The organism is Subtercola boreus (genome assembly GCF_006716115.1).
Taxonomy (GTDB): Bacteria; Actinomycetota; Actinomycetes; order Actinomycetales; family Microbacteriaceae; genus Subtercola; species Subtercola boreus.
In genome coordinates, this window is the sequence record NZ_VFOO01000001.1 from 1,998,170 (window position 1) to 2,227,809 (window position 229,640).

At 68.4% G+C, this 229,640-nt stretch carries 208 protein-coding genes, 3 rRNA genes and 1 pseudogene (2 of these 212 running past the window's edge); 96 read left to right on the top strand and 116 right to left on the bottom strand.

Features of this window, described 5'->3' with window-relative positions; translation table 11 throughout:
• On the bottom strand, positions 1-541 hold the 5' portion of the coding sequence (ftsY, locus tag FB464_RS09325) for a signal recognition particle-docking protein FtsY (RefSeq protein WP_116414111.1). 335 nt of this gene lie to the left of the window's left edge; the window shows 541 of its 876 coding nt (coding positions 1-541); it begins with the start codon at positions 539-541; its stop codon lies off the left edge, out of view.
• A gap of 102 nt (positions 542-643) precedes the next feature.
• Between ftsY and FB464_RS09330 the strand changes: the two genes are divergently transcribed.
• Complete coding sequence (locus FB464_RS09330) at positions 644-952, top strand: SHOCT domain-containing protein (RefSeq protein ID WP_116414110.1); 309 nt, start codon at positions 644-646, stop codon at positions 950-952.
• 20 nt (positions 953-972) lie between these two features.
• On the opposite strand, the gene FB464_RS09335 is transcribed toward FB464_RS09330, so the two are convergent.
• Positions 973-4,716: an AAA family ATPase gene (locus FB464_RS09335; RefSeq protein WP_116414109.1), complete on the bottom strand. Its 3,744-nt coding sequence runs from the start codon at positions 4,714-4,716 to the stop codon at positions 973-975.
• Between the two features lie 331 nt (positions 4,717-5,047).
• On the opposite strand from FB464_RS09335, the gene FB464_RS09340 reads away from it, so the two are divergent.
• Positions 5,048-6,283 carry a ThiF family adenylyltransferase gene (locus FB464_RS09340; RefSeq protein ID WP_116414108.1) on the top strand — a complete coding sequence of 412 codons (1,236 nt, stop codon included), beginning with the start codon at positions 5,048-5,050 and terminating at the stop codon, positions 6,281-6,283.
• 7 nt (positions 6,284-6,290) lie between these two features.
• Here the strand turns inward: FB464_RS09340 and FB464_RS09345 are convergent, their stop codons facing one another.
• The 3 genes from FB464_RS09345 to moaA are packed head-to-tail and all read right to left on the bottom strand — an operon-like array spanning position 6,291 to position 8,379.
• A complete protein-coding gene (locus FB464_RS09345; protein ID WP_116414107.1) occupies positions 6,291-7,004 on the bottom strand; it encodes a 3-keto-5-aminohexanoate cleavage protein in 714 nt (237 codons plus the stop codon).
• Between the two features lie 7 nt (positions 7,005-7,011).
• Positions 7,012-7,251 (bottom strand): MoaD/ThiS family protein, encoded by a 240-nt coding sequence (locus tag FB464_RS09350; protein ID WP_116414106.1) that lies wholly within the window; start codon positions 7,249-7,251, stop codon positions 7,012-7,014.
• 6 nt (positions 7,252-7,257) lie between these two features.
• A complete protein-coding gene (gene moaA / locus FB464_RS09355; protein ID WP_116414105.1) occupies positions 7,258-8,379 on the bottom strand; it encodes a GTP 3',8-cyclase MoaA in 1,122 nt (373 codons plus the stop codon).
• A 97-nt stretch (positions 8,380-8,476) separates the two neighbouring features.
• On the opposite strand from moaA, the gene FB464_RS09360 reads away from it, so the two are divergent.
• The 6 genes from FB464_RS09360 (at position 8,477) to FB464_RS09385 (ending at position 15,620) form a co-directional block, all read left to right on the top strand.
• A complete protein-coding gene (locus tag FB464_RS09360; RefSeq protein WP_170151875.1) occupies positions 8,477-9,943 on the top strand; it encodes a molybdopterin molybdotransferase MoeA in 1,467 nt (488 codons plus the stop codon).
• Positions 9,936-10,490 carry a cyclic pyranopterin monophosphate synthase MoaC gene (gene moaC, locus FB464_RS09365; protein ID WP_116414103.1) on the top strand — a complete coding sequence of 185 codons (555 nt, stop codon included), beginning with the start codon at positions 9,936-9,938 and terminating at the stop codon, positions 10,488-10,490. Before FB464_RS09360 ends, moaC begins: the two co-directional genes overlap by 8 nt.
• Positions 10,487-11,053 carry a MogA/MoaB family molybdenum cofactor biosynthesis protein gene (locus tag FB464_RS09370; RefSeq protein WP_246092996.1) on the top strand — a complete coding sequence of 189 codons (567 nt, stop codon included), beginning with the start codon at positions 10,487-10,489 and terminating at the stop codon, positions 11,051-11,053. The genes moaC and FB464_RS09370 overlap by 4 nt, the downstream gene beginning before the upstream one ends.
• Positions 11,054-11,129: 76 nt before the next feature.
• The gene (locus FB464_RS09375) at positions 11,130-11,546 is read left to right on the top strand and encodes a molybdenum cofactor biosynthesis protein MoaE (protein WP_116414102.1); all 417 of its coding nucleotides are present in this window, start codon (positions 11,130-11,132) and stop codon (positions 11,544-11,546) included.
• 157 nt (positions 11,547-11,703) lie between these two features.
• Positions 11,704-12,507 (top strand): FAD binding domain-containing protein, encoded by an 804-nt coding sequence (locus tag FB464_RS09380; protein ID WP_116414101.1) that lies wholly within the window; start codon positions 11,704-11,706, stop codon positions 12,505-12,507.
• A 29-nt stretch (positions 12,508-12,536) separates the two neighbouring features.
• On the top strand, positions 12,537-15,620 hold the full coding sequence (locus FB464_RS09385) for a molybdopterin cofactor-binding domain-containing protein (RefSeq protein ID WP_116416483.1): 3,084 nt from the start codon (positions 12,537-12,539) through the stop codon (positions 15,618-15,620).
• A gap of 53 nt (positions 15,621-15,673) precedes the next feature.
• On the opposite strand, the gene FB464_RS09390 is transcribed toward FB464_RS09385, so the two are convergent.
• Positions 15,674-16,177, bottom strand: a complete 504-nt coding sequence (locus FB464_RS09390) for a DUF1877 family protein (RefSeq protein WP_170151874.1) — start codon at positions 16,175-16,177, stop codon at positions 15,674-15,676.
• A 51-nt stretch (positions 16,178-16,228) separates the two neighbouring features.
• The gene (locus tag FB464_RS09395; RefSeq protein ID WP_116414099.1) at positions 16,229-17,416 is read right to left on the bottom strand and encodes an XdhC family protein; all 1,188 of its coding nucleotides are present in this window, start codon (positions 17,414-17,416) and stop codon (positions 16,229-16,231) included.
• 94 nt (positions 17,417-17,510) lie between these two features.
• On the opposite strand from FB464_RS09395, the gene FB464_RS09400 reads away from it, so the two are divergent.
• Positions 17,511-18,851 (top strand): amidohydrolase family protein, encoded by a 1,341-nt coding sequence (locus FB464_RS09400; protein WP_116414098.1) that lies wholly within the window; start codon positions 17,511-17,513, stop codon positions 18,849-18,851.
• A 27-nt stretch (positions 18,852-18,878) separates the two neighbouring features.
• Here the strand turns inward: FB464_RS09400 and FB464_RS09405 are convergent, their stop codons facing one another.
• Positions 18,879-19,844, bottom strand: a complete 966-nt coding sequence (locus FB464_RS09405) for a PDR/VanB family oxidoreductase (RefSeq protein ID WP_116414097.1) — start codon at positions 19,842-19,844, stop codon at positions 18,879-18,881.
• Positions 19,841-20,497: a cupin domain-containing protein gene (locus FB464_RS09410; protein ID WP_116414096.1), complete on the bottom strand. Its 657-nt coding sequence runs from the start codon at positions 20,495-20,497 to the stop codon at positions 19,841-19,843. The genes FB464_RS09405 and FB464_RS09410 overlap by 4 nt, the downstream gene beginning before the upstream one ends.
• Before the next feature lie 181 nt (positions 20,498-20,678).
• Between FB464_RS09410 and FB464_RS09415 the strand changes: the two genes are divergently transcribed.
• The 8 genes from FB464_RS09415 (at position 20,679) to FB464_RS09450 (ending at position 28,491) form a co-directional block, all read left to right on the top strand.
• Positions 20,679-21,941, top strand: coding sequence for an amidohydrolase family protein (locus FB464_RS09415; RefSeq protein ID WP_116414095.1), 1,263 nt, complete (start codon positions 20,679-20,681; stop codon positions 21,939-21,941).
• A gap of 5 nt (positions 21,942-21,946) precedes the next feature.
• Complete coding sequence (locus tag FB464_RS09420) at positions 21,947-22,732, top strand: ABC transporter ATP-binding protein (protein ID WP_116414094.1); 786 nt, start codon at positions 21,947-21,949, stop codon at positions 22,730-22,732.
• Positions 22,729-23,613 carry an ABC transporter permease gene (locus tag FB464_RS09425; RefSeq protein ID WP_116414093.1) on the top strand — a complete coding sequence of 295 codons (885 nt, stop codon included), beginning with the start codon at positions 22,729-22,731 and terminating at the stop codon, positions 23,611-23,613. Before FB464_RS09420 ends, FB464_RS09425 begins: the two co-directional genes overlap by 4 nt.
• A 111-nt stretch (positions 23,614-23,724) precedes the next feature.
• On the top strand, positions 23,725-24,894 hold the full coding sequence (locus FB464_RS09430; RefSeq protein WP_116414092.1) for a substrate-binding domain-containing protein: 1,170 nt from the start codon (positions 23,725-23,727) through the stop codon (positions 24,892-24,894).
• A 7-nt stretch (positions 24,895-24,901) separates the two neighbouring features.
• A complete protein-coding gene (locus tag FB464_RS09435) occupies positions 24,902-25,693 on the top strand; it encodes an SDR family NAD(P)-dependent oxidoreductase (RefSeq protein ID WP_116414091.1) in 792 nt (263 codons plus the stop codon).
• A 74-nt stretch (positions 25,694-25,767) separates the two neighbouring features.
• Positions 25,768-26,571 carry a creatininase family protein gene (locus FB464_RS09440; RefSeq protein WP_116414090.1) on the top strand — a complete coding sequence of 268 codons (804 nt, stop codon included), beginning with the start codon at positions 25,768-25,770 and terminating at the stop codon, positions 26,569-26,571.
• 25 nt (positions 26,572-26,596) lie between these two features.
• Entirely contained in the window at positions 26,597-27,922 is a 1,326-nt protein-coding gene (locus FB464_RS09445) for an FAD-binding oxidoreductase (RefSeq protein WP_116414089.1), read from the top strand.
• Complete coding sequence (locus tag FB464_RS09450; RefSeq protein ID WP_116414088.1) at positions 27,922-28,491, top strand: pyridoxamine 5'-phosphate oxidase family protein; 570 nt, start codon at positions 27,922-27,924, stop codon at positions 28,489-28,491. Before FB464_RS09445 ends, FB464_RS09450 begins: the two co-directional genes overlap by 1 nt.
• On the opposite strand, the gene FB464_RS09455 is transcribed toward FB464_RS09450, so the two are convergent.
• Entirely contained in the window at positions 28,488-29,702 is a 1,215-nt protein-coding gene (locus tag FB464_RS09455) for a methylenetetrahydrofolate reductase C-terminal domain-containing protein (protein ID WP_142206657.1), read from the bottom strand. The two genes, FB464_RS09450 and FB464_RS09455, sit on opposite strands and share 4 nt — an antisense overlap.
• A gap of 42 nt (positions 29,703-29,744) precedes the next feature.
• Here FB464_RS09455 and allB point away from each other — a divergent pair, with 42 nt between their 5' ends.
• Both allB and pucL read left to right on the top strand, forming a co-directional pair.
• Positions 29,745-31,160, top strand: coding sequence for an allantoinase AllB (gene allB / locus FB464_RS09460; RefSeq protein ID WP_116414086.1), 1,416 nt, complete (start codon positions 29,745-29,747; stop codon positions 31,158-31,160).
• Positions 31,161-31,183: 23 nt separating this feature from the next.
• Entirely contained in the window at positions 31,184-32,092 is a 909-nt protein-coding gene (gene pucL / locus FB464_RS09465; RefSeq protein ID WP_116414085.1) for a factor-independent urate hydroxylase, read from the top strand.
• A gap of 105 nt (positions 32,093-32,197) precedes the next feature.
• On the opposite strand, the gene rrf is transcribed toward pucL, so the two are convergent.
• The 5 genes from rrf to uraD form a co-directional block, all read right to left on the bottom strand.
• Positions 32,198-32,314: ribosomal RNA gene (gene rrf / locus FB464_RS09470) — 5S ribosomal RNA — on the bottom strand.
• A 181-nt stretch (positions 32,315-32,495) separates the two neighbouring features.
• Positions 32,496-35,617, bottom strand: a 23S ribosomal RNA gene (locus tag FB464_RS09475).
• A gap of 467 nt (positions 35,618-36,084) precedes the next feature.
• Positions 36,085-37,610: ribosomal RNA gene (locus tag FB464_RS09480) — 16S ribosomal RNA — on the bottom strand.
• The 16S, 23S and 5S rRNA genes sit together here, the layout of an rRNA operon.
• 537 nt (positions 37,611-38,147) lie before the next feature.
• Positions 38,148-38,489 carry a hydroxyisourate hydrolase gene (gene uraH / locus FB464_RS09485; RefSeq protein WP_211327316.1) on the bottom strand — a complete coding sequence of 114 codons (342 nt, stop codon included), beginning with the start codon at positions 38,487-38,489 and terminating at the stop codon, positions 38,148-38,150.
• Positions 38,486-39,031: a 2-oxo-4-hydroxy-4-carboxy-5-ureidoimidazoline decarboxylase gene (uraD, locus tag FB464_RS09490; RefSeq protein WP_246092997.1), complete on the bottom strand. Its 546-nt coding sequence runs from the start codon at positions 39,029-39,031 to the stop codon at positions 38,486-38,488. Before uraD ends, uraH begins: the two co-directional genes overlap by 4 nt.
• A 56-nt stretch (positions 39,032-39,087) precedes the next feature.
• Here uraD and FB464_RS09495 point away from each other — a divergent pair, with 56 nt between their 5' ends.
• Entirely contained in the window at positions 39,088-39,705 is a 618-nt protein-coding gene (locus FB464_RS09495) for a nucleotidyltransferase family protein (RefSeq protein WP_246092998.1), read from the top strand.
• Positions 39,706-39,719: 14 nt separating this feature from the next.
• Positions 39,720-42,248: a transglycosylase domain-containing protein gene (locus FB464_RS09500; RefSeq protein ID WP_116414083.1), complete on the top strand. Its 2,529-nt coding sequence runs from the start codon at positions 39,720-39,722 to the stop codon at positions 42,246-42,248.
• Positions 42,249-42,301: 53 nt separating this feature from the next.
• On the opposite strand, the gene FB464_RS09505 is transcribed toward FB464_RS09500, so the two are convergent.
• The 4 genes from FB464_RS09505 to FB464_RS09520 all read right to left on the bottom strand — a co-directional run bounded on the left by FB464_RS09505 (position 42,302) and on the right by FB464_RS09520 (position 47,050).
• Positions 42,302-43,207, bottom strand: coding sequence for a MurR/RpiR family transcriptional regulator (locus FB464_RS09505; RefSeq protein WP_116414082.1), 906 nt, complete (start codon positions 43,205-43,207; stop codon positions 42,302-42,304).
• Positions 43,207-44,553 carry an allantoate amidohydrolase gene (locus FB464_RS09510; protein ID WP_116414081.1) on the bottom strand — a complete coding sequence of 449 codons (1,347 nt, stop codon included), beginning with the start codon at positions 44,551-44,553 and terminating at the stop codon, positions 43,207-43,209. Before FB464_RS09510 ends, FB464_RS09505 begins: the two co-directional genes overlap by 1 nt.
• Positions 44,550-45,812, bottom strand: coding sequence for a pyridoxal-phosphate-dependent aminotransferase family protein (locus FB464_RS09515; RefSeq protein WP_116414080.1), 1,263 nt, complete (start codon positions 45,810-45,812; stop codon positions 44,550-44,552). Before FB464_RS09515 ends, FB464_RS09510 begins: the two co-directional genes overlap by 4 nt.
• A gap of 140 nt (positions 45,813-45,952) precedes the next feature.
• Positions 45,953-47,050: an acetamidase/formamidase family protein gene (locus FB464_RS09520; protein WP_116414079.1), complete on the bottom strand. Its 1,098-nt coding sequence runs from the start codon at positions 47,048-47,050 to the stop codon at positions 45,953-45,955.
• A 68-nt stretch (positions 47,051-47,118) separates the two neighbouring features.
• Here FB464_RS09520 and FB464_RS09525 point away from each other — a divergent pair, with 68 nt between their 5' ends.
• Both FB464_RS09525 and FB464_RS09530 read left to right on the top strand, forming a co-directional pair.
• Positions 47,119-47,835: a YoaK family protein gene (locus FB464_RS09525; RefSeq protein ID WP_246092999.1), complete on the top strand. Its 717-nt coding sequence runs from the start codon at positions 47,119-47,121 to the stop codon at positions 47,833-47,835.
• Positions 47,836-47,884: 49 nt separating this feature from the next.
• A complete protein-coding gene (locus tag FB464_RS09530; protein WP_116414078.1) occupies positions 47,885-49,324 on the top strand; it encodes a YncE family protein in 1,440 nt (479 codons plus the stop codon).
• Positions 49,325-49,336: 12 nt separating this feature from the next.
• Here the strand turns inward: FB464_RS09530 and mutM are convergent, their stop codons facing one another.
• From mutM to FB464_RS09595, 13 genes are all read right to left on the bottom strand, one after another.
• Entirely contained in the window at positions 49,337-50,266 is a 930-nt protein-coding gene (gene mutM / locus FB464_RS09535) for a bifunctional DNA-formamidopyrimidine glycosylase/DNA-(apurinic or apyrimidinic site) lyase (RefSeq protein ID WP_116414077.1), read from the bottom strand.
• The gene (rnc, locus tag FB464_RS09540; RefSeq protein ID WP_116414076.1) at positions 50,266-51,009 is read right to left on the bottom strand and encodes a ribonuclease III; all 744 of its coding nucleotides are present in this window, start codon (positions 51,007-51,009) and stop codon (positions 50,266-50,268) included. Before rnc ends, mutM begins: the two co-directional genes overlap by 1 nt.
• A 94-nt stretch (positions 51,010-51,103) precedes the next feature.
• Entirely contained in the window at positions 51,104-51,307 is a 204-nt protein-coding gene (gene rpmF / locus FB464_RS09545; protein WP_116282206.1) for a 50S ribosomal protein L32, read from the bottom strand.
• 3 nt (positions 51,308-51,310) lie between these two features.
• A complete protein-coding gene (locus tag FB464_RS09550; protein ID WP_116414075.1) occupies positions 51,311-51,946 on the bottom strand; it encodes a YceD family protein in 636 nt (211 codons plus the stop codon).
• Entirely contained in the window at positions 51,943-52,899 is a 957-nt protein-coding gene (locus tag FB464_RS09555) for a LysR family transcriptional regulator (RefSeq protein WP_116414074.1), read from the bottom strand. Before FB464_RS09555 ends, FB464_RS09550 begins: the two co-directional genes overlap by 4 nt.
• 112 nt (positions 52,900-53,011) lie before the next feature.
• Positions 53,012-54,349, bottom strand: coding sequence for an aspartate aminotransferase family protein (locus FB464_RS09560; protein ID WP_116414073.1), 1,338 nt, complete (start codon positions 54,347-54,349; stop codon positions 53,012-53,014).
• Between the two features lie 96 nt (positions 54,350-54,445).
• Positions 54,446-55,600 (bottom strand): ABC transporter substrate-binding protein, encoded by a 1,155-nt coding sequence (locus FB464_RS09565; protein ID WP_116414072.1) that lies wholly within the window; start codon positions 55,598-55,600, stop codon positions 54,446-54,448.
• A 96-nt stretch (positions 55,601-55,696) separates the two neighbouring features.
• Complete coding sequence (locus FB464_RS09570) at positions 55,697-56,548, bottom strand: ABC transporter permease (RefSeq protein ID WP_116414071.1); 852 nt, start codon at positions 56,546-56,548, stop codon at positions 55,697-55,699.
• On the bottom strand, positions 56,545-57,393 hold the full coding sequence (locus FB464_RS09575) for an ABC transporter ATP-binding protein (RefSeq protein ID WP_116414070.1): 849 nt from the start codon (positions 57,391-57,393) through the stop codon (positions 56,545-56,547). Before FB464_RS09575 ends, FB464_RS09570 begins: the two co-directional genes overlap by 4 nt.
• Entirely contained in the window at positions 57,390-58,289 is a 900-nt protein-coding gene (locus FB464_RS09580) for an ABC transporter permease (protein ID WP_116414069.1), read from the bottom strand. The genes FB464_RS09575 and FB464_RS09580 overlap by 4 nt, the downstream gene beginning before the upstream one ends.
• Entirely contained in the window at positions 58,286-59,302 is a 1,017-nt protein-coding gene (locus FB464_RS09585) for a TIGR03842 family LLM class F420-dependent oxidoreductase (RefSeq protein WP_116414068.1), read from the bottom strand. The genes FB464_RS09580 and FB464_RS09585 overlap by 4 nt, the downstream gene beginning before the upstream one ends.
• Before the next feature lie 72 nt (positions 59,303-59,374).
• Positions 59,375-60,814, bottom strand: coding sequence for a dihydropyrimidinase (hydA, locus tag FB464_RS09590; RefSeq protein ID WP_116414067.1), 1,440 nt, complete (start codon positions 60,812-60,814; stop codon positions 59,375-59,377).
• Positions 60,815-60,841: 27 nt separating this feature from the next.
• Entirely contained in the window at positions 60,842-61,690 is an 849-nt protein-coding gene (locus FB464_RS09595; protein WP_116414066.1) for a nitrilase-related carbon-nitrogen hydrolase, read from the bottom strand.
• 103 nt (positions 61,691-61,793) lie between these two features.
• Between FB464_RS09595 and FB464_RS09600 the strand changes: the two genes are divergently transcribed.
• The 3 genes from FB464_RS09600 to cofD all read left to right on the top strand — a co-directional run bounded on the left by FB464_RS09600 (position 61,794) and on the right by cofD (position 65,281).
• A complete protein-coding gene (locus FB464_RS09600; RefSeq protein WP_116414065.1) occupies positions 61,794-63,164 on the top strand; it encodes an aminotransferase-like domain-containing protein in 1,371 nt (456 codons plus the stop codon).
• A gap of 78 nt (positions 63,165-63,242) precedes the next feature.
• Positions 63,243-64,151 (top strand): LLM class flavin-dependent oxidoreductase, encoded by a 909-nt coding sequence (locus tag FB464_RS09605; RefSeq protein ID WP_116414064.1) that lies wholly within the window; start codon positions 63,243-63,245, stop codon positions 64,149-64,151.
• A gap of 77 nt (positions 64,152-64,228) precedes the next feature.
• Positions 64,229-65,281, top strand: coding sequence for a 2-phospho-L-lactate transferase (gene cofD, locus FB464_RS09610; protein WP_116416479.1), 1,053 nt, complete (start codon positions 64,229-64,231; stop codon positions 65,279-65,281).
• Here the strand turns inward: cofD and FB464_RS09615 are convergent.
• A complete protein-coding gene (locus tag FB464_RS09615; RefSeq protein ID WP_170151873.1) occupies positions 65,278-66,420 on the bottom strand; it encodes an alpha/beta fold hydrolase in 1,143 nt (380 codons plus the stop codon). The two genes, cofD and FB464_RS09615, sit on opposite strands and share 4 nt — an antisense overlap.
• 81 nt (positions 66,421-66,501) lie before the next feature.
• Between FB464_RS09615 and FB464_RS09620 the strand changes: the two genes are divergently transcribed.
• Positions 66,502-67,344, top strand: a complete 843-nt coding sequence (locus FB464_RS09620; protein WP_116414062.1) for a spermidine synthase — start codon at positions 66,502-66,504, stop codon at positions 67,342-67,344.
• Positions 67,345-67,523: 179 nt separating this feature from the next.
• On the opposite strand, the gene cofC is transcribed toward FB464_RS09620, so the two are convergent.
• The 4 genes from cofC to FB464_RS09640 are packed head-to-tail and all read right to left on the bottom strand — an operon-like array spanning position 67,524 to position 71,918.
• Positions 67,524-68,168 (bottom strand): 2-phospho-L-lactate guanylyltransferase, encoded by a 645-nt coding sequence (gene cofC, locus FB464_RS09625; RefSeq protein ID WP_116414061.1) that lies wholly within the window; start codon positions 68,166-68,168, stop codon positions 67,524-67,526.
• Positions 68,168-69,073, bottom strand: coding sequence for a coenzyme F420-0:L-glutamate ligase (locus tag FB464_RS09630; RefSeq protein ID WP_246093000.1), 906 nt, complete (start codon positions 69,071-69,073; stop codon positions 68,168-68,170). The genes cofC and FB464_RS09630 overlap by 1 nt, the downstream gene beginning before the upstream one ends.
• 33 nt (positions 69,074-69,106) lie before the next feature.
• Entirely contained in the window at positions 69,107-69,592 is a 486-nt protein-coding gene (gene coaD, locus FB464_RS09635) for a pantetheine-phosphate adenylyltransferase (RefSeq protein WP_116414060.1), read from the bottom strand.
• A gap of 25 nt (positions 69,593-69,617) precedes the next feature.
• Positions 69,618-71,918, bottom strand: coding sequence for an ATP-dependent DNA helicase RecG (locus FB464_RS09640; RefSeq protein WP_116414059.1), 2,301 nt, complete (start codon positions 71,916-71,918; stop codon positions 69,618-69,620).
• Positions 71,919-71,970: 52 nt separating this feature from the next.
• On the opposite strand from FB464_RS09640, the gene rsmD reads away from it, so the two are divergent.
• From rsmD to FB464_RS09655, 3 genes are all read left to right on the top strand, one after another.
• Complete coding sequence (rsmD, locus tag FB464_RS09645) at positions 71,971-72,552, top strand: 16S rRNA (guanine(966)-N(2))-methyltransferase RsmD (RefSeq protein ID WP_116414058.1); 582 nt, start codon at positions 71,971-71,973, stop codon at positions 72,550-72,552.
• A gap of 110 nt (positions 72,553-72,662) precedes the next feature.
• Positions 72,663-73,283 carry a TetR/AcrR family transcriptional regulator gene (locus FB464_RS09650; RefSeq protein ID WP_116414057.1) on the top strand — a complete coding sequence of 207 codons (621 nt, stop codon included), beginning with the start codon at positions 72,663-72,665 and terminating at the stop codon, positions 73,281-73,283.
• On the top strand, positions 73,280-74,965 hold the full coding sequence (locus FB464_RS09655) for an MDR family MFS transporter (protein WP_116414056.1): 1,686 nt from the start codon (positions 73,280-73,282) through the stop codon (positions 74,963-74,965). The genes FB464_RS09650 and FB464_RS09655 overlap by 4 nt, the downstream gene beginning before the upstream one ends.
• A gap of 126 nt (positions 74,966-75,091) precedes the next feature.
• Here the strand turns inward: FB464_RS09655 and FB464_RS09660 are convergent, their stop codons facing one another.
• Together FB464_RS09660 and FB464_RS09665 are read right to left on the bottom strand one after the other, a co-directional pair.
• A complete protein-coding gene (locus tag FB464_RS09660) occupies positions 75,092-75,409 on the bottom strand; it encodes a DUF7882 family protein (RefSeq protein ID WP_116414055.1) in 318 nt (105 codons plus the stop codon).
• A gap of 125 nt (positions 75,410-75,534) precedes the next feature.
• A complete protein-coding gene (locus tag FB464_RS09665) occupies positions 75,535-76,653 on the bottom strand; it encodes a thiamine-phosphate kinase (protein WP_246093178.1) in 1,119 nt (372 codons plus the stop codon).
• Between the two features lie 143 nt (positions 76,654-76,796).
• Here FB464_RS09665 and FB464_RS09670 point away from each other — a divergent pair, with 143 nt between their 5' ends.
• Positions 76,797-77,483, top strand: a complete 687-nt coding sequence (locus tag FB464_RS09670; protein WP_116414054.1) for a DUF3515 family protein — start codon at positions 76,797-76,799, stop codon at positions 77,481-77,483.
• A 16-nt stretch (positions 77,484-77,499) separates the two neighbouring features.
• Positions 77,500-77,934: a ribosomal maturation YjgA family protein gene (locus tag FB464_RS09675; protein ID WP_116414053.1), complete on the top strand. Its 435-nt coding sequence runs from the start codon at positions 77,500-77,502 to the stop codon at positions 77,932-77,934.
• Between the two features lie 108 nt (positions 77,935-78,042).
• On the opposite strand, the gene FB464_RS09680 is transcribed toward FB464_RS09675, so the two are convergent.
• The gene (locus tag FB464_RS09680; RefSeq protein ID WP_116414052.1) at positions 78,043-80,094 is read right to left on the bottom strand and encodes a M3 family metallopeptidase; all 2,052 of its coding nucleotides are present in this window, start codon (positions 80,092-80,094) and stop codon (positions 78,043-78,045) included.
• Between the two features lie 93 nt (positions 80,095-80,187).
• Here FB464_RS09680 and FB464_RS09685 point away from each other — a divergent pair, with 93 nt between their 5' ends.
• Positions 80,188-81,021, top strand: a complete 834-nt coding sequence (locus FB464_RS09685) for an aldo/keto reductase (protein ID WP_116414051.1) — start codon at positions 80,188-80,190, stop codon at positions 81,019-81,021.
• A 133-nt stretch (positions 81,022-81,154) separates the two neighbouring features.
• Here the strand turns inward: FB464_RS09685 and FB464_RS09690 are convergent, their stop codons facing one another.
• From FB464_RS09690 to FB464_RS09720, 7 genes are all read right to left on the bottom strand, one after another.
• On the bottom strand, positions 81,155-82,243 hold the full coding sequence (locus FB464_RS09690) for a D-alanine--D-alanine ligase family protein (protein WP_116414050.1): 1,089 nt from the start codon (positions 82,241-82,243) through the stop codon (positions 81,155-81,157).
• Entirely contained in the window at positions 82,146-83,237 is a 1,092-nt protein-coding gene (locus FB464_RS09695) for an NAD(P)H-dependent glycerol-3-phosphate dehydrogenase (RefSeq protein ID WP_116416476.1), read from the bottom strand. The genes FB464_RS09690 and FB464_RS09695 overlap by 98 nt, the downstream gene beginning before the upstream one ends.
• Positions 83,238-83,296: 59 nt before the next feature.
• Positions 83,297-84,082 (bottom strand): lysophospholipid acyltransferase family protein, encoded by a 786-nt coding sequence (locus tag FB464_RS09700; RefSeq protein ID WP_116414049.1) that lies wholly within the window; start codon positions 84,080-84,082, stop codon positions 83,297-83,299.
• A 2-nt stretch (positions 84,083-84,084) separates the two neighbouring features.
• Positions 84,085-85,473 carry a UDP-N-acetylglucosamine 1-carboxyvinyltransferase gene (gene murA / locus FB464_RS09705; protein ID WP_116414048.1) on the bottom strand — a complete coding sequence of 463 codons (1,389 nt, stop codon included), beginning with the start codon at positions 85,471-85,473 and terminating at the stop codon, positions 84,085-84,087.
• Positions 85,474-85,486: 13 nt separating this feature from the next.
• Complete coding sequence (leuD, locus tag FB464_RS09710) at positions 85,487-86,083, bottom strand: 3-isopropylmalate dehydratase small subunit (protein WP_116414047.1); 597 nt, start codon at positions 86,081-86,083, stop codon at positions 85,487-85,489.
• A gap of 3 nt (positions 86,084-86,086) precedes the next feature.
• Complete coding sequence (gene leuC, locus FB464_RS09715; protein WP_116414046.1) at positions 86,087-87,538, bottom strand: 3-isopropylmalate dehydratase large subunit; 1,452 nt, start codon at positions 87,536-87,538, stop codon at positions 86,087-86,089.
• 88 nt (positions 87,539-87,626) lie between these two features.
• A complete protein-coding gene (locus FB464_RS09720; protein WP_246093001.1) occupies positions 87,627-87,902 on the bottom strand; it encodes a hypothetical protein in 276 nt (91 codons plus the stop codon).
• Positions 87,903-88,047: 145 nt separating this feature from the next.
• On the opposite strand from FB464_RS09720, the gene FB464_RS09725 reads away from it, so the two are divergent.
• From FB464_RS09725 to FB464_RS09780, 12 genes are all read left to right on the top strand, one after another.
• Complete coding sequence (locus FB464_RS09725) at positions 88,048-88,545, top strand: histidine kinase (RefSeq protein WP_116414045.1); 498 nt, start codon at positions 88,048-88,050, stop codon at positions 88,543-88,545.
• 78 nt (positions 88,546-88,623) lie between these two features.
• Positions 88,624-89,469, top strand: a complete 846-nt coding sequence (locus tag FB464_RS09730) for a DUF4097 family beta strand repeat-containing protein (RefSeq protein ID WP_116414044.1) — start codon at positions 88,624-88,626, stop codon at positions 89,467-89,469.
• 106 nt (positions 89,470-89,575) lie between these two features.
• Entirely contained in the window at positions 89,576-90,514 is a 939-nt protein-coding gene (locus FB464_RS09735) for an ATP-binding cassette domain-containing protein (RefSeq protein ID WP_116414043.1), read from the top strand.
• Positions 90,511-91,377 carry an ABC transporter permease gene (locus tag FB464_RS09740; RefSeq protein WP_116414042.1) on the top strand — a complete coding sequence of 289 codons (867 nt, stop codon included), beginning with the start codon at positions 90,511-90,513 and terminating at the stop codon, positions 91,375-91,377. Before FB464_RS09735 ends, FB464_RS09740 begins: the two co-directional genes overlap by 4 nt.
• Positions 91,378-91,529: 152 nt before the next feature.
• Positions 91,530-92,855, top strand: coding sequence for an LPXTG cell wall anchor domain-containing protein (locus FB464_RS09745; protein WP_116414041.1), 1,326 nt, complete (start codon positions 91,530-91,532; stop codon positions 92,853-92,855).
• A 59-nt stretch (positions 92,856-92,914) separates the two neighbouring features.
• On the top strand, positions 92,915-93,865 hold the full coding sequence (locus FB464_RS09750; protein WP_116414040.1) for a ferritin-like domain-containing protein: 951 nt from the start codon (positions 92,915-92,917) through the stop codon (positions 93,863-93,865).
• A gap of 72 nt (positions 93,866-93,937) precedes the next feature.
• On the top strand, positions 93,938-95,179 hold the full coding sequence (locus FB464_RS09755; protein WP_116414039.1) for an acyl-CoA dehydrogenase family protein: 1,242 nt from the start codon (positions 93,938-93,940) through the stop codon (positions 95,177-95,179).
• A 79-nt stretch (positions 95,180-95,258) separates the two neighbouring features.
• A complete protein-coding gene (locus tag FB464_RS09760) occupies positions 95,259-96,242 on the top strand; it encodes a beta-ketoacyl-ACP synthase III (protein ID WP_116414038.1) in 984 nt (327 codons plus the stop codon).
• A 47-nt stretch (positions 96,243-96,289) separates the two neighbouring features.
• Positions 96,290-97,345: a FecCD family ABC transporter permease gene (locus FB464_RS09765; protein WP_116414037.1), complete on the top strand. Its 1,056-nt coding sequence runs from the start codon at positions 96,290-96,292 to the stop codon at positions 97,343-97,345.
• Positions 97,342-98,436 (top strand): FecCD family ABC transporter permease, encoded by a 1,095-nt coding sequence (locus FB464_RS09770; RefSeq protein WP_246093002.1) that lies wholly within the window; start codon positions 97,342-97,344, stop codon positions 98,434-98,436. The genes FB464_RS09765 and FB464_RS09770 overlap by 4 nt, the downstream gene beginning before the upstream one ends.
• A gap of 22 nt (positions 98,437-98,458) precedes the next feature.
• Complete coding sequence (locus tag FB464_RS09775; RefSeq protein ID WP_425472445.1) at positions 98,459-99,238, top strand: ABC transporter ATP-binding protein; 780 nt, start codon at positions 98,459-98,461, stop codon at positions 99,236-99,238.
• Between the two features lie 80 nt (positions 99,239-99,318).
• Positions 99,319-100,335, top strand: coding sequence for an iron-siderophore ABC transporter substrate-binding protein (locus FB464_RS09780; protein WP_116414035.1), 1,017 nt, complete (start codon positions 99,319-99,321; stop codon positions 100,333-100,335).
• 7 nt (positions 100,336-100,342) lie between these two features.
• On the opposite strand, the gene FB464_RS20425 is transcribed toward FB464_RS09780, so the two are convergent.
• Both FB464_RS20425 and FB464_RS09790 read right to left on the bottom strand, forming a co-directional pair.
• Positions 100,343-101,140, bottom strand: a complete 798-nt coding sequence (locus FB464_RS20425) for a maltokinase N-terminal cap-like domain-containing protein (RefSeq protein ID WP_116414034.1) — start codon at positions 101,138-101,140, stop codon at positions 100,343-100,345.
• Between the two features lie 42 nt (positions 101,141-101,182).
• The gene (locus FB464_RS09790; RefSeq protein ID WP_116414033.1) at positions 101,183-102,190 is read right to left on the bottom strand and encodes a carbohydrate kinase family protein; all 1,008 of its coding nucleotides are present in this window, start codon (positions 102,188-102,190) and stop codon (positions 101,183-101,185) included.
• 99 nt (positions 102,191-102,289) lie between these two features.
• Between FB464_RS09790 and FB464_RS19805 the strand changes: the two genes are divergently transcribed.
• Complete coding sequence (locus FB464_RS19805; protein ID WP_170151872.1) at positions 102,290-103,192, top strand: SCO6745 family protein; 903 nt, start codon at positions 102,290-102,292, stop codon at positions 103,190-103,192.
• 133 nt (positions 103,193-103,325) lie between these two features.
• On the top strand, positions 103,326-103,682 hold the full coding sequence (locus FB464_RS09805; RefSeq protein WP_116414030.1) for a hypothetical protein: 357 nt from the start codon (positions 103,326-103,328) through the stop codon (positions 103,680-103,682).
• Positions 103,683-103,791: 109 nt separating this feature from the next.
• On the opposite strand, the gene FB464_RS09810 is transcribed toward FB464_RS09805, so the two are convergent.
• From FB464_RS09810 to FB464_RS19810, 7 genes are all read right to left on the bottom strand, one after another.
• Positions 103,792-104,787, bottom strand: a complete 996-nt coding sequence (locus tag FB464_RS09810; RefSeq protein WP_116414029.1) for an ABC transporter permease — start codon at positions 104,785-104,787, stop codon at positions 103,792-103,794.
• Entirely contained in the window at positions 104,784-105,752 is a 969-nt protein-coding gene (locus FB464_RS09815) for an ABC transporter permease (RefSeq protein WP_116414028.1), read from the bottom strand. Before FB464_RS09815 ends, FB464_RS09810 begins: the two co-directional genes overlap by 4 nt.
• Positions 105,749-107,287 (bottom strand): sugar ABC transporter ATP-binding protein, encoded by a 1,539-nt coding sequence (locus FB464_RS09820; protein WP_116414027.1) that lies wholly within the window; start codon positions 107,285-107,287, stop codon positions 105,749-105,751. Before FB464_RS09820 ends, FB464_RS09815 begins: the two co-directional genes overlap by 4 nt.
• A gap of 101 nt (positions 107,288-107,388) precedes the next feature.
• Positions 107,389-108,471 carry an ABC transporter substrate-binding protein gene (locus FB464_RS09825; protein ID WP_116414026.1) on the bottom strand — a complete coding sequence of 361 codons (1,083 nt, stop codon included), beginning with the start codon at positions 108,469-108,471 and terminating at the stop codon, positions 107,389-107,391.
• A 115-nt stretch (positions 108,472-108,586) separates the two neighbouring features.
• Positions 108,587-109,366 (bottom strand): DeoR/GlpR family DNA-binding transcription regulator, encoded by a 780-nt coding sequence (locus FB464_RS09830; RefSeq protein WP_116414025.1) that lies wholly within the window; start codon positions 109,364-109,366, stop codon positions 108,587-108,589.
• A 43-nt stretch (positions 109,367-109,409) separates the two neighbouring features.
• Complete coding sequence (locus tag FB464_RS09835) at positions 109,410-110,081, bottom strand: recombinase family protein (protein WP_170151871.1); 672 nt, start codon at positions 110,079-110,081, stop codon at positions 109,410-109,412.
• Complete coding sequence (locus FB464_RS19810) at positions 110,074-110,262, bottom strand: hypothetical protein (protein ID WP_170151870.1); 189 nt, start codon at positions 110,260-110,262, stop codon at positions 110,074-110,076. Before FB464_RS19810 ends, FB464_RS09835 begins: the two co-directional genes overlap by 8 nt.
• Positions 110,263-110,295: 33 nt before the next feature.
• Between FB464_RS19810 and FB464_RS09840 the strand changes: the two genes are divergently transcribed.
• The 5 genes and pseudogenes from FB464_RS09840 to FB464_RS09860 all read left to right on the top strand — a co-directional run bounded on the left by FB464_RS09840 (position 110,296) and on the right by FB464_RS09860 (position 115,954).
• Entirely contained in the window at positions 110,296-111,231 is a 936-nt protein-coding gene (locus FB464_RS09840) for an NADP-dependent oxidoreductase (RefSeq protein WP_116414023.1), read from the top strand.
• Positions 111,232-111,325: 94 nt separating this feature from the next.
• Positions 111,326-111,547, top strand: coding sequence for a hypothetical protein (locus FB464_RS09845; RefSeq protein WP_116414022.1), 222 nt, complete (start codon positions 111,326-111,328; stop codon positions 111,545-111,547).
• A 92-nt stretch (positions 111,548-111,639) separates the two neighbouring features.
• Positions 111,640-113,451 (top strand): AAA family ATPase, encoded by a 1,812-nt coding sequence (locus FB464_RS09850; protein WP_116414021.1) that lies wholly within the window; start codon positions 111,640-111,642, stop codon positions 113,449-113,451.
• 266 nt (positions 113,452-113,717) lie between these two features.
• Positions 113,718-114,689 (top strand): annotated as a pseudogene (locus tag FB464_RS20585) (DUF222 domain-containing protein); the annotation flags it as partial.
• Between the two features lie 908 nt (positions 114,690-115,597).
• On the top strand, positions 115,598-115,954 hold the full coding sequence (locus FB464_RS09860) for a PRC-barrel domain-containing protein (RefSeq protein WP_116414019.1): 357 nt from the start codon (positions 115,598-115,600) through the stop codon (positions 115,952-115,954).
• Positions 115,955-116,041: 87 nt separating this feature from the next.
• On the opposite strand, the gene FB464_RS09865 is transcribed toward FB464_RS09860, so the two are convergent.
• Positions 116,042-116,839 carry an IclR family transcriptional regulator gene (locus tag FB464_RS09865; protein ID WP_142206659.1) on the bottom strand — a complete coding sequence of 266 codons (798 nt, stop codon included), beginning with the start codon at positions 116,837-116,839 and terminating at the stop codon, positions 116,042-116,044.
• A gap of 153 nt (positions 116,840-116,992) precedes the next feature.
• On the opposite strand from FB464_RS09865, the gene FB464_RS09870 reads away from it, so the two are divergent.
• Positions 116,993-118,177, top strand: a complete 1,185-nt coding sequence (locus FB464_RS09870; RefSeq protein ID WP_116414017.1) for a glycerol dehydrogenase — start codon at positions 116,993-116,995, stop codon at positions 118,175-118,177.
• Between the two features lie 29 nt (positions 118,178-118,206).
• Here the strand turns inward: FB464_RS09870 and FB464_RS09875 are convergent, their stop codons facing one another.
• From FB464_RS09875 to FB464_RS09900, 6 genes are read right to left on the bottom strand one after another with little or no spacing between them, the layout of a single operon-like run.
• Positions 118,207-119,637: an FAD-binding oxidoreductase gene (locus FB464_RS09875; RefSeq protein WP_211327314.1), complete on the bottom strand. Its 1,431-nt coding sequence runs from the start codon at positions 119,635-119,637 to the stop codon at positions 118,207-118,209.
• Positions 119,630-122,674 (bottom strand): AAA family ATPase, encoded by a 3,045-nt coding sequence (locus FB464_RS09880; RefSeq protein ID WP_116414015.1) that lies wholly within the window; start codon positions 122,672-122,674, stop codon positions 119,630-119,632. The genes FB464_RS09875 and FB464_RS09880 overlap by 8 nt, the downstream gene beginning before the upstream one ends.
• Positions 122,671-123,849, bottom strand: a complete 1,179-nt coding sequence (locus tag FB464_RS09885) for an exonuclease SbcCD subunit D (RefSeq protein ID WP_116414014.1) — start codon at positions 123,847-123,849, stop codon at positions 122,671-122,673. The genes FB464_RS09880 and FB464_RS09885 overlap by 4 nt, the downstream gene beginning before the upstream one ends.
• A 10-nt stretch (positions 123,850-123,859) precedes the next feature.
• Positions 123,860-124,765, bottom strand: coding sequence for an alpha/beta fold hydrolase (locus FB464_RS09890; RefSeq protein ID WP_116414013.1), 906 nt, complete (start codon positions 124,763-124,765; stop codon positions 123,860-123,862).
• 44 nt (positions 124,766-124,809) lie between these two features.
• On the bottom strand, positions 124,810-126,054 hold the full coding sequence (locus FB464_RS20505; RefSeq protein WP_342780680.1) for a pyridoxamine 5'-phosphate oxidase family protein: 1,245 nt from the start codon (positions 126,052-126,054) through the stop codon (positions 124,810-124,812).
• A gap of 38 nt (positions 126,055-126,092) precedes the next feature.
• Positions 126,093-126,407: a DUF7882 family protein gene (locus FB464_RS09900; RefSeq protein WP_116414012.1), complete on the bottom strand. Its 315-nt coding sequence runs from the start codon at positions 126,405-126,407 to the stop codon at positions 126,093-126,095.
• 163 nt (positions 126,408-126,570) lie between these two features.
• Here FB464_RS09900 and FB464_RS09905 point away from each other — a divergent pair, with 163 nt between their 5' ends.
• Complete coding sequence (locus FB464_RS09905; protein ID WP_246093003.1) at positions 126,571-126,810, top strand: hypothetical protein; 240 nt, start codon at positions 126,571-126,573, stop codon at positions 126,808-126,810.
• 24 nt (positions 126,811-126,834) lie between these two features.
• Here FB464_RS09905 and FB464_RS09910 read toward each other — a convergent pair whose 3' ends face one another.
• The 6 genes from FB464_RS09910 to FB464_RS09935 form a co-directional block, all read right to left on the bottom strand.
• Positions 126,835-127,719, bottom strand: a complete 885-nt coding sequence (locus FB464_RS09910) for a carbohydrate kinase family protein (RefSeq protein ID WP_246093179.1) — start codon at positions 127,717-127,719, stop codon at positions 126,835-126,837.
• A 16-nt stretch (positions 127,720-127,735) separates the two neighbouring features.
• Complete coding sequence (locus tag FB464_RS09915) at positions 127,736-128,239, bottom strand: DUF4440 domain-containing protein (RefSeq protein ID WP_116414010.1); 504 nt, start codon at positions 128,237-128,239, stop codon at positions 127,736-127,738.
• Positions 128,240-128,263: 24 nt separating this feature from the next.
• Positions 128,264-129,034: a YidC/Oxa1 family membrane protein insertase gene (locus FB464_RS09920; protein WP_116414009.1), complete on the bottom strand. Its 771-nt coding sequence runs from the start codon at positions 129,032-129,034 to the stop codon at positions 128,264-128,266.
• A 157-nt stretch (positions 129,035-129,191) separates the two neighbouring features.
• Positions 129,192-129,479 (bottom strand): DUF6412 domain-containing protein, encoded by a 288-nt coding sequence (locus FB464_RS09925; RefSeq protein WP_116414008.1) that lies wholly within the window; start codon positions 129,477-129,479, stop codon positions 129,192-129,194.
• Positions 129,480-129,488: 9 nt separating this feature from the next.
• Positions 129,489-133,049: a TM0106 family RecB-like putative nuclease gene (locus FB464_RS09930; protein WP_116414007.1), complete on the bottom strand. Its 3,561-nt coding sequence runs from the start codon at positions 133,047-133,049 to the stop codon at positions 129,489-129,491.
• Positions 133,050-133,183: 134 nt separating this feature from the next.
• Positions 133,184-133,624, bottom strand: a complete 441-nt coding sequence (locus FB464_RS09935; protein WP_116414006.1) for a VOC family protein — start codon at positions 133,622-133,624, stop codon at positions 133,184-133,186.
• Positions 133,625-133,768: 144 nt separating this feature from the next.
• Between FB464_RS09935 and FB464_RS09940 the strand changes: the two genes are divergently transcribed.
• Both FB464_RS09940 and FB464_RS09945 read left to right on the top strand, forming a co-directional pair.
• The gene (locus FB464_RS09940; RefSeq protein WP_116414005.1) at positions 133,769-134,086 is read left to right on the top strand and encodes a hypothetical protein; all 318 of its coding nucleotides are present in this window, start codon (positions 133,769-133,771) and stop codon (positions 134,084-134,086) included.
• A 57-nt stretch (positions 134,087-134,143) separates the two neighbouring features.
• On the top strand, positions 134,144-136,009 hold the full coding sequence (locus FB464_RS09945; RefSeq protein ID WP_116414004.1) for a thiamine pyrophosphate-requiring protein: 1,866 nt from the start codon (positions 134,144-134,146) through the stop codon (positions 136,007-136,009).
• Between the two features lie 44 nt (positions 136,010-136,053).
• Here the strand turns inward: FB464_RS09945 and FB464_RS09950 are convergent, their stop codons facing one another.
• Positions 136,054-136,479, bottom strand: coding sequence for an HhH-GDP family DNA glycosylase (locus FB464_RS09950; protein WP_116414003.1), 426 nt, complete (start codon positions 136,477-136,479; stop codon positions 136,054-136,056).
• 234 nt (positions 136,480-136,713) lie between these two features.
• Between FB464_RS09950 and FB464_RS09955 the strand changes: the two genes are divergently transcribed.
• The 4 genes from FB464_RS09955 (at position 136,714) to FB464_RS09970 (ending at position 140,460) form a co-directional block, all read left to right on the top strand.
• Positions 136,714-137,439 (top strand): alpha/beta hydrolase, encoded by a 726-nt coding sequence (locus FB464_RS09955; RefSeq protein ID WP_116414002.1) that lies wholly within the window; start codon positions 136,714-136,716, stop codon positions 137,437-137,439.
• Between the two features lie 52 nt (positions 137,440-137,491).
• Complete coding sequence (locus FB464_RS09960) at positions 137,492-138,061, top strand: RNase H family protein (RefSeq protein ID WP_116414001.1); 570 nt, start codon at positions 137,492-137,494, stop codon at positions 138,059-138,061.
• A 176-nt stretch (positions 138,062-138,237) separates the two neighbouring features.
• Positions 138,238-139,794, top strand: coding sequence for an HNH endonuclease signature motif containing protein (locus tag FB464_RS09965; protein WP_116414000.1), 1,557 nt, complete (start codon positions 138,238-138,240; stop codon positions 139,792-139,794).
• Between the two features lie 297 nt (positions 139,795-140,091).
• Positions 140,092-140,460, top strand: a complete 369-nt coding sequence (locus FB464_RS09970; RefSeq protein WP_142206660.1) for a hypothetical protein — start codon at positions 140,092-140,094, stop codon at positions 140,458-140,460.
• Between the two features lie 234 nt (positions 140,461-140,694).
• Here FB464_RS09970 and FB464_RS09975 read toward each other — a convergent pair whose 3' ends face one another.
• Entirely contained in the window at positions 140,695-141,402 is a 708-nt protein-coding gene (locus FB464_RS09975; protein WP_116413997.1) for an SDR family NAD(P)-dependent oxidoreductase, read from the bottom strand.
• 111 nt (positions 141,403-141,513) lie between these two features.
• On the opposite strand from FB464_RS09975, the gene FB464_RS09980 reads away from it, so the two are divergent.
• Positions 141,514-142,407, top strand: coding sequence for a helix-turn-helix transcriptional regulator (locus FB464_RS09980; RefSeq protein ID WP_116413996.1), 894 nt, complete (start codon positions 141,514-141,516; stop codon positions 142,405-142,407).
• Here FB464_RS09980 and FB464_RS09985 read toward each other — a convergent pair.
• The 4 genes from FB464_RS09985 to FB464_RS10000 form a co-directional block, all read right to left on the bottom strand.
• On the bottom strand, positions 142,404-144,425 hold the full coding sequence (locus FB464_RS09985) for an ABC1 kinase family protein (RefSeq protein WP_116413995.1): 2,022 nt from the start codon (positions 144,423-144,425) through the stop codon (positions 142,404-142,406). The genes FB464_RS09980 and FB464_RS09985 overlap by 4 nt on opposite strands.
• A 2-nt stretch (positions 144,426-144,427) precedes the next feature.
• Complete coding sequence (locus FB464_RS09990) at positions 144,428-144,958, bottom strand: nucleoside deaminase (RefSeq protein ID WP_116413994.1); 531 nt, start codon at positions 144,956-144,958, stop codon at positions 144,428-144,430.
• 40 nt (positions 144,959-144,998) lie between these two features.
• Positions 144,999-145,268, bottom strand: coding sequence for a GlsB/YeaQ/YmgE family stress response membrane protein (locus FB464_RS09995; RefSeq protein WP_116413993.1), 270 nt, complete (start codon positions 145,266-145,268; stop codon positions 144,999-145,001).
• Between the two features lie 123 nt (positions 145,269-145,391).
• A complete protein-coding gene (locus FB464_RS10000; protein ID WP_116413992.1) occupies positions 145,392-146,261 on the bottom strand; it encodes a sugar phosphate isomerase/epimerase family protein in 870 nt (289 codons plus the stop codon).
• 165 nt (positions 146,262-146,426) lie between these two features.
• Between FB464_RS10000 and FB464_RS10005 the strand changes: the two genes are divergently transcribed.
• The 4 genes from FB464_RS10005 (at position 146,427) to FB464_RS10020 (ending at position 149,691) form a co-directional block, all read left to right on the top strand.
• Positions 146,427-146,624, top strand: coding sequence for a hypothetical protein (locus tag FB464_RS10005; protein ID WP_116413991.1), 198 nt, complete (start codon positions 146,427-146,429; stop codon positions 146,622-146,624).
• A gap of 60 nt (positions 146,625-146,684) precedes the next feature.
• Positions 146,685-147,419, top strand: a complete 735-nt coding sequence (locus FB464_RS10010; RefSeq protein ID WP_116413990.1) for a DedA family protein — start codon at positions 146,685-146,687, stop codon at positions 147,417-147,419.
• Positions 147,406-148,533 carry a dipeptidase gene (locus tag FB464_RS10015; RefSeq protein ID WP_116413989.1) on the top strand — a complete coding sequence of 376 codons (1,128 nt, stop codon included), beginning with the start codon at positions 147,406-147,408 and terminating at the stop codon, positions 148,531-148,533. The genes FB464_RS10010 and FB464_RS10015 overlap by 14 nt, the downstream gene beginning before the upstream one ends.
• 234 nt (positions 148,534-148,767) lie before the next feature.
• Positions 148,768-149,691 (top strand): endonuclease domain-containing protein, encoded by a 924-nt coding sequence (locus FB464_RS10020; protein ID WP_116413988.1) that lies wholly within the window; start codon positions 148,768-148,770, stop codon positions 149,689-149,691.
• A 151-nt stretch (positions 149,692-149,842) separates the two neighbouring features.
• Here the strand turns inward: FB464_RS10020 and FB464_RS10025 are convergent, their stop codons facing one another.
• The 7 genes from FB464_RS10025 to FB464_RS19815 all read right to left on the bottom strand — a co-directional run bounded on the left by FB464_RS10025 (position 149,843) and on the right by FB464_RS19815 (position 158,330).
• Positions 149,843-150,625 carry an ABC transporter ATP-binding protein gene (locus FB464_RS10025; protein ID WP_116413987.1) on the bottom strand — a complete coding sequence of 261 codons (783 nt, stop codon included), beginning with the start codon at positions 150,623-150,625 and terminating at the stop codon, positions 149,843-149,845.
• Entirely contained in the window at positions 150,625-151,494 is an 870-nt protein-coding gene (locus tag FB464_RS10030) for an ABC transporter ATP-binding protein (RefSeq protein WP_246093004.1), read from the bottom strand. Before FB464_RS10030 ends, FB464_RS10025 begins: the two co-directional genes overlap by 1 nt.
• Positions 151,491-152,435, bottom strand: a complete 945-nt coding sequence (locus FB464_RS10035; protein WP_246093005.1) for an ABC transporter permease — start codon at positions 152,433-152,435, stop codon at positions 151,491-151,493. Before FB464_RS10035 ends, FB464_RS10030 begins: the two co-directional genes overlap by 4 nt.
• The gene (locus FB464_RS10040) at positions 152,432-153,484 is read right to left on the bottom strand and encodes an ABC transporter permease (RefSeq protein ID WP_116413986.1); all 1,053 of its coding nucleotides are present in this window, start codon (positions 153,482-153,484) and stop codon (positions 152,432-152,434) included. Before FB464_RS10040 ends, FB464_RS10035 begins: the two co-directional genes overlap by 4 nt.
• Before the next feature lie 53 nt (positions 153,485-153,537).
• A complete protein-coding gene (locus tag FB464_RS10045) occupies positions 153,538-155,124 on the bottom strand; it encodes an ABC transporter substrate-binding protein (RefSeq protein WP_211327313.1) in 1,587 nt (528 codons plus the stop codon).
• A 202-nt stretch (positions 155,125-155,326) separates the two neighbouring features.
• Entirely contained in the window at positions 155,327-157,765 is a 2,439-nt protein-coding gene (locus FB464_RS10050) for a penicillin-binding protein (protein ID WP_116413984.1), read from the bottom strand.
• A 100-nt stretch (positions 157,766-157,865) separates the two neighbouring features.
• On the bottom strand, positions 157,866-158,330 hold the full coding sequence (locus FB464_RS19815) for a hypothetical protein (protein WP_170151869.1): 465 nt from the start codon (positions 158,328-158,330) through the stop codon (positions 157,866-157,868).
• A 180-nt stretch (positions 158,331-158,510) separates the two neighbouring features.
• Here FB464_RS19815 and FB464_RS10060 point away from each other — a divergent pair, with 180 nt between their 5' ends.
• Positions 158,511-159,056 (top strand): DUF6611 family protein, encoded by a 546-nt coding sequence (locus FB464_RS10060; RefSeq protein ID WP_116413983.1) that lies wholly within the window; start codon positions 158,511-158,513, stop codon positions 159,054-159,056.
• A gap of 18 nt (positions 159,057-159,074) precedes the next feature.
• Here the strand turns inward: FB464_RS10060 and FB464_RS10065 are convergent, their stop codons facing one another.
• On the bottom strand, positions 159,075-161,000 hold the full coding sequence (locus tag FB464_RS10065; protein ID WP_116413982.1) for an APC family permease: 1,926 nt from the start codon (positions 160,998-161,000) through the stop codon (positions 159,075-159,077).
• 349 nt (positions 161,001-161,349) lie between these two features.
• Here FB464_RS10065 and kdpF point away from each other — a divergent pair, with 349 nt between their 5' ends.
• The 6 genes from kdpF to FB464_RS10095 are packed head-to-tail and all read left to right on the top strand — an operon-like array spanning position 161,350 to position 169,244.
• Positions 161,350-161,439 (top strand): K(+)-transporting ATPase subunit F, encoded by a 90-nt coding sequence (gene kdpF / locus FB464_RS10070; RefSeq protein WP_116413981.1) that lies wholly within the window; start codon positions 161,350-161,352, stop codon positions 161,437-161,439.
• 5 nt (positions 161,440-161,444) lie between these two features.
• Positions 161,445-163,118, top strand: a complete 1,674-nt coding sequence (kdpA, locus tag FB464_RS10075; RefSeq protein WP_116413980.1) for a potassium-transporting ATPase subunit KdpA — start codon at positions 161,445-161,447, stop codon at positions 163,116-163,118.
• A 5-nt stretch (positions 163,119-163,123) separates the two neighbouring features.
• On the top strand, positions 163,124-165,283 hold the full coding sequence (gene kdpB, locus FB464_RS10080; protein ID WP_116413979.1) for a potassium-transporting ATPase subunit KdpB: 2,160 nt from the start codon (positions 163,124-163,126) through the stop codon (positions 165,281-165,283).
• Positions 165,284-165,318: 35 nt separating this feature from the next.
• On the top strand, positions 165,319-165,930 hold the full coding sequence (gene kdpC, locus FB464_RS10085; protein WP_116413978.1) for a potassium-transporting ATPase subunit KdpC: 612 nt from the start codon (positions 165,319-165,321) through the stop codon (positions 165,928-165,930).
• A gap of 30 nt (positions 165,931-165,960) precedes the next feature.
• On the top strand, positions 165,961-168,555 hold the full coding sequence (locus FB464_RS10090; protein ID WP_116413977.1) for a sensor histidine kinase: 2,595 nt from the start codon (positions 165,961-165,963) through the stop codon (positions 168,553-168,555).
• Positions 168,552-169,244: a response regulator gene (locus FB464_RS10095; protein ID WP_116413976.1), complete on the top strand. Its 693-nt coding sequence runs from the start codon at positions 168,552-168,554 to the stop codon at positions 169,242-169,244. The genes FB464_RS10090 and FB464_RS10095 overlap by 4 nt, the downstream gene beginning before the upstream one ends.
• A 22-nt stretch (positions 169,245-169,266) precedes the next feature.
• Here the strand turns inward: FB464_RS10095 and FB464_RS10100 are convergent, their stop codons facing one another.
• On the bottom strand, positions 169,267-169,533 hold the full coding sequence (locus FB464_RS10100; protein ID WP_116413975.1) for a hypothetical protein: 267 nt from the start codon (positions 169,531-169,533) through the stop codon (positions 169,267-169,269).
• A 114-nt stretch (positions 169,534-169,647) separates the two neighbouring features.
• On the opposite strand from FB464_RS10100, the gene FB464_RS10105 reads away from it, so the two are divergent.
• Positions 169,648-172,659 carry a DUF2207 domain-containing protein gene (locus FB464_RS10105; protein ID WP_116413974.1) on the top strand — a complete coding sequence of 1,004 codons (3,012 nt, stop codon included), beginning with the start codon at positions 169,648-169,650 and terminating at the stop codon, positions 172,657-172,659.
• A gap of 29 nt (positions 172,660-172,688) precedes the next feature.
• Positions 172,689-173,963, top strand: coding sequence for a GNAT family N-acetyltransferase (locus FB464_RS10110; protein WP_116413973.1), 1,275 nt, complete (start codon positions 172,689-172,691; stop codon positions 173,961-173,963).
• Positions 173,964-174,181: 218 nt separating this feature from the next.
• Here the strand turns inward: FB464_RS10110 and FB464_RS10115 are convergent, their stop codons facing one another.
• From FB464_RS10115 to FB464_RS10125, 3 genes are all read right to left on the bottom strand, one after another.
• Positions 174,182-174,967 carry an SDR family oxidoreductase gene (locus FB464_RS10115; protein ID WP_116413972.1) on the bottom strand — a complete coding sequence of 262 codons (786 nt, stop codon included), beginning with the start codon at positions 174,965-174,967 and terminating at the stop codon, positions 174,182-174,184.
• A gap of 129 nt (positions 174,968-175,096) precedes the next feature.
• On the bottom strand, positions 175,097-175,357 hold the full coding sequence (locus FB464_RS10120; RefSeq protein WP_116413971.1) for a hypothetical protein: 261 nt from the start codon (positions 175,355-175,357) through the stop codon (positions 175,097-175,099).
• Complete coding sequence (locus FB464_RS10125; RefSeq protein ID WP_116416469.1) at positions 175,354-175,713, bottom strand: DUF7882 family protein; 360 nt, start codon at positions 175,711-175,713, stop codon at positions 175,354-175,356. The genes FB464_RS10120 and FB464_RS10125 overlap by 4 nt, the downstream gene beginning before the upstream one ends.
• 189 nt (positions 175,714-175,902) lie before the next feature.
• Here FB464_RS10125 and FB464_RS10130 point away from each other — a divergent pair, with 189 nt between their 5' ends.
• The 11 genes from FB464_RS10130 to FB464_RS10180 all read left to right on the top strand — a co-directional run bounded on the left by FB464_RS10130 (position 175,903) and on the right by FB464_RS10180 (position 187,596).
• Positions 175,903-176,316: a TOBE domain-containing protein gene (locus tag FB464_RS10130; protein WP_116413970.1), complete on the top strand. Its 414-nt coding sequence runs from the start codon at positions 175,903-175,905 to the stop codon at positions 176,314-176,316.
• On the top strand, positions 176,313-177,152 hold the full coding sequence (gene modA, locus FB464_RS10135; protein ID WP_116413969.1) for a molybdate ABC transporter substrate-binding protein: 840 nt from the start codon (positions 176,313-176,315) through the stop codon (positions 177,150-177,152). The genes FB464_RS10130 and modA overlap by 4 nt, the downstream gene beginning before the upstream one ends.
• Positions 177,153-177,155: 3 nt before the next feature.
• Positions 177,156-177,974: an ABC transporter permease gene (locus FB464_RS10140; protein ID WP_246093006.1), complete on the top strand. Its 819-nt coding sequence runs from the start codon at positions 177,156-177,158 to the stop codon at positions 177,972-177,974.
• Positions 177,971-179,062: a sulfate/molybdate ABC transporter ATP-binding protein gene (locus FB464_RS10145; RefSeq protein ID WP_116413968.1), complete on the top strand. Its 1,092-nt coding sequence runs from the start codon at positions 177,971-177,973 to the stop codon at positions 179,060-179,062. The genes FB464_RS10140 and FB464_RS10145 overlap by 4 nt, the downstream gene beginning before the upstream one ends.
• 692 nt (positions 179,063-179,754) lie before the next feature.
• The gene (locus FB464_RS10150; RefSeq protein WP_246093007.1) at positions 179,755-180,438 is read left to right on the top strand and encodes a NeuD/PglB/VioB family sugar acetyltransferase; all 684 of its coding nucleotides are present in this window, start codon (positions 179,755-179,757) and stop codon (positions 180,436-180,438) included.
• A complete protein-coding gene (locus FB464_RS10155) occupies positions 180,438-181,679 on the top strand; it encodes a DUF1972 domain-containing protein (RefSeq protein WP_116413966.1) in 1,242 nt (413 codons plus the stop codon). The genes FB464_RS10150 and FB464_RS10155 overlap by 1 nt, the downstream gene beginning before the upstream one ends.
• Entirely contained in the window at positions 181,676-182,443 is a 768-nt protein-coding gene (locus FB464_RS10160; RefSeq protein ID WP_246093008.1) for a CDP-alcohol phosphatidyltransferase family protein, read from the top strand. The genes FB464_RS10155 and FB464_RS10160 overlap by 4 nt, the downstream gene beginning before the upstream one ends.
• Positions 182,440-183,606 (top strand): glycosyltransferase, encoded by a 1,167-nt coding sequence (locus FB464_RS10165; RefSeq protein ID WP_246093009.1) that lies wholly within the window; start codon positions 182,440-182,442, stop codon positions 183,604-183,606. The genes FB464_RS10160 and FB464_RS10165 overlap by 4 nt, the downstream gene beginning before the upstream one ends.
• Positions 183,607-183,626: 20 nt before the next feature.
• A complete protein-coding gene (locus FB464_RS10170) occupies positions 183,627-185,099 on the top strand; it encodes a tyrosine-protein kinase domain-containing protein (RefSeq protein ID WP_116413964.1) in 1,473 nt (490 codons plus the stop codon).
• Positions 185,096-186,250, top strand: coding sequence for a glycosyltransferase (locus tag FB464_RS10175; protein ID WP_246093010.1), 1,155 nt, complete (start codon positions 185,096-185,098; stop codon positions 186,248-186,250). The genes FB464_RS10170 and FB464_RS10175 overlap by 4 nt, the downstream gene beginning before the upstream one ends.
• The gene (locus tag FB464_RS10180; RefSeq protein ID WP_246093011.1) at positions 186,247-187,596 is read left to right on the top strand and encodes an MATE family efflux transporter; all 1,350 of its coding nucleotides are present in this window, start codon (positions 186,247-186,249) and stop codon (positions 187,594-187,596) included. Before FB464_RS10175 ends, FB464_RS10180 begins: the two co-directional genes overlap by 4 nt.
• Here the strand turns inward: FB464_RS10180 and FB464_RS10185 are convergent, their stop codons facing one another.
• A complete protein-coding gene (locus tag FB464_RS10185) occupies positions 187,597-188,559 on the bottom strand; it encodes a glycosyltransferase family 2 protein (protein WP_116413963.1) in 963 nt (320 codons plus the stop codon).
• Between the two features lie 59 nt (positions 188,560-188,618).
• Between FB464_RS10185 and FB464_RS10190 the strand changes: the two genes are divergently transcribed.
• A complete protein-coding gene (locus FB464_RS10190) occupies positions 188,619-189,581 on the top strand; it encodes a glycosyltransferase family 2 protein (RefSeq protein WP_246093012.1) in 963 nt (320 codons plus the stop codon).
• Positions 189,582-189,583: 2 nt separating this feature from the next.
• On the opposite strand, the gene FB464_RS10195 is transcribed toward FB464_RS10190, so the two are convergent.
• From FB464_RS10195 to FB464_RS10210, 4 genes are all read right to left on the bottom strand, one after another.
• Entirely contained in the window at positions 189,584-190,588 is a 1,005-nt protein-coding gene (locus FB464_RS10195; protein WP_246093013.1) for a glycosyltransferase, read from the bottom strand.
• Positions 190,589-190,637: 49 nt separating this feature from the next.
• Entirely contained in the window at positions 190,638-195,305 is a 4,668-nt protein-coding gene (locus tag FB464_RS20430; protein WP_281279757.1) for a PKD domain-containing protein, read from the bottom strand.
• Positions 195,306-195,490: 185 nt separating this feature from the next.
• Positions 195,491-196,240 carry a hypothetical protein gene (locus FB464_RS10205; RefSeq protein ID WP_116413960.1) on the bottom strand — a complete coding sequence of 250 codons (750 nt, stop codon included), beginning with the start codon at positions 196,238-196,240 and terminating at the stop codon, positions 195,491-195,493.
• Complete coding sequence (locus tag FB464_RS10210; protein WP_116413959.1) at positions 196,227-197,645, bottom strand: hypothetical protein; 1,419 nt, start codon at positions 197,643-197,645, stop codon at positions 196,227-196,229. The genes FB464_RS10205 and FB464_RS10210 overlap by 14 nt, the downstream gene beginning before the upstream one ends.
• 415 nt (positions 197,646-198,060) lie before the next feature.
• Here FB464_RS10210 and FB464_RS10215 point away from each other — a divergent pair, with 415 nt between their 5' ends.
• The 7 genes from FB464_RS10215 to FB464_RS10240 all read left to right on the top strand — a co-directional run bounded on the left by FB464_RS10215 (position 198,061) and on the right by FB464_RS10240 (position 204,283).
• The gene (locus FB464_RS10215) at positions 198,061-200,487 is read left to right on the top strand and encodes a right-handed parallel beta-helix repeat-containing protein (RefSeq protein ID WP_170151868.1); all 2,427 of its coding nucleotides are present in this window, start codon (positions 198,061-198,063) and stop codon (positions 200,485-200,487) included.
• Between the two features lie 185 nt (positions 200,488-200,672).
• On the top strand, positions 200,673-201,149 hold the full coding sequence (locus FB464_RS10220) for an FAD synthase family protein (RefSeq protein ID WP_116413957.1): 477 nt from the start codon (positions 200,673-200,675) through the stop codon (positions 201,147-201,149).
• Positions 201,150-201,257: 108 nt separating this feature from the next.
• A complete protein-coding gene (locus FB464_RS10225; protein WP_116413956.1) occupies positions 201,258-201,491 on the top strand; it encodes a hypothetical protein in 234 nt (77 codons plus the stop codon).
• Between the two features lie 39 nt (positions 201,492-201,530).
• On the top strand, positions 201,531-202,637 hold the full coding sequence (locus FB464_RS10230) for an acyltransferase family protein (protein WP_116413955.1): 1,107 nt from the start codon (positions 201,531-201,533) through the stop codon (positions 202,635-202,637).
• Between the two features lie 368 nt (positions 202,638-203,005).
• Positions 203,006-203,134, top strand: a complete 129-nt coding sequence (locus tag FB464_RS20435; protein WP_281279758.1) for a hypothetical protein — start codon at positions 203,006-203,008, stop codon at positions 203,132-203,134.
• A 32-nt stretch (positions 203,135-203,166) separates the two neighbouring features.
• Positions 203,167-203,619 carry a DoxX family protein gene (locus tag FB464_RS10235; protein WP_116413954.1) on the top strand — a complete coding sequence of 151 codons (453 nt, stop codon included), beginning with the start codon at positions 203,167-203,169 and terminating at the stop codon, positions 203,617-203,619.
• Positions 203,620-203,644: 25 nt separating this feature from the next.
• Positions 203,645-204,283 carry a hypothetical protein gene (locus tag FB464_RS10240; RefSeq protein WP_116413953.1) on the top strand — a complete coding sequence of 213 codons (639 nt, stop codon included), beginning with the start codon at positions 203,645-203,647 and terminating at the stop codon, positions 204,281-204,283.
• 19 nt (positions 204,284-204,302) lie between these two features.
• On the opposite strand, the gene FB464_RS10245 is transcribed toward FB464_RS10240, so the two are convergent.
• The 5 genes from FB464_RS10245 to FB464_RS10265 all read right to left on the bottom strand — a co-directional run bounded on the left by FB464_RS10245 (position 204,303) and on the right by FB464_RS10265 (position 208,060).
• A complete protein-coding gene (locus FB464_RS10245) occupies positions 204,303-204,881 on the bottom strand; it encodes a TerD family protein (RefSeq protein WP_116413952.1) in 579 nt (192 codons plus the stop codon).
• Between the two features lie 231 nt (positions 204,882-205,112).
• Positions 205,113-205,841: a glucose 1-dehydrogenase gene (locus FB464_RS10250; protein ID WP_116413951.1), complete on the bottom strand. Its 729-nt coding sequence runs from the start codon at positions 205,839-205,841 to the stop codon at positions 205,113-205,115.
• Positions 205,842-205,866: 25 nt separating this feature from the next.
• A complete protein-coding gene (locus FB464_RS10255; protein WP_116413950.1) occupies positions 205,867-206,262 on the bottom strand; it encodes a nuclear transport factor 2 family protein in 396 nt (131 codons plus the stop codon).
• On the bottom strand, positions 206,259-207,455 hold the full coding sequence (locus tag FB464_RS10260) for an acyl-CoA dehydrogenase family protein (protein WP_142206661.1): 1,197 nt from the start codon (positions 207,453-207,455) through the stop codon (positions 206,259-206,261). Before FB464_RS10260 ends, FB464_RS10255 begins: the two co-directional genes overlap by 4 nt.
• Before the next feature lie 56 nt (positions 207,456-207,511).
• Positions 207,512-208,060 (bottom strand): flavin reductase family protein, encoded by a 549-nt coding sequence (locus FB464_RS10265; RefSeq protein ID WP_116413948.1) that lies wholly within the window; start codon positions 208,058-208,060, stop codon positions 207,512-207,514.
• A 186-nt stretch (positions 208,061-208,246) separates the two neighbouring features.
• Here FB464_RS10265 and FB464_RS10270 point away from each other — a divergent pair, with 186 nt between their 5' ends.
• Genes FB464_RS10270 through FB464_RS10280 form a run of 3 tightly spaced genes read left to right on the top strand, consistent with a single transcriptional unit; the run spans position 208,247 to position 211,979 of the window.
• The gene (locus tag FB464_RS10270) at positions 208,247-209,389 is read left to right on the top strand and encodes a sugar ABC transporter substrate-binding protein (protein WP_142206662.1); all 1,143 of its coding nucleotides are present in this window, start codon (positions 208,247-208,249) and stop codon (positions 209,387-209,389) included.
• Positions 209,389-210,936 carry a sugar ABC transporter ATP-binding protein gene (locus tag FB464_RS10275; protein ID WP_116413946.1) on the top strand — a complete coding sequence of 516 codons (1,548 nt, stop codon included), beginning with the start codon at positions 209,389-209,391 and terminating at the stop codon, positions 210,934-210,936. Before FB464_RS10270 ends, FB464_RS10275 begins: the two co-directional genes overlap by 1 nt.
• Positions 210,933-211,979, top strand: a complete 1,047-nt coding sequence (locus tag FB464_RS10280) for an ABC transporter permease (RefSeq protein ID WP_116413945.1) — start codon at positions 210,933-210,935, stop codon at positions 211,977-211,979. Before FB464_RS10275 ends, FB464_RS10280 begins: the two co-directional genes overlap by 4 nt.
• Positions 211,980-212,054: 75 nt before the next feature.
• Here FB464_RS10280 and FB464_RS10285 read toward each other — a convergent pair whose 3' ends face one another.
• The 19 genes from FB464_RS10285 to FB464_RS10375 all read right to left on the bottom strand — a co-directional run.
• A complete protein-coding gene (locus FB464_RS10285; protein ID WP_116413944.1) occupies positions 212,055-213,275 on the bottom strand; it encodes an acyl-CoA dehydrogenase family protein in 1,221 nt (406 codons plus the stop codon).
• 94 nt (positions 213,276-213,369) lie between these two features.
• Positions 213,370-214,206 carry an LLM class F420-dependent oxidoreductase gene (locus FB464_RS10290; protein ID WP_116413943.1) on the bottom strand — a complete coding sequence of 279 codons (837 nt, stop codon included), beginning with the start codon at positions 214,204-214,206 and terminating at the stop codon, positions 213,370-213,372.
• Entirely contained in the window at positions 214,203-214,625 is a 423-nt protein-coding gene (locus tag FB464_RS10295) for an SRPBCC family protein (protein WP_246093182.1), read from the bottom strand. Before FB464_RS10295 ends, FB464_RS10290 begins: the two co-directional genes overlap by 4 nt.
• A 5-nt stretch (positions 214,626-214,630) precedes the next feature.
• Positions 214,631-216,199, bottom strand: a complete 1,569-nt coding sequence (locus FB464_RS10300; protein ID WP_116413941.1) for a long-chain-fatty-acid--CoA ligase — start codon at positions 216,197-216,199, stop codon at positions 214,631-214,633.
• A gap of 31 nt (positions 216,200-216,230) precedes the next feature.
• The gene (locus FB464_RS10305; RefSeq protein WP_211327311.1) at positions 216,231-217,136 is read right to left on the bottom strand and encodes an SDR family NAD(P)-dependent oxidoreductase; all 906 of its coding nucleotides are present in this window, start codon (positions 217,134-217,136) and stop codon (positions 216,231-216,233) included.
• A complete protein-coding gene (locus FB464_RS10310) occupies positions 217,133-218,302 on the bottom strand; it encodes a CaiB/BaiF CoA transferase family protein (RefSeq protein WP_116413939.1) in 1,170 nt (389 codons plus the stop codon). Before FB464_RS10310 ends, FB464_RS10305 begins: the two co-directional genes overlap by 4 nt.
• Entirely contained in the window at positions 218,299-218,775 is a 477-nt protein-coding gene (locus FB464_RS10315) for a Zn-ribbon domain-containing OB-fold protein (RefSeq protein WP_170151865.1), read from the bottom strand. Before FB464_RS10315 ends, FB464_RS10310 begins: the two co-directional genes overlap by 4 nt.
• A gap of 31 nt (positions 218,776-218,806) precedes the next feature.
• A complete protein-coding gene (locus FB464_RS10320) occupies positions 218,807-219,988 on the bottom strand; it encodes a thiolase C-terminal domain-containing protein (RefSeq protein WP_116413937.1) in 1,182 nt (393 codons plus the stop codon).
• Positions 219,985-220,893, bottom strand: coding sequence for a beta-ketoacyl-[acyl-carrier-protein] synthase family protein (locus tag FB464_RS10325; RefSeq protein ID WP_142206663.1), 909 nt, complete (start codon positions 220,891-220,893; stop codon positions 219,985-219,987). The genes FB464_RS10320 and FB464_RS10325 overlap by 4 nt, the downstream gene beginning before the upstream one ends.
• A gap of 78 nt (positions 220,894-220,971) precedes the next feature.
• Positions 220,972-221,409, bottom strand: a complete 438-nt coding sequence (locus FB464_RS10330) for a MaoC family dehydratase (RefSeq protein ID WP_116413935.1) — start codon at positions 221,407-221,409, stop codon at positions 220,972-220,974.
• The gene (locus tag FB464_RS10335) at positions 221,409-221,906 is read right to left on the bottom strand and encodes an FAS1-like dehydratase domain-containing protein (RefSeq protein WP_211327309.1); all 498 of its coding nucleotides are present in this window, start codon (positions 221,904-221,906) and stop codon (positions 221,409-221,411) included. Before FB464_RS10335 ends, FB464_RS10330 begins: the two co-directional genes overlap by 1 nt.
• Positions 221,899-223,008 (bottom strand): acyl-CoA dehydrogenase family protein, encoded by a 1,110-nt coding sequence (locus FB464_RS10340; protein WP_116413933.1) that lies wholly within the window; start codon positions 223,006-223,008, stop codon positions 221,899-221,901. The genes FB464_RS10335 and FB464_RS10340 overlap by 8 nt, the downstream gene beginning before the upstream one ends.
• A gap of 3 nt (positions 223,009-223,011) precedes the next feature.
• Positions 223,012-224,244: an acyl-CoA dehydrogenase family protein gene (locus tag FB464_RS10345; protein ID WP_116413932.1), complete on the bottom strand. Its 1,233-nt coding sequence runs from the start codon at positions 224,242-224,244 to the stop codon at positions 223,012-223,014.
• A gap of 2 nt (positions 224,245-224,246) precedes the next feature.
• Positions 224,247-225,395, bottom strand: coding sequence for an acetyl-CoA C-acetyltransferase (locus tag FB464_RS10350; RefSeq protein WP_116413931.1), 1,149 nt, complete (start codon positions 225,393-225,395; stop codon positions 224,247-224,249).
• A 143-nt stretch (positions 225,396-225,538) separates the two neighbouring features.
• Positions 225,539-226,105, bottom strand: a complete 567-nt coding sequence (locus tag FB464_RS10355) for a TetR/AcrR family transcriptional regulator (protein WP_170151864.1) — start codon at positions 226,103-226,105, stop codon at positions 225,539-225,541.
• Positions 226,106-226,233: 128 nt separating this feature from the next.
• Complete coding sequence (locus tag FB464_RS10360) at positions 226,234-227,331, bottom strand: phosphotransferase family protein (RefSeq protein ID WP_116413929.1); 1,098 nt, start codon at positions 227,329-227,331, stop codon at positions 226,234-226,236.
• Entirely contained in the window at positions 227,328-228,566 is a 1,239-nt protein-coding gene (locus FB464_RS10365; protein ID WP_116413928.1) for an acyl-CoA dehydrogenase family protein, read from the bottom strand. Before FB464_RS10365 ends, FB464_RS10360 begins: the two co-directional genes overlap by 4 nt.
• Positions 228,567-228,568: 2 nt before the next feature.
• A complete protein-coding gene (locus FB464_RS10370; protein WP_116413927.1) occupies positions 228,569-229,354 on the bottom strand; it encodes an SDR family oxidoreductase in 786 nt (261 codons plus the stop codon).
• A protein-coding gene (locus FB464_RS10375) for an ABC transporter ATP-binding protein (protein ID WP_116413926.1) crosses the window boundary here: on the bottom strand, positions 229,351-229,640 show its final stretch. Its footprint extends 469 nt past the window's final position; the window shows 290 of its 759 coding nt (coding positions 470-759); its start codon lies beyond the right edge, outside the window; it ends in the stop codon at positions 229,351-229,353. The genes FB464_RS10370 and FB464_RS10375 overlap by 4 nt, the downstream gene beginning before the upstream one ends.

Genomic DNA, 229,640 nt, shown 5'->3' on the forward strand with positions numbered 1-229,640 from the left:
CGATGATGGCGATCTCGATGTTGTTGCGTTTGGCGTACTCCACCGTCTGGAAGGCGACGGACGCCGGATCCTGCCCCTCCTGCTGCGGCCGCACGATGTGCGCGCCAGCACGCTCGGCCCAGGTCGCGACCTGCTCCACGGCGGCGGCGCGGAAGGTGTCGGCCGCGCCGACCACGACGCTCCGGTTGTAGTTGGCGAGGAACTTCGCGAACTTGCCGATCGTGGTCGTCTTGCCGACCCCGTTGACGCCGACGACCAGCACGATCGCGGGGCGCTCGGTGAGCTTCAGCGTGGAGTCGAGCTTCGAGAAACGTTCCTCGAGCGTCTCCCGGAGCATCCGCTGCAGGTCTTTCGGGTCGGTCGTGTTGTATCGGGCGACCTTCGCGCGGAGGTCTGCGACGATCTCGTCGGTGACGTCGATGCCGAAGTCGCCCGTGATGAGCGCCGTTTCGAGGTCGTCCCAGGTCTCCTGGTCGATGGTGCGTTTCGCGAACATGCCGCGGAGCGCGCCGGAGAGGGACCACGGGGTTCGTTCAGCCATGACACCAGACTATGGCCCCCAGAACCTGAACGCCCGCTGGGTGGGTGATTGACTTACCCCCGCCACCGCGGTTGGCTTGAAGAGCAAGGAAAGGGGGCACCGATGCCCACAACATCCACTGCAACCAGCATCTTCCCGATCATCTTCGTCGCCGCCTGCGTCGTCGTCGGATTGGGATTCGTGATCACGATCGCCCTGATGATCAGGAACGCGCACCGCATCAGACACGCGGGACATGACCCGTTCACCCTCCAGGCCGACCTCGCCACCCGGGCACTGGAGAGCGACCTGCTCAGCCCGTCGAAGACCACGGAGCAGCGCCTGCAGGAGCTCGACGACCTGCACCGCCGCCGGGTGATCTCGCCCGAAGAGTACGTGCGAGCCAGGGAACAGGCGCTGAGCGGCCGCTGAGCCTGCCGCGGCCGGCCTCCCTAGGCCGCCCCGACGCGCTGGCCGATGACGGCCGACACCCCGTCCTGCCGCATCGACACCCCGTAGAGGGCGTCGGCGATCTCCATGGTGCGCTTCTGGTGCGTGATGACGATGAGCTGCGACGTCTGCCGCAAATCCTGGAAGATCGTCAGAAGCCGACCGAGGTTGGCGTCGTCGAGGGCCGCCTCGACCTCGTCCATGATGTAGAACGGGCTCGGCCGGGCCTTGAAGATGGCGATGAGCAGGGCGACCGCCGCGAGCGACCGCTCTCCGCCCGAGAGCAGCGACAGCCGCTCGATCTTCTTGCCGGCCGGCTTCACCGACACCTCGACGCCGGTGGTCAGCAGGTCGCCCGGGTTGGTGAGGGTGATGGATCCGGTTCCTCCCGGGAACAGCACCGGGAAGACCTCCGCGAACGCGGCCTGCGTGTCGAGGAAGGCGCTCTCGAAGATGAACTTCATCTTGTCGTCGATCTCGTCGATGATCGTCAGCAGGTCTTTGCGGGTGTTCGTGAGGTCGGTCAGCTGCTCGGTCAGGAACCGGTGCCGTTGCTCGAGCGCCTCGAACTCTTCGAGGGCGAGGGGGTTCACGCGACCGAGCTCTGCGAGCATCCGTTCGGCCCTGGCGAGCCGCTGCTTCTGCTGGTCACGGTCGAACGGGATGCCCGTGGGGCCGTTCTTCGTGTCGTCGGCTGTGGCGGGGCCGTCGCCCGTCGCGGGGCTCGGACCGTCGCCCGCCCCGTCTTCGGGAATCAGCTGGTCGGGCCCGTATTCGGCGACCAGGTCGTCCTCGACCAGGCCCAGCTCCGACCCCACACGTTCGAGCACGCTCGACAGGTGGAGTTTCTTCTCGTAGATCTGCAGTTCCAGGCCGTGCACGTTCTCGGTGATGCCCTGGAGGCGATCGCGGAGGGTGCTCTCCTCGCGGCGGAGCTCCCCCAGCTCGGCGTTCTGTTCGCTCCGCTCGGCTTCGCGCTGGGCGAGTTCGAGGCGGGCGGCGGCCACCGACCTGTCGACGGAGTCGAGCACGCCGGGAAGGCTGCCGACGACGGATGTCGCGCGGTCGACCTGCCGGCGGCGGAGCACCTCCCGGCGGGCCGCCTCCTCCGCGGCCGCCCGTTCGGCGACCAGCTGGCGCTCGAGGTCGACCACGCGGGCCTGCTCGGCCCGCACGCGTTCCCTCACCGTCTCGAGCTGCAGCCGGGCATCCAACTCGCCGTCGCGCGCGAGTTCCAGCGCGCCGAGCAGGTCGTCGCGCGAACTCACGTCGAGAATCGGCCGGGGCCGGGACCGGGCCGTTTCGAGCTCGGCCCTGGCCTTCTCGGCGGCGGCGAGCGCGGTCCCCACGGTCTCCCCGGCGAGCGCGCGGCTCCGGTCGAGGCGCTCATACTCGCCCTGGCTCGCGTCGACCTGGGCCTTCAGCCGGGAGAGGCGCTCGGTCTGCGCGGCGAGTCGGGAGTCGAACTCGCGGAGCGCGGCGAGCGCGGTCGTCGACTGCTGCTTCGCGTTCTGCAGGATGCCTCGCTGCTCGGCGAGCGCGAACTTCGCCCGGTCGATCTCGGCGGTCACGACCTCGAGCCGCGCGGCCGCGGAGTCGCGCTCGGCTACGAGTTCGAGGCGCGACCGTTTCGCTCCGGAGCCGCCGCGCAGCACGTACTGCGTGAGCACGTCGCCACCCCTTGTGATGATGGTGGGGCCGACCCCCGTGGTGGTGGGGTGCGCGGTGCCCTCGCTGGTGGTGCTGCTGTCGTCGTCGAGGGTGCCCGTGCCGTTCGCGCTGTCGCCATCCGTCGGGCCCCCGGGCAGCAGGCTCCGGATGCTCGGCCAGGCTGCCCGCGCAGCCTCGAGGTCGTCGGCGATGAGGGTCGCCGCGAGCAGCGCCTGCACCCCGTGGGGCGCGGTGATGACGTCGACCGCCGCCCGCAGCCCGTCGCCGGCGAACTGCGGCGCGGCGCGCCCACCGCGAGCGGCGCTCGTGCCGCCGCTCTCACTGTCACTGCGCTCACTGTCACCGCCGCGCCCGCCACCGCCGATCGTGCCACCGTCCGCCACGACCACCTCGACCCGCCCCATGTCGCCGCCGCGGGCCCGAGCGAGGGCCTCGAACGCGTCCTCCGTCGTCTCTGCCAGCACGCCGTCGGCGAGCGACCCGAGCGCGGCCGCGATCGCCAGCTCGTAGCCCGGCTCGACCTGCACGTGGTCGGCGACCAGCCCGCGCACCCCCGGCACGCCGGCTGCGGCGAGCTCGCTCGACCCGTCCTTCTGCCCCAGCGCCATCGAGAGGGCACTCGTCTTTCCCGCCAGGGCATCGCGTTCCCGCTCGTGGGTGTGCAGGGCATCCCGCAGCTGCTCGATCTCGCCCTCGGCCTCGAACACCGCGGCCTGCGCGAACTCGTACCCCTCGTCGAGGTCGGTCTCGCCGACATCCGCCGTCGCCGCCTCGGCTTCGAGCGCCACGAACTCGACCTGCAGGCGTTCGCGCCGCTCGTGCGCTGCTGCAAGCGCGTTGGCCTGCCGGAGGTCCTCGCCGCGCACGGCCGCGAGCCGCGAGTTGGCGGACTCGAGTTGGCCGCTCAGCTTCGAGATCTCGAGGTCGTGGCGGGAGACGAGCGCGCTCTGCGCCGCGATCTGCTCATCGGCGTCGTCGAGGGCGCGCCGGGCCCGGGCGGTGAGCTGCTGGGCGGCGAGCCAGCCCTGCTCGGCCGTGACGACGCCGCCCGCGAGGCGTGCGGCCTCCGCGCGGGAGTCCGCCACCATGGTGGGCGTCACGCCCGGAGCCGTGTCGCGCTCCGCACCCTGCGCCGTTCCGAGCAGCGCGAGACGCTGGTTCGCGAGCGTGTACAGGCCGCGGAGGCGCTCCTGCACCGATTCGAGCCCGAAAGCTGTGCGCCGGGCGAGGTCGACGGCGTCGCCGTCCTGCGCCTCGAGGATGCGGTTGATGCGCAACTGGTTCTGTTCGAGCCGCTCCTGCAGCACGATGCGCTCCGTGCGGCGTTCGTTCTCGGAACGACTGTGGTCGTCGAGGGCTGTGCGGAGGGTCACGACCTCGTCGGCAAGCAGGCGGGCACGGGCATCCCGTACCACCGAGGCGATCGTCTGCGCCTCCTTGGCGACCTCGGCCTGGCGACCGAGAGGCTTCAGCTGCCGGCGCAGCTCACCCGCGAGGTCGCTCAGGCGTGTCAGGTTCGCCTGCATCGCCTCGAGCTTCCGTTCGGTCTTCTCCTTGCGGCGGCGATGCTTCAGGATGCCCGCGGCCTCCTCGATGAACCCGCGACGGCCCTCGGGGGTGGCGTGCAGCACCGCGTCGAGCTGGCCCTGCCCGACGATGACGTGCATCTCGCGGCCGAGGCCCGAGTCGCTCAGGAGCTCCTGCACGTCGAGCAGTCGGCACTGGTCGCCGTTGATCGCGTACTCGCTGCCGCCGTTCCGGAACAGCGTGCGGCTGATCGTCACCTCGGAGTAGTCGATCGGCAGGGCACCGTCGGCGTTGTCGATCGTCAGGATCACCTCGGCCCGCCCCAGCGGACCGCGCGTCGACGTGCCGGCGAAGATGACGTCCTCCATCTTGCCGCCGCGGAGGGTCTTCACCCCCTGCTCTCCCATCACCCAGGCGAGCGCGTCGACGACGTTGCTCTTGCCTGAGCCGTTCGGGCCGACCACACAGGTCACGCCCGTCTCGAAGGCGAAGGTCGTGGGCTGCGCGAACGACTTGAAACCCTTCAGGGTGAGGCTCTTGAGATGCACCCCTCACCCCTTTCCGGTCGTCGCGGGCTGTGCTTTCGCGTGTTGCTCTACGCTACCGAACCGGATGCCCCCACCCCGCGTGCCGCGCTGCAGCGCTCCGCCCCGCCCCGCTCAGCCCGCCCGCCCGCGCCCACTTCGGCCGCCGCCCCGCGCGAGCCCGCGCGGCCCCACCCCGCGGAGCGCGCCGGTTTGTCGCTTCCGCGCCTGCGCGCCGGGGCGCGGATGCGACAAGGCGGCGCGGATGCGTCTGCGTGGTGGGCGGGGGCGGCCGGGCCGCGAACGGGGGCGGCGGGGCGGCAGGGGCGGCAGGGCGGGCGCGTAAGCTCGGGGCATGGCACGCACACCGCTCGTCAGCCTGGGGTCTGAGCTCGACGAGCAGGAACTCCGGCGGTACTCACGGCAGCTCCGGATGCCGCAGCTCGGCCTCGAAGGGCAGCGGCGCCTGAAGGCGGCCCGCGTGCTGGTGCTCGGTGCGGGCGGGCTCGGATCCCCCGTGCTGCTCTACCTGGCGGGTGCGGGGGTCGGCACCCTCGGGATCGTCGACGACGACACCGTCGACGAGTCGAACCTGCAGCGGCAGATCATCCACACGTCCGACGCTCTCGGCACGTCGAAGGCCCGGTCGGCCCGCGCGGCCCTCACTGCGCTGAACCCGCTGGTGCGCGTCGACCTGCACGAAGTGAGGCTCGATGCCGGAAACGCGGCCGAGATCTTCGGCGGCTACGACCTCGTCATCGACGGAACCGACAACTTCGCCACCCGCTACCTCGCGAACGATACGGCGGCGGCGCTCGGGATGCCCTACGTCTGGGGCTCGGTGCTGCGGTTCGACGGGCAGGTCTCGACGTTCTGGCACCGGCCGGCGGCGAGCGGATCGGGTGAGCCCGGGCGGGGCCTCACGCTCCGCGACCTGTTCCCACAGGAGATCGTCGACGACGAGGCCGAGTCGTGCTCCGTCGCGGGTGTGCTGGGTCCGCTCTGCGGAACGGTCGGCTCGGCGATGGCGACGGAGGCACTGAAGCTCATCGTCGGTTTCGGCGAACCGCTGGTAGGCCGCATCCTCGTGATCGACACGCTGGAAGGCAGCTACACCGAGGTGCCGTTCGGGGTGGCTGAGCCGGGCACCGCCGAGTCTGCCACCGCCGAGCCTGCCCCCACCGAGCCCGCCACCGCCGAGCCCGCTGCAGTCACCGAGCCCGCCGCCACCGAACCCACGCGTACCGCCCGCCCCGCCACCTCGCTCGGCGTCACGGAGCTCGCCGCACGGCTCGCGGCCCGGGCATCCGGTGCCGACGACTTCATCCTGCTCGACGTGCGGGAGCCGTGGGAACGCGACTTCGCCGGAATCGACGGATCGGTGCTCGTGCCTCTGCAGTCGTTGCTCTCCGCCGCGGCCGAGGAGGTGCTGCCGAAAAGCGCCGAGATCCTCGTGCACTGCCACCACGACACGCGGTCGCAGTACGCACGCGAGGTGATGCTGCAGTCGGGCTGGCAGCAGGTGACCTTCGTCGAGGGCGGCATCGATGCGTGGTCTGCCAAGGTCGACCCGGAGGTCGCCCGCTACTGAACCGCTCCTAGCGGTCGCCCATGATCTCGGCCGCGGCCCGCACGAGCGCCGCGTTCGACTCCGCCAGCGAACCGTCGGGCAGGTGGAAGGTGTCCTCGAACCCGATCCGCGTGTCGATGCCCCGCCGGGCCGCGTCTTCGAGCAGCACCCAGGTCGCCTCGCCGTCTCCGTGCTGCAGGCGGGGAACCTCCACTCCGCCGCGGTCGAGCAGCCGGTGGATCTCGGCGACGATCCCGACGGCGAGCGTCACATCGAGTTCGACCGGCTCGATCAGCAGTCGCACCAACCCCGGCGGCAGCTCGCCGCTCACCAGGAACTCGGCGTCGGCGACCGTCCAGACGCCGGCCTCGACGGCGATTCCCCGCTCGGCGAGACGGTGGATGAGGGGAACCGCACCCTCCTCGGCGAGATTCACCGACACGAAGTCGGGTTGGGTCCACTGGGACGCGAACTCCAACCGCCGCGCGACGTCGCCCTCGATCCAGGCACCCGACCCGACACCGACGGGATGCGGCTGGCTCGCTTTGACGGCGCGCACTACGTCGTCGACAACGCCGTACGCGAGCGTCTCGACGCCCGACGCGGCCCGCGGATGCACGTGGAAGGCCCGCGCGCCGGCAGCAGCGCACGCCCGGGCGTCCGCCGCCAGCTCGGCCGGGGATACGGGGACTGCGGAATGGTCGTCCTTCGTGAAGGGACCGTTGAGGCTCGCTTGGATCATGGGCCGGTCAGCCCCCCGCGAACGGCGGCAGCACGTCGAGGCTGTCACCGTCCGCCAGAACGTGGGTGTGGCCCGGCACGGTGAGGCCGTTCACCAGGAAGGTGCTGCGCCCGAGCACCGGATGGCCGCCCAGGCCCGTCGAGGCGAGCAGGGTGCCGACCGAGCATCCACCCGGTACCTCGCGCAGCTCTTCGGCCACTCCGGCGGCGGCTTTGGCCGCGGCGAAGTAACGAACCCGCACTTTCATCTGCGGTCAGCCACCGATCGCACTCATCGGGCGCTCGGGCTGCTGGAACCCGGCCAGGTTCATCTCGTGGCCCGCGGGCTTCGCCCACATCGCCCCGCGCCAGAGGTCGGCGATCTCGTCGTCGCCGGCGCCCGCGCGCATCGGCCCGAGCAGGTCGGTCTCGGTGTGCGAGAACAGGCAGCTGCGCACGCCGCCCTCGGCCGTCAGGCGAGTGCGGCGGCAGTCGTCGCAGAACGCCTCGGTGACGGAGGCGATGATGCCGACCGTTCCGAGCTCCGGTTCGTCGGCGGATGCCCCCCGGCGCCTCACGCGGTAGAGCTCCGCGGGCGCACCGTCGCGGGGGGCGGCATCGGGGCTGAGGTCGAAACGCTCCGACAGGCGCTCGCGGATCTGCTCGGCAGTGATCATCGCCTCGCGGTCCCAGACGTGGTCGGCGTCGAGCGCCATCTGTTCGATGAACCGCAGCTGGTGACCCCCGGCGAGCGCCCATTCGAGCAGGTCGGGGCCTTGGGTGTCGTTGATGCCGGGCAGCAGCACCGCGTTGATCTTGGTGTTGCGGATGCCCGCCAGACCGAGAGCGTCGATGCCCTTCAGCACCCGTTCGAGGAAGGGCCGGCGGGTGATGATCGCAAAGGTCTCGGGGCAGATCGTGTCGAGCGAGACGTTCACCCGGTCGAGGCCCGCCTCGGCGAGCGCGGTGGCGCGACCGGAGAGCCCGATGGCGTTGGTGGTGAGCGAGATCTCGGGGCGGGCATCCAGAGCGGCCACATCGCGGATGATCTCGACCAGGTCTTTGCGGAGCAGTGGCTCGCCCCCGGTGAAGCGCACCTGCCGGACGCCCAGCACCTCTGTCGCGAGCCGGGCGAGGCGCACGATCTCGTCGCGCTGCATCAGCTTCGAGGCGGGCTGGAAGGGCAGCCCCTCGGCCGGCATGCAGTAGGTGCAGCGCAGGTTGCAGCGGTCCGTCAGCGAAATGCGGAGGTCGGTCGCGGTGCGCCCGAACGTGTCGAGGAGGCCCGGCACGGAGGGTCGTACGGCACGTCCTCCGCCGGCTCCGGATGTCGCGGGGCCACCCGGCACGGCTCGAGCCGCGCCTCGCACCTCGGGAACACCCAGCATGACGGTCATATCGATCAAGTGTAGAAGGGCATCCGGGCGACGCCGTCCCCGAAACGGGAATTGCGTGTCCTCGGTGAGTGTCGGTGGAGTGCGGCAGGATGGACCTGTGAACCGCCGCCTGATCGAAGAACACCGCGCAGCCGTCGAGCGACTGCTCGCCCCGCTGGCCGAGAACCGCGCGAGCGAGACTCTCCTGGTGTCGCCGTCGCGCATGGCCGCCCGCCCCGGCGACTACCGCGGCCGGGTTCTCGCGGTCGACGTCGTGTCGCCCACCGACCTGCCCTCCTTCGACAACTCGCAGATGGACGGCTACGCGGTGTCGTGGTTCGACCTCGTGACCGCGTCTCCCGAGCATCCTGTCTCCGTGCGCGTGGCCCGGCAGATCGCGGCGGGCGACGGCGGTCTGCCCCTCGTCGCCGGCACAGCCGCGCCGATCATGACCGGGGCGCCGGTTCCGCTCGGTGCGGATGCGATCGTTCCGATCGAGTCGGCCGTGCCGCCGGTCTTCCCCGACGCGGATGCCCTGCGGCTCGCCTTCGAACCCGACCTGATCCTCGGCGCCGAGCTCAGCAACGATGAGGTGGGGGTCGCAGGGAGCGGGGCAGGCGGCGGCGCAGACCCTGCCGCCGCTTCGGATGCCGTTGGCTCTCCTGCGGATGTGGATGCGGATGCGGATGCGGCCAGCCCCTCTGCGCCCGCCGGCCCCACGGTCAGCTTCACCTCGCCGGTCACCCCCGGCGCGTTCATCCGTCGCACCGGCAGCGACGTCGCCGCCGGTGACGTGCTCCTCGCCGCCGGCAGCACGCTCGGCCCCGCGCAGTTCGGCGTGATCGCCGGCACCGGGCTCACCGGCATCGAGGTGGTGAAGCGGCTGCGCGTGCTGCTCGTGTCGACGGGGCACGAGATCCGAGACGCCGGGTCCGCACTCGGCACCGGGCAGATCTACGACTCGAACAGCGTCGCCCTGAGCGTCGCCCTGCTCGACGCGGGCTGCGAGGTGACGGCGGTCGCCTGCCGGTCGGATGACGCGCCGGTGCTGCTCGGCATCCTGAACCAGCACGGGCCGGCCGCCGACCTCATCATCACCGTGGGCGGGGTCAGCGCGGGTGCGCGCGAGGTCGTGCGCGATGCGCTCGCGCCCCTCGGAGTCGAGTTCGGCAAGGTGGCGATGCAGCCGGGCGGGCCGCAGGGGTTCGGCCAGGCGGTCATTCCGTCGTCGGCGCCCAGCACGCCCCTGTCGCGGCCGACCGTGTGTCTTCCGGGCAACCCGGTGAGCGCGCTGGTCTCGTTCGAGATGTTCGTGCGGCCGATCCTGCGGAAGGTCGCGCACCTCGAGCCGGCGGAACGCGTGCGCGAGGTCGCCATGCTCGCGGAATCCGTCGATTCGCCGGCGGGCACCTACCAGGTGCGCCGCGGCTTCGTGGCCGAAGACGGAACGGTGGCGCTGATCGGCGGGCCGAGCTCTCACCTGCTGCACTCCTATGCGACGTCGAACGCCCTGGTGCACATCGCCGCCGAGGTGGAACACCTCGACTCGGGCGACCCGGTGATGGTCTGGAGGATCGATGAGTGACGCAGGGCAGGGCGGCGGGGCTGGCGAACCGGCTCTGACCCACGTGCGGCCCGACGGCGCCGTGCTGATGGTCGACGTCACCGACAAGGCCATCACGAAGCGCGTGGCGCACGCCGAGGCCACCCTGATCACGCGTCCGGACGTGATCGGGATGCTCGTGGCCGGTGAGCTTCCGAAGGGCGAGGCCCTCGCGACAGCGCGGATCGCCGGCATCATGGGCGCGAAACAGACGTCCTCGCTGATCCCGCTCTGCCATCCCCTGCCCCTGTCGGGCGCGACCGTCGACTTCACGCCGCTCGCCGATCGGGTGATCATCCACACCATGGTGAAGACCACCGGCGTGACCGGCGTCGAGATGGAGGCGCTCACGGCGGCGTCGATCGCAGCGCTCACGCTCTACGACATGATCAAGGCGGTCGACAAGCTCGCGGAGATCACCGGCATCCATGTCGTCTCGAAGAGCGGCGGCAAGAGCGGGGACTGGGAGCGCCCGGATGTCGCGGGTGAGCATCTGCCGGGCAGCGGCGCCAGCGGGGCAGCGGTGTGAGCGCGGCAGACCCGTCGGGGACCGGTGAGGCAGCGGCCGCGTCGCCCCACACGAGCGCGACAGCGGCGCCCGGCGGGCGCACCGGCACGGTCGCCATCCTCATCGTGTCGACGCGCGCCGCCGCCGGTGCCTACGACGACGTGACCGGTCCGCTCATCGAGCGCTGGGCAACGACCCGCGGATGGACCGTGCCGGAGCGCCTCGTGGTGCCCGACGGCCCCGGGGTCGGCCCCGCCATCGCGGCGCTGCTGCGGTCGGCGCCCGATCTTCTCGTGACCAGCGGAGGGACGGGCATCCACCCCCACGACCGCACGCCCGAGGCGACCCGCGGGCTGCTGGACTTCGAGATCCCCGGATTCGCCGAGGAGCTGCGCCGGCGCGGCGGGCTGAAGGTCGTGAGCGCCCTGCTCTCCCGCGGGCTCGCCGGCGTCGCCGGATCGACCATCGTGGTGAACCTTCCCGGGTCGAGCGGCGGCGTGAAAGACGGGCTCGGCCTGCTCGACGACGTTCTCGACCACATGGTCGACCAACTGCACGGAGGCGACCATCGACGACACGACTGACCCCCCACCGGACGGCACCACCCCGCTGCCGGAGACCGGTGGCTTCGCCCTCGACGACCGGAGCGCCCCCGGCCAGGTGGCCTTCGCCACGGTCAGCGAACGGCCCATCAGCGTGGAGTGGTGCGTCGACAACGTCACCACCGACTCCGCCGGCGCCGTCGTCATGTTCAGCGGCATCGTGCGCGACCATGACGACGGGCGCGGGGTCTCACGGCTGAGCTACTCCGGGCATCCGACGGCCGGGGAGGTCATGCGCCAGGTCGCAGACGACGTCGCGGCCGCGCACCCCGGCGCGAGGCTCGCCGTCGCCCACCGGGTCGGCGATCTGGGAATCGGTGACACAGCTCTCGCCTGCGCCGTCTCCGCAGCGCACCGCGGAACAGCGTTCGCGGCCTGCGCCGCCCTGGTCGACGAGGTGAAGGCGCGCGTCCCGATCTGGAAGGAACAGTTCTTCACCGACGGCACCGCCGAGTGGGTGGGCTCCATCGGCTGACGCCCCGCCGGCCCCTGCCCGCTCCCCATGCAACGCGGCGCGGTTTACACGTTCGTCATCTTTCTGCTGTTCACTGGCAGAGGCCCGCGCTACGCTGGGCCGGTCCCGCCCGCGTCCCCTCGCGGACCGGGTGTGTCGCACCAGCAGAAGGGCCCGCGTGGATCTCAACACCGTCGCAGAAGTGATCCCGGCCCGCACCCGGGCAGACCTCACCGCCCTCGGCCCGACCGTCGCCCCGCTGGCCGGCGGCTCCGCACTCTACGGCGAGCCGCAGCATCACCTCACCGCCATCGTCGACCTGCTCACGATGGGGTGGCCTGCCCTCACCGTCACCCCTGCCGGTCTCGAGATCGCGGCCACCTGCACCCTCGCCGAACTCTCCCGCTTCCCCGCCCAGCCCGGCTGGGCCGCCCACCACGCCTTCTTCGACTGCTGCACCGCCCTCTACGGCTCCTTCAAGGTCTGGAACGTCGCCACGGTCGGCGGCAACCTCTCCGCAGCTCTCCCCGCCGGCCCGATGACCTCCCTCACCGCCGCTCTCGACGGAGAAGCTCTCGTCTGGCGCGCCGACGGCAGTGACGAACGGATGCCCGTCACCCGCTTCATCACCGGCAACAAGACGACCGTGCTGGAGCCCGGCGACGTTCTGCGGTCCATCTCGATCCCCCAGGAGTCTTTGCTCTCGCGCGTCGCGTACCGCAAGATCGCCCTGTCGCCGCTCGGGCGCTCAGGTGCCGTGCTGCTCGGGCGGCTCTCCCCCGGCGGCGCGTTCGTGCTCACGGTCTCGGGCGGAACGGTTCGCCCCATCCAGCTGCGGTACGAGAGCCGACCAGCCGCCGTGACCCTGCGAGACGACGTGCTCGCCATCACCGAATGGTTCACGGATGCGCACGGTGCCGCCGACTGGCGCCGTGCCGTGAGTGCGGTGCTGGCCGAGGAGATCCGCGAGGAGCTCGCATGAACACCGCCGACGATCCACGAGGAGCTGTCATGAAGTTCGACGTCAACGGCGAGACTCTCGAAGTCACGCCCCGCGCCGGCCAGTCCCTCCGCACCCTGCTGCGTGACGCCGAGCACTTCGAGGTCAAGAAGGGCTGCGACACCGGCGACTGCGGCGCGTGCTCGGTGCTCGTCGACGGCACACCGGTCCACTCCTGCGTCTTCCCCGCCCATCGCGCCACCGGCCGTGCCATCACGACGGTCGCCGGCCTCGGCACGCCCGACGACCTCCACCCGGTGCAGCAGCGCTTCGTCGATGCGGCCGGTTTCCAGTGCGGCTTCTGCACCGCCGGTATGGTCGTCACCGCCTCCACCCTCACAGACGCCGACCCCGCCGACCTTCCCCGCCTGATGAAGGGCAACCTCTGCCGCTGCACCGGCTACCGCGCGATCAACGATGCGCTGCACGGTGTGTCGAACATCGCCAGGCCCGGGTGCGCGGGTCGCACGGCCGGGGCGGGCTCCCTCGCAGCATCCGGAACCGGCTGCGCCGGCCACGACGGCTCCGGATGCCCGGCCGTCCCCGCGCGCACCGCCCCCGCCGACGAGGCGGCTGCCGCGTCGCCCCTCACCTCCGCCGCCACCTCGGCAGCCGAGCTCGCCACCGTCACCGCCCCCGGCACCTCCCCCGAGCCGGTCACCGGCGCGACCACCCTGCTCACCGAGACCGCCGACCCGACCACGGCTGCCGGCACGGACGCCCCCACCGACACCGGGCGCCGGGCCCCCACCCCGGTCATCCGTTCGGTCGGCACCTCTGTGCGCGCCCCCGCCGGCGCGAACATCGTCACCGGGCGCGAACGCTACACCCTCGACGTCGCCATACCCGGCCTGCTGCACCTCGTCGTGCTGCGGAGCCCGCACGCGCATGCCCGCATCACCTCGATCGACACGACGGCTGCCGCAGCGCTGGAGGGCGTCGCCGCCGTGTTCACGCACGAGAACGTGCCGCACACCCTCTTCTCCACAGCCCGCCACCAGAACCGTACGGAGGATCCCGACGACACGCTCATCCTCGACAGCGTCGTGCGGTTCCGCGGCCAACGGGTGGCCGTCGTCGTCGCCGAGTCGATCGGCATCGCCGAGGAGGCCTGCCGCCTGCTCGACGTGACCTACGACGTACTGCCGGCGAACTTCGACCCGGCGCGCGCGCAGGAGCCGGGCATCCCGGCCCTCCACGGCGACAAGGATGCGACGTTCTCCCGCATCGCCGACCCGAACCGCAACCTCGTCGCCCAGATGCACGGAGAGTACGGTGACCTCGCCACAGGCCTGGCAGACGCCGACGTCACCGTCAGCGGAACCTGGCAGACCGCCCGCATCTCGGCAAGCGCCCTGGAGACGCACGGCACCGTCGGCTGGCTCGACGACGACCAACGCCTGGTGCTCCGCACGAGTTCGCAGGTGCCGTTCCTCGTGCAGACGGAGATCGCCCGCATCTTCGACCTCGAACTCGATGCCGTGCGCGTGTTCACCACCCGGGTGGGCGGCGGTTTCGGCGGCAAGCAGGAGATCCAGACCGAAGACCTCGTGACCCTCTCCGTGCTCGCCACCGGGCGGCCCGTGCAGTACGAGATGACGCGCACCGACGAACTCACCGTCGTACCCTGCCGCCACCCGATGCGCACCAGCGTCACCCTCGGCGCGACCCGCGACGGCCGGCTCACCGCGATGCACGTCGAGGTGCTGAGCGACACCGGAGCCTACGGGAACCACGGCCCCGGCACGATGTTCCACGGCTGCGCCGAGTCGGTCAGCCTCTACAACTCTCCCAACAAACGGGTCGATGCCGAGGCCGTCTACACGAACAACATGCCGTCGGGAGCGTTCCGAGGGTACGGTCTCGGCCAGGTGATCTTCGGCGTCGAATCGGCGATGGATGATCTCGCCATCGCCCTCGGCATGAACCCGTTCGACCTCCGTCGCCTCAACGCGGTCGGGCCCGACGACCCGCTCGTGATCACCCACGTCGAAGGCGACGACCTCGTCTTCGGTGGAAGCTACGGACTCGACCAGGTGCTCGATCTCGCCCAGGCGGCTCTCGAGCGGGGGAACGGCGTGCCTGCCCCCGAAGGCGACGAATGGAAGGTCGGCGAGGGCATGGCCACCGCGATGATCGCCACGATCCCGCCGCGCGGCCACTTCTCCGAAGCCTCCGTCACCCTCGGGCCGGACGGCGTCTATACCCTGAGCGTCGGCACGGCCGAGTTCGGCAACGGCACCACGACGGTGCACTCGCAGCTCGCCGCGACCGCGCTGAACACGGAGCCGGGGCTGCTGGTCATCCGCCAGTCCGACACCGACGTGGTGCCCTACGACACGGGAGCGTTCGGCTCGGCCGGCACCGTCGTCGCCGGAAAGGCGGTGCTCGCGGCAGCAACAGGGCTCGCGCTGAAGCTCCGCGAATCCGCTGCTGCCCTCACGGGCATCCCGGTCGACGAGTGGATGCTCGGAGCCGAGGGCCTCAGCGCCGGCGACCGTTTTGTGCCGCTCACCGAGGTGGCCGCGTTCGCCGCGCCCGCAGCTTCAGCCCCGGCCTCGCCCGACGTCGTCTCGATGCCGGGCGGCCGGGCCCGGGTCGTCGCGACGCCCGACGGCATCACCGCCACCGGCGAGCACGACGGTGCCCAGCGCTCACTCGCCTTCAACGTGCATGCGTTCCGCGTGGCCGTGAACACCGATACCGGCGAGATCCGGATCCTGCAGTCCATCCAGGGCGCCGATGCCGGCTTCGTCATCAACCCGGAGCAGTGCCGCGGCCAGGTCGAGGGCGGCGTTGCACAGGGCCTCGGCACCGCGATGTTCGAGGAGCTGATCATCGGCGACGACGGTGTGGTGCTCACGTCGGTGCTCCGCAACTATCACCTGCCGTCCCTGGCGGACCTTCCGGTCACCGAGGTCTACTTCGCCGAGACGAGCGACGGCCTCGGCCCGTTCGGTGCGAAGTCGATGAGCGAGTCGCCCTACAACCCCGTGCCGGCCGCTCTGGCGAACGCCGTGCGCGACGCCATCGGCGTGCGCCCCCACGAACTGCCGATCTCGCGCGACCGCGTCTGGCGGCTCCTGCACGGCTGAGCGCCGCGCCTCTCGGGCGCACGCCGGAATCGGCCGAACGGCCCGCGGGTCGCCTATCCGACTTCGACGATGACGTTCCCGCCCTCAGCCACCACCTCGGAATAGAAGCGGATCAACGAGTCCAGGCGCTCGAGGTACAGGGGCAGCGCGTCGCTGATGGCTCGGTCTGACCAGCCCGAGACGGGATAGATCCCGGCGCGACGGAAGAGGTGCGGCTCGAACGCTTGGCTGAGACGGGATGGTTCGACAGCGCTCAAGGCCGAGAGCACGGTTGGCAGCGACTGCCGAGAAGTCGCGGCCACCCAGTTCACTCCGCCGCCCCAGAGCCGTTCCGCGCCGACGATCCCCTCGCTGAGAGCCGAGCCAGCCGGTAGAGCACCGCGCGCAGAGGTGCCGGAGAGAAGGAAGTGCAGTCCGTCCCACGACGTGGAGAGATGCAGTTCAGGCGCATGGTCGATTTCCGAGAGGGCGAAGACGCGCTCCGTCAGCTCATCTTCCGCGAGGCCGCGGATCTCAGTGAGGATGTCGTCCCGCACCGCGGTATAGATTGCGTCCAAAGGCACGAGACTCGCTCACTCTCTCTCGAATATGACCTTATCTCATCCTGTCTAGACTCGGACGTCTTTCGACCTTGATATGCCGGTCGCGGCATGTGTGGGGGCAGAGCGGTGGATGGGGCCGCTCAGAGTGCGGAGATGCGACCCCGAGCCGGCGTTCCGCACCGCCACGATCTCGGCCAGGATCGACACCGCCGTCTCCTCGGGTGTGCTCGCTCCGATGTCGAGCCCGATCGGCGAGTGCAGCCGCGCCAGCGAGTCCCGGGGCACGAGTTCGGTGAGAGCATCCAGCCGCCGGTCGTGCGTGCGGCGCGAACCCATCGCGCCGACATAGGCCAGCGGCAACCCCAGCGCCACCTGCAGCAGGGGGATGTCGAACTTGTCGTCGTGCGTGAGCACCACGACGGCCGTGCGGGAATCGGTATCGGTGCGCGCGAGGTAGTCGGCGGGCCATTCGACGATGACCTCGTCCGCGGCCGGGAAGCGTTCCGCCGTCGCGAACACCGGGCGAGCGTCGCAGATCGTCACCCGGTAGCCCAGCAGCACCGCTGCGTTCGCGAGTGCGGCGGAGAAGTCGACCGCGCCGAAGACGATCATCCGCGGCTTCACCGACGCCACCACGAAGAGTGCCTCGATCGGGCCATCCTCGCAGTCGACCACGGCCAGCCCCGGGCGCCCGGCACCGATGCGGGCCGCAAGCTCAGCCAGCAGCCGCCGCGCGCTGTCAGCACTGAGCCCCGGCACCGCAGCGAGCTCGCTGCCCCCGGCCAACACAGTGCCGAGCGCCCGGCCCCCGGTCACGAGCACGACCCCCGCGGTCTGTCCGGCCGCCGCGGCCTCCAACTCCGCGTGCAGCGCTGCCGCCTCCGCCCCGCCCGCACCGCTCGTCACACCGACCGTCACCCCGGTGACGCCCCCATCGCCCGCAGGCCCGAGCCGCTGCACGATGACCTCGATCCGCCCGCCGCACGCCAACCCCACCGCGAACGCGTCGTCGTCGCTGTACCCGAATTCGTGCGTGACAGCGACGCCAGACTCGAGCACCTCCTGGCAGGCCTCGTACACGGCGCCTTCGACGCAGCCGCCCGAGATGCTGCCGATGACCGAGCCCCGGGCATCCACCGCCATCGCCGTGCCGAGCGTGCGCGGAGCGCTCCCGTTGATGCGCGTGACCGTCGCCACGGCGACCGACTCACCACGGTCGAGACGTTCGAGCAGCGCTTCGGCGAGTTCGAGCATCCGTTCTCCTTCCGTGCGGAGCGAGTGGGGTAACAGGCGGGCGGCGAGACGTGCGCGTCATCAGCACGACACAAAATGATGTTAGAACTCATTCATGCTCACCGTTCACCACGCCCGTGCCATCCTCATCGACGACGAAACCGAATCCTCCGGTGACCTGTTCCTGCAGAACGGTGTCGTCTCGGCTCCGGATGCCCGCCACGACGGTCCCGACGACGAGACGTTCGACACCCTCGACGCCTCCGGATGTGTCGTCACCCCCGGTCTCGTGAACGCCCACCACCACCTGCTGCAGACCGCCTTCCGCACCCTCCCGGGTACTCGAGGAGTGCCGATGGCGTCGTGGCTGCCGACGATGGCAGCGGCGTATGCGCGCGCAGGCATAGATCCCGAACTGGAGTATGCCGCCGCCCACGCCGGCCTCGCCGAGAGTCTGCTCAGCGGCGTGACGACCGTCGCCGACCATCATCTGAACTGGCCGGGAGGACCGGGGAACACCGACATCGACCTGACCGTCGGCATCGCGCGTGCCGCCGCGAGCGCTGCCGCCGACCTCGGCGCACGGCTGGTCTTCGTGCGCGGCTCTGCGCGGGACGACCCCGAGCAGGCGGCTCAGTCCGCGGACGCGATCGCCGAAGCGCTGGTGCCGAACGCGGCCGGCGGCGTTCGGAGCGACGGCCTGCTGCAGGTGGCCGTCGGCCCCGCCGGAGTGCACAGCGACAGCCCGGAGACGTTCCGGCTGCTCGGTGAGGTCGCGGCCCGCCGGGGTCTCCGCCGGCGCAGCCAGGCGAATGAGCAGGTCGACGTGGCCATCGCCCTCGAGAAGTACGGCCGTCGACCCATCGACCTGCTCGACGAGTGGGGCTGGCTCGCTCCCGACGTGACACTCGCGCACCTCTGCGCGGTGACCGACGACGAGATCGCGCGCCTGGCTGCGAGCGGGGTGACGGCGACGCACTCCCCGGCCTGCGACCTTCCGATGGGCTGGGGTATCGCTCCGGTGGCGGCTCTCCGGGGAGCCGGTCTCGCTGTCGGCCTCGGCACGAGCGGAGGCGGCAGCAACGACGCCTCGAACCTGCTCGCCGACGCCCGGCTGGCGATGCAGATCGCCCCGCTCGTGGGCGCGCCGATTCCCGCCCGCCAGGTGCTCGGCATGGCCACGAAGGGCTCGGCGCTGGGTCTCGGCCGGCCCGAGCTCGGCTCCCTGGCCCCGGGGGACGCGGCGGATCTCTGCGTCTGGGACGTCTCGGGCGTCGCCGACGCGGCCGTCGCAGACCCCATCGCGGGCCTGCTCTGGGCGAACCCGGGCCGGAAGCCCCGGCATGTCGTCGTCGCCGGCCGCGTGGTCGTGCGCGACTACCGGCTGGTGGCGCACGACGAGCGCGTCATCGCGGCCGACCTCAAGGCGTTGCTCGCCACCCGCCACGCCCGCTGACGCCCGCTGACCGCCGCCCCGCGGCCCCTAAAGCTCCAGCACCAGCTTCGCGCACGCCGCCCGCGACACGCAGATCATCATCACCTCGTTGTCGGCCTGCTCCTCCGGCGTGAGCACGGAGTCGCGGTGGTCCACCTCGCCCGAGACCACGGGCGTCTCGCAGGTACCGCAGGTGCCCTCCCGGCACGACGACAGCACAAGCACCCCGGCCTCTTCGACCACATCGAGAATGCTCCGCTCCGGCGGCACCGTCAGGGTCATCCCCGAGTACTCGAGTTCGACCTCGAACGCGTCGGCCAGAACCGGAGCGCCGGTCTCCTTCGCCTCGAAGCGTTCCTGATGGAGCTGCCCCGCCGGCCATCCGAGACCCGCTGCCAGCGTCGTCGCCGCATCGAGCAGCCGGGCCGGCCCGCAGCAGTACACGAGCGTTCCGGCCGGAGCGGCAGCGAACAGCTCGTCGAGTGCCAGCCTCTCCCCTGCCTCGCTCGAATACACCGTCACCTGCTCCGGATGCTCGCCGCGAAGCTCGCGAACGAAAGCCATCGAGCCCTCCGACCGGCCCGCGTAGGCCAGCGACCACGTCGCACCCGCCAGGGCTGCCGCACGGATCATCGGCAGCAGCGGCGTGATCCCGATCCCGCCCGCGACGAAGGTGTAGTGCGTCGCCGCTTCGAAGGCGAAGTGGTTCAACGGCCCGCGGACCCGCAGCATCTCACCGACGGCAAGCAACGCGTGCACGAACTCCGACCCGCCGCGCCCCGCGCTCTCGCGGAGCACCGCGACCTGCCAGGCGCTCCGGTCGGCCGGGTCTGAACACAGCGAGTACTGTCGTTCGACGCCGTTCGGCAGCAGCAGGTCGATGTGCGCCCCGGGAGTCCATTCCGGCAGGTCTCCACCACCCGCCGGAGCGAGCGTCAGCAGCACGATGTCGTCTGCCACGCTCCGCCGGTCGGTGACGACAACATCGAGGGAGGGAAGGGGATGAACGTTCACGCGGGCTCTTTCTGAAAACGCTGCTTCACGACCAACAGCCGGTAGGCCCCCCGGTCTGCCGATCGCCAGCGGTGGAGCGTGCCCCCCTCGAAGTACACCGAGTCGCCGGGGCCGAGCAGGAATTCGCCGTCACCGGAGAGATCGACCATGACTCTACCCTCGATCACCGTGACGAATTCGTCTTCGGCGTGGTGGTAGTAGTCGCCGAACACCCGGTTCGCGCCCGTGAACTCCATCGGCTGGAACCGTGCGCGCGCGCCCACCAGCAACCGGGCCTGCCCTTCAGCGTAGGGCCCGGTCGTGCCTTCCCCTGCGCGCACGACTTCGGCACGACGCGGCAGCCGCATCGGCGGCACCCGGGCTCCGGCGGTCACCGTGACGGCCCCCCAGAGCAGCTCCGGACCGTCCTCTCCGAGGTCGGCGGCGCCCGCCAGCAGGTCGAGCTGACTGGTCTCGAGCGCCCGGGCGATCCGCTCCAGTGAGGCCATGCTCGGCCGGGCGTGCCCGCGTTCCAGCTGGGAGAGGAACGGGTGCGAGAGTTTGGCGAGCCGGGCGAGTTCGACGAGCGTGAGCGCTTTCGAGAGCCGGGCGGCACGGATGGCCGCGCCCAGCTGTCTGGTCTGAGGATCGAGGGCCTCGGTGACGGGTGTCATTCGGGCCTCCTTCCGACGCCTCTGCAGAGACAGTAGCCGCCTGCGACCCGGTAACGACAACCGGCAGACCCGGTATTTATCAAGGCGAAATGCTCGTGTTACACGTTGGAAACGAGGCATACGTAAGTTCGTACATGTTGAACACATCAACATCCGTGTGCCGTCAGGAGCCCGTACAGCCGTGAATACTCTTCCTCTGAGGGTCACTCTGCTGCAGAACGCGACCCTGCCGGGCGGTTCCACCTGCGACGTGCTCCTGGATGGCGACACCGTCGCCGCGGTCTCACCGGCCTTTTCGCTGGCGACGCAGCCGGGCGCTGTCACTCTCGACCTCTCCGGCTTCCTCCTGCTGACCGCCCCGGCCGATCCGCACGCCCACCTCGACAAGGCGCTCTCCTGGGATGCGATCAACCCGCCGATGGGTGATCTCGTCTCCGCGATCCTGGCCTGGCGCGCCTACGCTGCCACGATGTCGACCGAGAGCATCGCGGCCCGCGCGAAAGCCGCCGCGCTGCTCATGCTCCGCCAGGGCACGACCGCCGTCCGGAGCCACGTCGACATCCTGCTGGGTGACGAACCGCTCCGCGGTGTGCGCGCCCTCGTGCAGGTGCGCGAAGAACTCCGCGGCCTGATGGACATCGAACTCGTCGCCCTCGCCGGCTCCGACGTGCCCGACGCCGACATCGAAGCCGCCATCGACCTCGGCGTCGACCTCGTCGGCGGTTCCCCCCACCTCGCGCTCGACCCGAGCGCCGACCTCCAGCGCCTCCTGCGCCTCGCAGAACGCAAGGGCGTCGGTGTCGACATCCACACCGATGAGAACCTGACCGGCGCACTCACCCTCGCCGAGTTCGCAGAGGGCGTGCGCGACTGGCCCGCGGATCGCAACCGCAGCGCCGGGCACTGTGTGCGGCTCGGCACGCTGGCTCCGGATGCCCTCGCCGACGTTCTCGACGAGGTGGAGGCCTCGAACGTGGGCATCATTGCCAACCCCATCACGAACCTCTATCTGCAGGGCTGGGACCACCCGGTCTCGACACCCCGCGGCCTGACCGCCGCCCGCGCCGTGCTCGACCGGGGCGGCATCCGGTTCGCCGCCGGCGCCGACAACGTTCGCGACCCTTTCAACCCCGTGGGCCGGAGCGACGCGCTCGAGACCGCCTCCCTGCTCGTGATCGCCGGCCACCTGACGCTCGACGAGGCCTACACCGCCGTCAGCGACGGTGCCCGAGAGGTCATGGCGCTCCCGGTCGCCGGTGTCGCGGTCGGCGCGCGTGCCGAGTTCCTCGCCGTGCGCGCCACGAACCTCTCCGACGCTGTCGCCAACGCGTCCGCCAACCGTTACGTGATCCATGCCGGCACCCTCGTCGCCCAGAGCACGGTGAGCTACAACGTCGCCGAGCCCACGCCCGCACACCACCCGTCACTACTGGAAACGAGGTAGCTGCCATGACTGTCACAGCCCCCGCACCACACGCTCCCACCGCAGAGAAATCGGACACCCTGCTCGACTTCTCCAACGTCGAAATGACGTTCCCCGACGGCACCATCGCCCTGCAGGGTGTCGACCTCCAGGTCAAGCGCGGCGAGTTCGTCACCGTCGTCGGCCCCTCGGGCTGCGGCAAGTCGACTCTGCTCCGGATCGCCTCCGGCCTTGAGACCGCCTCGGACGGCACCGCCACCCTCGGCACCGACCGCATCGGCTACGTCTTCCAGGATGCGACCCTGCTGCCCTGGCGGAACGTCACGGCGAACGTGGAACTCCTCGCAGAACTCCATGGCGAGAGCAAGAAGGACCGGGCGGCCAAGGCGAAGGACGCGATCGACCTCGTCGGTCTCTCGGGCTTCGAGAAGCACCTGCCGAAGGCGCTCTCCGGTGGAATGAAGATGCGCGCGAGTCTTGCCCGCTCCCTCACTCTCGACCCCGAGCTCTTCCTCTTCGACGAACCCTTCGGCGCGCTCGACGAGATCACCCGTGAACGCCTGAACGACGAACTCATCCGGCTCTTCAACGCCAAGCACTTCGCCGGACTGTTCATCACGCACTCTGTCTCGGAGGCCGTGTACATGTCGACCAAGGTCGTCGTCATGTCGGGCCGCCCGGGCAAGATCGTCGAGACGTTCGACGTACCCTTCCCCCAGCCTCGGGATCCCGAGATTCGCTTCACCCCCGAATACGCCGCGCTCGTCGGCGAGGTCGCCCACGCGCTCCGGAAGGGACACGGCCACTCATGACCACCATCTCGAACGAAACCACCGTGACCGACGGCACCGACACCCTCGAGGCCCACCCGACTCCGGGCCTCCCGGTCACGGCGACCCTCGCGAAGCCGAAGGGCAAGAAGCGCCGCACGACCTGGCTGCCGCCGCTGCTGGTCTTTCTCGCGATCGTGGTCGTCTGGTACCTGATCAGCCTGTTCGTGCTGAACCCGAACCTGCGGTTCCTGCTCCCTTTGCCGCAGGACATCGTGCTGAAGGGCTTCATCGACCCGCTCTCCTTCAACGCGCTGGTCGTGGCGCTCTGGCAGACCGTCATCGTCTCGATGCTGGGCCTCGCCATCGCCATCGTCATCGGTGTGATCTGGGCCGTCGCGATGTCGCAGGCGAAGTGGATCGAGCGCTCGCTCTTCCCCTACGCGGTCATCCTGCAGTGCATTCCGATCCTGGCGCTCGTTCCGCTGATCGGTTTCTGGTTCGGCTACGAGTTCCAGTCCCGCGTGTTGGTGTGCGTGATGATCGCCCTCTTCCCGATGGTGAACAACACCCTGTTCGGGCTGCAGTCGGTCGACAAGGGCCACAAAGAGCTGTTCAAGCTCCAGGGCGCGAGCCGCATGACCACCCTCCTGAAGCTCTCGTTCCCGGCCGCCCTCCCGGCGATCTTCGCCGGTATGCGCATCTCGGCCGGCCTTGCTGTGGTCGGTGCGATCGTCGGCGACCAGTTCTTCCGGCGCGGAACTCCGGGCCTCGGCATCCTGATCAGCAACTACAGTTCCCGGCTCCAGGGCGAGCAGCTCTTCGCCACCATCATCACCGCGGCTCTCTTCGGCGTTCTCGTCTTCTGGCTCTTCGGCCTGATCGGCCGCCGCGCCGTCGGCAAGTGGTACGACTTCAGCTGACGTCGAACCCTGTTCCGGATGCCCGTTCCCCCCGCGCATCCGTCCACAACTGTCCCACCGCACCACCCGCACAGCACAGCACAGCACCTGCACTCATCCCTAGGAGAACTCATGCGCAAAAAGTCCAGAAGAGTCGCGTTCGCCAGCGGTCTCGCCGTCCTGAGCATGGCCGCCCTCGCAGCCTGCAGCTCGGGCGGAGCAGCAACCACCCCTGCGGCCAGCGCCGCTGCCGGCGGAGTCGACCTGGCTGCGGCCGGTTGCCCCGCAAACGTCGTCATCCAGACCGACTGGAACCCGGAGGCCGAGCACGGCCACCTGTACGAACTGCTCGGCCCGAACCCGGTCATCGACGCGAACAAGAAGTCGGTCTCCGGCCCGCTGTACTCGAAGGGCGCCGCCACCGGCGTCAACGTCGAGATCCGCTCGGGTGGCCCGGCCATCGGCTTCCAGACCGTGACCAGCCAGCTGTACGCCGACCCCACCATCACCCTCGGCTACGTCACCACTGACGAGGCCGTGCAGCTCTCGGCAGACCAGCCCACCACGGCGGTCTTCGCTCCTCTCGACAAGACCCCGCTGATGATCATGTGGGACCCGGCGACCTACCCCGACGTCAAGACGATCGCCGACCTCGGCAAGACCGGCGCCATCGTCCGCTACTTCGGCGGATCGGCCTACATGGAGTATCTGATCAGCGCTGGCCTCCTGTCGAAGGACCAGACCGACGGCAGCTACGACGGCACCCCCGCCAGCTTCGTCGCCGACCAGGGCAAGGCCGGCCAGCAGGGCTTTGCCAGCGCTGAGCCGTACCAGTACCAGTATGAGGTCCCGGCCTGGGGCAAGGCTGTCGCCTACCAGACCCTCGCGGACGCCGGGTACCCGGTCTACGCTTCGGCGATGTCGGTGCGCACCGGTGACCTGAGCTCGATGTCGGGCTGCCTCAAGGCACTCGTGCCCGTGCTGCAGCAGGCGGAGGTCGACTACTTCGACAGCCCCGACGCGGTCAACACGCTGATCCTCGACCTGGTCACCCAGTTCAACACCGGCTGGGTCTACTCGCAGGGCATGGCCGACTACTCGGTCAAGACCCAGAAGGACCTCGGGCTCGTCGGCAACGGCGACAACAGCACCATCGGCGACATGGATGAGGCCAACGTGCAGAAGGTCATCGACGTCGACACCCCGATCTACGCAGCCGGAGGCAAGGCTGTGAAGTCGGGACTCGTCGCAGGTGACATCTTCACCAACGAGTTCATCGACACCTCCATCGGTCTGAAGTAGCCCTCCGATGACCACCACTCCGCCGGTGACCGCCGCACGCCTCCAGGGACGACGCATCGTGGTCACCGGCGGAGCCCGTGGGATCGGGGCATCCATCGCCGCCCGCTGCGCTGCAGAGGGTGCGGATGTCGCGATCCTCGACCTGCTCGAAGAACCCGGCCGCGCCACCGCCGCCGCCATCGGCGGCTCGTTCCATCGCGTCGATCTCTCCGACGAGGCAGACACCCGCACCGTTCTCACCGAGGCGATCGACACCCTCGGCGGCATCGACGTGCTCGTCAACAACGCGGGCATCCTGCGCTTCGCACCGTTGCTCGAGATCACCGCCGACGACTGGGACGCGATGTTCCGCATCAACACCCGCGCCATGCTCGTCACCACCCAGGTGGCGGCGAAACGGATGATCGACCAGCGCCGGCTCGCCCAGGACTCCGGCGCCCCAGCCCTGCCCGGCAAGGTCATCAACATGGCGAGCATGGGAGGCAAGACCGGCGGTGCCGGCCAGGCCCACTACGCCGCATCCAAGGCCGCCGTCATCGCGCTCACCCGTGTCACCGCCCTCGAACTCGGCTGCGAGGCGATAACCGCCAACTGCATCTGCCCCGGCTACGTGCTCACCGAGATGGGCGCGGCCACCCGCACCGAGGCCGACGTCGCCGAGTGGTCGAGCTACTCCCCGCTCGGCCGCCTCGCCCAGCCGGAGGATGTCGCCGGGGTCGCTGCGTTCCTGGCAAGCGCCGACGCTGACTACCTCACCGGCCAGGCCGTGAACGTCACCGGTGGCATGATCATGCACTGACCTGCACGCCGCGCCCGCCCACCCCGGTCATCCACTCTCGAATGCCTGCCCGCTCCACCACCGCAAGGAACGAAATGCCCCGCAACCTCGTCGAACTCTCCAGCCTCGCTGCCGTCGAAGCCCTCCGTCAGGACTCCGTCGTGGTGCTGCCGACGGGCGCCATCGAGCACCACGGCCCACACCTGCCGCTCTCCACCGACTTCCTCGTCGCCGAGGAGTCCGCGAAGGGTGCCGTCGAGCTCGCGAGCGCGAACGGGGTGAACGCCTGGCTCCTGCCCGGTCTCGCCTATACGAAGTCCGACGAGCACCACTGGGCGCCGGGAACGGTCTGGCTCAGCTGGGAGACGCTGATGCAGACGATCGTCGAGATCGGCGAGTCCATCGCCCAGACGCCCTGCACCAAGCTCGTCTTCTACAACGGCCACGGCGGCAACGTCGCCCTGCTGCAGGTCGCCTGCCGCGAGCTCCGCCGCCGTTTCGGGCTGCAGACCTTCCTCATCGGCGGACAGATGCCCGCGAACGGCGGGGCGAAGTCCGGCGAGACCGAGTCGGGCCTCGGCATCCACGGCGGCCACGTCGAGACGAGTGTGGTGCTCCACCTCCGCCCCGACCTCGTCGACATGAGCCTGGCCGTGCGGAGCGTGCCCGAGCACCTCCTCGACTACGACTACGTCGGTTTCGGCAAGCCCGTGAGCTTCGGTTGGGTCAGCAACGACTTCGCCGCCAGCGGTGTGATCGGCGACCCGACGACCGCCACGGCCGAGTTCGGCAAGGCGCATTTCGAGAACAACGTCACGCAGGCCGCGGCCGCCCTCGCCGAGATCGCCCGTTTCAGCCCCTCCGCTCCGCAGAAGCGCATCGGCTTCTCCGTATCCTGACCACACTCCACCTGAGGACCCCCGAATGACTTCCAACACCGACGCCCTGGCCACAGAGCTCCGCGAACTGCTCGGCGACAAGGCCGTCACCACCGAGCTGCGGGCCCGCGAGAAGGCTTCAATCGACGGCGCCTACCTCTCGCCCATCCTGATGGCCCAGTTGCCACTCGGTCTCGCCGATCTCGTCGTCTTCCCGACGAACGCCGAGCAGATCGCCACCGTCGTGGGCGCAGCCGTGCGCCACCACGTGCCCATCACTCCCCGAGGCAAGGGCACCGGCAACTACGGCCAGGGCATTCCGATGCAGGGCGGCGTCGTACTAGACATGTCGAAGGCCCGCGGAGTGGTCGAGGTCGGCGACGGATTCATCACGGTCGAGGCCGGAACCCCCATGGTCATGATCGAGCAGGCCGCGAATGCCGCGGGCCAGCAGATTCTGATGTACCCGTCCACCGCCCAGTCCTCGATCGGCGGCTTCCTGTCGGGTGGATCCGGTGGCACGGGCTCGATCAAGCACGGATCGAACCACACCGGCTTCGTGACGGCGCTCGACGTGGTGCACGCGGTTCCGGATGCCCAGCTCATCCACGTCGAAGGGGAGGCCGCAGAGCCGTACGTGCACACCTACGGCACCCTCGGCATCATCGCGCGCGCCACTCTCCAGCTCGAGCCCCTGCAGAACTGGCGCGGGCTCTACGCCAGCTTCGACACCTTCGAAGCGGCGCTCTCCGTCATCCGCGAGATCGGCGACCTCGAGCCGACCCCCCGCCTGGTTTCGGCCGACCTGCCCGTGCTCGCGAACGCCCTGCCCGACGACGCTGCGATCCCGAAGGACCGGTCGAGCCTCCGCGCGATCCTCGACGAGTCCACGATCGAAGCCGCCACTGCGCTGATCTTCGGCGCCGGCGGGCGCATCGAAGACGTCCGTGAGGGCCCGCAGGCCTCGATGAAGATCAGCATGCTCTCCTACAACCACCCCATCGAGTGGCTGCAGAAGAGCGACCCGGGAAAGTACTTCCACATCGAAGTCGCCGGCCACGCGCTCGTGGAACGCATCGACGAGGTGCACGCGGTATATAACGGAGGAATGCTCCACATCGAAGCCCAGCACGGCCGTCCCATCGGCATGCTCGCCGGCATCTACGAGAGCCCCGAGCAGGTCTACGCCGGCTTCGCCGCGCTCGAGGCCATCGGCGTCGGATCGCACAACCCGCACCACTGGGAGGTCGACCACGAGGTCGAGCGCACCCGCCGCCTCGCCCAGGACACCGACCCGGAGGGCCTGCTCAACCCGGGCAAGCTGCCGCCCGAGGGCGCCGAAGCGGTGGCGGGCGCGGGCAAGGTCACCTGATGGGCCCGTTCCACGACGAGCTCCTCGACTGGCTGCCGGGCAACGACGAGCCCATCCGTCCGCTCGTCGCGCTGTCGACCATCGGTCTCGACGGCTACCCCGACGTGCGCCACGTCTTGCTCAGCGAGTGGAGCGAAGAGGGGTTCTCCTTCCACACCGACTCGCGTTCCCGCAAGATCGCCGAGCTGACGGCGACGCCGCGCGCATCCTTCACCGTCGCCTGGCCCGAGCTCGGCCGCCAGCTCACCGTCACCGGCGACACCGAGCCTGCCGACGACGTGTCGAATGCACGCGTCTACGCCCACCGCGCGCCCTACCTGCAGGTTCTCGCGCATCTGAACGATCCCGCGTTCTCCCAGCTGGCTCTGGATGACCGGCTCACCCGCTGGGCGGACTTCACCACCGCGCACCGGCCCGGCACCCTCACGCCCCCGGAGACGTGGGCCGGCATCCTCCTCCGTCCGCGGCGCGTCACCCTCTGGCACGGCCGGCCCGACACCGCGAGCCAGCGCACCGAGTACTCCCTGGAGAAAGGCGGAACATGGAGCACCGTCATCCTTCCCGGCTAGTCTCCCGTGCGCACTCCCACCCCCTCGGAGATCTGGGCGAGCGCCTCGGCGAAGAACACCTCTCGGCCCCGCTCCGGCCCGCCCGACAGGTTGACGCCAACGACTCCGTCGATCGCCAGCAGTCCCCGGCTGAACTCGACCGCCGCCCGGATGCCTTCGGCGTACACATCGTCCGCGCCCAGGATGCGGTCGAGGTAGCCGTCGGGCAGCACCAGCGTGGTGAACGTCCTGAGCAACTCGGCGCTCCCGCGGTCGACGACGACGGGCACGCACGCGATGAAGCGCAGGCCGCCCCCGCCCGCGGCACCGCTCGACGGGCTCCGGCCACCCGCGCCGCCTGCATCCGGGCCGCTCGCATCCGGGCCGGCCACCCGCAGCCCCGCCTCCGCCTCGAGCCGTCGCACCTCCGCGATGAACCGAGCCACCGGCTCCACACCGCCGGCGTGGTTGACGAATGCGATCTCCGCCCCCGCCTTCTCCTTCTCGACGAGCCGCGCGGCCCGCTCCCCCACGGGAGGCGTGGCCGGAGACTCCCCCACAGAGACCAGGTGCCCGGCCGACCGGGCGAGCGCCGCGACGCGCGTCGAGTCGACGTCGAACACCGGCAGGGCATCCGGCCGACCACCGGTGAGTGTGTGGTCCCCTGTCACGCAGTGCACCGCCGCGACCCCGACGGCAGCCAGCCCGGCGAGCTCACCCTCGATCGCCACGCGGTTGCGGTCGCGACAGTTCACACCGCTCCACACCGGCAGACCGAGGCCCTGGATGAGCGCCGCCCGGTAGGTCGGAGAAAACTGCACCCGCTCCGCGCCGGAGTCACCCGCCAGCACCGCGTCGACCCGGCCCGCCAGCACCCCGGCGCACTCCTCGAGCGAGGCCACGTCGAGCGCCCGGGCCGGAAAGTCGGCCACGACGATCTGCCGCTCGCCGAGCAGCGCGCGCAGGGCGCTCGCGCCAACGCCCGCGACACGGCCATCCGCCAGGTCCTCGCCGTCCCCGCCACCGCGCGCCCCGTCCCCGCTGCCACGCGCGCCACCTGCGGCACTCACCGGGCCACCCCGCACATCCCCGTGCCAGCGCACCGTCGACGCATCGACGAACACGCACCGGTGCTCCGACACCTCGCAGCTGCCGTCGAATTCGACCCCGCCGCACGGCCCGTACTCCATCCGCTTCGGACACGTGAACTCCGCCAAGGCCAGGTTCGTCACACGCAGCACTCCCCTCGAAAGTCAGGTTGAGACACAAGCATTATGGCATCGCACTCCTCTTCTCCCTCCGCCTCCGACGCCTCGGACCGCCCTGAGTCCTACGACCTCGTTGTGCGCGCGCAACGCGCCTTCGTGGACGGTGCCTTCCGCCCAGCGGCACTCGTCATCCGCGACGGAATCATCCGGGCCGTCGCGGACATCGAGGCACCCTTCGACGCCACCGACGACCTGACCCTCCCCGACGACCAGGTGCTCATCCCGGGCATCGTCGACACCCACGTGCACGTGAACGAGCCCGGCCGCACCGACTGGGAGGGCTTCGCCAGTGCCACAAGGGCAGCGGCCGCCGGCGGTGTCACCACCATCATCGACATGCCGCTGAACAGCATCCCGCCGACGACGACACCGGAGGCCCTGGAACTGAAGCGCGCCGCGGCCGCCCGCCAGGCCACCGTGGACGTCGGGTTCTGGGGTGGCGCGATCCCGTCGAGCCTCGGCGGCCTCCGCGCCCTGCACGAGGCGGGCGTCTTCGGTTTCAAGGCCTTCCTATCCCCCTCCGGAGTGGACGAGTTCCCTCACCTCAGTACGGTCGAGCTCCACCAGGCCCTCGCCGAGCTCGCCGAATTCGACGGCCTCCTCATCGTGCACGCCGAGGATCCCCGTGTGCTCGCCGACCACGAGAACGCCGGCGGCACGGGCTATGACGCCTTCGTCGCAAGCCGCCCGGAGTCCTCAGAACTCACCGCGATCGAGCACGTCATCGAAGGGCTCCGGATGACCGGCGCACGCGCCCACATCCTGCACCTCTCGGCGGCCTCCGCCCTTCCCGCCATCCGGGCGGCAAAGGCAGAGGGCCTCCGCCTGACCGTGGAGACCTGCCCGCACTACCTCAGCTTCGCCGCGGAGGGTATCCCCGACGGTGCCACCCAGTACAAGTGCTGCCCGCCGATCCGCGACGAGAGCAACCGTGAGGCGCTCTGGCAGGCCCTGCTCGACGGGGACATCGATCTCATCGCCTCCGACCATTCCCCGAGCACCCGCGAGCTGAAACTCGCCCACGGCGGAGACTTCGGCCTGGCGTGGGGAGGGATCTCCGGCCTCCAGGTCAGTTTCCCGGCCGTCTGGAGCACCGCCCGCGCCCAGCAGATCCCCCTTGAACGAGTGCTCGAGTGGATGTGCGTCGGCACCTCCGCCCTCGTCGGACTCTCGCAGAAGGGAGTGCTGACGGCTGGCGCCGACGCCGACTTCGTCGCCTTCGCACCCGATGAGTCGTTCACCGTCGATGCAGACCACCTCGAGCATAAGAACAAGCTGACGGCTTTCGAGGGCAGCGAGCTGACCGGCGTCGTGCACGCCACTTGGTTGGCCGGCGCACCCGTGTTCTCCCTCGAACCGGTCGTCGACGCGGCCGGGCTCCGAGGGACCCTGCTCAACCCCGTCCTGATCAACGCGTCCTGATCCACTCCAAAGGAGACCCACCCGTGTCCATCGTTCTTGGCCCCAACCGTTACGGCAAAGCAGAGAGCCGTGTCGTTCGAATCTACCGCGACGAGGCGCGCCACGAGATTCGGGACATCAACGTCTCAACCGCTCTCCGCGGAGACTTCGCGGGCGCGCACCTGTTCGGCGACCAGTCGAAGATCCTCCCGACCGACAGCCAGAAGCAGACCGCCTACGCCTTTGCGAAGCAGAAGGGCATCGTCTCGATCGAGGACTACGGGATGACGCTCGGCACCCATCTCGTCGACACCGTCGAACACATCGACAGTGCCCGCGTCGAGATCGAGGAGTTCGCCTGGCAGCGGGTGCTCGTCGACGGCTCAGAGCACGACCACACCTGGATCCGGAAGGGCCAGGAGACCCGCACGGCGGCGATCACCGTCACCGGCCGCGGAGAGCACCGGGAGACGACCGTGATCGCCGGGTTCAAGGATCTCGTCATGCTGAAGTCCACCGGCTCCGAGTTCACCGGCTTCTACCAGGACCCATACACCGTGCTCGAGCCCACCAACGACCGCATCATGGCCACCTCACTCGTCGCTCAGTGGCGCTTCGTGGGAGCACCGTCGAGCTGGGAGTCGGCCTACACCGCCGTGAAACAGGTGCTCGTCTCGACGTTCGCAACGGTGCACTCGTTGGCGTTGCAGCAGACGCTCTACGAAATGGGCAGAGCCGTGTTGGAGGAGTTCGACTCCATCGTCGAGATCCGGTTCTCGGCGCCCAACAAGCACCACTTCCTCTACAACCTCGCACCCTTCGGTATCGAGAACAACAATGAGGTCTTCAATGCGGATGACCGGCCTTACGGCCTCATCCAGGCCACGGTGCTGCGGGACGACGTCGCACCTGCTCCTGCGGAGGCCTGGGACAGTTACACCGGACTCGTCTAGCACGCCCGCTCGGGCCAGTCGAAGGGCTGGCCCGACCGGCCCGTCAGAGGGCGTTAAACGAAAGAAGCCCAACCTGTTGAGGGTTGGGCTTCTTTCGTAATGTGGGTCCGGCGGTGTCCTACTCTCCCACAAGGTCTCCCTTGCAGTACCATCGGCGCTGAGAGTCTTAGCTTCCGGGTTCGGAATGTTGCCGGGCGTTTCCCTCTCGCTATGGCCGCCGAAACTCTAGGAACATACGGTGATGTTCTCAAGACTTTCGATGCTTCTAGCATCAGTGTTGAGTTGTGTCCCCCACGGGTGGGGGGTGTGTTGCCCCGACCGTATGTCGGGAACCACAGAGTGGACGCGATTGTCTTTGGTGCGCAGATCACTTTCAGCCACACCCGTTGCGGGGGTGGTGGTGTTTGTGAAGTTGTCGGCTTATTAGTACAGGTCAGCTCCACACCTCGTTAGTTGGTGCTTCCACATCCTGCCTATCAACCCAGTAGTCTCCTGGGAGCCTCTCACCACAAAGTGGTATGGAAATCTCATCTTGAAGCCGGCTTCCCGCTTAGATGCTTTCAGCGGTTATCCGTTCCGAACGTAGCTAATCAGCGGTGCACTTGGCAGTACAACTGACACACCAGAGGTTCGTCCATCCCGGTCCTCTCGTACTAGGGATAGCTCTCCTCAAATTTCCTGCGCGCGCAGAGGATAGGGACCGAACTGTCTCACGACGTTCTAAACCCAGCTCGCGTACCGCTTTAATGGGCGAACAGCCCAACCCTTGGGACCTACTCCAGCCCCAGGATGCGACGAGCCGACATCGAGGTGCCAAACCATGCCGTCGATATGGACTCTTGGGCAAGATCAGCCTGTTATCCCCGAGGTACCTTTTATCCGTTGAGCGACAGCGCTTCCACAAGCCACTGCCGGATCACTAGTCCCGACTTTCGTCCCTGCTCGACTTGTCAGTCTCACAGTCAAGCTCCCTTGTGCACTTACACTCGCCACCTGATTGCCAACCAGGTTGAGGGAACCTTTGGGCGCCTCCGTTACTCTTTAGGAGGCAACCGCCCCAGTTAAACTACCCACCATGCACTGTCCCAGAACCGGATTACGGTTCGTAGTTAGATATCCAGAGTGACCAGAGTGGTATTTCAACAATGACTCCACCAGCACTAGCGTGCCCGCTTCACAGTCTCCCACCTATCCTACACAAGCCACACCGAACACCAATACAAAGCTATAGTAAAGGTCACGGGGTCTTTCCGTCCTTCTGCGCGTAACGAGCATCTTTACTCGTAGTGCAATTTCGCCGAGTTCGCGGTTGAGACAGCTGGGAAGTCGTTACGCCATTCGTGCAGGTCGGAACTTACCCGACAAGGAATTTCGCTACCTTAGGATGGTTATAGTTACCACCGCCGTTTACTGGGGCTTAAATTCTGGGCTTCGCCTTGCGGCTAACTCTTCCTCTTAACCTTCCAGCACCGGGCAGGCGTCAGTCCGTATACATCGTCTTGCGACTTGGCACGGACCTGTGTTTTTAGTAAACAGTCGCTTCCCACTGGTCTCTGCGGCCCTGCACCGCTCCAGGAGTAAATCCCTTCACAGTTCGGGCCCCCCTTCTCCCGAAGTTACGGGGGCATTTTGCCGAGTTCCTTAACCACGATTCTCTCGATCTCCTTAGTATTCTCTACCTGATCACCTGAGTCGGTTTGGGGTACGGGCACATGGAACCTCGCGCCGATGCTTTTCTTGGCAGCAGACGATCACTGATTTCCCCACTGAAGGGTACCCATCGAGTCTCAGCCTTTAATGAGGGGCGGATTTGCCTACCCCTCGGCCTACATTCTTAGACCGGGACAACCATCGCCCGGCTCAGCTACGTTCCTGCGTCACACCTGTTAATACGCTAACCGCACCACCATAGGGTCACACGCTACGCCTGCACGCCTCACCCCGAAGGGATCGGTCTAACAGGTTTCAGATGTTTAGCATTAGTGGATTGGCTTGGACGGTTCTTCTGCGGTACGGGAATGTCAACCCGTTGTCCATCGACTACGCCTGTCGGCCTCGCCTTAGGTCCCGACTTACCCAGGGCGGATTAGCCTGGCCCTGGAAACCTTGATCTTTCGGAGGACGGGTTTCTCACCCGTCTTTCGCTACTCATGCCTGCATTCTCACTCGTGTGGCCTCCACGGCTGGTTTACACCGCCGCTTCGCTGGCCACACGACGCTCTCCTACCCATCCATACGGCTGGACCACAAAGGCCTGCCAAAAATATAAATGCCACAACTTCGGTGGCGTGCTTGAGCCCCGTTACATTGTCGGCGCGGAATCACTTGACCAGTGAGCTATTACGCACTCTTTCAAGGGTGGCTGCTTCTAAGCCAACCTCCTGGTTGTCTATGCAACTCCACATCCTTTCCCACTTAGCACGCGCTTAGGGACCTTAGATGGTGGTCTGGGTTGTTTCCCTCTCGACGATGAAGCTTATCCCCCACCGTCTCACTGCTGCGCTCTCACTTACCGGCATTCGGAGTTTGGCTAACGTCAGTAACCTTTTAGGGCCCATCGGCTATCCAGTAGCTCTACCTCCGGCAAGAAACACGCAACGCTGCACCTAAATGCATTTCGGAGAGAACCAGCTATCACGAAGTTTGATTGGCCTTTCACCCCTATCCACAGCTCATCCCCTCCATTTTCAACTGAAGTGGGTTCGGTCCTCCACGACGTCTTACCGTCGCTTCAACCTGGCCATGGATAGATCACTTCGCTTCGGGTCTAGAACCAGCGACTCATACGCTCTATTCGAACTCGCTTTCGCTACGCATTCCCCTCACGGGTTAAGCTCGCCACTGATCACTAACTCGCAGGCTCATTCTTCAAAAGGCACGCCGTCACACCAACAAAGGGCGCTCCGACGGCTTGTAAGCAAACGGTTTCAGGTACTATTTCACTCCCCTCCCGGGGTACTTTTCACCTTTCCCTCACGGTACTTGTTCACTATCGGTCATCTGGGAGTATTTAGGCTTATCAGGTGGTCCTGACAGATTCACGCGGGATTTCTCGGGCCCCGCGATACTTGGGATACTCTCCGAGCCATAACTACATTTCGACTACAGGGCTGGCACCTGCTACGGCTGGGCTTTCAATCCCATTCGTCTATATAGCGCTGTAACTCTCGCAGTACGGCAGTAACTGCTGGAAAGTCCCACAACCCCGAACATGCAACGCCTGCCGGCTATCACACATGAACGGTTTAGCCTGTTCCGGTTTCGCTCGCCACTACTCACGGAATCACTATTGTTTTCTCTTCCTGAGGGTACTGAGATGTTTCACTTCCCCTCGTTCCCTCTACCCGCCCTATATATTCAGGCGGGAGTCACCAGGTCACCCAAAGGGCCTGGCGGGGTTTCCCCATTCGGAGACCCTCGGATCACAGCTCTATTATCAGCTCCCCGAGGCTTATCGCAGATTTATACGTCCTTCTTCGGCTCCAGATGCCAAGGCATTCACCGTTTGCTCTTAAAAACTTCTCAAACAAAATTTGCACAACAAAGACCAATGTATGTCTGAAATAAATCAGACGAACATTGATTACCAGACAACAAAACCCCCACACCCCAAAAGGGTGCAAGTTCATTCGCGTCTGGAGATGCTCGCGTCCACTGTGTAGTTCTCAAAATACGGGCGGTACCCCAAACAATCCGAAACAAAGTCTCGAACCGAAATAAGGTCCAGAGTTCAACAGTCAACCCTCCCACCGTGAAACCACGACGAAAAGGCTGCCCGGTCCCTCAGGACCCAACAGCGTGCACAACACGGCCACTCGTTCCAACTGCGTTCCAAACCAGCCCCCGAAGGAACCCGTCGTACTAACAACCAGGCAAGCACTACGTGAATGTCAAATGTTCCACCCATGAGCGTCACCACCAGATAACTTCCGATGAAATGACTGTCACGGCGATTCCGCTGTATACAGACGGACCGTGAACGTGCTCCTTAGAAAGGAGGTGATCCAGCCGCACCTTCCGGTACGGCTACCTTGTTACGACTTAGTCCTAATCACCAATCCCACCTTAGACAGCTCCCTCCCGAAGGTTAGGCCACTGGCGTTGGGTGTTACCGACTTTCATGACTTGACGGGCGGTGTGTACAAGGCCCGGGAACGTATTCACCGCAGCGTTGCTGATCTGCGATTACTAGCGACTCCGACTTCATGAGGTCGAGTTGCAGACCTCAATCCGAACTGAGACCGGCTTTTTGGGATTCGCTCCACCTTACGGTATCGCAGCCCTTTGTACCGGCCATTGTAGCATGCGTGAAGCCCAAGACATAAGGGGCATGATGATTTGACGTCATCCCCACCTTCCTCCGAGTTGACCCCGGCAGTCTCCTATGAGTTCCCACCATAACGTGCTGGCAACATAGAACGAGGGTTGCGCTCGTTGCGGGACTTAACCCAACATCTCACGACACGAGCTGACGACAACCATGCACCACCTGTAAACGAGTGTCCAAAGAGTTGATCATTTCTGACCCGTTCTCGTTCATGTCAAGCCTTGGTAAGGTTCTTCGCGTTGCATCGAATTAATCCGCATGCTCCGCCGCTTGTGCGGGCCCCCGTCAATTCCTTTGAGTTTTAGCCTTGCGGCCGTACTCCCCAGGCGGGGAACTTAATGCGTTAGCTGCGACACAGAAACCGTGGAATGGTCCCTACATCTAGTTCCCAACGTTTACGGCATGGACTACCAGGGTATCTAATCCTGTTCGCTCCCCATGCTTTCGCTCCTCAGCGTCAGTTACGGCCCAGAGATCTGCCTTCGCCATCGGTGTTCCTCCTGATATCTGCGCATTCCACCGCTACACCAGGAATTCCAATCTCCCCTACCGCACTCTAGTCTGCCCGTACCCACTGCAGGCTGGAGGTTGAGCCTCCAGATTTCACAGCAGACGCGACAAACCGCCTACGAGCTCTTTACGCCCAATAATTCCGGACAACGCTTGCACCCTACGTATTACCGCGGCTGCTGGCACGTAGTTAGCCGGTGCTTTTTCTGCAAGTACCGTCAAACCGAAGTTCTTCTTCCTTACTAAAAGAGGTTTACAACCCGAAGGCCGTCATCCCTCACGCGGCGTTGCTGCATCAGGCTTTCGCCCATTGTGCAATATTCCCCACTGCTGCCTCCCGTAGGAGTCTGGGCCGTGTCTCAGTCCCAGTGTGGCCGGTCACCCTCTCAGGCCGGCTACCCGTCGTAGGCTTGGTGAGCCATTACCTCACCAACAACCTGATAGGCCGCGAGTCCATCCTTGACCAAAAAATCTTTCCACAACCAGAACAGGCGTTCAGTCGTCATATCCGGTATTAGACGTCGTTTCCAACGCTTATCCCAGAGTCAAGGGCAGGTTACTCACGTGTTACTCACCCGTTCGCCACTAATCCAAGATGCAAGCACCTCTTCATCGTTCGACTTGCATGTGTTAAGCACGCCGCCAGCGTTCGTCCTGAGCCAGGATCAAACTCTCCGTAAATGCTTACGCGCCAACCAACAAACGGGAATCGAATGCTAATTGACAAGTTTGATGCTGACAGAACAAATCATTACTGACTTGCTTGTCCGTGAACCCCTCCAAAGAGAAGCCCACTAATTTCATTTCCCAAAGGAACCCGGACCACCAAAAGTGGCCACGGGGATTTGGCATTTGACAATGTGCACGCTGTTGAGTTCTCAAAGATCGGACGCTCCCGAGCCGATCCGATTCTCAGAACCAGACCCTGTTCGGGGCAACTTCACTACCTTAGCACTTCCCGCCGCGGTGTCAAATCGTCATTCTTCGCTGCAACCGAAGTCGCCAAAAGAACCTGAACTGACTGTTGCGGGAGTGGTTTTACATCATACGCTTCAGCCGCAGAAATACCCTAGGGAATTTGTGTGACTGAGGTGGGATGGCCCCCACTTGAGGCCCAGAAGCACTTCGGCTTTCCGGCACCTTTGGGGTGACGAGTAGTTACATTACGGAGGTCTTGGCGAGAATGCAAATCGGCTCGCGGACCCCCGGAAACAGGCCTCAGCTGCCCCGGTAGGTCGAGTACGCGAACGGGCTGAGCAGAAGCGGGATGTGGTAGTGCTCACCTTCTTCAGCAAGCACGAATGCCACCGACACAGATGGGTAGAAGACGGGCTGCCCGGTCGCTTCGAAGTAGGCGGCGGTATCGAAGCCCACTCGATAGGTGCCGGTCGGCAGCGCGACCGGACCGAGTGCGGCCACGCGGCCGTCATCGTCCGTCACGGCGGAAGCGACGAGCATCCAGTCGCCGTCGACTGCGCGCTCGAGGGTGACAGGCACTCCCGCAGCGGGGCGACCGAGCGTGGAATCGAGCACGTGAGACGTGATGTGGCTGCGTGTCACGACAGTGTCTCCAAGGAGGATTCGAGGCGGAGCAGCGCGATGTCCGCGAGCTCGGAGCCGACGATGGCGATGTCTTCAGAGTCGTCGAGCTGCATCCGGCGCTGGAGCTCGACGAGGATCTCCGCCCGGGAACGCCCCTTCGCCCTGATCAGGAAGACTCGGTCGAACCGGCGCTCGTACTCCGCGTTGCCAGAGGCGATGGCGGCATTCACGACGACGTCGTCGGAGTCTGAGGAGGCCTGTTCACCCCGCGAGAAGCTCTGCGCGGCACCCTCCCCGACCGGCGTCTCGCCGATACGCGGATGCTCGGCAAGAGCCTCGGCGATTTCATCGGGCGTAAGCGGGGTGGCAGCACGTCGGGCCGTCTGCAACAGCGCCTCGCGTGAGTTGTAGGGTGCGGCATCCACCAGCTCGTCGACCCAGCGCGGAACCGCGAGGCACGGAATGAGCAGTTCGCGGAGCTCAGACGCTTGCAGGTTCAGCAGGGTGACCTCCTGGTCGACAGACGGTAACCCAAGCTTAGGGCGGAGCGGGGCCTTCACGCCGACGACTCGGCAGTCACCCGCGCTGAGAGGGCACTCACGCCTACGATGAACGGGTGAGTGACGAATCGCGGGTGGCCGGGCTTCTTCTCGCCGCGGGTGCCGGCAGCCGAATGGGCGGACCGAAGGCGCTGGTGCGCGCGGCATCGGGGGAACCCTGGGTCGTGCGCGGCGCCCGGGTACTGCTCGATTCCGGATGCTCACCGGTGGTCGTGGTCGTCGGAGCGGGCGCGGACGAGGTTGCGCCGCTTCTCGACAGAGCCTTCAGCGGTGAGCCCCGACTGATCGTCCGCCGGGCTGAGCGCTGGGACGAGGGTATGTCTGCTTCGCTCCGGGCCGGTCTCGCAGCTCTTTCGCCCGAGCAGCTCGATGCGGTGATCGTCACACTGGTGGACACTCCGTCCCTCCGAGCCGAGACCGTGGGACGAATCCGCGCAGCAGGAACCGTGGATGCGCCGGAAGACGCTCTGGTGCAGGCGACGTTCGGGGGGCGTCCCGGGCATCCGGTGCTGCTCGGAAGATCGCACTGGACCGCACTGGCCGAGGTGCTTCGGGGGGACTCGGGCGCCAAGGACTATCTGCGTTCGCACGGCGCCTGCCGGGTCGAGTGCGGCGACCTCGAGTCGGGAGAAGATGTCGACACCGTCCATGATCTGAGTATTGCTCGGGAATGAGCTAAGGTGTGGGGATGATTCCCCCATCCCGCCGCACACGCCGCCTCCGCGGCATGCTCGGCGGACTGGTCGGCCTCGGTGTGTTGGGCGTCGTCGCCGGGGTGCTCGTCACGGCCATGGTCGCGCCGGTCATCGCCGTGGCCGGCGTCGCCGCGCAGAGCACCATCGGGGTCTTCGAGAACCTGCCGGACTACATCCGCCCCGACGCGCTGTCGCAGACGTCGAGTGTGTATGGGCGGAATCCCGACGGAACAGAGGTTCTGCTCGCCTCGTTCTTCGAGCAGAACCGGCAGAGCGTCGGCTGGGACGACATCTCGCTGTACGTCAAAGACGCCATCGTCTCAACGGAGGATCCGCGGTTCTATGTGCACGGCGGTGTGGATGTGCAGTCCACCGCCCGGGCGCTGTTCTCGAACTTCTTCGCCGCGTCGATCCAGAGCGGCGCATCGACGATCTCCCAGCAGTACGTCAAGAACATCCGCGTGCAGCGGGCCGAAGCGCTGCCCGATCCGGTCGCGCGGCAGGCCGCGTACGACGAGGCAACCGCCAGCACACCCGCACGGAAGCTTCAGGAGGCGAAGCTCGCCATCGGCCTGGAGAAGGAGTTCAGCAAAGACGACATCCTGCTGGGCTACCTGAACATCGCCCTGTTCGGCGGCCGGGTCTACGGCATCCAGGCGGCGTCCGAGTACTACTTCGGCGTGAGTGCCCGCGACCTGACGCTCCCGCAGGCGGCGAGCCTCGCGGCGATCGTCAACGAACCGGAGGCCCTGCGGATCGACCTGGACGCCGAGCACACCGCCGAGAACAAAGCCCGCCGCGACAAGGACATCCTCGCGTCGATGCTCAAGGAGCACGCGATCACGCCTCAGCAGTTCGACGAGGCGGTCGCGACGCCGGTGGAGGCGCACATCACCCAGCCGTCGACGGGATGCCAGACGGCGATCGACGGAGCCGGCTTCGCCTGCGATTTCGTGCGGAAGATCATCGAGCACGATCCGGCCTTCGGCGCCACAGACGAAGAACGCTCGCACCGGCTGAACACCGGTGGCTACCGCATCCACACGACCCTCGACATGCGGTTGCAGAAACAGGCCGACGACACGACGAAGTACTACGTGCCCTACTCGACCGACGCGCTCGACCTCGGGAGCGTCATCGTCACCGTGGAACCGGGAACCGGGCGCGTCACCTCGATGGCGCAGAACAAGAACTTCAGCGAGGCTCCCGATGCCGGTCCCGATGCGACGTCGGTCAACTACGCGACCGACGCAGACTACGGAGGCTCGACCGGCTTCCCTGTCGGGTCGACGTACAAACTCTTCACGCTGATCAACTGGCTCCAGACCGGTCACTCGCTCGGCGACATCGTGAACGGGTCGAACAACCAGAAGTTCGCCAAGTCGAGCTTCCGCAACTGCAACGGCCAGGACGGGGGTGGCTACTACACCTCCGGAAACGATGCCGGCGAGGCAGGTGGGCGGGCGGCCGTGCTAACGCAGTTCGAGGAGTCGGTGAACAACGCCTTCATCGCGATGTCCCAGCAGTTGGAGGCCTGCGACATCCGTGACGTCGCGCAATCGCTCGGCGTGCATCGCGCGGACGGACAGGCCCTCCAGACGAACATCACGGCTGTGCTGGGCACGAACGAGATCGCCCCGCTCGCCATGGCGGCGGCGTTCGCCGGGGTGATCAACAAGGGCGTCTTCTGCAGCCCCGTCGCGATCGACAGCATCACCGATGCGAATGGAGCGGCCGTGGAGGTGCCGAAGTCGACGTGCACACAGGCGATCGACCCGAGCGTTGCGGTGGCGGCGACCTACGCGATGCAGGGTGTGATCACCGACGGCACGGCGAAGCCGGGGAACCCCCGCGACGGAACCGCGCACGCGGGAAAGACCGGTACTTCCGACAACGAGGAGAGTGTCTGGCTCGTGGGCGGCACCACGAAGCTGGTGACGGCGGCGTGGACCGGGAATGTGTCCGGGCATGTCTCGATCCGGAACACAACCATCTATGGTCCAGGGAGCGGCGGGATCAAAAACGGCGTAACCCGAATGCTGATGTGGCGCGACTTCTACCGCGACACGGGAGACAGCTACGGCGGCGACGACTTCCCGACGCCAGACCGCAGCCTGCGCGTGGGCCAGTCGGCCACGGTTCCCGACGTGTCGGGGATGTCGGTGAAAGCGGCGGTCGACGCCCTGAACAACGCGGGTTTCACCGGAACCGAAGGCTCAGCTGTCGATTCGACGAGGCCGCAGGGTGAGGTCGTGGGGTCGGATCCGCCGTCGGGGAGCAGCACGACGAAGGGATCCGACGTCGCGGTGTTCCCGAGCAACGGACAACTGTCGGTCTTGCCGAACGTGGTGGGGCGAACAGTTGCGAGCGCCATCGGCGCCCTGAGCGGGTGGAAGGTGTCGCAGTCGGCCAGCCCCGACCCGAACTGCGCGAGCGACACGATCGTCGGGCAGTCCCCGGGGCCCGGAGAGGTGAATCGCACGACAGCGACCGTCGCCCTGACGGTGTGCCCGCGCAAGTGAGGAAGCCCGGAAGCGCCCGGGCAGAGGGCAGCCGGGGAAGGAGGGCAGCCGGATCAGGCGGGCGGTTCGAGTTCGTCGAGACCGCTGTAGAGGCGGTTGATCGAGGCGATGCGCGTGCGGCTTCCGCGGGCGGCGACCGCCAGGCTCTCCGTCGCGAGCAGAGCGACGAGGCTGTTGGCGGCGGCGTAGCTGTCCACCGCGAGCACGCTGTCGACGGGGCACTCGAGATACAAGGCGACACGGTCGGCGTGACGCCGTGCCGAGGGGTCGGCGAGCAGCACGATCGGGACCGACAGGGTGGTGGCAGCATCGAGAATCCGGCCGAAACCGCTGGGGCGCCGGCGGAAGCCGACGAGAACGACCGCATCGTTCGCCGTCAGTCCCGCAAGCTCCTCACCGATCGACTGGCCCGGTGCTGGCGCGAGACGCACGTCGGTCAGCCCGAGCACCAACTGCTGCCGGAGATGCAGGGCGAGCGGGTAGGAGTTGCGGAGACCGATGACCACGACGCGGCGGGCGCGGGCGATGAGGCCGGCCGCTTCCGTCAGGCGTCCGTCGGAGACGGTGGCGAGCATCGCGCGGAGGTTCGACTGCTCCTGGGCGAGGTGTGCGTCGACCGCCGACGAGCGCTGCGGGTCGAGAGTGATACCGCCGAGCGGCACACCCTGGCTGCGGAGAGCCCTGGCGTGGTCGCGAACCTCCTGGGCGTCCGCGAACCCGAGGCTCCGGAAGAGACGGCTGACCGTGGCCTTCGAGACTCCGCTCAACCGGGCGAGTTCGCTGGCGTTGTAGAGGGCGAGATCGTCGAGATGGTCGAGGATGACGTCGGCCGCCCGTTGCTCCTGCGGGGAGAGTTCGGCGTAGTTCTCGTCGATGCGCTGGCCGATGGGCGCGGCGGCGGCCGGGCTGGCGGGGGCGGCCGGGGTGGCGGGGGTGGCCGTGGCGGTCGACTGCGGCATCACGCCTCCGTGCCCGGCGTGGCCGGGGCGGAGGTTGCCGCGACGGGGGCCGACGGGGCAGCGGGCCCGTCAGCCAGCTCGGGTGTGGCCGCGACGAGGGCGAGCACGGCGGCCTCGAACGCGTCGGTCGCCGCCGCGACATCCGCCGCCAGCACGTGCTCGTCGGGGTGGTGGCTCACGCCGCCGCGGCACCGGATGAACAGCATGGCGATGTCGGTGACGTCGGCGACGGCCATCCCGTCGTGGCCGGCCCGGCTGAGGAGGAGCATCGGCTCGATGTTCCCGGTGCTGGCGATTCCGGCCGCGATGGCGTCCCGCAGCCGCGGACTGCACGCGACAGCGGGTGCATTGTGCGTCTGCCGCGTCTCAACGGTGAGGCCGCGAGACTCGCAGATCGAGGTCATGTCGGTGCTGATCTGCTGCCAGACCCGGTCCCGGTCGGCGTCGGACTCGGCCCGCAGATCCAGGCTCAGCTCGACCCGCCCGGGGATGACGTTGACCGCGTTCGGAAAGACGTCGAGGTGTCCGACGGTGGCGATGAGCCCTGCATCCCGCGCCGTGCGTTCGATGAGCATGACGATCTCCGCCGCTCCGGCGAGCGCATCGTGCCGGCGGTCGAACGGTGTGCCGGAGTGACCGGCGTGGCCGTTCACGGTGATGGCGAAGCGGCGGGCACCGGCGATCGAGGAGACGATGCCGAGAGCATGGCCGGCCTCCTCGAGGTAGGGGCCCTGCTCGATGTGCGCCTCGAGGTAGCCGACGAGCTCGCGCGGCTGACGGGCCGCCGCTCCGAGGAGGGACGGGTCGAGCCCGAAGGCCGTGTAGGCATCGCGGAGGGTGACTCCGTGTTCGTCGACCAGGTCGAGCCAGGCGGGATCGCTGGTTCCGGCGAGCGCTCGACTTCCGAGGAGGGCGCGGCCGAACCGGGTTCCCTCCTCGTCTCCGAACGCCACGACTTCGAGTGCGAACGGGAGGTCGATGCCGCTGGCATGGATGCGGTCCACCGCCGCGATGGCGATGAGCACGCCGAGGATTCCGTCGTACCGTCCGGCGGAGGGAACCGTGTCGAGGTGGGAGCCGAGCAGCAGCGCCGGCAGGCCCGGAGTGCGTCCTTCGAGGCGACCGCACTGGTTGCCCGCGGCATCCTGCCACGTGCGCATGCCGGCTTCGATCATCCACTCTGCGGCGAGCGCGTTGACGGCGCGGTGCTCCTCGGTGAGGTAGACGCGGCTGATCAGGCCGCCCGGCAGGGTGCTGTAGGTGGCGAGCTCGTCGCAGCGCGCGAGGAGGGAGAGCGCGCCGGTGCGGTCGAGGGTCGCGGGACCGCCGCCGGAGGATGCTGTCACAGGCCGGCCCGCTCGAGGTCGGCCAGCTCCGCCTCGCGCACGTCGGCGCCCGCAGCCTCACCGGCATTCGCGCCCGCAGCCTCGTCGGCGTAGAAGTCGTAGGCTGCGCCCACTCCGCCACCGGCCGTCACGGATGCGCCCGCCCGCCGCAGCACCTGTTCGAACGCGGCGAGGGTGGTGAGCACCGTGTCTTTCCGCGCGTTGTACCCCATGGTTCCGATGCGCCAGACCTTCCCATGCAGCGGGCCGAAGGAGGTGCCGATCTCGATGCCGAAGTCGTCGAGCAGCTCGCCGCGCACCGCGTCTCCGGAGACCGCGTCCGGGATGTACACCGCCGTCACGTTGTTCATCTTGTGCGACACGTCGCCGAAGATCTCGAGCCCGAGGCCCCTGAGGCCTTCGAGCATGGCTCCCCCGTGCATCCGGTGACGTTCCACCGCGTTGTCGATGCCCTCGTCGACGAGCAGGCGGGCGCATTCCCGCGACCCGTAGAGCATCGAGGTGGCCTCGGTGTGGTGGTTCAGCCGCTTGGAACCCCAGTAGTCGAAGATCATGGCCAGATCGAAGTAGTTCGAGCGGATGGGTGTCGCGCGTACCTCGTCACCGTCCGAACGGATGCCCGCCTCGATGCTCTTGCGTGCATTGATGAGCTCGACGGCGCGGGGCGAGAACGTCGCCGGGGCCGATCCGCTGGGCCCGGCGAGGCACTTCTGGAGGCCCGCAGTGACCGCGTCGAGACCCCAGGCATCGGTCTCGAAGGTGTTGCCGGCGAGGGAGGCCGTGACATCCGTGTAGAAGATGACACCGTGTTCGCGGCAGATCGCGCCGAGTTCGTCGAGGGGCTGGGCCATGGTGGTCGAGGTGTCGCCGTGCACGACGGCGAGGATCTTCGGTTCCGTCTCGATGACGGCCTGCTCGATCTGCTCGGGCGTGAACACGGTGCCCCACTCGGCCTCCCGCACGTGCACCTCGGCACCCGAGCGCTCCGCGATCTCGCGGAGGAGATGACCGAACCGCCCGAAGACCGGCACCAGCACGCGGTCACCCGGCTCGATCATGCTGACGAGAGCGGCTTCGATGCCGGCGCGGGACGTGCCGTCGATGAGGAGCGTCTGCTCGTTCGCGGTGCGGAAGACCTCGCGGTAGAGCCCCATCGTCTCGGTCATGTACGCGGTCATCGCCGGGTCGTACTGGCCGAGGAGCTGGGCGGACATCGCGCGGAGCACCCGCGGGTCGGCGTTGATCGGGCCCGGGCCCATCAGGAGGCGCGACGGGGGGTTGATGGGCTGGCTGGTGATGGTGTGCTCCTTGCGCGCTACGGATGTCTCTGAGTCAAGTGTTTCAGATCACCAGTATATGCAACAAGTGTTTCAGGCATGTTGCGGGAGCGGGCGGCGGCTCAGCGAGGAGGCACACCCGCGAAGTCGGCGACCCGGATGCGGGCGTGCACGCCCTTCACGATGTCGACGACCTGGGAGATGTTGAAGTCGGTGGCCGCACTGAGGTAGGCGTAGGCGAGGTGCGGCTCCATCCCGTAGCGGGCCCCGAGCAGTGAGATGGCCGCCCGCACGCAGTGCTGAACCGCCTCGTCGAGATCGAGGCTCATGCCGGTGGGCACGAGGAACTCCCGGGTCTCGGCGAGCGGACCGACCAGAGCGCCGAACTGCCGCAGGGCATCCGCCTGGCTGAGCAGTTCGAAACGCACGGTGACGCGGAGCGAAGCCTCCATCGCGGTGAGCGCGACCTCGCCGTCGCCCTGCGCGAAGTGCGGGTCACCCACGTAGGCCAGGGCACCTGCCACCTGAACCGGCAGGTAGAGCGAGTTGCCCGCGGTCAGCAGATTGATGTCGATGTTGCCGCCGTGGGCGCCGGGCGGCACGGAGTGCGGGCGGGTGTCGCCCGAGACGGCAACGCCCATGATGCCGAGGAACGGGGCCAGCGGGAAGCGCACGACGTTCGGGCCTCCCGGGGTGACAGGCAGAACGCCGACCCGGCGGCCATCCGGATCTTCGTCGACCGACGAGAACACGCTCACGGTTCCGAGGCTCGCCGGGTACTCACCGGGCAGGGCGCCCTTGCTGTGCCGGTTCGAGATGACGCCGTACGGAACCCGGGGCAGCGCCTCGACGAGCGTCATCTTCAGCAGGTCACCGGGCTTCGCCCCGCGCACCCGGATGGGGCCGGTGACGACGTGCGGGCCGTCGGCCGCCCGGTCGCGCGGATAGTCCGACGCGGCGATGGCGATCGCGTCGTCGAGGACGTGGTGCCGGTCGACCCCGTGGCCGGCGAAGTAGCGCAGTGGGTCACGGCCCTGGTCTTCGAGGATGCCCTCGTGGCTGAGCGTGTCGATCGTGACCTCGTCGCCCGACTCGACCTCGAGCACGGCCTCGTCGGAGGCACACGGCAGACGACCCCAGAGCACATTCCGGCCCGTGGCAGGCAGATAGTGTTGGGAGCGAATCGCGCCGGCGCCCGGCTGGAGCGGGTCAAAGTGCATCTTCTACTGCCTTTCGTCAACCCTTCGAGGTTACTGCCCGAGCAGTGCCGTGCAGACAAGGAACTCCTGTGCTCAAACGCCTCAGCCGCAACATCCCGAACCTGCACCTCGCTCTCATGCTCGCCCTGACCTTCTCGACCGGGGTCGTGGATGCCGTCGGCTACCTGGGCCTCGACCGTGTCTTCACGGGCAACATGACGGGAAACGTCGTCATCCTCGGCATGGCGCTGGCCGGCGCGGACGGGCTGCCCGTGATCGGGCCGGTGATCGCCCTGCTGAGCTTCATGCTCGGCGCCGTGATCGCCGGGCGGGTACTGCGACCGATCAAGGAAGGCTGGACGCATCGGAGCACCACGCTCCTGACGGTGGTGGCCGTCATCATGGTCGGGCTCGCGATCGCGCTGCTGGTCTACGGCGGCACTCCCCCGCAGCCGCAGGAGTACATCGTGACGACGTTCCTCGCGATCGCGATGGGCATCCAGGCCGGTACGGCGCGGCACATCGGCGTGAAGGACGTGACGACGGTGGTCGTGACCTCCACCATCACCGGGTTCGCTGCGGACTCGCGGCTGGCTGGTGGGAAAGGTCAACCGTGGTTCCGGCGGGCGGCGGCGATCATCCTCATCGCCGCCGGCGCGGGGGTCGGCGCGCTGCTGCTCCGCCTCGGGCTCGGCTGGGGCGTGTCGCTCTCGGCGCTCATCACGGTGATCGTCGCCGTGCTCGGCCACATCGGCGCAAAGCACTCGCGCGTTCCCGACGCCACCGCCGTGAAGACCACGAACTAGGCGCTTGACACAGCCTTCAGTGACTTCGAGGCAGATGCTACAGTGAGCTATGTTCACTTATTCGTCTGCGCTACGCCCTCTTGCTCGCGGCGCCTCGCTGGTTGCGGTCCTGGCGCTTCTGGGAGCTGCATCGAGCGCTGCTGCCGCAACAGTCTCGTTCCGTTCGGCACCGCCCCTCTCTCTGGGCGGCACACCAGGCTCGCTGGTCATCGATGAAACGAGCAACACCGTCTATCTCCGAAATTCGTCGCTCGGAACCTTCAGCGCGATCGACGGCGAGAAACGTGTTGTGTCTGGCCAGGTCGGGGTCGACAACGCGGCATCTGGTGTGGCCATCGATCCGAGCCGAGGCCTTGCCGTCGTCACGACGCGGAGTGGCCTGGTCGACTTCGTCGACATCGGAACGATGACCCTCTCAGGAACCCCGCTGATGCTCGGGGAGGAGCCCGCTGGCGTCGTCATAGACGCTGCGGCAGGTGTCGCATTTGTTGCGACGGCCAAGAACAACGCTGTATCTGTGATCGACCTCGACACACGGACGGTGTTGGGCACCCCCATCACCGTGGGAGTGAACCCCGGGCCCATGGCGCTCGACTCCCGGGCCGGAGTCGTGCTCGTTGCGAATCGCGGCGACGCAACTGTCAGTGCTATCGACACCGGGTCCAGAAAAGTTGTCGGAAAACCCGCAACCGTGGGTGCCCAACCACTCGGTATCGCCATCGACTCCGCACGCGGCCTGGCGTACGTGACAAGCAACGCCGCTGGATCTGTGACGGTCATCCGGGTCGGAGACGTCGCACCCCTCGCCACCTTCTCGAACGTCGGATCGAACCCGCTCGGTATTGCCATCGATCCGGACACGGGCCGCATCTTCGTCGGGTCATACCTCGATTCGACCGTGACGGTCATCGATCCTGACACGAGGAAGCCTGTAGATGTGATCAAGACGGGCCTTCAGCCCATCTCTGTCGCATTCGACTCCCGCCACCACGTTCTCTACACCACCAATGAAAATGGTGGAACGCTCAGCGTGATCGATGAGATGCTCAGCCCGTCACTGGTCGATGCCGCACTCCCGGGGTGCTCCACCGGCGAGAGATACAGCTTTCAGCTTGCGGCATCGGGGTACCCGCATCCGCAGTTCAGACTCGGTTCGGGCGAATTGCCCGCCGGCCTGACTCTCTCCCCGGGTGGGCTGATAGAAGGCCCGTGCGGCAAGGCCGGGGCGAGTGCATTCACGATCGTCGCCGGGAACGGCGCCTCGCCCGATGCGACAGCGGAATTTCAGATTCTGGTCACGGGCTCCTTCACGACGACTGCCCCGAGCCCAACTGAGGGGACAAAAAGCGTTCTCCCTCCCTCCGCCAACGGCGGCGAACTCGCCCACACCGGAGGCCACGAGCTGGCACTGAGTCTCGTCGGGATCTTTTTGGGCTGTTTCGGCCTTCTGTGCGTAGTCCTGCGCAGGGCGAAGTCGTTCGGCAAGTGACCCCGCATACCCTCATTGGGTGGCACGAGGGCGGCGGAGCTTCTGGCAGTGCGGGCAGAAGTGCGAGGAACGGTTCATGAAGGCGGCGCGCACGATGAGGTGGCCGCAACGCGGGCAGGGCTTTCCCTGCTGGCCGTAGGCGTTCAGGCTGTGCGAGAAGTAGCCGGAGGCTCCGTTCACGTTGACATACTGGGCGTCGAAACTGGTGCCGCCCTCGGCGAGGGCTTTCGTCAGCACCAGCCGCACCTCGGCGAGGAGTCGCCGGGCGACGCGGGGGCCGAGCGACGAGGTCGGCTGCTCGAAGTGCAGTTTCGCCGCCCAGAGCGCTTCGTCGGCGTAGATGTTGCCGATGCCGCTGACGAGGGTCTGGTCGAGGAGCGCCCGTTTGATCCCGGTGTTCTTCCGATTGAGGGCCGCGAAGAACGTGGTCTCGTGGAACGCCGGGTCGAGGGGGTCGCGCGCGATGTGCGCGACCTGGCTGGGGATGAGCGCCGCCCACGCCGGGTCGAGTGACGTGGCTCCCGCGAAGCCGGCAGGGCGGGCATCCGGAGTCGGAACGAGTTCATCGACGGCCATGGACCCGAAGATGCGCTGGTCGACGAAGTTCACCCAGAACTCGCCGAGAGTCGGATGCTCGATACTGAGCCGGATGCGGAGCAGTCCGTCTTCGACCGCCCCGGGCGCCCGCAGCAGCACCTGCCCGCTCATGCCGAGGTGGGTGACGAGGGCGCGGCCGGACGAGAGGGGGAACCACAGGAACTTTCCGCGGCGCACGGCGGCGAGCATCCGGTGCCCGGCGAGGAGGTCGGCGAACGGTCCGGCGAGCACGCTGTGCCGCTTCAGGGAACGCACGTCGAAGATCTCGACGCCGGTGATGAGCGACCCCGTCACGGCGGGTTCGAGGCCCGCGCGCACGACCTCGACTTCGGGAAGTTCGGGCACTAGGCGGTGGCCGGGCTGCCGGGCAGAGGCGCGCCGACGGCCTCGGCGCTCGGCGCCAGCAGCAGGTGCGCGCGCCGGGCGGCAATCGACTCGGCCTGCTTCTTGCTCGACCCCTCGCCCGTGGCGCTGACGAGAGTGCCCACGGTCACGGTCGCGATGAAGGTCTTGCGGTGGTCGGGGCCGCTCTCGGCGATCTCGTAGACCGGGGCGTCGTCGCCGAGGGTGGCCGCGAGCTCCTGCAGGCTCGTTTTGGGGTCCATCGATTCGCCGAAGGTGTCGGGATTCGCGATCAGCGGTTCGACGAGACGCAACACGAGCGCGGTGGCGACGTCGCCGCCGAGCCCGAGGTAGGTGGCACCGATCAGGGCTTCGACGGTGTCGGCGAGGATCGAGGCCTTGGCCCGGCCGCCGGTGAGGTCTTCACCCCGGCCGAGCAGGATGAACGCACCGAGCCCGATCGTCCTGCCGACGCCCGCAAGAGCGACGGTGCTCACCAGGCTGGCGCGGCGTTTCGCGAGTTCGCCTTCGCCGAGCTCCGGGTACCGGGTGTAGAGCATCACGGTCACGGCCTGGCCGAGGATCGAGTCGCCGAGGAACTCGAGGCGCTCGTTCGTGGGCACGCCGCCGTTCTCATAGGACCAGGAACGGTGGGTCAGCGCGAGGTTCAGCAGGTCATCCGGAATGGCGATCCCAAGGGTCGACAAAAGGTGCGCCCGGTCGGGCTGTGCAGTCGTCTTGCTCACTGCATCACTCCGATCGAACGCACCCCGTCAGACATCGCCGAAACCCCGGCGGCAGATTCATCTGCGTCGCCCAGCGGGCGCACCAGAGAAAATGCTAAACGTCAGCGACCTTGCGGCCCTTGTACTCCAGGAACAGCGCGGTGCCGGCGGAGTCTTCGACAACCTTCGCGCGGTGCGGGAGGCTGTAGGTGGTCTTGCCGTTCTCGATGGTCTTCACCAGGGTCGGCGCGGTGGCCTTCCACTGTGCGCGGCGCATGCGGGTGGACGCCCGCGACATCTTCCTCTTGGGTACAGCCATGAGCTAACTCTTTTCTCTCTCGGTGGGGCTCGCAGACGGAGTCACACCGTCGGTTGCCGTGTCTGTGGAGGCTTCTGTGATCTTCGGTTCTGAATCAGGTGCAGCGTGCGCACCCGAGCCGGTCTGGCCGAGCAGCCCGGTCAGCGCCGACCAGCGGGAATCGAACTCTTCCTGCGGGACACGCTCGGGCAGGTCGTCCAGCCGCTCACCCGTGACCGGGTCGAGTCCTGGGCAATCTGGCCGACAAACCGGCTGAAACGGGAGTGCGAGAACAACCGCATCCCTGATCAGTGGTTCGAGGTCGATGTGGTCGGCCTGAACCTGATAATCAAAAGCTTCGTCAAGAGAATACGCGAAAAGCTCCGCAAACTCGACTCGAACCGGCAATTCGATGTCCCGGAGGCAGCGACCGCACACTCCCACAGCCTCGGTGTCGACCCTGATGGTCGCCAGAATGCCGTCGTGGAGGCTCTCGAGCCGGGCGTCGATCTCGAGCGTCTCACCGGCCTGTACGGCGACGAGGCCCTCACCCATCTTCTCCGGTACAACGATGTCGAGCTCGCGTTCGCGGAGCTCGCCGGGCACGTGCATCAGGTCCCAGACATTGACCGTGAACGGGGTCTTGTTGAATTTGCTCACTGAGAGAGTTTACCCGGTGGTGGGAGCTGCCGGGCGGGGTTCGCCTCACGGATCGCATCGGCTTCGGTGCGGAGGTGCTCTGCGACGGTGCGGACGGCGAGGCGCTCGGCCCGGTCGGGGCGCATGAGGGCGTAGATGTGCCGCTCGGCGCGCATGCCGGAGAGGGGCTTCAGCGCGATGCGGTGCATGGTGTCGGAGGTCAGCGCGGTGTAGCGCGGCAGGATGGCGATGCCGAGGCCCGCCGACACCAGGGACTCCGTGACGCGGGTGTCGGCGAAACGCTGCACGATGTTGACCGGGGCACCGGCCGCAGCCGAGATGTCGTACAGGGTGCGCTCGAAGGGGTACCCCCACGGCACCCCGATCCACTGCTCGCCGATCAGGTCGGCGGGGCTGACGCTGACTTCACCGGCGAGCGGATGCCCGGGGGGAAGTGCCACGTCGAGGGGTTCCGTCATCAGGTGCACGACGCTGAGGCCACGCCCGTACCAGAGCGAGGGCGGGCGGGTCGGCGCGTGGGCGACCACGATGTCGAAGTCGTTGGTCAGGTCGGGAAAGCCTTCGGAGACGGGATCGCGGTCGCTGGCGTGCAGCGTCAGGCCGGACTGCGCCGCGAGCCGGTGCAGCACTCCGGGCAGGAGCATCTGTCCACCGGTCGGGAAGGTCGCGAGCGACACCTCACCGGTCGGGTCGTGGCGGAACTCGTCCCAGAGCGCGTCGGCACGCTCGAGGGCGATGGCGACATCCGTGGCGCTCCGGGCGAGGGCGCGGCCGGCATCGGTGAGAACGATTCCGCGGCCGGCCTTCTCGGTGAGGGGAAGGCCGGCCTCGCGTTCGAGCACCCGCAGCTGCTGCGAGACGGCCGAGGGGGTGCGGTGGGTCGCCCGGGCGACCTCGGTGATGCTGCCCCGCTCCGCGAGCTCGCGGAGCAGTTCGAGCCGGCGTACGTCCATGAAGCAACGCTACCGGGTCGGGCCCGGATGTGGTGGCAGGGCTGTCAGGCGAGCACCGCTGTCAGGCGAGCACTGCTGTCAGGCGAGCACCGCTGTCAGGCGAGCACCGCTGTCAGGCGAGCACCGAGATCGACGCGAAGGCCTCGTCGTAGATGGCGAGCGCCTGGGCGACCTCCGCGTCGGTCACCACGCAGGGCGGCACCACGTGCAGCCTGTTGTCGGCGAAGATCGGCAGGAGCCCGAGCGAGAGCAGCTTGGCCTTGAGCGCGCCGATCGTCGCCTGCGGGAGAGGTTCCCGTGTGGCAGGGTCGGCGACCAGGTCGAGCGCCCAGAAGACCCCGATCCCCCGCACCTCGCCGATGACATCGTGCTTCTCGGCCAGCGCGCGGAGCCCGGGGCCGAGCACGTCGCGGCCGATGCGTTCGGCGTTCGCGACGATCCCCTCGTCGGCCATCGCGTCGAGCGCGCCGACGATGGAGGCCATGGCCAGTGGATGCCCGGAGTAGGTCAGCCCGCCGGGGAACACGGTGTCCTCGAACGCCTCAGCGATGTACGGCGGGATGATGACTCCGCCCACCGGCACGTAACCCGAGTTGACCCCCTTCGCGAAGGTGATGAGGTCGGGAACGACCGTCTCACCCTCGACGTCGCCGAGCGCCTGGAAGGCGAACCAGCCGCCCGCCCGCCCGAACCCGCACATCACCTCGTCGAAGATCAGGATGATGCCGTACCTGTCGCAGAGCGCGCGGACGCCCGCGAGGTAGCCGGGCGGCGGCACGAGGATGCCCGCGGTGCCCGGAATCGTCTCGAGCACGATGGCGGCGATACCCGAAGCGCCTTCGGAGACGATCACCCGTTCGAGGTGGTGGAGGGCCCTTACCGACTCCTCCTCGGGGCTCGACGACCAGAATTCCGAGCGGTACGCGTAGGGACCGAAGAAGTGGGCGTGGCCGCGGGCGTACTCGTTGGGCATCCGCCGCCAGTCACCCGTCGCGACGACCGCGGCTCCGGTGTTGCCGTGGTAGCTGCGGTAGGTCGAGAGGATCTTGTCGCGGCCGGTGTAGAGCCGGGCCATGCGGAAGGCGTTCTCGTTGGCATCCGCACCGCCGTTGGTGAAGAACACCTTGCTGAAGCCGTGGCCGGCCCGTTCGAGGATGCGCTGGGCGGCTCTGCCCCGCGCGAGATTCGCGGCCGCCGGTGCGATGGTGGTGAGCACCTCGGTCTGCGCCCGGATCGCCGCGGTCACGGCCGGGTGCTGGTGCCCGATGTTCACGTTGATGAGCTGGCTCGAGAAGTCGAGGTAGCGGTTGCCGTCGAAGTCCCAGACGGTGCTGCCGAGTCCGCCGGCGATGACCATCGGCTTCAGGGCGCCCTGCGCCGACCAGGAGTGGAAGACGTGCGCGCGGTCGAGTTCGTAGGCGAGCGTGCCGTCTTCGGGGTTGAGATCCATGAGTGGTGCCTTCTTCGTGTCGGGTGGTGGGCCGGGCATCCGGTGCTCGCCGCTAATGACGGCGACGACGGATGCCCGGCCCAGGTAGATCGGGTTCTACTTGCCGCCCTCGGTGAGGGTGACGGTGAGGGGCTTGTAGGAGGTTCCGGTGACGTCGACTCCTTCGGCCTTCAGCGCATCGAGCGCCTTCTGCACGTAGGTGTTGGTGTAGGCGTCGGAGTCGGGCTCCTTGGTGATGACGGTCGTCCCTTCGAGATTCTTGGCCGTCATGGCCACATTGACGGTCTGCTTCCACGATGCTTCGTCGACGATGCCGACGCCGGCAGCAGACGGCCAGATGAGCTTGTTGATCTCATTGGTCTGCCAGAGCTGGTGGCTTGCGCCGAGCTGCGAGCCCTTGGCCACGACGATGGCGGATGCCTTCTCGGGGTTGTCACGGGCATAGATCCAGCCTTTCAGGGCCGCCGTGAGGAACTTCACGGTCTGGTCCTGGTACGCCTGGTCGCTGTTCAGCTTCTCGGTGTTCGCCCAGATCGCGTCCTGGAGCATCGCGGTGCCCTCGGTGTTCCAGTCGATCACGTTGAGGTCGCTCGGCTGGTACAGCTTGCCGGTCGCCGGGTTCATGGTCTCGAGGATCTGCGCGTACTCGTTGTAGGTCTCGGCCTGCGCCGCGTCGATCGACCCGTCGAGGAGACCCGACTCGTCGAACGCCTGCTGCACGAGCTTCACGTCTGTGGCGGGGTCGAGGCCCGCCTTCGTGATGCCGGCGAACATCTCGAACTCGTTGCCGTAGCCCCAGTTGCCGACGGTCTTGCCCTTGAGGTCGGCGGCCGTCGTGATGTTCTTGTCGGCCATCGACACCTGCAGGGTGCCGGACTTCTGCAGGATCTGGGCGACATCCGTGATGCCCGCGCCCTGCTCCCGTGAGGCGAGGGCCTTGGGAACCCAGGCGACCGCGTAGTCCACCGCGCCGTCGGCGAGCTGGGTCTGCGGAACGATGTCGGTTCCGCCCTCGACGATGGTGACGTCGAGGCCCTCGTCGGCGAAGTACCCCTGGTCGAGCGCTGCGTAGTAACCGGCGAACTGCGCCTGCGTGAACCACTGCAGTTGCAGCTTCACGGGGGTCAGGGCGCCCCCGCTCGAGGTGGCGGTGTCGCCGGTGCTCGAGGAGCTCGAACATCCGCTCAGGATGAGGGCTGCCGACGCGGCGATGGCCGCCGCGCCGAGGGTGATGCGTCTGCTGTGCTTCATCTTTCCTCCGTTGATCTGTGTGCTGGACAGGTTGTGCTGGTGCGGTGGTGCTGGTGAAGGTCGTGCGGTGTGAAGGGTCGTGCGGGTGGAACGTTCTCAGGCCCGGCGGCGGCTCGCGAGCCGCTCGAGCAGCAGGGTGACGCCGTAGAAGACGAGCCCCAGGATGATCGCCCCGAACACGTACGCCCACGCCCGGGGGTAGGCGCTGTTCGCGGCGGCGGAGGTGATGCGGGAGCCGAGACCGTTCTGCAGGCCGCCGAAGTACTCGGCGACGATCGCGGAGATCACCCCGAGAGGCGCCGCGATACGGAGGCCGGTGAAGATGAAGGGCACGGCGCCCGGCAGGGTGACGGTGCGCGTGAGCTGCCAGTTCGAGGCGGCGTACGCGCGCATCAGGTCGCGGTGCACCGGCCTGACCTGGCGGAGGCCGCGCAGGGTGTTGATGAAGATCGGCGCGAAGACGACGATCAGCACGACAATGCGCCGCGGGGTGTCGGAGGTCGATCCGAACATCGTGTTCAGGATGGGCGCGAGGGCGACGATGGGCACGACGGCCACGGCCGCGACGATCGGCACGATCATCCGGTCGAAGATCGTGACCCGGGAGGCGAGAAGGGCCAGCACGACGGCGAGGATGGCGCCGAGCACCAATCCGATCAGGGCGTTCAGGCCGGTCGCGAGGAGCGAGGACCAGAGCAGCGGGAAGACGATGAAGATCTGGCCGGCGATGTCGGTCGGGCTCGGCAGCAGGTAGGGCTTGATGTCGAAGGCGACCACGGCGAGCTGCCAGAGGAGGAGGAAGACCACGCCCAGCACGACCGGGGGAAGCACCGAACGCGCCACCGAGCGGCGGGCCGCCCCTCGACCGGGGTTCGCACCGCCACCGGAGTTCGCAGCGGCGGCGGACGGAGCGGTCGCAATGGCGGCAGCGGCGACGGTGTCCGTCATCGGATGTCCGCCCCGAGAGGAGCGACGGGCGAGCCGTGGAGCGCCTCGCGCACGGCGGTCACGCCGGCGAAGAACGCCGGGTTCTCACGCAGGGAGTCGCTTCGCGAGGTACCCGGACCGAGATCCACCGACACGATGTCGACGATGCGACCCGGGCGGGGCGACATCACGACGACCCGGTCGGAGAGGAAGACGGCCTCGGGGATCGAGTGCGTCACGAAGACGACGGCCGCGCCCGTCTCGGAGCAGATGCGCACGAGCTCCTGCTGCATGCGCTCGCGGGTCATCTCGTCGAGGGCGCCGAACGGTTCGTCCATCAGCAGCAGTTTCGGCCGTTCGGCGAGCGAACGCGCGATGGCCACACGCTGCTGCATGCCGCCCGAGAGCTGGTCGGGGAAACGGCTCCGGAAGTCGGTGAGCCCGACGAGTTCGATCAGTTCCTCTGCCCGCGCCGCGCGTTCGGCCTTGCCCACGCCGTGCAGCTCGAGAGGCAGTTCGATGTTCGCCTGCACGGATCGCCACGGCAGAAGTCCCGCGCTCTGGAAGGCGATGCCGTATTCCTGGTCGAGCCGGGCCTGCCGCGCCGATTTGCCGAAGACGAGGATCTCGCCGCTCGTGGCGGAGTCGAGGTCGGCGATCAGGCGGAGGAGGGTGCTCTTGCCGCAGCCCGAGGGACCGATCAGCGACACGAACTCCCCCGGCTCGACGGTGAGGTCGATGCCGGTGAGCGCCTGCACTTCGGCGCCCTTCGCCACGGTGAAGATCTTGCCGGCCTGGCGCACAGAGATGGCCGGCAGAGCGGCGGCGTCCGGGGTGGTCGTGGTGGTGTGGGCAGTGTCGGTCATGAGGCCGCCTCCTGTCGGTTGAAACGCTTGAGGGTGAGGCCGATCAGCGCGACGATGCCCGCCGAGACGAGCCCGAGCACGACCGCACCGGCGATCGGTGCGTACGCCTTGGCCGGATCGGAGGTTCCGGACTGCGCGAACTCGATGATCATGCGCCCGATGCCGCCCTTGTAGCCGGTCGAGACCTCGGCCACCACCGTTCCCACGATGGCACTCGCGGCCCCCAGCCGGAGGGCCGGCAGGAGGTAGGGCACGCTTGCGGGCAGACGGAGCTTCAGGAGCGTGCGAAACCAGCCCGCGTTGTAGGTGCGCATCAGCTCGACGTGGATCGTGTCGGGCGACTGCAGCCCGCGGAGCGCGCCGACGGCCACCGGGAAGAACGCCAGGTATGAGGCGATGACGGCCACAGACATCCACCGGTCCCAGGAGAAGGCGCCGATCTGGATCTTGCCGCCCCAGGCCACGATCACCGGGGCCAGGGCGATGAGCGGGACGGTCTGGCTGAGGATGAGCCAGGGCAGCACGGCCCGCTCAGCGACCTGCAGGCGCTGCATGAGCAGGGCGATCAGGAAGCCGACGACGGATCCGATGGCCCAGCCGACCGCTGCGACGCCGAGGCTGGTCAGAGCCGCGCCGATGACGGCCACCCAGACCGGCGGGGAGCCGGCGGCGGTGTTCACCGGCTCGATCGCCCGGGACAGCATGTCGACGAGGTGCGGCATCGAGCGGTCGTCGGTCTTCGGCAGGATGCTCGTGTCGAACAACACCACGCCGCCGGGCGGTCCCACCGCCTTGTAGCCCTCCCAGAGCAGCGCGAGCACGACGACTCCGAGCAGCCCCCAGAGCAGGGCGCTCCAGCGTCGGCGCGCCCGATCCGCTCCCGATGTCATCGTCATGCGGTCGCCGTGATGTGCTCTCGCATCGCTGGGATGACGGCCTCGCCGTAGACACGCAGGGTCTCCTCCTTGTTGTCGTGCTGGAGGTAGCCGGCGAACTGGTCGACGCCGAGCTCCTTGAGAGCCTTCAGCTTCTCGATGTGCTGGTCGGCCGTGCCGAGCAGGCAGAAGCGGTCGACGATCTCGTCGGGAACGAAGTTCGCGTGCTCGTTGCCGGCGAGGCCGTGCTGGTTGTAGTCGTAGCCCTGGCGGGACTCGATGTAGTCCGTCAGCGCCTTCGGCACGTTCGAGTCGGTGCCGTACTTCGACACGATGTCGGCCACATGGTTGCCCACCATGCCACCGAACCACCGGCACTGGTCGCGCATGTGCTCCCAGTCGTCGCCGATGTACATCGGGGCGGCCACGCAGAACTTGATCGACATCGGGTCGCGCCCTGCCTTCTCTGCCGCATCGCGGACGGTCTTGATCATCCATTCGGCGATGTCGACGTCGGCGAGCTGCAGGATGAAGCCGTCACCGACTTCGCCGGTGAGCTTGAGGGCGAGCGGGCCGTAGGCCGCAACCCACACCTCGAGTTCGGAACTGCGGCTCCACGGGAACTGCACGGTCGCCCCGTTGTACTCCACCGGGCGGCTGTTCGCGAGCTCACGGATCACGTGGATCGACTCCCGCAGGGTCTTCAGCGTGGTCGGTGCGCCGTTCGTCGTGCGCACCGCCGAGTCGCCACGGCCGATGCCGCAGATGGTGCGGTTGCCGTACATCTCGTTGAGGGTGGCGAAGATGGATGCCGTCACCGTCCAGTCGCGGGTCGCCGGGTTCGTCACCATCGGGCCGACCTTGATGCGGTGCGTCTCGTTGAGGATCTGGCTGTAGATGACGTACGGCTCCTGCCAGAGCAGGTGCGAGTCGAACGTCCACGCGTAGTCGAAGCCGTGCTGCTCGGCGAGCTTCGCGAGCGCGAGGGTGCGCGACGCCGGCGGGTGGGTCTGGAGTACTGCTCCGAATTCCATGTGGTGCTGCTTCCTGCAAGGGGTGGTCGGGTTCATACGCGACGCCGGGCGGGGACCGGCGTCGCCAGTGGTTCAGATCAGATATTGGCTCAGGCCGCGCTTGAAGTACTTGCCGTCACCCTTGGTGCCGAGGTAGGAGTTGTCGTCGACGATGACCTTGCCGCGGGAGATGACGGTGTCGACGTGCCCGTCGATCTCGTAGCCCTCCCAGGCCGAGTAGTCCATGTTCATGTGGTGCGAACGGCCCTCGCCGACGCCGATCGAGGTGTGCCCGTTCGGGTCGTAGATCACCACGTCGCCATCGGCCCCGGGCTGGATGACGCCCTTCTTGCCGTACATGCCGAACATGCGCGCGGGCGTGGTCGACGTGAGTTCGACCCAGCGCGGCAGGCTGATCTCGCCCATCACCACACCCTGGTAGATCAGGTCCATGCGGTGCTCGACCGAGCCGATGCCGTTCGGGATCTTCGAGAAGTCGCCGATCCCCATGTCTTTCTGACCCTTCATGCAGAAGGGACAGTGGTCGGTGGAGATGATCTGCAGGTCGTTCGTGCGGAGGCCCTGCCACATGTGGTGCTGGTGACCCTCCGCACGCGACCGGAGCGGCGTCGAGCACACCCACTTGGCGCCTTCGAAGTCGCCCCACTGCTCACTGGATGCCCCGAGCTGCTCCTCGAGCGACAGGTAGAGGTACTGCGGGCAGGTCTCTGCGAACACGTTCTGGCCGCGGTCGCGGGCGATGGCGATCTGCTCGACGGCCTGCTTGGCGCTGACATGGACGATGTAGAGCGGCGCACCCGTGAGGTTGGCGAGCATGATCGCGCGGTGGGTCGCCTCCTCCTCGGCCTGCCACGGGCGCGTGGTGCCGTGGAAGTACGGGGAGGTGTCACCCCGGGCGATGGACTGCTGCACGAGCAGGTCGATGACGCTGCCGTTCTCGGCGTGCATCATCATCAGCGCACCGTTCTCGCTCGCCCGCTGCATCGCCTTGACGATCTGCCCGTCGTCGGAGAGGAACACGCCCTTGTAGGCCATGAAGAGCTTGAAGGAGCTGACGCCTTCGTTCAGCAGCTCATCCATCGCCGTGAGCGACGAGTCCTGCACGTCGGAGAGGATCTGGTGGAAGCCGTAGTCGATGGCGCAGTTGCCCGCGGCCTTCTGGTGCCAGAGCTGGTACTGGTCGAGGATGTTCTCGCCCGCGTACTGCACCACGAAGTCGACGATCGAGGTCGTGCCGCCCCAGGCCGCTGCCCGGGTTCCCGTCTCGAAGGTGTCGCTCGCGAAGGTGCCGCCGAACGGCATCTCCATGTGCGTGTGCGCGTCGATGCCGCCCGGGATGACGTACTTCCCCCGCGCATCGATGACGCGGTCGACGTTGGCTGCGACATCGAAGCCGAGCAGGGCCGAGCCCGGGGCCAGCACGGCGGCGATCGTCTCGCCGTCGATCAGCACGTCAGCGCTGGCGACGCCCGTGGCGTTCACCACAGTGCCGTTGGTAATGAGTGTCTTCATCGATTCGCCTCTCTCGTTCTGGTCGACCTACGGCTTGGGGATCGAGGTGTACGACTCGGGCCTCCGGTCGCGGTAGAACTGCCAGTCGTCGCGCATCTCCCGCACCAGGTCGAGCTCGAGGTCGCGCACCAGGATCTCCTCAGAGGTACCGGATCCGCGATCCCCCACGAAGTTGCCACGCGGGTCGATCACCTGGCTGGTGCCGTAGAAGTCGACGGCGAGGTCGCCGTACTCGTTGTCTTCGCGGCCGACCCGGTTGGGCTGCAGCACGAAGTAGCCGTTCGCGACCGCTGCAGCAGGGCCCTCGACCTCCCAGAGCCGGTTCGACAGCCCGGGCTTCGTGGCGTTCGGGTTGAACACCATGTGCGCGCCGTTCAGGCCCAGCTCGCGCCAACCCTCGGGGAAGTGGCGGTCGTAGCAGATGTACAGGCCGATCTTGCCGACCGAGGTGTCGAAGACGGGGTAGCCCATGTTGCCGGGGCGGAAGTAGAACTTCTCGAAGAACCGGTCGACGTGCGGGATGTGGTGCTTCCGGTACTTGCCGAGGATCGTGCCGTCGGCTTCGACGATCACGGCGGTGTTGTAGTAGACGCCCGTGATGTCCTCTTCGTAGATCGGCAGGATGATCACGAGGTTCAGCTCTTTGGCGAGCGCGGCGAAGCGCTGCACGATGGGGCCGTCGGCCGGTTCGGCGTAGTGGTAGTACTTCTTGTCCTCGGTGATGCCGAAGTAGGGTCCGTAGAAGAGTTCCTGGAAGCAGATGACCTGGGCTCCCTCGGCCGCCGCGTCACGCGCGAACTGCTCGTGCTTCTGGATCATGGACTCTTTGTCGCCGGTCCAGGTGGTCTGCGTGATCGCTGCCCGTACAACCGCCATGGGTGATATTCCTTTCGAAGCCCGTTTTGTTATTATTCGAGCTGAACATTTCTCTTGTGTTTCAGACTGTGACGCAGGCGTAAAAATAAGTCAAGAGGTGTGGATGATCGACCAGATCGTCGGGGCTGTGGAGAACAGGACACCCGAAGCCATCGCCGCCGCCGTGTCCCGGCTGATCCGGTCGGGAAGCATCGCCTCGGGCGACCGGCTGCCCACCGTGAGGGACCTCGCCCGCGCCCTCGGCGTCAGTCCCGCGACCGTCTCGAACGCCTGGCAGGCGCTCGCCGGGGTCGGCCTCATCACCTCCCGCGGACGTGCGGGCAGCTTCGTGCTGAAGGCCGGCACGACCTGGATGCCGACCCACTTCGCCGAACTCGCTGGCACCCACGTCGAAGCCCGACTCGACCTGTCCTCGGGAACGCCCGATCCGGCGCTCCTCCCCTCGCTCGGCGCGGCCCTCGCCCGCGTGCCGGCCCGCGCGGATACGTCGAGCTACCTCACCCAGCGTGTTCTCCCCGAACTCGAACGCCAGCTCCGGGCATCCTGGCCCTACCGCGCGGAAAGCCTGACGATCCTCGACGGAGCACTCGACGCGATCTCCCGCTCGCTCGACGTCGTTGTGCGCTACGGCGACCGGGTGCTGGTCGAAGAACCGTCGTTCCCGCCGTTCTTCGACCTGCTCGAACAGTTCGGGGTCGAACGCGTGCCCGTGCAGATCGACGCGCATGGGATGAGACCGGATGCCCTGGCCGCCGCCCTCAGCACGAACCCGGCCGCGATCATCCTGCAGCCGCGCGCCCACAACCCGACCGGCGCGTCGATGACCGCGGAGCGCGCCGAGGAACTGGTGCGGGTGCTGAGGGCGCACTCGCACCTGACCGACCCGGTCATCATCGAGGACGACCACTCGGCGGAGATCAGCTCCGCCCCGGCCCTCAGTCTCGGCTCCTGGCTGCCGCACCGGGTGCTGCACATCCGGAGCTACGCGAAGTCGCACGGGCCGGACCTCCGCATCGGAGCGCTCGCCGGCCCAGCGGCGCTGGTCGACCGTATCGTGGCGCGCCGGATGCTCGGGCCGGGGTGGACCTCGCGGATGCTGCAGGTCATCCTGTTCGAACTGCTCACCGCGCCGGAATCGGTGGCGCAGGTGCGGCTGGCGCGGAACACCTACCGGGAACGCCAGCAGGCGCTGGCCGCGGCCCTCGATCGACATGGACTCGAGGTGGCGAGCGCCGACGGCATCAACCTCTGGTTGCCGGTACGGGACGAACGGTCGGCGATCGTGTCCCTCGCTGCGAGCGGGATCCGGGTTGCGGCGGGCACGTCCTTCCAGCCCGCGAACGAACCGGGACCGGCACAGCGCCCGTTCGTGCGGGTGACAGCGGGACTGGTGCAGAACGACGTGCACGAGGTCGCGGCGCTGCTGGCAGCAGCCGCGCTCGGTGAGGGGCCGGCCGGGGCGCTCCGGGCCTGAGCAGGGCGCCCGCCGGGGCTGGCAGGCCGTTCGCCGGGGCTGGCAGGGGTGTCGGGAGCCCTCCCTAGACTGGAACGCATGCGCTTCGGAATCGTCATCCTGCCCCAAGAGACCTGGGCCGAGGCCCGCCCGAAATGGCAGGCCGCCGAGCAGTTGGGCTTCGACCATGCGTGGACGTACGACCACCTCTCCTGGCGGTCGCTGGCGGACGAGCCGTGGGGCGCGACGGTGCCGACACTGACGGCCGCCGCCACGGCCACCACGACCATCCGGCTCGGCACCTTCGTCTCGTCGCCGAACTTCCGGCACCCCGTGCCGTTCGCGAAGGAGGTCGCCACGATCGACGACATCGCGGGCGGCCGGTTCCTGCTCGGCATCGGTTCGGGCGGCACCGGGTTCGACGCGTTCGTCCTCGGCCAGCAGCAGCTCACCCCGCGCCAGCGCCACGAACGGTTCGCCGAATTCGTCGAGCTGGCCGACCGTCTGCTGCGGTTCGAGCAGGCTCCGGATGTCGCGGCGGAGGCCGGGACATCCGGAATCAGCTTCGACGGCCGGTGGTACACCGCGCACGAGGCCCGGATGGTGGGTCGGCCCGCGCAGCAGCCGCGCGTTCCGTTCGTGCTCGCGGCCAACGGGCCGAAGGGTCTCGCGCTGGTCAGCCGGTTCGGGCAGGGCTGGGTCACGACCGGGGCAGACGGGGCTGTCGGCGAGGACTGGTGGGGCGCCGTCGAGACGCTGGTGCGCCGACTGGAGGATGCCGCGGCGGCAGACGGGCGGGACCCCGGCACGATCGACCGGTACCTGTCGCTCGACTCGGGCGGCCAGGCGTCACTTGCGAGCGTGGGGGCGTTCGAGGAGATGGTGGGGCGGGCATCCGGGCTCGGCTTCACCGACGTGATCACGCACTGGCCGAGGCGGTCGGGCATCTATGCCGCCTCGGAGGCGGTGCTGGAAGAGGTGGCAGCCCGGCTCGACGGGTGGCGCTGAGCGCCGACGGCACCCGATGCGGGTGGCGCTCAGGGCGGAGTGGCGTCGAACTCGCGGTCGAAGTGGGAAAATCAAGCGTGAAGATAACCGTGTTGGCTGGTGGCGTCGGTGGAGCGAAGTTCCTGCGGGGGCTGAGACAGCACCTGAGGGAGACCCTGCCCGACGGCCGGGGCGGCACGACGGCCGTCGTCACCGTGGTCGTCAACACCGGCGACGACCTCTGGCTCACCGGGCTCCGGGTCTGCCCCGACCTCGACTCCATCATGTACACGCTCGGCGGGGCGAACGACGAGGTGCGCGGCTGGGGGCGACTCGGTGAATCCGAGCGGGTCAGCGCCGAGCTGACCGCCTACGGAGTGGGCTGGCCCTGGTTCACTCTCGGCGACCTCGACCTCGGCACACACATCACCCGCTCGCACCTGCTCCGCCAGGGGCTGACGCTCAGCGAGGCGACCGCCGAGATCACGGCACGTTGGAACCTCGGCGTCACGCTGCTGCCGATGAGCGACCAACCGGTCGAGACGCATGTGGTGGTGGCCGACGACGGTGCGGCCGGGGCTGGCGGGTCCGACACCCGCACCGACACCCGCACCGGCACTCGCACCATGCACTTCGAGGAGTGGTGGGTGCACTACCGCGCCTCCCTCCCGGCACTGCGATTCGAACAGCACGGACTCGAATCCGCAACAGCGGCGCCGGGTGTCGTGCAGGCCATCCTCGACGCCGACGTCGTGCTGGTCGCCCCGTCGAACCCCGTGGTCTCGATCGGCACGATCCTGCCGGTGCCAGGCATCCTCGAGGCCCTGCAGACAACCGCGGCGCCCGTCGTCGGGGTGTCTCCGATCATCTCGGGCTCGCCGGTGCGGGGCATGGCGAAGGCCTGCCTCGACGCCATCGGGGTGCCGGTCGCCGCCGACGCGGTGGGGCTGCACTACGGCTCCCGGTCGGGCGCGGGCGGCGGCTTCCTCGACGCCTGGTTGATCGACGAGTCGGATGCCGCCCTGGCTTCCGGGATCGAGGCGGCGGGGATCCGGGTGAGTGTCGTACCGCTCTGGATGAGCACTGTCGAACTGGCGACGGCCCTCGCAGCCGACGCGCTGGCGGCGGCCCGGCCCGCCCTGGCGGTCTAGCGCCGCTCCGGCCCGGTTTCGCCGCTGCCGCCCCCGGAACTGTGGGCCCGGCCGTCATCGGAGCCCGCGCTCTGGCCGGGGCTCGAGCCCGCGTGCTGGCCACGTTTGGAGCCCGCACGCTGGCCATGTTCAGAGCCCGCTCGCTGGCCGTCTCCAAGGCCCGCACCCTGGCCGCTCGCGCGCGCGAACATCCGTTCGACGACCTCGACCGGCCGTTCGATGTGCCCGAAATGGCCGGCATCGTCGAGAACGCCACCCTCGAAATCGGGGATCGTCGCCGCGAGCCGTCCCTCGTCGTCGTCGGCCACGAAGACGTCGCTGCTTCCCGTGAGCGAACGCACCGGGCACCGGATGCCCGCCCAGCGCCGCACGTCGTACTCCCCCGCACGCGCCGACGCCAGCGCGAACGCCCGGGGCCGCGCCTCGGTGGCGAGCGCGGCATACACGCTCGGCCCGATCCGTGCCGGGTGCGCGAAGAGCGGTGCCATCGACAGCCGGAAGAACCGGGTCGGCCCGATCGCCGCCACGAACCGGGTGCCGGCCGAGCCGAGGCTAGCGAGCGTGCGCATCACCACGAGCATCCCGACAAAACCCGGCAGGCTGCGGAGCGACCGGAGCGGGTGGCGCACGGCGAGCGCGACACCGAACGTGGTCGGAGAGATGAGGACCACCCGCTTCGTGGCGGTCTTCTCCCGAGCGGCGAGTTCGAGGGCGACGAAGCCGCCGAGGGAGTGGCCCACGATCATCCACCCGTCGTAACCGAGGGCCCGGGCGACCTCGGCCACCGAGGATGCCACCGCCTCGATCGTGCGGTCTTCGGGGCGCCCGGCGAGGGCGGAGGCGCCCCAGCCGGCGAGGTCGGGGATGATGAGGTCGTCGAGGCGGTCGACCGTGCCGGTGGCGGCGACGAGGTCCGCGGCTGCGAGGAGCGGAGTGAACGTGCTCCACGAGCCTGCGGCGCCGTGCAGCAGGATGGTCGCCCACGCTCCGGCGCGGCCCGAACGGCGGCCGTGCCGCACGGTGATCGGACCGGCGACAGTGTCGATGACGGAGGTGACGAGCTCGAAAGCGGCCGGGTCTGCGGTGACGTCGAAGAACCCGTAGTCGCTCGCGGAGGGGGAAGACGCTACAGGTGTCACGTGGGGTGTTCGCAGCCATCGCCGATAAGGAAGGGATCTCACCGTTGCCTGAGTTTTTGTCAGCTACCGTAGACTGGAACCATGGCAACTGATGACGTGGTCTACCGGAGCCTCCTCGGCGGGCAGCAGGCCGAGATCTCCCTCGTCGACGCCGCGACCCGCACCTTTCGCCTGACGGTTGACGGAGTGCCGCAGTCGCAGGTCTGCCTGGCAGACCCGGCACTCGTGGACTTCGACTACGTGCGTCACATCGCGCGCCTCATCGACGCGCAGGCCGCGAAGGGTGTACCGCTGACCTGCGCGCACCTCGGAGGCGGCGCGCTGACTCTGCCGAGATATGTGGGCGCGACCCGGCCGGGATCCGTGCAGTATGTCGTGGAGTCGGAGGCCGAGCGCACCACCGACCTGCTCGGCATCCTGCCGCTGCCCGAGGGGTGCGATGTGCGCTTCCTGTTCGGCGATGCGCGGGAGATCGTCGACGGCAACGGCCCGCGCTCCAGCTTCCCGTGGCGGAACGCCGACGTCACGGTCGTGGACCTCTGGGCGGGCTCGACCGTCGTCTCCCGCGTCGCGAGCCTGGAGTTCTATGCCCGACTCGCCCGGATATGCTCATCGGACGGGGTTCTCGCCGTGAACCTGCCCGACGGCAGGGAGTTCCACTACACCCGCGGCCAGGCGGCCGCCCTCAGCACACTCTTCGCGCATGTCGCTGTTGCCACGGACGGTCGGATTCTCGAAGAACCACTCCTCGGAAACGTGCTGGTGATCGCCTCGAACAGTCCACTCGACGCCCTCGAGCAGCCCGGATGGCCGGTCGGCGACCACAATCCTCCGTACGTGCTCATCGGCGACAGGCTCCGGCAGTGGATCGCCGGCGCCCCGCCCCTGACAGACAGTGACGCCACCGACTCCCCATCGCCCTGACAGGAGATAGCACTGACAGGAGATAGCACTGACGGGAGCTAGCACTGACGGGAGATCGCGTCGGCGACGTGTGCGACTACGGTCGCGGCGTGGGCTTCATGGTTCCCATCGGTGTCACCTCCACTCGGGTCGGTCCAGCCCGGCGGGCCGAACTCCAGAGTCGACTATATCTCAGTTCATCAGCCGGCGTCCGCCGCGGTGGGTCCCTCCGCGCGCAATGCCCGCCGGGTGTGCTCTCCGGCGGTCGCATCGACGGACGAGAGGTCTGACGGCGTGTCCACGTCACGACGGAGAGTCGAGGTGAGCGGCACCTCGAGCGGCACAAGGCCGGCCGCCGCGTGCGCCGCCGCCGATCCGATCCCGAACTGCGGAACCAACGAAACACCCGGCCGCGCGGTGATCGTGGTCGTGCCGACACCCTCGAAGTCGGCGACGAAGGCGGCTGGATGCTCGGCGGCGGCCCGCAACGCGCTGTCGACGTCTGCGGTGGTGAGCGAGGGGAGGTCGGCGGTGATCGCTGCGACCGGCGCTCCGGGGTGACGTCGTCGCGCCTCGGTGAGGCCGGTCGCAATGGCGACGTTCAGCCCCTCACCAGGATCCGCCAGAATGCGTGCGCCGAGCTCCGCGAGCGCAGCCGCCGACTCGGGGTCGCTCGTCACCACGATGATCTCCCCCACCAGCGCAGAGGCCGACAGAGCGCCGACGGCGTCCAGCGCGAAGGCGAGCGCCAGGCGCCGGCGCACCAGCACCGTCGCGGGCAGTTCCGCGAGCCGGGACTTCGACAGGTCCGTTCCCTTGACGGGAACGACGACGCTCCACTGCATCACGGATGCACGGCCGGGCCGGCCACACCAGACGGATCGGCCCCACCAGAGTGACCACCCAGACCGGCCCGGCGCCCGGCCTCGAACCCCTCGGCGTAGCCGGCAGCGCGCCCCTCGGCGAACCCTGCAGCCCGCCCCTCGGCGAGCGCTTCGTCGGTCCCGAGCCGGAACATGTCGGTCGGCCCGGTGCGGGTCAGCGCCCTCGCCGGCGTGTCGAGCGTCTCGACGACAAAGGCCGACAGCCCGCGCACCAATGCCACGGGCATCCCGCTCGCCTTGCCCTTCACCAGATCTGCGGCAGCCGTGATCTCGTCGGCGACCGCCATCTGAGTGACCTCGAGGGTCTGCCCGAAACTGTCGACGCCCCCACGCAGGTCATCGACGACCAGCACACCTGCTGAGCCGATGGCCGCATCGGTCTGGCCCTCCCGCCAGGCGCGCCCGAGAGTGTCGGACACGAGGATGCCCACCCGCACTCCGAGCCGCTCGCGGAGTGCGGCGGCCAGCCGCCGGGCCGAGGCATCGGGGTCGACAGGCAGCAGCAGGACGGTGCCGGCGGGGGTGTTGCTCGCGTCCACCCCGGCCGCGGCCTGCACGATGCCCAGACGGTTCTCGACGATGCGGGTCACACCCCCGGGGTGCGTGCGGGTGGCGACCACGCGCACGGTCTCGGCGGTGATCGCGTCTTCCCGGTCATCCGCCCGCACCGAACGCCCCTCGGCCTTCGAGACGATCTTGCTCGTCACGACGAGGATGTCGCCGTCTTCGACGTCGAGCCCCTGCCCCGCCAGAGCGTCGGCAATGAGCTCGTCGAGCGAATCTCCCGCCACGACCTCGCCCATGCCCGCGACGGCATACACCTGGATCATCGTCATGCCGGCGGTCGGCAGCTCAGGAACCGGCATGGCAGGACCCTGCATTCCCAGCGGCCGGCACGCTCAGCGCGGGGACTGCAGGAACTCGGCGACCACCTGCGGCACGTAGGGTGCGACGTCTCCGCCGAGGCCGGCGACCTGGCGCACCAGGGAACTCGACACGTGCGCGTGCGCCGGGTCGGGCAGCAGGAAGACCGTCTCGACGCCCGAGAGGTTGCGGTTCACGATGGCCATCGGCGTCTCGTAGGCCACGTCGACCTGCGACCGGATGCCCTTCACGAGCACCTTCGCGCCGACCTCGACGCAGTAGTCGACCAGCAGCCCGACGCTCCACGAGGTGACGACGATATTGCCCGGCAGGCCACCATCGACGATCGCCCGCTGGATGAGGGAGACGCGCTGGGCGATCGGCAGCAGGGCCGACTTGTCGGGGTTGTGCACGACCAGCACGTGCACCTGATCGAAGATGCCGGCGGCACGACCGATCACGTCGAGGTGGCCGAGGGTCACCGGATCGAACGAACCGGGGACGACCGCAATGGTGCTCATGCGTTCAGGTTACCAAGAAGCGATGTCAGCTCTTGGCCAGGAACGCACGGTCGTTCTCGTCGAGTCGGCGTGCGAGGGCAGCTCTCAGCTCCGGATGACCGGCGAGCCCGGCATCGGCTTCGAGCACTTCAGCGGCCGCCTGCCGCGCCTCGCCGATGAGGTCACCGTCGCTGACGACCCTCAGCAACCGGAGGGAGGACCGGCCGCCCGACTGGTTGCTGCCGAGCACGTTGCCCTCGCGGCGGAGCTCGAGGTCGATCTGGGCGAGCTCGAAGCCGTCGAGGGTGGAGGCGACGGCATCCACCCGCTCGCGGCCGAGCGTTTCGAGCGGAGCGTTCGTCACGAGCAGGCAGAGGCCGGGCACACCGCCACGCCCGACGCGCCCCCGGAGCTGGTGCAGTTGGGAGACGCCGAACCGTTCGGCATCCAGAACGACCATGGTGGAGGCGTTCGGCACGTCGACACCGACCTCGATGACGGTGGTGGCCACGAGCACATCGATCTCGCCCGCGGCGAAGGACTGCATGATCCGGTCTTTCTCCTCGCCCGTCATGCGGCCGTGCAGGGCTTCGATGTGCGCCTTCGCGAGGAGGGGGTTGGCGCGGAGGTCGACCAGGACGGCCGACACGGCGGCGAGCGGGCGCTTGGCTTCTGCCCCGCCCCCGTCAGCCCCGTCAGCGTCGTCGCCGACGAGGTCGTCGGCGTTCTCCACGACGGCCTGATCGATCGCCGGGCAGACCACGAAGGCCTGCCGCCCGAGCGCCAGCTCCTCCGCTGTACGCTCCCAGATGCGCGGCACCCAGCCGGGTTTCTCGGCGAGCGGCACCACGAAACTCGAAATGCCCTGCCGCCCGGCCGGAAGTTCGCTGATCGTCGAGATGTCGAGGTCGCCGAACACCGTCATCGCGACGGTGCGCGGGATCGGCGTGGCAGTGAGCACCAGCACGTGCGGCGGCTGGGCGCCCTTCGCGCGGAGCGTCTCACGCTGCTCGACCCCGAACCGGTGCTGCTCGTCGACGACGACCAGGCCGAGGTCGTAGAACTGCACGTTGTCGCTCAGCAGGGCATGGGTGCCGATCACGATCTTCGCCTGCCCCGACACCATCCGGAGGAGGGCCTTCCGCCGGGCGGCGACGGGGAGCTGCCCGGTGTGGAGGGTCGGCACCAGCTCGGCGGCGAGGTCGGGGCCGAGCGTGCGCACGATGGACCGGAGGTGCTGCGAGGCGAGCACCTCGGTCGGGGCCAGAAGCGCTGCCTGCCCGCCCGAGTCGGCGACGGCCAGCATCGCCCGGAGCGCCACCAGGGTCTTGCCCGAACCCACCTCCCCCTGCACGAGCCGGTTCATCGGCTCGCTCCGGGCGAGGTCGGCGCTGATCTCGCTGCCGACGAGCTGCTGGTCGCCGGTGAGCGTGAAGGCGAGGGCGCGGTCGAAACGTTCGAGGTAGCCGCCCGGTTTCGGCACCCGCGGCACGGCCTTCAGGGCATGCGCGGCCTGCCGCTGTTCGAGCAGCGCCATCTGGAGCACGAACGCCTCCTGGTACCGCAGGGCATCCCGCGCCCGCTTCCAGTCGGCGTCTTTCTGCGGACGGTGCACGAGTTCGAGCGCGGTACGGAAGTCGACGAGCCCGCGTTCGCTCCGCACGTCGACGGGCACCGGATCGCCCACAGCGCCCAGGGCATCCAGAACCAGTTCGACGGACTTCTGCACCTGCCAGCTCGCCATCGAACCACTCGCCGGATAGATGGGGATGGGCATCTCGGCCCACTTCTTCGCGGAAGCCGAGCCGGCGTCGAGGGTGAGGTCGTCGAAGAGCTCGTAGTCGGGATGCGCGAGCTGCAGTGCGCCCCGGTAGTCGGAGACCTTGCCGGTGAAGATTCCGCGCACCCCGGGCTTCAGCTCCCGTGCCCGCCAGGACTGGTTGAAGAAGGTGAGGGAGAGGATGCCGTGGCCGTCGGAGATCGAGACCTCGAGGATCGAGCCGCGGCGGGCCTTCATGCTGCGCTCCGACACCGAACGCACTTCGGCGACGATCGTGACGGTCTCGCCCTTCGGGAGTTCGTCGAGCGCGGTCAGCTCGCCGCGCCTGGCGTACCGGCGCGGAAAGTGGGCCAGCATGTCGGCCACCGTGCTGATGCCGAACGCCTTCTGCAGCGCACCCGCCGTGCGGCCGCCGAGGATCGCGGCGACCTTCGAATCGAGCGTCGCGCTGCCGCGCGGAACGCCGGGAGACGGCGGAACCTTCGCGATGTCGGGGTCGATGGGCGCGGCGAGGGCCGCTGCGGCACGGCTCGCCCTGCCGCCGGATGAGCCTTCCGCCGCTTGCATACGCCGATTCTAGGCGTCACCCCCGACAGCCGGGGGCGCTAGGGTTTCTCGAATGACCCGCATCATCGCCGGATTCGCCGGATCCCAGCGGCTCGCCGTTCCCCCGGCCGGCACCCGCCCGACCAGCGACCGGGTGCGCGAGGCCATCTTCTCCGCCCTCGAAGCGCGTGGCATCGTGACCGGCTCGGCCGTGCTCGACCTGTACGCCGGATCCGGAGCGCTGGGGCTCGAAGCCGCCAGCCGGGGCGCCGCCGAGATCACACTGGTCGAGAAGAACCCCGGGGCCGCCCGCGTCGCGAAGAGCAATGCGGCGGTCATCCAGAAGGCGGCCGCCGGCGCGGGGCCGCGGGGCGGACAGAAGCCGCGCATCCACGTCGCCACCCAGTCGGTCGCGCACTTCCTCGCAGCGACCGTGTCGACGTTCGACATCGTCTTCGTGGACCCGCCCTACGATCTGGCGGAGGACGAACTGGCCGAGGGGCTCCGGATGCTCGGCTCCCGGGTGACGCCCGATGCCGTGATCGTGGTCGAACGCGCCTCCCGCTCCCCCGAACCGACGCTGCCGCCGACGCTTGTTCTCGACCGGCGGAAGGACTACGGCGAGACGACGCTGTGGTGGCTCACGACGACCTGAGGTGAGGGCCGGATCTGAGACCTCTCAGAAACCGCCTCGAGCCTGAGTTTTTACTGCACTCCTGCAAGTTTGCACTTGCGTAACTTTGCACGGCGCGTAAAGTTGCAGTTATGAATCCTTCCGCCGAACTCGGGCTGCGTGACCGCAAACGCCTCGAGACCCGCGCGCGCCTCGAGCGTGCCGCGGTCAGCCTGGCGCTCCGTGACGGTCTCGCCCTGGCCACCGTCGACGCGATCAGCGAGGCGGCCGGCGTGTCGCCCCGCACGTTCTTCAACTACTTCGACAGCAAGGAAGACGCGGTCATCGGCGTACGCGATACGGCGGTCATGGCCGAGACCATCGCAGCGCATGGCCGACCCTCGGTCGGAGACGATCTCGTGAAGTCCGTCGTGCGGCTGCTGCTGGCCGTGATGGGACCGATGGTCTCGGCTCCGGATCTCCGTGAACAACGGCTGTCGATCATCCAGCACCATCCCGAACTGCTCTCCCGGCAGGTGACGCAGATGACACGGATGGCAGATCAACTGGTCGCGGCCGTCCGCGACATTCTCGAAAGCGATCCCGATCCGTCCCGGCGGGGCACCGACCCCGAGATGCTGCTCGCGCTCTGCGGCAGCGGCGTGCGGATCGCCATCAAGGAGTGGATCGCCGCCGGCAGCACTCCCTCCCCCGAACTGCTTGAACCACGAGCGATCTCGCTCGTCAGAGAGGTAACGAAGAACATCCAATGAGTACCGCAACCACGCCGAAGATCGCCGCCACACCGGCGGCCAACCCGGCAACCAGACGCAACATCCTGCTGGTCTTCGCCGGCCTGATGGTCACCATGCTGCTCGCCTCGCTCGACCAGACCATCTTCAGCACCGCGTTGCCGACCATCGTCGGCGAGCTCAACGGCGTCCAGTACATGCTGTGGGTCACCACGGCGTACATCCTCGCCTCCACCATCATGCTGCCGGTCTACGGCAAGCTCGGCGACCTCATCGGCCGCAAGGGCCTCTTCATCGCGGCGATCAGCCTGTTCATCCTCGGCTCCGTGGTCGGCGGGCTGGCACCCGATATGGGCCAGCTCATCGTCGGCCGCGCCATCCAGGGCCTCGGTGGCGGTGGCCTGATGATCCTCTCGCAGGCGATCATCGCCGACGTCGTGCCCGCCCGCGAACGCGGCAAGTACATGGGCATCATGGGCGGCGTGTTCGCGCTGTCGTCGGTTGCCGGACCGCTCCTCGGCGGCTGGTTCACCGAGGGTCCCGGTTGGCGCTGGGGTTTCTGGATGAACATCCCCCTGGGCATCCTGGCGATCCTGTCAGCCGTGATGTTCCTGCACCTGCCGAAGGGCTCCGAGGCCAAGCCGCGTATCGACTTCGCCGGCATGATCCTGCTCGCATTCGCCTCGACCGGGCTCGTGCTCACCACGACCTGGGGCGGCAACACCTACGACTGGGATTCGCCCATCATCATCGGGCTGATCGTCGGAACCATCGTGGCCGCCATTGCGTTCATCATGGTCGAGCGCCGGGCTGTGGAACCGATCATGCCGCCGCACCTGTTCAAGGACCGCAACTTCAACCTCACCACGATCGCCGGTCTCATCATCGGCATCGCGATGTTCGGTGCTCTCGCCTACCTGCCCACCTACCTGCAGATGGTCACCGGCGCCAACGCCACCCAGGCCGGGCTCCTGCTGATTCCGCTGATGGCGGGGCTGCTGGTCACCTCGATCGGGTCGGGCCAGCTGGTCAGCCGCACGGGTCGCTACAAGTTCCTGCCGATCCTCGGCACCATGATCACGGCCGTCGCACTCGGGCTGCTGTCGACCATGACCGCAGGGATGCCCGTCTGGATCATCTGCGCCTACCTGGCCGTGATGGGCATCGGGCTCGGCATGTGCATGCAGATCCTGATCCTGATCGTGCAGAACTCGTTCCCGCTGCGTGAGGTGGGGACGGCGACCGCGTCGAACAACTACTTCCGCCAGATCGGCGCCTCCCTCGGTTCCGCTGTGGTCGGGTCGCTGTTCGTCGCCAAGCTCACGTCGCTGATGGCCGAGCGCCTGCCCGCCGGTGCGGGCAACGCCGGTGGCAGCAATTCGTTCACGCCCGACCTGGTGCGGAGCCTGCCGTCGGCGGTGCGCGACATCATCGTCGGCTCGTACAACGACGCTCTGACGCCGGTGTTCCTCTACATGGTGCCGCTGGTGCTCGTCGCGACGGTGCTGCTGCTCTTCGTGCAGGAGAAGCCGCTGGCGACGACGCTCGACCGGGATGCGGCGCCTGCAGGGGTTGCCGCAGCGTCGGTTACGGCAGCCTCGGTTACGACAGCCTCACTCGAGATCGACGGGGCGTCGCACACGCGGCTCGCCGACACCGGGGTGGATGCAGACACCGAAGTGGTCTCCGCCCCCAGGCACTGAGCCACTCCCCCCGGAGGCCCGACTCTCCCGTTTGCGCTGCGTTTCGACGCCTGAGCCGCACGAACGGGAAGGTCGGGCCTTCTCTGTGGTGTGCAGGTGGGGTCTGGCGAGGGCTCGGGCGTGGCCCTAGTGCGGGAGGTTCGACGGATCGGGTTCGGGCAGCAGATGCAGGCCCACGGTGCTGCTCGCGCCGACCATCAGAGCTTCGATCCAGGCCCGGTTCAGCACCGGTTCTTTGCTGCCGTAGAACTTGAACTGCAGCGGGATCGACGGGTGCAGCCACAGGGAGGCGTGGCCGGCAGCCGATTCGGGGCCGTACGCGTACTGCATCGTGAACGATTCCGCCCGACGAAGCTTCGTCACGATGACCACGCGCAGGTGGGCGAGCACCCGGTCATCGAATTCGATCTCCACGCCGGGGGATCCATAGATCAGTTTGCCCATACCCGCGGTTGCTCCGTTCAGCCTGATCACGCATCCCCCTGATGAACGCGCCCGTACAGTTTGCCAGCATAATCTGCCCGCCGACGTTCTCCTCGACAGGGCGCTCCGGCCGAGGCCAGTCGACGTCAGCCGACAGCGCCGTTCCAGTCGTCGAACGGATCCCAGCCGCCGGGTCTGACGTAGGGCCTGCCGCCGATGGTGACCAGCGGATGCCCGTCCTGCCCTGCCCGCACCTCACCGATCACGCGGAACTCCGCCGGCAACTCCGCTCCCGGAGGGAACGTCGCCAACAGCGCGTGATCCTCTCCTCCACAGAGCACGAAATCCTCGGCTTCTGCACCGATCGTGCTGTCGAGCTCCCGCAGGGCCCGCCCCTCGGCTTCGATGGCGTCATGGAACAACTCGAGAGAACACCCGCTCGACAAGGCGATACGCCCCGCGTCGAGCACCAACCCGTCAGACACGTCGAGCATCGCGGTGGCACCGGCCTCGGCGGCCGACCGCCCGGCCCCGAGAGGCGAGACCGGGGCGAGCTGCGCCTCCACGATGGCGGGGTGAGCGGCGCGCACCGCCCGCCCGAGGGCGGCGTCAGGGTGACGCGCGCCGCCCGGCCGTTCCACGACTGGTTGTTCGGCGACCGGTTGGTCGGCGACTGGCCGTTTCGCGACTGGCTGTTCGGCGACTGGTTCGGTTTCCGCCGTTCCCTGGTCCGACTGAGCGGCGGCGAACAGCCGGGCGATGCCGGCGCCCGCGAGGCCCAGCGCTCCCGCCACGGCGACCCGGTCTCCCGGCCGCGCCCCCGACCGCAGTACCGGAGAACGTCCGCCCAGGTCGCCGAAGGCCGTCACCGCGAGCACAAGGGTGTTCGACACCGACAGGTCTCCGCCGACCACGCCGGTGCCGGGTGACATCGCCGCGCAGGCGTCGCGGAGGCCGTCAGCGATGCCCTCCAGGAGAGCGACCGGGGTGTCGAGGGGGGCGGCGATCGCCACGACCAGGGCGCTCGGCGTCGCTCCCATTGCGGCCACGTCGGAGAGGTTCGTCACCGCGGCCTTCCACCCCAGGTCGTGCGGGGTCGACCAGGCGAGCCGGAAGTCGGGTCCGTGGATCATCGTGTCCGTCGTCACCACGAACCGGCCATCCGGCGCCGCGACCACTGCCGCGTCGTCGCCCGGGCCGATGAGCGCCGCGTCGGCGTTCGGCAGTCGCGGGAAGATCCGCGCCAGGGCGGCGACTTCGCCCACGACGGCGAGGGTGTCGGCAGCACGCGTGTCGGCAGCACCCGTGTCGGCAGCACCCGTGGCAGGGCCGATCTCGGACGCGTCTTCGCGCGAAAGCTGAGGGTCTGCCCCACGGGTGTCCACGGCTCAACGGTAACCTGTTGGTGATGCTTCCCCGTAAACGCCTCCTGGTTCCGGGGGCCGCCCTCGCCGCCCTCGTCGTCGCCGCGATCACCGGCTGCGCCCCGACCGTGGCGCTCGAACCCGCCGCCGGTGCGACCGACCCCGGCTGCGCCGAGGTCATGGTGCGGCTGCCCACGACGGTCGCCGAGGAAACCAGCCGCGAGACGAACGCGCAGGCCACCGCAGCCTGGGGATCGCCCGCCGCCGTACTGCTCCGCTGCGGCGTGGCAGAGTATGGGCCCACCACCCTCCCCTGCCTCGACATCGGCAACACGTCGAGCCAGACCGGTCAGAGCATCCAGTGGATCGAGGACGACTCCGAGAAGCCCAGCTACACCTACACCACCTTCGGCCGGAGCCCCGCGACCCAGGTGATCGTCGACTCGAATGCCGTCTCGGCCACCACTGTTCTGATCGACCTGCAGAGCGCTGTCGCGGCCATCCCGCAGACTTCGGTGTGCACGAACCCCGACGACGTCCTCGGCACGGCCGGCAGCGGCTCGGCGACCGGCTCGGCTACGGACCCCACCAGCACGAACCCCACCAGCACGGACCCTTCCAGCACAGACCCCGCAACCGGCCCCGCCGGCACCGACGCCGCAACGCTGGCACCGTCGGACTCCGGCGCACCGTTCATCATCGAGACGACTCCACCGGCCCCGGCCAACTGACGCCTCCTCGCTCCCCATGGATCGCCCTCCTGCCACCCCGGATCCGGGCAGCAGTCGACCGGTCAGACGTCGCCGGAGACTCGCACTGGCGGTCGCGGCCCTCCTGACGATCGGTGTGGGGCTTGGTGTGCATTTCGGAGCGTCCGGGGCGGCCGCAGACTTCGCCGGCGACGCTCTCTACGCCGTGCTCGTGTATCTCGTCGTCGCCGCGATCGCGCCCCGGCTCCGTTCGGTGCGCGTCGGCGCCATCGCCTTCGGGCTCTGCGCGGCCGTCGAATGCTTCCAGCTCACCGGCGTTCCGCAGAGCATCAGCGCCGGCTTTCCAGCCGCGGCGCTCCTGCTCGGGAGCACCTTCTCGCCGGTCGACCTCCTCGCCTACGCCGCCGGGATCGTGGTGATCACTGCGCTCGACGCTTCGGCTCTGACGGTTCGGCGGTCCCGGCACACGTGATCGGAAACGATTGCAGCGAACCTCGACCCAGAGTCGCTCGGTGTGCCGAGTCCGTGTCCGTTCGTGCGCGCGCAGGCCGAGTGCCGCGCTCCCGGCCCGAGCGCGCCCCTACTCCGCCAGCCCGCGGCGCGCGAGCAGCGGGCCGATCTCCGCGGCCCGCCCGCGGAACTCGGCGTACGCCTCCAGTGGGTCCTTCGACCCGCCGACCCCGAGCAGGAGCGCGCGGAAGCGGTCCCCGTTCGCCCGGGTGAGCCCGCCGTTCTCGCGGAACCACTCGACCGTGTCGGCATCCAGAACCTCGCTCCAGATGTACGAGTAGTAGCCGGCGTCGTAGCCTCCCGAGAACGTGTGGGCGAAATACGTGCTCGAGTAGCGCGGAGGCACAGCGGCGTTGTCGAGCCCGACGGCCGCGAGCGCTGCAGTCTCGAAGGCCGCGACCTCGCGCAGTGATTCCTCCGCCCCGAGCGTGTGCCAGGCCTGGTCGAGCAGCGCGGCTGCCAGGTACTCGCTCGTCTCGAAGCCCTGGTTGAACGCCGCCGACTCCTGCAGGCGGGCTGCGAACGACGCGGGCATCGCCTCGCCGGTCTGGTGGTGCACGGCGTAGTTCGCGAGCACTTCGGGCCAGAGCATCCACATCTCGTTGACCTGGCTCGGAAATTCGACGAAGTCGCGGTACACGCGCGTCCCCGCGAACTTCGGATAGGTGACCCGCGCGAAGAGCCCGTGCAGCGCATGCCCGAACTCGTGGAAGAGGGTGCCGACCTCGCTGTAGGTCAGCAGCGTCGGTGTGCCGGGAGCGGGCTTCGGCACGTTCAGGTTGTTGGTGACGACGGCAGGATGCCCGAGGAGGGCATTCTGGGCGACGAGCGAGTTCATCCACGCCCCGCCCCGCTTCGAATCGCGGGTGTACAGGTCGAGAAGGTAGAGGCCGACCTCCGAACCGTCTTCGTCCCGGACGTCGAAGACCCGCGCCTCCGGATGGTACGCCACGAGGTCGGGACGCTCGGTGAAGGTGACCCCGTAGAGCCGGTTCGCCGCCCAGAACACGCCGTCCTGAAGCACCCGCTCCGCCTCGAAATAGGGGCGCATCTCTGAGGTGTCGATGTCGTAACGGGACTTGCGTTCCTTCTCGCTGAGGAAGGCCCAGTCCCACGCGGCGATCTCGAAGGCGTCTCCGGCCTGGCGCTGCAGCGCTGCCTGCTCGGTGAGGGCGTTTCGCGCTGCGGGGCCCGCGAGCATCCCGAGCATTCCCGCCACGGCGCCCGGCGTCCCGGCCGTCTGCCCCGACGTCACCAGAGCGGCGTGCGAGTCGAAGCCGAGGAGCGCCGCCCGCGAAGCCCGCACGCGGGCGATCTCCAGCACCAGCTCGCGGTTGTCGTACGCACCGCCGCGGCGTCCGCGCGCGAGGGAGGCGGCCATGATCCGCTCACGGAGGGCACGGTTCGTGAGGGTGGCGAGGTACGGATGCCCGGTCGGGAGTACGAGCGTGATCACGAACGATCCCTCGAGTCCCCGGTCGCGGGCGGCTTCGGATGCCGCGGACAGCTGCCCGGCGTCGAGCCCGTCGAGCTCGGCGACGTCGTCGACCACGACCGCGAGGTCGTTGGTGTCGGCGAGCAGGTTCTTCTCGAACCGGGTCGTCAACGTGGAGAGTGTCTGGTTGAACTCCCGGAGTGCCGTCTTGTCGGCGTCGCCGAGGCCCGCGCCGGACCGGGTGAAGTCGGAGTGGTACCGCCAGGCGAGATAGCGGGCCTCCGCGTCGAGCGCGGTACCGGCCGCGTCGGCAGGAGCACCGGACAGCCCCTCCCACACGGCCCGAACCCGGGCGAACAGCACGGGGTCGAGCCGGATCCGGTCCGAGTGCGCGGCGAGAACCGGCGCCAGCTCCTCTTCGAGCGCATCCGTGAACGGGCTGCTGTCGGCCGAGGCGCGGTTGTAGAACACCGTCGAGACGCGGGCCAGCGTCTGCCCTGCACGCTCGAGGGCGAGGATCGTGTTCTCGAAGGTCGCAGCATCCGGAACCGCCACGATCGCCGCGATCTCCGCCTCATGCTCGGCCAGACCCCGCTCGAACGCGGGCCGGTAGTGCTCGTCGCGGATCGCCCCGAAGTCGGGCAGCGAGTAGGGCAGCGGGCTGGGTTCGAAGAACGGATTGCTCATGCCCTGAAGCCTACGACGAGCATCCAGAAGCCCGAGCGCAAGGGTCACCTGCCGATTGGCCAGCCTCGCCGAAGCGAGCGTAGCGTTGGGGGTATGACAGTTCCCACAGTGACCCTGAACAACGGCATCGAGATCCCGCAGCTGGGTTTCGGCGTCTTCCAGATCGACCCGGCCGACACGAAGGAGGCCACGCTCGCCGCTCTCGAGGTCGGCTACCGCCACATCGACACGGCGGAGATGTACGGCAACGAGAAGGAGGTCGGGCAGGCCGTGGCCGCGTCGGGCCTCGCGCGCGAGGACATCTTCGTGACGAGCAAGCTCAACAACGGCTTCCACGAGCGGGATGCCGCGCTGAAGGCATTCGACGGCACCCTGGAGGCGCTCGGTTTCGACTACCTCGACCTGTTCCTCATCCACTGGCCGCTGCCGAAGGTCGGCGACTACCTCGAGACGTGGAAGGCGATGGAGGAGATCCTCGCCTCGGGCCGCGCCAAGGCGATCGGTGTCTCGAACTTCCAGCAGCACCACCTGCAGCGCCTGTTCGACGAGGCCGACATTGTGCCTGCCGTCAACCAGATCGAGGTGCACCCGTACCTGACGCAGGATGCTCTCCGAGCGTTCGGCGCCGAGCACGGCATTGCGACCGAGGCCTGGTCACCCATCGCCCAGGGCAAGGTGCTCGACGACCCCGCCATCGTGGCCATCGCCGACCGCCTCGGAAAGTCGCCCGCCCAGGTCACCCTGCGCTGGCACATCCAGCGGGGCGACATCGTCTTCCCGAAGTCGGTGACGCGCACCCGCGTCGAGGAGAACTTCGCTCTCTTCGACTTCGAACTCTCGGATGCCGACCTCACGGCACTCACCGCTCTGAACCGCGACGAGCGCACGGGCCCGAACCCCGACGAGTTCAACTACATCCCCGCCTGACCCGCCCGTCCCGCCCCTCCCGTCCCGTCCCCGCCCCTCCCGCGGCCCCCTGAACGCAATCGAGTGGGCGATTTGGGCCCCAAAATCTGAGATTTAGGGCCCAAATCGCCCACTCGATGGGGTTTTAGGGGGGCTACTCCAGGGCCAGGGTCAGGAGGTGGGTGATCAGGGCCGGGTAGGTGAGGCCCGTGGCGATCCAGCAGGCGGGGAACATCGAGATCGGGGTGAAGCCCGGCATCGTGTTGACCTCGTTCACCACGAAACCTGTCGGCGTCAGGAAGAAGTCGACCCGGGCGAGCCCCGCGCAGCCGATGGCTGTGAACGCCCGCACGGCGAGCTCCTGCATCTCGGCCAGCTCGGCGTCCGTCAGCACGGCCGGGCAGACCAGCTCGATTCCGGCTGCGCCGAGGTACTTGGCGTCGAAGTCGTAGAACTCGCGGTCGGTCATCACGACCTCGCCGGCGACGGATGCCCGGGGGGCCGCACCGCCGAGGGAGCCGAGCACGCCGCACTCCACCTCGCGCCCCACGATGCCCTCCTCGACGAGCACCCGGTCGTCCTCGGCGAGCGCGACCTCCATGGCAGACGCGAACGCAGACCAGTCCTTGACCTTGCTCACACCGACCGACGAGCCGGCCCGCGCGGGCTTGACGAAGACCGGCAGCGCGAGCGCGGCGGCCGCGGCATCCTGCACCGCCGACGGCGACGACGCCCAGGCCCCGGCCGTCACCGTCTGCCACGGCGCGACCGCGATCCCGGAGGCCGCGAGCACGGTCTTGGTGAAGTGCTTGTCCATACCGAGCGACGACGCGAGCACCCCTGCACCGACATAGGGCAGCGAGACGAGTTCGAGCAGGCCCTGGACGGTGCCGTCCTCGCCCCACGGCCCGTGCAGGATCGGGAACACCACGTCGACGTCGCCGAGCGAGCGAGCGGAGCCCGCGGCATCCAGAACCGTCAGTTCGCGCGACAGAGCCGACGCCGGCCACTGCACCCGTGTGCCGTTGTCGACAACGGAAGGCATGGCCGATGCGTCGAGCGTGAACTTCGCCGCGTCGTCGTCTTCGAGCACGAACGCCCCGTCACGGGTGATGCCGATCGGGATCACCGTGTAGAGCGAGCGGTCAATGGCCTCCAGCACCCCGCCCGCCGTTGCGCAGCTGATCGAGTGTTCGCTGGAACGGCCGCCGAAGAGAAGGGCCACCACGGTTTTTTCTGCCATCGATCGGCCTTTCGCCCTGGGGTTCGAGTGAATCGGTTGTGAGGTGGGGAGCGATGTCCCGAGGGTTCAGCGTACCGGCAAGCACCTGGCTGACCTGCTGCACGATGGGCATGTCGACGCCCCGCGCGGCCGCCAGCGTGAGGATCGGCGCGACGGAGGCGAGCCCTTCGGCGGTCTGCTGCATGCGCGCGACCACGTCGGTGAAGCTGTAGCCCTGGCCGAGGAGGCGCCCCGCGGTGTTGTTCCGCGACAGCGGCGACGACGAGGTGGCGATGAGGTCGCCGAGCCCTGCGAGCCCCGACATCGTTTCGGGCACAGCGCCATAGGCGACAGCGAAGTCGGTCATCTCGGCGAGCCCGCGGGTCAGGATCGAGGCCTTCGTGTTCTCGCCGTAGCCCACGCCGTCGACGATCCCGATCGCCACCGCGATGAGGTTCTTCAGCACGCCGCCGAACTCGGTGCCGATGACGTCGGTGTTGACGAATGAACGGAAGTAGCGGTTCGTGGCCACCTTCGCGACGGCTTCGGCCGTGGCGAGCGATGCCGACGAGATGACGGCGGCTGTCGGCTGCTCTTTGGCGATCTCGAGCGCCAGGTTGGGTCCGGATGCGACGGCCAGCCGGTCGCGGTCGATGCCGAGGCCCTGCTCCAGCACCTCGCTCATGCGGAGGCCGGTGCCCTTCTCGACACCCTTCATCAGGCTGATCACGACCGTCTCCGGCCCGATCAGCGGCGCGAGCGCGGCGAGGTTCGACCGCAGCGACTGACTCGGGATCGACACGAAGACGAACGCCGACTCGCCGACGGCCTCCTCGAGCGACGACGTTGCCCGGATGCTCGGCGGCAGGTTGATGCCGGGGAGGTAGTCGCTGTTGCGCTTGGCCAGGCTGATCTCCCGCGCAAGCTCCGGACGCCGGGCCCAGAGCGTGACGTCGGCACCGCCGTCGGCGAGGATCTTTGAGAACGTCGTTCCCCAGCTGCCGGCCCCGAGGATGGTGACCTGCGGCACGGGCGGAACGACGATCGGCGGCTTCCGCCGCCCGAAGGGGGGACTCACAGTCGTCCGAATTCGGTCTGGTCGTGCTCGGCGGGGTTCCAGCGCTCGGCCGGCGCCTTCTCGCCGCGGAGATCTTCGAGGAGGCGGGTGATGGCATCCATCACGAGCGCCGTCGCCTCAGCGAGCGCCGACTGGGTGAGCGGGGCACCCCGGAACCTGGCCAGGTCGACCTCGTCGCCGTACTTGATGTGCACGGTCTTCCGAGGGAACACGCTGATCTTCTTGCTCCAGCGCGGCAGCACCGCCTGGGTTCCCCAGTGGGCGACCGGGATGACCGGCAGTCCGTTCTCGAGGGCGATCCGCACCGCACCGCTCTTGCCGCGCATCGGCCAGAGGTCGGGATCGCGCGTCAGCGTACCCTCGGGATAGACGATGACACCCTCACCCTCGGCGGTCAACGCGTTGGCCGCAGTGAGCGGATTGTTGCCGTGTGTACGGCCCGATCGCTCGACGGGCACCTGTTTGATCGCCCGAAGTGCTGCGCCGAGTACCGGCACCTCGAACAGCGATGCCTTGGCGAGGAACCGCGGCACGCGCCCGAGACGCCACACCGACCAGCCGATCATGACCGGGTCGATGTCGCTGTAGTGGTTCGGCGTCAGCACGAAAGCTCCCTCGCGCGGGAGCTTCTGGGCATCTTGAACCTCGAGCTTCGCGAGCAGGGCGACCACCGGGATGACCGGGGCCGCCAGCAGCCGGAAGGTGAGGTTCTTCTCCGAACGAGCCGAACCGCCCGAACGGTTCGAACCGCCCGCACCGCCCGAACGCTCGGAGCGAGCCATGCCTACGCCTCGAAGGAGAAGTCGGCTCCCAGCTTCTTGAGCTTGCCGGTGAAGTCTCCGTAGCCGCGGCTGATCAGACCGACGTTCGAGACGCGCGAGGTGCCCTGGGCCGTGAGAGCTGCGATGAGGTGGCTGAAGCCGCCTCGGAGGTCGGGGACCTCGATGTCGGCGCCGTGCAGCTTCGTCGGGCCGGTGATGACCGCGGCCTGCTCGAGAGCACGACGGGGAACACGGCGATTGCCGCCTTCGAGGCCGTTCTTGTGCACCTCGATGTCGGCGCCCATCTCGACGAGGGCGTCGGTGAAGCCGAACCGGTTCTCGTAGACGGTCTCGTGCACGATCGACGTGCCGATCGCCTGGGTCAGCGCGACGATCAGCGGCTGCTGCCAGTCGGTCATGAACCCGGGGTGCACATCGGTCTCGATCACGACGGGCTTGAGGTCGCCGCCCGGGTGGAAGAAGCGGATGCCGTCCTCTTCGATGTCGAAGTCGCCGCCGATCTTGCGGAAGACGTTCAGGAAGGTCATCATCTCCTGCTGCTTCGCGCCGACGCAGAAGATGTCGCCCTTGGTGGCGAGGGCGGCCGATGCCCAGCTCGCGGCCTCGTTGCGGTCGAACAGCGCGCGGTGGTCGTAGCCCTTCAGCTTCTCGACGCCCTCGATCAGGATGACGCGGTTCGGCTCGATCGAGATGATCGCGCCCATCTTCTGCAGCACCGCGATCAGGTCCATGATCTCGGGCTCGATGGCCGCGTTCTTCAGCTCGGTGGTACCGAGCGCGCGCACGGCCGTGAGCAGCACCTGCTCGGTCGCACCGACGCTCGGGTAGGGCAGCTCGATGTTCGCGCCCTTCAACCCGTGGGGAGCGGTGATGTTGATGCCGCTCGGCAGCTTCTCGACGACGGCGCCGAACGAGCGGAGCGCGTCGAGGTGGAAGTCGATCGGACGGTCGCCGATGCGGCAGCCGCCGAGGTCGGGGATGAAGGCGTGGCCGAGACGGTGCAGCAGCGGGCCGCAGAACAGGATCGGGATGCGCGACGAGCCCGAGAGCGCATCGATCTCGGCGCTCTGGGCGATGGCCACGTTGGCCGGGTCGAGCACAAGGGTGCCGGACTCGGGGCTGCCCGTGATCTCGACGCCGTGGATCTCGAGGAGGCGCGACACGACGTGCACGTCGCTGATGTCGGGCACGTCGCGGAGAACGCTCTTGGTGTCGCCGAGGAGGGCCGCGACCATGGCCTTCGTGACGAGGTTCTTCGCCCCGCGCACATCGATCCGGCCCCGGAGCGGACGACCGCCGTGCACGATGATCGTGTCGGAGAGAAGTCCCACGTGGGCCGCCGCCTTCTGTGCGTCGAGAACGAGCTGGGCGTCTTGGAGAAGAGAATTCATATAAGGGTGCTGCCTACTTCACTGGGAGGGTCTTCGGTCGCCAGCTCTGCCGGCGACTCTCGAAATCTGTGATCTCCGCTTCGCTTCGCAGAGTGAGCCCGATGTCGTCGAGACCTTCGAGCAGCCTCCATCGAGTGTAGTCATCGATGTCGAAGGGGACTGTGAGCGACCCGACCGTCACGGTCTTCGCCAGCAGGTCGACGGTGACGTCGCGGCCCGGCTGCTCGTCGATCGCGGCCCAGACCGACTCGATGTCAGCCTCGGTGAGCTGGGCTGCGAGAAGCCCCTGCTTGCCCGAGTTGCCGCGGAAGATGTCACCGAAGCGCGAGCTCAGCACGGCCGCGAAACCGAAGTCGCGGAGCGCCCAGACGGCGTGCTCCCGCGAGGAGCCGGTGCCGAAGTCGGGACCGGCGACGAGCACCTTCGCCCCGGCGAACACGGGCTGGTTCAGAACGAATTCCGGGTCCTGCCGCCAGCCGGAGAAGAGGGCATCCTCGAAGCCGGTCTTGGTGACCCGTTTCAGGAAGACGGCGGGGATGATCTGGTCGGTGTCGACGTTCGAGCGCTTCAGCGGCGCCCCGACCCCGGTGATGACCGATACGGCTTCCATCGTCTAGACCGCCTTCGCTGCTGTGGTGAGTTCGGGAGCCTCGACGAGGTCCCACGGGCTCGACAGCGTGCCGCGGATCGCGGTGGCTGCGGCGACGAGCGGCGACACCAGGTGCGTGCGCCCGCCCTTGCCTTGGCGGCCCTCGAAGTTGCGGTTGGAGGTGGAGGCACACCTCTCGCCCGGCGCGAGCTGGTCGGGATTCATGCCGAGGCACATCGAGCACCCGGCGAAGCGCCATTCCGCACCGAACTCCTCGACGATCTTGTCGATGCCCTCGGCTTCGGCCTCGATGCGCACCCGGGCGGAACCCGGGACCACCATCACTCGCACGTTGTCGGCCTTTTTCTGGCCCTTGATGACCGAGGCGAATGCCCGCAGGTCCTCGATGCGACTGTTCGTGCACGACCCCATGAAGACCGCGTCGACCGCGATGTCCTTCATCGGGGTGTTGGCGGTGAGAGCCATGTATTCGAGCGCCCGCTCGGCGTTCGACCGTTCGTTCGCATCGATGATGGTCGACGGGTCGGGCACGTTCTCGCTGAGCGAGACGCCCTGGCCGGGGTTCGTGCCCCAGGTCACGAACGGCTCCAGCGTGTCGGCGTCGAGGAAGACCTCGGCGTCGAACACCGCATCGTCGTCGGTCTCGAGCGTCTTCCAGTACGCGACGGCTTCGTCCCAGTCGGCTCCGGCGGGAGCGTGCGGACGACCCTGGAGGTAGTCGAACGTGGTCTGGTCGGGTGCGACCATACCCGCCCGCGCACCGGCCTCGATGGACATGTTGCAGATGGTCATCCGACCCTCCATCGAGAGGCTCCGGATGGCCGACCCCCGGTATTCGAGCACGTAGCCCTGTCCGCCGCCGGTGCCGATCTTCGCGATGACCGCGAGGATGATGTCCTTTGCCGTGACGCCCGGGCGGAGCGTGCCCTCTACCGTGATCGCCATGGTCTTGAAGGCCTTCAGCGGCAGGGTCTGGGTGGCGAGCACATGCTCGACCTCGCTCGTGCCGATACCGAACGCCATGGCGCCGAACGCGCCGTGGGTGGAGGTGTGCGAGTCGCCGCAGACGACAGTGATGCCCGGCATGGTCAGTCCGAGCTGCGGGCCGACGACGTGAACGATGCCCTGCTCGACGTCGCCGAGCGAGTGCAGGCGCACACCGAACTCCTTCGCGTTGTTGCGGAGCGTGTCGATCTGGGTGCGGCTCGTGAGGTCGGAGATCGGCTTGTTGATCCCGAGGGTGGGCGTGTTGTGGTCTTCCGTGGCGATCGTGAGGTCGGGCCGCCGCACGGGGCGGCCGGCGAGCCGGAGGCCGTCGAAGGCCTGCGGGCTCGTCACTTCGTGCACGAGGTGGAGGTCGATGTAGAGGAGGTCGGGCGCGCCATCCTCACCCTTGACGACCAGATGGTCGTCCCAGACTTTCTCTGCGAGGGTCAGGCCCCTGGTTTCTGACATGCTTCCACCTTCGAATGCGGCAATCTATCCGCTCATTCTAACCGCGCACCCCCGAATTGATTCCCGGCGGGCCCGACCAGTCTCGCCGTCAGTCGAAGGTTCTGAGCAACTGCCAGACCAGGCGGTGGTCGTCCCACCGGATGTCGAACATCCGCGCCTCGCCGTCGTCGGCGGTGGCCTGGAAGCGCCAGCCGACCGAAAGCCGCGGCGGGTGCGTGAAAGCGAGCGCGTCGAGGAAGGACTCGGGAAGGTCGTCGCCGAGCCGGGTCGGGGAGTCCGTCACCCGGAAGCGGCGCGACCCCCAGACGAGACGGTTCGGCCGGCCCTCCTTCAGCCAGACGGCCACCACTTCGCCGACCTGCATCACGTTCTCCCTCCCGCCACACTCGAACATATGTTCGATTGATCGAGTCTAGGTCGGTGGGCGGAGACTCGCCAACACAATCGCCCGACATCGGATGGCGCCAAAAGTACTTGACATGACACCACCGTGGTGTCACAGTAGTGCTATGGAACTCAGCCACTACGTCAGCGACCTGCAGGAGCGACTGCTCGGCGCGGCCCAGAACGCCTCCGACGACACCCGGGAGGCGGCCGAACGGCTCGTCTCCGGGATCGATGCCGCCGCACGCCTGGTGCTGCTCGACGTGCTGTCGGCCGCCGCGAGCGAGATCACGCGAGACCTCGCCCCGGGCTCGGTCGACCTGCGCCTGCGAGGGCGCGACGTCGACTTCGTGGTCACCCGCCCACTGCCCGAAGCCGACGAGCGGGGTGTCGATGTGACACCACTCCCCACCGCAGACCTCTCCGACACCTCCAGTTCTCGCACCACGCTCCGGCTGCCCGACGCCCTGAAGTCGCAGGTCGACGACGCAGCGGCCGCCGACGGCGTCTCGGTCAACACCTGGCTGGTGCGCGCCGTCGCCGACGCCCTGCAACCCCGGCAGCGACGATCGGCGCAGAAGACACTGCGAACCGGCGACAGCTTCGCCGGTTGGGCCCGCTGACCCGCGGCACACCGCTGGCAGCACCCCGACCACTCACCCCCCACAACACACCTCACAAGCAGAAAGGCAGGCGCCAGCATGCCCACTTTCCCCACCCCCGAACCTCTCGACCTCGCCATCGACCTCCAGGTCGGGGCGATCGACATCATCGCCTCCGAGCGCGCCGACACCGCAGTCACCGTCACCCCCTCGAACCCCGACAGGGCCGTCGACGTGCGGGGAGCCGAGCAGACCACCGTCGAGTTCGACGGCCGCCGCCTCACCGTCGTCGGCCCGCGCCCCCGGCTCAGCTGGATCGGCCCGACCGAGTCGGTCGACCTCCGCATCGAACTCCCCGCGACCTCCCGGGTCACGGCCGAGATCGCCGTCGGTGGCGTGCGCACCACGGGTGCACTCGGCGCCACGCGCATCAAGAGCTCGATGGGCACCGTCGAGCTCGAACAGATTGCAGACCTCTGGATGCGCGCCGGCCACGGCACGGCGAGCGTCGGCCGGGCGACCGGCTCGATCGACATCACGGCCGACCACGGGCAGATCCGGGTCGGCGTCGTCGCGGGAGACGCCACGCTGAAGGCCTCCCACGGCAGCATCCGCGTGGGCGAATCGGCCGGCGACGTCGACGCGAAGCTCTCCTACGGAGACCTCGAGATCACGCACGCCCTCGCCTCCGTCTCAGCGAAGACCGCTTACGGGAGCATCCGCATCGACGAGGTCTCCCGGGGCGACATCCAGCTGCAGAGCGGGTACGGGCAGGTCGAGGTCGGCGTGCGCCCCGGGGTACCCGCCTGGCTCGACCTGGCGTCGAAGGAGGGTCACGTGCGCAACGGACTCGACGGCGACGGCGCACCCGACCCGGCGGAACCCTCCGTTGCGGTGCGGGCCCGCACCCAGTTCGGCGACATCACGGTGCGGCGCGCGGGCTGACAGAGCGCCGCCTGACAGCACGCTGGCCGACCTCACACCCGACCGCCCCATCCAGCCCGACCGCCCCATCAAGCCCGACCGCCCCCATCCAGAAAGGACGACACTCATGACCCCTGCAGCGATCGAGGTGCGCGACCTCACCAAACGCTACGGAACCGCCACCGTACTCGACCGGATCGACTTCACCGTGCCGGCCGGCTCGGTCACCGCCCTCATCGGCCCGAACGGCGCGGGCAAGACGACGACCGTGCAGATCCTCTCCACGCTCCGAAAGGCCGACGCCGGCATGGCGAGGGTGGCCGGATGCGACGTGCAGGGCGACCCCGACGGAGTGCGTGCGGCGATCGGGCTGACCGGCCAGTTCTCGGCCGTCGACAAGCTCCTCACCGGCGAGGAGAACCTGCGCCTGATGGCCCGGCTCTCACACCTCGGCCGGCGGCGCGGGGCGGCGCGCGTCGAGGAGTTGCTCGAGCAGTTCGACCTCGTCGACGCGGCCCGGAAGCCCCTCTCGACCTACTCCGGCGGCATGCAGCGCCGTCTCGATCTTGCGATGACACTGGTGCGCACCCCCGAGGTGATCGTTCTCGACGAACCGACCACCGGGCTCGATCCGAGCAGCAGACGCACCCTCTGGAACGCGGTGCGGGACCTGGTCGACGCCGGCACGTCCGTCCTGCTGACCACGCAGTACCTCGACGAGGCCGACGAGCTGGCCGACCGCGTCGTGGTGCTCGACGGGGGCCGGGTCGTCGCCGACGGCACGCCCGACGAGCTGAAACGTCGCGTGCCCGGCGGCCACATCCGGTTGCAGTTCGGCGACACCCGGTCGCTCGATGCAGCGCACCGGATGCTCGGGGGCGCGTCACGGGGCGACACCGCTCTGGCGCTCGACGTGCCGCTCGCCGAGGGTGACGGGAGCGTGTCCACCCTGCGGCACCTGCTCACCCGGCTGGACGGGGCCGGCATCGTCGTCGACGACCTCACCATCCACACCCCCGATCTCGACGACGTGTTCTTCGCCCTCACCCAGGAGGTCTCCTCATGACGACACTCGATCGCTCCGCCCCTTCTCGTTCCCCGCGCCCCGCGCGGCCGCCTCACCGCTCGCATGTCATCGCCGACTCCGTCACGATGCTGCAGCGGAACCTCCTGCACATGGTGCGGTACCCCGGCCTCTCGCTCTTCACGATCCTCGGACCCGTCGTGCTGCTGTTGTTGTTCGTCTTCGTTCTGGGCGGAACCCTCGGCGCGGGCCTCCCGGGTGCCGGGAGCGGGGACGCCGTCGACGGGGCAGGAGGGCGCGACGCCTACCTGGCCTACGTGATGCCGGGCATCCTCATCGTGACGATCGCTGGCACGGCGGGCGGCACGGCCACCACTGTCTCGATGGACCTGGCCGACGGCATCACGGCCCGGTTCCGCACCATGGCCATCTCGCGGGCGGCCGTGCTCGCCGGTCACGTGCTCGGCAACACCCTCCAGGGGGTGCTCGCGGCTCTTCTCGTTCTGGGCGTCGGGCTGTTGATCGGGTTCCGGCCCGGCGCCTCGCCGCTCGGCTGGCTGGCGGTCATCGGGCTGGTCACCCTGGTCGCGTTCTCGGTGAGCTGGCTCGGCGTCGCGATGGGGATGCAGGCGAGATCGGTCGAGACGGCGAGCAACCTCCCGCTCGTGCTCACCTTCCTCCCCCTTCTCGGCAGTGGATTCGTGCCGACGGCCTCCCTGCCCGAGGGGCTCCGCGTCGTCGCCGAGCTACAGCCCTTCACCCCGTTCACGGAGGGCCTGCGGGCGCTGCTCGGCGGCACCGAACCCGGGATGACTCTGCCGCTGTCGCTCGGCTGGTGTGTGGTGCTCGCGGTCGCCGGATACATCTGGTCGCGGGCGCTCTACGAGAGGAGATCGGTGCGGTGAACAATGCTTATACCTGAAAAACAGCTGGCAGTCCGAAAAGATTAACATTCGGAAATACAGGTGACAAAAACACCGTTCGTCGGATAGCTTCATCTCGATGTCGCCGTCGCAGGGGGCGCTCTTCCTTTGTCAATTCCATTTCAGGAGCACCCATGCACGGTATTTCCCTACCTGAACGCGCCACAAGCCGCCCAGCGGCTTCGCGCGGTCTCGCGAAAAGACTGGCCATCTTCGGCGCCGCAGCAGCCTTTGCTGTCGTCCCGTCGCTCGCTCTCGCCCCGGCGGCCTTCGCTGCGGGTGAGTTCAGCGTCACAGCCCCCGCCGCAGGCGACACGGATGTCGCGCAGGCCGGTCCCGGCCTCACCGGCTTCGCCGGCACCAACCTCGACGCCGGTGACACCGTGCAGGTCTACTACACCGCAGCAGACGGAACCGCAGACACCCCCGCCATCTTCGGCGGCGTGCAGGCCGACGGCGACGGCAACTGGACTGCGATCGCGAACTTCGGCGCCCTCGCGCCGGGCCAGACCCTGGTCAGCGTCACAGTCAAGGAGTTGAAGGACGACGAAGCGGGAACGGTCGTCGAGACCCTCCCGGCCTACTCCTTCACCTTCAAGGACGCGCCCGTGCCCGGCGACCCGTTCACGGTCACCTCGCCCGAGCAGCTGAGCACGGTCGACACCGCCACTCCGGTGTTCGAGGGAACCGGCACACCCGGTGCCACCGTCGAGATCCAGTACACGGGTCGCGCGGGCAACCAGGACAGCGCCGGCACGACCATCGTGAAGCTCGACAAGACCTGGTCGATCACCACCGACTTCAGCGACCTCGAGCCCGGCGGCGGAACGGTCGACACCGACGGCGTGCGCGTTCTCACGTACCAGACGGATGCCGACGGCAACGAGCTCCCCGGAGCAGACCGCCAGGCCATCGTCTTCTACTTCGCGACTGCCCCGGTGCCGCTCATCCCGCTGAGCCTCACACTCGACCCGACGTCGACCACCGTCTCCGACACCGCAGCCACCGGCATCGCGTTCACCGCGACCGGCTTCAGCCCCGCCGAGTCGCTCACCCTGGTGATCACCGACCCGACGGGCGCCGTCGTCGTGCTCCCCGGAGCCGACACCGCAGCCCAGCTCTTCGCTGAGGCGACGGACGGCAGCGCGAAGGGTGCGATCATCCTCGCCGCCAACGCTCCTGTCGGCGACTACAGCGTGGCCCTGACCGGCGACCGATCGGCCCGCGTGGCCACGGGGACGTTCACAGTCGTCGCCGACCCGACGCCCACCCCCACCCCGACACCGACTCCGACCACCCCGGCAAACGGTGGCGGCAGCGGTAACGGCGGATCGGGCAGCGGAACCGGCGGACTGGCCAACACCGGTCTTGACGCAACAGGTATCGGCGCCCTCGCCGGTGGCTTCCTGCTCGTCGGTGCCGGCGTGGTCTTCGCCTTCCGTCGCAAGGCGAACGCGTAACCCGAACCGCGTCACAACACCTCTTCTCTTTTCTTCTTCCACACCGTTTGGAGTTCCACATGTTCGACGAGAAATTCATCACCAACGCCATCAACCGCAGCGCTGAGACCAAGCTCGACCGCCGCAAGCTGCTCGCCGCCGCCGGGATCGGTGCCGCCGGCATCGGCGCCGCCGTTCTCGCCCCGGCCGCCGGTGCGGTCGCCGCCCCCGCCGTCTCGGCTGCCGGCATCAGCGACGGTTCGATCCTGAACTTCGCCCTCAACCTCGAGTACCTCGAGGCCGAGTTCTACCTGCACGCTGTGACCGGTGCGGGCCTGCCCGCCAGCCTCGTCGGTGGCAAGCAGGCCGTCGGCTCCGTCACCGGTGGCAAGCAGGTCAAGTTCGCGACCCCCGCGATCAAGGCCTACGCCGAGGAGATCGCGGCCGATGAGCGTGCGCACGTCGCGTTCCTCCGTGCCGCGCTCGGTTCCGCTGCTGTGTCGCGCCCCGCGATCAACATCTCGGACGCGTTCACCTCGGCCGCCGTCGCGGCCGGCGTGATCAAGCAGGGCCAGACCTTCGACCCCTACGCAGACGAGGTCAGCTTCCTCATCGGTGCCTTCATCTTCGAAGACGTCGGAGTCACCGCGTACAAGGGTGCAGCCGCCCTCGTCACGAACAAGACGTACCTCGAAGCTGCCGCGGGCATCCTCTCGGTCGAGGCGTACCACGCCGGAATCGTGCGCTCGAGCCTCTACCGCATCGGCGTCGAGACCCCGTCGGTCATCGACACGGTCAACAAGATCTCGGCAGCACGCGACAGCCTCGACGGCTCGACCAGCCTCGACCAGGGCATCACGGTCAACGGCAAGGCGAACCTGGTTCCGACCGACGCGAACGGCATCACCTTCAGCCGTACGCCCGGCCAGGTGCTGAACATCGCCTACCTGAACCCGAAGGCCGTCACCAAGGGCGGCTTCTTCCCGTCGGGTGTCAACGGTGCGCTGAACACCAGTGGTGGCGCTGCGTAGTCCGTAGCCTCACACTGAAGAAGGGTCCTCGCCTCATGGCGGGGGCCCTTCTTTCGCGAAAGGGAGCATCCCGTGTCAGAACGACCCACCCACGCCGGCAGCGCGGAGCCCGAGTACGAGCTCAGCAGCCCGCTCGACACCGATCCGCTCGGCCTGTTCGAGGGCATCCCCGCCGAAGACCGGGACTACGCCGCCCGCGCACGCACCTTCGTCGAGGGCGAGGTTCTGCCGGTCATCGACGACTACTGGGACCGCGCCGAGTTCCCCGCCCACCTGGCCCGCCGGCTCGGCGAGCTAGACCTGCTGCGGGAGGGCAGCGACGTCGCCGGCTTCCCGCCGATGTCGAAGCTCGCCGCCGGGCTCGTGAGCCTCGAGATCAACCGCGGCGACGGCTCGCTCGGGGCCTTCATCGGCGTGCAGGGCGGGCTCGCGCTCCGCTCCATCGCCGCGTTCGGCTCGGCCGGGCAGAAGGAACGCTGGCTCGAACCGCTCGCCCGCGCCACCGAGTTCGGGGCGTTCGCGCTCACAGAACCGGCCCACGGCTCGGACTCGGTGGCCCTCGAGAGCACCGCGACTGCAACGACCGCGGGCGGCGCCGCGGGCGGTACCCCCGGCTACCTCCTGAACGGTGAGAAGAAGTGGATCGGCAACGGCTCGCTCGGGGGCCTCACCATCGTCTGGGCGCGCACCGCCGACGGTGCGGTCCGCGGCTTCCTCGTCGACCAGGCGGCCCCCGGCTACACCGCGACCGTGATCGAACAGAAGGCCTCGCTCCGCGCGATCTGGCAGACGCACATCGTGTTGCACGACGTGTTCGTACCGGCCGAAGCGCTGCTGCCCGGGGCGACCTCGTTCCGCGAGACGGCACGGTCCATCCAGGCCACCCGCCTCTCGGTCTCCTGGGCCGCCCTCGGGCATGCGACCGCCTGCTACGAGGCCGCCGTGCACTACGCCGCCCAGCGGGTGCAGTTCGGCCGGCCCCTCGGTGCGTCGCAGATCGTGCAGGAACGGCTTGCCCGCATGCTGAGCGAGCTCGCCACGATCCAGCTGTACTGCTTCCAGGCGACGGCTCTGGATGCCCGTGGCGCCCTCACCGCGACCCAGGCCAGTCTCGCGAAGTACACCAGCACCCGCACCGCCCGCGCGATCGCCTCGAATGCGCGCGACCTGCTCGGCGGCAACGGCATTCTGCTGAAGCACTCTGTCGCGCGCCACCTCGCCGACCTCGAGTCCCTGCACACCTACGAGGGCACCGAGACGATCCAGGCCCTGCTGATCGGCCGCTCCATCACAGGCCTGTCCGCTTTCGCCTGACCGGCGGCATCCTGCAGCGGCGCGCGCGAATCTCGTTATCGTTGACGAAGCAGTTCAACGTAGGAGGAGCCAGCATCCGATGAGCACAGCCCAGATCGTTCCCGCCCCCACCTCCCCCGGTGCCCGGATCGCAGGGTTCGGCTACGACCGCGGTTCACGCGTCATCACGAACGATGATCTCTCCCAGACCCTCGACACCAACGACGAGTGGATCACCCGCCGGGTCGGCATCCGGGAGCGGCGCTTCGCGGGCCCCGACGAGACCGTGGTGTCGATGGCCGTGAAGGCCGGCCGCATGGCCCTCGCGGATGCCGGACTGCAGCCCTCGGACATCGACACGGTCATCGTCGCCACCTGCACGATGCCCTCGCAGATCCCGCACGCCGCGACGCAGGTCGCTGCCGGCCTCGGCATCGAGGCTCCCGGCTCCTTCGACATCAATGCGGCCTGCGCCGGGTTCTGCTACGGGCTCGGGGTCGCGTCGAGCGTCATCCGGAGCGGCGCGGCGAAGACCGTGCTGCTGATCGGCGCCGAGAAGCTCACCGACTGGGTCGACCCGACCGACCGCGGCAACGCGATCATCTTCGGCGACGGCGCGGGAGCGGCGATCGTCACCGCGAGCGAGGTCGACGAGATCGGCGTCGTGGCGTGGGGATCCGCCGAGAAGCTGGTCTCGACGATCCATGTGAAGGACCGCGACTCGTTCATCTTCCAGGAGGGCCAGTCGGTCTTCCGCTGGGCGTCGACCGCGATCGCTCCGGTCGCCATCAGGGCAGCCGAGGCATCCGGAGTCGCGCTCGGCGAGATCGACGCGCTGGTCACCCACCAGGCGAACCTCCGGATCGTGGAGGCGATCGCCACCCGCGTGAAGGACGCCGGGGCGCGCGACGACCTGATCGTGGCCGATGACATCGTCACCACCGGCAACACCTCGTCGGCATCCATCCCGATCGCCGTCGCGCGGATGCGGGAAGCCGGCACGCTGACGTCGGGGAACCTCGTGCTGTCGGTCGGTTTCGGTGCGGGCCTGACCTACGCCGGGATCGTCTTCCGCCTGCCCTGACGCCACACAGGAGCCCCCGGGCCCCAGCGGGTAAGGTGAGGCTTACCATGGTGACGACCCTGCCGAACGCGCCCGCGAAGGCGCCGCCGCGCCCGGCGCTGGCGGCCACCGCGAGCCGCCGCACGGTCATCCTGCTCGCCCTGCTCGTGCTTCTGGCGCTGCTCGCCGGGCTCAGCCTCTTCGTCGGGTCGGGAAACCTCGCACCGGCCGCGGTCTGGAAGGCGCTCACCGAGGGCGGCAGCGACACCACCGCTCTGCTCGTCAACAGTTTCAGGGTGCCCCGGATGCTGCTGGCCCTCCTGGTGGGCGCCGCGCTCGGCCTCGGCGGGGCGCTGATGCAGGCGATCACCCGCAATCCCCTGGCCGACCCGGGCCTCCTCGGGGTGAACGCCGGAGCCTACATCGCCGTCGTCGTGGCGATCACCTACGCCGGCGTCGCCGGGATCTCGAACTACGTCTGGTGGTCGTTCGCCGGGGCGATCATCGTCACGGCCGGGGTGTACGCGATCGGCGGTCGCGGGCGGTCGGGGGCCGACCCGGCCCGGCTCGTGCTCGTGGGCGTCTCGGTGTCGTACCTCCTGAACGGCATCAGCGTGGGGATCACGTTGCAGAACCCCGACACGTTCGACGCGATCCGGTTCTGGTCGGCGGGTTCGCTGCAGGGCCGGCAGTGGGACATCGTGTGGGGCGTGCTGCCCTTCATCCTCGTCGGCACTGCCGTGGCGCTCTCGCTCGGCCGGTCGCTGAACGCGTCGGTGCTCGGCGACGACCTCGCGAAGTCGCTCGGCGCGAACCTGCTCCGCACCCGGATCATCGGCTTCGCCGCCGTGACGGTGCTGTGCGGCGCGGCCACGGCGGCGGCCGGCCCCATCTCGTTCCTCGGGCTGATGGCCGCCTTCGTGGCACGGCGGATCGTCGGGCCCGACCAGCGCTGGATCCTGCCGTTCGCGGCGGTCATCGCACCGATCATCTTCCTCACCGCCGACATGATCGGGCGCCTGCTGGTCGCGAGCGAAGTGCCCGTCGGGCTGGTCACCGCGTTCGTCGGAGCGCCGCTGCTGATCGTGCTGATGCGTGGCCGGAAGGCGGTGAAGGGGCTGTGACGAAGGTGGATTCGAGCGACACGGCTGTACGCGCGACGCCGCAGACCCTCGCCGCGGTGAAGGGGCTGCACGTCGTGCGGCTCGCGGGTGGTCGGCTGAGCATCCGGATCCGCACCCGCACGGTCTGGGTGGTGGGCGCCCTCACGGTCTTCACGCTCGCGCTGGCGGTGCTCGCTGTGACGCTCGGCGAGTTCCCGATCGCACCCGGCGACGTCTTCGCGGTGTTCACCGGGCACGGTTCGGCGAGCATCCAGCGCATCGTGCTCGAGTGGCGGGCACCCCGGATCGTGCTGGCCATCCTCGCCGGGGCCGCCCTCGCTCTGTCGGGGGCGATCTTCCAGTCGCTGACCCGCAACCCGCTCGGGAGCCCCGACATCCTCGGTTTCTCGCACGGCGCGTACACGGGTGCGCTCATCGTCATGTTCGTGATCGGCGGCAATTATGTGGCCACGTCGATCGGCGCGTTCGTCGGCGGGGTCGCGACCGCTGCCGTCGTGTACTTCCTGAGCTTCCGGAACGGCGTGCAGGGCTTCCGGCTGATCGTGATCGGCATCGCGGTGAGCGCCTTCCTCGTGGCGCTGAACGGCTGGTTCATCATCTCGGTCGATGTGAACAGCGCGATCTCGGCGGCGACCTGGGCGACCGGATCCTTCGACCTCTCGACCTGGAACGACGTGCTCCCGGTGCTCGGCACGATCGTCGTGCTCGTGCCGGTGCTCGCGATGTACTCGCAGCGACTGCACACCCTCGAACTCGGCGACGATGCCGCGATCGGCCTCGGTGTGCGGGCCGAACCCACGCGGCTCGTGCTGCTGCTCGTGGGCGTGGCGCTGGTGGCCGTCGTCACGGCCGCGGCCGGGCCCATCTCGTTCGTGGCCCTCGCCGCCCCGCAGATCGCCCGCCGCCTCACCCGCTCCCCCGGCACGGCCCTCCTGCCGTCGGCCCTGCTCGGCGCCGCGCTGATGCTCGGCAGCGACGTGATCGCCCAGCGTGTGATCGCGCCCACCCAGCTGCCCGTCGGGATCATCACGGTGATCATCGGCGGCATCTACCTGATCGCGCTGCTCGCGGCGCAGTCCCGGAAGGCCTGACGTGACCCCTGCCGAGAATGCCGTGCGGCTCGCCGGCCGGAACCTCCGGGTCGGCTACGACAGGCGCACGATCATCCACGAGCTCGACATCGAGATCCCGGATGACTCGTTCACCGTGATCGTCGGACCGAACGCCTGTGGCAAGTCGACTTTGCTGCGCTCCCTCGCGCGGGTGCTCACGCCGACAGGCGGCAGTGTCGTGCTCGACGGGCGCGACATCTCGACGTACCCCTCGAAGGAGGTCGCCCGGCGCGTCGGACTGCTGCCGCAGACATCCATCGCGCCCGACGGAATCACCGTGCTCGACCTCGTGTCGCGTGGGCGGTTCCCGCACCAGTCGCTGCTGCGGCAGTGGTCGACGGACGACGAGAGCGCCGTCGCGCGGGCGATGGCGGCGACGAATGTCACCGAGCTCAGCGAGCGCACGGTCGACGAGCTCTCCGGCGGCCAGCGGCAGCGGGTCTGGGTGGCGATGGCGCTCGCCCAGGAGACCCCCCTCCTGCTGCTGGATGAACCGACCACCTTCCTCGACATCGCCCACCAGGTGGAGCTGCTCGACCTGTTCGCTCGGCTCAACCGGGAGTCAGGACACTCCCTCGTGGCGGTGCTGCACGACCTCAACCAGGCGGCGCGGTACGCGACGCATCTGGTGGCGATGAAGGAGGGCCGCGTCGTCGCGGAAGGCGCGCCCCGCGACATCGTCACGGCCGAGCTGGTCGAGCATGTCTTCGGGCTCCGCTGCCGGATCATCGACGACCCGGAATCCGGGACGCCGCTGGTGATTCCGCTGCTCTCGCGGTGACGGGACGGGCCTCGCCAGGTTCTCTCGGTTTGGATAGGCTAACCTAAGATAAATCCCTGTACCCGATCGAGAGAGCAGTCATGCGCCCCCGTCTCCTCCGCACCTCCGCCGTCGTAGCCGCAACTGCGGCGGCCCTCCTCGCCTTCACCGGTTGCGCCTCGGGCGCCACCGGCGAGCCGGCCTCGTCCGCAGCATCCGGAACCCTCGGCACCGTCGACACCATGTTCGGCACGGTCGAGGTCCCGCAGCCCGCCACCGCCGGCGACCTGAAGGTCGTCGCCCTCGGCTGGTCGGATGCCGAGATGGCGCTGGCGCTCGGCGTCAAGCCGGTCGGCGTCTACGCCTGGCAGGGTTTCACCGAAGACACCAAGGGCGTCGGCCCGTGGGCCTCGTCGCTCTTCGGCGACGTCACCCCGACGCAGCTCGGCGGCGGCGAGACGCTCAACTACGAGCAGATCGCGTCGCTCGACCCCGACGTCATCCTGAACGTGCGGAGCGACAACGACGAGGAGACCTACAAGCGCCTCAGCGAGATCGCCCCCACCGTCTACGCCCCGACAGGCACCGGCGCCTTCGCCACGGACTGGGCCACGCAGCTCACCTCGATCTCCGACGCTCTCGGCCTCGCCGACCAGGGTGCGTCGCTGGTCAGCTCGACCAAGGCCGACATCGCTGCGGCCGCCGCCGCTAACCCGGGTTTCGCCGGCAAGACCGCGGTCTCCGCCGCCAAGTTCGGTGAGGCGTACGGCGCCTACCTGCCCGGAGACGGTCGCTTCGACATCCTCGCCGACCTCGGCTTCGTCAGCGCGCCGGCTGTGACCGCCCTCGGCGCCGGTGCGTTCTACGCCGCCGTCTCGGTCGAGAACGTCGCCGCGCTCGACGCCGACGTGATGGTCGCCCTGCCCATCGGGTTCACCGCTGCAGAGACGTCGGCCGATCCGCTGCTCGCCAGCCTGCCGGTGGTTCAGGATGGCCGGGCGATCGTGCTCGACCCGACCTCGGAGCTCGCCACCGCGTACAGCGCGGCGAGCGTGCTGAGCATCCCGGTGGTGCTCGACCAGCTCGTGCCGCTGCTGGCGGCGGCCGCAGCCAAGTAGCGGCCGGTCAGCCGCGGCTGGCGCTGGCGAGCAGCCGCGGCTCCGGCTCGCCGGGCCAGCGCCCCAGCAGGAGGGCGCTCATGCCCGCGACCGCTGCGGACGTGTCGGCCCGTGCGGCGGAAGCCGCCTCCTCGGGCGTTAGCGTGCCGTCGCCGGTCACCCGGCGCAGCACCTCGAGCACGATCCCACCGGCGCGGATGAGCGTCGACTCCGGGCCCGTCTCGACAGAGGAGATCGCGGCCACACCGGGTGCACCGCCGGCACCGCCCGCACCGTCGGCACCGCCGGCACCGCCCGAGGCCACCTCCCCGCCCAGCACCGCACTTCCGCCGGTCCCCTCGACCAGCGTGTCGAGCGGTTTCGGCACCATCTCGCCGTCGATGACCCAGTGCTGTTCGACGTGGCTCCCGCCACCCAGGATGACCGTTCCGAGCACCGCCGCATAGACCGGGTCGCCGCACGCGTCATAGACCCAGCGCGTGCCGAGCACGGAGTGCTCCACGGTGCCGACCAGCCAGTCCCCGGCCCCGTCGAGCGGCTCGGCGCGGTACGTCACGGGAACCTGCAGCACCGGGCCTTCGACTCCCGACCCGGCCGGCACCCGCAGCAGCATCGTCTCGATGCCGACCTCGCCCGCGGGGTCGTCGAACCGGTACGACCCGACCTGTTCGAGGGCACCGTCCGGGACATCCGGCCCGCCTGCCCCATCCGTGTCAGCCGCCGTGAACCACGGCTGGGCCGGAACCCACTCCTGCAACAGCTCAAGCTTCGAGGGGGTCAGTACTGCTTTGTGGAGAAGAGCCATGACCCGATCGTAGGCTCTCGGCCCGGCGCGGTCATCCCGGAGCTACGCCCCGGCGAGTTCGGCGAGCGACGGCGGGTTCGCCCCCGCCCGCGACACCGTGATCCGCGCACTCTCGAGCGCCGTGCGCGCGATCGCCGTCACCTGCGCTTCGTCGAGCCGGCCGGCGAGGATGCCCGGCACCAACCCGTCGCAGAGGATCGCGTAGAGCATCCCCGACATGAACGAGTCACCCGCGCCGATCGTGTCGACCACGTCGACCGGTTGTGCGGGCAGCGACACCCGGACTCCGGGAGCGGCGAGCAGGCAGCCCTCCCCGCCGCGGGTCACACCGACGAGGAGGCTCCCCGCGTCGAGGAACCCCGACACGACCGTCTCGAGGTCGGCACCCGGGTAGAGCCACTCGGCGTCCTCGTCGCTGAGCTTCACCACGTGCGCGTCCGCCGCGAGCGCCTCGACGTCGGCCAGGACGGATGCCCGGTCGGGCGTGATGCTGGGGCGCACATTCGGGTCATAGCTGAGGAGCACGTCGCCGCGGGCGCGGGCATCCGCGAACAGCCGCCGGATCTCGTCGGAGCCCGGGCGGAGCACCGACGCGATCGATCCCGTGTGCAGCACGCTGGTGCCGGGGGCGATGTCGCTGCGGTCGAGCTCCCAGACGATGTCGAACTCGTAGCTGGCCCTGCCCTCGGCGTCGAGGTGCGCCGTGGCGGTGGAGGTCGGGGCATCCAGAGCCGTTGCCTGTTCGAGCACGACTCCGGCTTCGCCCAGGTGCTGGATGATCGCCCGCCCGTAGTCGTCGTCGCCGACCTGCGCGCGGAAGGTCGTGGCCATGCCGAGCCGGGCGAGCCCGTAGGCGACGTTCAGGGGGCTGCCGCCCGGATGCACGACGGGAGCCGCGGTGTCTGCCGATCCGCTCCGCACGAGGATGTCGACGAGCGCCTCCCCGATGACCAGCACGCCCGGGGCGGCCGAGGACGCAGCTGCCCCGGCCTCAGCCGCCGACGACGCAGCCGACTCGGACGGGGACTGCGGGTCTTCGCTGACGTTCACGCCACCATCCTAGACTGGACGCGGGTACCGGCCACGGCCGCGCGGCCCGCGCGGTTCGCGCGGTTTCGCGCACCGCGCCGTCGAAGGAAGCGAGCAACGATGACGTCGAGGGACACGCTGGTCCGAGGGCTCTGGACCCTCTTCGAACCCCTCCACGCGGTCACCTACTTCTCGGCGGAATCGCGCGCCGCCTTCGCATCCGTCGGCCTGACGCGGTACTGGGACGGCTACTTCGCCGGGCGCTCCGCCCCGCTCGGTGCCGTCACCGCCGCCCCTGTGACCGCGCTGTTCAGCGGCTTCGCGCCCGCGCTCGTCGAGCGCGCGCTGCCCGCCGCGTGGTCGGTGGCCTCGCCCGCCGCCGTTTTGGATGCCCGGTCGGAGGGTGCGGCATCCACTCTCCGCACGCTGGTACCCGACCCGGATGTCGCGGCCCGCGCCCTCGCCGCTCTGGCCCCGATCGCCGCCGGAGCCGACACGGTCGGGCGCCCGCTCGCAGCGGCGAACCGTGCGCTGCCGCCCACCGGCGACCCGTACCGCGACCTCTGGCAGGCGACGGCGACACTCCGGGAGCACCGCGGCGACGGCCACGTGATCGCGCTCGTCACCGAGGACATCGCCGGACTCACGACGATCGTGCTGCGGAGCGGACTCGACCTCGACACGTCATCGATGAAGCGCTCGCGCGGCTGGAGCGACGAGGTGTGGGACGACGAGCAGTCCAGCCTCGTCGACCGGGGGCTGCTCGACTCCGACGGGCGCATCACCCCGGCCGGCGCCGAGGCGATCGACCGCGCCGAGCGGCTGACGAACCGCCTCGCGGCTGCGCCCTGGGCCGGCCTCAGCGACACGCGTCTCATCGCGATCGCGGAAGCGCTCGCCCCTCTCGCGAACGCCTGCGCACCTCTCTATCCGCAGCCGAACCCGATCGGCATGCCCTCCCCCTGGGACGCGGCCGCCGACCCCGCGGGCGCGACGATCGCCGCGGGCCCCACCGCGCGCTGACGCGCTTGCCGCCGCAGGCCGCGGTGCGAGGCGGTGCGCAGCGATCTGAGGCGGCGGGCAGCGGCGCGGTGCGAGGCGGCGGGCAGCGGCGCGGTGCGGCGCGCGAAACCGAGGCGGGGTGGAGACTGGGGCGATGAGCGAAGACGCCGGCACAGACATCCAGAACCCCCCGCGAGCACGCAACCCGCTCGGGATCGTAGCGCTCGTGGTGGGGGTGGTGGGCATCCTGTTCAACGCGCTGTTCACCCTGGTGCAGGCGGTTGTCGTCGGGCAGGGGATGTATGACCTGCTCGCCACGTTCGGAGTCGCCCACTCGGTGCTCGCCATCGTCATCGCGCTGGCGACGATCGCGCTCGGCGTCGTCGCGCTGCTGCGCCCCGGAGCCCCGCGGGGTGCGGCCGGCGCGGGCACCGCCCTCGGCGCGGCGAGCCTCGTGAGCGTGCTGACCGGTTTCCTCTACTCCGGTGTCATCGCGGCCACCGGCTTCTGACCCGCTCCCCGGCCACATCGACTCGGGAGTTCCTGTCGGTACGGCGATGGTGTGGCGACTGAAACTCCCGAGTCGAGGAAGTGGGAGGGGTGGGCGGGTGGCGGCGCGGCTAGAGCCGCTGCGTGCGCGAGAGCACCGTCTGGATGATCACCACGATCGCGAGGAACGCGCCCGAGACGACCGCCTGCACCGAACTCGACAGCGTGCCGACCTGGTTGATCAGGTTCTGGATCACACTCAGCAGCAGCACGCCGGCCACCGTGCCGATCAGGTTGCCGCGCCCGCCGACGAGCAGGGTCCCGCCGATCACGACAGCCGAGATCGCGTTCAGTTCGAGCCCGACCCCGACGGTCGGTACGCCCGACGACGAGTACGCCGCGTTCAGGGCCCCCGCGAGCCCGGCGCAGACGCCCGAGACCACGTAGACCGTGAACTTCACCCGCGCCACGGGCAACCCCATCAGCGTCGAGGCGCTCTCCGAGCCGCCGACCGCGTAGATCGACTGTCCGCCGCGGGTGCGGGCGAGCAGCACCGATCCCACGACGATCACGACGACCGCGATGAACACGGGCCAGTGGATGCCGAGCACCTCCCCCTGGCCGAGAGCGACCACCACGGGGTCGGTGATCAGCGGCGTCGTCGACCCGCCGTCGGTCGTGGCGAGCACGAGCCCGCGCACCCCGAGCAGCCCCGCGAGCGTGACGATGAACGGCGCCATACCGGCATGGGCGATGAGGAACCCCTGCAGCGCACCGATGGCCCCGCAGACGACCAGCGGGAAGACGAGCGCCCCGAGCAGCCCGAATGTCGATCCGTAGGCCGCGAGCACCCCGCCCAGGGCGAACACCGACCCCACCGAGAGGTCGATCCCCCCGGTCAGGATCACGAAGGTCATGCCCGCGCCGACGATCAGCAGGAACGACGACTGCGTCAGGATGTTCGAGAAGTTGCCGGGCGTGGCGAAGGTCGGGAATCCCACCGCGCCGACGACGAGCAGGATGACGAGCACGATCGCCGCGCCGTAGCTCTGCAGCAGCCCGGCGACGCGTTCGCGTGCGGCCTGCCGGTCGGTGGTCGGTCCCGCTGCCGGTTCGAGAGTGGTCATCTGACTCGGGCCTTTCCACGCTGGATGTAGACGGCGACCAGGATGATGATCGCCTGCGCGATCTGCGAGTATGCATCCGGCACGTTGTGCTTGATGAGCGTCGCGCTGATGAACTGCAGCAGCACGGCCCCGGCGAGCGTGCCGAGCACCTTCACCTGCCCGCCGCTCAGCGGGGTCCCGCCGACGACCACCGCGGTGATGGCCGACAGCTCGATGAGGTTGCCGAGGGTGGAGGGGACGGATGCGCCCAGCCGGGCGGTGCCGATCACCCCCGCGACGGCGGCGAGCGCCGCGCAGAGCACGTACACGATGAGCAGGATCCGCTTCACCGGCAGGCCGGCCAGCTCGGCCGCCCGGCGACTGCCGCCGATCGCGATGAGCTGCTTGCCGAAGGTCGTGCGGTTGACGAGGATGGCGACGACTCCCACGAGCACCGCGGCGATCAGCACGCTGTACGGGATGCCCAGCACCGAGTCCCGGCCGAGAGCGAGCACGTCGGGGCTCGTCACCGACTTCAGCTGTTCGTTCGCGATGAGGAGGGCCAGCCCGCGCCCGGCCACCATCACGGCGAGCGTCGCCACGATCGGCTGAACCCCGATGAAGGCGACCATCGAGCCGTTGAGCGCGCCGATCACCGCTCCGACGCCGATCGCGATGAGGAGGGTGGGCACCAGCCCGTAGCCGACGTAGAGCGGGATCACCGCGGCGGCCAGGGCCATCACGGCGCCCACCGAGAGGTCGATCCCTTCCGTGCCGATCACGAGCGCCATGCCGAGCGCGACGATCAGCACCGGCACGACCTGCACGAACTGCGTGCGGAAGTTGTCGATCGCAAAGAAGTTGGGCGTGAAGAAGAGGTTGTAGAGCAGCAGCAGCACGATCGCGATGTACACGCCGTACTTCTGGAAGACGCCGAGCACCGCCGAACGGCTCGGCACACGCAGCGACACGGTGGCCTGCGTCATGATGCTCCCCCTGCCAGCGCCGCGAGAAGCGCTCCCTCGTCGACCTGGTCGCCGCGGAGCTCCGTCTCGATGGATCCGTCGCGCAGAACGATCACCCGCGCGGATCCCTCGACGACCTCCTCGACCTCGCTCGACACCAGCACGATCGCCAGTCCCTCGTGGGCGAGCTCGTCGATCAGGGACTGCACCTCGGCCTTCGCCCCCACGTCGATTCCGCGCGTGGGTTCGTCGAGCAGCAGCACCTTGGGTGTCATCGCGAGCCAGCGGGCGATCATCACCTTCTGCTGGTTGCCGCCCGAGAGCTCGGAGACGAGCTGGTCGGGGCTCGACACCTTGATGTGCAGACGCTTGATGAACACGTCGACCACTGCATCCTGCTTGCGACGGGAGGTGAAGCCCGCGCGGGAGAGTTTCGGCAGGGCTGCCAGCACGATGTTGTCGCGCACCGACAGGTTCGGAACGATCCCCTCGGCCTTCCGGTCTTCGGGCAGCATCACGATGCCGGCACGGATGGCGGCGGGAACGGATCCGCTCCGCACGTTCTTGCCGTCGATCGTCACTCCACCCCGGTCGAGTTGCATCACCCCCGAGAGTCCCTTCAGCGTTTCGGAGCGGCCGGAGCCGAGGAGCCCGCCGAGGCCGACGACCTCCCCCGGACGGATGGAGAGGCTGATCCCGTCGATCTGGTGCTTGCGGCTGAGGTCGGTGGCGACGAGCACGGGCGGCGCGTCGCTCTCGTTCGCCGCGCGGAACGCGGTCACTCCCCCGCGCTCGACCTTCTCGACCGAACGGCCGAGCATCATCGAGACCAGCTCGACCCGGGGCAGGTCGCCGAGCGACCCGACGTGCACCACGCGACCGTCGCGCAGCACTGTGACGGTGTCGCAGACGCGGTAGATCTCGTCCATCCGGTGCGAGACGTAGATGATCGCGATGCCGCGCTCCCGCAGCAGCCCGATCACGCGGAACAGCGTCTCGACCTCGCGCGCCTCGAGCGAGGAGGTCGGCTCGTCCATGATGACGACGTTCGCGTTGATGCTGACGGCCCGCGCGAGCGCGACCATCTGCTGCACGCCGAGCGCCAGCGTGCGGAGAGGCCGCCGCACGTCGACCTGGATCCCGTACTCCGCAAGGAGGGCCCGCGCATCCGCGTACATGCGGCGGAAGTCGATGAGACCGACCCGCCCGCGCGGCTCGCGCCCGAGGTAGATGTTCTGCGCGACCGACATCAGCGGCACCAGGTTGACCTCCTGGTAGATGGTGCTCACGCCCGCCTTCTGCGCGTCGAGCGGCCGGGCGAACGTCGCAGGGCTCCCGGCGAGCAGCAACTGCCCCTCCTCGGGCTGGTGCACCCCGGTCAGCACCTTGATCAGGGTCGACTTGCCGGCCCCGTTCTCGCCCATCAGGGCCATGCTCTCCCCGGCCCGGAGCACGAGATCGACCCCGCTGAGCGCGGTGACCCCGGCGAACCGTTTGGTCACGCCCCGCGCCTCGAGCACCGGAGCCTCGAGCCCGGAAGTACGCGCATCCGACATGCGGCGGATCCTTTCGTCGTTGAAATTCATGAGTGCGGCCCGGCCGGCCGAATGCGACAGACTGAACGATCGCCTTGGGCCGCGCGGGCCGCACTCGCCGGCTAGAAGGCCGAGCCGACCTTCGCGGCGGCGTTGGAGGGATCGTACTCGCTGTCCTGGATGATCACGTCCTGCCCGACGGCTGTGCCGTCCATGAAGTCCTGGATCGTCTGGAAGGCGAGCGGGCCGAAGCGCGGGTTCGACTCGATCACACCGTTGTAGGCACCGGCGACGATCTGTTCGACAGCGTTCTTGGTGCCGTCGACCGAGTAGATCTGGATGTCCTTACCGGGTGTCTTGCCGGCCGAGATGATCGCGGCCTGGGCCCCGAGGCCCATCTCGTCGTTCTCGGCGTAGATCGCGGTGATGTCGGGGTTCGACTGCAGCAGCTGCTCGGTGACGGACTGGCCCTTGTCGCGGGCGAAGTCACCGGTCTGCTGGGCGACCACGGTGATGTTCGGACCCTTGGCCGCGATCTCGTCGAGGAAGCCCGAGGTGCGGTCGGTGGTGACCCCGTTGCCCGAGGAGCCGAGCAGCACGGCGACCTTCGCGGTGCCGCCCGTACCGGCGATCAGCTGGTCGGCGGCACGCTTGCCCTGCTCGACGAAGTTCGAGCCGAGGAACGAGACGTAGTCGGTGCACGCGGTGGCGTTCAGCTTCCGGTCGATGGTGATGACCGGGATGTTCTTGGCGCGAGCAGCGGCGAGGGCGGGCTCGAGGCCATCCGAGTTCAGCGGCGCGACGATCAGGATCTGGGCGCCCTGCGCGATGAGGTCGTTGATGTCGGAGATCTGCTTCGACAGCGTCGACTGAGCGTTCGTCTTGATGAACTTCTTGACGCCGACCTTGGCGGCTTCGTCGGTGATGGACTGCGTCTCCGCGATGCGGAACGGGTTGTCCTCCTTCTCGGACTGCGAGAAGCCGACGGTCGCCTGGGTCAGGTCGATCTTGTCGCCTTTGTAGTCAGCCAGCGAGCAGGTGGGGCCGGTGACGGGAGCGGCGGTCTGGGCGGCATCCGTCGCGGCTGCTGTGCCGGATGAGGGGGCGGTGGTTCCGGTGTTCGTGCAGCCGGTCAGAGCCAGGCCGACGGCGGCGACGCAGGCTGCTGCGGAGAGGAGCGCGCGTCCCTTTCGGTTCATGTTCATGAGATCAACTTCCTTGTTGGTGTGGGGTCCAGCGATCACAAGCTAGCAATTTCCATCAGAACAGAAACCGCTTCTGATGAATTGTTGCTAAAACGTGTCCAAAAGTCCAGCACTCTTACGCAGGGACACTCCCCGACGGGGCGACATGCAGCGTGACGCCGAGCCGGGCGAAGGCGCCGAGCTGCTCGGCCGGGGCCCCCGCGTCGGTGACGAGATGACTGAGCTGATCGCTGGCGATGGTCTGGATCGCCGTGCGCACCCCGAACTTGGTGTGGTCGACGAGCGCCACCACCTCGTGGCCGGCCGCGGCCATCGCCCTGTCCGAGTCCGCGACGGTCATGTTGGGCGTCGACAGCCCGAAGTCGGCCACCAGCCCGTTGCCCGAGACGAAGGTCCGGTCGGCGTGGATCCCCCGCAGGGTGCGGTTGGTCGCCTCGCCGACGAAGGCCCTGATGGATGCCCGGAGGGTCCCGCCCGTCATGATCACCTCGTTCGCGGTGGCCGGCACGAACGCCTCCGCGACCGGCAGAGAATTCGTGATCACGGTGAGGCCTGTGCGGTCGAGGATCGACTCGGCGAACGCCTCCGTCGTCGTGCCCGGCCCGATGATGATGACGTCACCGTCGTGCACGAGGGTGGCGGCGAGGCGCCCGATGGCGTACTTCTCCTCCATCGCCTGGCCGATCTTCTCGGCATAGGTGGATTCCCGCGAGGGCGCTCCGGCGACGGCGCCGCCGTGGGTGCGGGTCAGCAGCCCGACGGAGTCGAGGTAGACGAGGTCGCGCCGGATGGTCACGGCCGAGGTGTCGAGGCGCTCGGCAAGGGAGCCGATGGAGACGGCCCCGTCGGCCCTCAGGAAATCGAGGATCAGATTGCGTCGCTGCGCTGCAAGCACCCCGCCATCCTACGGAGAATGACGACGAAATGAACAGTTTCGATCAGTTCGCGGCAGATTCGGGCAGCGCGGCGGAGGGCAGGCTGGGGGTGGTGAAGGTCAGCGTCAGTGAGGGACGGGCATCCGGAACGTCGCCTTCGAAGCCGCCCTCCTCCTCGCCGTTCTGCTGTTCGAGCGCGCGATAGACCGTGGCCCGGGAGGTGCCGAGCTGCTGGGCGATCTCGCGCACGGAGGCCCCCTGCTCACGGAGCAGCAGCACCCGCTCGACGTTGGTCGCCGAGAGAGCGCGGGGCCGGCCGGCGACCCGCCCCCGCGCCCGAGCCGCGTACACGCCCACCATCGTGCGCTCACGGGTGAGTGTGCGCTCGAGTTGCGTGAACGCCTGGATGACCCGCAGCAGGGCGGCGCCATCAGGCCCTGTCGTGTCGAGATTCTCGGTGAGCGACTGCACCCCGACCCGCCTGCCGCCGAGCAGTTCGAGCAGCGAGAGCACCTGAGGTAGCGTGCTGGCGAGGCGGTCGAGCCGCCATGTGACCAGGGTGTCCCCGGGGCCGATGTCGTCGAGCAGAGTGGTCAGTTCCGACCGGGTCGCCGTGACGGAGTTGGCGCTGACGTCTTCGTAGAACCGCGTGACGCCCTGCTGCCGCAGCAGGTCGCGCTGGTAGTCGCCGTTGTGTTCCAGCGGGCCGACCCAGATGTAGCCGACCTCAGCCATGGTCAGCGCCGTCTGGGACAGCGCCGTCTGGGTCAGCGCCGCTTGAATCAGCGCCGAGCGGATCGTCGTCGACGTCAGTGTCGTCGCCCGTGTCTTCGGCGTTCGGTGTGGGGGCCGCGACGAAATCCGCATCCTGGGGCACGGTGAAGTCGTGGAAGGGATCGAATTCTTTGTCGGGCATGCCCCAACGCTACCCGGGTGTTCAATGGAATGCATGGCAGTCAAATGGATCGCACAGGATTTCGGCGGACTCGACGTGTTCACGGAGGTCGAGGCGGATGACCTGCCGCCGGGCCGCGGTGAGGTGACGATCGAGATCCGGGCTGCCGGAATGAACCCGGCCGACTACAAGCATGTCGCGTCCGGGAGCGACCGGAGCCTCCTTCCCGTGCAGGTCGGGTACGAGATCGCCGGGGTGATCCGGGGGATCGGCCCGGACACCACGATCGCGTCGGGCGGCGGCGCAGTCGGCGACGAGGTGCTGGCGTTCCGCGTCGCGGGCGGTTACGCCTCCGAGCTCACGGTTCCCGCCGCCGACGTCTTCGCCAAACCGGCGTCGCTCGGTTTCCCGGAGGCCGCGAACCTCCTGCTGGCCGGGTCGACCGCCGCCGAGATGCTCGACGTCACCCGCGTCACTGCCGGTGACACGATCCTCCTCCACGGAGCATCCGGAGCCGTCGGCGTGAGCGTGCTGCAGCAGGCCGCGCTCCTCGGGGCGACCGTGATCGGCACGGCCAGCGAGAAGAGCTTCGAGGTCGTGCGGCGCTTCGGCGGGCATCCGGTGGCCTACGGCGACGGCCTCGAACAGCGGGTGCGTGATGCTGCACCGAACGGCGTCGTGGCCGCCCTCGACGCCGTCGGCACCGACGAGGCGGTCGACGTGTCGCTGGCGCTTGTGGATGACCGGCAGCGCATCGTGACGATCGCAGCGCCGGGGCGGGCCGAAGCCGACGGTTTCCGCGCGATCGCCGGCGCGAGACCGCAGAGCGCGGCGTTCCGCAACGGCGTGCGCGCCCGGCTGATCGACCTCGCGGGCAGCGGGCGGCTGGTGGTACCGATCGCCCGCACCTGGCCGCTGGACGAGGCGCGGGAGGCGCTGGAATTCCTGATGGATCAGCACCCCGGGGGCAAGCTCGCGCTGATTCCCTGAGCGGTCGACGGCGGGTCGTGGGTGCTGGCAACCGATGGTGTGCCCGAAAAGCAAGCCCCTGCCGCCTCCGGGGACCCTGGCTTACATTGGAAACATGAGCGACACGAATCTCGGCACCGACGGCACCATCCCCAACTCCGAAGACGGCATCGCCGTCGGACACGTTCCGGACGGATCGCACTTCAACCCCGAGGAGGAAGCCGGGTCAGCCGCCGCTGGCGATGAGGAGTCGGGCACCTACACCGACGCCGAGGGCGACGACCGCGAGGACCGCCCCGCGGAGAAGGACGGGACCTACACGGACGCCGACGAGTAGGTCGGATCGAGTCGGGTTCCCTCCAAAACTTCACCCTCTCTTAAGATGGGACGAGTTGTCTGGTTTCATCTGATCTAAGGCGGGGTGCTGATATGGCAATCGACAAGAGTCGGGTGCTCGACGCTCCACACATCACGGCACGTCTCCGAAGTGACAACTCGGGTGTGCTGGTGGTCGATGGAGACGAGCAGCACATCACCGCGGACTCCGCCGGAGCGGCCCTGCAGGAACTCGTCGGCCTCATCCAGGGCGAGGCTGAGCGACTCGGTCGGCCCGTGCGCGTCACGGTGACGGCGGAGACGGGCCGCAGCATCCTGATCGCCGATGAAGACGGTTCGATCGAGGAGGAGAGCTTCGTGCCCTCCGAGGAGCTCGAAGCCGCTGCTGAAGACAGTGCCGATGGCGAGGCGAGTGCCGATGGCGAGGTCGACGACGATGCCGCGGTCGACGACGACGCCGCGGACGATGACGACGCCGCGGACGACGTCGATGCCGACACAACGGCTGAAGATGTTGCCGACGAAGGCGACGACGACGCCGACACAACGGCTGATGAGGTTGTCGACGAAGGCGACGACGACAGCGACAGCGTCAGCGACGAAACCGATGAGGACGACCCCACCGACGAACCCGACGGCGACGTGGCCGATGAAGGCGACGACGACATCGACGACTCAGGCACCGACGACTCACACACCCACAACTCAGACGCCCACGACTCAGACCTCGACGAAACCGACCCAGAAGACGCGGAACCGCGCGACGACCTCGCAGCGTTCCCGACTCCCCTGCCAGCGTCCGCGCGTCCCGCGCCAGCACTGGCACCCGAACGATCAGAGCCTCCCATGCCCACTCCTGCACGAACCACCCCTGCCCCCTCGGGAGGCGCCCGCCCGAACATCCAGAGCCGACAGGGCCAGCCAGGCCCTGCTGTGGGCAGGCAGGGTTCCAGCAGCCCGGATGCCGGCAGGCCGGGCAGCCAGAAGGATCTGCTCGACGCGCCTTCGTTCCTTGCCGTCCCGAAGATCGCGGAACCCGCAGAGCAGGGCTTCAAGGGCCTTCTGAACCACCTCGGCTTCCACTTCAAGCCCGGTCGCAGCGAGCAGGCGCAGCGCAGCGACATCGAGGCGATCTCCCGCCACTTCCCCGCCCACCGCACCATCAGCGTGATCAACCGTAAGGGCGGGGCGAACAAGACGCCCACGGTTGCCAACCTCGCCGCGGCATTCGCGCGCAGCGGCGGCGGAGGCGTGCTGGCCTGGGACAACAACGAGACCATGGGCACCCTGGGCTGGCGCACCGAGCGCGGCGAGCACGACTCCACCGTTCTCGACGTGCTCGCCAACGCCGACGACCTTCTGGATGCCCGTGCCGAGTTCGGCCAGATGTCCCGTTTCGTGCACCACCAGCAGGCCGACAAGTTCGACGTCCTGCGCTCCGACGAGGATCCCTCCGGCACGCACGAGATGACGGCCGAGGAGGTCGACATCGTGCACAGCATCGCGGCAAAGTACTACCGGCTCATCCTCATGGACTCCGGCAACAGCGACCGCGCCGAGAACTGGCTGCGCATGATCGACCACACCGACCAGCTCGTCGTTCCCACCACCACCATGGAGGACCGCGCCCAGGCCGCCCTCCTCACGCTGCAGGCCGTGCAGAGCCGCAGCGAGAAGGCCGCGGAGCTCGCGAAGAACGCCGTCGTCGTCATCTCGGAGTGGCAGCCCAAGGAGCAGAACATCTCCGAGCGCATGGCCGAGGACTTCCGGCCCTATGTGCGCGACGTCGTGATCGTGCCGTTCGATCCTGCGCTCAAGGCCGGGCGCATCCTCCACAGCTCGCTTCAGCCGGCCACCCGCCGAGCTTGGCTCGCGGCCGCTGCGGCCATCGCAAAGGGCCTGTAGTTCCGCGAGATTGCAGGGAATTCCGGCATTGTTGAGGCAATGTCAGTGGTTGGTGTTTGAATTGAAGCATGAACCAGCCAGCCGCTCCCGCACCCGACTTTGCGTCGGTGGTGTCGTGGGTTCTGGATGCCCGGCGGGGGTTTGACGCTGTGTTGGCGTCTGCCGGTGGGGCTGCCGCGCCCTGCGGGCTTGCCGACGACGCTCTGGTGGCGGCTGTGGTGCAGGTCGAGTCGTTGGGCCGGATCATTGACGGGTTGCGGGTGCGGATGGCTGGTGAGGTGGCGGCGAGGTCTGCTGCGGAGTTCGGGGCGGAGGGTCTTGCCCGGTCGCATAATGCCCGGTCGGTTCCGAAGTTCTTGGCGGCGATTACCGGTGCTCGTGACGAGACGATCATGTCCAGGATGAAGCTCGCCTCGCAGGTGCACACGGGCATGTCGTTGGTGGGGTTGCCGAACCTGCCTCGTTTCCCGCAGGTTGCGGAGGCGCTGGCTCTGGGCGATCTGGGGGTGGATGCGGCGACGTCGATTACGCGGCGTCTCTCGGAGGCCGCGGCGAAGATCGGTTTCACGGAAGAGGTCTCGGAGGCGGAGGGTAGCCTCGTCGCGTTGGCGCAGCAGACGTCGGGTAGTTTCGGGTATTCCGCGAATCAGGTGGATGATCTGGCGATCCGGTGCCGTGAGCACCTCGACCCCGACGGCGCGGAGCCCCGTGAGGCTGACTTGCACGAGAAGCGGTACCTGGAGCTGAAGGCGCACCGTTCGGGGATGACGTCGATCCGGGGCCTGTTGTCGCCGTCGATGGCGGCGATCGTCGCGTCCGCGTTGGAGCCGTGCACGAGCCCGCGGATCGTCGCTTTCGCAGCCGACCCGAGTGAAGATGGGGATGCGGGCCCGGCGGGCGATGTGCCGGTCGATGGTCTGACGGCGGACACCCGCACGGCGGGTCAGAAACGTGTCGATGCGCTCGTGAACCTGTTGCAGGTCGCGGCGGGACGGCCGGAGATGCCGCGCCTGAACGGTGCCGCACCCACCGTGAACCTCCACGCCACCCTCGACGACGTCGTCACCGGCCGCGGCATTGGCTGGATCGACGGCCTCACCGCCCCCGTCCCGTACTCGACCGTCGAGGCGCTGCTGTGTCACGGGGATGTGATCACGACCCTGTTCGGTGAGCATGGGCAGGTGTTGCAGCACGGGAAGACCCGCCGCCTGTTCACCCCCGCCCAGAACCGTGCGTTGGCGGCGCGGGATGGCGGGTGTGTGTGGCCGGGCTGCGACGCACCCCCATCCTGGTGCGAGTCGCACCATGTCGACGGGTGGCAATCCGACACCCACCCCGGCGGCCTGACCGACATCGACAACGGGGCACTGCTCTGCCACTTCCACCACACGAACCTGCACAAAACACACTGGAAACTCACCATCCGCAACGGCACCCCCCACCTCATCCCACCCGACTGGCTCGACTGGACCCAAACCCCAAGGCCCTGCCAACAAAACCGGGCACGACAACGAACCGGCCACCACCCACCCGGCCCGCACAACCCAGCCCGGCACCGCCCACCCCCGACCCCACCGCCCACCCGACAACCAAGCAACCCTCCAGCCAGCGACCCTCACCACGGCGACCCCCGACCCGGCCACCCTCGACCCGGCCACCCTCGACCCGGCCACCCTCAGCCCGGCGAACCCCGACCCGGCGACCCCCAATCCGCGAGCCCCGAAACGGCCACCCTCAAACCGGCGAGGCTCGACCGAGCGACCGGCCATCGACCGAATGGTGGCTCGAACACCGCCAGAGCGACACCGGGTAGAACGATGCCGCGATCCCAGCCACCCTGGCCGACCATCCTCGGATCGTGCGCCGCCTGCCGGCCGCACCACCGATCCGGCCACGCGCATCCAGAACCACACCCACCGACGGCAAGCCCGCAGGGCGCGGCAGGCACGACGCGGCAGCGTCCACGGCGCGGCGACAAGCAGGGCCCGGCAGCATGCACGGCGCGGCGGCGGGGCGCAGCAGCCCGCAGAGGGGCGCGGCAGCCCGTGGGACGGGGCGGCGGGCCGGGGTGCGACCACGTCGGCCACCGCACTCCGCTAACGTGGGAGCGAGACGCTGGCGTGGGCTGGCAGGAGAGCGGGTCGAGATGTTCGAGGCAGAGAACCTTCGCGACTGGATCGACCTGCCGGTCGTCGACCAGGCCGGCGACAAGGTCGGCTCGCTGGAGAGCATCTACTTCGACACCGCTGCGGGGGTCCCGTCGTTCGCGGCCGTGCACGTGGGCATTCTCGGCGGACAGAAGCTCGTGTTCGCCCCGCTCGACGGCGCGGTCGTCGCACCCAAGTACCTCAAGGTCATGTTCCCGAAGAAGCTGATCAAGGACGCACCGTCCATCGCCACCGACGGAGAACTCGAAGCGGCGGAAGAACCCGCCCTGTTCGCCCACTACGCCCTCACCTACCAGACCGGTTCCGGCGGGGAACGCCGCCTCGGTCGCCGCTGACGACACCCGCTCAGCGGCACGCAGGCAGGCAAGCAGGCAGGCAGGCAGGCAGGCAGGCAAGCAGGCAGGCAGGCAAGCACGCAGGCATCACACGGCTACAGCCGCCGCCTTCCGCAGCTGGCCCGACCGGTAGTACGTGCTCACGTGGTTCGACGCATCGCGCAGGTACCGTTCGAGCGCACGCTCGCGGGCCGGGTCGATCTGCTCGCTGGGCGCGCTGATCGCGACGGCACCCACGATCATCCCGGCCCCGTTCCGCACGCCGACCGCCGCGCAGGTCATGCCGGGCACGAACTCCTCGTGCTCCCAGGCCACACCGAGGTTGGCGACCTTGGCGAGATGCGCGTCGAGTTCCGGTCGTGATGTCATCGTCGTCTCGGTGAGGCGGGGCATTCCGTGCACCCCCAGGTAGCCGTCCACCTGGTCGACGCTCATGCCGGCGAGCATGATCTTGCCGAACGCCGTGGCGTGGGCGGCCTCGTGGAATCCGAAACCGAGGGGCGTGAGCCTCGGATGATCGGGGCTGTCGACCACGTAGGCCACGACGACATCGGCGCCACGGTACACCGCGAAGTAGCCTGCCGTCTGGGCGGTGTCGTGCAGCCGCGCGATCTCGGCGCGCACCGCCGTCGGAACACCGATCTGGCGGTGCAGCGAGACTCCGAGCCGGTCGAGTTTGTAGCCGAGTTCGAACCGGCGCTCGCCTTTCAGATGAACGAGGTAGTCGCTCTGCACAAGGGCCTGCATGAGGCGGTAGACCGTCGGGAGAGGATAGCCGAGAGCCTGGGAGACCTCTTTCGCCGACGCCCCACCACGCTCCGCCACGATCTCAAGGATTGAGAGGGTCTTCTCGACGGTGGCGACACCGGAATCGCTGGAGGGCATGCTGCCAGTGTGGTCGCGAGCCGGCACCCGCACAACACCGGCACCGTTTCTTCTCGCATGCTGAGAACGCCGATCGAGCCGACCGTCGGCTCTCCCTAGGCTGTGCCCACGCAGGTCTTTCTGCGCTGTGACACCGTCGTCAGGAGTTCAACCATGTCCGAAACCGCAGGATCAGAAACCGCAGGCGCACCCACCCCCGTGCCCGTCCGCACCATCATCAGTCCGAGCCGCTACGTTCAGGGCCCCGGCGCCATCACCCGGCTCGGCGAGTTCCTCGCCCCCATCGGCAGCAGCCCCCTCATCGTGGCCGACGACATCGTCTGGGGCTTCGTCGGGCACGACGTGGAGTCGTCGCTGAAGGCCGCCGGCCTGCCGGTGCGCAAGGAGAAGTTCAACGGCATCCCGACCGCCGTAGAGATCGACCGGCTCGTCGACGTCATCAAGGAGACCGGGGCCGATGTGGTCGTGGCCGTCGGCGGTGGCAGCACGATCGACGCGGTGAAGGCGTCGGGCTTCCTCGCGGGCATCCGCTGGGTGACGGTGCCGTCGGTCGCATCGACGGATGCCCCGACCTCCGCTCTCGCCGTGGTCTACACGGAGGAGGGGGCCTTCGAGGAGTATCGCTTCTTCCCCCGGAATCCCGACCTCGTGCTGGTCGACTCGCAGCTCGTCGCGAATGCTCCGGCCGCTTTCCTCGCGGCGGGGGTGGGCGACGCGCTGGCCACCTGGCTCGAGGCGCGCGCGACGAGCCGGTCGAACTCGAACACCATGGCCGGTGGGCTGCCGACGCTCGCCGGGACGGCCCTCGCCCAGCTCAGCTGGGACGTGCTCTGGGAGAATGCGCTGCCCGCCCTCGACGCGGTGCGCGACCACCTCGTCACCCCGTCGGTCGAGAAGGTCATCGAGGCGAACACCCTGCTCTCCGGCCTCGGTTTCGAGTCGGGCGGCCTCGCCGCAGCGCACGCCATCCACAACGGACTCACCGCCGCACCCCAGGCGCACGGGCTCGCCCACGGCCAGAAGGTCAACATCGGCTCTCTCACCCAGCTCATTCTGGAGGGAGCTCCGACCAGCGACATCCGGGACTTCATCGAGTTCACGACGCGGGTCGGCCTACCCACCACCCTCACCGAGATCGGCCTGTCGGTGGACGACACGGATGTTCTCCAGCTCGTCGCACGGGAGGCAACCGTGCCGGGCGAGACGATCCACGCCATGCCGTTCGAGGTCGGGGCTGCGGATGTGGTCTCGGCGTTGAAGTCGCTCGAACGCCTGTCACGCCGGGTTCGGGATGAAGCGGGGCTGGCCGCCCCCGAGCTGTACCACGCGAAGCACTGACTGCCCGGGGCTGACGGCCTGCGATGGTCTCAGTCCAGGAACACCTTGCCGGGGTTCAGCAGGTGCTGCGGGTCGAACAGCGTCTTCAGCGAGCGCTGGAGTCCGTACTGCACGTCACCGAGCTCGGTGCGGAGCCATCGCCGTTTGAGCATCCCGATTCCGTGCTCGCCGGTGATGGTTCCGCCGAACTCGAGAGCACCGGCGATCATGGCGTCCGCAGCCAGCCACGCTCGTTCGGGCAGTGCGCCATCGGGCCCGAGCTCCGAACGCGGGATGCGGAGGTTCGCGTGCAGGTTGCCGTCGCCGATGTGCGCGAGGATCGTGATGACCACACCGAACCGGGCGCTGGTCGCTTCGATGAGCCGCACCATCTCGACCAGCCGGTGGCGGGGTACCGCGAAGTCCTCGTTCAGCGTGATCTCGGGGCGGGGAGCCTGGTCCTGCGATGTCCACCGGCGGATGTCGAGCAGCTCGTCGGTGCGCCGGGCATCGTCGGTGACCTCGATCTCGCCGCCGGAGCGCACCAGCACGTCGCGGAGCAGGGCGGCCTCGGCTGCTGCCGCCAGCCCGTCGGTCTGCACGAGAAGCAACCCCGCGCCCCGGGCACGGAAGTCGCTCCCCCGCCAGTCGTCGATCCGTGACAGGTGCACACCGTCGATGAGTTCGAGCATGCTCGGCCGCACCCCGGTGGCGAAGAGGTCGACGCTGGCGGCCGTCGCCTGCTCGGCGGTCTCGAAGAACGCCGCGATCGTGTGCACGCTACCGAGCGGAACCGGCAGCAGGCGGAGGGTCGCCCCGACCACGACGCCGAGGGTCCCCTCCGAGCCCACGAAGAGCGCGGTCAGGTCGTACCCGCTGACCCCCTTGATGGAGCGATGTCCGGTGTGGATGAGCTCGCCGCCGGCGAGCACCACGTCGAGGGCGAGCACGGAGTCGCGGGTCACGCCGTACTTCACGCAGCAGAGGCCACCGGCGTTGGTGGCGATGTTTCCGCCGATCGTCGAGATCGCGGCGCTGGCCGGGTCGGGCGCGTATCGGAGCCCGACGGCCCGCGCGGCGGCTGAGATCTCCGAGGTGATCACTCCGGGTTCCACCACGCAGAGGCCGCTGTCGGGGTCGATCCCGGTGATCGCCGTGAGCTTCCCGAGCGACAGGATGATCGCCCCCTCCGTCGCGGCGGCTCCACCGGCGTACCCGGTTCCGGCACCGCGCGGGATGACCGGCACCCCGAACTCGGCAGAGACCCGGCAGACCTGCTGCACGTCGGCCACGGAGCGGGCGACGACGACCGCGAACACGACGTCGCCGGGGTCGTGGCCCGAACGGTCGCGGGCGTAGGGCAACGTAGTCTCGGCACCCGTCAGCACGACGCCGACACCGTCAGCACGGAGTCGCGCAACCGCAGCGGCGAGCGCCTGCCCCGTCCCCGGAACAGGCACCGCCCCGGGCACCTCAGACACGCTCCCGCACCTCCTCGATCCGGCTGTAGCCGGCATCCGTCACCGTGATGCGCAGTTTGGCCGAGATCTGCTCCTTCATCGACTCGACGTGGCTGATCAGGCCGATCGTGCGGCCGCCGGTGCGCAGCCCGTCAAGGGTGGTCATGGCGATTTCGAGGGTCTCGGCATCCAGTGTTCCGAAGCCCTCGTCGACGAACAGGGTGTCGAGCGCGATGCCTCCGGTCTGGTTCGTCACCACCTCGGCGAGCCCGAGGGCCAGGGCGAGCGATGCGAGGAAGGTCTCCCCTCCGGAGAGCGAGTGCGTGGGGCGCGCCCGACCGGTGTGCTCGTCCCAGATGCGCAGCCCGAGCCCTGCCTCGACGTTCCGGTACTGCAGGGAGTCGTCGAGTTCGAGCGAGTACCGGTTGCCTGTCATCGTGGTCAGCCGGGCGTTGGCCGCTTGGATGATCTGCTCGAGCTGGGCCGCGAGAACATATGTCTCGAGGCGCATACGTTTCACATTCGTGCCACCGACCAGTTCTGCGAGCTCACGCACCTTGGCCTGCTCCTCGATGAGCCCCGCGGATGCCCGGAAGAGCGTCTCCGCCTCGCCGACCAGCCCCGCGAGCTGTCGCGCCTCGGCCACCCGGGTGTTGCGGAGCGCCTCGGCCTCATCCCGGGCTTCGAGGGCGGTGGCCCGCGCGGCACCGGTCGCGGCGGTTTCGACGAGCACCGCCGGCAGCCCCGCGAGGTCGGGGTCGGCCAGCAGCGCCGCCGCCGCGGCCAGCCCGTCGCTGTGCCGGCGCACCCGGGTCTCGCGGGTCGCCTGCTCGGCGGGCGTGAGACGCGCCTGCTCTGCGGCGTCGCTGCTGGGGAAGTCGAGTTCGGCCAGGAGCTCCGCCTCCGCCTCGACCGCGCGGCCCAGACGCTCCCGGTTCGCTGCGGTCTCGACGAGCGCCGCCTCCAGCGCGCGGGCCGAGGCCAGCCAGGCGTCGACCTCCCGGGCCCTGGCCGACACGGAATCGAAACCGCCCCGGAGTTCCAGTACCCGCAGGGAGAGGAGCGCGAGGCTCGTCTCCGCGGCGGTGTAGGAACTCTGAACCCCGGCCAGCTCGTCGCGCAGCTGCCGGAGCGCCGTCTCCGCCTCGGTGCGACGGCTCTCGACTCCGTCGCGTTCTGCGGTTAGCGCGGCGGCGAGCCGCACGGCCTCCGCGGCCCGGTCGACCCTGGCCGACGCGGCTTCGAGGAGCTTCAGCAGCTCGGCCGAGCTGCTGCCGCGGGCCGCCGCACGGTCGTCGGCGAGGGTGCGGCCGAGGGCGGCGACCCGGTCATCCGCCTCAGCCAGCGTTGCCTGGCAGGTCGCCCGGAGTCGCTGTGCGCGGTCGGTGTCGGCCTCGGTGACGGGTTCGGCATCGCTCTCCGCCGGCTGTGGATGCTCGGTCGAGCCGCACACGGAACAGGGCACACCCTCGACCAGTCCGCCCGCGAGCTCCGCGGCATGGCCGGCCAACCGCCGGGCCAGGAGGGTGTCGACGAGCCGTGCCGCCTCGAGGTGGGCCGAGCTCGCCGCCTTCTGCGCGAGAAGGGCGTCGGTGAGCTCCGCCGCCGACGAATCGGCTCGGCGCCCCGCCGCAAGGGCCTCTTCGAGGGACTCCTGTTCGAGGCGGAGGTCGGGAAGCCGTCCCGCTTCGACCTGGGCGGCCTCGAGACGCTCCCCCAGCGCGGTGAGCTCGGCGGGGAATCCTCCGACCCGGTGTTCGAGGGCGCCGATCCGGGCGGCCACGTCGGCCCTCGTCGCCGTGTGCGCGCGGAGCTCGCCCGCCAGCTCGTCCACCCGTTTCTCGTCGGAGAGCGCCCCGTCGAGGGAACCTCGTTCGACGACGAGATCTTCGACCGCAGCCCGGAGGGCGGCAACACTGTCGCCGCCCGGACCGGCGGAGAACAGTGCCCAACGCTCGCGCGCGGCGGATTCGGCAGCCTGCGCCCCGGCGAGAGCTCGCTCGGCAGCGCGACGCGCCTCGATCTGCGGCCAGACCCGGGCGGCGCGGTTCGCCCCCTCGATGCTCGCGCGGAGATCCTCGATCTCGGGAGTCTCCGCCTGGAGTGCCGCGAGGGTCTCGGCGGTGGCGTCGCGCTTCAGCTGACGGCGGAGCACTTCGAGCTCGGACGTGTGGACCCGGTCGGCGCTCTCGAAGGCTGCAGCTGAGATCCCCGCGCGCTCGGACGCCTCGTCCCGCAGGGTGACCACGTCGGCGAGCAGCCCGCTGAACCACTCGGGTGAGGGGTCCGCCGGCACGGCGATCGGGGTGCGAGAGAGCGCGGACCCCTCCGCCGCCTCGGCCTCCTGTGCCAGCGCGGCCTCGGCGATCCCCGCGGCCTGCGTCGCCCTGACGTGGATGCTCTGCCGGGCATCCGCGACCCGCGCCGTCAGCGCGCGGCTCTGCTCGGCGAGCGACTTCTCGAACGCCTCGAAGCGGGAGGTGCCGAAGAGCGTGCGGAGGAGCGCCCTCCGTTCGTCGGTCTTCGCGAGCAAAAACTGTTGGAACCGGTTCTGCGCGAGCAGGATCACCTGCAGGAACTGGTCGGCCTTCAGGGGCAGGATCTCACTCATGTGGCGGCCCACGTCGACGGGCTTCGCCGCGATGCCCCGCCACCCAGCATCAGTGCTCTCTGCAGAACCTGTCGGCCCGGCCTCTCGCACGAACAGCTCCGCTGTGGCCGCCGCTCGTGTCAGCTCGCCTGCGCGGCGCTTGTTCGGGCGCTGGTACTCCGGCGTGCGGTGGAGCCGGTAGTCGGTGCCGCCGATACTGAACTCCAGTTCGACGAAGGTCGGGTCGCCGGGGCCCGCATGGTCGCTCCGCAGCTGCGATTCGCGCCCGTCGTAGCGCGGCACCGACGCGTAGAGCGCGAAGCAGATGGCGTCGAGGATGCTCGACTTTCCGGCCCCGGTCTTGCCCGTGATGAGGAAGATGCCGTCATCGTCGAACTGCTCGAAATCGACGGACTGTTCGTCCCGGTACGGCCCGAAGCCGGCCAACCGGAGGCGCTTGATCTTCACTGCGGGACCAGCACAGCGCCGAGGGTCTCGGTGACGAGGCGGCTCTCGAAATCGCTCGGGCCTGCACCGTTCCGCACGAACTCGACGAACCCGGTGACGATCTGCTGGTCAGTCTTCTCTGTCAGGCGCTCGGCGTAGCTCTCTGAACCGGCATCGTTCACGACCGACGGCCGGTATTCGAGAGCGACGCAGTGCGGGAAGCGCTGCTGCAGCTTGCGCATACCGTCGAGCGGCCGGGCCTGGTCGGTGACGATGGCCTTGATCCAGTGGCCCTCGTACTCGGCCAGCGACGGGTCGTCGAGCAGGTCGCCCAGCGTACCGGTCAGTTCGCGGAGCGGCCTCGGCACGGGGAAGTCGACCCAGGTCGTGGCGGCGAGGCCCGCGGCATCCAGTTCGACAAGCCAGCCGCCGCGCACCCGGCTGCCCTCGGCGAACGAATAGTGCAACGGGGCGCCCGAGTACCGCACCCGCTCGCTGAGCGCCGCCCGGGAGTGGATGTGGCCGAGCGCCACGTAGTCGGGCCCGTCGAAGACCCGGAGCGGAACCAGGTCGAGGCCGCCGGAGGTGATGTCCCGCTCGACGTCGGTCGCGCCTGCGCCCACGACGGCATCGCCCGACTCGGAGACCCCCACGTTCACCGCGAAGCAGTGCGAGAGCACCACGGAGCGCCCCGGACGAGCCGCGAGGTCGTCGCGGATGCGGTCCATGGCGAAGGCGAGCGCCTGCTCGTGCGATCGCAGCTGTGCTTCGGGGTAGTGGTGCCGGATGAGGCTCGGCTCGAGATAGGGGATGCCGTAGAAGTGCACCGGGCCCGTCTCGTCGTCGAGGGTGACCGGGATGTCGAGGCGGTCGTGCCGGGTGAGAACGTGCACCCCGGCCTCCGCCGCCCACTCCGACTGGAAACCGAGCCGCGTGGCGGAGTCGTGGTTGCCGCTGGTCAGGATGACCTTCGCGCCGGTCTGGCGGAGCGCCCGCAGTGTTCGCTCCAGCACCTCGTAGGCCTCGGCCGACGGCACCGCCGAGTCGAACACGTCACCCGCGACGACGACCACGTCGACGCCGTGCTCCCGCACCGTGTCGGCCATCGCGCCTGCGACGAGCTCGAAATGGTCGAGGGTCGAGTGGGTGTGGAATGTGCGCCCGATGTGCCAGTCGGAGGTGTGCAGGAACTTCATGTCTCCGACGCTAGCCCCGACCGCCGACAGCGGCCTCCCGCACGCGCGGACCGAGGAATTCCAGCACGGCCAGGTTGACCTCGTCGGGCTGCTCCAGGTTCGTCGCATGGCCCGCATTCTCGATCACGATGGAGCACGCAGCCGGGTTCCCGCCGAGCAGAGCGGACGCCGCGGCGTGCCCGGCCGGCCAGAACTCGCTCTCCCGGCCCGCGATGAAGAGCACGGGCAGGCGCGAGGCCGCGATCACGTCGCGCCAGTCGGCAACGGCATGGTTGTGCAGCAGCTCCAGCTCACCGGTGGTGAGTTCGTGTTTCGCCAGCACCGACCTCAGCGCCGAGGTCAGCACCGAGACCGGTGAGCCCCCGGAACCCGTCGCCCCGAGCATCCGCACGATCCGGCGCCCGCGCTTCTGCGGCGGCGTGCCGTGGCCGGTCTCCGGAACCCCGCTGCCGAAGAGGGTGTGCCGGTTGGCCTCGGTGTACCCGTAGAAGCCGCACGGCCAGCCCGCCTCGCCCGGGTGACCCGTCGTGTTCAGCATCTTCGGCGTCTGGTCGATGATGACGATCTGCGAGACCAGCTCGGGGCCCTCGGCGTCGAGGTAGGCCCAGATGGTGTTGCCGCCCATCGACCCGCCGACCAGCACGACGTCACGGAGCGCGAGGGCGACGAGGAACTCGCGGAGATCCGCGGCCCGTCGCGCCATCGAGTTGCCGGAGTCGCGGTGCTCAGAGGTGCCATGCCCGCGGAGGTCGAGAGCGAGCATCCGGAACCCGGCGGCGCCGAGCGCGTCGACCTGGTACCGCCAGCTCGTGGCGGGAGCGAGGAATCCTGCGAGAAGCACCACCGGCCGGCCGGCCGGATCACCGGACTCCCGGTAGTCGAGGCGCACCCCGTCAGAGGTCGTGATGGACGGCATGCCCCCAGTGTCTCACGGTGGGGGCATGGGCTATCGGCCGGGGACTACAGCTCGACCTTCTCGTTCTCCCCGCCGTCGTACGGCTTTCCGGTCAGCTTCGACTTGACGAGGCTGAAGACGGTGGCAACACGACCGCCCGGGGTGTCCCAGTATTCGGCGCTGTCGCTCTCGAATTTCACGAGGGTGGCGTTCGGGTCTTCGGGGCCGTCCGGGAACCAGGCGTCGACGGCGGAGTTCCAGAGGTCCTTCAGCTTCGCCGCGTCATCGACCTGCTCGGCCCGCCCTGAGAGGGAGACCCAGGTGTCACCGGACGTGAAGGCGACGTTGACGACCGGGTCGGCGCTGATCTCCGCGATCTCGTGGGAGTCGCGGGCGACGATGAACCAGAGGTCGCCGTCGAAGGTGGTGTCCTGCACGGTGAAGGGGCGGGAGACGAGCTTCCCGTCGGCCGACCGGGTCGTCATCATCGCGAACCGGAAACCCTTGATCAGCTCGGCGACGCGTGCGACGCCGTCGGTGGAGTTGGTATCTGTGGTGGTGCTGTCTGTCATTTCTCTGCTCCTTCGCGAGTGGTGTGCCCCACTCTGCTCCGGATGCCCGGGGTCCCGGTAGGCCTTGACGAGCGGGGCGCGCTGCCCCAGCGGTCGCGCCACAACCCCGGTCGCGGCAGACGCCAGCGCGGGCAGGTCGACCTCGCGGAGGGCACGCATCCGCTCGTCGCGGTCGGCCGCGTAGCCGGGGTCGGCGGCGAAAGGTGGGAGTGCAGCATTCAGAACCACAGCATCCAGGCGCGCCTCGATCGCGGTGCCGATCTCCGACCACGCCCAGTCCCTCGACGCATCGACGGCCGCGGGCACGAAGGCGTCGTCGCGGCGCAGCCGGTCGAGTTCCGTTGCGAGCGCCGAGTAGATGACGCGGCGCTCGACGAGCAGGTGGTGGTCGCTGATCGTGGTCGACCTGCGGAAGCTCGGTGGGAACTCGGCCATCAGCCGACGCATATGCGCGGCCATCGAGGCCTGCTCGAGGGCCAGGGCGCGAAGTTGCCGGTCGACGTAGCGGGCGGTGAGTGCAGGGTCGTAGCGCCGGTCGGACCTCAGCGCCTCGACGACGATGTGGTTCATCGTCGCCATGGTGAGGGCGATCCGCGACATCAGGACGCCCTCCTCGACCGCTCGCGCGACGAGCTCGGGGTCGACGGCGAACCTCAGCGCACGACGGCGCCGGGCGGACGGCTCAGCGGTGCGCCCGCGGTCTCGCCCGCGCCCGCGTTTCCGCTTTTGCTCCACCATCGATCACCGGTCAGGACGAGGGTCGCTCGGCGCGGCCGTCAGGCGACGGTGGCGGCTTCCGGGAGCGGTTCTGGCAAGAGACGGAGCCCGGAGCCGCTGTTCGCGACGGAGGTCAGCTGCTCGATCCAGTGCCGGTTCAGCGCGGTGTTCGCCGCGGTGTCGAGAACGAACTGCAGCGGGATGGCGGGGTGCAGCCAGATCGTGTGGCTCCGGCCCGTCTCGTCGTCCTCCCAGGAGAGGGCGAACTTCTCGTCGCGACGGAGCTTCGCCAGAACGACGACGCGGAGATGCAGGAGAGCGCGATCATCGAGGGGAACCTCGACTCCGGGCGCACCATAGATGAGTTTTCCCATGATTCTGTCCTGACTGGAGCGCGCGGGGTCTCGGCGCGTCGTATGACGATACTAACCGCTCCGCACCCCCGGCGTGTCGCCGTTCGAGACCGGGTTGCCGCCGGCTGTCAAGGTGCGTCCGGGAAGCAGGCAGCGGGCCGGACGACCCGAGTAGGGTGCTGCCATGACTGAATTGACTGATTCGAGCGACCAGGACACTGCGGGCGATTCGGGCGACTCCCCCGTCGAGTACCCGGACAGCGCCGGCTACCCCGACGGCGAGGGCATCGTCGGCAACGGCCCGACGACCGACGCCCCGCCCTCAGGCGTCGACGCGACCCTGGCCGACGAGCCGGAGACCGAGGAGACCCTCGATGGCGACGTCCCCACCGACGAAGAGGACACCGAAGTCAACGACGGCTGACACCGCCGCGTTCAGGCAGCGAGCTCAGGCAGCGAGCGCAGCCACCAGCTCTCCGTCGATGAAGCCGGCCGTCACCCCGTGTGCCCGGCTGATGGCGTCCCGGATGTCGCGGCTCTCCCGGTAGCTGAGGGCGAGGGCGGCGCTGAAGACGTCACCGGCCCCGATCACGCTGCCGACGCCCTGGCGTTCGAGCGGTTTCGCGGGCACATGCGTGGCGACCCCGTTCTCGAAGCCCGTCGCGCCATGCCTGTTCTGGGTGACCACGATCGCCCGGCCGGGGAACTCCCTCGACCAGCGGTCGGCCACGGCGAGCGCGTCGCCCAGGTCTTCGTCGGAGAACACCACGACGTCGAACAGCGGGATCACGTCGGCGTACTCGACGAAGTCCCGCTGGCCCACGGTGCCGTCTTCGCCGACCGTCCGCAGGTACCCCTGCAGGAGCAGCATCGTGAGCGTACCGGGCCGGGTCTCCGCCAGCGCGGCTGTGAGGTATTCCGGAGTGAAGTTGGCCAGCAGCGGGGCCACGACCACGATGTCGGCGTGGGCGAGCGCGCGGGCGTACGACGACGTGAGGGGCACCGGATCGGCGTTCTGGGAGTGGAAGCACTCCTGCCGCCGCACGTCCCCCTCGATGTGGTTCCGGTAGAGCAGTGTGCCGCCGGGCGTCGCCGGGTTCAGCAGGGGCACACCCGACCGGAGGTCGACGAAGTCGTCGGAGTACGGGGCGATCACCGAGACGGTGACGCCCGGAACAGTCCGAAGCTGCCGGTTCATGAAGAAAGCCGGCGAACCGGCGCTCCGGCGGAGCCGCTGCGGGGAACTGTCACCTGAGTCGGTTCCGGTGTTCTCGTCGATGCAGACGTGCCCGACGACGACGACGGAGCGTTCGTCTGCGGTCGCGGGTGCCATGCTCACCCGCTCGAGTTTACCGCCCCGTACCGCCGGTGACGCCGTCGGGCAGCCAGTGCACCGCCATCACGTCCTCGTGGTTGTGCACCATGAGCCAGCGACCGGTTGCGGTGGATGCCCGCCGCCACACACTCGTGTTCCGTACCGTCTGCTCGGGCGAACCGTCGGCCAGGTCGACGGCAAGGTAGTGCAGCAGAACGGCGGTGTCACCCCAGATGCGCACCTCGGGGGCGATGCCGCGGAGCACGGGGACGGGTGAGGGCACGGTCGCGGCGGGCGCGGCGCCGGCCGGCCGGGCATCCCGGATCCGGTCCAGCTCCGCCTTGCCGTGGATGAGGGGCATCGTGTCGCTGTCGAACATCGTCGCCTCGGGCGAGATGTTCGCGTCGATCGCCGCCCTGTCGCCCGCCGTGAAGCCCGCGTAGATCGCCAGGGCCCCCGACCAGATCGCGTGCTCGTCGGTTCCCGCGTCGAAAGGGTTCTGCGTCTGCCCGGGTGATAAATCGTGCGTGTGACTCATGATGCGTCCCAGCTTAGAAGCCGCTCACGCAGCGCGGATGACGCGGCGGAGCACGGCGCGTTCGCCGAGCGTCCACGTGGCACTCGTGACGAGGTACACGGCCGCCGCGAACGGAGCGATCGCGGCGAACAACACCGTGATGTACGGCAGGAACCGCGCGATCGACGCGACGGCGGCCGCGCCCGGCACGTGGTCGGCGGCAGCCCCTGCTTCGGCGTTCAGGGCAGAACCCGCCCATCTCAGGTTCGCCCGCCTGGTCAGCTCGACCACGACGGCCAGCACCACGAGAAGCGCCACACTCACCAGAACCGGCGGGAACCCCGCTGTGACGGCGGCCCCGAGCGTGGCGAACAGGTTGGAACCGAACGGGATGCCGAGGAACGTCTGCGTCAGCAGCAGGTTCGCGTGCCCGGCGAGCTGCGGATGAACGAAGAGCGCGTAGATCGCCGACAGCACCGGCGCCTGGGCGAGTGTCGGCAGGATGCCCGCCAGCGGTGAGACCTTCTCGCTGGTGTACAGCCGCAGGAGCGCCTTCTGCAGCGCTTCGGGCTTCTTCGCGTATTTTGCGCGGAGCGCGGCGATCGCGGGTGCGAGCCGCCGCCGCGTGACCTCGGCGCGCACCTGCGACACCGAGACAGGTACCAGCGCGAGGCGCACCAGCACGGTCAGCAGCGCGATCGCGAGAACCGGTGCTGCACCGCCCGCGAAGGGCTGCACCACCGTCCCGATGCCGAGAACGAGGTTGTAGAGAGCGTCGAGCGCGAGGGCGAGCGGCGGGAAAGTGGAGATGTCCATGGTGGTGCGTGGCCTTTCGGGCAGAAAGAATGGTCGCCGTCGTGCGGCGAGGAAAGGGGTCGCGCGGCGCAGAGGGGTAGCGCGGGGCGCGACAGAGGAAGAAGGCGGCGTGGCGCGCCAGGCGGTGCGCGTCAGACGACGCGCCGCACCTGGCGACTCAGGCTGCGCGGCGAGTGACGAACCCCGGGGCGCGCGGGCGCGCGTGTCCGGGCGCGTCGGGGTTGCTCTGCGTGATGAGGGCGGGCAGATCGGCGTTGCCGGTCGGGGCGGGGCGGCCCCGCGCATCCGGAACCGTGTGGGCCCACCGGGAGACCAGCACGACTGCGACGACGAGGAGCACGCTCGCTGCCCCGAGGAGACTCGCAACAAGAACGAGCGGCGAGCCGACGTCTCCGCTCGCGAGCGCGCCGACGAACTGCAGCGCGGCGAGCACGACGGCGATCATGCCCCCACGCTACTCGACCAGGCCGATGAAGGCACTCAACTGGGCGAGGCCCAGGACGGAGCCGGGGAGGTACTCCGTGAGCGCGGGCGAATACACGAGGTACGCCGCCCACTGCGCGCGGGAGATCGCCACGTTGAGGCGGTTCGCGAGCAGCAGGAACTCCAGCCCCCGCGGCACATCGTCGGCCCCGGATGCCGCGAGCGTCACGATCGCGACGGCCGCCTCCTGGCCCTGGAACGTGTCGACTGTGCCGACGGGAACTCCGCCGAACCCCGCCTCGGAGAGCGCCCGGTGCACCAGTTCGACCTGGGCGTTGTAGGGAGCGACCACGATGATGTCCCGCTCCGCGAGCGGACGTGGCGCCGCACCCGCCGGCCCGGCCGCACCCGCCTGCCCGGCCGCGCCCGCCGGCCCTGCCGCACCCGTCTGGCCCACGCCGTCGAACCACGCCGAGCCGACCAACCCCGCGACGAGCCGCACGACCTCGTCAGCCTCTTCCGGCGAGGCCGTCGAGTTGCCCGTGTGACGCACCGGCACCGGGTGCAGCCCCGGGTCGACCCCCTCGAGCATCCGCCCCGACTCGTGCGAGTGCAGTCGGCCCTCGTAGGAGAGCTCCGACACGGGTGCGCAGAGCGCGGGGTGCATGCGCCAGCTCGTCTCGAGGAAGTAGCCGAACTCGGCCGGCAGCACCCCGTGCCCCTCAGCGAGCCAGCCGAGCGCCGACACGTCGACGGGTTCCGGATGCGTTCCCTGGCTCACCTGCGGAAGCTGCTGCGGGTCACCGAGCAGCAGCAGGCGCGTGGCGGCGACCGACGCAGCGATCGTGCTCGCGAGCGAGAACTGCCCCGCTTCGTCGATCACCAGCAGATCGAGCGAGCCGCGCGGCACCGTGTTGGCGTTCGCGAACGTCCACTGCGTGCCGCCGAAGACGTACCCGCCGGACTGCTGCACGAACCCCGGCACGGCCTTCGCGTCGAGCCTGGTCCACGAGCCGCCGGCCGCGGCACCACCCGCCGCAGAAGCCGCAGCAGCAGCAGCAGCAGCATCCTTCGGCTTCTTGCCGACCAGCCGCGGGTCGAGGCCCGCCCCGACGATCGCCTCCAGCATGTTCTCGACCGCCGCGTGCGACTGTGCGACGACCCCCACCTTCCAGCCGTGGTTCTGCACGAGATCGGCGATCACCCGCGACCCGGTGTAGGTCTTTCCCGTGCCGGGCGGGCCCTGCACGGCGATGTACGAGCGGTCGAGGTCGAGCAGCGAGCTCCGGATGCTCGCGATCACGTTCTCGCCGCGCACGAGTCCGGGCAGGGAGCCCAGTCGCGGCGGTTCGCGCCTCAGGATGTCGAGTGCGGCATCCGGTTTGAGCGCCGGAAGCCCGTTCAGCAGCTCCCGGCCCCAGTCGGCGATCGCCTCGGCGAGTTTGCCCGCGTTCGGAGGCGAGGCCGGGGTGACCGCGATCGGCACCTGCGCATACGTCGCGCCGACCGCGTGGGCGTCGCGGCTCAGCTTCTCGGTGAGAAGGTAGGTGCCGTCACCGCAGTCGGCGAAGGTGACACGGCTGTGCGCAGCGCGTGCGCCCGGTTCGGTCGGTCCGCCGAGCGGCGGGAACGGCGAATCGAACAGCACGAACGGCGAGGCGTCGGCCGAGAACCGGCTGCCCGGCGCAGCGGTGCCGGTGACGACCAGTTCGCGGGAGAGCGTCTGCGCGCGGGGGCCGGCGAGCGACCAGTCCCGCCGGATCATCGCCGTGTCGATCACGAAGACGCCGCGGGTGTCTGCCCACTCGTCCACAGGGTTCTGCAAACGCGCGAAGTGCTCCCACCAGAACGACTTCGCCTCGCGCCGGTGGTAGTCGATCGCTGCCGACGCGAGCGCGATGGCGGTCTGGTCGGCTGTACGCTCGGCCGAGGCCGCGTGCACCCCCGCTGCCGTCAGGTAGGCCACAAGCTCCGTGTACACGGGATCGGGTTCGCGGAGCGGCACCTGCGCGAGCAGTTCGACGGTGAGGTCGACGTCGGTCGCCGGTGTCACGCCGACCTCCGCCGCACGCGCCAGCAACCAGTCGCGGAGGCGCAGCGTCGAGACGCAGTCGTACCGGTTGTACTGCTCGATGTCCGCGCGCACCGCCGCCGCGGCATCCACCTCGCCGACAGCCTGGAACTCGGTGTACCGCACATACTCGCTGATCGAGTCGGCCGCATTCGCCGTGCCGTCGCGCCCCTCCTCCATGTACAGCGGTTCCAGCTTCTTCAGGGAGTAGCTGTGACTGCCGACCCGGATGCCCTGCCGCACGATCGGGTAGAGGTCGACGAGCACGGAGTTGCGGAGCAGATCGTCGATCTCCTCCTCGCCGACCCCGTGCCGCGCGGCGAGGGTCAGCAGGTGCGTGCGCTCATACGAGGCGTAGTGGTAGATGTGCATGCCCGGATGCTCGGCCCGCCGCACCCGCACGAAGTCGAGGAACTCCGACAGCGCCGTCTTCTCCTCCACAAGGTCGTCGGCCCAGAATGCGGTGAACCGCGCCTCGGTGTCGACCAGGCCGAAGAGGTAGTCGAGGCCCCAGAGCTGGCGTTCCTCGTGCAGCGGATCGCCCTCGAAGTCGAAGAAGATGTCGCCGGGCGACGGCTCCGGCAGCGCCGTCAGGGCGACCGGGTTGGCGATGCGCCACGGCGGCGGCGAACCTTCCGCCAGCGAGGCGCGCTCGACCTGGATGGAGGCCTGGTCGCGGAGGGCCCCGAGCGTCGCCGCGCTCATCCCCTCCACAGGCTCCACTCGCCCGGCGAGTTCCTCGATCGCCCTGACCCCTGCCGCCCGCAGCTTCGCCCGCTGGGTGAGCCGCATCCCGGCGACCTGCAGCACGTCGTGCGTGCGTTCGACCTGCTCGGCGCAGGCGTCGCACCGCCCGCAGGCCGTGTAGCGCGGATCGCCCCACGGTGTCGGAGCGGGATCGAGCAGCCGGTCATCCAGAATCTGCTGCAGGCGCGCGCGCCGCTTGTGGAAAACCGGCAGGATGTCGGCCAGCCGGTGCGTGCTGATCTCGCCCGTGCCGAGCCAGAGGTGCACGTTCTCGCCGATCTCGAAGCCGAGCCGCTGCAACTGGTCGCTGTAGGCCGCGAGCTGCAGCAGCGCTGTGATCTTCGCCTTGCGGGCCAGTTTGGTGTCGTAGACCTCGTAGCGGCCTCCCGGGCCCAGGATGACGAAATCGGAGTACCCGAGGAACCGCCCGTCGAAGAACGCCCCCTGGAAGACGACCTCGGCCCCGCTCCGGAGCGCCGCGACCGTCGCCTCTGTCGCCGACCGGATGCCCGTGAACGACCCGTCGCGAATACCTGCGTCCTCCGGCCGCTCGACCTCCACGACCACGCGCGTCGCCGCGAGGGAGTCGAGCACCTTCTTCTCGTGCAGGTCACCGAGCCGGCCGGCGCGCTTCAGCATGTCGTCTTCGACGAACGGCGGCTTCTCGATGCGCCCGAGCATCCAGTCGAGCTTGCGGAGCAGCGCCCACTCGCACGCCGAGGCCGCACTCAGGTCGGTCGCCGAATAGATGACCGTGTCGCCTGCGAGCTGCACTGTGACTCCCTGAAGCCCGGCCGCCCGGAAGCGGCCCGCCCGGCACCGTGCCGGGATGCGGCAAGAGTAGCGCGGGCCGCCGACACGTGTTGCGGGTTCTCCACAGGCGCGCGTTCAACCGCGCCGGCCCCGGCTCACTCGTCGGTGACGAAGATGCAGAACGGGTGCCCCGCCGGGTCGGCGAAGATCACGATCGCCTCCGCCGGATCATCCGTGCCGTCTTCGAGCACGCTCGCCCCGAGGGCGATGGCCTTCGCGTGCTGCTCGCGCAGCTCCTCGACCGACGACACCCAGAAGTCGAGGTGCATCATCTGCGGCCGCGGCCCCTCCGGCCAGGTCGGCGGGGGCATCGACTCCACCCGCTGGAATGCGAGCACCCGCGCGCCAGCGTCGTCGACCAGCACCAGCCAGTCGGCCACGCCGCCGCTCTCCTCGCCCACCTCGGGCTCATCGCCCGGCAGATACTCCAGCGCCAGCAGCTCCCGGTAGAACTCGGCCAGCCCGCGCGCGTCCTCTGTGTCGAGCACCACCTGCCGCAGTCGGGGAACGGATGCTCGTGCAGTCTTCTCGCTCATGCACCCCAGTCTCGCCCCTCGCCCCCGCACGCTGTCAACGCTCCAGCTCTGGTTCTGAAAGGCCAGCTCTGGTTCTGAAAGGCCAGCTCTGGTTCTGAGCGGCCAGCTCTGGTTCTGAGCGGATCGACGCGGGAGAATCGGGCCATGCCCACACCCGACGAAGCGTTCGAAGCACTCGGCGGCGAACTGCGGGCCCAGGGAGCCGAACGCGGCCGGATGATGGGCCGGCCGATGTACGCGGTGAACGGGAAGATGTTCGCGTGCCTCAGCAACGAACGCCTCGCGGTGCGGCTGGGCGCCGGTACGGCCGCGCTCGACATTGCCCTCGCACTGCCCGGCGCCACGCTCTTCCACCCCGGCGACTCCAACCGCACCTGGCGCGACTGGGCCGCACTCCCCCTGTCGGCGGCGAGCGCCTGGCCGGAGTTCGCCGGCCAGGCCCTTCACAACCGGCTGGAGTAGACGGCGCCGAGCGTCAAGGCCTGTCACCCGAACCCTGTCTGGCGTTTGACTGTGGTCATGACAACAGTGAGCGACTTCATCATCCAGCGCGTGAAGGAATGGGGCGTCACCCGCGTCTTCGGCTTCCCGGGCGACGGCATCGGCGAGTTCGACGGCGCCCTCGGCCGGGCCGAGCGGGAGGGCGAGGGGCTGGAGTACATCCGCCCCACCCACGAGGAGATCTGCTCCCTCATGGCGACGGCGCACGCGAAATTCACCGGCGAGGTGGGGGTCTGCATCGCGACATCCAGTCCCGGGGCGTTCCACATGCTGAACGGACTCTACGACGCGAGCATGGACAACCAGCCGGTCGTGGCGATCGTCGGCCAGCAGGGCCTCGCGTCCCTCGGAACGTTCGTCATGCAGGAGTCGAACCTCGAACGGGTCTTCGCGGATGTCGCGTGCTACGTGCAGACGATCGTGAGCCCCGACCAGGCCCAGGCCGTCATCGACACGGCCTTCCGCACAGCGAAGCTGCGGCTGGCACCGGCCGTGATCATCCTGCCGCACGACATCCAGGGCATGGACTGGCACGAGCCCGCCCCCGAGAACTGGGTGGCGCGGTCGTCGGCCGCGAGCCCGTCGACGGCGATCGTGCCGCCGGAATCCGAGTTGCAGAAGGCCGCGGACATCATCAATGCGGGGAAGAAGGTCACGTTCCTTGTCGGTGCGGGCGCGACCGGTGCGACCGATGAGGTCATCGAGGCGGCGAACCTCGCTGGGGCCGGCATCATCACTGCGCTCCGGGGCAAGCATGTCGTGCCGAGCGAGATCCCGTTCCACACGCAACAGCTGGGCCTGCTCGGCTCGCTGCCGAGCCTCCACCAGGCCGAGAAGTGCGACACGATCGTCTTCCTCGGCACCAACTACCCGTACGGCCAGTTCCTGCCGAAGACCGGCCAGGCCCGCGGCATCCAGATCGACCTGAAGCCTGAGCAGCTCGGCGTGCGCTACCCGAACGAGCTGAACCTCTGGGGTGACGTGCGGGCGACGCTCGAGGCGCTCATCCCGCTGCTCGAGCCGAAGACCGACCTCAGCTGGCAGGAAGGGATCGCCGACGAGATGCGCGGCTGGGAGCGCGAGATGGAGACGCAGGCCATGCTCAGCTACCCCGATGGCGGCAACCCCCGCCGCGTCATCCACGAACTCAACAAGCGGCTGCCCGACGGCGCGATCGTCACCTGCGACGCCGGCACCACGGCCGACTGGTACGGCGCACACATCCGGTTGCGGCGCGGGATGCTCGGGGATATGTCGGGGCGGCTCGCGACCATGCTCGCCGCCATGCCGTATGCGGTCGCGGCGAAGTTCGCCTACTCCGACCGGCCCGTCGTCTGCACCATCGGAGACGGCGGCTTCCAGATGCTCGGGATGAACGAGCTCATCACCATCAAGAAGTACCTCTCGCGGTGGAAGACCAAGACGTTCGTCATCGTCGTGATGCACAACGACGACCTCACGCAGGTGTCGTGGGAGATGCGCACCGAAGACGGCAACCCGCTCTGGAACACCGCGCAGGACGTCGAGTCGGTCGACTACGCCGGCTGGGCCTCACTGCTCGGCTTCCGGGGCGTCACGCTGACCCGCGACGAGGATGCCGGAGCCGTCTTCGACGAAGCGTTCGCCTTCGACGGTGTGACGCTCATCGACGCCCACGTGTCGAAGAACGTGCCGCCCCTGCCGCCGCACATCACGGCCGAGTTCGCGCTGAACACCGCGAAGGCACTGCTGAAGGGCGACCCCTCCGAGCTCGCGGTGATCGTCGACTCCGCGGAGGCTCTGGCCGCCGAGGGCGTCGAGCGGGTGAAGGGTGCGCTGCACCTCGGCGGTCGGGGCCGTCGGGCTGCCCGCCGCGACGGCGACGCCGGCCGCGAAGACGACTGAGGCGCGGCCGGGCCCGCGTCAGCCGGCGCGGGCCCGGCCCCGCGTCAGCCGGCGCTCCCGATCACCTCGTCGGGAACCTCCCGCAGGAAGATCTCAGCGGTCTTCGGGCCGACACCCTTGAGATCGAGCAGTGTCGTCTTCAACCCGGCTCTGGATGTCGCGTGCTTCACCAGCTCGCTCACCGAACCGTGTTCGCGTTTCACCGTGGCCATGACGTCGTGGAGTTCGTCCGTCATCACGTAGTCGATACGGGCGTAGTGTCCTTCGTCGAGGAGCGCCCGGAGCCCTTCCCTGTCGTAGTCCGCGAACCGGCCCGGACTGGTCAGGCCATGCCTGATCAGAACCTTCCACGTCTCAGCAGCGACGCTCTGTTGCACCGGGCGCCCGAACAGCAGACTCGCGAGGAACCAGCCGTAGAGCTGGTCCGCCTCCCCCGTCGAAGGGTCGAGCCCCAGGTCGTGGGCATCCATGTTGGCCACCGTCGTCTCCGTTCTGTTGCGACCGTCGGACGGCCGGGACGACCAGTCAACGCCCCCGGCTGCGGTCGTTCAACCGCTTGACCGGGCCTCCCCCCGTCGGCACCCTGTGCCGGTGAGCAGTGCCCTGAGCGAAATCCGCGCCGTGGAGTGCACCGGCTCCGTACGATCGGTGCTGCGGCGGGTGCTCGGCCCGGATCGATTCAGTACAGACCCTGAGGAAACGCGATGGAACTTCTCTTCGTACACGGCGCCCTGGTGAGGGACGGCCAGTGGTGGTGGCAGCGGACCTCCGACCTGCTCTTCGATCGCACGGGCATCCGGAGCCGCGCGCTCGCGCTGCCGTCCTGCGGCGAGACGACGCCGACCGAGGTCGCCGGCGGGCTGGTCGCCGATGCGGCGGCGCTCCGCTCGCAACTCGACGGCCTGACCGCTCTGGATGACGCGGCGGAGGTCATCGTCGTCGGGCACTCCTACGGCGGAACGGTCATCGCCGAGGCGGGTCGGCATCCCGCCGTCCGGCATCTGCTCTACGTGTCGTCGTACCTGCCCGATGCGGGCGAGTCGCAAGGCTCGATCATGGGCGGCGAGACGGATCCGGTCTCCATCGGCGACAACGGCGACGGCACCCTCTCGGTCGCGGGGTACGACGCCGCCTCGTTCGGGGCCCGCTTCCTGCAGGACGCCGACACCGACACCCATCGCGAGGCCTGGTCGCGGGTCGGAGCGCAGGCCGTCGACTCGTTCGTGACGCCGACCACCGCCGCCGGCTGGCAGGGCGTCGACTCGACCTACCTGGTCTGCACCGACGATCGCAGCACGTCTGTCGCGTTGCAGCGCCGGCACGCCGCCCGGGCCACCCGCTCGGTCGACGTGCCGACCGGGCACCACCCGTTCCTCACGCGGCCCGACCTCGTCGTCGCCGAGATCGAGGCACTGCTGCAGAACGGGTGAGCTGCTCGCCGCCCGGCTGCTCGGCTGGACGGTCACCGCTACCCTTGACCAAATGACTATCACCGCATCTGCCGACGGCTCCGCGCTCGGCAATCCAGGCCCCGCCGGCTGGGCCTGGTACATCGACGACAACACCTGGGGCGCCGGCGGCTGGCCGCACGGCACCAACAACATGGGCGAGCTGAAAGCCGTGCTCGAGCTGTTCCGCGCGACGGCGCACGTCGACGACGACCTGCACATCCTCTGCGACAGCCAGTACGTGATCAACACGATCACCAAGTGGATGCCCGGCTGGAAGCGCAAAGGCTGGCGCAAGGGCGACGGCAAACCGGTCATGAACCTCGACCTCATCAAGGAGATCGACGACGCCATCGTCGGCCGCCGCTACCGGTTCGAATGGGTGAAGGGCCACGTGGGCCACACGCTGAACGAGGCAGCGGATGCCCGGGCCCGCGGCGCCGCAGAGGCCTACTCGCGCGGCCGCGCTGCGGACACGGGGCCGGGGTATCCGGGGGCGGGTGCGGGTGCGGCGGGTTCGGGTTCGGCGGCAGCTTCGAGTGCGGCGCCGACTTCTGGTGCGGCGCCGGCAGCCCCGCCAGCTCCTGCACAGACCCTCTTCTGAGAACACCCTCCTCTGGAAACACCCTCCTCTGACCGGGGCGGGCCGGCCCTCCTTCCCTGAGGCGGCCGACTCCGCGGCTGCGGCCTCTTCTCCTCCACAGGTGGCGTGTTTCGCGACTTATCCACCAGTTCTGGTTTTCGGCTGCGGTCGTCGGTGGATCGTGGTTGGCTTGACCCATGACACGAGAATCCCTCACCATCGATCGGCCGGAAGCGGCGGCACCAACGCCCGCCGCCCGCGTGCCGGCCTCGCCGGTGGCGGGGCGGGTGGCGGCGGTGCTGGCGGTGGCGGCCACGGTGGCGTCCGTGGTTCCATCTGCGGTTCCGTCGAAGCGTCAACGTTTCGCGGTCGCGGTGTCCGCTGTCATCACGCAACACAAAGCCGTCGCTGCCGCCCACGCCCACCTCGCCGACCTCATCGAAGAGGCCCGCCAAGCGGGGACCGCGCTGCATACGGTCGATTCGTTCACCGGCGGCCCGCAATGGTCCTCCGAGATGGTCGTGGAACGGCAGATCATCACCGAACTCGCCGTCGCCCTCCACCTGTCAGAAAACGACACCCGACGCCTCCTGCACACCAGCGAAGGATTGGCCGGCCCGTTCACCGCCACCCGGGCAGCCCTCCACTCCGGTGCGATCTCGTACCGGCACGCCGAGAAGATCGTCAACCACAGCCACACGTTGCCTGTCGCCTCGTTCCCGGCGTACGAACACGCCCTGCTCCCGCACGCCCGGACAGTCACCGTGCAACGCCTCGACACACTCGCCCGCGCCGCCACCGAAACCGCGCAACCCACGACCGCCGTGCAACGCCACCTCGACGCCGCCAACCGGCGACGCCTGGACCTCGACCCCGCCACCGACGGCATGGCCTACCTCACCCTCTACATCCCCGCCGTCGAAGCCGTCGCGATCCACAACCGCGCCACCGACCTCGCCCGCTCCACCAAACAATCCGGCGACCCGAGATCCCTCACCCACCTCCGCGTCGACACCCTCACCGACCTCCTCCTCAACGCCGAACCCACCACCCCCGGCACCACCCCCGGCATCCGCGCCCGCATCCACGTCACCGTCCCCGCCCTCACCCTCCTCCACCACAACCCACCCACCGACACCCACACCAGCCCCCGGGCGAGCAGCACCACCAGCCCCAGCAGCACCAGCACCAGCACCAGCACCAAGGCCGGCAGTCGGGCCACCAGCACTGACCCCACCGGCATTGACCCCACCAGCACCGATACCCCCGGCGACCTGACCGGCGGGCACGGGTGGGCGAACCTCGAAGGCTACGGACCCATCGACCAGCTCACCGCCCTCCACCTCACCCGCAACGCACCCAGCTTCACCCGCGTGCTCACCGACCCCGCCACCGGCTGCGCCCTCGGCTACGGACGACAGAAATACAAACCCCCCGCTGACCTCGACGAACTCATCCGCCTCACCCACACCCACTGCACCTTCCCCCACTGCCCCGAACCTTCAGCGACCGCAGACCTCGACCACACCATCCCCTGGAACAACGAAGGCACCACAGAACTTCGCAACCTCAGCCCCCTCTGCAGCAGCCACCACAAAGTCAAACACCACACCGAATGGACAATCGAACAGACCCCCGACGGCACCATCACCTGGACCTCACCCGCCGGCCACCAATACACCGTCGACCCCACACCCCTCGCCCCACCCCAAGTCCGATTCGACAACGGACCCGACACACCCGCACCCTTCTGACGAGCCACCCGGACCCGCCCCACGCCAACGCCACCCGGCCGCGCCCACCGCCAACGCCACCCGGCCGCACCCACCGCCACCCGCCACCCTGCCGCGCCCACCGCCAGCGCCACCCGCCACCCTGCCGCACCCACCGCCAGCGCCACCCGCCACCCCTGCCGCGCCCACCGCCAGCGCCACCCTCCTACCCGCCACCGATACCCGGCCGCGCCCACAGCCGCGCCAGCCGGACTCACCCACCTGACGGCGCCGCACGGGGGCCAGCGACAGGGGGCGGCCGAAGGTAGCCTGACTCTCATGGGAGTGATGGGACGGCTCAGACGACTGTTCGGACGGCGTCCTCAGAGAGAGGAGCAGATCGAGTACTGCGCCACGATCATCCTGTACCAGGCGATCTCGAAGCTCGACACGCTCGCGGTGATGTCCCTCGCCCTCGACAGGCCGGTCGAAAACGCGAAACTCGGGCGTCCGATGATCCCGCTGGCGGAGGGGGCGTGGGTGGAGGTCGAGCTCCCGAAGCTCGGGGAGCCACCGCCCCTTGCGATCGACGTCTACAGCACAGTGAGCACCGACCAGGCTCGGCTGCAGGCCCTGACGCTCGTCGCGACACTCCGCCGCTCGACCGCGTGGGAGGTGCGGCCCGACTTCGGCCCCAGCGACGACTGACGCAGCCACCGGCGGGCACCCGCAAAGCCCCGGCGGGCACCGGTGACCGACACCAGTCGCCCGCAGCAACCGCCAGTCACCGGGCAAGCACCGGCATGCACGGCCAGTCACCAGCACGCACCGGCATGCACCGCCAGTCACCGGCACGCACCGGCAACCAGCGGCGCGCACCGCGCGCCACCCGCAGCCACCGCCGGCCACCGCCAGCCACCGCCGGCCAGTGCCCCGCAGTCCCTAGAAGGGCGCGACGCCGGCGCGGTCGATGAAGGTGCCGGTCGGGCCCTGACCGCCGCGGGTGGCGAGTTCGACGATCGCGTCGGTGCCCTCCGTGACCGTCTGGGTGCCGTTGTGGCCGTTGAGGTCCGTCGCCGTGTAGCCGGGGTCGGCCGCGTTGATGCGGAACGCCGGGAACGCCTTGGCGTACTGCACGGTCAGCATCGTCACCGCCGACTTCGAGGCGGTGTAGAGCGGGGCGATGACCGTCGACTCGACGCGGGAGGTGTCGTGCACGGCGTCGAAGGAGCCGAGGCCGCTGGTCACGTTGACGATGGTGGGGGCATCCGACGCGCTGAGGAGCGGTACGAAGGCGCGGGTGAGGCGCACGATACCGATGACGTTGGTCGCGAAGACCCGTTCGGCGTCGTCGGCGGTCTGCTCCAGGGCGGGAACGAACGGGCCGGGGATCCCGGCGTTGTTGATGAGCACGTCGAGTCCGCCCACCGCCGACACCGTGGCGACCGCGGCAGACACGGAGGCATCGCTCGTGACGTCGAGCTGCACGAACCGGGCGCCCAGGGCCTCGGCTGCCGCGCGGCCCCGCGATTCGTCGCGGGCGCCCATCCAGACGGTGTGCCCGGCCTCGATGAGTCGGCGGGCGGTTTCGTAGCCGAGGCCCTTGTTGGCCCCGGAGATCAGTGTTGTTGTGGGAGTGTTCTCTGTCATACGACAAGCCTGCACCGAGGATGCCCGGCTGTCGTGGCCCGGCCCAGCATGTGGACTCGCAGTACCACCCATCCGCGCCCGTCGGCAGCTGCGGGGGCGCAGACTGGAGGCATGCAGGATGATCCGCACGGCGACCTCGGCGCACTGCTCCGCTCTTGGCGCGACCGTCTCTCCCCCGTCGATGTCGGCCTGGCCCCCGCCACCGTCGGACTGGCCCCCGGGAGCTCCCGCCGCGCGGCCGGGCTCCGCCGTGAGGAGCTCGCCTCCCTCGCCGGGCTGAGCGTCGACTACGTCGTGCGGCTCGAACAGGGGCGGGCACGACGGCCCTCCGCCCAGGTCGCTGCGGCTCTCGCCCGCGCGCTGCAGTTGAGCGAGGCCGAGCGCGACCACCTCTTCACCGTCGCGGGGCTCCTCCCTCCCTCTCCCGGCGAGGTGCCCAGCCACGTGCCGCCGGGGGTGCAGCGGCTCGTGGCCCGCCTCGGCGAGGTGCCGCTGGCGGTCTTCACCGCCTCCTGGGATCTTCTCTCGTGGAGCCCGCTCTGGGCAGCTCTGCTCGGCGAGCCCGCCGCACCGCACGGCCGAGCCCCCGGAACCCGGCCGAACCTGATCCGCTCGCTCTTCACCGGCGAGCCCCTCCACGCAGGCGAGAACGGCATCGTCAGCCGCTCGGGCAGCATCGACCGTTTCGCGGCGTCGCTCGTCGCCGATCTCCGCCGGGTGCACGGCCGGTATCCGGATGATCGTGGGGTGAACGCCCTCGTCGCCGAGCTGCTGGCAGCCAGCGACGCCTTCCGGCAGCTCTGGGTGAGCGGGGCGGTGGGCGAGCACCAGTCCGAACGGAAGGTGATGCACAACCGGATCGTCGGCGACGTCGAGGTCGACTGCGACGTGTTCAGTGTGGCCGGCTCCGACGTGCGGATCGTCGCGTACACCGCTGCCACGGGGTCGGAGGCTGCCGCGAAGCTCGACTTCCTCCGGGTGTCGGCGGTGGCCGCCGTCCGTTAGTCGGAGCCGCGGTCGCCCCGGCGCACCAGCGCGTTCCGCACCACACGCATCACCCCGAGGAATCCGAAGAACCCCACGAACGCGCCGAGCAGGTCGAACAGGTCGAGATTTGGCGTGAGCAGCGGCCCTGTGCCCGCGACGATGAGCACGATCGCGACGACAATGGCGGCGATCGACACGAAGGCCCCCACGATCTCGCCGACGATCCCGTTGACGAACCCCCGGTCGGACGGGTCGGCGAAGTGCCGCACCTTCACGCCGAGCGTGCCCGATTCGAGCTGTGTGAGGAGCGCGTCGGCGCGCCGCGGCAGCGTGCGGAGTATCGCCGCCGAGTTCGAAGCCTCGGCCTGGGCGGACGCGGCGAGGCGCTTCAGACTGAACATCCGGCGAAGCAGGGTCGGCACCCGGTCTAGCGCGCTGCCCATCATGTCGAAGTCCGGCACCAGCACGTGCAGGCAACCCTCGAGCGTGGCGAAACTGCGGAACGCCGATGCGAGGGTCGCCGGCAGCGCGATGTGGTGCTGTCGGATCACGTCGAGCATCAACGTGAAGATCGACCCGCCGGCACCCCCATTGCGGTGCCGCACCGTCGTCAGCATGATGCCGATGTCGTGGCGGAACGAGTCGATGTCCTCCTCGGGAGGAACATCGACGATGAGCAGCAGGGCGTCGGTTGCCGCGATGTCGTCTTCGTTCGAAGCAGCGAGCAGAAGGGTGGTGAGACGCTCGCGCTGGCTGCGCTCGATGATGCCGATGGCACCGAAGTCGATCAGGCCGAGCGATCCGTTGTCCCGCAGGATGACATTGCCCGGGTGCAGGTCGGCGTGGAACACCCCGTACACGAGGATCTGCTCGAGCACGGTGTTCATCAGCCCGTTCGCGAGGGCGTTCCGCTGGTCATCCGTCAGCAGGGCGAGGCGATCGGATGCCCGGCTGAGCGGTGTGCCGTCGACGAGGTCCATTGTGATCATGCGCTTGCTGCTCGCGTCGGGGTAGACCGTCGGAACGCTGAGCAACGCAGCCCCTGCACCGTCGGCCTCGGCGATCCGCCGGAGCGTCGAACGGATCATCTCCGTGTTGTTGTACTCGATCGTGTAGTCGAGCTCGTCGAGCAGAGTCGTGGTGAACCCGCGGGCAACCGACTCGGCGCGAAGGTCCCGGCCCTGGTGGGTCTGCTGTTCGGCACGGCGGGCGAGGCGCAGGATGATGTCGACATCCGCCTCGACCTGCGCGCGGGCCGTGGGGCGCTGCACCTTGACGACGACCTTCGATCCATCGAGGAGCGTCGCCGTGTGCACCTGCGCCACGGAGGCGGCCGCCAGGGGGAGCTCGTCGATGTGCTCGAAGACCTCCTCGATCGGGCGGCCGAGTTCGCTCTCGATGGCCGTGCGGATCTCCGGCCACGGCAGCGTCGTGGCGCTTGACTGCAGCGACGCGAGTGCACTGAGGTAGGGCTCAGGGATGAGGTCCCGCCGCGTCGAGAGAACCTGTCCGATCTTGACGAAGGTCACGCCCGAGGCGTTGATGGTGGAGATGACGGCGTTCGCGCGCTGCTGGGCCGTCGTGAGGTCGGATGACCGGCGAGCCCGCCCCGAGAAGATGAACCCCGCGCCGTGCCGCGACGCGATCTCGAGAATCTGCAGGTAGCGCCGGGTACGCCGCCGCTGGGCGAGGGCGCCGCGCACGACGTCGATCGGATTGGCCATCGGGCGCGTCGGCACCAGCGCTTCGAGGGCGACCAGAACGGCCACGCCGAGAGCGAAGATCCACGCGACGCTCAGCACGATGACGATGATGCCGACCGTGTTCGAGGTCTGGAAGCCGTGGCCGTCGCTCGACACCGTTCCGGTGCGCTCGCCCACCCAGAAGGCGAACGGGAGGGCAGAGACGAAGACGAGGATGCCCACGACGATGCTCCGCGGCCAGCCGACGGGCCCGCCGAGCACACGCCTCGACACGAGCCCGACGAGCACCGCCGAGACGATGCCGACGATGACGATGACGACGTCGGCGAGCACGCTCAATCCCCCGCCCCGAGACCGGCCCAGAAACCGAGGTGCGGGCGACGGGCCTCTTCGAGGAGGGCCGGGCCCGCGACATCCACCGCCCGGTTGCCGCGCGCGAAGACGTCGCGGCACGGGAGCATGAGCACGGGAGCATCGCCCGTCGAACCGGTGATGTCGTAGAGGCCGACCTCGTCGAGGGCGAAGACCACGCGGCCGATGCCCGCCCAGAAGATCGCGCCCGAACACATCGGGCACGGTTCGCAGCTGGTGTAGAGCGTGAAGTCGGCGAGCGCGGCGGCCGGGAAGGCCGCCGACGCCTGCCGTACGAGGTTCGTCTCGGCGTGGGCCGTGACATCCGACTCGCTGATGACCGTGTTCTCGGCCGTCAGAACAACCTCGCCCGCCGCGTCGGTGAGCAACGCGCCGAACGGGTGGTTGCCGTGCCGGACGGCCGACTCGGAGACCGAGATCGCCTGCCGCAGCAGCGCGAGGTCGACATCGGTGATCGACGGGTCTGGCTGGGACGGCTCGGGTAGCGAGGTCATGCCGCCAGACTAGCGAGTGCCGGCCGGTGGGGGGGAGAGGCTAGGCGCGACGGGCCTTCACGCGGGTGTAGATGAACAGGACGATGATGGCGCCGATGATCGAACCGATGATGCCTGCGGGCTGGAAGAAACTGTCCTGAGCGTCGTGGTTGAAAATCAGGTAACCGAGGAACCCGCCGACGAACGAACCGATGATACCGAGCACGATCGTCATGAGGATCGACATGTTCTGCTTGCCGGGGATGATCAGGCGGGCGAGGGCACCGGCGATGAGACCGATGACGATGAGGCTGATGATGAGACCGAGCATTGTGTTCTTCCTTTACTGTGAACGCGCGCCTGCTGTGGTGCGCAGCCCCCAGCCTAGAAGTTCGACGATTTCGTCGTTGGGACTGGTGATCGTTCCGAAACTCTGCTTAGGGCCGGGCGAACGTCAGTGCTCCTCGTTTGCTTCCAGGGCGTTCGTGATGAACGTGTGCGCATGCTTCGCGAGGGCCGGGCCGTCATTCCAGAGGTTCCGCCAGATGGAGAGGTCTGTGGAGAGCGTCTCGGAGACGACGGCGCTCGAGAACGATTCGAAGGTGATGCCGCCGGTGTAGCCGATGTCGGCCAGCGAGTGGAAGAACGTGGTGAAGTCGAGGTGCCCGCTGCCGAGGTAACCGCGGTGGTTCTCGCCGATGTGCACGTAGCCGAGGCGGTCGCCGACGAGCGCGAAGGGGCGCACGAAGTCGTCCTCCTCGATGTTCATGTGGTAGCTGTCGAGGTGCACGGTGACGTTGTCCTCGCCGATGTCGTCGGCCAGCGCGAGTGCCTGCTCGGCGGTGTTCACCACATTCGTCTCGTACCGGTTGCAGACCTCGAGCCCGAGGGTCATCCCCTTGCCCTGGGCGTCTTTCGCGGCATCCTTCAGCACGGTGACGGCGTTCGCGCGGCCGGCGGCGGTCAGCGCGCGGCCGTAGTTGCCGAAGGCGCTGTATAGCGCGCCGGTCAGGAGGGTGCCGCCGAGCTCGTGCACGGCCTGCACGCTCGTGCGGAGGAGTTCGGCGCCGCGCGCGACGACCGCGACATCCTCGCTCGAGATGTCGGCGTCGAAGGTGAGTCCTCGGGAGCAGACGACCCCGAGGCCCGCCGCCTCGAGCGCGGCCTTCGCGTGTGCGGTGTCGATGGCCTGGGCATCCTGCAGGGACAGTTCGAGCACGTCGTACCCGGCCAGCTTCGTCTGCTCGATGGCGTAGTCGACGTCGGCGGGCGTGGTGCCGCCCGAGAAGACGAGGGCGTGGACTCCGAGTTTGTTGACGGGCATAGTCATCCTTGATCTGCTGTCGGGGTTTGGTCTGCTGCAGGGGCGCTGGGGCCTGCTGGCGTCAACACTATCGGCTGCGTGGCCCCCCTACAGGGTGTAGTCATCGCGGGGGATGCTGCCTACAGTCGAGGGTACGGATTGACACGGTGTGCAGGGGGGCCGACCATGAAGACCAGGCAGTGCGACGTCGAAGCGTGCGCGAGGAAACCCGTCGACCAGGTGATCGTCGCGTTGCGCAACACTGTCGGGCTCGCGAGCGTGTGCGCCGCCCACGGGGAAGCGATCCGCGCCGGAAACCTGCAGGCGCGGGCCTTCCCGTCGGGCCGGCGGTCCCTGTCGCTGGAGCTGGTGCCGCGGCGATAGGGGCTGGGGGCGCCGGGGGCTGGGGGCGTTCTCACGGTTCGGCTCGGTACCCTGCGAGTCATGCCCACGATCCTTCGCGTCGCATCCGCATCCGCATCCGCACCCGCATCCGCCTCTGCAGACCCTGCCGTCGGTGAGGCGGGTGGCCTGATCGGCCTGGCCCTCACCCTGATGAACGGGATCGGGGAATGGGGGGTCGGCCTGTTCACGCTGCTCGAGACGGTGTTCCCGCCGATACCGAGCGAGATCGTGCTGCCGCTCGCCGGGTACCTCGCGCAACTCGGTCGGATGAACATCGTGCTCGTCGTCGTGCTCAGCACCCTGGGCGCCTACGTCGGCGCCCTGCTGCTCTACGCGCTCGGGGCCTGGCTCGGGCTCGAACGCTCGATCCGCATGCTCGCGAAGCTGCCCCTGGTCGACCGCGAAGACTTCCAGAAGGCGGCCGACTGGTTCCGGAGGCACGGCCGCTCGGCGGTGTTCTTCGGGCGGCTGGTGCCGGGCATCCGGAGCCTGATCTCGCTGCCCGCCGGGGCCGAACGGATGCCGCTCGTCACGTTCAGCGTCTTCACCCTGGCCGGCAGCCTGCTCTGGAACGGCCTGCTGATCAGCCTCGGAGCGGCGCTCGGCACGCAGTACGAGCTCATCGACCAGTACTCGGAGATCCTGAACTACGCGGTGTACGCGGCGCTGGCGGGCGTCGTGGTGTGGCTGGTCGTGCGGCGGGTGCTGCGGGGCCGGCGGGCGGCCCGGGCACACCGGGCGGATGCCGTAGCGTTGGATCATGACCGACACTGACAGCCAGGCGGCCGCCCAGGCCACCGTGCGGGAAGCCCTCGCCCTTGCACCCGTGATCGACGGCCACAACGACTGGGCCTACGAATGCCGACTGCACCGCGGGTACTCGGTCGACGGTCTCGAAGCGGGGCTCGCCAGCGACACCGACATCGCCCGGCTCCGCGCAGGCGGCGTCGGGGCGCAGTTCTGGTCGGTGTACGTGGAGGACTCGCTGGGCGTCGACGAGGCGGGCACCGGATCCCTCGCCGGCAGCGCCGCCGCGGTACAGGCGACACTCGAGCAGATCGACTGGGTCTACCGGCTCATCGCGCGCTACCCCGACGACTTCGCCCTGGCCCGCACGGCCGACGAGGTGGAGGCTGCACGAGCATCCGGTCGCATCGCCTCGCTGCTCGGCGCCGAGGGGGCCCACAGCCTGAATGACTCCCCCGCCGTGCTGCGGATGCTCGCGCGGCTCGGCGTGCGGTACCTGACGCTCACGCACGTGCACAACACGAGCTGGGCCGACTCGGGCACCGACGAGCCTCTCCACAATGGTCTGTCGCCGCGGGGTGTCGAGTACATCCGGGAGATGAACCGGCTCGGCGTGCTCGTCGACCTCTCCCACGTGTCACCGGCCACCATGCACCAGGCGCTCGACGCGACATCCGCTCCCGTCATCTTCAGCCACAGCTCCTGCCAGGCCCTCTCGCCGCACCCGCGGAACGTGCCCGACGACGTGCTCACGCGGCTCGCGGCGAACGGCGGCGTGCTCATGGTGACGTTCGTGCCGCAGTTTCTGAGCGCGGCGTACTCCGACTGGTTCGACGGGCCCCGCACCGGTCCGGCGCCATCGGTCACGGTCTCGGATGTCGCGGACCATGTCGAGCACGCCCGTTCGGTCGCGGGCGCGGCGCACATCGGCCTCGGCGGCGACTTCGACGGCACCGACGAGTTCCCGGCGGGGCTCGAGGGCGTCGACGGGTACCCCGCGCTGCTCGAGGAGCTCGCGCGCCGCGGCTGGAGCGCGGCGGACCTCGCCGCGCTGGCCGGCGGCAACGTGCTGCGGGTGTTGCGGGAAACCGACGCCGCGTACCTCAGCGGCGGGGCGGGCACGCCCGCCCTCGAGCTGTAGCGCGCCCCCGCCCCCCGCCCCGCTCCCCCCCGCGCCCCCGCCCGCCGCTTCGGCCCCACCACAGTACAAACGGACGTCGTTCCGCCCGAACGGACGCCACTGCGAGGTCGTGTCGGCGGAGGCTCGTCCGTTTGACCGCGCGTCTTCCCGTCCCCACAGGTCCTCGGGGGGCAGTTGTCCACAGATCCGCGCGATCGACCACACTGGCTCACCTCGACGCGGAACACTGCTGGCATGAGCATCCTCGACGTCGTCACACAGTTGGGTGGAGTCGTGCACCAGGGCAGACTCCTCCCTTTCGGCTACACCGCCTCCGATGCGAGAAGGGCGGTGCGAGGCGGGATGCTGCTCCGCCCTCGCCAGGGCTGGGTGGCCACTCCGGATGCAGCCGACGCTGACGTCTCCGCCGTCAGGGTCGGCGGATCCCTGACCTGCCTCTCTGTGCTGAGATCCGCCGGAATCTGGTGCATCGACGACGGTCTGCTCCATGTGCGGGTAGGTGTTCACACGACCCATCTGGCCTCGCCGCACAGTCGCACCGAACCGCTCGGCGACCCCGCGGCGAACGGGGTCTCACTGCATCGCGCGGCAGCAACTGCCGGCCCAAGGCCACCCCGAGCGCGCGACGATGTCGAATGGGCACTCATGCACATGGTCGCGTGCCAGCCACGGGACCATGCGGTCGCAGCATTCGACTCTGCGCTCAACCAGAAGCTGACCACCCGCCGACGCCTCAGCCTGCTGGCGGACCAGCTCTCACAGAAGCACCGGGACGTTCTTGCCCTGGCCGACTCCTCGGCGCAGTCCGGCCTGGAGACGAAGGCCCGGCTTCGACTCCGCGCCCGCCACATCCCCTATCGAACGCAGGTGTACATCCCGCCCGCCGGAGCCGTCGATCTGCTGATCGGCGACCGGCTGGTGATCGAACTGGATGGCCGAGAATGGCACACCTCCGATGAGGCCTTCTTCGAGGACCGCCGCCGTGACTTCGAGTTCCACGAGCAGGGACGTATGGTCAGGCGCTTCACGTACGCGCAAGTGATGTTCGAGTGGGGCCGTATCGAGGCCATGATCAGAGGCACGGTGAAGCGGGGAGAACACCGGTGGAGCAGACGGCAGCTCGCGGCCGGGCTCGGCCGCCCTGGTGCCGGAGCGTGAGCACGGGGCCGGAGCCCGAACCCCACGCCGACCCGGGCCCGGATGGCACGAATCGACGAGGCTCAGCGCAGACGGCGTCGCATGGGGAGCCGTGGTGGCTGAGCCTCGTCCGTTCGTGCGCGCACGGGGGGCGGGGCGGACGGGGCGGGGGTCAGGCCGCCGGCAGGCGGCCGAGTCCGTCGGCGACCGGGATGGCGGCGAGCAGGCGCTGCGTGTACGGGTCGGCGGGGTGCGACCAGACGGAGGCGACGGGGCCGGTCTCGACGATGCGGCCGGCCTGCATGACGGCGACACGGTCGGCCACGACGCGGACGACCGACAGGTCGTGGCTGATGAACAGCAGCGAGGCGCCGTTCTTCAGCGCGACATCCCGCATCAGGGTCGCGACTTTGGCCTGCAGCGAGGCGTCGAGGGAGGCGATGGGTTCGTCGCCGACGAGGATGTCCGGCCGCGCGCCCATCGCGCGGGCGATCGCGATGCGCTGCCGTTGCCCCCCAGAGAACTGGTGCGGGAACATGCCCGCCGCGCTCCGCTCGAGTTCGACGTCGTCGAGCAGCTGGCCGACGGATGACCGCACCGACGCATCGGCGATGGCCAGGGCATCCGCGATCTGCTCTCCGACCCGCCGGCGCGGGTTCAGCGAACTGTACGGGTTCTGGAACACCATCTGGATGCGCAGCAGATGTGCCGGCCGACGCCGGAGTCCCAGCGTGACGACGGGTTGGCCGTCGAACTCGACCGTGCCGGAGGCGAGCGGTTCGAGCCCGCAGATCGCGCGCGCGAGCGTGGACTTTCCGCAGCCCGACTCCCCCACAAGCCCCAGCACTTCGCCGGGGGCGAGGTCGAAGCTGACGCCGTCGACGGCCGCGAGGAGGCGCCGCCCGGGCAGCTTGTACGTGACGTGGGCATCGCGCACAGTGAGCTGGCCGGCCATCAGATGGCGTCCTTTCCGAGCGGGAGCTGGATGGTGTTGGGCGCGTCGGCAGGAGGGGCCGGCGGGTGCGGCAGCGCATCGATCAGCGACTTCGTGTAGGCGCTCTGCGGCTCGCGGATCACCTGGTAGCGCGAGCCGTGCTCCACCACCTCGCCGTACCGCATCACGGTCACGGTGTCGGCGAGTGCGCTCATCACACCGAGGTCGTGCGTCACCAGCAGGATCGCCAGGTCGAGGGTGTCGCAGAGTTCCCGCAGCAGGCGCAGGATGCCCGCCTGCACGGTCACGTCGAGCGCCGTCGTGGGTTCGTCCGCGATGAGCACGCTGGGCTCCGAGGCGAGCGCGATCGCGATCGCGATGCGCTGCAGCTGGCCGCCGGAGAACTGGTGCGGGTACTTGCGAAGCGCCGTCTCGGGGTCGGGAACACGAACACGCGACAGGAGCGCGAGGGCACGCGAGCGCGCCTCCGATCGCGAAATGTGCAGGTGGTGCCGCATCCCGTCGGTGAGCTGCGCCTCGATGGTGATCATCGGGTGCAGGCTCGCCGTCGGGTCCTGGAAGATCATCGCGATCTCACGCCCGCGGAGCGCGTTCATCGCGCGCGGCCTCAGCGCGAGCAGGTTCGCCGCCGAGCCGCGGGGGCCGGTGTACGAGATGGTGCCGCCGAGGCGGGATCCGGCCGGCTGCAGCCCACAGATCGCGAGCCCCGTCATGGTCTTGCCGGAGCCCGACTCACCCGCTAGGCCCGTGATGGACCCGGCGGGGATGTCGAGGTCGATGCCGCGGAGGATCTGCTTGCGGGAACCCTTGGAGCCGAGTTCGAGAGTCAGGCCGCGGAGCTGGAGGCCGTGCGGCATGGTGTCGCTCAAATCTTCACCCCCTGCACAGCGCCCGCGGTGCGCGGGTCGAGCGAGTCGCGGAGCGCATCGCCCACGAGGTTGAACGCGACAACGACCGTGAAGATCGCGAGCCCCGGGAACGCCGCGAGCCACCAGTCGCTGAACTGCTGCACGCCGTCGGCGACCATGGCGCCCCACTCCGGCGTCGGCGGCGTCGCCCCGAGCCCGAGGAACGACAGCCCCGACAGCAGCAGGATCGCGTTCCCGAAGTCGAGCGTCGCGAGCACCAGCACGGGCGCCGCCACGTTCGGCAGGATGTCGCGCTGCAGCGACCGGAACGGGCTGAAGCCGAGCAGCCGCCCGGCCACCACGTACTCCCGCGAGCGCGCGCCGAGCACCATCGACCGCATCACCCGGGCGTAACTCGGCCACGACACGAACAGCAGCGCGATCACGGCATTCGTGAGGCTCGGGCCGAGGGCGGCCGTCACGATCATGGCCAGGATGATCGTGGGGAACGCGAACACCAGGTCGGCGATCCGCATGATGATCTCATCGACCGCGCGGCCGAAGTAGCCCGCGATGGCCCCGAGCACCGACCCGATGATGGCCGACGCAACGACGAGGATGAGTGCCAGCGGCAGCGAGATCCGGGCCCCGTAGAGCGTGCGGCTGAGCACATCGCGGCCGAGCGAGTCGGTGCCGAACCAGTTGACGGGCCCCGGCGGCTGGAGCCTGTCGAACTGCTGAGCGAGCGGATCGAAGGGCGCGATCCACGGCACGAAGATCGCGACGATGAACCAGAGCGCGATGATCGTGAAGCCGATGATCGCCATCGGGCGGCGATAGGCGCTGGGGAGCCGGAGCCGGGAGCGCACGGCCGAGAAACGGAGGCGCGTCGCGGCACCGGCGGTCGGAGCATCCAGAGCGGGATCCCGGAGGTCAGGGTTACTCAGGTCAGGGCTGGTCACTGCACACGCACCCGGGGGTCGATGACGCCGTACACGACGTCGATGATGAAGTTGGTCAGGATGTACACGACGCCGACGACGAGTCCCACACCCATCACAGCCGGAAGGTCGAGGGTCGTCGCCGACTTGTAGGCGTACTGTCCGATGCCGCCCCAGCCGAACACCTGCTCGGTCAGCACCGTGCCCGAGAGCAGCGAGCCGAAGGCGAGGCCGACGATTGTGAGGATGGGCAGGGATGCCCCGCGGAGCACGTAGCGGAAGATCACAGCCGCCGAACTCAGGCCCTTGGCGCGTGCGGCGAGCACGTACTCCTGGTTCAGAACGTCGAGCACCGCCGACCGCGAGAAGCGCACGAGGAGGCCGACCGTGAAGAGGATCAGCACGAGGCCGGGGAGGATCAGGTGCGACAGGGCGTTCCAGAACGTCGTGTACTGCCCCGCGACCAGCGCGTCGATCGTGTACATGCCCGTCACCTTCGGCGGGGCTTGGAGCGATGCGCTCAACCGGCCCGTTCCCGGTGCCCAGTGCAGTTGGTAGAAGAAGACGTAGAACGCGGCGAGCGCGAGCCAGAAGGTCGGGATGGAGATGCCGATGAGGCTCACGACGCGGAAGAGCTGGTCGACGAACCGGTTCTGCCGGATCGCGGCCCAGGTTCCGAGGCCGACACCGATGATGATCGAGAAGACGATCACGAACAGCGCGAGCTCGGCCGTCGCCGGGAAGGCGACCGACAGGTCCTGCGAGACCGGGTTGTGCGACTGGGTCGACGTGCCGAGGTTGCCCTGGAGGAGGTGCCCGATGTACACGAGGTACTGCGTGACGACCGGCTTGTCGAGCCCCTGCGCCTCCCGGAACGCTGCCACGATGGCCGGGTCGGATGCCGCCCGCTCACCGAGTGCGGCCTGGGCGGGGTCGGCGGGCACCAGGTTCGCCAGCGTGAACGTGACGAGGGTGACGCCGAAGATCAGCAGCACGCTGATGCCGAACCGGATGAGGATGTAGCGGGCCAGCGGCCCCAGGTGCGGGCCACGACGGAGCGTGACCGGCACCTGGGCGCTGGTGGTTGTGGTGCTGATGAGCGTCTCTTACTTGTTGTCGGTGATTACTTGATGTCGGCGATGTTGACGGTCCAGACCGGGTTGAGCTCGAGGTTCGAGATCTCCGAGGTCGTGACCGCGTACTGGCCGGGCTGGATGACCGGGATGAACGGCCCCGTCGCGTTGGCGGCGTTCTGCCAGGCCTCATACGCGGTCTTGCGGGCGTCGTCGCCGCTCGCGGCGGAGGCGGCGTCGGCAGCGGCCGTGACCGTGGCGTCGGAGCCCGCGGCCCAGCCGGCACGGAGGCCGAGCGACTCACCCGGGTTGAAGACCAGGTAGTCGGCCGGGTCCGGGTAGTCCGGGCCCCAGTACATGATGCCCGACTGGAGCTTGCCGGCGCGGAAGGCGTCGAGGAAGGTCGAGATCGGTGACGGGGCGAGGGTCAGGGTGATTCCGACATCCTTCAGCTGGGACTGGATGGCCTCAGCGAGGGTCTGCATCTGCAGGCCGTTCACGGTGATGTCGTTCGGGTACGAGAACGTGACCGCCTGGCCCGAGTATCCGGATGCCGCAAGCGACGCCTTGGCCGCGGTGAGGTCGAACACGTTGGCCGGGTCGCTGGTGATCGCGCCGAGGAACATCGACGGAACCATGCCGCCGGGCTGCGTGGAACCCTCACCTGCGATCGACAGCAGCTTGCTGTAGTCGATGCCCTGGCGCACGGCCTTCACGAAGTCGGCGTTGTCGGTGACGCCACCGGAGACGGCCGGGTCCTGGTTGTACCAGCTGTAGATCAGGTACGGCGAGGCATCCTTCAGCACCTTGACGGAGCTGTCCATGCCCTGCACCTGGTCGGCGTTCAGGTCGAGCGCGACCTGCGTCGAGCCGGCCTGCACATTGATCTTCTGCGTGGGGCCCTCGACGTTCTCGAGCACGACGCGGCTGTAGGCCGGCTTCTCGCCCGCATAGCTCGGGTTCGGCGCGAAAGCGACCTTCGTCGTCACATCGAACGACTCGAGCTGGTACGGACCCGAGCCCGCAGACGTCTTGTTCAGGAAGGCCTCGGCCGCGTCATCCGCACCGGTGGTGCCGCCGTTGGCCTTCAGCACCTTCGAGTTCACGATGCCGAGCGACGGGTTCGGCAGGATGAACGGCAGGGCCGGGTTCGAGGCGGCGCTGGTGAGCGTGACGGTCGTGTCGCTGGTCTTCGCGACGGTGACGCCGTCGAGCAGGAACGACGGGTTGCCCGCGATGCCCTGCACGCGCTGCAGTGAGAAGACGATGTCGTCGGCGGTGACCGGCGAGCCGTCGGAGAACGTGTGGGTGCCGGTCATCGTGAGGGTGAGCACCGTGTTGTCGGCGTTCTCCTCGAACGAGGTGATGCCCGGGACGACCTTGGTGACGTCGCTGCCCTCGAAGTCGAGCGCTGTCTCGTAGATCGCCTTGTCGACGATGCTGCCGGTGAGCTCGAACGCGCGGGCCGGGTCGCTGGTCTTGAGGTCGAACGACTTGTCGATGACGAGCGTCTTGTCGGCGGCCCCCGTCGAGGAGGTCGACACGGAGTTGTCGGTGCAGGCCGAGACGGCGAGCACCGAGGCGAGGCCGAGGGCCACGAGGGCAGTGACCCGTACGGGTCGGGCGGGTAGTTTCACGGTGGAACCTCTCGTGCGAGATGCGGGGGTCGTCTGGTGGTAGGCGCTAGTGGTACGTGCTGTATTACCTGTTATACCGTCCAGACATTTCGAACGCATTTCTTTCTGTGCCGCTTGCCTTTCGGGTCGACGTCGCTCAGCCCGAACGAGTGGCTCTGCGGCACCGTGTCGGCTCAGGTTCGTCCGTCTGCGTGATCTGCGGTCAGTTGGCTGGCGCCGGGCCTGCCGTGGCAGCGGGGCGAGGCGCCGACGTCTGGCCGGGGGCGGGGGCGGGCACCTGGCTCCCGTCGCTGGTGTACACGACCACCGTCGAACCGCGGCCCGCGGAACCCGAGGGGTTGGTGCGTGCAACCGTGCCGGCACGCTGGTCGGAGGCCGTGGATCCACCGTCCTGGAACTCGAAGCCGGCTGCCTCGATCGCCGAACGCGCCGCCTGGATCGACTGGCCGACTACCGACGGCACCGGCACCTGGACGCCCTGCACGAGCGAACGATCGGGTGCCGGGAACGCGTCGCCGCCGTACTTGCCGTCGGCAGCCGTCATGTAGTCCTTCCAGACGAGGTGGCGGAGGCTCGCCCCGTTCGTGCCCTCGATCGACGAGTTGCGGAGTGAGACACCGCCGACGACGTTGCCCACCCAGACCGCGGTCGTGAGGTTGGTGGTCGAGCCGACGAACCAGGTGTCCTTCTCGGAGTCGGTCGTGCCCGTCTTGCCGAAGTGCGGGATGCCGTTCCGGGGGTTGGATGCGGTGGCCGTACCACTCGTGACGACACTGGTCAGCGCGTAGGCCATGGTCGCGGCGATCTCCGGCGAGACGGCAGGGGTGCAGGCGGCCGGCGGCAGCGCGAGCTCGGCGCCCGTGGCGTCCACGATGCGGGCGATCGAGACCGGCGCGCAGTAGACGCCCTCGTTCGCGACGGCAGCGAACGCCGCCGCCATGTCGAGGGGTGCGATCTCGTTGGTACCGAGCACGTCGGAGGGGTACGACGTCAGCTCGTCGCCGTCGGCGCGCGCCACCCCGAACGCCTCGGCGGTCTTCCGGATCTCGCACTGGTCGAGCCGTTCCGCCATCGTGAGGTAGGCGTTGTTCACGCTCGACGCGGTCGCGCTCAGCACGCTGATCGTGCCCGGGTTCGACCCTCCGTCGTTCTTCGACGAGTAGGTGCCGGGGCCCGGGCCCTGACAGGAGTTCGCAAAGCTCGAGATGTTGAAGGTGCGCTGGTTGCCGTTGACGCGGTCGTTCAGCGCGTTGCCCTGCTTCAACCACTCGGCGAGCGTGAAGATCTTGTAGGTCGAGCCGACCTGGAAGCCGGTGGATCCGCCGTCGTCGAACCGGGTGCCGTAGTTGACCGCCGTGCTCTCCGGGGTGGCCGCATCGGGGTCGGTGTTGTACTCCTTGTTCTGCGCCATCGCGAGCACCTTGCCGGTGCCGGGCTCGACGGTCACCAGCGACGCGCCGAGGTCGAGCACGCCGCTCGAACGCGGAACGTGGTCGTCGAGTTTCGCGTGGGCGGCCGCCTGCAGGTCCACGTCGAGGGTGGTGTACACGTCGTATCCGCCGCGGCTGAGGCTCTTGGCGACGCCGTCCTCGTCGGTTCCGAGCAGGGCGCGGTTGACGATCTGGCGGCCGACATAATCGCAGAAGAAGCCGGCGCCGAGACTGTTGGCGGTCGAGCATCCGGTCGACACCACCGTGATCTGGGGCGTGACCGGAGTCGCCAGCGCCTCCTCGTACTGCGCCTGGGTGATGGCGTTGGCCTTCAGCATCGCGGGCAGGATGTCGAGGTCGCGGCGCGCCTGGTTGGCGGCGATGTTGTCGGGGTCGTCGATCCGCAGACCGTTCGGCTCGTTGACGATGGCGATGAGGCTGGCGGCCTGGGCGAGGCTGAGGTTCGCGGCATCCACACCGAAGTAGCGTTTCGACGCCGACTGGATGCCGTACGTCACCCCGCCGAAACTGGCGATGTTGAGGTAGCCGAGCAGGATGTCGCTCTTCGAGAACTGCTTCTCGAGGCCGATGGCGAGCTTCATCTCCTTGAGCTTCCGGTCGATGGAGGTCTGTGTGGCCTGCTGGTAGGCGAGGGTGCGCTCGACCTCATCGGTGATCGCCTCGGCCCGTTGCACGAGGATGTTCTTGACGTACTGCATCGAGATCGTCGACGCCCCCGATTCGACGCCACCGGATGCCGCGTTGCCGAGCGCCGCGCGCATGGTCGCCGCCACATCGACGCCGCCGTGCTGGTAGAACCGCGGATCCTCGGTGGAGACCACGGCGTCCTTCGCGAACTGCGAGATCCGGTCCCAGGCGACCTCCTCCCTGTCCTGCTCGAAGACCGAGGCCAGCAGCACCGTCGCACCGCTGCCGTCGACCGCGTAGATGTTGCTCTTCTGCGGCAGCTGGTCGGGCCGGATGTACTCGGGCAGGCTCGTGAACACGCCCAGCGTGCTCGTCGCACCCACGCCCGCGACGGCAACGACCGGCGTGACCATGGCGGTCACGAGAAGGCCCGCGACGGAGCTCAGCCCGAGGAGCCCGACGGCCGCGCCGAGCTTCGTGCCGACGGCGCGGCCGAACCGGGAGCCGCGGGAGGCGGGGTGGGTGGTGTTGCTCGTGCGTGGGGTACGGGGGTTCTGCGTCATGTGCTCGGTCTCTCGGGTGCAGCTGTGCTCGGATGAGTGCGGGAGGGTGCGTGTCCGAGGCGCCCGGTCGGGGCGGTTCGGGCGGGCAGTCCGGCGAGCGCTAGGTGCGGTTGATCGAGAGGAGGACGGTGCGGGTGCGGCCGGTGAGCTGGGCGCCGTCGCCGGGTGCGCCCGCCGTACCGCGAACACCGGATGCCCGGGGTGCCGCCTCGGGCCGCGACGACGTCTCGGTCGGCGCCGTCGCGGGGGCCGCGCGCACAGCGAGGGTGCGGCCGGTCTGCACCCGGACGGTCTGCACCGCGAGAATTCGGGGATCGGCGGCGTCCGCGGGGAGGGCGACGGGGGTGCCGGGGGTGCCGGGGGTGCCGGCGGCCGGCGTTTCGGGGAGGGTGGTTTCGGTGGCGGCAGTGGGGGCGGCGGCTGCATCCAGTGACGGCGAAGCCGGTTGCAGCAGCATCGAGACGAATAAGAACGCCACCGCCACCGCGAGCATCAGGACGATACGGCGATGCCCAACTGCCGCAGGCGCACGAAGGGCGTGCGTGCTCGTGGCGGTCGCGGTCACTTGTCTCCCCTGTGCTGGCTGGCCCTGTCCTGGCTCACGCACTAGCAAACCACCCGAACATGGGAATCCCGTGCAGGCGTGCACCCCTCCGGTCGGGCGTCCGCGCGAAGCCCGTTAGGAAAGCGCACGAAGTCCGTTAAGGCCGCTTCGCCGGCGAGCGCGCCGTTCTAGCCTGAATCCATGACCCTGTACCACTCCCTCACAGCAGCGCACCGCACCCAGGCGATGGCCGCGTTCGCCTCCCGCACCACCGAACACCTGCTCGAGGGAGACCACCGCTGGGGCAGCATCGAGGTGAGCCCCGCCGGCCGCACCTCGTGGAACCGCACACGGCTCACGGTCTACCCGCCCGGCACGAACCACGCCGAACGGCGCGCCCTGCACTTCTACCGGACCTGGCCCGTGGTGGGGGCGGTCGTCGCCCTGTTCACGATCCTCGCCCTCAGCGCGTGGCCGCCGCTCGCCGCGACCGCCGCGGCGGTGGCCGTCTATGCGCTCGGCCTCCTCGCCGGGTTCCGGATGACCAGGCACCTGCGCCCGCGCCTTAGGCGCCTGAGCGTGGTTCTCGTCGCGACCGGTGGCGGCACGGAGACGCTCGGCGACATCGACTTCTACAACACGGCGACCGATGAGTTCCGGGCGTTGGACAGACTCCACGATGCCGGGCTCGTCAGCGCCGCCGAGTACGAGCTCGCCTGGGCCAAGATCTACAACGCCCTGCCCTGACCGAGCGGAGAACCCCGTTCAGCTCACGTGCACGATGGGCCGCGCCTTGACGTTCCTCTCCGCCTCGCGGAGCACCTCACGGGTGACCGGCGCGACCTCGCCGACCCCTGTGATCAGGTAGCGGAACATGTTCGAGACCGGGTTGCCCTCTGTCCATTCGAAGTAGATGCTCGGGATCACACCGGTGACGTCCCGGACCTCCAGCAGCACCGTCGCGATCGTGTTGGGCACGTTGCCGCTCGTGACCTGCAGCACCGGGTAGCCGTGCTTCAAGACGCCGCGTACGACCAGATCTTCCTCGAAGTCCGACGAGTCGGAGGCGTGCACCTCCAGGAAGATGGTGTGCAGGCGTTTCGGGATGTGGCTGTACCGCCGTTCATCCTGGATCTTCTCGCGGTACTCCGCGTCGGTGTCGACGTCGGGCTCGTGGGCGACGAGAAGCACATGCCCTTCGGCGGCGTTCTTCCGCACGAAGTCGAGGGCCGTCTCGTCGAGCGTGACTGAGGTCGCCCGCAGCTGGAAGGAGCGCCGCACCCGGGAGATGAGCGACACGATCAGGATGCCGAGGATGAACAGGGCGGCGATCCGGATGCCGTCGGGCCGTTCGATCACGTTGACCACGGTCGTGTAGACGAAGACGACGGTGATGATGGCGAAGCCGATCATCCGCTTCTTCTGCTGCTTGTGGCGGGCCGAGAGGGTCACGGCGACGGAGGCGGAGGTGATGAGCACGAGCACGCCGGTCGCATACGCTCCGCCCTGCGCGTCGACGCTGGCCTGGAAGACGAGCGTGATCAGGAACGCGATCGCGGTGAAGACGAGCACGAGCGGTCGTACGGCCCGGGCCCACTGGGGTGCCATGCCGTAGCGCGGCAGATAGCGCGGCACGAGGTTCAGGAGCCCTGCCATGGCCGAGGCGCCGGCGAACCACAGGATGCAGATCGTGCTGATGTCGTAGAGCGTGCCGAAGCCGTTGCCGAGGTACTCATGCGCGAGGTACGCCAGCGCGCGACCGTTCGCCGATCCGCCGGCCTCGAACTCGGCCTGCGGGATCAGGACCGTGGTCAGGAAGCTGGAGCTGATCAGGAAGACGCTCATGATGATCGCCGCGCTCGTCAGCAGCCGGTGCGCACCCCTGATGCGGCCCTCGGGGTTGTCGTCGGTGTCGCCCGGCTTGCCGGTGATCTGCGGCATAACGGCGACGCCGGTCTCGAAGCCGGAGAGGCCGAGAGCGAGCTTCGGGAAGACGAGCAGAGCGATGCCGACGGCCATCAGCGGGTTGCTGTGCTGGGCGGTCAGCGCCGACCACCAGTCCGTGACGACGACCGGGTGGTTCACGACCTGGAAGGTGGTCACGATCACGACGATGAGGTTCAGGAACAGGTAGACGCCGACGAGGATGACGGCGATGCCGATGGCCTCCTTGAACCCCTTGAGGAACACCGCGCCGAGCAGCGCGACGAGCAGCAGTGTGATGATGACGTTGTTGCCCTCGAAGAAGTGCGGGGCGTACGGGTTCTCGATCGCGTGCGCCGTGGCATCGGCGGCCGACAGCGTGATCGTGATGATGAAGTCGGTGGCGGCGAAGCCGAGCAGCACCAGCACGAACAGCTTGCCGGCCCACCACGGCAGCAGGCGTTCCAGCATCGCGATGGAGCCCGAGCCCCGGAAGCTGTCGCGGGCGACCCGGCGGTACACCGGCAGCGCGCCGAACAGAGTGAGCGTGACGAGCACGATCGTCGCCAGCGGAGACAGCAGCCCGGCGGCCAGGGCGGCGATGGCCGGCTGGTAGCCGAGGGTCGAGAAGTAGTCGAGGCCCGTGAGGCACATCACCCGCCACCACGTGTGCGTCTTCTCGCCCGGGCGGGCGTGCGGGCCCTGGTGGCTGCCGGAGTCGTCGACGAGGCCTTGCAGCAGCCATTTCTGGAGTCGTGTGGTGGGCACCGGCTCAGTGTAGTTCCAGCATGCCGATCAGGTTCACGGGCGCGAGGGCCGGCCGGCGGATGTCGCGGAGCAGGGAGACGCCGGCGACGAAGACGTCTGTCGTCGTTGCTGTGGTAGCGGAGGAAATCCGTGAAGAACGTAGGAGAACCGTAAGGATCGCGGAGCCGAGCGTTAGGGAAGCGTGAAGACCGCGAATACGCCGCATCCAGGGGTGTCTAATCGTGTGCTGTACCAATCCCCCACACACCACCTTCCGGATGGAGTTTCCCGTGCTCGACGTCTTTTACGTTGCCGGCATCATCGTGTTGTTCGCGATCGTTGCCCTCGTGGCCAAGGGGGTCGAGAAACTGTGATCGTCTTCAGTATCCTCGCTGCCGCCCTCGCCATCGCTGCCCTCGGCTACCTCGTGTACGCCCTCGTGAAACCGGAGCGTTTCTAGCCACAATGGACACTTTCTTCGCCATCCTCCAGGTCTCGAGCCTCGTGTTGCTGCTGGTGCTCATCTACCGCCCGCTCGGCGACTACATGGCCCTCATCTACACCGGCAAGCGCGACCTCCGCGTCGAACGCGGGTTCTACCGCCTCATCGGCGTCGACTCGCAGTCCGAGCAGACCTGGCGTGCCTACCTCCGCAGCGTTCTCGCGATCTCGCTGGTCGGCGTGCTCCTGCTCTACGCCATCCAGCGCCTGCAGGCCGTTCTGCCCTACGCCCTCGGCTTCCCGGCCATCCCCGAAGGCCTCTCGTTCAACACGGCCATCTCGTTCGTCACGAACACCAACTGGCAGTCCTACTCCCCCGACGTCACCATGGGGTACGCGGTTCAGCTGGGCGGCCTGGCCGTGCAGAACTTCGTCTCCGCCGCCGTCGGCATCGCTGTCGCGGTCGCCCTCGTGCGCGGTTTCGCCTACCGCCGGTCGGGAACCATCGGCAACTTCTGGGTCGACCTGACCCGCGGCATCCTGAGGCTGCTGCTGCCGTTCGCGATCCTCGTCGCCATCGTGCTCATCGCCGGCGGCGTCATCCAGAACTTCAACGGCTTCACCGACGTCACCACCCTCACCGGCGGCACCCAGTCGATCCCGGGCGGGCCCGTCGCCTCGCAGGAGGCGATCAAGATGTTCGGTACCAACGGTGGCGGCTTCTTCAACGCCAACTCGTCGCATCCGTTCGAGAACCCGACCGCCTGGACGAACCTGCTGCAGATCGTTCTTATGCTCGCCATCCCGTTCAGCCTCCCCCGCACCTTCGGCCGCATGGTCGGCGACAACAAGCAGGGCTACGCGATCCTCGGCGTGATGGCGACGATCTTCCTGGTGTCATTCACCTCGCTCACCCTGCTCGAGAGCTCGGGGGCCGGTTCGGCAGCCCAGGCCGCAGGCTCGGCGATGGAAGGCAAGGAGGACCGGTTCGGCATCTTCGGGTCGACGCTCTTCGCCTCCACCTCGACGCTCACCTCCACGGGCGCGATCAACTCGACGCACGACTCATTCACCGCGCTCGGCGGCATGATGCCGATGCTGAACATGATGCTCGGCGAGGTCGCCCCGGGCGGTGTCGGATCGGGTCTCTACGGAATGCTCATCCTCGCCGTGATCGCCGTCTTCATTGCCGGGCTCCTCGTCGGGCGCACGCCCGAGTACCTCGGCAAGAAGCTCGGCCCGCGCGAGATCAAGCTGGCGAGCCTCTACATCCTGGTCACGCCCACCATCGTGCTGCTCGGCACTGCCGCGAGCTTCGCCATTCCGGGCATCCGTGACGACGTGACCACCACGTCGATCTGGAACCCGGGGGTGCACGGCCTCAGCGAGGTGCTCTACGCGTTCACCTCGGCAGCGAACAACAACGGATCCGCCTTCGCCGGCATCACCGCGAACACACCCTGGCTGAACACGGCCCTCGGCGTGGCCATGCTGCTCGGCCGTTTCCTGCCGATCGTGCTGGTGCTGGCGCTGGCCGGCTCGCTCGCAGCCCAGGACAAGGTCCCCGCCACCGCAGGAACGCTGCCCACCCACCGCCCGCAGTTCGTCGGGCTGCTCGTCGGCGTCACCGTCATCATCACCGCACTCACCTACTTCCCGGTCATCACGCTCGGACCGCTCGCCGAAGGGCTCCAGTAACCACCATGTCCACCTTGACCCCCACACGCCCGTCAGACCCCCAACCCACCGACACCGCCCCTCCGGCCAAGAAGGGCGCCTTCAGCCTCGGCCAGCTCGTCGCCGCGACCCCCGGAGCGCTCCGCAAGCTCGACCCGCGGGAGATGTGGCACAACCCGGTCATGTTCGTCGTCGAGATCGGCGCCCTGCTGACCACCGCGATCGCGATCGCCGAGCCGTTCATCGGCGGGCCCGAGCAGTCAGGCGGGTCGACCGTCCCCGGCTCGTTCACGGCCGGCATCGCGATCTGGCTCTGGCTCACCGTCGTCTTCGCGAACCTCGCCGAGGCCGTCGCCGAGGGCCGCGGCAAGGCGCAGGCCGACAGCCTGCGGAAGACCCGCACCAGCACCTCCGCCAACCGGGTCGTGACCTACGACGGGAAGGCCGACCCCTCGGCCGACAACAGCGCCGTCGAGGTGGTCTCCTCGGCCGACCTCACCCTCGGCGACGTGGTGGTCGTCACGGCCGGCGAACTGATCCCGGGCGACGGCGACATCGTCGACGGCATCGCGAGCGTCGACGAATCCGCCATCACCGGCGAGTCGGCGCCGGTCGTCCGCGAGTCCGGCGGCGACCGCAGCGCCGTCACCGGCGGCACCCGCGTGCTCTCCGACCGCATCGTCGTGCGCATCACCTCCAAACCGGGTGAGACGTTCGTCGACCGGATGATCGCGCTGGTCGAAGGCGCGTCGAGGCAGAAGACGCCCAATGAGATCGCCCTGAACATCCTGCTCGCGAGCCTCACCATCGTCTTCGTGGTGGTCTGCCTGACCCTGAACCCGATCGCGAGCTATGCCGCCTCGACCGTCAGCCTCCCCGTGCTCGTCGCCCTCCTGGTCTGCCTCATCCCGACGACCATCGGCGGCCTGCTCTCGGCCATCGGCATCGCGGGCATGGACCGCCTCGTGCAGCGCAATGTGCTCGCCATGTCGGGCCGCGCGGTCGAAGCTGCCGGCGACGTCACCACCCTGCTGCTCGACAAGACCGGCACCATCACCTACGGCAACCGCCAGGCCGCCGAGTTCACGCCTCTCACGGGTGTGGCTCTGGATGACCTGCGGTACGCCGCCGCAGTGTCGTCCCTCTCCGACCCCACACCCGAGGGCAAGTCGATCGTCGACCTGGCGGTGAAGCACGGCTTCAACCGCAACGTGACGATCGCGGGCGACATCGTGCCGTTCACCGCCCAGACCCGCATGTCGGGGCTCGACCTGCCCGACGGCTCGCAGATCCGCAAGGGCGCAGGCTCATCGGTCACCGCCTGGGTCGAGGAGTCGGGCCGCATCGCCAGCACGGAGCACGCCGAACTCGAGGAGAACATCGAACGCATCTCGAATGCGGGCGGAACCCCCCTCGTCGTCGCGAGCAAGACCCCCGACGGAGTCGCCCGGGTGCTCGGCGTCGTCTACCTCAAAGACGTCGTGAAGGAGGGCATCGCCGAACGCTTCGCGGAGCTGCGTGCCATGGGCATCCGCACCGTCATGGTGACCGGGGACAACCCCCTGACGGCTGCCGCGATCGCGGCGGAGGCCGGTGTCGACGACTTCCTCGCGGAGGCGACACCCGAGCAGAAGCTAGCGCTGATCCGGCGCGAGCAGGAGGGCGGCAACCTCGTCGCGATGACCGGTGACGGCACGAACGACGCCCCCGCACTCGCCCAGGCCGACGTCGGCGTCGCGATGAACACCGGCACCTCGGCCGCGAAGGAGGCCGGCAACATGGTCGACCTCGACAGCGACCCGACGAAGCTGATCGACATCGTGCGCATCGGCAAGCAGCTGCTGATCACACGTGGTGCCCTGACCACCTTCTCGATCGCCAACGACGTCGCGAAGTACTTCGCGATCATCCCGGCCATGTTCGCCGGGATCTTCCCGGGGCTGCAGGTGCTCAACATCATGCAACTGCACTCGCCGGCCTCGGCCATCCTGTCGGCCATCATCTTCAACGCGATCATCATCGTGATCCTGATCCCCCTGGCGCTCCGCGGTGTGAAGTACCGGCCGCTCAGCGCGTCGAAGGTGCTCAGCCGCAACCTGCTCGTCTACGGGCTCGGCGGCGTCATCGCCCCGTTCGTCGGCATCAAGATCATCGACCTGCTCGTCAGCGTCATCCCGGGCTTCTAGAAGCCCGCGATCAGAGAAACACCGAAAGGTTCACCATGAGTACAGCTTCACGCACCGCCGGACGCCAATACTGGGTCGCCCTGCGGGCGATGATCGTCTTCACCGCCGTTCTCGGCGTCGCCTACACCCTCCTCATCACCGGCATCGGGCAGCTCGCCCTGCCCGCCCAGGCCAACGGCTCGCTCGTCACGCAGGGCGACACCGTCGTCGGGTCGGCGCTGATCGGGCAGTCCTTCACCGACGCCGACGGCAACGCCCTGCCGGAGTGGTTCCAGTCCCGGCCGTCGGCGGCCGGCGACGGCTACGACGCCGCGGCCTCCAGCGGCAGCAACTACGGTCCCGAGGACGAACGTCTCCTCACCGCGATCGCCGACCGGAAGGCCGCGATCGAGGCCTCCGACGGCGTGCCGGCCTCCGGGATCCCCGCCGACGCGCTCACGGCGTCGGCGTCGGGACTCGATCCGCACATCAGTCCCGAGTACGCTCAGATCCAGGTCGAACGTGTCGCCACGGCGCGGGGCCTCACGACAGAAGAGGTGCAGAAGTTGGTCGACACCGCCACGCAGTCGCCCGATCTCGGTTACCTCGGCGAGCCGACGGTGAACGTTCTGCAGCTGAACATCGCCCTGGCCCAGCTGGCCGGCTAGGCGGTATGCGCGCGTGAGTGACGACGCCCGATGAAGCGGGGAGCACTCCGGGTGCTGCTGGGTGCAGCACCCGGAGTCGGCAAGACCTACACCATGCTGGAGGAGGGTCGCCGGCTGAAGGGCGAGGGGAAAGACGTGGTCGTGGCGGTCGTCGAGACCCACGGCCGCAAGGGCACCTCCAGCATGCTGCTCGGTCTCGAGACCGTTCCCCGCACGGTCACCGTGCACCGCGGCGTCGAACTGTCGGAGATGGACATCGCCGCGGTGATCGCCCGCCGCCCCGATGTCGCCCTCGTCGACGAGCTCGCCCACACGAACGCCCCCGGCTCGCAGAACGAGAAACGCTGGCAGGATGTGGAGAACCTCCTCGACGCCGGCATCAACGTCATCTCCACGGTCAACATCCAGCACATCGACTCCCTGACCGACGTCGTCGAGCAGATCACCGGCGCCCCGCAGCGCGAGACGATCCCCGACAGCGTGCTGCGCTCGGCCGAGCAGATAGAGGTCGTCGACCTCGCCCCGCAGGCGCTCCGTGACCGGCTGGCCGGGGGGTTCGTCTACCCGGCCACGCGTATTGATGCCGCCCTCTCGAACTACTTCCGGCTCGGCAACCTCACCGCACTCCGCGAGCTCGCGCTGCTCTGGCTGGCCGACGAGGTCGACAGCGCGCTGAAGAACTACCGACGCGAGCACGGCATCCAGAACAAGTGGGAGGCGCGGGAACGCGTCGTCGTGGCGCTGACCGGCGGACCGGAGGGCGAGACGCTCATCCGCCGCGGCGCACGCATCGCCGCACGGTCGGCCGGCGGGCAGCTGCTCGCCGTGCACGTCTCGAGCGACGACGGGCTGCGGAACGCCAACCCGGGCGCCCTCCTCGCGCAGCGCCGCCTGGTCGACTCGCTCGGCGGCTCCTATCACCAGGTCGTCAGCGACGACATCCCGCACGGCCTCGTCGATTTCGCCCGGGCCGAGAACGCCACCCAGCTCGTCATCGGTGTCAGCCGCCGCAGCCGGCTCAATGCCGCACTGACCGGGCCGGGAATCGGCGCCACGGTCATCCGGGAGTCCGGCGACATCGACGTGCACATCGTCACCCACTCCGCAGCGGGCGGGCGTTTCGCGCTGCCCCGACTGGGCGGTGCGCTCACGCTGCGGCGCCGGATGTTCGGACTCCTCATAGCGCTCGTCGGCGGTCCCCTCGTCACCTGGCTGCTCGTCAGCCTGCGCTCCGACGAGTCGATCACCAGCGACGTGCTGACCTACCAGCTGCTCGTCGTCGTCGTCGCCCTGGTCGGGGGCTTCGGGCCGGCGCTGTTCGCCGCGCTGCTGTCGGGGCTCACGCTCGACTACTTCTTCGTCGAACCGATCTACACCATCACTGTCGCGGAGCCGGTGCACCTCTTCGCCCTGGGCCTCTACGTTCTGAACGCGGTGCTCGTCAGCGTGGTCGTCGACCAGGCCGCGCGCCGGTCGAGGGCCGCGGCACGGGCGACAGGCGAGTCCGAGCTGCTCGCGACCGTCGCCGGCAGCGTCGTGCGCGGTCAGGATGCCCTGCAGGCGCTCGTCGACCGGACCCGTGAAGCGTTCGCCCTCACGACGGTGCGCCTCGTCGTCGACGGTGCGGTCACCCACACGGCCGGGGCCGACGGCGACACGGGCACCGAGGGCGGGACCGGGACCGGCATCACCCGCATCCCCGTGGGCGACCACGCCGAACTTGAGCTGCACGGAGGCGACCTCGCCGCCTCCGAACGTCGACTGCTCGCGGTCATCGCCGCCCAGCTGGACGCGGCCCTCGAATACAGCGACCTCGCGGAGACCGCGGGCGAGATCGGGCCGCTCGCGCAGGCCGACCGCGTGCGGAGCGCCCTGCTGGCCGCCGTCGGCCACGACCTCCGTCGTCCGCTCACGGCCGCGACCGCAGCGGTGGGCGGGCTCCGCGCGACCGACGTGACCCTGTCGCAGGCCGACCGCGACGAACTGCTCACCACCGCGGGCGAGAGCCTCGACACGCTGTCGCTCCTCGTCACGAACCTGCTCGACGTCACCCGCCTGCAGGCCGGGGCGCTCGCCGTGTTCCTCACCCCCGTCGATGTGGAGGACATCGTGCTGCCGGCGATCGACGAGCTCGGTCTCGGCCCCGACACGATCGAACTCGACCTGCCCGACGCGACCCATCCGGTCACCGCCGACTACGGACTCCTCGAGCGGGTGATCGTCAACCTCCTCTCGAACGCGGTACGGTTCTCGCCCCCGGGCGAGCGCGTGCTGATCTCGACCAGCGAGTTCGCCGGTCTCGTCGAGATCCGCATCGCAGACCGCGGCCCGGGGGTCGCGCCGGATCGCCGGGAGGAGATCTTCGTTCCCTTCCAGCGCCTCGGCGACACCGACAACCTCACCGGCCTCGGCCTCGGCCTCGCCCTCTCCAAGGGGTTCGTCGAAGGAATGGGCGGCACCCTCGAAGCCGACGACACCCCCGGCGGCGGCCTGACCATGGTCATCTCCCTGCCCGCCGCCACCGAGACGGCGGCGACCGAAGCGATCCCCGCCGAACCGAGTGCGACCGAACCGACCGTGACCACGACGAACGACCACGAAACGATGCCGGAGACCACCCCGTGAAGATTCTCGTCGCCGACGACGACCCCCAGATCATCCGGGCCCTGACGGTGACACTCCGTGCGCGGGGCTACGACATCGTCGCGGCGGCCGACGGCACTGCGGCTCTCAACGGAGCCATCGAGCACCACCCCGACCTGGTGATGCTCGACCTCGGCATGCCGAACCTCGACGGGGTGGAGGTGATCCACGGTATCCGCGGCTGGAGCCAGGTGCCGATCCTCGTGGTGTCGGGGCGCACCGGTGAGGCCGACAAGATCGAAGCTCTGGATGCCGGCGCCGACGACTACGTCACGAAACCGTTCAGCATCGACGAACTGCTGGCGCGCATCCGGGCCCTCACCCGGCGCACGCTGGCCGTCGACGAGGCGCCGCTGATCACCTTCGGAACGGTGACCGTCGACCTCGTGGGCAAGCAGGCCTACCACGGAACCGCCGCCGAACCGCAGACCGTGCGGCTCACGCCCACCGAGTGGGCAATCCTCGAAGTGCTGTTGCGGAACCCGGGCAAGCTCATCACGAGGGACTCGCTGCTCACCGAGGTGTGGGGCCGGCACCACACCAACGACAGTGGATACCTCCGCGTCTACCTCGCCCAGCTGCGCAAGAAACTCGAGCCCGTGCCGGCCAAGCCGCGCTACCTGCTCACGGAATCCGGAATGGGTTACCGCTTCCGCCCCGACCCCGCCTGACCCGAGGCGCGGCGCGCGGGAGTCAGACGACGACGCGGCGCACGGCGTCGCGCCAGTCCGGCGCGTGTATGGTGCGACCGCGGTCGACCGGCGACGCGACCCACTCGGAGCCACGCGCGTCGAGCAGGTGGGTCATCTGCGGCGTCGACTTCGAAATGGCGAAGAGACACCAGGTGCCCTGCCTGTGGTGCAGCAGCGTGTACTTCCGGTGGTTGGTCCAGAAGTCCACCCGGTCGTCGAGGTCGGCGGGCAGGTCGATGTCAGAGAGCGTGGGATTCCCGTTCAGCACAGCCCCGACGCTACGCGGCTGAGGCGAACAGCAGGTGGCGAGCATCCGCACGGCAGGTGACAGGCGGCAGCACCGCGGGAACCGCAGGTTCTACGATGGAGGCGGGGGGCACGGATGGTTTCAGAGCACGAGCCCGATGATCGCGGCGCGGGTGCCGGCACGTTTGCTGGCACGGGCATCGGTGACCCCGAGCGCATCCCCGCGCTGTACCCGACGGCTTCGCCGCTCTGGGTGCTGCTCTCGCGCTGGCTGCTGGGCCTCGAGGCCTGGCTGCGCTCCCACGGCGGAACCCGGCTGCGGTTCGGCCTCCGCGCGTTCTGGGCCGTCGTCGCGATCGGCGGCGCCGTGCTGCTGTTCGGCCCGGTGATCAACCCGCCACTCACACTCGACGACATCACGAGCTCCGCCGACACCGCCACCGACCGCTGGATCGCCCGCACCTTCGCCGTCGACTACCGCGTCGAACGCGCCGACGACGGCACCCTGGTCGCGCATGTGGAGGAGAGGATCGGTGCGTTCTTCCCCGACGGAACCGCCGAGCCGGGCATCCAACGCGTTCTCGCCACCGAGTACCAGGGTCATGCTCTCTCCCCGTCGAACATCTCCGCGACGGTGGATGGCAGGGCGATCGACGTGGTCCACTCCGAGGTGCCCGACCGCGAGACACTGACCCTGGATGCCGGCACCTCCGCCCTGCAGGGCGACCACGCCTTCGTGCTCAGCTACGACCTCGCGAACCTCGCCTATGACGCGACCGACACGGCAACCGGGCAGTCGGTCGACCTGCTGCAGTGGGACGTCTTCGGGCCGTCCTGGCCGCAGGCCTTCGCAGGGCTCGACGTGAGCATCACCCTCCCCCAGGAACTCGACGACCGGCTCGTGCGCCAGCCCCGCGGCACACTCGCGTGGACCCTGCTGAGTTCCGGAGAGTGGCTCGAACCCGAGGCGGACGCTCCTGTCGGCCAGGTGACGTACCGGTTCACCAACGAGCAGAACATCCCGCCGCACGCCCAGGCGCGGTTCACGATGAGTTTCGAGCCCGGAACCTTCCGGATGCCCGCACCCACCCCGCTCTTCTTCGTTCAGACACTCGGTCCTCTCGCCCCGCTCGCGTTCCTCGCCGTCACGCTGCTGCTGGCCGTCGCCGCTCGCCGGGTCGCCTGGGGTGATGCGCGTGGGCGGCCGTGGTTCGTGGCCCAGCCCGATCCGCCGGAGGGGATCACGCCGCGAACGGCCGCCCAGGTCATCAAGGCGGCGCGCAGCATGGAGCTCGCCGAGACGCTCGGCGCAGCCCAGAAGGGTGCCTCGAAGACCCGGCGGGTGCGTCTCGTCGCGGCCGTCCGGGTGGCGCACCGGTCGGGGCGGATCGGCGACCTGCCACGAGCGCTCACCCGCTACCTCACCGCACCGGAGAGACGTGCGCAGCTCACGTCTGGGCTCCGCCGGGTGCCGCGCGGGTTCGTGCGCGACCTCTTCATCGCCGCACCGCTCGCGCTCACCGTGCTGCAGTGGGGTCTCGTCCGCCAACTCTCTGAGCAGACGAAGCTGGCGATCGTGTGGTGGCCGGTGGCCTTCGTGCTGCTCTCGAGTGCGATCGCCGTGGTCGTGCTGGCGATCGCTCTCACGGCGCGTCCGCTCACCCGGCGCGGGGCCCTGCTGAAGCAGCACCTGCTCGGCATCGACGTCTTCGCCTCGCGCACGCAACTGCTCGACCGCACCACGCTGAAGGACCCTCTGCTGCCCTACGCCGTTCTGCTCGCCCCACCCCGTGCCGCGGGCGAGCAGATCGTCGCCCTGGCCTCGGCCGAGCGGGGCGGGGCGGAAGACCCCGAGGGGACGGACTGGCGCACCCCGTCGTTCCTCACCTGGCCGCGACTCGTCGTACGGGCCCTCTCGGTGCTACTCGTCGTCGGCACCGTCGTCGCGGTCTCCGTGCTGCCGAACCCGTACGATCGCGGCAACGACGTCGTCTCCTTCTCCGGCGACATACCGGGCACCCTCTCCACGACAGTGACGTCGATGGATGCTGTCGCCGACCTCTCACGCACCACCGACGGCCACGCGCGACTGGCCGTCACCGAGACGCTCCGTGTCACGTTCGGCGACGAGGGGTCGCGAGTGCCCCAGTTCGTTCAGGAATGGCCGAGCATCCTGAACGGGCAGAGCCTCGGGCTCACCGTGCAGTCGGTCACGATCGACGGGGCAGCCGTTCCGTTCGCGACCCAGCAGCTGGCGGAGACCGTTCTGATGAAGACCCAGCTCAGGAATGTGCTGACCGGCGGGCACGACCTGCAGGTTGCTTACGCACTGGATTCGGCAGCGGTGGCTGCGGACGCCGGCGGCGCTGTCGTCGACCGGATCCGCTGGACGACGCTGCTCGACGGCTGGCACTACGACTCCACCTGGGGTGACGAGCCGGCCCCGGATCCGCTGCGGATCGAACTCCGCGTGCCCGCGGAGCTTGCCGCGGCGACCACGACGGCGGGCTGGAACAGTCTCGACACCAGTGCCTCCGACAACCCGCGCGAGTGGCCACCGTCGGTGGTGCCGTTCGACGCACCCGAATACGCGGGTGGGGTCGGCGGGAGCAGCAGCAGCGCGGCCGGCAGCACCGGCAGCACCGCTCGCGACACGACGAGCACCACCACCACGGCTCCTGACGGCACCGTCTCGCACGTTCTCGACCTGCGGGGCGGAGATGACGAGGGCGGCTACCCGTTCGACCTCACCGTCGACGGCACCGGAGCGACGGTCGACTTCCCCTCCGGAACATTCCAGGGCCCCGACACCGGAACCCTCGGCTACACCCGGATCGCTGCGGCTGCGCCCGTCTCCGTGGTGCTCCTCCTCGGCGCACTCGCCCTGGTCTTCGGCGGACTGGGCGCGTGCTTCGGGTTCTCCCGCCGGCCGCGGGTGTTCACCCCGGGCCTCCTCCGGGACCTGGTGCGCTGGCTCGCCCCGACCGCGTCACTTGCGACGATCATCCTGTTCATCTGGATGACGATCGACATGCCGAGCGACCATCCCGACTTCGCACCCCTCGGGATCTCTGCGCTCGTGGCCCTGGCTGCCGGCACCGCCGGGCTCCTGCTGACCCGGCGGAAGCGTACCCCGAAAGCGCCGTAGCCCCGGCGCGCCCGCGCTAGCCTGAAGGGATGGGCACCACCGACCAGTACACGTTCCGCACCTTCCCGGCCGCCACAGCCGCCGACGGATCGGCCGACCCCGACACCGCGGCCTGGCTCGACGCCGAACGGCGGGGCTTCCATGACAACCGTCTGGACCCGGCGGGCAGGGCGGCCGCCGCGGCGCGTCTCGTGGCCGACGGTCGTCAGCTCACGGGGGTCTACACCGGTGATTCCGGGCCCGTCGCCACGTTCGCCTCGTTCACCGGGACCCTCAACGTCGGCGCCGAAGACCTCCTGCCCACCCACCTGATCTCGAACGTGACCGTGCGCCCCACGCACCGCCGTCGCGGCCTGCTCCGCAGCATGATGACCGAGAACCTCCGCCGGGCATCCGAAGCCGGCTTCCCGCTCGCGGCGCTCACCGTCTCCGAGGCCACCATCTACCGCCGTTTCGGGTTCGGCGTGGCCACCACCGTCGGGCACAGCACCGTCAGCACCGGCGAGCGGTTCCGGATGCTCGTGCCGCCGCCCGGCCGCGCCGAGTACATCGAACTCACCGAACTCGCGCGCCTCGCGCCCGCCGTCTTCGCGCGCTTCCACGCCGCGCACCCCGGCTCTGTCGACCGGCACGCCGCCACCTGGCAGCGCATCACCGGCGAACTCACCGACAGCGGCCAACCCGACCTCTCGGTCTACGCGGCCGCCCACTACGACGACGACGGCCATCCCGACGGCTACGTCTCCTACCGGTCGACGAGCGACAGCAACCCGCGCACGCTCGAGGTACTCGACCTCATCGCGGCCACCGACGGCGCCTATCTCGGACTCTGGGACTTCCTCGCATCCATCGACCTCGCCGGCCTCGTCGACTGGAAGATCGCGCCCGCCGACGACCCCCTCCGCTGGGCCGTCGCGGACTGGCGCGGCATCACCCAGACCTTCGTCGAGGACTGGCTCTGGCTCCGCGTGCTCGACGTGCCCGCCGCCTTCGAGGCGCGCGGTTACCTGCCGGCCGCCTCCGGTGAGATCGTGCTGCAGGTCTCGGATGCGCTCGGCTACGCGGCGGGCACGTTCCGCCTGCGGGTCGCGGATGCCCGGGCCAGCGTCACCCGCCTCGCCGACACCGACGCCCCCGACCTCACCCTCGACGCGCCCGAACTCGGCTCGCTCTACCTCGGCGGGGTCGACCCGCTCACCCTTCTCGCCGCGGGCCGCCTCACCGAGCACACCCCCGGCGCCGCCCGCCGCCTCGCCGCCCTCCTCGCGCCCACCGCCCCCGTCTACGGCACCAGCCACTTCTGACCCACGGCGCGCCCGCGCCCGCCCCCGCGCCGCGCCTCGCGCGTGACCTGCCCAACGCCACATGGACGAATCTCAGCCAGAACGACACCGTATACAGCATCGTGGCGGCCCAGGCTCGTCCATTCGGCGCGTGATCCACTATCGTCGTCGGTGCCCCCACGACACCACGGTGCGGCCTCCGGCAGGGGCGGGCCCGTTGGGTGCGGGCGCGCGGAGCGCTAGGAGAACTGGATGCCGCCGTCGACGAGGATGGTCTGGCCGGTGATGTAGTCCGAGTCCGGGGAGGCGAGGAACGACACCAGTTGCGCGACGTCGTTCGGCACGGAGACCCGGCCGAGCAGAATCGACTTCGCGTTCTCGGCGAGCGCCTCACCTTTCTCAAGACCGTCGCGGGCGCCGAGCTTCTCGTCGATGAGGTCCCACATGGCCGTGCCGACGATGCCGGGGCCGTAGGCGTTCACCGTGATCTTGTGCTCGGCCCACTCCATGGCGGCCGCCTGGGTGAGCCCGCGCACGGCCCACTTGGTGGCGGAGTACGGGCCGAGGAACGCAAACGGCCGGAACGCGACGATGGATGCCGCACCGACGATCTTGCCGCTGGTGCCCTGCGCGATGAACTGCCGGGCCGCCGCGCGGTAACTGTTGAAGACACCCTTGACGTTCACGTCGAAGATCGTGTCGAAGTCGGAACTCTTGTATTCCAGCAGCGACTCGACCTGGGCGATGCCCGCGTTCGCGATGAAGACGTCGAGCTGGCCGCCGGCCTCGACAGCCGAAGCGACGAGGGCCTCGACCGACGCCTCGTCTGCGACATCCACCGTCGCACCGGTCGCCGTTCCGCCTGCCGCAGTGATCGCCGCGACGACAGAGTCGATGCCCGCCTGCGCCCTCGGCAGGTCGGCCACGATGACGTGCAGTCCGTCCTGGGCGAGGCGCTGCGCGATGCCCTCACCGATTCCGCGTGCTGCTCCGGTCACTACTGCGACTCGTGTGTGCTGGCTCATGAAGTCCTCCTTGACTTGGGTGAAACCGCGGCTGGTGCCGCGGGCTCATCCAAGCAGCCCGGATCGCGCGGGGGCCAAGGCGGTTCTCACTACGTGAGAGGAGAGAAGACGCGAGGCTGAAGCTGTCGCTCAGCGGGCGCGCGGTGGCGGCGGTTCGTCGGAGACCTGGTCGGCATCCTCGTCGAAGCCGGGAACCGGGATGACCGCGATGTCGACGCCCTGGCTGAGCAGCAGCAGCGCCTTGCGGGGCACGCCCTCGCCGTAGTTGACGCTCAGCCACCGGGGCTCGGCCGCGGCGAGGCCTGCAGCGATCTCGGCGAGCACATCGTCGAGGTCGCGGTCGCCGACGCTGTAGCTCTCGCCGCCGTAGATGATGTTGAGGCGTTTCATGAGGAGGCCGATCCCCTCACGGAAGCGGTAGCGGAAGCGGAAGCAGCCATGGCCGACGGCGCCTCCGGCTCGGGTAGGAGCCGCAACCCGCCCGCCGTGTTGGCGGACTCGGCCAGCACCTCGACCCACGCCGGGTTGATGCGCGGCATCTTGCTGCCGAAGTACTTGTAGACGAGAGGCATCGACGGGTGAAGCCACACCGTGGTGCGGCCGTCGCCCACTCCGTCGTCGTCCCGCCAGCTGAAGTACAGCGGCTCGCCGCGGCGGAGCTTTGCACCGACCACGATCTGGATGTGCGCGAGCACCCGGTCGTCGAAGTCGACCTTCAGACCTGTGTTGTAGGTGAAGGTTCCCATGAACACCCCGTTCGACGGTGCCGGCTGCGCCCGGATCTCCCCAGGCGCCGTGCGGACGCTGAGCCGTTGAAGTATAACCTCGCGGGCGCGTGAGCGTGCATCCGCTGACCGGACACCGGCGCCCCAAACAATCAGCAAATCTCCGGGAAGTGGCATTTTCTCCGCTCCTGCGGAAATATGATGGGAGCTATGTCGCACATACGGATTCGGGATGCCGCCCAGTACCTCGGTGTCAGCGACGACACGGTTCGCCGCTGGATCGAGAACGGCACGCTCACGAGCAGCCGGGACGATTCGGGGCGATCGGTCGTCGACGGATTCGAACTGGCGCAGCTCGCCCGCCGGAATGCCGTGCTGCCCGACGACCCCTCGGACATCGGCCGCTCGGCCCGCAACCGTTTCGTCGGGCTCGTCACCGAGATCACCATGGACAGGGTGATGGCCCAGGTGGAACTGCAGTGCGGCCCTCACCGCGTGGTATCGCTGATGTCGAGCGAAGCCGTGCGGGAGCTGGGTCTCGAGCTCGGCTCCATCGCTGTGGCCGTCGTGAAAGCCACGACGGTGATCGTCGAAACCCCTTCAGGGAAGGTTCAGAACCCATGAGAACGTCTGTCCGCACCCTGGCCGCCATCGTGTTGGCGGCGGCCGTCGCGACCGGCGCGGCCGCCTGTTCGAGCGGCTCGGGAAGCTCGGCCAGCCCGGCCAGCCCGGCAAGCACGGGCACGAGCACCTCGACCGCCGGCCCGACCGCGACCACCGCCCCGGCCGGCGCGATCACCGTCTTCGCCGCCGCGTCACTCAAGGCGACCTTCACGAAGCTCGGCACCGACTTCCAGGCCGCGAACCCGGGCACGACCGTCACGTTCAGCTTCGCCGGTTCCTCCGACCTCGTCACCCAGATCACGGGCGGCGCCCCCGCCGACGTGTTCGCCTCGGCCGACACCAAGAACATGACCAAGCTCACCGACGCCGCGCTCGTCAGCGGCACCCCGGTGGACTTCGCAACGAACATCCTCGAGATCGCGACGCCTCCCGGCAACCCGGCCGGCGTCACGTCGTTCCAGGATCTCGCGAACCCCGACATCAAGACCGTGATCTGCGCGCCGGCCGTTCCCTGCGGCGCAGCGACCGTGACCGTCGAGACCGCCACGGGCGTCACCATCCCCGCCGTGAGCGAGGAGTCGGCCGTCACCGACGTGCTCGGCAAGGTCAGTTCGGGCGAGGCTGATGCGGGGCTCGTCTATGCGACCGACGTCCAGGGCGCCGGCAGCACCGTCGAGGGGGTCCCGTTCACCGAGTCGAGCAAGGCCGTGAACACCTACCCGATCGCCGCCCTCAGCGACACGAAGAGCGCCGGCCTCGCACAGGCGTTCATCGACTATGTGACCGGCACCGAGGGCCAGGCCGTTCTCTCGGCCGCCGGGTTCGGCAAGCCGTAGCCGGTGCCGCGCACCGCATCCCCGGGCCCCGCGGCCGTTCCCCGCTGGATCCTCGCCATCGCCGTCGTCGGCGCATTCTTCGTGGTGCTGCCGCTGGTGGCGATGGTCGTCCGGGTCAACTGGGGCGAATTCGTCCCGCTGATCACCTCCGACGAGTCGGTGGATGCCCTGCTGCTCAGTCTCCGCACGAGCGCAGCCGCGACGGCGCTCTGCATCGTCTTCGGGGTGCCGCTCGCGCTGGCGCTGTCCCGCACGTCGTTCCCCGGGCAGCGGATCCTCCGCTCGGTGGTGCTGCTCCCCCTCGTGCTGCCTCCCGTGGTCGGCGGCATCGCGCTGCTCTACACGTTCGGCCGCCAGGGACTGCTGCGTGAGCCGATGAACCTGCTGGGCATCCAGATCGCGTTCTCGACGACCGCCGTCATCCTGGCGCAGACCTTCGTCGCCCTGCCGTTCCTCGTGCTGAGCCTCGAGGGGGCGCTCCGCACGGTCGGCACGCGCTACGAGGCCGTCGCCGCAACCCTCGGCGCCGGCCCGACGACCGTGCTGCGGCGCATCACCCTGCCGCTCGTACTCCCCGCGCTCGTCTCCGGCGCCGTGCTGTCGTTCGCCCGGGCACTTGGCGAATTCGGCGCCACCCTCACCTTCGCCGGCAGCCTGCAGGGTGTCACCCGCACACTGCCGCTCGAGATCTACCTGCAGCGCGAGACCGATCCCGACGCTGCCGTGGCCCTCTCCCTCGTGCTGGTCGCGGTCGCCATTCTCGTCGTCGGCCTCGCCCACCGGGTGGGCTCCCGCAACGCGGCGGGGGGCGTGCTCTCGTGAGCCTGGCCTTCCGGGCGACCGTCGCCGCGCGGGGCTTCGACGTCTCGTTCAGCCTCGCAGAGGGCGAGACGCTCGCGATCCTCGGCCCGAACGGTGCGGGAAAGTCGACCCTGCTGAACCTGATCGCGGGGCTGCTCACCCCCGATTCGGGCGAGGCCGTGCTGGGTGGAGAGGTGCTGTTCCGGGTGCCGGGGGGTGCGGGTGCGCCCGACAGGGCTCCGGATGACCGGCCCGCCCGCCGCGTGCTCACACCGCCCCACGCGCGGAGCGTCGCCCTTCTCGCCCAGGAGGCCCTGCTCTTCCCTCATCTCAGCGTGCTGAACAACGTGGCGTTCGGACCGACCAGCGCGGGGGTGAAGCGCTCCGAGTCCCTCCGCACCGCGCGGCGCTGGCTGGCCGAGGTGGATGCCGCGGAGTTCGAGTCGCGAAAGCCCGCCCAGCTCTCCGGCGGCCAGGCGCAGCGCATCGCCGTCGCCCGCGCCCTCGCGGCCGATCCGAAGCTCCTGCTGCTCGACGAACCGCTGGCCGCCCTCGACGTGGCCGTCGCACCCGCGATCCGCCGCATGCTGAGGCGCGTCCTCGAGGGCCGCACGGCCATCATCGTCACGCACGACGTGCTGGACGCCTTCACGCTCGCCGACCACGTGATCGTCCTCGACCGCGGACACGTCGTCGAGAGCGGCCCGACCCGCCGGGTGCTGCAGCAACCGCTCGACCCCTTCACGGCAGACATCGCCGGCCTCAACGTGCTGTCGGGCATCCGCACCGCCCACGGAATGCGCACAGCGGCCGGCGACGACCTCGTGCTCGCTGAGGCCGACGACCTTCCGCCCGGCAGCGCCTGCACGGTCGCGATCCGTCCGTCGAGCATCCGGGTGACCGCGGAACACCCCGCCGGAGTCCCGAACACTCTCGCCCTCACTCTGCAGGATCTCGAGCCCCGCGGCGATCTTGTGCGGGTGCGCGCCGGCGATCTCTCGGCCGACGTGGCACCGGCGCTCGCGGCCGATCTCGACCTCACGCCGGGGGCGGCGGTGTGGTTCTCGTTCGAGCCGTCGGCGGGGGCGCTCTACGCGACCGGGAGCTGAGCACCCCGCCGATCGGACCGAGCGCAGGCAGTAAGAGATGCGGCCCGGAGGATGAACCTCCAGGCCGCATCGATACGCGGAGACATCGAGCGCCTGTTCCTAGCAGACGCGACGCGTGCACACGTATAGATCAGGCCCTGTACAACCCGAATTGCTGTGAGGGCCCGAGGTCAAAGATACGCTGTCAGGCCCCGAAAGCGCGACAAGTAACGGGGCCGCCTCACCCGACTAGTGGAAAAATGAACTGTAAGGGTGACAAATGTTAATAAATCCCCCCGGTACGGGGGCTTTTGTGAGGTTTGGTTCGCCCCCTATCGTTAAGTCTCGTAACCCGAAGTCACGGTGCGGTAGATCCCGCGGAGTCCTAGCTCCGTCTACCAGCCGTGAGTGACGCGAAGCTCGGCCCCGATCGGCTCGTCTTTCCTAGAGTCAGCCCTTCACAGCTCTGCTTCAACGAGCTCTCTTCAAGCAATCGGTCAGAGTCTGCGCATTCTGGCCGGTTGGGAGCACTCGTACCCGTTCCCTGACAAAGAATTCCCTGTGACCCGAAATACAGGTTGATGCAATGGCCCTTCCAGCCACACACCCCCAGCACTCCAGAGTCGGTGCGCCCAAAACGTTCCTCCCCGTCCCTCGGGAGGCCGGGCGCTCAGCCACGGGTCGCCACGCTCTCCTTCCCACGAAAGCACTCCTTGGCTGACATCCTGGTGATTGGAGCGAGCGCCCTCGCTCGCGAAGCCCTCAACGTGATCCGCTCCGGCTCAGAGCACCGTGCCTGCGGCGTACTCGACGATTCCCCGCCCCGTTGGGGCACCTCGATCGGCGGTGTCCCCGTGCTCGGCGGCGTCGACACGGTGGCCCAGTACCCCGGCGCCAGCCTGGTGATCTGCGTGTCCCTCGGTTCAACGCGAGCGCGCCTGGTCAACCGGCTGCAGGACCTGGGTGTGAGAGACGACCGCTACGCCCAGCTGATCCACCCGAGTGTCGAAGTCCCCCGCAACTGCCGGGTGGGTGTCGGCAGCATCATCCTGGCAGGGGTTGTCATGACCGCCGACGTCATGATCGGCCGGCACGTGGTCATCATGCCGAACGTCACCCTCACCCATGGCAACCGCATCCAGTCGTTTGCGACTCTCGGTGCCGGCAGTGCGCTCGGGCCGGGGGTGCGGGTGGGGGAAGAAGCCACCCTCGGCATGAACTCGACCGTTCGCGACCGCGTCCGAGTCGGCGACCGGTCGGTCCTCGGCCTCGGCTCCGCCCTCCTCCGCGACCAGCCGCCCGGCGAGACCTGGATGGGCGTGCCCGCCGCGCCGAACAGGACGACCGAGACGACAGCCTCCAACACCCCTCCGCTCCGATCGATTGGAAACTTCTGATGTCAGGGATTGAGCCCCGCCGCCTCCGCATAGCCCTCGTCGGCACGCGAGGTGTCCCGGCCGCCTATGGCGGCTTCGAGACGGCCGTCGAAGAGATCGGCCAGCGCCTGGTGGCCAGGGGCCACGAGGTGACTGTCTACTGCCGGAGGACCAACGCTCCGAGGCAGAAGCGCTTCCTCGGGATGAAGCTCGTGCATCTCCCTGCCGTCAAGGCGAAGACGGTCGAGACCCTCAGCCACACCGCCCTGTCCGTGCTGCACATGTTCTTCACGAAACGGAACGACGTCGCCTTCGTCTTCAACGCGGCGAACTCCCCGTTCGTCCCGATCGTCCGGGCCCGGGGTGCCGCCACGGCGGTGCACGTCGACGGTCTCGAATGGAAACGAGGCAAGTGGGGCAAGACGGGACGGAAGTACTACCGGATCGCCGAAGAGCTCGCCGTCCGCCAGGCCGACGCGCTGATCTCCGACGCGGCCGGCATCGCCGACTACTACAGCCACGAATTCGGCATCCCCACCGAACTTCTCACCTACGGCACCAAAGTGCTGCGCGAACCCGCGACAGACCGACTCTCGGAACTGGGTCTCGAAGCGGGGCGGTACCACCTCGTCGTGGCGCGGTTCGAGCCGGAGAACCATGTCGACATCATCGTCGAGGGCTACCACGCCAGCGATGCGACCCTTCCCCTCGTGGTCGTGGGTTCGGCCCCCTACGCTGCTGCGTACACGGAACGAATCGCCCAGACGGCGGGCTCGGACGACCGCATCCGGATGCTCGGTGGGGTGTGGGACCAGGAACAACTCGACCAGCTCTACGCCAATGCCCTGAGCTACCTCCACGGACACTCTGTCGGTGGTACCAACCCGTCGCTCCTGCGCGCCATGGGCGCCGGGACGGCCGTCATCGCCTACGACGTCGTGTTCAACCGCGAGGTCCTCGGCACGGACGGCCGCTTCTTCTCGGATTCCGCCGAGGTCGCCCTGGAGCTCGCAGCCGCCGAAGCACTCGTCGATGAGACGGCGGAGCGGGGCGCCAACCTCCGCGAACGCGCGGCCAGCATGTACGACTGGGACATCGTCACGGCGGGCTACGAAGAACTGGCGATGCGCCTGGCGCTCGGTCACTCGACCCGAGGTATCAGCAGGGGCGTGCGGAATGCCGTGCCGTGGGAAGCGCGGTCGGGCTCTGACCGCATCGTCGCCGCCGATCGGGTCGAGGCCCACATCGAGGAGACCCTGTGATCGACGGACAGATCGGATCCAGATCAGCGGCGCCCCCTCGCGAGACCTACCGTGAGACAGTGGGTCGCCTGGCCTCGGCCCAGAAGAAGGCCGCGCCGGGTGCACCCGCCTACTCGATCTACGTCAATCGGAGGGTCGGGCGCTACCTCGCGGCCTGGGCATTCCGCGCCGGGCTCACCCCGAACAATGTGACGGCGATCAGCGCAGCGGGCACCTTCAGTGGGATCATCCTGATCGCGGTCCTGCCCCTGTCCTGGTACGCCGGTGTCGGGATCTGGCTCCTGCTGGCCGTCGGCTACGCCTTCGACTCCGCCGACGGCCAGGTCGCCCGCCTCCGCGGGGGCGGCTCGCTCGGCGGCGAGTGGCTCGACCATGTGGTCGACTCGCTGAAGATCGCTTCGCTGCACCTCGCCGTACTGGTCACGATGTTCCTGCACCTCGACCTCGCGTCGCCCTGGCTGCTGCTGGTTCCGATCGGGTACTCGATCGTGGCCTCGGTCTCCTTCTTCGCCATGATCCTGAACGACCAGCTGAAGCGGGTGCACGAACAGCGCACCCAGTCCGACGTCCCGCGCGGCCGCAGCACGCTCATCCGGTCCCTGCTCGTCATTCCGACGGACTACGGGTTCCTCTGCCTCATCTTCGTGCTGCTCGGTGCCCCCGTCCTGTTCTTCGTGGTCTACGCGCTGATGTTCGTGGCGAACGCCGGTCATCTCCTGCTCGCCAGCCGCAAATGGTTCCGGGACATGAGCCGACTCTCGTGAGCGACGACCGCCTGGCCGAGGTGAGACTGGACGGCGTCACGGTGCTGTTCGCCCACCCCAGCGGCGAGCTCTACGGATCCGACCGCGTGCTCATCGAGAGCGTGCAGGGTGTTCTCGGTGCCGGCGGCCGCGCCGTCGTCGCCCTGCCTGTGGGCGGGCCGCTCGTCGACGTGCTCACCGCGATCGGCGGAGAGGTCAGGCTCCTGGAGACCCCTGTGCTCCGGAAGAGCATGCTGAGCCCCGCCGGGCTCTTCGGCCTCGTCCGGTCGCTCGGACCGGGGTTCCGCGCTGGGCGCGCTCTGGTGAAGGAACTGGGGCCTGACCTGGTCTACGTCAACACTGTCACGATCCCGCTCTGGATCGCTGTCGGTTTCCTCTCGAGGCGACCCGTTCTCAGCCACATCCACGAGGCGGAGGGCTCGGCTTCCCGCGCGGTCAACTTCGCCCTCAACCTGCCCCTGCTTCTGGCGAGCCGGGTCATCGCGAACAGCAGCTACAGCGTGGCCGTGCTGAGCCGGGTCTTCCCGCGGCTCGCCAGCCGCACGCAGGTCGTCTACAACGGCGTGGCCGGCCCCGCGGCGCCGAGCGCCTCGCGCCTGACGCTCGACGGAGGCCTCCGCATCCTGTACGTGGGTAGGCTCTCCGACCGGAAGGGCGTCGATGTCGCCATCTCGGCGCTCGGTATCCTCCGCGAACGGGGATCCGAAGCCAGCCTGGAGATCGTCGGGGCGGTCTTTCCCGGCTACGAATGGTACGAGCAGCAGTTGCGCGGCCAGATCAACGAACTCGGCCTTGCGGAATGGGTGCAGCTCCGGGGATTCGAGAGCGACATCTGGCCCCGGGTCGCGCACTCCGACGTCGTCGTCGTGCCGTCCCGGTACGACGAACCGTTCGGGAACACGGCCGTCGAAGCGGTGCTCGCCGCCCGGGCGGTGGTGGTCAGCGACACCTCGGGCCTCCGCGAGGCAGCGCGCGGCTACCGTTCCTCCCGGACCGTGCGTCCCGGCGATCCGGTGGCGCTCGCCGACAGCCTCGAAGGCATCGTCGAGGCCTGGGCGATCGTCCGCGAGGATGCGTCGGCCGATCGCCTCAGCGCCCTGGAGCGGCACTCCCCCGACCTGTACCGGCAACGCATCGCCCACGTCACACTCGAACTCCTCTGATCTGAACACGGAAAGAAACAATGGATCCCCACGACTATTGGAAGGCCCTGCGGAAGCGCTGGGCGGTGATCGTCACGCTCGGAATCCTGGGTGGCGGCGGTGCGTACCTCTACGCGCAGAGCCTGCCGGACAGTTTCCAGTCCACCAGCGCCGTCTTCGTCTCGTCGACCCAGGGCGCGACGACCAGTGAGCTGGTGCAGGGCTCGACCTACACCCAGAACATCGTGCAGTCGTACGTGCAGCTCGCCACCACCCCGAAGGTGCTGGCCCCGGTGATAGCCGAGCTCGGGCTCGACACCACGCCCAACCGGCTGGCGAAGTCGATCACGGCGAGCACAGCGCTGAACACCGTCATCATCGACATCACGGTCACCGACGGCGACCCGAACCGGGCAGCGGACATCGCGAACGCCGTGAGCCAGTCCCTGACCTCGGTCGCGACGGCGCTGGCCCCCCAGCTCGCGGGCTCGACCTCGTCGATCTCGATGGAGATCGTCACCCCGGCACAGATCGCCGCCAACCCCGTCGCGCCGAACCGTCGCCTCATCGGGATCAGCGGTCTCGCCATCGGCATCGTCGTCGGCGTGCTCTACTCCCTGGGCCGCACACTGCTGGACACGCGCATCCGCACCGACCGCGACATCGAACGGATCAGCGACGTTCCCGTGATCGGCAATGTCGAGCGCACGCGCCGGCGATCGCCGCAGCCCACGGGCATCACCATGCGACTCGCGCCGCACAGCCTGATGGCCGAGGACTACCGGCGGGTGCGCACCAATCTCGAGTTCGCCGACGTCGACGACGCGATCACCTCGATCACCGTGACCAGTGCGTCCCCGGGTGAGGGCAAGACCACCATGGCGATCAACATCGCCCTGGCCATGGCCGAGCGCTCGCTCCGCACCCTGCTCATCGACGCAGACCTCCGCCGGCCGAGCGTGGCGAGCTACGCCCAGATCGAGGGTGCGGCCGGGCTGACCAGCGTGCTGGTGGGCTCCGCCACACTGGACGATGTCATCCAGCAGTGGGCGCCGAACGTCGACATCCTCGCCTCGGGGGTGGCCCCGTCCAATCCGAACCAGCTCCTCGGCTCCACAGCGATGGCACGCCTGATGGAGACGGTCAAGGGTGAGTACGACTTCGTGATCGTCGACACCCCGCCCATCCTGCCGGCCTCGGACGCCCTGACGCTGACGCACATGACGGATGGCGCCGTGGTGGTCGCCCTGTTCAACTCGACCACCCGCCAGAAACTCAGTGACACCCTCGGCGCGCTCGACGCGGTTCGGGCTCGGACGATCGGCGTCGTCATCAACCAGACCAAGCCGAAGGCCAGGGACGGGTACTACGGCCGCGACCTGAGCATCGTCCCCGCGGTCAGGACCGAGGCGGACGAGGCCGCGGGCGAGAAACCCGCCGTCGAGGGTCCCCTCGATCTTCAGGCGGTCGTCGCAGAGACCGCGAGCCGGCCGGTCCTCGGACACGTGCAGTGAGCCTCGAGTCCGGCACCGGAGAACGGCGCGTCACACTGCCGCACGTGCGCCTCTACCGCTCCCTCCGGAGCGCGCACCTCGAACGGGCCCACCTCCTTCGTCCGGCCACGATCCTGTACAGCGAGAAGCGCTACGACTTCGACGACGCCCTGACTGCCGGACTGGATCTCGTGGAGGCCGGTCCGCTCGCCGGAGCTCGGCTGCTGGTGCGATCGCCTGTCCGCACGCTCGAAGTCAACGAACCGCTGATGCTCGACAGCCTGGCCGCCTCCGTGCTCGCCCTCGCTGCGCTCCGCTGGCGCCGGATGCTCGGCAGTCCCCGTACGCAGGTCGTCACCTACGCGATCGGCAACGCCGACCCTTTCACCCCCGGGCCCTCTGCCCGGTTCCGCACCCGCGTGCGCCGCCGCCTCGAACGTGCACTGGCGAGCATCGTCTGGCGCCGCATCGACAGGGTGGCCTTCGGAACGAGCGCCGCCCGGCAGACCTACGAAGAGGTGTTCGGCAGACGGGGCCTTCCCCAGCGCGCGATGCTGATCCCCGCGCTGCCCGCTCCCGCCCCGAGCCCGTCGAGCGGTGAGCATCCCCGCGTCGACGGCTGTGTCGTCTTCCTCGGCGCACTGAGCGAACGGAAAGGGATCCGGGTCCTGCTGGGAGCCTGGCCCCTGGTGCGTCGGGAGTGTCCCGGCGCGACGCTGCTCATCATGGGCAAGGGCGCCCTGCAGGCGGAGGTTCTGCGCTCGGCGACGACGGAGGCCGGCATCGACGTCGACATCGACCCCGGACGGAATCGGATCCACGATCGCCTCGACGAAGCCCGGGTGCTCGTGCTGCCGTCCCAGCCCACCGCCACCTGGCGGGAGCAGGTCGGACTGCCGATCCTCGAGGGCCTGTCGCACGGGCTCAGCGTCGTGACCACGACCGAGACCGGTCTCGCCGACTGGCTCGACCGGAATGGTCACTACGTGGTGTCCGATGCCGGATCCGCTGACGAACTGGCGGGGCAGATCATCCGGGCCATCCGGGATGACCGGAAACCGGCGGACATCACCCGCGATCTCCCCTGGACCGACGGACGACTCGCCGCCGACCACTGGCTGTTCGACGGCACCGTGCCGGTTCCCGCCCTCCCGAGAGTGATCGCCGGGTGACCCGGCAGCTGACGACGACGGCGGGGGCGCCGCCGAAGGGACGGGGAATACTGGCCTCGGTCGGCAGCACCGCTGTGGCGAAGGTCGCGGTGATGGCTCTCTCGGGCATCCTCGGAATCATCACGAGCCGGATGATCATCCATTCGTTCGGAACAGAGGCGTACGCCCAGTACGGGCTGCTCGCGAGCTTTCCGACCCTGCTCCCCTTCGCGGATCTCGGTATCGCCGCGGTCGTGATCAACGCGGTGGCCGGTTCGGCCAGCCCCCGCACCGACGACTTCGTGCGTCGCACCATCACGACCGCTTTCCGCATCCTGATCGTCTCGGGGGCGATCATGATCGCCGTGGGCGTCGTCATCACGGCTCTCGGATGGTGGCCCGCGCTCCTCGGCAACGGCCTGATCGCCGATGGAGGCAGCCTCGCCGCCTTCGCCTGCCTGGCGATCTTCGGCCTGGTCATCCCCCTGACCGTCGGGCAGCGTGTGCTTGTCGGGCTGGGCAAGACGAACGTGCAGGTGGCAAGCCAGTCGGTCGTCGCCCCGTTCATGTTCCTGGCGATCGGTGCGCTCGTGCTGCTCGCCGTACCCGCGGGAACGTACCTCGCGGTGATCTCGTACGTCGGCAACGCGCTCGTCTCGGTGATCTGCCTCTTCCTCGCCGCCCGGGTACTGAAGCCGCAGATCGGCGCAGCGATCCGTGAGATCCCGCACATCAGGAGCTACCGCGGCGTCTCGGCCATCGGGCTCGCGTGGCCGATGCTGCTGCAGATGATCGCACTGCCGATAGCCCTGCAGACCGGCCGGCTGCTGCTCAGCCAGATCGGTACCCCGCAGCAGCTCGCCGAGTACAACCTGTCGTCCCAGCTCTTCCAGATCGTGCTGCAGACGACCGCTGCGGCAGGGCTCGCAATGTGGCCCATCTACGCGAAGGCCCGCTCGGCAGGGCGGATCGAGTCGCCTGTCGTTCCGACCCTGTGGTTCCTGGCGGGCGGCCTGGTGCTGGGCGGGATCCTCGCCGTGGCCTCGCCCTGGCTCACCGCCTTCGTCTCCGGTGGCAAGATCACCCTCGACCTCTGGGTGATCCTGCCCTGGGTCCTCTTCGTGGGGCTCCAGGCAGCGAAGTACCCGGTGGGCATGTACATGACCGACAAGCGCGGGCTGGTCTTCCAGGTGGTGCCCATCCTCATCATGGTCCCGCTGAACCTGGGTCTCTCAGTGCTCTTCATCGGCATGATCGGCGCGGGTGGACCCGTTCTCGGGTCCACGATCTCGGTGCTCGTCTGCCAGTTCCTGCCGAACCTCTGGTACGTCTCCCGCGACCTCGCCCGCCGCCGCCGGGAAGCGTGATCACTCGGCCGTGAGCCCGGCCCGGCGGCGCAGCCGCAGCTCGTCGCGCACCATCCGCCGGCCGTCGCGCACGCCGCGAAGGGCCGCGAGCAACGGCGCGGGTGACCGGGTGAGCTGGCGGCGACCGCCCTGCAGCAACACCTCCCAGGCGACAGCGACGGTCACACGCCGCCAGCGCTGGAGGCTCCGCGTGTCGAGGTGGCGAACCGCATAGAGCAGTCTGTTCCGGATGTTGTAGTAGTAGTAGACGTTCGATTTCGGTTCGCCGGCATGGCTCCCGCCGCCCACCTGCTGGGTACCACCCTCAGCATGCACCGCCAGAGCGTCGGCCAGGACAGCGATGCGCCCGCCGGCTGTCAGCACGCGGTACGAGAAATCGACGTCCTCCCAGTAGAGGAAGTACTCCTCGTCGAACCCTTCCGCGAGCTGCCAGAGCCCCATCGAGAGCAGCAGGCAGGCTCCGCTCAGCCAGGGCCGGACCTCGGTCGGTGAAGGATCGGGGGCACTGCGTCGACGCGCGGAGCGGATGCGACCGTCGGTGAGATAGAGGTCGGAACCGGCGAACCAGACCGAGCCGTCAGGCCGGAGGATCTGGGGGGCGAAGAGGGTGTCGGGGCGTCGGTTGCTTGCCGCCAGCAGCGCACCGATCGCCGACTCGGCGATCTCCGCATCGGGGTTCAGAAGCAGCAGGTGCGTCGCTCCGAGCTGCCCCGCGCGGAGCGCACCTCGGTTCATCCCGCCGCCGAAACCGGTATTGCCCGTCGGCATCACCGTGTGCCAGCCCTCTCGTTCGGCGAGCTCCGTCACCGCTACGCGTTCTGTCTCGGTCGAGAAATTGTCGACGACCACCACCATGATGGCCGGCTGCCGCCTCGTCAGCGGAGCCAGGTTGGCCTGCAGCAGTGCGCTGGAACCGTAGTTCACGACAATGATGGCCAGCCCGCTGAAATCGGTCTCGGTCATGCGTGGACACCTCCTTCTGGGGACACCCGATACTTCGGAAACACGGGATAATTCGGAGTGTGACGCCAACCGCCCCGATCTCTCCCGTGCTGACGATCGCCGTCCTGACCTTCAAGCGCCCCCGCGACATCGCCGAGGTCCTGCCGCTCCTTCTCGCGCAGGCCGCCCGCGTGGGCGATCTGGCGAGCGCGCGGGTGCTGGTGATCGACAATGATCCTTCGGGATCGGCGCGCACCATCGTCGAAGCTGCCGGGGGCAACGGGCACGTGGCCCTCGAGTATGCGCACGAACCGGTCCCCGGCATCACTGCGGCACGCAACCGGGCCCTCAGCGAGTCCGACGACAGTGACCTGCTGGTGTTCATCGATGACGACGAGCGCCCGTCCGACGCGTGGCTCACCTCGATGCTCGAACTTCAGGCGACGACGGGCTGTGCCGCGGTGGCGGGGCCCGTCCTGTCCGAGTTCGAAACGGAGCCGAACGCTTTCATCACGGCGGGCAGGTTCTTCGAGCGTGTCGGTCATTCCACCGGCGACGTCCTGCAGGTGGCCGCCACGAACAACCTGTTGCTCGACCTTCGCCAGATCCGCGCCTTCGGCCTGCGATTCGACGCCGGTCTCGGGGTCTCCGGCGGAGAGGACACCCTCTTCACGCGGCAGATCGTTGCGAACGGCGGCCGGATGCTCTGGTCGAACGAGGCACGCGTCGTCGATGTCGTGCCGCGCACGCGCCTGACCAGGCGCTGGGTGATCCTCCGGGCCTTCAGCAGCGGCAACGGGTGGAGCATCACGTCGCTCCTGCTCGCCTCGGGAACCGGCGGGCGCCTGGCCACCCGGCTGAAGCTGACGGCACGCGGAACCGTTCGCGCCGCCGGAGGGCTCTTGCGCATCATCGTCGGACTCGCCACGAACAATCTCGGTTCGCGGGCTCGCGGAGTGCGCACGCTCGCGCGCGGTGCCGGGATGATCGCCGGCGCCTGGGGATACACCTACCGGGAGTACCGTCGCGGAGGAAAAGCCTGAGCTCACCGGGTCCCCCGCGCACGAGCTCGTCGGCCTGCCGCCAGGAGTTCCCCGGCCCGCAGGTAGGCCTCATAGTGGCGGCGGCCCGCCTCGGCCCAGTCACGACGACTGAGGTCCGGAGGCGTCGCGGCGGCGGAGTGCCCGGCCACGGCGTCGAGGGCAGAGCGAATGTCGGCCGCCGTGAGGGGGCTCTCGTACTGGTGGATCCAGCCCGGCCCCACCTCGCTGGCCAGCCGGTCGTTGACCGTGTTCGCCGGCACCAGCACCGGACGATCCAGAGAGAGCGTCGTGAGAACGCTGCCGGAGTTGTGCATCTCCCTGTACGGGAGCACCACCAGCTCGGCCTCGCGCACGACCTCCACGATCTCCTCATCGCTCAGGAAGTGGAGATCCAGCTGCACGCGGGGGTCGAGGCGCGCAAGCTCCGTGAGTCCGTCTGCCAGCTCCGCGGAACGCGCTTGGCCGGCCGCGCGGAGGCTGACCTCACCGGCCAGGCCGCGGAACGCCTTCAACAGCGAATCCACCCCCTTGTACGCCCGGACCATACCGAAGAACGACACGCGGCCAGGCACCGCCTCCGGCCACCTGTACTTCGCAAACCAGTCCCGGTAGTGACCGTGCGGAATCGTCAGGTACTCGCGATCCGCCCGTTGCGGGGTGTTGTCGTTCAGGCAGAGCCAGAGCGTCGTCTGCCGCTCCATGCGCACCAGCAGCGCTCGCTGCAGGCGTGAGACATCCGAGGGCAGCTCCAGATTGTGGAGGGTGCGCACGATCGGAGTGCGGGTGAGGGCGAGCCTGACCATCAGCGCCACCGTCAGCACCTGCCTCACACGCGCCTTCAGCGGACTCTGGCCGTAGACGAGGATCTCGGGCCAGTGCACGTGGAAGACGTCGTACCGGCCGAGAAGCGCCGCCCTCCAGGAGAAGGTGCGGAGCTCCACTCCCGGAACCGCGGCGATGCTCTCGGCCAGCATGATCAGGTACGGGTTCGTTGTCGGGCGGGGCACCGGAAAGGACTGCTGCACCACAAAGGAACGAGGACCCGCCCGACGCGATCTAGGGTTTGAAAGCACTGAGTTCCTGCACCGTCAGCACCTGCGGGGCGTTGGTGGCGCTGCCGGAGACGTACCCGTAGACCCCGATGCCACCGGGCGCCTGGAGCGCTGCATAGTTGTCGGTCGCCGTCACTGTCCAGGCGGCAGGCTCCGGTGTTCCGGAGATCCAGGCCTTCGCTCTGATCGTCGTCGGATTCGTTCCGGTGACCTGCATGCGCACGCTGATCGACGTGCCGGCGATCACCGTCGTCGAACCGGGCACCTGCACCTCGGGCGCGAGCACGACCGAGGTCGCAGAGCCCTTGAGGGCGACGAGCCCGACAGCGACCGTCCCGTTGTTCTTCAGGTGGATGACCGAACGGTACTCATTGTTCGTCCCCGTCTTCCGTCCCGTCGCCGACAGGGTGGTCCCGCCGCCCGTCGCGGCCTTGTCGAGGCTGAACATGACCCGCATGTCGGTGTTCGTCTGCGAGACGGCGTCGAGCGTCGCGCCGGACTGCGTGCCCGCCGTCGGCATCGCGATCGTGCCGCTGCCGTTCTTCACCGAGAGGTTCGTCGCCGGGCCGTTCTTCGTCCAGGCGCCGCCGGTCTCGGCGGTGCCGAGCCCGTTGACGACCGTACGGCTGAACGAGTCCAGCGCGAACGGCAGGGCCGCCGGGGCGGTTGCCGTGACCGTGGATGTCGCGGTGCCGGTCGCTCCCTTGTTGTCGGTGACCACGAGCGACACCGTGTAGGTGCCGGCCTGGGTGTAGGCGTGGGTGACCGTTCTGCCGGTGCCCGCCGTGCCGTCGCCGAAGTCCCAGGCGTAGGCCGCGACCGTCCCGTCCGGATCGGCGGAGGCCGAGGCATCCAGAGCCACAGACAGGTTCGTCGAAGCGGCAGAGAACGCGGCGGTGGGAGCGACATTGACCGGGACCGGCGCCGTGACGGCGACCGAACCGGTCGACGTTCCTGTGGCTCCCTTGTTGTCGGTCACCGTGAGCACCACAGAGTAGGTGCCGGCCGACGAGTAGGCGTGCGTGACGGTCTTGCCGGTGCCCGTTCCGCCGTCACCGAAGTTCCAGGAGTAGGAGGCGATCGTTCCGTCGGGGTCGGCGGAATCGGCTGCGTCGAAGCTGGCGGTCAGGTCGGTGTTCGTCGACGTGAAGGCCGCTGTGGGGGGCAGGTTCGCCGGCGGGTTGGCCACCGCCGTCACCGAGGTGGTCGACGTTCCTGTCGCCCCGCTGTCGTCGGTCACGGTCAGGGTGACGGTGCGGGTACCGGGAGTGGAATAGGTGTGCGTGGCGGTCGCCGTGGTGGCGCTGGTCCCGTCACCGAAGTTCCACAGGTATCCCGTCACCGTGCCGTCGGAGTCGGCCGAGCCGGTTCCGTCGACACTCAGCACCAGGTGGTCGATCGCATTCGTGAACGACGCGGTCGGTGCCACATTCACATGCGGCGCGATCGTCGTGACCGTATTGGTGAAGACCCCGGTCGCTCCCTTGTTGTCGGTGACCGTCACGGTCACCGTGTAGGTACCGGCTGCCGCGTAGACGTGGGTGGGTGCCTTGGTCGTGTCCGTGCCGCCGTCTCCGAAGTCCCAGGCGTAGCCCGCCACGGTTCCGTCGGAATCCGTCGACGCCGAGGCGTCGAACGCCACGGACAGATTGGAGACCTGCGACGTGAACGATGCGGTGGGGGCCGCGTTGATCACCCCGGCAGAGCCGAGCGCATAGTGCTGGCTGACCGCGGCGGGGGTGAGCACGGTGTCGTACACGGCCGCCTCGTCGATGCTGCCGTTGAAGAACGAGCTGGACGAGCCCCAGGTCGTGTCCCCACCGATACGCCAGTATCCGGCATAGGCCTGCGCCTGCGTCTGGGGGTTGGTACCCACCAGACTTCCGTCGACATAGAGCTTCAGGCCGTCGCTGCCCTGGCTGGCCACCACGTGGTGCCAGGTGCCGTTGTTGTACGAGGCGTTCGACGTGATCGTGTTCAGCTGACCGGTATAGGTACCGAAGACGAGCCTTCCGTCATCCTGCATGTAGATGTGACGGTCGTATGAACCCGAGTTGCCTGAGGGGCTCGATCCGAAGCCGATGATCTTTCCGCCCACCGTGGTCGACGTGTTGAACCACGCCTCGACCGAGTAGACCTCGGGATCGTTGAACGCGGTCGAACTACTGACCCCGCCCGAGGAACCGTCGAACGCCGTCGCGGTGTCGGGGTTGGCCGCCAGCGCCCCGCTGACCCCCTGGGTGTAACCACCGAAGTAGGTACCCGGGATGCCGCTGCCCGCGGCGTCCGCCGCAGTGGTGCCGCTGGCCTCGTCGAGCCGCCAGTAGACGCTCGGGGCATCCGTGAAGACACGGTTCCCGTAATTGTCCGTCGGAGGCTGCGGGAGGGTGGAGGTGCGTCCGGAGGCGACCCAGTGGCTGTCGACCTGCTGCTTGGAGAGCGCGGTCGAGTAGATCGACACGTCGTCGATGGCCCCGGCGAACCAGGCATTGCCGTTCCACGAAGAGTCACCGCCGATGCGCCAGAACCCGTTGTAGGGCTGGGCCGAGGTCGTGTCCGACCGGGCACCCACCCGCGCACCGTCGACGAAGAAGGCCATCCCCGTGGAGGTCAGCGTACCGACCACCTGGTGCCACTGGCCGTCGTTCAGAGCCGTCGGGCTCGTCAACACCTGGGTGTTGCCGTTGTAGACGCCGAAGTTCACGCGACCTGACGGGTCCATGTAGATGTGGCGGTCGTAGCTGCTCGACGTGCCGGTGTTCGCATTGCCGAAGCCGACGATCTTGCCGCCCGCGGTTGTGGTGGTGTTGAACCAGGCCTCGACCGAGAAGGTCTGCGGACCGGCAACCGCGGTCTGGGTCGCACTGAGCCCCGTGGCGTCGCCGGAGAAGGTCGACGCCGTGTTGGTGTCGCTCCCGATCGCGCCGGGGGTACCCCGGGTCACGCCGGTGCCGGCGACCTGGTCGTTGAAACCCGACCAGTCGTAGACAGAGGTTCCGCTCGACTCACCGAGGCGCCAGAAGCTCGACGCGGCATCCTGTTTCACGACACTGGTGTACGCGCTGTCGGTCGCCGCGGTGACCGTGGTGGAGACGGCGTCCCCGATGACGGTGTTGCCGAGAGGGTCTGTGGCCCTGATGCGGTAACTGACGGTCGCGCCGGGCGTCAGACCGGTGTCGACGAAGCCCATGTTCGGCCTGCTCCAGGTCGACGACGACTGGGTGGTCGTGTAGATCGGGGTGGTCGTGTTGCCGTTGCGGTAGAGCGCATAGGTGAGGGTGCCGTTGTCACGGTCGGCGTTGGCCGGCCAGCTGACGCGCGCCGTGCCCGCCTGCAGCGAGACGACCGACGGCTTGAACGTCGAGCCCGAGTAGAGCGGTCCCTGCTTGTTGGGCGCGAGCGCCCGCACGGCGAAACGCACCAGACCCTGCTGCCGCACGCCGTTGACCTGGGTGAACTCGCCGCCGTAGACGACGTAGTTGCTGTTCGCCGCAACGCTCCAGGGGCCCTGGCTGGCACCGGTGTACGTGCCGGCGTTGATGTCGGGGTTCCAGTTCAGGAGGGTCGGCGACGGGGTGCCCTGGAAGTTGTAGTACCCGTAGGGATCCGGGGTGATGGTACCGGTCGGTGCGAGGCTGAAGGCGATCGCGCGATGGAAGGTCCAGACCGGGTCGGTCTGGGGGAATCCGCCGATGTTCCCGCAGTAGTGCGGATGGCCCGCCACGTAGAGGGCCGTGCCGTTCGAGGCCTGGGAATAGGTGTCGCCGTGGCAGTCCTCGACCCACTGGATCGTGGCGGTCGCCCAGTCGGCCTTGAAGCTGCCCTCCAGGTTACCGCCGGCGCCGAAGACGTAGCCTGAGCCGTAGAAGTAGTTCGCATCGGACGAGAGACTGGTGATCGAGGCCTGGCTGCCACCGTTGCGGATGAGCGTGTTCACGGAGAATGGCGCGACCAGGGCGCCGCTGGCGTTGTCGACCATGCCGAGACCGTATCCCGGGCTGCCCGAGCCGCCGAGGGTGGTGAAGTTGCCACCGATGACGATCCTGCTGGCGTCGGGAGAGATGGCGAAAGACGTCACCGCGCCCCCCTGCGCGTTCGGGTTCCAGGGAAGAGTCGTTCCGTTCGCAGCCGAGACTGCTGCTGCGCCGTTCCGCACGTCCTTGTTGATGCCGGAGATGGCTCCCCCGACGTAGACGACGGAGTTCGTTGCCGCGACGACCGAGACGGTCGAGTTCACCACGGGAGCGAAGGAGGTGATCAGGGCTCCGGTCGTCGGGTTCAGCGCGGCGACCCGGTAACGGTTGGTGCCGTTCACCGTGGTGAACGAACCGCCGATGTAGAGGCGGGTGCCGTCGGGCGAGGCTGCGACGGACTTGACCTTGCCGTTCAGCACGGGGTTGAACGAGGTGTTCAGCACACCCGTCGTGAGGTCATACGAGAGCAGGTTGGTACGCGAGACCGTGTTCACCCCTGCGGCGGAGCCGGCGGGCTGGGCCTGCGTGAATTCACCGCCCGCGAAGACGGTGTTGCCGATGATGACCTGCGACCAGACCACACCGTTGATCTGCACGGTCGGCAGCGCGTCGGCCGAGACGGTCGCCGGAGATGCCGGGGACGTCGGATCGGTCGGTGCGGTGTCGGCGAACGCCGGTGCAACGGTCAGTGAACTCACAACAACTGCGGCGATGGTCGCTAGGACGACCATGCACCGGCGCAGGGGCGCCTTTTTCCCCATGGGGGTGCCTCATTCGGTACGGTGAACTTCGGGGTTCACGGTTGTACTCCGAGAGTAGGTCAGCACAGGGAATCTTCGCAGCCCCCCAAACGGGCCTCGTTCTTCGCTTCGCGAGCCCGGGGCTAGGAGGGCCCCGCGCCCTCGAAGACCGCGATGGGTGTGCCCGCCTCGTAGTCGACCAGCACGCGGAGGTCGCCGCGCTGGTCGAGGGGGATGTTGAAGATGTAGGTGCCAGCCGCACCGGCTCCCGCCTCGACGACCGGTGCGATCGGGGCGCCGCCGGTGCTGAGGGAATCCGCCGGGGTCCTCGCTGCGCCGTAGGTGACGTTCACCACAGTGGTCTCGAGCGAGATCGGGGCGGACGTGGTGTTGGTCGCCGTGAGGGTGAACTGGATCGAGGGGCCAGCGACTTCGCCCACCGCGCTCGCCGTGCCCTCGACCGACGTCATGCTCGAGATCTGGAACACGAGTCCGGGGATGGCTGTGACTGGCGCGTCGATCGCCACGGGGGCCGCCTCGACAGGCGCGGTCGGCACTGCAGCCGGATCCCCCGCCGAAGGGTCGGTCGACGCGGGGTCGCCCGTCGCGGGGTCGCCCGTCGCGGAGCCGGACGGGCTCATCGGGTCGCCACCGGGTGAGGATGCCGAGCCGGTGACCGTGGGCAGAATCGTTTGGGCGACAGAACCCGGCGATCCACGGCCGCCCGCCGAGACGGAAACCACCACCACGACGGCGACGACGACCACGACGGCGCTGGCGACGCCGATGAGCCACGGCCGCCGGGATCGCGCTCCGCCGCCGGTCGCCCGGTCGCTCCCGGGCCGGTCGCTCCCTCTACGGTCGCTGCCTGAACCGGCTTCATCCTCGATCATGCCGAGCCTCTTTCCACTCTTCGGGTGTCTCGGCCTGCGAGTCACGACGCGATCGTACAGGGCCAGCCGAAGGGTGGTCTGAACCGGGGACAGGGCCGGGTACGAGCCCGGGGATCCGCCTCGAGGTGCGGACACGTGCCAGCGCCGGCGTGGCCGCGAGGCCGATCGCCAGAACGAGAGTGTGCGACAGGCTGAGCAGCGGACTGAACGCGAAACCCCAGAGACTCGTCGCGACGACGAAGATCATCAATCCGCTCGCGGTGCGATTCGCGATACGCGTTGCCAGACCCCACAGCAGAACCACGATCACCGCGGCAGCGAAGACCAACCCCGCGAACCCGAAGTGCGCCCACAGGTCCCCGAACCCGGAATGGAGTTCGATCCGGTCGCCGAACATGTAGATCTCGACATAGCCGTTGTTCGGGGCGTAGTTGATCGAGGCCATACCCGCCTTGGCGATGTTCACGTCGACCTGGCTGGGGACCGCCCCTGCGCCGTAACCTCCGGGCTGGTGCTGCATCAGCGCCCACGTCGCTGCGAGCTCCGGTCGCCCCCCGAGCAGCAGCGATCCGGACGTGTCGATCTGCTCGACAGAACGGGCCTGGGCCGACTGCCCGAGGTAGCCGTCGAGCACCAGGGTCTGGCCGACGTTGAAGATGACCGCCGCGAGCACAGCGAGTCCCGCTCCGACTCTGAGCGCCGCCAACCGGCGGCCGGATCGCGCCGGAATGGCCTGGAAGCACACCAGCACCAGCGCGAGCAGGAGCAGGCCGAAGGCCGAGCGCGAATCGCTGAACAGGGTGATCGCCGTGATGATCGCCAGGACCAGGATCTCCACCCATCGTCTGCCGATCTTGAAGGCGACGGCAAGGGTGATGACGGCGACCGGAAGCGCGTACCCGAACTTCCACGGGTTGAGGTGGAACATCGGCGTGTTCGGCGAGACCCCCAGGGCCAGCCCCACCCCGAACCAGAACGCCATGTTCGCCTCGCCGAGAACCCGCCGTGCCCACAGCACCACGCCCACGGTCAGAACAAGGCCGATCTGCGAGATCGTCGTGACCGCGAGCAGCAGCGAGCTGGTTTCGCCGGAGGAGGCGTTCGCCAGGCTGAGCCAGATCCCCATCGCCGCAGCCAGGAGCCCCAGCCCGATGATCCACCAGCCGCCGCGGAAGGAGGTGACGGCGGGAATCCAGACCGGTGCGAGCACCAGCGCCACGATGAATCCGATCTGCGTTCCGGCGGGCAGCAGGATCTCGAGGGCGATGAGGATGAGCGACAGGGCGGCGATGCCACGCACGATCCGGCGGGGATCACGCTCACCGACCGGGGGGAGCCCGCGCACGATGGATGCCCGGCGCGACGTCTCGCGGAGGATCGGCGGGGACCCGCTCGCTTGTGCCATGCCGTAAGAATAGGGGCTCGATTCCTCGAAATCACCTGCGGTCGCTGTCGGCCTGGTCATCCGCACCCCCTTAAGGGGGGTTATACTGGGCGCGTGAAGCCCCGGTTCCTGACCTGAGGTCAGTTGACTTACGCTGGGGTGCCACGGCCTGATCTGCGATCAGTTGATTCCCGCACGTGCTCCAGCGCCCGGTCGACGACCAGGCGGTTCGACCTGGCCCCCCTCAGCGCCTGATCCACGATCAGTTGACGTCCGCTGGCACACCTCGATGCCGCACCGTGCTCGCCCGGCATCTCCGATCCCCTCGTTCGACACCCGCTGCTCCAACCCCACCCTTCGAGGAGTACCCGTGCCCAGACCTTCCCATCGGACCACATCTCTCAGCCTCGTCAGGCTCATCAGGCTCATGAGGCTCATGAGGCTCAGGAGAACCGCGGGCATCCTCGCTGCGGCGGCCATTCTGGCGGGAACCGTCGTCGCGCTCCCCAGCACAGCGAACGCCGCAACGACGGTGGTCGTCTCCGACATCTTCAACCGGACCACCAGCTCGGGCTGGGGCAGCGCCTCGCCGGGAGGGGCGTACTCGACGTCGGGTTCCGCCCGTTTCACGGTCGGCGCAAGTGTGGCGAGGATCTCCGGGCTGGCCCCCGCGACGGCGGCTTCCGCCTCCCTCGGCTCGGTCTCGGCACAGGATGTCAACATGGCGGCGACGATCATGGTGCCGGCATCACCGATCACCGTCTACCCGGCCTTCGAACTGCGCCGGCAGACGAACGGCGACCTCTATCGTGCGAGCCTGCAGGTGGGATCCAGCGGTAACCTCGCGATCCAGCTCTCGCGCACCTCGGGGGGCGTCGACACCGCGCTCTCGCGTGTTCCGCTCCCCTTCACCGCTCTCTGGGCGACATCCATCGCACTGGAATTCCAGGTCACCGGCAGCGGCTCGAGCGTGCAGGTCGCAGCGCGGGCCTGGAAGGCCGGAACCACCAGACCGGGCTGGCAGAGCGTCATCACCGACACCTCGGGCAGCCGTATCCGGTCGGCCGGATCGGTGGGCATCTTCGAGTACGCGGGCCGTTCCAACGCCGCCGCAACGAGCACCGGCTTCGACAAGCTGACGGTCACGAACGGGGTGGGTGCCGCGACGATCGTTCCGCCGGTCACCGCTCCGCCCGTCACCACGCCTCCCGTCTCCAGCACGCCGACTCCACCCGACACGACAGGCAAGGGCTCTGCGCAGGTCGGAACCACCGCGTACGCGGTCCCGGCCACCGCGATCGTCGTCGCCGTGGCATCCGGCAGCGACTCGAACACCGGCAGTCTCGCCCGACCTCTGAAGACCGTCGCCGCGGCCATCGCGAAAGCCGCCAGCGGCCAGACCATCGTGCTGAGGGCCGGCACTTACCACGAGTCAGTCACCGTTCCCGCCCAGAAGAAGCTGACGATCCAGTCGTATCCGAACGAGGCCGTGTGGTTCGACGGCAGCAGCCAGGTCACCGCGTGGAGCAGATCGGGAACGGTCTGGAAGGCGAGCTGGTCGTTCTTCCCCTCGAACTCGGTTCTCGGGGTCGCAGACAACCCGCGTTTCGTCGATGCGTCCAAGCCAATGGCCGGACGACCCGACCAGGTCTTCGTCGATGGCGCCGCCCTCACCCAGGTGGGTTCGGCAGCAGCGGTCACCGCCGGCACGTTCTTCCCGGATCCGGGCTCGAAGACGGTCACGATCGGCACGGATCCCACGACGAAGTCCGTGCGGGTGAGCAACCTCGGCACCGCCCTTGTCGTGAACGGGCCCGGCACGGTGCTGCAGGGCTTCGGAGTTCGCCGTTACGCCACGACCTACGCCCAGCAGGGCGCCGTCGGGCTCTACAACGACAACCTGACCGTGCGCAACCTGGTCATCGAAGACAACGCGATGATCGGGATCCGTGCCTGGAACAACAACCTGCTGGTCGACCATGTCACCTTCCAGCGCAACGGGATGCTGGGCATCGTCGCTACGACGTCGTACAACTCGACCATCCGGAACTCCGTCTTCACCGTCAACAACAACCAGCGGTTCAAGACCGAGCCGGAGGCGGGCGGCGCGAAGATCGCCCGGTCGCGCGGATTCACCTTCACGAACAACGACACCAGCAACAACTTCGGCACCGGCCTGTGGTTCGACGAATCGTCGTACGACCTCACCGTGACCAACAACACCTCGATCGGGAACACGCAGGCCGGAATCGAGATCGAACTCTCCGCGAAGGCGATCGTCGCAGGCAATGATGTGTCGAACAACCCCTACGGCCTCTACATCGTCGACTCCAGCGACCTGAAGGTCTTCAACAACAGGTTCGACAAAGAGGGCCAGATGGGCATCCGCATCGTGCAGGATGAACGGCGCCAGTCCGACCCCTCGTGGCATGCGCAGGACCCCCGGCAGCCGATCCCTGATCCGACCGTGACCTGGATCGTCAAGAACATCCAGATCTCGAACAACGTGTTCGGCACCTGGCAGGGGTTCCAGGTCCTCGCCTGGGATTCGAAGACCGGGAGAACGGCCGACCAGATGAACATCACCCTCTCCGGCAACCTGTTCAACCACCGGACGACGTTGAGCCAGGCGACGCTGGTCGCCTGGGGCACCGGAACCAACACCTTCGCACGCCTCGACAGCGTGGCCGCCCTCATGGCGAAGAACCCGGCCTGGGTGAACCAGGAGACCACGTCGGCCCTCCCTGTCTCGGCGATGGCGAGCGCGATCGTGGCCGCTGCCGCCAGCGCGGTGCCGCTGCCCGCCGATGTGGCGGCCGCTGCCGGACAGGCGAAGGGTCTGAAGAAGGTCGGTCTGTTCTAGACGGACGCACAGAAGTCCAGCGAAAGCCCCTGGAACGCGTAGCGCGTTCTGGGGGCTTTCCCCGCCGGGCGACACCCGGTACTGTTGCGTGAATCTCCATCGCACCGATCCGCTTTCCTAGAGCGCCGGGGCGATATCGCATCGAACTCCGCCTCGCGCGTGTTCGACTAACCCGAAGTAGTCACATGAGCCCCAGAATCGGCTATGCCGCCGGCGCATTCGACCTGTTCCACGTGGGTCACCTGAACATCCTCAAGCACGCCAAAGCGAGCTGCGACTACCTGATCGCCGGTGTCGTCTCCGACGAGATGCTGCTGAAGAACAAGGGGATCTCACCCGTCGTGCCCCTCAACGAACGCCTCGAGATCGTGCGTCACATCAGCTACGTCGACGAAGCCCGGGCCGAGGTCGTCTCCGACAAGCTCGAGACCTGGCGGAGCATCCGGTTCGACGTGTTCTTCAAGGGAGACGACTGGCGCGGAACCGAGAAGGGGCAACAACTCGAGAGAGAGTTCGCCGAGGTCGGCGTCGAGGTCGTCTACTTTCCCTACACCGTGCACACCTCGAGCACCCGGCTCCGCCAGGCTCTCGACCTGCTGAGCGGACCGGCCGTCAGACTCCCGGCACACACCGGAGAACCCGCGGAAGTCCACGGTACGTGACCGCGTGCACCGCGAGCCGGGAGGAGCGAAAATCGATGGGAGAGCATACACTGGCTAGGGTCAGTCGGAGAGCAGAGCGCGGCTGGCACCGCGATCGAGAGGCCTCCGATGAGATCGACGAAATCCGGATCCCGGTGGCAGGCCGTCTGCCTGACGCCGGAGCATCGGTCGTTCTCCAGCAAGCCCATGGCGACCTACGCCGCGGCGGCCGCGGAGATGTCCCGCGAGCACCCGACCTGCGTGTACGAGATGGTGCTGGTCACCGTCGGGGTGAAAGACGAGCTGGCCGGTCCGCTGAACCAGTTCCTCGGCCACTCGGCCGACGAACTCGTCGGAGACTGACCGCGCGTCACCGCAGCTCGACACCCGGAGGGTGCTGAGATGGACAGCACCGAAGTGGCCCCGCTCCGTACGAAGACCAAACTGAAGTACGAGGGCATCCAGGCGCTGCGTTTCATCGCCGCCATCCTCGTCGTGGTCACCCACTCCACGCTCTACGCCCAGAATCGGCTCGACCCGTCCGTCGACGTGTGGCACTTCGGCGAAGTCGGGGTCGACCTGTTCTTCATCATCAGCGGCTTCGTGATGATGATCTCGACACGGTCGCTCGAGGGCACCCCGGACGGCTGGAAGCACTTCGGCATGCGCCGACTCGTTCGGATCGTCCCGATGTACTGGCTGGCGACGACCGTCAAACTGTTGACGCTGGTCGCTGTTCCCGGGCTGGTTCTGCATGCAGCCCTCAACCCCGGGAACACCGTTCTCTCGTACCTCTTCCTGCCCAGCCGCAACATCGACGGCTCTGTCGAACCCCTGCTCGGCGTCGGCTGGACCCTCGTCTTCGAGATGGCCTTCTACGCCATCTTCACCCTCGCCCTCCTGCTGCGCGTGAATGTGCTCCGGTTCTGTGCCATCGCTCTGAGCATCCTGGCGATCGCCAGCATCTGGCGCCCCAGCGGCGAATGGCCGGTGCCCACCTTCTACCTCAACCCGATCGTGCTCTACTTCCTGGTGGGAATGATCATCGGCAAGTGGACCGGTGACAGGAAGCATCGGGACGCCCTCGCCTGGTTGCTCGGCGTGATCGGCCTCTGGACACTGATCAGCGTGGCGTCGAGCGTCGTCGACGGCAACAGCTGGCAGCCGGCCGGCCTGATCCGGAACGTCGCCTGCACCGCCCTCGTGGTCGCCATCGTGCTGCTGGAACCGGTGACCGGCCGGTTCGTCCCCCGCGCCGCGATCCACATGGGGGATGCGTCCTACTCGCTCTACCTGTTCCACCCTCTGCTGGCGCCGATCATCCCTGCCGTGCTCGCCGTCGTCGGCCTGAGGAGCGTGGGGGTCTCGATCGGGCTCAGCGTGGTGACCATGATCATCGCGGCGGCGCTCATCTACCGCTTCGTGGAGAGACCGCTCACGGCCTGGCTGCTGAGACGCCTGCCATCGGTTCGGAGAAAGGCCATCCCCGCCGAGCACACCTATCGGTGAGCGGAACACCGCAGTGATCCGCTCACCTCGAGGGGAAACCGCGCACAGGGTAGACGGATTGTTTCGTCCCCATGCCCGGCCCTACCGCGCACCGGCGCTAGGAACACCAGCGGGCAGCTCTGTCCGCCGTTGGACACTCTCTACCGTATGTTCACCGGCCGTCCTTGGCACTCCCCCAGAACTGGGAGTACCGTATGCCCCGGACAGGGCCGACACACGCTAGGCCCGATGTGGTTCGCCAGCGCGCTGATCCTCACCGCGAACTGCTCGCCGGCCTGCCTCCACGTCAACCCCGCGATGTCGACACAGGCGCGGCGTAGCGTAGGCGCGGAACGGCACCTCCGCCGCTCACGACGAGAGGCACACCGATGACGGACACCGAACCGAAAGACGCTGACAACGCAGCCGCGCCAGCACCCACGCCCGACGCGGCGAAGCGCGAGCTGCAGGACGAACTCGACAGCATCCGCGCAACCGGAGAAGACCTGCACGGCTGAGACCGCCGACCGCTTGACAGCCTGGCCGAGCGCTGGAGCGCAGTCCCGCACCGCGCCGCGCCCGGGCTCCGTGGGCTCTCGCCACCGTTTTGATCGCGCACGGGCTGCAAAAAGTGTCGAACGGGTTCGGAGCCACCGTGGAGGGTTTCGCGGGAATGGGCATCCCGTTCGCCGAGGCCGCTGCGGCCTTCACGATAGCGGTCGAACTGGCTGGCGGGCTGCTCCTCGCGCTCGGTGCGTTCACGGCGGTCGCGGGCATCCTCGTCGCCGTCGCCATGGCGGGCGCCCTCGTCTTCGCGCACGCCGGTTCGGGCGTCTTCGCCGCCGACGGCGGTTGGGAACTCGTCGGGATGATCGGGGCGACCGGCCTCGTGCTCGCCGCGGTCGGCGCCGGCCGGCTCAGCGTCGACGGGTTGCTCGGTCGCGGTGCCGCGCGGTCGCGCACGCGTCGTCCGGCTCGCCGCTCCCGCGCCGCCACCGCGTAGTCCGGGCACGGCGTACTCTGGGCGGATGCCCCCACCGAGCACCGCCCGCACCACCCTGCTCGGCGGGTTCGGTATCGTGATCGCGATGCTCGTGCCCCTCGTCGGCTCCCTCGATCCGACCTGGCCGCGCATCCCCGGCAGCCAGCTGCTGTCGTGGATGATCTTCGCCGTCGCCCTCGGCATCCTCGCTTTCGGCGTGCCCGGCGAGAGCGGCATCGTGGGCGACTCCGTCGTGGGGCGGGTGGCGTTGTTCGTCTTCGGCATCCACCAGTTGGTGCTCGGCATCGCGAGCACCGTCACCCCGGTGCCCACCGACCCGGTGAGCGCCAAGGCCCAGGCCGGCTCGACAGCCTCGATCGTCGGCGGCTGGGTCTTCGAGGCGATCCTCGTCGCCGGACTGGTCGCCGCGGCGGTCGCGGCCGTCGTCATCGTGCGGGCGGGCCTCCTCGGCGGGCCGGCACGCTGGGCGCTCCTGCCGGTGCCCCTCGTCGACGCGATCGGGCTGGTGCTGCTCTTCGTGCCGGTGCAGGAGGTGGCGCTTGTCGGTGCCCAGCTCAGCGAGGCGGTGTTCGTGCTGCTGGCGCTCGTCGGCGCGGCGTACGCGCTCGACGGGCGGTGGCCGGCCATCCGCCGCTGGCTGCGCCTCGTGAACGAGAAGTGGTGACCCGCACCCGCGCGCCGGGTCAGTCCAGCGGCACGCCGAAGTCCTTCGCGATGCCCGCGAGGCCGGCCTCGTAGCCCTGACCGACCGCGCGGAACTTCCACTCGCCGCCGTGGCGGTAGATCTCCGCGAACAGCATGGCCGTCTCGCGCGACGCGTCTTCGGTGAGGTCGTAGCGCACGATCTCCTCGAGGTTCTGGTCGAGCACCCGGCAGAAGGCGGATCGGACCTGGCCGAAGTTCTGCCGCCGGTTGTCGGCGTCGTAGATGGAGACCGCGATGACGATCTTCTGCACGTCGGCAGCGACAGCCATCAGGTCGATGGTGATCTGCTCGTCGTCGCCGTCCCCCTCGCCCGTGCGGTTGTCGCCCTGGTGCACGACCGAACCGTCGGGTGTCGACGTCTGGTTGTAGAAGATGAAGTCGTCGCTCGAGCGGATCTTCCCGGTGGCCGCGACCAGGATCGCCGAGGCATCCAGATCGAACTGTTCGCCGGCCGTCGTGCGCGGGTCCCAGCCCAGTCCGACCGTCGCGATGGTCAGCCCGGGGCTGGTCTTGGTGAGCGAGAGGTTTGCGCCTTTGGAGAGGCTGAGTCCTGCCATCGGGTTGATGCTCCTTCGGAATCCTGTGTCGACGGGCCGTCCGGGCCGTGATGTCGATCACTCCATTATGGAACGTGCCCGGGGGCTGCCGCCCATCTCACTCACCCGCCCACCGACGGCCGGCGCGCCGCCCGTACTGCGACAGGTTCGTCGTTCCCCAGAATGACCAGCCCGATCGCGAGGGCTGCGTCGAGCACGGACGCAGCCCTCGCACGGCCCCCACCGGCCGGATCAGATGCTGGCCGTGACCCCGCCATCCGCAGTGAACTCGGAGCCCGTCGAATAGCTCGACGCATCCGAGGCCAGGAACAACACGAGCTGGGACAGCTCACCCGGGCGACCGAGCCGCTTCATGGGGATCGACTCGGCCAGAGCATCCATCTCCTCTGCATTGCCGTTGTTGACCATCGGCGTGTCGATCGATCCGGGATGCACCGAGTTCACCCGGATCCCGTACTGCGCGAACTCGAGGGCTGCCGTTTTGGTCATCCCTCTCACCGCGAACTTCGACGCGTTGTATCCGATGGCGTTCGGAATGCCCACCATTCCCGCGATGGAGGAGATGTTGACGATCGAGCCGCCACCCGCCTTCCTCATCGACGGCAGCACGGCCTTCATCCCGAGGAACACCGCGACCTGGTTGACGTCGATCAGTTTGCGGTAGGTCGCCTCGCTCATCTCTTCGATCGGCTGGTTGATCGTGATTCCCGCGTTGTTGACCAGAACGCCGATCGGCCCGAAGGCCGCCTCGGTCTTCGTCACGACGTCGAGCCAGTCGGTTTCGCGCACTACGTCATGTCTGATGAACCGCACACTCCCGCCGAGCTCTTCGGAGAGCTTCTCGCCCGCCGACTCGTTGAGATCGGTGAAGACCACCCGTGCGTCCTCATCGACAAAAGCCCTCACGTGGGAGGCGCCCATTCCCTGGGCGCCTCCCGTGATCAGTACGGTCTTGTCCATCAGTCCCTGTTTCCTTCCGACTCCGTCATCGCAGCGAGATACCGAGGCCCGCTTCGAGGAATCCCACATCGAAGTAGTCCCGCCAGACGGCGATTCTGCCGCCCTGCATCTCCATCACTCCCATGACGGGCAGTGCGACATCCGGAGCATCTGATCCTTTCACCCCGATGTAGTCGATCCGCTCGGTGAGAATGACCCCGTCGGCCGTGGAGCCGATATGGAGTGTCTCGATCTTCAGGGTCAGACCGTCGAGAGTGCCCGCGATGTGTGCCCGGATCGCCTCGGTTCCCGGCTCGCGATGCGGCAGGGGCACGTCGATGTACTCGGCGTCAGGAGTGAAGAAGGTCATCATCCGGTCGACCTCGTTCGTCTCCCAGCACGAGAAGAAGTCGAGCACCGACGCTTCGTCCGCCGCGCTCACAGCAGCGACGTCACTTGCTCGTCGAGGCCGAGGAGCGCCTTGCTGTAGATCTCACGGCCGATGTCGTAGTTCGTCGCACCATGACGCCCCGCGACCTCCAGGTCACGCCACTGGCGCTGGATCGGGTTGCTCGACGCGAACCCGCCGGCACCGCTGACGTTCAGCAGCAGTTCGGCCGCCTCACGGGTGCGGCGGGCCACGTAGCCGAGGTCCATCCGTGCCTTCGCCTTCTCGAGGTAGGTCAGCGCCCGCCCCTCGGCGGCAGCCTTGTCGACGACATCGGTCGCCTGGTAGAGGTGGAGGCTCGCGGTGTCGATGAGCTGGGCCGCATCGGCCATGTTGAGCTGCACCGAGGGAGAGTCGATGGCGTGGTCGTACCGCGTGTAGGCGATGGCCCTGTTGCGGTCGAGCCCTGCACGCACATAGTCGTAAAGCCCCTGGGCCATTCCGACGAGGGGAACGGCGACGTTGAAGGTCGACGTCACACCGAACGACGACCAGTAGAGCGTCTCGTCCGTGAACTCCGAGGCGATGTTCCCGGCGAGTCCCCCGCCCATCGAGACGACGAGGTCGTCGGCGACGAAGACCTTGTCTGCAACGACGGTGTTGCTGCCCGTGGCCAGCATGCCGGCGACATCCCAGGTGTACTCGTAGCCCAGTTCTGTCATCGGGATGAACGCCAGCCCGAGATCGAGCACCGTGCCTTCGTCGTCGACGACGTTGAAGGCGACGCCCGCCCACGCCGAGTTCAGGCTTCCCGACGCATACGGCCACTTGCCCGAGACGATGAAGCCCCCAGGGACCTTCTCTGAGGTGTAGGTTCCGCCGAAGACGACACAGGCGTAGCCCTCGCCGTAGGCGTTGATCTTGTCTTGCGCGGCGCCCGGGAACATGCCCGTGACCCAGTCTCCGCCGTTGAGCAGAGCCGTCACCCACGCCGTCGAGGGGCAGTAGCGTGCCATCTCGTTGATGACCTGGGCGTACTGATGCAGGGGCAGCTCGTAGCCACCGGTGCGCCGCGGCCGCCACATCTTCCAGAACCCGGCGTCTTCGATGATGCGTACGACCTCATCGTCGAGCCGACGGGTCTTCTCGACGTCGGCGGCTCGCTCTCTCATCAGCGGGCCGAGTTCACGGACCTTCTCGAGAAGCATCTCGGTCGTCTCTGTTGGACTGGTAATGACATCACTCACCGTGTCTCCTTTGACTGGATCGGTTCTGTCTTGCGTTGGGGTAGAACGGAAAAAGATCAGATGGCGCTGTGGTCTCCAAGAGCGTGCCACGTGCGGTTGTGATAGACGAGTGGAGCAAACGAACTCTCCGGGGCGAGGGTGTTGTTGACGACTTCGAGCGCCTCGACCACCATGACCGTCGCGGTGCCGGCGTCGATGCGCTGCACGACCCGGGCACGGATCCAGCGGTCCACGCCACCGAACAGCGGCTCCCCCGTCTCCAACCGGCTCCACAGAGTCGTGTCAGCGAAGCGGTCGATGCCGCTCGTCGAGCAGAGCCGCGCGATGTCGAGATCGGCGACCCCCAGGAGGTGCACGACCACGGTGTCGGCCTTCAGCAGCGTGGGCGTGCTCGACGAGAGCTCGGACAGGGAGAAGACCAGGAGTGGCGGGTTGACGCTCACCGAGATGACGCTCGTCGCGGTCAGGCCGACAGGACCGTCGCCGATGTCGGCTGTGACGACGGCAACGCCGGAGGGGTGGTCACGAAAGATCCCGGTGAAGTCCTTGATCTCGACCTGGCTCTGGTGTGCTGCTTCGGTCTCTGCTGCAGGTGTTGCCTTCATCGTGCATTCCCGTCCTCGCGACTCACGTTGGTCTCAGTGTCATCGAAACCCTGCATATTGTCAACCAATTGGTCGGTAGGTAAAAGAACGATTGTTTGACTTCCAACCAGACGCTTGGTAGAAATACAGCAGTATTGCGCGCCCGGGTCCCCGGCACAGTGCAAACGAATTGACAAAGGAGTCATTTTGCGAAAACCAGCACTGGCGATCACGGGCGCTGCCCTCGTCGCTCTCGCCCTGACAGCCTGCTCGTCAGGCTCCGCTTCGACGGGCGCAGGCTCCTCTGTGTCTGCTGCCGACTGCCCGCAGTTCGACAGCTCGAAAGCCCACTACACAACACCTCCGACGACCCCCAATCCCGCAGCGAAGCAGAAGAACATCGCCATCGTCGCGGTGGGGATGTCGTCACCGACCGTCGCCGTCGGTGCGGCCGGCGTCGAGGCCGCCATCACCGACATCGGCTGGCAGTACACGCTCTACGACGCCAAACTCGATCCTTCCGCCTTCTCAACTCTCGTGCGCCAGGCCATCACGAACAAGGCGGATGGCATCATCGGCGTCGGCCTCGACGCTCCTCTCGTCAAAGCTGCCATCGAAGAAGCAACGGCTGCGGGCATCCCCTCCATCTCCGTGCAGGGTTGGGATCTCGACCAGGACCCGGACACCTCCACCGAGACGCCTGTCTTCTCGACCCGCATCAGTTTCGGCGACCGCTTCCCCGACTTCGCCGACGTCGTTCGCGCCAGTGCGGCCGACGCGGCCGACTACCTGACCTCGAAAGCAGGATGCTCGGGCACGATCCTGGACTTCTCCAACAACGAGTACACGACCCTCAAGCTGATCAATCAGGGTTTCACCGGCGAGATGAGCACGAACTGCCCGAACTGCAAGGTCGTCGATGTGCCGTGGACGGCAAGCCAGTTCGGCCCGGAGCTGACCGGCATCGCCAAGGCCGCGATCCTGAAGAACCCGGATGTGAAGGCCATCCAGGCTGGCACCAACCCGCAGCTCGGAATCACCCAGGCGATCGTGCAGTCGGGATACCAGGACAAGGTGTCGACTCTCGGCGGCTTCGGGCTCGCTGCCGACTTCGCTGTCTCGACGCAGGATCAGGGCCTGAACGCCACGACATCGTGGCCCGTCGAATGGTGGTCGTACGCGGCAGTCGACACGCTCAACAGCTACTTCAACAAGACGGAGCCCGTCGATGAAGGACTCGGCTGGAAGATCGTCGACAAGGCCAGCGGCTTCCCCGACGGAGACTCCGACTTCAAGCCGCCCTTCGACGTTCCCGCTGCCTACAAACTGAGCTGGGGAGTCTCCAACTGATGCCGGAGACTCCGGTTCTCGAGAGCCTCGGCACCGCGCTCAGCGTGCGGGGGCTCTCGAAGACCTACGGCAGCACGAAGGCTCTCGACGACGTGGCACTCGACCTGCGCTGGGGGGAAGTGCACGCGTTGGTCGGGGGCAATGGATCGGGTAAATCGACCCTGATAAAGATCCTCGCCGGAGTTGTTGCGGCTGACGCCGGCGAACTCCGTGCCGACGGCGAGACGACAGAGCTCATCCACCAGACCCCCGGCGATTCGGCGCGGGCAGGGCTCCGGTTCGTTCACCAGGACATGGCGATCATGCCCCTGCTGAGCGTCACCGAGAACCTGGGGCTCGGCGGGCGTTTCGTGACCGGCAGGTTCGGCCGCATCCAGGGCAGAAGCAACAGGGCGCACGTTCTGAAGACCCTGCAGCGCTTCAACCTGAGGGTCGAGCCGAGCGCGCGCGCCGCGACACTCTCGACCCCGCAGCGAGCTCTGCTCGCGATCTCGCGCGCCCTGCAGGACATCGACGAGACCAAACGGGCCATCCTGTTCCTCGACGAACCGACGGCGGCACTGCCGCCCGAGGAGGCCGACGAGCTGCTGAGGTCGCTGCGCGACCTGGCCGACGCCGGCCACTGCATCGTGCTGGTCAGCCACCGGCTCGATGAGGTGCGCGCGGCCGCAGACCGTGTGACCGGCATCCGCGACGGCCGGAACGCCGGCACGATCGATGCGCACAACCTGACCGAGGCCAACCTCGTCGAACTCATCCTCGGCGCCGAACTGCCTGAAATGAGCGAAATCGAGACCGTGCAGCTCGGCGACGACTTCGTCGTCGAGGTCGAGGGCGCGACGGGCGGGCCACTGAACGGTGCGACGGTGCAGGTGCGGCCAGGAGAGATCGTCGGGCTCGCAGGGCTCCTCGGCAGCGGCCGCACCGAACTCCTCGAGATGATCTTCGGGGTTCGCCGGATGGAGGCCGGCGAACTGCGGTTCGCCGGCGATCGCGTGAAGTCACCGGGCGCGGCGACCATGACGGCCCTCGGGGTGTCGTTCCTCCCTGAGGACAGAGCCGGCGGCGGCGTCTTCCCCGGGCACAGTATCGCGATGAACATGACGGCCGGACAGAACCGCAGGTACTTCTCCGGCCTGTCGATGCAGAGTTCCCGCCTGGCGAAAGATGTGAGAGACGACATCGTGCGGTACCGCGTGAAAGCGTCCAGCCCCTCCGCACCCATCGAATCACTGTCGGGCGGCAACCAGCAGAAGACGGCTCTCGGCCGCTGCCTCCGCACCTCCCCTCGGCTGCTCCTGCTCGACGAGCCCGCCCAGGGCATCGACGTCGGGGCCCGCGAGACCGTGATGACCCTCATCCTCGAGGCCTCGAAGAACGGCACCGCGGTCATCGTCGCAAGCTCGGAATTCGAGGAGCTCACCCGGCTGTGCCACCGGATCATCGTTCTCGCCGACGGCCGGAACGTCGACGAACTGCCGCAGGGCACCGGCGGCCACCAGATCCTCGAGTCGGTGCTCTCCCACAACGCAAGGACAAAGCAATGAAACGATTCCCCCATCCTTCTGAACTCTTCGAGCGCTTCGGTCTCGTGGGCCTGCTCGTGGTTCTCATCGTCTTCTTCTCGCTGAATCCGGCGACCCCCCAGTTCGCCACCGTGCTGAACTTCACCAACATCCTCTCGAACGAGTCGGTTCTCGGTATCCTCGTGATCGCCACAGTCATACCGCTCGTGGCGAACGAGATCGATCTCTCCCTCGGCCCGGTCGCCGGCCTCGGTTCGATTCTCTGTTCCGGCCTGATGTCGAAAGCCGGCTGGCCGCTCTGGGCTGCCGTCGCCGCAGCGATCATCGCCGGTCTGCTGGTCGGATGCATCAACGGTCTGTTGGTCGCCCGGTTCAAGATCAACTCGATCATTGCGACGCTCGGCACGTCGAGCATCATCGCCGCGGTCGTTCTCGCCTATTCGAACGGCCTGTCGATCGTGACGGGCATCAGCCCGGCCCTCATCGACCTCGGGTCAGGAAACTGGCTGGGACTGCCGAAGACCTTCTGGTTCTTCGCTGCGGCCGCGTTCATCGCCTACTACTTCCTCGAACAACTGCCGAGGGGGAAGGACCTCCGGGCAATCGGCGCAAGCCCGACCGCCGCCAAGCTGGTCGGCATCAATGTGTCCCGGCTGACCATCCAGAGCTTCATCGTCGCCGGAACGATTGCGGGCGGCGCAGGAGTTCTGCTGGTCGCGATCCAGGGTGCCGGAAATCCGCAGATCGGCGCGAACTACACCCTCCCCGCCATCGCAGCGGCCTTTCTCGGCGCCACGGCCATCCAACCCGGTCGTTACAACGTCTGGGGTTCGATCACGGCGGTGTTCTTCCTCGCCGTGAGCATCAATGGGTTGACGCTCTGGGGCGCTCCGCCCTGGGTCAATGATGCGTTCAACGGTGTCGCCCTGATCGTCGGCGTGGGGCTCGCGGTGTACGCCGGGAAGCTCCGGCTCACGAAGTCGGCACGCAGCGAGAAAGACGAGAGCAGTCCACCACCAGTGGCCGAGCGCGAACCGACTCCGGAATCGGCATACCGGAGCTGACGCCAGAAGAATCCGGTACGACAAAAGCCGGTGCGACCCGAGAGGATCGCACCGGCTTCTGTCTGTCGTCAGAACTCAGGAGGGAACGGGCCCGGCTCCGCGTTCAGCGCCGGCCTGCACGAGGTCGGCGATGACGGTGGGGCCGGCCTGCAGGATGGCATTCCGGTCCATCACCAGGTGCAGGTTCATGGCGTGCACGTTCAGGAACAGCTGTCCGATGATGTTGCCCCGTCGGAGTGCGCTCGTGCCCGCCCAGTAGTAGGCGAAGTCGACGCACTTGATGGCGACGTCGACCGCGTAACGGCTGACCTGCTTCGCGCGGTCGCCCCAGTAGGCCGTCATCGGGTTCGGGTCGTTCGTCGCGTAGTCGTCGACTCGTTCTACGAAGTCGTAGTAGGCGAGCCGGGCCGCGGTGAGCTCCGCATCCAGTACAGCGATGTCGTGCTGGAACAGCGGCTGGTCGGCCACGGTGGCGTACGGGCCGTCACGGCGCTTCCGTTGCTGTGCGAGAGTGGCGATCTCCTCGAGGGCCCGGCGCGCGGCTCCGAGAGACACGGGAGGCTGGCCGGTGACGCCGTGCACGGCAAGGCCGACGCGGTGCCGGGGCGCTCCCCTCAGCACGTGCTCGGGCCAGGGGTTCATCGAGAAGGTGAACTTCTCCTCGACCACCATCGCGGGGATCTCGTAGTCGATGCTCGACGTGGCCGACAACCCGATGACATCCCAGTTGCCTTCGAGAACAACCTTCTCGCGCGGCACGACCACCGCGATGAAGTGCGGTGAACCGTCTTCCAGCATCACGGGCCTGCCGTTCTCGTACACTGCACACCCGCCGACGAAGTGCGTGGCGACGTTGGCGCCCGACGCGAACTGGTACTTTCCCTCAACGAGGTACCCGTCGTCGGTCTTGACCGCCTTGCCGCGCGGAGCGGCCATGCCGGCGATCGTCGCCGTGCGGCCTTCACCCCAGAGCGCCTGCACACCCTCCTCGGGCAGCATCGCGGCGAAGAGACCGGTGAACCCGCCGACAGCGTGCAGCACCCAGCCGGAGCCATCGTCGTAGCGGGAGACCTCTTCGACCATCTTCTGGCAGGCCACATAGCTGTAGTCACCACGGCCGCCGAGGTATTCCGGCACATCGAACATGGCAAGCCCTGCGTCGAGGAACGCAGCGCAAGCCGTGGGTGTGAGTCCGTTGTTGCTCACAGAGGCTGCGGACTCCGACCGCAGGATCGGGCCGTACTCGCGGAGCGCCGCTTCGGCGGACTCCCGCACAGGAGGAGCAGTGATGGTCATGTCGGTTCACCTATCTTGTTGACGTCTTCGTTGAGGTCGGGCTGGAAGCCAAAATACACCAATCGATCGGTTGGTAGCAAGGGCTGGAGGTGGCTCACAGCACAGCCGAAGCCAGTTCGTCGAGTGCGGCAATCGTCTCGTCCTGGGGCAGTGTCGGCAGCAGGAAGACGCTCTCGTCCACACCCCACTCACGATAGACGTCAGCCTGCTCTGCACCCCCGGTGACACCGAAGATGTAGACGGGAATGTGGCCCCGCCCCGAGGTTCGGGAGCGGTCCCGCAGTTCCTGGAGGCGATCGGGCAGATCGGGCATCGCCGGCCAGCCGGGGTTGGGACACCAGGCATCGGCATAGTCGAGCACCCGGTCGAGAACGGTCGGCCCCATCCCGCCGAGCAGAATGGGCGGATGCGGGCGCTGCAGCGGTGCCGGTCGGAGTGTCGTGGGGGCGATGTCGACGAGCTGGCCGTGATATTCGGCGAGATCCTTCGCCCACAACTCCTTCATCGCGAGCACGCGCTCCCGCAGCAGCTTCGTGCGCGTTCCCGGGTTCGTTCCGTGCTGGCGCATCTCGTCGACGTTCCAGCCCGCGGCGATGCCGAAGTCGAACCGGCCGCGGCTCAGGTGATCCAGTGACACGACAGATTTGGCCGTGTGGATCGGATCGCGCTGCACCAGCACGCACATCCCTGTTCCGATCCGGAGTTCCGTGGTCGCACTCGCCGCGAAACTCAGGGCGACGAACGGGTCGTAGGTGCGGTAGTACTCCGGCGGAAGTTCGTCACCGCCCGGATACGGCGTCTCCCGGCTGGCCGGGATGTTGGAGTGCTCCGTGAAGAAGAGGGAGCTGAACCCGCGTTTCTCGGCTTCGATGGCGAGCACGTCGGGGCGGATGCTCTCGTCGGTGGGAAAAGTGACAAGCCCGATCTTCATTTTTCAGACTCTCGATTCGAACTGTCGTCGTAGGCGCCGAATCGTTCGACGAGTGCACTGATCGAGTTCTGCATCGAGCGGGCGATCGGAGCCGCCAGGCCGTCAGGACTGAGGTCGGTGCTGTACAGGACAAGACAGCTCGACTCTCCCGTGGGGATCACGTCGACCGTGGCCAGATGGGCGGTGACGGGCAGACCGCTCCGCACCGCGTACTGGATCCGCCGCAGTTCGTCGTCGAGCGTGACGATCTCCTCGACGATCTCTCCTCCTCGCTTCAGCGTGAGTGTGCGGAGCGATCCGTCCATCACCGCCGAAGCGATGCTCGGTGCCCATTCGGTGATCGCCGACGGCGATCCGACGACCTCCCATACCGTGGCGGCTGCGCTGGCAAGCCACCCGTGTTCCCTGATCGAGACCATCGTTCTCACGCCTCCGCATGCTGTTCGTGGCGATTCTCCGCCGACGTCTTCCTGTAGAACTCCCGCAGCTCGAACTTGACGACCTTGCCCGAAGGCGTGCGTGGCAGCTGGTCGACGAAATCGATCGTTGTGGGGCATTTGTAGCCGGCGAGCAGCGACTTGCAGAAGGCGATCAGCTCGGACTCACCGACGTCGCTGCCGGGTTCACGGATGACGACGGCCTTGACCGTCTCGATCCATTTCTCCGAAGGCACTCCGATCACCGCGCATTCGCGCACACCCGGGTGGCTCACCAAGGCATTCTCGACCTCTGCCGGGTAGACGTTCTCGCCGCCGGAGACGATCATGTCCTTCACCCGATCCTGAAGGAACAGGTAACCCTGGTCATCCATCAGAGCGGCATCCCCGGTTCGCAGCCACTCTCCGTCGACGAGTGTCTGGGCGGAGACGGCCGGCTGCTTCCAATAGCCGGCGAAGCCCTGGGGCGAGCGCACCCACATCTCGCCGACCGTGCCACGTTCGACATCCGTCCCGGTCTCCGGATCCACCAGGCGCACGACGGTGTCGCCGATGGGACGCCCGCACGAGCGCAGCAGCGCACGGTCGAGCAGGTGGTCCGCCGGGGTCAGGCTCGTGATCAAGGGGCACTCCGTCATACCGAAGCCCTGCACGAACTCGCAGTCGAAGGCGTCGAGGGCGCGTTGCAGAATGGACTGCGTCATCGGGCCTCCCCCGTAGTAGAGGTAGTCGAGCGAGCTGAAGTCGTTGGTCGCCAACCTCGGCGAGTTCAGCAGCATCAACACGACGGAGGGCACGGCGATGAGGTTTGTCACCCGACGCTGCTCGACGGTGTCGAGAATGAGGTCGGGATCCACATCACGCAGTAACAGTGTCGTCGCTCCTCGATAGAGGCCGGCAACCGCCCAGCCCGTGCCGCCGATGTGGAACAACGGCATGGTCGAGAGGCTGATCGAGCCGGGCTCGAAGCGTGCCACGTCGGCGAGGCTCGAGAGATACGAGAGGAAACCCCCGCTGGAGGTCATCACGCCCTTCGGCCGGCCGGTGGTCCCCGACGTGTAGATCTGCAGCACGACAGCGTCTGCCGCGACCGGGGCGTCGACAGGCTGCCCGAGGGCGTACTGGTCGAGCAGTTCCGTCCAGCTCACCAGACCGTCGTGCGCGGAGAGCGGGATGATGCGCCGCACCCCTGGCAGACGGTCGGAGACTCCGACGATCCGGTCGATGTACTCGTCGTCGACCACGAGCACGACGGCCTCGGCGTCTGACACCACCTCGACGATCTCGGGGACGGCGAGCCGCCAGTTGACCGGAACGGGCACCGCTCCTGCCTTGATCGTGCCGACCAGGTATTCGAAGTACTCGATACAGGTCTTCGCCAGGAAGGCGACTCTCTCGCCCCGCACGACGCCCATCGCCACCAGTGCCCGGGCGAACCGGTCGGAACGGTCATCCAGTCCCTCGTAGGTGAGGGACCTTCCGCCCGACTCGACGGCGACGACGCCGGGGCGCTCTGCAGCGTGAGCCCTCAGCGCTTCGGGGAGATCTGCAAACATGTCATCACTATTCGTCGGTGAACAGGAATTTTCAGGATGTCGGGTTCTCGAAGGCGGTGAACGACTTCTCGAGCAGGTCACGTTCGTCAGCGGCGCTCATCGGCACCGAGTACCCCTCTTCGGAGAGGATGGTCGACCACGAGTCACGAACATCTTCGATGGTGAGGTCCGGCGAATAGAAGCCCCGACCCTCACCGATGAAGATGCGAGCCACGCGCCCTGCCGCCACCGAGAAGATCTCTCCACTCACCGTGCAGTCCGAGTGTGCCAGATAGGCGACGACCGGCGAAACCAGATCTGGCCTCAGGCGACGCTCCCACTCTTCGTCGAGAATCCCGGCCGACATCGCCGTTGCGGCGATCGGCGCGATGATGTTGGCCGTGATGTCGTATTTCGCGCTCTCCAGCGCGATGACCCGCGAGAGACCGATCAGCCCCATTTTCGCTGCCCCGTAGTTGGCCTGGCCGAAGTTTCCGAAGAGGCCGGCTGCGGAGGTCGTCGAGATGATGCGGCCGTGGTTCTGCTCCTTCATGAGGCGGTACGCCGGCAACGTCACGTTGAACGCGCCACCCAGGTGCACGTCGAGCACCGGATCGACCTGCTCGGCGGTCATCTTCGCGAAGGACTTGTCCCTCACGATCCCGGCGTTGTTGACGAGGATGTCGACGGTTCCGAACGAGTCGACGGCCTGTTGGATGATCGCCGCCCCTCCCTCGGGTGTGGCCACAGAGTTCGTGTCGGCCACCGCCACTCCGCCCGCCGCGACGATCTCGTCGACGACTCTCTGGGCGTACGACTCGCCCGTGTCGGCTGACCGCGAGAGGTCGTTCACGACGATGCGCGCGCCCCGCGAGGCGAGCAGGAGGGCGTGGGCCCGGCCGAGGCCCGATCCAGAACCGGTGATGACGGCGACCCTGCCGTCGAACTGCATAGTCATACTCTGGCTCTTTCGTCTGCGTGTAGGGCGGCCGGCACGATGCCACCCGCTGCGATGAAGTCCTCGATGTCGCTCTCGCTGTAGCCGATCCCGGTGAGCACTTCGCGGGTGTGCTCGCCCAGCCGGGGTGCACGCTTTTCCACCTCGCCGGCATAGTCGTCGAAGTGGATGGGCTGGCGCACGACGCGCACCCCGCCCGACCCCTCGATTTCGACGATCGTTCCCCGCGCGATGACCTGTGGGTCGTTCGCGACAGCGCTGTCGTCGTTCACTCCCCCGAAGCCGACGCCGCGTGAGGCGAGTTCGTCTTCGATGTCGGCCAGTTCATAGTGGGTGAAGGCCTCCTCGAGTCGGCCCCTGAGCTCGCTTCTGCGCGCCTCCCGCTCGAGAGTCGGCACCTCGGCGAGGTCTGCCAAGCCGATGACGGCGCAGAGCTCGCGCCACTGGTGGTCCTCCCCTGTGATGCTGAGCGCTGCCAGCTCGCGCTTCGGGCCCACCCGGAAGACACCGTAGCCGGGATCTTCGGGTGGGTACGGCGCGGGGGTCATCGCATTGAGCGACGACGTCAGCGAGGTGCTCCGCAGGGCGACGAGGGCGTCGAGCATCGAGACGTCGACGTGCGTTCCCCTGCCACTCGATGTGCGGGCGAACAGCGACGTCACTATGCCGATGGTCGCGTACAGCGCCGACGTGGTGTCTGCCAGCGGAAGCTCGACCGGTGCCGGGTTCTCGCCCTGCGAGACGAAGCCTGCAAGGGCCTGGATGGAGAGGTCGTGGCCGCCGCGCCTGCTGAGCGGCCCCGTCTGGCCGTAACTGGAGATGGACGCATAGATGAGTTCCGGATGCTGCGACCGCAGCTTCTCGGCACCCAGCCCGAGTCGCTCCATCACGCCGGGACGAAAGCCTTCCATCAGCACGTCGGCCGTCTCGAGCAACCGGTGGAACGCGCCGATACCCGGCTCGTTCTTCAGATCGAGCACGATCGACCGCTTGTTGCGGTTGAGGCCCTCGAAGTGACCGGAGAAGCGCCGCGAGGGGTCACCCCCGTCCGGCCGCTCGACCAGGATCACGTCGGCTCCCAGGTCGGCGAGCACCAGCGAGGCGAACGGCCCCGGGTACTGCTCGGCGAGGGAGACGACGCGGATCCCTGTCAGCGGACCGGTCATGCCACTCCCGGCTCGAACCAGAAGTCGGTGACCCGGCCCTCCGGCTCGGGCGAGAAGACGGCGTGCACCGGCGACTCGATCGACAGAGCATCCGGCAGCGTCGTGCCGTCGCCGAGGTCGACGCCGTGCATGTAGTTGGCGATGGAGGAGGTCGCACCGTCGAGCTTCACGTAGACGACCGCGTAGGGAACGTCGGGGCTCCCGGCGAAGGGTGCAGTGACAACGGTGACTGCTTCGATGGTGCCGTTCAGCCCCACCTGCACCAGCTTGTCCGTCGGAACGAAGGCCTGCTCGTTGAACGACTTCGGGGGCACGGCCACTTCGCCGTTCTCCTCGCAGAGCGACCCCCAGATCTCTCCCTTGCGGAGGCCCTCGAAGAAGGCACTGGCGAAGGTGCCGATGGTGTACTGGTACCCGATGTGCCATTCGCCCGGTATACGCACTGTCTCTGTCTTACGCACTGTGTCTGTCATGTCAATTCCCTTGATCGCTGGTTGGAGGCTGTCACTCGGGGTCGGACGCGAGAACGGCGGCCGTGTAGAACTGGTCGATTCCGCCGCACGCTGTCGCCAGCGCCAGCTTCGCCCCATCGACCTGGTGGTCGCCCGCGCGACCCATCACCTGCAGTGCCGCTTCACCGAAGCGAACGAGGCCGGTCGCTCCGATCGGATTGGCTGTCATGCAGCCACCCGAGGGAACGACGGGGATCTTGCCGCCGAGCGCTGTGGCACCCGACTCGACCAACTCGATGCCGCGGCCGGAAGGCGCCAGGCCCATCGACTCGTAGTAGCCGATCTCGAGGTTGGAGAACGGTGCGTACACCTCGACGACGTCGAGCTGGTTGAGTGGATCGGTGATGCCGGCCTCGCGGTAGGCATCGGCGCAGGCCCAGCCCAGGGCGCGCGGAATCGCGAGGTCGGAGTCCGCGTCCTTGATGCGGTCTCCGATGCGGTAGACGTCTGTCGCGTGACCGCCGCCGCGCATCCATGCGACGCTCTTGTGGCGCTTGGCGTTCTCACCCGAGGTCATGACCACGGCTGCTGCGCCGTCGGAGCGCGGGCAGGTGTGCAGCAGCCGGAGCGGCCACGCCAGCGGACGCGAATTCTTGACGTCTTCGGTCGTGATGTGCTTGTGCAGGTGGGCGAACGGGTTCAGCAGGGCGTTGTCGAAGTTCTTCTTCGAGACCCAGGCCATGTGGTCCTCGGTCAGCCCGAAGTACTTCATCTGGCGTGAGGCCACCAGTGCGATGCCGGTGATGACGTTCAGCTGCACGTCCTGCTCGAAGATCGGGTCGAAGATCGTGGTGAACACGGCCTGGGCGTCGGGGGTCTCCGAGGTTCGCTGGAGCCCCACGACCAGCACCGTCTGGTACAGGCCGGACTCGATGAGCCGGGCACCGGCGATCGCCGCCGATCCCCCTGTCGCACCACCGGTGTGCACCCGCACGACCGGCTTGCCGACACCGCCGAAGGCCTCGATGCTCCATCTGTCGGGCTCGTAGACCCCCTCGAAGACTTCGGGTGCCGATGCGAAGACGACAGCGTCGATGTCGTCGATGTCCATCTGCGAGTCGGCGAGGGCTGCGCTGACGGCCTCGAATACGAGCTCAGGGCCGCTGACGTCTTCTCTCACGGTTCGGAACTTCGTCTGCCCGAAACCCAGGATGGCTGCTGCGTTGGTCGTCATTTCTTCTCCACTAGTACGGCGTTGGCGCTTTCGACTCCGAGTCCGGCCGCTGAGATGACCAGGGTCGGGCCGTCTATTCCGCTGTTCAGCGCATGAACGAGCGCAACGAGCCCTGCGGCGTAGCCGAGGTCGGCTGTCTGCGGATCTTCCCGCACGATTGCCGATTCGGGCACGGACAGAGCGGCCGCGATGTCGGCGCTCGCGATGCGGTGGAGCCCGGCCACGAAGACCCGGCTCAGTCGGCTCGCGTCGACGCCGGCGAACGCCAGCGCAGCGGCCGCGGCAGCCTGGGTGGGCTTCAGAACGGGTTCCCCCGGCCGGAGGTACGGTCCGGTCGATGATCCGAACCCGCTCAGCACGAGGTCACCGGCTTTCGGATGCCCGTCGGCGGTGATCACCACGGCTGTCGCCGTGTCGTTCGGCTGCAGCGGTTCTGCGCTGGTGATGACCACAGTGCCGGACTCAGCAGACTCGCGAAGACTCAGAATGGCGTCGGGGTGATACTTCAGCGAGCGGTGCATCGACGGTTCCAGCGCGAGGGCCGGGATCGCCGCCGGGTCGACGACATCGCTGAACTTGTTCCAGGAGGCGACCATCAGGGTCTCGGCTGCGCCGGAACCGACTTCTGCCGCACCCATCCAGACCGCGGCGAGACCGTCGTTGCAGACCCGCATCTCGCTCTTGTGGAACGAGCCCGACGAGCCTGTGAGGGTCATCGTCGAGATCGCCCGGCCGTCGTTCAGGTCTGACGACGCCATGCAGACTCCGTCGATCTCGCCGATCGTCATCTTCGCAGCGACCAGAGCCTCGGACGTCGCCGAGTAGATCAGCTCGTCAAGGGCCCCCGGGATCTCCGCACTCGGTGGGAGCAATGACCATCCCGCTATGCCGATCTTCAACGCCATCGTCGCAAGCCTCTCTGCTTGTTTGCCAACCAACCGCTTGATTGGTTTTTTTCATGGTGCCACGCGGCACCCGTTCTGTCAAACGGCGGATCGCCTGCCCACCCGCACGTCTGCAGAACCCTCGAACACCACGATCTCCAGCTGGTTCACCACGCGCAGAGCGATGACGGCGCTTGAGCCGTCTTCAGAACATTCCTCGACGCGCAGCCCGGCCGTCAGGGTGTCGTCCGGCCACACCTGGGCGCGGAAACGCCCGCCGAACCGGGCCAGGCTGTCGGCGCCGAAGAGGTCGGTGAGCGCGCTTCCAGCCAGGGCCATCGTCAACATGCCATGCGCAAAGACCGAGGGGTAGCCTGCCACACCGACGGCATACGGCTCGTCGGTGTGCAGTGGATTGAAGTCGCCGGAGGCACCGGCATACTGCACGATCTGCCCACGGGTCAGATGCTGCACCAGCAGCCTCGACCACGATGCGCCGGGACGCACTTCTGCCGCGGTGACACGGTTCGTCGCCATCAGGCCTCCTGCCCGGGCGGCGGCAGGGTCACACCAACCAGGGTGCTGGTGACGACAAGCTCCCCGTCACCGTCCCGGAACTCCGTGATGCGCTCGAAGAACGCCATCGTGCCGCGCCGCCCCTCCTTCTGCCACGACCTCCCGTCACGGGTCGTCGCGAGCAGAACATCGCCCGCCACGATCGGGCGGTGGTATTCGAAGCTCTGCTCGGCGTGCAGGGTCGCGCCCGTTGCGGTCTCGCCTGTGGGCCCCGCCTCTGCCGGACTCCGATCGGCGACGCCACCGGTCCCGATCCACGGCTCATTCATGCGCGGACGGAACTCATAGTCGGGCAGCACGTGCTGCAAGGTCTGCGTGAAAGTCGGCGGAGCCAGGGCCGGCGTCTCGACGTAGGCGGGGTTCTCATCGCCGATCGCCCGCGCGAAGAGAAGAATCTGCAGCGGTTCCACCCGGAAGAGAACCGCGGCCTCCTCCTTCAGAGGTGGAGGCTCAGCCACGGGCGAAGAGCTGGGACGCGATGTCGTCACGGTGCTGCCACGTCGTGCCCATGGTCTGCCGACTGGTGATCGCGCGCCGGTAGAACAGGTGCGCCGGATGCTCCCAGGTGTACCCGATCCCACCGAGCACCTGGATGGTGCTCGCGGCGACCTTCACCGAGGCCTCCGAGCAGACCGACTTCGCAGAGCGCACCACCGGGTCCTGCTGCCCGGCATCCTGCTGTAGCGCCCAGGCCGCGTGCAGCCCCGTCGCCGATGCCGCTTCGACCAACACCGCCGAGTCGGCACAGCGGTGCTTGACCGCCTGGAACGAGCCGATCGCGCGCCCGAACTGTGTTCGGCTGGCCGCGTGTTCGACGGAGATCTCGAGGCACCGACGTGCCGCACCGACCTGTTCGGCCGTGATGCAGAGAGTGGCCACCGCGACGACCCGCTCACGTACCCCTGCCGCCGAAGCGGCGCTGCCGATCGGCGTCACGGGGGCCGCGTCGAACCGGATGCGGCCGACCGGCCGGGTCAGATCGAGCTGTTCCCGGGCCGACCGTTCCAGGGCTTCCGGCTGGTCGACGAGAAAGCACCGCACGCCGTCGCCCGAATCGGCGAACAGCACCACCTGGTCTGCGTCGGTGCCGTCGAACACGTAGTCCGAGACACCCGAGACGATCCAGTGACCCGATTCGTCCTGGCTCGCCGTCAGGCCGGACGGCCGGTTCCACTCGAGGCCTGCGACGGCGCCCCGCACGGCACCGGCCAGCAGCTGCCCGAGCAGCTCGGCGAAGTCATCCTCTGTGTCGGCAGTGACGATCAATTCGGCAGCGAGCATGGTCGAGAGCAGTGGTCCGCCGTACAGCACACGCCCGAGTTCCTCGAAGACCACGAAGAGCTCCACCAGGCCTGCACCCGATCCGCCCCTCTCCTCGGGTATGGCGAGGCCGACGAGTTCGAGTTCTGCACACAGCCGGTCGAACACTCTCACGTCGTGCGGGCGCTCCAGGGAGTTCTCCGTGCGCTGCACCAGCGTGTGCTCCGGGCTCTCCTGTTGGAGGAAGGAACGCATCAGGTCCTTCAGTTGCTCCTGGTCCTCATCCAGTTCGAAGAACATGACCTACCTCGCGTCTTTCGGGAGCCCGAGGATGCGCTCGCCGATGATGTTGCGCTGGATCTCGCTCGAGCCGGCGTAGATCGTCGCAGCGCGGGCGCGGAGGAAGTAGTCGGCCCACGCCCCGGAGGTGTTCGGCGTTCCCGCCTCCGCCGCGGGGAAGCTCATGCCCTGCAGCCCGTCGCCGGTCGGGATGATGCCGTCGATTCCCATGATGTCCATCGCCAACTCCGTCGTCTCCTGCAGCCACTCGCTCCAGAACAGCTTGTGGATCGACGACTCAGCGCCGATCTCGTGGCCGTTCACCCACTGGCTCACCGCGCGCATCCCCATGCTGCGCATCTGCTCGACACCCTCGGCGCTGCGAGCGAGTCGCTGCCGGACAGTGTCATCGCCCGCCTTGTCGTACCGGATCGCGAGCTGCACCAGTCGTTCGAGGTCCTGGCCGAACTTCATCGGCAGCGTGGCCGCGGCTTCGCCCCGCTCGAAACCGAGCAGCGTCATTGCCATCCGCCAGCCGTCGTTCACCTCGCCCACGATGCTCTCGACCGCGCACCGGGCACCATCGAAGAAGACCTCGTTGAACTCCTCCTCGCCGGTCAGCGTCTTCAGCGGACGGAGCGTCACGCCCGGCTGGTCGATCTTCACCAGCAGCAGGCTCAGGCCGCGATGCCGCACTGCGTCGGGATCGGTCCTGCAGAGAACGAAGATATGAGTGGCGAGGTGGCCATACGACGTCCAGGTCTTCTGACCCTCGATGACCCACTCGTCGCCGTCACGGTGAGCACGCGTGCGGACGCCGGCGAGGTCGGAACCCGCCTCAGGTTCGGAGAAGCCCTGGCACCAGACGTCGTCCTTGCTCAGGATGCGTGGCAGGTAATACTGTTTCTGGTCTTCGGTACCGAACTTCAGAAGGGTCGAACCGAGCATCTGAATGCTGAAGTTGTCGTTCAGCCCACCCTGCGGAACACCGGCCTTCGTGAACTCCTCCGCCAGCACCAGCTGGTCGAGCGGGGTGAGCCCTGCTCCACCGTACGACTCCGGCCAGCTCACGGCGAGCAGGTTGTTCCTGTGGAGCGTCGCCCGCCAGGCGTCGATGAAGACCACCTGTTCCTCGGTCGGGATCGAGCCGAGCCCGTTCCAGCCCGCGGGCAGCTGTGCAGAGAGGAACTCCTGCACGCGCTGACGGAACTCTTCGGCGCTGTCCGGGTAGGGCGAAGCGGCCCTTTCGCTTGTCATAGTCACAGCAGCTCCAGAATCGTCACGTTGGCCTGCCCGCCGCCTTCGCACATCGTCTGCAGGCCGTAGCGCTTACCCGTGCGCTGCAGTTCGCCCAGCAGCCCGGTCATGATGCGGGCCCCGCTCGCCCCGATGGGGTGTCCGAGGGCGATGGCACCGCCGTTGACGTTGAGGCGTTCCGATTCGACCCCGAGCTCCTTCTGCCACGCCAGTACGACAGAGGCGAAGGCCTCGTTCACTTCGAAGAGGTCGATGTCATCGACAGTCAGGCCGCTCCGTTCCAGGGCACGGCGCGTTGCGGCGATCGGTGCGGTCAGCATGTAGACGGGGTCGTCTCCCAGCACGGTCATCGTGTGCACGCGGGCGATGGGCTTCAGGTCGTGGCGCTCGACGGCGTCGGCAGAACACACCAGCAGGGCTGCGGCGGCGTCGGAGATCTGGCTGGAGAGTGCCGCCGTGACGCGGCCACCCTCGCGGAGGGTCGGCAGGCCGGCCATGCGCTCGAGGCTCGTGTCCCGCCGGGGGCCCTCGTCCACCGCCAGGCCGCCGAACGGCGTGATCTGGCCGGTGAAGTACCCCGAGTCGATGGCGTGCACAGCCCGCGCGTGGCTGGCCAGCGCGTACTCCTCCATCTGCTCGCGGGTGATGTTCCACTTCTCGGCGATGAGGTCGGCTGCGCGGAACTGATCGATCTCCTCGGCGCCGTAGTGCCGCTGCCAACTCTCGCTCTGGAACGGGCTGGAGAAGGCCAGGTCGTGTCCGACGGTCCAGGCGAGATTGATCGGAACGACACTCATCATCTGGATTCCGCCGGCGACCACCACATCCTGTGTTCCGCTCATCACGGCCTGGGCCGCGAAGTGCACGGCCTGCTGCGAGGAACCGCACTGGCGATCGATGGTGACCCCGGGGACGTGCTGCGGAAGACCTGCCGCCAGCCAGGACAGACGGGCGATGTCGCCGGCCTGCGGGCCCACGGAGTCTGTGTTGCCGAGAATGACGTCGTCGACCGCGCCGGGATCGATCCCGGTTCTCTCGATGAGCGTCTGGAGCACGTGGGCAGCCACGTCTACAGGGTGTTGCGACGACAGGCCACCGTTCTTCTTTCCGACCGGTGTTCTGACAGCTTCGACGATGAAGGCTTCTGGCATTGGGGCTCCCTGACTGACAGAATCGAGCTTATCAATCAATCGGTTGGTTTGTCCAGAATGCCACACGACGCAGAAAGCCCCCGGGCCGAAGTGGCGCGGGGGCTCTCTGGGAGGCTGGTGAAACTGCGTTCAGCGGCGGTCGATCAGTGCTCGGGACGGTCCTGCGAACGGAAGATGGCAGACATGGCCATGTCGGTGTAGTCCTTCGCAATCGACTCCGCCGAGTCGGGCCCGTCTGAGCGGAACCAGTCTGCGACCCAGTTCGTGCCCCCGATCACGAACGACGAGATGTGCTTCAGCTGCACATGGGACTCGACGCCCTCCGCCTTGTAGGCCTCGGAGATCAGCTCCCGCAGAAAGACGTCATACTGTCGCCGGTGCTTCGAGATGGTCTCCTGGCGCTCACCGGTCAGGTACCGCCAGTCGCGGAAGTACAGGGTGGTGCGCTCGATGTTGTTGAGGGTGACGAGGAGGGAGCGCTCGAGGTAGGTGCGCAGCTTGTCCACCGGACCGACATCCAGTGCCGAGATCTCGATCATCAGCGCTTCGTTCTCGACGTGGGCGTCGTCGAAGATCCTGAACAGCAGGTCTTCCTTCGAGCCGATGTAGTGGTAGACACTGCCCTTCAGAACGCCGATCGCATCGGCGACATCCTGCACGCTCGCCGCGGAATAGCCTTTGCGCGAGAACAGGGCAAGGGCCGCACGCATCATCTCAGGATCGCGATTCCTGCGCTCCCGAGGTGCCTTCTCTGCCGTTCCTTGCGGATCCGCCACGTTGTCCCTTCCCGATCTACGTCTACGGTATCTTCGCACACGCTCATCAACCCCCGGCCGGTTCAGGATGTGCGACTGCTGCCGATCCCCGCGAACTCGCGTGCGCCCTCCAGAAGCCGGGGCACACCCGTCTCGAGGGTGGGCCCGAAAGTGTCACCCGGTCGCTCACCGTCGAGCCAGCGTGTGTACATCGCCTCGCAGAAGATCGCCGCCTTCCAGAGCGCAAGCGCCTGGTACCAGCGGAGGTCGCCGAGGTCGACCTTCATGCGCTGCTCGTAGAGCGCCGCAATTTCGTCCCGTCGCAGATAGCCCGCTTCCCGCGTGACAGGAGTGAGCTCCAGCGGCGTCGGTTCCACGCCCGGCTCGGCATAGGTGGCCGTCAGGTAGCCGAGATCGGCCAGGGGATCGCCCAGGGTTGCCATCTCCCAGTCGAGGATGGCGGTGACTTCGGCCGGCGCCCGGCTGGCGAACATCAGGTTGCCGGCGCGGTAGTCGCCGTGCACGACAGATGCTCGCTGGCTGTCGGGCACGGTGCCACGCAACCAGTCACCGAGCTCGGCGACAGCCGGAAGCGTGCGCTTCGAGGTCACTCCCCACAGGGAGGCGAAGCGTTCGACCTGCCTCGCGAGGTAACCGTCGGGACGACCGAATGCCGCCAGAGGGCCGGTCGTCACATCGACGCTGTGCAGCGCGACGAGCGATTCCACGATGGCGACGCTGGTCGCGCGGCGCTGTTCGAGAGTGTCCAGCATCACGGGGATCTCATCGGTGATGACCTCCCCGTCGAGGAACGACATGACGTAGAAGGGAACACCGAGGATCGACTCGTCCCCCGTCGACGCCAGGATGCGGGGCACCGGAATGCCCCGTTCGCCCACGAGGTGCTGGATGCGCGCCTCGCGCAGCATGTCGTGGGTCGACCGCGGCAGAGGCGGCCTGGGCCCCCTCCGCAGAATGAACGTCTCGGCTCCGCGGTCGATGCGATAGGTGATGTTCGACTGGCCGTCACCGATGCGCTGCCAGTCGATCGGCCCATCCCCCAGAGCGTTGTCGTCAAGGAACTGCGTCACCGAATCGACGATCAGCAGCGGAGGTGAGGGCAGTTGCAGGGCTTCGGCGCGGGAGGCCACGACCTCTGTGCCATCGGGTGTCGTCGTCATGAGTGGGTGTTCTCCTCATCGTCATAGAGCGTCGCGAGGAAGGGCTCACCGTGCTCGACCGCCTTCTTCCGTCTGGCGGATGCTCGCCTGGAGATCACCCATTTGTGAGTTTCGTTCGATCCGTCGTAGATGCGGAACGGCCGCACCTCGTTCAGGTACGACGCGAGCGGCAGATCATCGGAGACGCCGTCACCACCGCAGAGCTGAATCGAGCGGTCGATGACTCTGTTGACCGCCTCTGAGCAGTACACCTTCGCAATGGATGACATCGCGGAGCCTGCCTTGCCGTCTGTGGCGAGAAGCCCCGCCGTCTTCGTGATGATCGCGTCCGACGTCTCGATGTCGATGACGCTCTGCGCGATCATCTCCTGGGCGATGCCCAGCTCGTCGATGGGCGCACCGAAGATCTGGCGCTGCCCGATCCGGTCGAGAGCGATGTCGAGCGAACGGCGGGCGAGACCCAGCCAGCGCATGCAGTGCGTGAGACGAGCGGGGCCGAGGCGCACCTGCGCGTAACGGAAGCCGAGACCGACCTCACCGAGCACAGCGTCACGGTCGACCAGGCAGTCCTCGAAATCGACATGGGGGTGCCCGCCCCCGATCGCGCGGTCGATGGTGTGGATGTGCCGGCCCAGGCGCACGCCCGGGTTGGCCGCATCGACCAGGAACATCGTCGCCCCTGCTTTCGCACCTTCGACAGCCGGAGTCCGGGCCATCACGATGAAGAAGCCGGCGCCGTCCGCACCGCTGATGAACCGCTTGCGACCCGAGATCGACCAGCGCTCGCCTCGCAGCTCGGCCGTCGTCATCAGCGCATCCGGATCCGAGCCCGCACCGGGATGCGGCTCGGTCATCGCGAACGACGAGCGCACCTCGCCCGCGGCGAGCGGCGTGAGATACCGGATCTTCTGGTCATCGGTTCCGATCAGATTGAGCATGTGCATGTTGCCTTCATCGGGCGCCATGCAGTTGAGAACGCTGGCGCCGATGGGCGAATAGCCGGCCTCCTGGAAGACCGGCGACCAGTACTCGATCTCCAGACCCTGCCCGCCGAACTCCACGGGAACGTGGGGTGCGAAGACCCCGGCCGCCCTGGCCTGCTGCTGCAACCCCGCCTTGGCCTCGTCGGTGAGCCGTGCGCCGGGACGGGGTTCTGCCGGGATCACGACCTCGCGGATGAAGTCGTGGGTGCGCGTCCGCAGGTTCTCGACATGTTCGGGTAGAACGTTCGTCATGGTCAGGCCACCCCACCGGCGACCAGCAGGCCGCCATCGAGGTTGAGAACCTGGCCGGTGATCCAGCTCGCGTCGCCTGAGGCCAGGAAGGCCACAGCCGAGGCGATGTCCTCCGGTTCCCCGAGGCGGCCGAGCGGGTACTCGGCCGCCACCTCGGCTTCCCTGCCCTCATAGAGCGCTTCGGCGAACCGCGTCTTCACCACGGCAGGCGCCACCGCGTTCACGCGGATCTCCGGGCCGAGCTCGACAGCGAGAGTGCGGGTGAGGTGCGCCACCGCCGCTTTGCTGATGCCGTAGAAACCGATCCCGGGTGACGGATTCTGCCCGGTCACCGACGAGACGCTGACGATGACCCCGGAGCGCTCTCGGAAACCGAGCCGAGGGTGGTGTACGACATCCTGGGCCCAGGCGAGGTTGCCGAGCACGTTCACCTCCATGATCTTTCTCGCGGCCGCCAGGTCGAGCTCCAGGAGCGTGCCGTAGACCGGATTGATGCCCGCGTTGTTGACCAGGATGTCGAGGCCGCCGAATTCGGTTGCGACCGTGTCGAGAACTGCGGCGCGGTGCTCGGGGTCGTCGGCCTTGCCCGCCACGGCGATCACCGAACCGGCTGGGAAGTCTGCGGCGGCTAGTTCGAGGGCCTCGGCTTTCCGCGCGGTGATGCACACCCGTGCTCCCTCCGAGACGAGTCTGACGGCGACGGCCAGACCGATGCCGCGACTCGCACCGGTCACGATCGCGACCTTCCCGTCGAGGCGATGCGTCTGGTGGATGATGGGATCGCTCATTCGGTCTCTGTTCCTTTGTCTGCTCGTGAATCTGACGCTGTGTCTGCACTGAATCCCATGTGTTGCTCGAGCAGGAGGTCGAGTCCTGTACCCGATTCGCTCGAGCCGACGATCTCGCCGCGGATGAGAACGTATCCGCGGTCGATGACCCGGTGCAGGGAACGGATCGACGGCTCCGCCATGACGATCGCCACCCCGCTCGCCGCGAGCTCCCGCACCACATCGATGATCTGGGTCACGATGAGCGGGGCAAGGCCGGTCATGGTCTCATCCAGCAGCAGTACAT

What these genes read in the sequence shown, in the direction of transcription:
- FB464_RS09330 (WP_116414110.1), top strand. Translation starts at nt 644, where the DNA reads ATGCCCACAACATCCACTGCAACCAGCATCTTCCCGATCATCTTCGTC.
- FB464_RS09340 (WP_116414108.1), top strand. Translation starts at nt 5,048, where the DNA reads ATGGCACGCACACCGCTCGTCAGCCTGGGGTCTGAGCTCGACGAGCAG.
- FB464_RS09345 (WP_116414107.1), bottom strand. Translation starts at nt 7,004, where the DNA reads ATGATCCAAGCGAGCCTCAACGGTCCCTTCACGAAGGACGACCATTCC.
- FB464_RS09350 (WP_116414106.1), bottom strand. Translation starts at nt 7,251, where the DNA reads ATGAAAGTGCGGGTTCGTTACTTCGCCGCGGCCAAAGCCGCCGCCGGA.
- moaA (WP_116414105.1), bottom strand. Translation starts at nt 8,379, where the DNA reads ATGACCGTCATGCTGGGTGTTCCCGAGGTGCGAGGCGCGGCTCGAGCC.
- moaC (WP_116414103.1), top strand. Translation starts at nt 9,936, where the DNA reads ATGAGTGACGCAGGGCAGGGCGGCGGGGCTGGCGAACCGGCTCTGACC.
- FB464_RS09385 (WP_116416483.1), top strand. Translation starts at nt 12,537, where the DNA reads ATGAAGTTCGACGTCAACGGCGAGACTCTCGAAGTCACGCCCCGCGCC.
- FB464_RS09395 (WP_116414099.1), bottom strand. Translation starts at nt 17,416, where the DNA reads ATGCTCGAACTCGCCGAAGCGCTGCTCGAACGTCTCGACCGTGGTGAG.
- FB464_RS09400 (WP_116414098.1), top strand. Translation starts at nt 17,511, where the DNA reads ATGCTCACCGTTCACCACGCCCGTGCCATCCTCATCGACGACGAAACC.
- FB464_RS09410 (WP_116414096.1), bottom strand. Translation starts at nt 20,497, where the DNA reads ATGACACCCGTCACCGAGGCCCTCGATCCTCAGACCAGACAGCTGGGC.
- FB464_RS09420 (WP_116414094.1), top strand. Translation starts at nt 21,947, where the DNA reads ATGACTGTCACAGCCCCCGCACCACACGCTCCCACCGCAGAGAAATCG.
- FB464_RS09425 (WP_116414093.1), top strand. Translation starts at nt 22,729, where the DNA reads ATGACCACCATCTCGAACGAAACCACCGTGACCGACGGCACCGACACC.
- FB464_RS09430 (WP_116414092.1), top strand. Translation starts at nt 23,725, where the DNA reads ATGCGCAAAAAGTCCAGAAGAGTCGCGTTCGCCAGCGGTCTCGCCGTC.
- FB464_RS09435 (WP_116414091.1), top strand. Translation starts at nt 24,902, where the DNA reads ATGACCACCACTCCGCCGGTGACCGCCGCACGCCTCCAGGGACGACGC.
- FB464_RS09440 (WP_116414090.1), top strand. Translation starts at nt 25,768, where the DNA reads ATGCCCCGCAACCTCGTCGAACTCTCCAGCCTCGCTGCCGTCGAAGCC.
- FB464_RS09445 (WP_116414089.1), top strand. Translation starts at nt 26,597, where the DNA reads ATGACTTCCAACACCGACGCCCTGGCCACAGAGCTCCGCGAACTGCTC.
- FB464_RS09450 (WP_116414088.1), top strand. Translation starts at nt 27,922, where the DNA reads ATGGGCCCGTTCCACGACGAGCTCCTCGACTGGCTGCCGGGCAACGAC.
- allB (WP_116414086.1), top strand. Translation starts at nt 29,745, where the DNA reads ATGGCATCGCACTCCTCTTCTCCCTCCGCCTCCGACGCCTCGGACCGC.
- FB464_RS09500 (WP_116414083.1), top strand. Translation starts at nt 39,720, where the DNA reads ATGATTCCCCCATCCCGCCGCACACGCCGCCTCCGCGGCATGCTCGGC.
- FB464_RS09505 (WP_116414082.1), bottom strand. Translation starts at nt 43,207, where the DNA reads ATGCCGCAGTCGACCGCCACGGCCACCCCCGCCACCCCGGCCGCCCCC.
- FB464_RS09515 (WP_116414080.1), bottom strand. Translation starts at nt 45,812, where the DNA reads ATGGGCCCGGGCCCGATCAACGCCGACCCGCGGGTGCTCCGCGCGATG.
- FB464_RS09520 (WP_116414079.1), bottom strand. Translation starts at nt 47,050, where the DNA reads ATGCACTTTGACCCGCTCCAGCCGGGCGCCGGCGCGATTCGCTCCCAA.
- FB464_RS09530 (WP_116414078.1), top strand. Translation starts at nt 47,885, where the DNA reads ATGTTCACTTATTCGTCTGCGCTACGCCCTCTTGCTCGCGGCGCCTCG.
- rpmF (WP_116282206.1), bottom strand. Translation starts at nt 51,307, where the DNA reads ATGGCTGTACCCAAGAGGAAGATGTCGCGGGCGTCCACCCGCATGCGC.
- FB464_RS09555 (WP_116414074.1), bottom strand. Translation starts at nt 52,899, where the DNA reads ATGGACGTACGCCGGCTCGAACTGCTCCGCGAGCTCGCGGAGCGGGGC.
- FB464_RS09560 (WP_116414073.1), bottom strand. Translation starts at nt 54,349, where the DNA reads ATGGATCTCAACCCCGAAGACGGCACGCTCGCCTACGAACTCGACCGC.
- FB464_RS09565 (WP_116414072.1), bottom strand. Translation starts at nt 55,600, where the DNA reads ATGAAGCACAGCAGACGCATCACCCTCGGCGCGGCGGCCATCGCCGCG.
- FB464_RS09570 (WP_116414071.1), bottom strand. Translation starts at nt 56,548, where the DNA reads ATGACGGACACCGTCGCCGCTGCCGCCATTGCGACCGCTCCGTCCGCC.
- FB464_RS09575 (WP_116414070.1), bottom strand. Translation starts at nt 57,393, where the DNA reads ATGACCGACACTGCCCACACCACCACGACCACCCCGGACGCCGCCGCT.
- FB464_RS09580 (WP_116414069.1), bottom strand. Translation starts at nt 58,289, where the DNA reads ATGACGATGACATCGGGAGCGGATCGGGCGCGCCGACGCTGGAGCGCC.
- FB464_RS09585 (WP_116414068.1), bottom strand. Translation starts at nt 59,302, where the DNA reads ATGGAATTCGGAGCAGTACTCCAGACCCACCCGCCGGCGTCGCGCACC.
- hydA (WP_116414067.1), bottom strand. Translation starts at nt 60,814, where the DNA reads ATGAAGACACTCATTACCAACGGCACTGTGGTGAACGCCACGGGCGTC.
- FB464_RS09595 (WP_116414066.1), bottom strand. Translation starts at nt 61,690, where the DNA reads ATGGCGGTTGTACGGGCAGCGATCACGCAGACCACCTGGACCGGCGAC.
- FB464_RS09600 (WP_116414065.1), top strand. Translation starts at nt 61,794, where the DNA reads ATGATCGACCAGATCGTCGGGGCTGTGGAGAACAGGACACCCGAAGCC.
- FB464_RS09605 (WP_116414064.1), top strand. Translation starts at nt 63,243, where the DNA reads ATGCGCTTCGGAATCGTCATCCTGCCCCAAGAGACCTGGGCCGAGGCC.
- FB464_RS09620 (WP_116414062.1), top strand. Translation starts at nt 66,502, where the DNA reads ATGGCAACTGATGACGTGGTCTACCGGAGCCTCCTCGGCGGGCAGCAG.
- cofC (WP_116414061.1), bottom strand. Translation starts at nt 68,168, where the DNA reads ATGCAGTGGAGCGTCGTCGTTCCCGTCAAGGGAACGGACCTGTCGAAG.
- FB464_RS09630 (WP_246093000.1), bottom strand. Translation starts at nt 69,073, where the DNA reads ATGCCGGTTCCTGAGCTGCCGACCGCCGGCATGACGATGATCCAGGTG.
- coaD (WP_116414060.1), bottom strand. Translation starts at nt 69,592, where the DNA reads ATGAGCACCATTGCGGTCGTCCCCGGTTCGTTCGATCCGGTGACCCTC.
- FB464_RS09640 (WP_116414059.1), bottom strand. Translation starts at nt 71,918, where the DNA reads ATGCAAGCGGCGGAAGGCTCATCCGGCGGCAGGGCGAGCCGTGCCGCA.
- rsmD (WP_116414058.1), top strand. Translation starts at nt 71,971, where the DNA reads ATGACCCGCATCATCGCCGGATTCGCCGGATCCCAGCGGCTCGCCGTT.
- FB464_RS09650 (WP_116414057.1), top strand. Translation starts at nt 72,663, where the DNA reads ATGAATCCTTCCGCCGAACTCGGGCTGCGTGACCGCAAACGCCTCGAG.
- FB464_RS09655 (WP_116414056.1), top strand. Translation starts at nt 73,280, where the DNA reads ATGAGTACCGCAACCACGCCGAAGATCGCCGCCACACCGGCGGCCAAC.
- FB464_RS09660 (WP_116414055.1), bottom strand. Translation starts at nt 75,409, where the DNA reads ATGGGCAAACTGATCTATGGATCCCCCGGCGTGGAGATCGAATTCGAT.
- FB464_RS09670 (WP_116414054.1), top strand. Translation starts at nt 76,797, where the DNA reads ATGCTTCCCCGTAAACGCCTCCTGGTTCCGGGGGCCGCCCTCGCCGCC.
- FB464_RS09675 (WP_116414053.1), top strand. Translation starts at nt 77,500, where the DNA reads ATGGATCGCCCTCCTGCCACCCCGGATCCGGGCAGCAGTCGACCGGTC.
- FB464_RS09680 (WP_116414052.1), bottom strand. Translation starts at nt 80,094, where the DNA reads ATGAGCAATCCGTTCTTCGAACCCAGCCCGCTGCCCTACTCGCTGCCC.
- FB464_RS09685 (WP_116414051.1), top strand. Translation starts at nt 80,188, where the DNA reads ATGACAGTTCCCACAGTGACCCTGAACAACGGCATCGAGATCCCGCAG.
- FB464_RS09690 (WP_116414050.1), bottom strand. Translation starts at nt 82,243, where the DNA reads ATGGCAGAAAAAACCGTGGTGGCCCTTCTCTTCGGCGGCCGTTCCAGC.
- FB464_RS09700 (WP_116414049.1), bottom strand. Translation starts at nt 84,082, where the DNA reads ATGGCTCGCTCCGAGCGTTCGGGCGGTGCGGGCGGTTCGAACCGTTCG.
- murA (WP_116414048.1), bottom strand. Translation starts at nt 85,473, where the DNA reads ATGAATTCTCTTCTCCAAGACGCCCAGCTCGTTCTCGACGCACAGAAG.
- leuD (WP_116414047.1), bottom strand. Translation starts at nt 86,083, where the DNA reads ATGGAAGCCGTATCGGTCATCACCGGGGTCGGGGCGCCGCTGAAGCGC.
- leuC (WP_116414046.1), bottom strand. Translation starts at nt 87,538, where the DNA reads ATGTCAGAAACCAGGGGCCTGACCCTCGCAGAGAAAGTCTGGGACGAC.
- FB464_RS09720 (WP_246093001.1), bottom strand. Translation starts at nt 87,902, where the DNA reads ATGCAGGTCGGCGAAGTGGTGGCCGTCTGGCTGAAGGAGGGCCGGCCG.
- FB464_RS09725 (WP_116414045.1), top strand. Translation starts at nt 88,048, where the DNA reads ATGGAACTCAGCCACTACGTCAGCGACCTGCAGGAGCGACTGCTCGGC.
- FB464_RS09730 (WP_116414044.1), top strand. Translation starts at nt 88,624, where the DNA reads ATGCCCACTTTCCCCACCCCCGAACCTCTCGACCTCGCCATCGACCTC.
- FB464_RS09735 (WP_116414043.1), top strand. Translation starts at nt 89,576, where the DNA reads ATGACCCCTGCAGCGATCGAGGTGCGCGACCTCACCAAACGCTACGGA.
- FB464_RS09740 (WP_116414042.1), top strand. Translation starts at nt 90,511, where the DNA reads ATGACGACACTCGATCGCTCCGCCCCTTCTCGTTCCCCGCGCCCCGCG.
- FB464_RS09745 (WP_116414041.1), top strand. Translation starts at nt 91,530, where the DNA reads ATGCACGGTATTTCCCTACCTGAACGCGCCACAAGCCGCCCAGCGGCT.
- FB464_RS09750 (WP_116414040.1), top strand. Translation starts at nt 92,915, where the DNA reads ATGTTCGACGAGAAATTCATCACCAACGCCATCAACCGCAGCGCTGAG.
- FB464_RS09760 (WP_116414038.1), top strand. Translation starts at nt 95,259, where the DNA reads ATGAGCACAGCCCAGATCGTTCCCGCCCCCACCTCCCCCGGTGCCCGG.
- FB464_RS09765 (WP_116414037.1), top strand. Translation starts at nt 96,290, where the DNA reads ATGGTGACGACCCTGCCGAACGCGCCCGCGAAGGCGCCGCCGCGCCCG.
- FB464_RS09780 (WP_116414035.1), top strand. Translation starts at nt 99,319, where the DNA reads ATGCGCCCCCGTCTCCTCCGCACCTCCGCCGTCGTAGCCGCAACTGCG.
- FB464_RS20425 (WP_116414034.1), bottom strand. Translation starts at nt 101,140, where the DNA reads ATGGCTCTTCTCCACAAAGCAGTACTGACCCCCTCGAAGCTTGAGCTG.
- FB464_RS19805 (WP_170151872.1), top strand. Translation starts at nt 102,290, where the DNA reads ATGACGTCGAGGGACACGCTGGTCCGAGGGCTCTGGACCCTCTTCGAA.
- FB464_RS09805 (WP_116414030.1), top strand. Translation starts at nt 103,326, where the DNA reads ATGAGCGAAGACGCCGGCACAGACATCCAGAACCCCCCGCGAGCACGC.
- FB464_RS09810 (WP_116414029.1), bottom strand. Translation starts at nt 104,787, where the DNA reads ATGACCACTCTCGAACCGGCAGCGGGACCGACCACCGACCGGCAGGCC.
- FB464_RS09815 (WP_116414028.1), bottom strand. Translation starts at nt 105,752, where the DNA reads ATGACGCAGGCCACCGTGTCGCTGCGTGTGCCGAGCCGTTCGGCGGTG.
- FB464_RS09820 (WP_116414027.1), bottom strand. Translation starts at nt 107,287, where the DNA reads ATGTCGGATGCGCGTACTTCCGGGCTCGAGGCTCCGGTGCTCGAGGCG.
- FB464_RS09825 (WP_116414026.1), bottom strand. Translation starts at nt 108,471, where the DNA reads ATGAACATGAACCGAAAGGGACGCGCGCTCCTCTCCGCAGCAGCCTGC.
- FB464_RS09835 (WP_170151871.1), bottom strand. Translation starts at nt 110,081, where the DNA reads ATGGCTGAGGTCGGCTACATCTGGGTCGGCCCGCTGGAACACAACGGC.
- FB464_RS19810 (WP_170151870.1), bottom strand. Translation starts at nt 110,262, where the DNA reads ATGCCCGACAAAGAATTCGATCCCTTCCACGACTTCACCGTGCCCCAG.
- FB464_RS09840 (WP_116414023.1), top strand. Translation starts at nt 110,296, where the DNA reads ATGGCAGTCAAATGGATCGCACAGGATTTCGGCGGACTCGACGTGTTC.
- FB464_RS09845 (WP_116414022.1), top strand. Translation starts at nt 111,326, where the DNA reads ATGAGCGACACGAATCTCGGCACCGACGGCACCATCCCCAACTCCGAA.
- FB464_RS09850 (WP_116414021.1), top strand. Translation starts at nt 111,640, where the DNA reads ATGGCAATCGACAAGAGTCGGGTGCTCGACGCTCCACACATCACGGCA.
- FB464_RS09860 (WP_116414019.1), top strand. Translation starts at nt 115,598, where the DNA reads ATGTTCGAGGCAGAGAACCTTCGCGACTGGATCGACCTGCCGGTCGTC.
- FB464_RS09865 (WP_142206659.1), bottom strand. Translation starts at nt 116,839, where the DNA reads ATGCCCTCCAGCGATTCCGGTGTCGCCACCGTCGAGAAGACCCTCTCA.
- FB464_RS09870 (WP_116414017.1), top strand. Translation starts at nt 116,993, where the DNA reads ATGTCCGAAACCGCAGGATCAGAAACCGCAGGCGCACCCACCCCCGTG.
- FB464_RS09885 (WP_116414014.1), bottom strand. Translation starts at nt 123,849, where the DNA reads ATGAAGTTCCTGCACACCTCCGACTGGCACATCGGGCGCACATTCCAC.
- FB464_RS09890 (WP_116414013.1), bottom strand. Translation starts at nt 124,765, where the DNA reads ATGCCGTCCATCACGACCTCTGACGGGGTGCGCCTCGACTACCGGGAG.
- FB464_RS20505 (WP_342780680.1), bottom strand. Translation starts at nt 126,054, where the DNA reads ATGGTGGAGCAAAAGCGGAAACGCGGGCGCGGGCGAGACCGCGGGCGC.
- FB464_RS09900 (WP_116414012.1), bottom strand. Translation starts at nt 126,407, where the DNA reads ATGGGAAAACTCATCTATGGTGCGCCCGGAGTCGAGGTTCCCCTCGAT.
- FB464_RS09905 (WP_246093003.1), top strand. Translation starts at nt 126,571, where the DNA reads ATGACTGAATTGACTGATTCGAGCGACCAGGACACTGCGGGCGATTCG.
- FB464_RS09910 (WP_246093179.1), bottom strand. Translation starts at nt 127,719, where the DNA reads ATGGCACCCGCGACCGCAGACGAACGCTCCGTCGTCGTCGTCGGGCAC.
- FB464_RS09915 (WP_116414010.1), bottom strand. Translation starts at nt 128,239, where the DNA reads ATGAGTCACACGCACGATTTATCACCCGGGCAGACGCAGAACCCTTTC.
- FB464_RS09920 (WP_116414009.1), bottom strand. Translation starts at nt 129,034, where the DNA reads ATGGACATCTCCACTTTCCCGCCGCTCGCCCTCGCGCTCGACGCTCTC.
- FB464_RS09925 (WP_116414008.1), bottom strand. Translation starts at nt 129,479, where the DNA reads ATGATCGCCGTCGTGCTCGCCGCGCTGCAGTTCGTCGGCGCGCTCGCG.
- FB464_RS09935 (WP_116414006.1), bottom strand. Translation starts at nt 133,624, where the DNA reads ATGAGCGAGAAGACTGCACGAGCATCCGTTCCCCGACTGCGGCAGGTG.
- FB464_RS09940 (WP_116414005.1), top strand. Translation starts at nt 133,769, where the DNA reads ATGCCCACACCCGACGAAGCGTTCGAAGCACTCGGCGGCGAACTGCGG.
- FB464_RS09945 (WP_116414004.1), top strand. Translation starts at nt 134,144, where the DNA reads ATGACAACAGTGAGCGACTTCATCATCCAGCGCGTGAAGGAATGGGGC.
- FB464_RS09950 (WP_116414003.1), bottom strand. Translation starts at nt 136,479, where the DNA reads ATGGATGCCCACGACCTGGGGCTCGACCCTTCGACGGGGGAGGCGGAC.
- FB464_RS09955 (WP_116414002.1), top strand. Translation starts at nt 136,714, where the DNA reads ATGGAACTTCTCTTCGTACACGGCGCCCTGGTGAGGGACGGCCAGTGG.
- FB464_RS09960 (WP_116414001.1), top strand. Translation starts at nt 137,492, where the DNA reads ATGACTATCACCGCATCTGCCGACGGCTCCGCGCTCGGCAATCCAGGC.
- FB464_RS09965 (WP_116414000.1), top strand. Translation starts at nt 138,238, where the DNA reads ATGACACGAGAATCCCTCACCATCGATCGGCCGGAAGCGGCGGCACCA.
- FB464_RS09970 (WP_142206660.1), top strand. Translation starts at nt 140,092, where the DNA reads ATGGGAGTGATGGGACGGCTCAGACGACTGTTCGGACGGCGTCCTCAG.
- FB464_RS09975 (WP_116413997.1), bottom strand. Translation starts at nt 141,402, where the DNA reads ATGACAGAGAACACTCCCACAACAACACTGATCTCCGGGGCCAACAAG.
- FB464_RS09980 (WP_116413996.1), top strand. Translation starts at nt 141,514, where the DNA reads ATGCAGGATGATCCGCACGGCGACCTCGGCGCACTGCTCCGCTCTTGG.
- FB464_RS09990 (WP_116413994.1), bottom strand. Translation starts at nt 144,958, where the DNA reads ATGACCTCGCTACCCGAGCCGTCCCAGCCAGACCCGTCGATCACCGAT.
- FB464_RS09995 (WP_116413993.1), bottom strand. Translation starts at nt 145,268, where the DNA reads ATGCTCGGTCTCATCATCAGCCTCATCGTCATCGGTCTCATCGCCGGT.
- FB464_RS10000 (WP_116413992.1), bottom strand. Translation starts at nt 146,261, where the DNA reads ATGCCCGTCAACAAACTCGGAGTCCACGCCCTCGTCTTCTCGGGCGGC.
- FB464_RS10005 (WP_116413991.1), top strand. Translation starts at nt 146,427, where the DNA reads ATGAAGACCAGGCAGTGCGACGTCGAAGCGTGCGCGAGGAAACCCGTC.
- FB464_RS10010 (WP_116413990.1), top strand. Translation starts at nt 146,685, where the DNA reads ATGCCCACGATCCTTCGCGTCGCATCCGCATCCGCATCCGCACCCGCA.
- FB464_RS10015 (WP_116413989.1), top strand. Translation starts at nt 147,406, where the DNA reads ATGACCGACACTGACAGCCAGGCGGCCGCCCAGGCCACCGTGCGGGAA.
- FB464_RS10020 (WP_116413988.1), top strand. Translation starts at nt 148,768, where the DNA reads ATGAGCATCCTCGACGTCGTCACACAGTTGGGTGGAGTCGTGCACCAG.
- FB464_RS10025 (WP_116413987.1), bottom strand. Translation starts at nt 150,625, where the DNA reads ATGGCCGGCCAGCTCACTGTGCGCGATGCCCACGTCACGTACAAGCTG.
- FB464_RS10050 (WP_116413984.1), bottom strand. Translation starts at nt 157,765, where the DNA reads ATGACGCAGAACCCCCGTACCCCACGCACGAGCAACACCACCCACCCC.
- FB464_RS10060 (WP_116413983.1), top strand. Translation starts at nt 158,511, where the DNA reads ATGACCCTGTACCACTCCCTCACAGCAGCGCACCGCACCCAGGCGATG.
- kdpA (WP_116413980.1), top strand. Translation starts at nt 161,445, where the DNA reads ATGGACACTTTCTTCGCCATCCTCCAGGTCTCGAGCCTCGTGTTGCTG.
- kdpB (WP_116413979.1), top strand. Translation starts at nt 163,124, where the DNA reads ATGTCCACCTTGACCCCCACACGCCCGTCAGACCCCCAACCCACCGAC.
- kdpC (WP_116413978.1), top strand. Translation starts at nt 165,319, where the DNA reads ATGAGTACAGCTTCACGCACCGCCGGACGCCAATACTGGGTCGCCCTG.
- FB464_RS10090 (WP_116413977.1), top strand. Translation starts at nt 165,961, where the DNA reads ATGAAGCGGGGAGCACTCCGGGTGCTGCTGGGTGCAGCACCCGGAGTC.
- FB464_RS10105 (WP_116413974.1), top strand. Translation starts at nt 169,648, where the DNA reads ATGGTTTCAGAGCACGAGCCCGATGATCGCGGCGCGGGTGCCGGCACG.
- FB464_RS10110 (WP_116413973.1), top strand. Translation starts at nt 172,689, where the DNA reads ATGGGCACCACCGACCAGTACACGTTCCGCACCTTCCCGGCCGCCACA.
- FB464_RS10115 (WP_116413972.1), bottom strand. Translation starts at nt 174,967, where the DNA reads ATGAGCCAGCACACACGAGTCGCAGTAGTGACCGGAGCAGCACGCGGA.
- FB464_RS10120 (WP_116413971.1), bottom strand. Translation starts at nt 175,357, where the DNA reads ATGAAACGCCTCAACATCATCTACGGCGGCGAGAGCTACAGCGTCGGC.
- FB464_RS10125 (WP_116416469.1), bottom strand. Translation starts at nt 175,713, where the DNA reads ATGGGAACCTTCACCTACAACACAGGTCTGAAGGTCGACTTCGACGAC.
- FB464_RS10130 (WP_116413970.1), top strand. Translation starts at nt 175,903, where the DNA reads ATGTCGCACATACGGATTCGGGATGCCGCCCAGTACCTCGGTGTCAGC.
- modA (WP_116413969.1), top strand. Translation starts at nt 176,313, where the DNA reads ATGAGAACGTCTGTCCGCACCCTGGCCGCCATCGTGTTGGCGGCGGCC.
- FB464_RS10155 (WP_116413966.1), top strand. Translation starts at nt 180,438, where the DNA reads ATGTCAGGGATTGAGCCCCGCCGCCTCCGCATAGCCCTCGTCGGCACG.
- FB464_RS10170 (WP_116413964.1), top strand. Translation starts at nt 183,627, where the DNA reads ATGGATCCCCACGACTATTGGAAGGCCCTGCGGAAGCGCTGGGCGGTG.
- FB464_RS10185 (WP_116413963.1), bottom strand. Translation starts at nt 188,559, where the DNA reads ATGACCGAGACCGATTTCAGCGGGCTGGCCATCATTGTCGTGAACTAC.
- FB464_RS10205 (WP_116413960.1), bottom strand. Translation starts at nt 196,240, where the DNA reads ATGATCGAGGATGAAGCCGGTTCAGGCAGCGACCGTAGAGGGAGCGAC.
- FB464_RS10210 (WP_116413959.1), bottom strand. Translation starts at nt 197,645, where the DNA reads ATGGCACAAGCGAGCGGGTCCCCGCCGATCCTCCGCGAGACGTCGCGC.
- FB464_RS10215 (WP_170151868.1), top strand. Translation starts at nt 198,061, where the DNA reads ATGAGGCTCAGGAGAACCGCGGGCATCCTCGCTGCGGCGGCCATTCTG.
- FB464_RS10220 (WP_116413957.1), top strand. Translation starts at nt 200,673, where the DNA reads ATGAGCCCCAGAATCGGCTATGCCGCCGGCGCATTCGACCTGTTCCAC.
- FB464_RS10225 (WP_116413956.1), top strand. Translation starts at nt 201,258, where the DNA reads ATGAGATCGACGAAATCCGGATCCCGGTGGCAGGCCGTCTGCCTGACG.
- FB464_RS10230 (WP_116413955.1), top strand. Translation starts at nt 201,531, where the DNA reads ATGGACAGCACCGAAGTGGCCCCGCTCCGTACGAAGACCAAACTGAAG.
- FB464_RS20435 (WP_281279758.1), top strand. Translation starts at nt 203,006, where the DNA reads ATGACGGACACCGAACCGAAAGACGCTGACAACGCAGCCGCGCCAGCA.
- FB464_RS10240 (WP_116413953.1), top strand. Translation starts at nt 203,645, where the DNA reads ATGCCCCCACCGAGCACCGCCCGCACCACCCTGCTCGGCGGGTTCGGT.
- FB464_RS10245 (WP_116413952.1), bottom strand. Translation starts at nt 204,881, where the DNA reads ATGGCAGGACTCAGCCTCTCCAAAGGCGCAAACCTCTCGCTCACCAAG.
- FB464_RS10250 (WP_116413951.1), bottom strand. Translation starts at nt 205,841, where the DNA reads ATGGACAAGACCGTACTGATCACGGGAGGCGCCCAGGGAATGGGCGCC.
- FB464_RS10265 (WP_116413948.1), bottom strand. Translation starts at nt 208,060, where the DNA reads ATGAAGGCAACACCTGCAGCAGAGACCGAAGCAGCACACCAGAGCCAG.
- FB464_RS10275 (WP_116413946.1), top strand. Translation starts at nt 209,389, where the DNA reads ATGCCGGAGACTCCGGTTCTCGAGAGCCTCGGCACCGCGCTCAGCGTG.
- FB464_RS10280 (WP_116413945.1), top strand. Translation starts at nt 210,933, where the DNA reads ATGAAACGATTCCCCCATCCTTCTGAACTCTTCGAGCGCTTCGGTCTC.
- FB464_RS10285 (WP_116413944.1), bottom strand. Translation starts at nt 213,275, where the DNA reads ATGACCATCACTGCTCCTCCTGTGCGGGAGTCCGCCGAAGCGGCGCTC.
- FB464_RS10290 (WP_116413943.1), bottom strand. Translation starts at nt 214,206, where the DNA reads ATGAAGATCGGGCTTGTCACTTTTCCCACCGACGAGAGCATCCGCCCC.
- FB464_RS10295 (WP_246093182.1), bottom strand. Translation starts at nt 214,625, where the DNA reads ATGGTCTCGATCAGGGAACACGGGTGGCTTGCCAGCGCAGCCGCCACG.
- FB464_RS10300 (WP_116413941.1), bottom strand. Translation starts at nt 216,199, where the DNA reads ATGTTTGCAGATCTCCCCGAAGCGCTGAGGGCTCACGCTGCAGAGCGC.
- FB464_RS10305 (WP_211327311.1), bottom strand. Translation starts at nt 217,136, where the DNA reads ATGACTATGCAGTTCGACGGCAGGGTCGCCGTCATCACCGGTTCTGGA.
- FB464_RS10310 (WP_116413939.1), bottom strand. Translation starts at nt 218,302, where the DNA reads ATGACCGGTCCGCTGACAGGGATCCGCGTCGTCTCCCTCGCCGAGCAG.
- FB464_RS10315 (WP_170151865.1), bottom strand. Translation starts at nt 218,775, where the DNA reads ATGACAGACACAGTGCGTAAGACAGAGACAGTGCGTATACCGGGCGAA.
- FB464_RS10320 (WP_116413937.1), bottom strand. Translation starts at nt 219,988, where the DNA reads ATGACGACCAACGCAGCAGCCATCCTGGGTTTCGGGCAGACGAAGTTC.
- FB464_RS10325 (WP_142206663.1), bottom strand. Translation starts at nt 220,893, where the DNA reads ATGGCGTTGAAGATCGGCATAGCGGGATGGTCATTGCTCCCACCGAGT.
- FB464_RS10330 (WP_116413935.1), bottom strand. Translation starts at nt 221,409, where the DNA reads ATGGCGACGAACCGTGTCACCGCGGCAGAAGTGCGTCCCGGCGCATCG.
- FB464_RS10340 (WP_116413933.1), bottom strand. Translation starts at nt 223,008, where the DNA reads ATGTTCTTCGAACTGGATGAGGACCAGGAGCAACTGAAGGACCTGATG.
- FB464_RS10345 (WP_116413932.1), bottom strand. Translation starts at nt 224,244, where the DNA reads ATGACAAGCGAAAGGGCCGCTTCGCCCTACCCGGACAGCGCCGAAGAG.
- FB464_RS10350 (WP_116413931.1), bottom strand. Translation starts at nt 225,395, where the DNA reads ATGCCAGAAGCCTTCATCGTCGAAGCTGTCAGAACACCGGTCGGAAAG.
- FB464_RS10355 (WP_170151864.1), bottom strand. Translation starts at nt 226,105, where the DNA reads ATGCGTGCGGCCCTTGCCCTGTTCTCGCGCAAAGGCTATTCCGCGGCG.
- FB464_RS10360 (WP_116413929.1), bottom strand. Translation starts at nt 227,331, where the DNA reads ATGACGACGACACCCGATGGCACAGAGGTCGTGGCCTCCCGCGCCGAA.
- FB464_RS10365 (WP_116413928.1), bottom strand. Translation starts at nt 228,566, where the DNA reads ATGACGAACGTTCTACCCGAACATGTCGAGAACCTGCGGACGCGCACC.
- FB464_RS10370 (WP_116413927.1), bottom strand. Translation starts at nt 229,354, where the DNA reads ATGAGCGATCCCATCATCCACCAGACGCATCGCCTCGACGGGAAGGTC.